Raw genomic sequence first — 230,686 nt, 5'->3', positions numbered from 1 at the left:
TGAAACCCTTGTCCTGGTTTTCCGATTCGGTAAGGGAAATGGAAATTAACAGTGAGTTTTTATTGCAACTTAAAGAGCAGATAATAAAACACGCATTCAGCAATTATCATTTTTTTATTGCCACCGAAGATGCCATTGTTCCCCGAGCCTCTGGATATATTGAAGAGTATGTTGCTGAACATCCCGACTCACTGAGTGCTTTGGACCGCCATGGTCATTTATCGGTGATGTCATCACATCGTTTAGTATCGCAGACAGCAGATTTGCTCCATAATTATTTTCATAAGCTTAAATATGGCATTGAAGTTAGTGTGCATACAACAGGTGAGCTTATTTTAATTGAAAATTATTTTCCTGACGCGGCTGCTTCAAACGCTCTACCAGGAGCTTAACTATAATTAAAAGAAGGGCTCATTAGGGCATTGAAAAGGCAAGAGGAAGTAGCGGTAGCATTAAAGTTTATTTGCTAGCTAAATCATACAAGGATATATTATTGCAACCGATTTATAGAAAGGAATGAATAAATGAAAAAAATACTATCGATGGCTTTTTTACTGCTTTTAAGCACGTGTTTATCCGGTTGTTGGAGCGTGCAAAAAGGGCAGAAGTCAGGAATTATTGTTAAAGTAGCGAAGGAAGGTAAGTTTTGGGGTACCTATGAAGGTGAAATGGTTCTCGGTGGACTTGAAAATGCCAGCGGCGTGAGTGGACGTGCATTTTATTTTACTCTAGGCCAATTTAAATCAGATTTAGTGAAGAAAGCCGATTACGCAATGGAAAATAACAAACATGTTATTGTTACCTATCACTGCGATGCCTACACGCTACCTTGGAGCGGTGAAACCAAATGTTTCGTAAAAAATATAGAGTTTGTAGCTGAAAAAGTCCCTGCCAAGAAATAAATCATAAGCGCACCCTGGTTGCTTGCAACCAGGTTTTCCTTACCATAGCAAACATCCCTTTATGTACCCACATTTCTTTGTCAGTAAAGGAAGTTAATAAAGCCTTAAGTAAAAAGTTATATACTGTACTTAACAAACAATGCTCTAATTGAGTGATTATTGTTGCTTTTTATCTAATCAGTGTTTGCTTTTTCGGGGGATATCATGGGATTTTTTGATAAAGCTAAAAAATTTTTAAAAGAAGGCGTTAACGAACTTGCTAGCGACGTTACAGAGAAACCACAGTTTTATAAATATGTGGAGCAATTGGTTAGTGAAATTACTGCGGTTCAACATAATAAAAAATTAGTTCTTGATCCTGAAACGAATGATGCACTCAGAGCCCTCAAATCATCATTGGTAGCAGCTAAGGATAAATTTGATAAAGAAACACACGCTGTACATGGTTTGACGGGCTCAGGACAAATGTCAGCAATAAAATATAACAAAGCATTCCATGATTTTTGTGAAACGAGTGTTAATGCCATTTATCAGCATCAATCAACAATTATGGCTGCTCCTGGCATATGGAATAAGCTTAAAGCGTGCATCAGTAATGTGCTTGAAGAGTATCTTGGCATTACAAATGCTTTAACAGTAAAAGAGAGTCAGGTTGCCACTTCAGGTGACTTTAAAAACAGATTTAGTAATGTGAAGTTTGAAGGTAAGGAAAAAATGGAAGAAATTGAAGAAAAGCCATTTAGTCCCAATATCTAATAAAGTCGCAGGCTCTTGGAGCCTGCGCTAATTCTGATTAACTCTCATTCATACGGAAATTCTGCTTTTTGCTAACAAGCTGATTCAGGGCAGATTTCCAACATGTCAAAGACATAAGCTCTTTTGGGGATGTAGCCTCGTTGATGCGCATTGCAACCCGAGATTGAGGAACTTGAGTCAGTTTCGACCCAGGGTTACTGCTACTATCCTTCTTAATCTTATCTACCGAATCGTTATTTACGAAGTATTGTTTTAGCTTCTGTTATAAATGCCTGATGTTCTTCGTCTATTTTCTTATAAAGCTCACTTTGCGTTTGTGCATGATCAGCACGTAATTGTTGTAATTGTTTTTGCAACTCGGCTAACTCTTTTTCCGCTATTTCTTCCGCGGTTGATTTCTTTGCAAATAAACTGTTGGGATTTAGCTCTACGGGCTTGGAAAATATACCTTTCTCTGCTTCCCCTAGGCGCTTTAATAAACTCTGATCCTTAGTTTCGGTCGCATACTTTACTGTTGCTTCGTGAAGCATGGGAATGATTACCGCTAAATTGTCTCTTTTGGCTTTGTGATCTTTAGCCGTAGGAGTGTTGGGATCTTTTTTGGCTTTTTCTTCATAAGAGTCGGCGAATTTTTTGTGTGCTTGAATTGCTAAAGAATAAGCTAGTTCATTATCAGAAAATAAGAACGCAGGTTTATTTAACGCTAATGCAATTAAATCAGCTTGTGCGGATTCTACTAGAACTTTACGTGTTGTAGTGTGATCAGTTTTTTGCTCATGATTAAAATTAAGTGCAGGAGAGGCAACAATGCATTCTAGTAATTCTTTAGGTCTTGCGCCAAGGAGTGAGTGCAGGAGGAAGGAGAATTTATTGGTAGGCTGTGTTTCATTAACAAGCGCTGGATTTTCTTTAATTAATTGAATTAGCTTATCGGTATCTTTGGCTGCAAAAGCATTCCAAAATTCGGCGACTTTAGACATTGTTTTCTCCATAAAAATTTTAAAACGTACCATCCTATCAAATTTTGCTCATAAAAAACACTAAAATAAGTACGAATTAATCATAAAAATTACATTCGGTAATGATTGGTACTGGTATTTTCATCACTCATTTGCGGCTGATAGTCTTGTTTTATTTTGTCGCATAGTGTATTAATTTGGTTTAAGCTATCTTCTATTAATGAGTATTTTCCAGCTAAATTCTCAATGGGGCTGATGATTTCTTGAAGTAGCTGGGAATCCAGCTTGGAAATATCATCACATGAAAGCATTTTTTCTAAGTTATTTTGTAAAGTCTGCATAATTTGTGCATCCTCATCTTCAATCTCCACATATCCAATCACCGGTTGTAATTCTTCATTGATGATCTGCTTGAGTTGAGTTAGTTGTTCGTTGTTTGCCATGCCTTCCGAGCGTATTTCTTTATAGGTTGATTTATAATGTGAAAACCCATGGGAAGCAGAAACATCAAGAGGATTATTAATATTTGGCGCTGAAATATCATTCTTACTCTGTTCTGAGAGGTTAGTTTGAGTTTTTACTTTATCCATTCGCGAGCTAGGCACTTTATGGGAATGACCCCGCAGATTTTTTTCTAGATCACTTATCGAGTTGTTAAATGCTTTATATGGTTCAGAATCTGCAGTGCTAGGCTTCACGATCGCATCGATTTCTTTAAGATTACTGACACAGGATGTTAATATACTTTGTTGTACTTTTAATGATTGGGAAGATGCTAAATCATCTTTATATTTTTCTAATTGATTCGATAAAGCTTCAACACTAGCTCTTTCTTGAGAGCTTAACTTTGATTTATCTATTTGTTCAATAAGAGCAATGCTCTTCGAGATTTGTTGTACTGTCTTAGTGGCGTTGTGTTTTATTTCGATTTGCTCTTGCAGCCTAGCCTCTTGGGTTTTAAATAAGCGTTCATTTTTTGCGATCCCTTCTTCCTGCGCTTCAATCTTAACCTGATGTCTGTGGTAACAGGAGCTTATGCCCTTATGATGGCGGTTTTCATGATGCCAATCCTTTAATTGCGCTGAGGTATCTTTCTGCAGTGTGGCCTGAGCATCCATTTTCCGTTGGGACATTTCCCAACTTGGTTTACCATCGGCGTCTCTGGTAGGCATTTTATCTATCTGTTCTTTACGTCTTTGATGTTTCTCTTGGATCGCTTCTAAGCGTGCAAGTTGTTTGGGAGACATGTCGTCAGATTCACGAGCAATTTTCAGCATTTCATCCATTTGTTCTTCACGAAGATTTGCAAGTTCATCATAAAGAACGTTTTGGCCTGCATAATGCGCTTCGCGTAAATGCTGTAACTCTTGTTGCAATTGCTGCAGCATTTCTAGATCATTCATGAGCTGTCGGTGTTTTGTATCTTGATCATGTGAGCGCTGATTTACTTGTTCTTGATTTTTGGATAAACGTTGACGCTCTTGTTCTGCATATAAAAATTGAGTTTGTCTTTGTTTGGCTTCCAGTTCTCGCTCCATTTCGAGAAGAATGTTTAATTTACGAGAGAAACGCTCATCAGGGTTATAAAGACGACTAATTTCCTGAAACTCTTGCATGACTTTAAGAAATACCACCAAGTTAAACTGTTGTAGAATAACGAGTTCATTGTTTATTTGGGCGCCTTGTTCTTGGGTATCCGAATAGTTCATCGCGCCTTTGCTCAGCCGAGCACTTCGAGACATGGATGATAAGATGGCATCGTTTGCCTCAAAGGAGTTTCCTAATGGTCTATTAATTGCGTTGGTTGGTTTCTCTTCTTTCATCACATACATGTCCATAAAATAACTAAAGAGTACTTACTTAGTGATTATAGACCAAAAAATAAACACATGATTTTTTTATAATAGCGCTTCATTCGCCAAATAAATTGGAGTGGTAAACAGATTAAAAAGAAGGAAAGAGATGTTGTGTGGAGCTTACCTAGGGTAATAAGCTTTTGGTAGGGTGTCCAACCGACCATTGAGTATTGTTTCTGTTAGGATTCTAAATCCATTTAAAAATTCAAATCCTGCGCCTCATTATTCATCCCCAGTGCATCGAGACCTTGGGTAGTTCAAATATAGAGGATAAGTTTCGAGGTTGAGGAGGTGCTAATATGTTTTTAACCCTGTGAGCAGCTTATCTTTTTGGAGCCTCATAATTTAATGTTTAAAATTATGAAAGTGCAAAATTTTAAATCATCTTTAAATAAAGCCGTTTTCACTATGCATAGTTCGTGAGTTTTATTATTTTTTTCAATACAATAAGCTCACAGCACTGGAATGCCCTAACTTTATGGAGAGATACTCATGCAGGTAAAAGCAGCGGTAGCGTATGCAGCGGGACAGCCATTGGCAATTGAAATGGTGGAATTAGAAGGACCTAGACTGGGTGAGGTCTTGGTAGAAATTAAAGCAACAGGAGTTTGCCATACTGATGCGTTTACGCTTTCAGGTGATGATCCCGAAGGAATATTCCCTGCCATTTTAGGGCACGAAGGAGCGGGCGTTGTGGTGGAAGTGGGTCCTGGAGTTACATCCCTAAAGCCTGGCGATCATGTTATTCCCTTGTATACACCTGAATGTCGCCAATGCGAATATTGCCTTTCCCAAAAAACCAATCTTTGCCAAGCTATTCGCTCTACTCAAGGGCAGGGTCTGATGCCTGATGGCAGTAGCCGTTTTCGTTTAAATGGTAAACCGGTATTCCATTATATGGGGACGTCCACCTTTGCTAACTACACCGTAGTGCCTGAAATCGCTCTTGCCAAAATTCGCCAAGACGCGCCTTTTGAAAAAGTATGCTACATCGGCTGTGGGGTTACGACGGGTTTAGGCGCGGTAATTTACACTGCAAAAGTGACCCCGGGCTCTAAAGTGGTGGTGTTTGGCCTCGGAGGTATTGGGCTGAATGTGATCCAAGGCGCTCGCATGGTGGGTGCAGAGCAGATTATTGGTGTCGATATCAACCCTGCACGTCAAGTGCTAGCGCAAAAAATGGGCATGACTGATTTTGTTAATCCTAAAGAAGTCGGTGGTGATTTGGTGGCACATTTGGTCGAGTTAACCAAGGGAGGCGCGGATTACAGCTTTGAGTGTGTGGGTAATGTGAACTTGATGCGCCAGGCTTTAGAGTGTTGTCACAAAGGCTGGGGAGTCTCGACGATTATTGGGGTGGCCGGAGCTGGGCAGGAAATCTCTACCCGACCTTTTCAATTAGTAACGGGGCGCGTTTGGAAAGGTTCTGCTTTTGGTGGCGCTCGTGGACGTACCGATGTGCCTAAGATTGTTGATTGGTACATGGATGGTAAAATTAATATTGATGATTTAATTACCCATGTGATGCCCATAACACAAATTAATGAAGCCTTTGATTTAATGCATCAGGGAGAGTCAATTCGTTCGGTTGTTACTTTTTAGGTGGGGCTTCATTGTCGTAGAGTCATGGTCAGTATTAGGAATTCGGGCCATGGGTAATAATTTATCTTTTAAATAATGTAGGGGCTAGACCATGGAACTTATCGAAGAACATTGTTGTTTTGGTGGGGTGCAACGGGTTTACTCTCATCAATCCGTGACGACTCAATGCAGTATGCGGTTTGCTCTTTTTTTACCGCCCCAAGCGCAACAACAGAATGTTCCTGTTCTCTATTGGCTTTCAGGATTAACCTGCACCGAACAAAACTTTATTACCAAGGCAGGAGCGCAACGAATTGCTGCGGAGTTAGGGTTAGCCTTGGTTATTCCTGATACTAGTCCTCGCGGGCTTGCATTACCTGGAGATAGCGACAGCTATGATTTTGGGCTTGGTGCAGGTTTTTACGTGGATGCAACCCAAATGCCCTGGGCAAAACATTATCGGATGGCCTCCTACATTCAAGATGAGTTGCCCACACTTTTAGCTGCGCAAGTACCTTTAGATGCTCAGGCCTGCGGTATTTTTGGCCACTCGATGGGTGGGCATGGTGCCTTAACTTTGGCATTGAAAAATCCTCAGCAATATCGTTCCGTTTCTGCATTTGCTCCAATCTGTGCTCCAAGCCAGTGTGCTTGGGGGCAGAAGGCTTTAACTGGGTATTTGGGGCCCGATAAGTCACGGTGGAATGAATATGATGCGTGTGAGTTGATTCGTTCTCGAGGCTGGCCACATCAAGATATTTTAGTGGATCAGGGAAGTGCGGATGACTTTCTACAGGAACAGTTAAAACCGGAATTACTACAAGAGGCGTGTGCGCAAGCCGGAGTTAAACTGAATTTCCGTTTACAGCAGGGGTATGATCATAGTTATTATTTTATCGCTAGCTTTATGGAGGACCACTTACGTTTTCATGCGAGTCGCTTATGTAAATAGGGCATCTGCCTGCTTGCGTCTAATGCGGACTCCAATGATCATGTTTCCCTAGGTCCCAGTAAGGGCTAGGGAAGCTTGATACCGCGTGAAGCCGCGGCAATTCGAAAATATTATTATACAATACTAAGTTAGCTACATGGAGTTAATTGCAAGCAATCAAGTTAGGCCTAAAATTTTTGATAAAGCCCTACTAATTCAGCAGTATCCAGAACATGGCCGGTTATCATTTGCTGCACTATATCGCGCGTAGCGCCTTCACCTAAGTTGAGCTCTTTATCAACGGCATACAATTTAAAGAGATAACGATGAGCCCCTAGCTGAGGGCAGGGACCACGATAACCTTTGCCCCCCCAGCTGTTTACCCCATTTGCCGAGCCTTCGGGAATGGATGCACCTGCACCTAATTCAGTTATATTCGGCGGAATATTAAAGATGAGCCAATGGGTCCAGGTACCGCTAGGGGCATCAGGATCTTCCACGACCAGTGCAAATGATTGTGTTTTGGCAGGGGCATTGTGCCAGGTTAATGGCGGCGATTGATCAATTCCACTGCAAGTGAACTCTGCAGGAATCATTGAATTTAATTTAAATGCAGAGCTTTCAAGTGTAAATTTATTATCCGCAAAGCTTTTGTAGTTAAACATCCAAATTAACAAGAACAAAATCAGAGAATATTTTTTCATCTGTGTCTACTCCATTTAACTGCATGAATTTAAGTAAAAAATATGAAAAAAAAAACTCATACACCTCAACTCAACTTCTACATTGTAGCACTGAAATTATATTTCGTTGAAATTCATCAGAAAAATGATCATAAACCCTTTGGTTGTAGCCTATAATAAGGGCATGCAGTCCAAAATATGTGCGATAAATTGAACCTTCAGCTCCCTACATTATTGGCAAGACAAGGAATCTATACTCGAGAAGGTTCCGTTTATGCTTATGAGTTACTGTATCGTAATCCTGGATTTGCTAATGCGGATCTAGGTAGTGGTGAATTAGGAGATAAAGCCACCTCTCTAGTCATTACCCAATTATTTGCCAGCATGGATATAGATACTATTATTGGCGACAAATTAGCCTATATTAATTTTACGCATAATCACCTGGTTCAGAAAGTACCGACTTTATTGCCAAAGGAACGCATCGTTATTGAAGTATTAGAATCGGTGATTGTTGATAAACCGCTTATTGATAGTTTGACCTCGCTGCGCAAACAAGGCTATTGCATTGCCTTAGATGATTTTATTCCCAGTGAAAAAAACTCCATCCTTATCGCCTTGGCGGATATTATTAAAATTGATGTCCTCAATCTGAGTAAGCGGCAAATTGCCCAGCAACTACGCCTCTTAAAGCATTTTAAAGGCAAGTTACTAGCAGAAAAGATCGAAAGCCATAGCCAATTTAAAGACTGCGTAGATTTAGGCTTTGATTATTTTCAGGGCTTTTTTCTGAATAAACCCCGTCCTTTAAAAGGGCATCATATTACGGAAAACAAGGCTCATCTGTTGCGTGTCTTAGCGGAACTGAATAATGAAGATATTCCTTTAGAACGGGTTGAAGAATACATTTTACATATTCCTAAATTAAGCTATCGCTTATTACGTTTAGCTAATTCTGCTGCAGCTTACAATGGTCGCAAAATTGATCTGTTAATCGATGCGCTTAAACGTTTAGGTTTGGATCAGGTACGTAATTGGCTACGTCTTTTTTTACTGGCAAATCAGAATGATTTAATGTCTGATTTGGTTGAGCAGACCTTAATTCGCGCCAAAATGTGTGAATGCTTAGCGAAGTTATCTCCCGACCATGTTAATCCGCATCAAGCCTTCACTATGGGGATTTTTTCCTCTTTGGATGCTTTTCTTAATGAACCGATGGCATCGATTTTAAGCAAAATACAATTGAGCGAAGCACTTAACGAAGCCTTACTCTATCAACGCGGACAGCTTGGGGAATTACTCAAAGATACAATTAGCTATGAGAAGGGTGATTTTAGCCAACTAGAGGATAAATCCTATGGTAATAACAATTTAATTAATGCTTACTTTGAAAGCATTGAATATGCTCGCTCCATTATGCGACTCACAAGTCAGTGACAGTTTTTCGCTCTGTATTAAATACAGGCACAATGATATGCTATAAGCACTTGTTTAAATCCTATTTTAAGTTAGCTGCATGGAAACCGAAAAAAAACTCGCCGCAATTTATGTGGTAAAACCAGAATTTCGTAAAGAGCTTAGTAATGAACTTGGCGAAATCACCCAGGTAGTTGCGGATTTAGTTTTTTCTCCCCATAAAAAAGTCGATGTTTGTTTTGCTCAGGATATTTGGTTAGAGCCCCAAATCGTCAGCTTTCAGTCGATTTCTGAAGCAGTAAAAATTCTTCGTCAAGCAGGAAAATACTGGTATCTACATCCTATTGAGAATGTGAGACGCTCCCGTTTGATTGAAGAACAACTACGTCAGTTCGCACCATTAATGCAGAATTTTCCACTGAGCGATGCTATTCCTCCTCTGGGGGTTTTTAGTCTTTTAGATAAAAATACTTTAATTTTCAGTGCCAAACGCTTAAAAAAATGGCCGCAAGGGAATTGTTATTTTATTGAAGATAAAATTAATCCACCTAATCGCGCCTATTTAAAATTATGGGAAGCGTTAACCTTATTAGGCCATTACCCCAAATCAGGGGAGACTGCTCTGGATTTAGGGGCATCACCTGGTGGTTGGACCTATGTAATGCAGTCCTTAGGGGCCCAAGTAACCGCAGTTGATAAGGCACCTTTAGAACCCAAAATTGCAAAATTACCCGGCATTACGTGTTTGCAGCAAAGCGCCTTTGCGATTGAACCTGCAATGCTTCAAGAACGTTTTGATTGGGTTTTATCAGATATTGCCTGCTATCCGGAACGGGCTTATACGCTCATCACGAAGTGGATTGCCTCTGGAAAAGCAAAACAAATGATTTTCACGATTAAATTACAAGGTGAAATCGATTTATCCGTCATTAAACAATTTCAAGCAATTCCCAACTCCTATACCACGAATATGTTTTATAACAAACATGAGGTTACTTTTTTCTATCCATTTTCTCTCAGTCTTTCTGTATGAGTTGTTGTTATAATTACGTGACAGCTGAGAATAGGAATAAATAATGCGGTTGTTTTCTGAGTTAGCAGCGAATAGATGTTTTCTATGCGCATCCTTTTGATTATACGTAATTTTCGTCAAGAGTAGAGCCTCAGAAATGTAAAGCAGCCCTTTATCTTTTCTATAAAATAGTTTTTATTTTGAACAGAATGAGGATATAATGTCGACCTGTCTATAAAGTGGTAAGGAAAGGGTAATTATGCTCTCTTTGATTAAAATTGAGAAAATACACGTACTATTACAACAATATAATAGTGAAAATAGCGACCCATACTCGCCTTTAATCATTCAAGAACTGCAAAAATGGATAGACTCCACCCAAACCCATACCGATAATACGATAATTGACTCACAATTGGGTTCTATCCTCATACACAACTACTTAAAGCCTAGTGATAGCCAGGCAGCATTTGCATTTAAAATAGCATTCCCCTCTATTTTTCAAAAACAAGAATTAAAAAAAATCTTAAAAAGTGTTGCGCTTTCTCAAATAGAGAAAGGCCTTTTTAGCGAATTATACTTACAAAACCTAATCGAAGTGACACATACCTCTCGCATCACAGGAGCGGCAAATTTCTTTGCTCCAGACAACCATCGTGACGTGCAAGGAGTGGTTCTGAAAACTACTCCTTCTCGAGATCTAATAAAGATAATCGCAACTAATAATGCTTTTTATACCCATATTTTAGAAATTTTGTTCGAGCGGCAAGATAAAGCAGCCTTACGCTTTCAAGCCCAAACATTAAGGACTTGGTGTCAGCAGTTAGGCAATGAAGAAAATATTTTAGCTCAATGGCATCATTTCTCAGCGGATACGGAACAATGGGTAAATAGACTAAAAAATTGTTTACGTTGGCCTGAAACAAGCTTGGTATCCAAAGTACATTGCATTCGGGTTCTTCAATGCTTTGGGAATATGTCCCAAGAAATAACCAATGATTTTTGGAATGCGGTGGAAAAAATCCAGACCTTGCCTCTAGTTCAATTGGATGAAAATGAAGATGATGCTATAGGACTGAACTTACTCTTAAAAGACGTATATGAGCGACGAAAAGATGTTTGGGAGGATGCGCTTACCCCCGTTCCTAGTTCTCCAGAATTAGTTTTAGAGCAAATGGAGGCGGATAACGAATTTGAAACATTGGCACAAGAATCCGACTATACTCGTTTAATACTCATCGCAGCCAAGTTGGATGAACAACAATTAAATAGAGCCCTTGTTTTGTGTTTAAACAATGCGTCAATCGAGAGGAATGCTCCAAATACTGCAAGTGATGTTTTTTGTACCCTGGTAATGACACATAAGAGCCATTTTCCCGATGCTCTCATGCAAGGTTTCCTTAAGACGATTAATGCTACTCATTTAAGTACAAAAGAAGGGCGAGTCACTGATCGCTATTCTTTTAATGCATTGATTTTGCTTGCTACGAACAATTCAACATTGTTAAATGCGCTTACCGAGATCATATTTTTGCGAATGAGACATCCGGATCCCCAGGTGCGAGCCAGTGTTTATTGCCTGGATAAACTTGATTTATTCGTATCAGGCTTACCGGAAATAAAAGAAGAGTTAATTACTAATCTAATACAGGTAATGGCAGAGCAACCGCATGTGGGCACCGTGAAAAGCGCGTTAAAATCGGCGGTCAAAAAGCTATCTGTCATGCAATTAGCAAAATATATACAGAGGTATTTCCCAGCTCTATCTAGCGATAATAAAGAGGAAAAAATCAAGGCGATTAATATCATTGCTGAGTTAGCCGCGCCTTTATCACCCTGTCCCGATGACATTATCCTAAAATTGATTGCGCTAAGCAAAAATGTGGATAATGAGGTGTCTTTTGCGGCATTTACTGCATTAAAGTCTTTAAAACCGCACCTCTTACTTCTTAAAAAGGGCATGATTAATGAGATGCTAAAGGCAGGTCATGACGATTATCGATTTACTGCTCTTATTGAATTGGCTCCTTTAATGTCTACGACTGACTTCACGGACGACCTAATTCTCAATTTAATAAATTCAATAGTACATTATGAAGACGATGCTGAATTAAAGTTAAAAGCATTGTCCTTATTGGTTCCCAAATTGAGTGAGTCGCAGTTAGATGCTTATGTGGCGCTTTGTTTGCAAGAGCTGCAAAATATAAAATGGCTAAGCATCGTTCCAGTTTCTATGTTCAACGGTCAATTAGAAGCATTTATAAAAAAACATCAGGAGCTTCTTAAAAACCCCGATGTGGATATCCGTGAGCAGATTTTTGGGCGCTTTCTAATGATTTTTTCTGTAGCTCCGGTACGTCCTTCAGGAAGAGTTCTGGTTGATTGTATTAAGATGTTAGAGAATGAAGATTTTGTTTATGAGGTAGAAGAAGTAATACCCCAAGTGATGCATTTGGTTGCAGATGAATATGTGAACGAGGTTTATGAATTATTCATCGCGCTAATAACTGACAATGTAGGTTCCAGTGACTTGATGAATGCTTCGTTGAACGGGTTAACTAAGTTAGTTCCCCGCCTCAGCCAAGAACAACTTACTCGGATGAAGATACATTTAATTGAGAAATTGGATGAGCGCAATCCTAAGGTATTTGATGTTTTAACGAGAATGGCCAGATATTTTCATGATGAAGAATTAAGCTCATTGATCATCGTGTTGGCAGGGGAGGTAGATGTATCTACGAGCAAATATCTGCGCAACATTGCTCATTTAATAACCAACGATTCGCTCGAGCAGGTTTTAACGTCTCAATTTAGAGATATTGATGATACACATTACAAGCTATGCAGGGAAGCGTGTTTAACTTTATCTGCCATAGCTCCTCATGCCACAAGCGATGGAATAGAACAGATAATATCTTGTTTTATTCAAATTTTAGCGGATGAACCCCATGCATTGCGACACATTTCAGGGGACCACCCTGGTTATGACATCGCGATAAATGGTCTTATTAGACTCGCTGATGAGATAAAGCAAACAGATCTTGAGCAGATTCTAAATTTGCCGGAAATAAATTTCAGTATAATCGCCCTAAAGTATATTTTAAAAGCATACACTGAGTATCCGGCAAATTTGTGCGCACAGCCAAACATATAAAACTGTGCTTTGGCGCAGCAGGTATCAAGGTGCTGCTATACCCTTTGGTACATGAGGGTAGGCTTTGATTTTCAAACCGACACGCAAATATAGGTGAGAGATATTTTACCAATAAAATTGATTAAAACCGCTGGGATCGTTGATCATTTAAGTTGGTTGCTTTATAATCCGCGCGGTGAAACTTAGGTGAATATGTGAACAAACAGCTGAGTAAGCGCGGAATTGTGCGATTATGGTTAGTGCAGTTAGGCATTACATTGGTCTTAGCGACTCTATGTGCATTAGCCTATGGTGCAAATGCAGCAACATCTGCATTGCTCGGTGGTATGGTCTGTCTTATCCCTAACGCGTATTTCGCAAGAAAGTTGTTTAAGTATCACGGTGCGCGATCAGCAAAAAAGATAGTGAATAGTTTTTATAAAGGCGAAGCGATGAAAATATTTTTATCGATCGTACTTTTTACTGCCGTATTTGTGTGGGTGAAGATTACCCCTCTGGCTTTTTTTGCATCGTACATCATGATTCTAATGACGCACTGGTTTGCTCCATTGATTATTGTTAATAAACAGAATAGGCCTGAAAGTGACTGAAATGGTATCTAGCACAAACTACATCAAACATCATCTAACGTACCTGACATACAACGTTAGTGAGATGAAAATGGGACCAGGCGGTGGTTTCTGGACATTAAACCTTGATACATTATTTTTCTCGATTACTATGGGAATTTTTGTATGTGCCCTCATGTATTTCGGCGCACGCAGGGTAACCACTGGTGTTCCTGGGAAGTTACAGAACTTTGCAGAATTAATGCTGCAATTTGCTGATAATCAGGTTAAAGACTGCTTCCACGGCAAAAATAAGTTAATCGGCCCCTTGGCGCTAACTATTTTCCTATGGGTTTTCATGATGAACTTCATGGATATATTCCCAGTGGATGTATTGCCTTTAATGGCGCAGGCAGGTGGTATTCATTACCTGAAAGTTGTTCCTACGAATGACTTAAACTTGACCTTTGCCTTATCAATCACCGTGTTCCTTCTAATCATTTTTTACAGTATTAAAATTAAAGGGCCAAAAACGTTCATTAAAGAGTTAACGTTACAGCCATTTAATCATCCTGGATTTATACCCTTTAACCTGTTGCTGGAATTAGTCGGTTTAATTGCTAAGCCTATTTCTTTAGCACTGCGGTTATTTGGAAATTTATACGCCGGCGAATTAATCTTTATCTTAATTGCCTTGCTAACCTTAAATGCTTCAATGTCATCACCTGTCGGTACTGCGACTCTAGGCTTGGCCCAATTCATATTGGCGCTTGGCTGGTCAATATTCCATATCCTGGTAATTACCTTGCAGGCATTTATTTTCATGGTGTTAACTATTGTTTACCTTAGTTTGGCACACGAAGAACATTAATCGATTTTATTTTCATCATCCATTTAAAGGGGATTAAATATGCAAGCTGCTAGTCTAATAGCACAAGTTCAAAGTATGACCGTTGTTGCGGTTGCTTTATTGATTGGTTTAGGTGCGTTAGGTACCGCTATAGGATTTGGTCTGCTAGGCGGCAAATTCTTAGAGGGTTCTGCTCGTCAACCAGAAATGGTTCCAATGTTACAAGTTAAAATGTTCATCGTTGCAGGTCTTCTTGACGCGGTAACAATGATTGGAGTGGGTATCGCATTGTTCTTCACTTTCGCAAACCCTTTCCTAAACAACCTGGGTTCTTGATAACATATGATTAGGGCGCTGATTAAGCGCCCTGATTGTTGCAGGAGATAATTACGGTGGATATTAACTTAACACTAATAGTTCAAATGCTGGTATTCGCAGCTTTTGTTTTATTTACCATGAAATTAGTTTGGCCTCCATTAGCGAAAGCTTTGGAAGAAAGACAAGATAAAATTGCTGATGGTCTATCTGCTGCTGAGCGTGGCCGTAAAGAACTTGAATTAGCACAACATCGCGTTAAAGACGAGTTAAAGCAAGCTAAAGTTCAATCAGCAGATATCGTTGAAAAAGCAAACAAGCGTGCTGCTCAAATCATTGAAGAAGCAAAAGAAGCGGCCAAGCACGAAGCGCAAATGCAATTTAAGCAAGCGCAAGAGCAATTAACGCAACAAGTAAATCATGCTAAAGAAGAACTGCGTAAGCAAGTTGCTACCTTAGCTGTTACTGGCGCTGAGAAGATTTTAATGCGTGAAGTAGACGCGAAAGCGAATGCTGCACTGTTAGATAACTTGATAGAAGAGATTTAAAATGTCTGATAGCACCACTATTGCCAGACCTTATGCCAAAGCTATTTTTGAATCAGCGTTAGCAGAAAATCAATTAGCCGAGTGGTCAGCTCATTTGACAACGCTTGCCCAGGCTGTGATGTATCCTGAAGCAGCACAGTTTATTGAAAACCCTGCCTCAACTGTTGCTCAACAAATTGAGTTGCTGCAAGGCATAGTCAATGCTGGGTCAAAAAAGAGCGAATCAATAAATAATCTGGTTGCCTTACTGGCTACAAACAAACGTTTAATGCTGTTGCCTGAGATTTGTGCTCACTACGAAGCTCTTCGTGCAGAACAAGAAAAAACTCTGGATGTGGACGTAAGCAGTTTCTCTGACTTATCTACAGCACAAAAAGAGCGATTAATAGAATCTTTAAGTAAACGCTTACAGCGTAAAGTTACATTAAATATCAGTATTGATCCTACCCTGCTTGGTGGGGCTGTTATTCGAGCAGGCGATTTAGTTATCGATGGTTCAGTTCGGGGCAAGCTGAGAAAGCTTCACACCAACTTAGCCGCTTAAATTAGAGGATAATTTCATGTCAGAACAAGTAGCATTAAATCCTTCTGAAATCAGTGAATTAATCAGAAAGAAAATAGAACAGTTCAATGTAGTATCTGAAGCAAACGACGAAGGTACTGTAGTAAGCTTTAAAGACAACGTTGCTACAATTCATGGTCTTAAAGACGTTATGGCTGGGGAAATGATTGAATTCCCAGGCGGAGTTTATGGTCTTGCATTAAACTTAGAGCGCGATGCGGTGGGTGCGGTAATCCTTGGTGATGCTTCATCTTTAGCTGAAGGTCAAAAAGTTAAATGTACGGGTCGTATTCTTGAGGTGCCAGTTGGTAACGCGCTTTTAGGTCGTGTAGTTGATGCTCTAGGTAGCCCAATTGATGGCAAAGGCCCAATTGAAGCAACTGGTATGGCACCAATTGAGAAAGTAGCTCCTGGGGTTATTGCGCGTAAATCAGTAGACCAACCCGTACAAACTGGATTAATCGCGATTGATGCGATGGTACCAGTTGGCCGTGGACAGCGTGAGTTGATCATTGGTGACCGTCAAACGGGTAAAACAGCGATTGCTATTGACGCCATCATTAACCAAAAAGGTACTGGCGTTAAGTGCGTGTACGTAGCTGTGGGCCAGAAAGCTTCTTCAGTTGCGGCAATTGTACGTAAATTAGAAGAGCATGGCGCATTAGAGCACACTATTGTTGTGGTTGCTGGTGCTGCTGACACTGCTGCCTTACAGTTTATTGCTCCTTACGCAGGATGCACCATGGGTGAATACTTCATGGAGCGCGGCGAAGATGCATTAATCGTTTATGATGATTTAACCAAGCAAGCTTGGGCATATCGTCAAATTTCCTTGTTACTACGTAGACCACCAGGTCGTGAAGCGTATCCAGGGGATATTTTCTACTTACACTCACGTCTCTTAGAAAGAGCTGCGCGTATTAACGCGGATGAAGTAGAAAAACTAACTAAAGGCGAAGTAAAAGGTAAGACTGGATCATTAACTGCATTACCAATTATTGAAACGCAAGCGGGTGACGTATCTGCATTCGTACCTACTAACGTAATTTCGATCACGGACGGTCAGATTTTCCTTGATGTTGACTTATTCAACTCAGGTGTTCGACCTGCAATTAACTCCGGTTTGTCGGTGTCGCGTGTGGGTGGGGCTGCACAAACCAAGATTATGAAAAAGCTTGGTGGTGGTACGCGTTTAGCATTAGCTCAGTTCCGTGAGTTAGAGGCCTTCTCTCAGTTCGCATCCGATTTAGACGATGCAACACGTAAGCAGTTAGAGCGCGGTCAACGTATTACTGAACTTATGAAGCAAAAACAATACGCTCCTTATTCTGTAGCAGATATGGGTGTTGCCTTGTTTGTTGTTGAAAAAGGTTACTTAGATGATGTTCCATTAAATGAAATTTCATCATTCTTAGGTTCTTTACATGACTACATGCGTACTTCTCATGCAGCATTGATGCAATCAATCAATGAAGCAGGTGCTTACGATAACGATATTGAAGCACAATTGAAGAAAGCTGTTGAAGACTTTAAACGTACAGCTAGTTGGTAGTCAATTTAAGGCGAGATAAGATATGGCTGGAGCAAAAGAAATCCGTTCTAAGATTTCGAGTATTAATAAAACTCGAAAGATTACTCGTGCAATGGAAATGGTGGCTGCAAGTAAAATGCGCAAAACGCAAGACAGAATGCGCGCATCCAAGCCCTATGCCAACAAAATTTATAGTGTGGTAAAACACATTGCTCGCGCGAACTCTGAATACAATCATCCATTCATGGGGCAGCGCGAGATTAATCGCATAGGTCTTATTGTGGTTACTTCAGATCGCGGTTTATGCGGCGGTTTAAACGCAAATTTATTGCGTGAAACGGTACGTACAATCCGTGATTGGAAATCCAATGGTAAGGAAGTTGATATTGCGGTTATTGGCCGCAAAGGACAAGCGTTCTTCAAGCGTGTTGGTAGCAATGTACTTGGATCAAAAGATCATTTAGGCGATACACCAGGCATTAATGATTTAGTCGGTATCGTAAAAGTCATGTTAGATGCTTTTTACACCGGTAAGATTGATGCATTACATATCGTATACAACGAGTTTGTTAACACCATGACGCAAAAGCCATTGGTGAAACAATTACTACCATTGCCAAAATCAGAAGATGACAGCAAGACAATGGGGCACCACTGGGACTACATTTATGAACCAGATGCTAAAGACTTGTTGGATAATCTTTTAGAACGTTATATCGAATTGCAAGTGTATCAGGCTGTGGTGGAAAACATCGCCTGTGAACAAGCGGCAAAAATGATTGCAATGAAAAGCGCAACCGACAACGCTGGTGATTTGATTAAAGAATTTCAATTGGCTTACAACAAAGCTCGACAAGCTGCAATTACTCAAGAATTGGCAGAAATTGTCGGTGGCGCAGCCGCTTTATAAGAGGGTATATAATGAGCAGCGTAGATACAGTAGCAGTTAAAAATATCGGAACAATCGTGGAAATTATTGGAGCGGTTGTGGACGTTGAATTTCCACGCGATAGTGTTCCTAAAATCAATGACGCATTGAAACAAGTTGATGGTGAGTTGGTTTTCGAAGTACAGCAACAGTTAGGTGATGGTGTTGTGCGTACGATCGCTATGGGAACCACTGACGGTATGAAGCGTGGTGTAAAAGTTGAAAATACTGGCCACCCAATTCAAGTTCCAGTGGGTAAAAAGACACTAGGTCGTATTATGGACGTATTAGGCCGTCCAGTAGATGACGCGGGCCCAATCGGTGCTGATGAGCACTGGGCAATTCACCGTAAAGCGCCAAGCTACGAAGAGCAAGCGGGTAGCCAAGAGCTCTTAGAAACGGGTATTAAAGTTATTGACTTGCTTTGCCCATTTGCTAAAGGTGGTAAAGTTGGTTTGTTCGGTGGTGCCGGTGTAGGTAAAACCGTTAACATGATGGAATTAATCCGTAACATCGCGATTGAGCACAGTGGTTACTCAGTATTTGCTGGTGTGGGCGAGCGTACTCGTGAAGGTAACGATTTCTATCATGAAATGAAAGATTCAAACGTACTGGATAAAGTATCTCTAGTATACGGTCAGATGAATGAGCCACCAGGTAACCGTTTACGTGTTGCTTTAACTGGTTTGACTATGGCGGAAAAATTCCGTGACGAAGGCCGTGACGTATTATTATTCGTAGATAATATTTATCGTTATACCTTGGCAGGGGTTGAAGTATCAGCTCTGTTAGGTCGTATGCCTTCAGCGGTGGGTTACCAGCCTACACTAGCAGAAGAAATGGGTATGCTCCAAGAGCGTATTACTTCTACTAAGACTGGTTCTATTACGTCGATTCAAGCGGTATATGTACCTGCGGATGACTTGACTGACCCATCTCCAGCTACTACGTTTGCGCATTTGGATGCGACAGTTGTATTGTCACGTCAAATCGCAGAATTAGGTATTTACCCTGCGGTGGATCCATTAGACTCGACTTCACGTCAGTTAGATCCATTAGTTGTAGGTCAAGAACACTACGATACAGCGCGTCGTGTACAACAAACCTTACAACGTTATAAAGAATTGAAAGATATTATCGCAATTCTGGGTATGGACGAATTATCAGAAGAAGACAAGCGCGTAGTAACTCGTGCTCGTAAGATTCAACGATTCTTGTCACAGCCATTCTTCGTTGCTGAAGTTTTCACTGGTTCTCCAGGTAAATACGTATCATTAAAAGATACTATTAAAGGCTTCCAAGGCATTCTTGCTGGTGAGTACGATGATTTACCTGAGCAAGCATTCTATATGGTCGGTAGCATTGAGGAAGCAGTTGCTAAAGCGAAAACCTTATGAGGCAAGATGACATGACTATAACAACGCACTTGGATATCGTTAGTGCTGAACAGGAAATATTCTCAGGTTTAGTAGAGATGGTTGTTGCTACTGGAGAATTAGGTGAAGTGGGTATTACTGCAGGTCATGCTCCTTTACTGACTGTCTTGAAACCAGGTGAAGTCAGATTGACTTTGCCTGGCGGTCATCAAGATATCTACTATGTTCAGGGCGGTATGCTTGAAGTACAACCAAACTGTGTCACCGTTCTGGCCGACGTGGTTGAGCGCGCAGATCATCTTGATGAAGCTGCTGCTCTAGCTGCAAAAGCGCAAGCAGAAGCTGATATGGCGAACAAAAGTGGCGAGATGGATTATTCCGTTGCTGCTGCTGAGTTGGCACGTGCTGTTGCTCAAATTCGTGCTATTCAAAAAGTCAGAAAAATAGTTAAGTAATTCTTATGCCGAGTAAAGCCTACGCTTTATCTCGGCTTTTTCTTTGATTCTCCATTTCCCTTTCTTTTGTAATTAATCGCTGGCTTTTATTTCCGATGCATTCCACGATAATGTTTCACTCCTGGATTATGACTTCATCTAACACCGCTACATTTTGTTCATTCTTGTGATAGCATGAGGCTCACCTGCTCTAAAGGGAATTGATATGAAATTACGGGAGCTACGCCAGCATTTAAAAGAATATGCAGACACCTTCTACCTTCGTAAATTTATTGTTGGTGAACATGAGCGCGCTAAACGCCTTAAAACATTTGTGCACCGACTCAAATATCAACCTGATGATTATAATTTAAGCTCCGAGGATGTATTTACGTTACTGAGGGAAGTTCCGGAAATCGCGGAGGTAAATAGTAATTTAGAACTAATGCAAAACATAAAAAAGCAACTTGGCAGTAATCTTTTTTTTGAACTATATGTAGTTTTATCGAAGTTAAAATTAATTAGCGAAAGAAATTTTGTAATTCTCTACGAGCTACCAGCTCACACCCATTTATTTTTGTACCGTGTATTTTGCAGCGATGTAACCAAGCCAAGAGTGGTTTTAAGCCAAGATATTTTAAATACGACGTTAGCAATTACACCACACATAATCTTGGTGGAAGAGATCATTGAGCAAACATTTAGACTTTTATATAACAAAAAACTCCTTAAATCGCTCGCACTTAATTTGTTGCAAACCCGCATCAAAGAAATAAATTCGCTGTATTATATTTTGCAAGAATTACATAAAGCGGGTTGCCTGAATGAGGCGTCTTTAGAACTGCTTGCAAGTGTAAGCTATCTTTATTTAGTAGAGAATTTACTTATACAGCTTAACAAGGCAAAAATCCCTCTGGAGTCTGAATTAATTAAGGCCCTTTGCACCAGCAGTAGTTTATTTTACCTGGAGAAGCTATTAGCAATCTTATTTGCTAATAAAAAGACGCTAGTGGATGGAGCCATCCTGAGACATCTTTTAAAAAAGGATTATGGTTTTTTCATAGAAAAAACAAGTGTATTAGAACTTCTTCAGCAGCATGACTTACTTGATGAGGATACCTTTTATTACGTTTGCAGTAATAATGTTTTTTCCTTGATGCGAATACTCGGGGTTCTCTCGGAGCAATCATTAGTAAAAGAAAATAAAGAGTTAATTAATCGACTTATGAGTGGTGAGCAGGATGGCCCACCCCTTTACAAAGCAATTAATTATTTAAGAAAAGTCCGTTTATTAGATCAGGATTCATTAAATACATGCGTTGAATTCGCGAGAAATAAAAGGGTGGTTTGTGGTTTATTAGATTGGTTGGAGAAAAATAATCTAGGTCTAGATAAAGCACAGTTGCATCGCATTTTTTCTTTATCTATCAGCAACATCAGGCGGCTCACTAATTTATTAGAAGATTTAAGACAGACTAACTTATTGGATATACAGTCTTTTGGTTGTGCTCTGGAACGGGTTGCGGAAAAGTTTCCTGCTATAGAACCTTCCCTTATCAGCAAATGCAGTAGGAAAGATACCGGGGCACCACGTTCAGAATTTCTATTAGATAATGAGTATCGTTTTTTTATCGAGCATGGCAGCCGGGAGCTGGGTGGCTGTGGTTCCGTTAAAAAGGGTTATGATTCTGCTGACGCGAAAGAGCCACGGTACGCTATTAAGAGGCTCATATCTCATAGGCATGTGCAAGAGGAGGCGGCTCGGGAAGTTAAATATCATCGCTTACTAGGTCGCAATGCCACATATTTTGTCAGAGATAATATAACGAGCGTGGTTTCACAATGGCAACCAGGGAAGGGTTTGCATCATTATAGCAAAGCTGAACTATGCAACGTCCCGATAAACGCACGATTACGTTGCCTTAGTTCCGGCTTAAAAGATTTAGATACCTTGCATCAGCATTATCGTAAACATGGTGATGTTAAGTGCCAAAATTTTGTTTTAAATTTGGATCATACTTCCATGAGACTTATTGATTTTGGCACCTCCCATAAGAAGGGATCTTTTAAATTATTTGGTTGGACTAGTGAATATTTGGATCCTAAAATTAACGCGGATCTATTGGGCATGGATCTTTATGCTATGGGTATTGTCACGATGCATTTATTTCCAGAACTTTATCGCGTTTCTTTTGCAAATAAAACCTGTACCTTTTCATTGAATAAATCTGACCTTAGCATTTATGAGCAGTGCATTGTTAGCTTGGTTAATGCAATGATGACCCCGGAGCTGGGGCGCAGATGTACCAGTGAGGATGCTTTAAATTACTGTAATGAAGTCATCAATTATTTTGATACAATTAACACACCGCTGTTAGAAGAGATCGCGGCTAATAATATACATCGCGCTCATGATTCATTTGAGGATATTTTGCGGATGTAGTCTCTGTATGGGCATTCTTTCTTGAGTATTCCATCAGTTCACAGTGAACGGTAAGAGCGCGTAGTCCGATTCTGGCATTTCTCCCGTATTACGCGGTGCTAATAGGCTACGTTCTATTTGGCTTTTTGCCATAAACCTACTAACTTACAATAAGTTAGCAGACTTACGCACGCTTCATACACAAGGTTATCCACAGCTTATTCATAAAAGACTCCTGGTGAAATCAATAAATTATATTTAAAATCAATGGCTTACCATGATATAATCGTTATGCTCGAAAAAAAAGATAAAGTTATTCACACTTTGCAGGCTGCATATATATCTAACAGTCCCTTTCCTCTGGTAAAATAGCTTTTGCAACAGCCTTGAGCCAATGGTTAAATAGCCTTAATAGATGACGATGAAAACAAAATTATGAACGAAGCTACAGAACGAAAAGAACTCACCGAATTTACCGAAAAAGCCTATCTTGATTACTCCATGTACGTCATTCTCGATAGAGCATTACCGCATATTGCTGATGGACTCAAACCAGTACAACGCCGTATTGTTTATGCAATGTCCGAATTAGGCTTAAAAGCTACCGCCAAACATAAGAAATCTGCGCGTACCGTGGGGGATGTATTGGGTAAATTCCATCCGCATGGTGACAGTGCTTGTTATGAGGCGATGGTTTTAATGGCTCAGCCTTTCTCCTATCGTTATCCCTTTGTTGATGGCCAAGGAAACTGGGGTTCACCTGATGATCCCAAATCATTTGCGGCTATGCGTTATACGGAAGCACGTTTGTCTGCTTATGCAGAAGTATTGCTTGCTGAATTACAGCAGGGAACCGTTGATTGGGTGGATAACTTTGATGGTACTTTACAAGAACCTGCGTTACTTCCTGCGCGTTTACCGAACATCCTGTTAAATGGTGCTACCGGGATTGCGGTGGGGATGGCCTCGGATATATTACCGCATAACTTAACGGAAGTGGCGAATGCCTGTGTGCACTTGCTGGATAATCCACAAGCCGATTTGGCCGCTATTAATCAATACGTTAAAGGCCCCGATTTTCCTACGGAAGCGGAAATTATTACCCCACCGGAAATGATTTCAACACTGTATGAAACTGGCAATGGCTCTATTAAAATGCGTGCCATTTACACTTTAGAAAAACAGAACATCGTCATCACCGCATTACCCTATCAAGTATCTGGTGCGAAAGTGATGGAACAAATTGCATTACAAATGCAGCAAAAGAAATTGCCAATGGTTGAAGATCTACGCGATGAGTCAGATCATGAGCATCCAACGCGTCTGGTCATAATTCCCCGTTCCAATCGTGTCGATGTAGATGGATTAATGTCGCATTTATTTGCTACTACCGATTTAGAGCGCAGTTATCGCGTAAACTTTAATATGATCGGTCTTGATGGCAAACCTAAAGTTAAAAATCTATTAACCATTCTCAATGAGTGGTTGGTTTATCGTATTGGCGTGGTAACTCGCCGTTTAGAATATCGCTTGGCAAAAGTTCTCGAACGCATTCACGTGTTAGAAGGTTTGCTCATCGCTTATTTGAATATTGATGAAGTAATCGCCATTATTCGCGAGCATGATAATCCTAAAGCAGGACTGATTGCCCGTTTTAATTTAAGCGAGCGCCAGGCAGAAGCAATTTTAGAAATGAAATTGCGGCATTTGGCGAAATTAGAAGAAATTAAAATACGGGGCGAGTTGGATGATTTATCTGCTGAGCGTGATCACTTACAAAGCATCTTAGCCAGCGAAACTAAGTTAAGAAATTTAGTTAAAGAAGAAATTATTCGTGACCGTGACGAGTTTGGCGATGTACGACGTTCACCCATTATCGTACGCCAAGAATCACAAGCCTTAAAAGAAGAAGACATTCTGCCTAATGAGCCTATCACGGTAGTTCTTTCCAAGAATGGTTGGGTACGCGCTGCGAAAGGCCATGATGTTAACGGCAGCGAACTGAGCTATAAAGCTGGAGATGAGTTTAAGTCACAAGCTTCAGGGCGTTCAAACCAGCAAATCATCTTCTTTGATAGTGAAGGAAAGGTTTATTCCCTACCCGGACACTCCCTGCCTTCCGCCCGTGGTCAAGGTGAACCGCTCACTGGTAAATTAAACCCAGCTGAAGGTGCTTTATTTGAAACGGTGGTTGGTGGTGAAGCCGAACAAAAGGTTTTATTATCAAGCGATGCTGGCTATGGATTTATTGCTACCATTAGCGATCTTTATGTGAAGAACCGTAATGGGAAGGCTTGTATTAAATTGCCCGCAGGCAGTCTTATTTTACCACCGCGCATCGTACCGAATCATGAAGAGCTCTTGGTTGCCTGTGCTACGAGTGTGGGCCGGTTATTGGTATTTCCTCTGAAAGAATTACCCGAGCTATCTCGTGGTAAAGGTAATAAGTTAATTAGCATACCTTCGGCTAAGGCCGCATCACGTGAAGAGTATGTTATTGACGTGCAAATTCTCACTAAGAATGACTCACTCACTGTCCATGCTGGTAAGCGTCATTTCACGCTGAAAGGAGCGGATGTGGAGCATTACTTAGGCGAACGTGGACGTCGAGGCAATCGCTTACCACGTGGTTTGCAGAATGTGACCCAGTTGCAGGTGACTGAGGCCTCATAGGCTCAGGCTGTATTAGCCGAAGCCGTAATACGGGGATGTTGTGGCACTATTCCCCGTATTACCCTGCGCTAATACGGGCTAGCTTGCTAATTGTGACTGGACAAAGGGTCTAAGCCCTCTCCCATCTAAAAATTCACTACCAAATTAGAAATAGTGATGATAAAGTCTTGTATATGCTACATATTCGCCTACCCCCACGGTACTTGGTCTTGATCTTAAAAAATTCACTGCATTAGGATGACGGATCACGTGGAGTAAAGGAAAACAGTTGCAATAGGGAAATACTCGCTCCATGTGGAAGACTTTTATTGTTGTAGTTTGTTTATTACTTTGTTCTTGTATGGTTGGTCCTAATTATAAGGAGCCCAATAAACAAGTGGCGGAGCATTGGGCAAAAAAAGATGCCTCGGTTAAAGAGAAGCCATTTAAAGACAACAAATGGTGGCAGGAATTTCGCGACCCAGTTTTAAGCGCAGTGATTAATCAAGGCTATCACAGCAATTTATCCGTACAAGCAGCGGGCGTTAAGGTATTACAAACCAGAGCACAATTGGCGCAGAGCGTAGGGCAATTATATCCACAACAGCAAGCGATGTTAGGAAATTACACATACAATCGTATTGGTGGTACCTCCTTGCAACAAATTCTACCGCAATCTTTTGATACCGCCTTAATGGGATTTTCCGCCAATTGGGAGATTGATTTTTGGGGGAAATATCGCCGCGCTATTCAAGCCAAGGATGCGGCTTTTTTAAGCTCTTTGGCGGCATATGATAATGCCTTAACTACACTGACCGCTGATGTGGCGACCACCTACATTAAAATCCGTACCTACGAATCGCAAATTAAAATCACGAAAGCCAACATTGTCGTGCAAAGGATGGGTTTAAATATTGCCCGTGCGCGTTTTACGGCCGGACAAGCGAGCTTGGTGGATGTAGAACAGGCGAGGACCGAATTGGCACAAACTGAAGCCAGCCTACCCTCAATCGTGACCAATTTACAGCAACAAAAAGATGCGCTTGCCGTATTGCTAGGAACTATTCCCAATAATATCGATGCGGTGATTCAAAAAAGTAAAGGTATTCCCAATGCGCCACGCTCCATTGCGGTGGGCATTCCTAAAGAAACGATGGCGAGACGTCCTGATGTACAACAAGCGCGTTTAGATGCAATCGGCCAATCGGCAGCGATTGGTGCGGAGAAAGCGAATTTATTCCCTGCGCTGTCATTAAATGGTGCCTTTGCCTTTTCTTCTAATAGTATTGGTCAATCATCCGTGGGCGATTTATTCCATTGGGCGAATCGCAACATTTCCGCAGGTCCTGGCTTTACTTGGCCAATATTAAATTATGGGCAGATTAGCAACGCCGTGCGGGCACAGGATGCCGCATTCCAGCAATCATTATTAAATTATGTCAATGTGGTCTTAAAAGCTCAACAAGAAGTACAAGATAATATTACCGCCTACATCGAGGCCAAAAAAGCGGAGCGTTATTTAGCCAAAGCAAATGTCTCCGCGACCAAGTCCTTACAACTAGCCTTAATTCGTTACAAGGAGGGGGAAACGGATTTTACCCCGGTGCTTAATGCAGAACAGCAACAATTAAGTGTGCAGACCTCACTGGTTAATGCCCGCGGAGCGATTCCCCAGGCCTTAGTAGCGCTTTATCGTGCACTTGGTGGCGGTTGGGATATTCGTGGATGTGATGATGTGGTGTCACCACAAATTAAAACCGAAATGGCGGCGCGAACCAATTGGGGTACTTTGTTGAAACAACAAAACCATCTGCCACCGGTCACGAGAAAACAGAAAATTAAAGAGCTTTATTTGCCAAAATGGTAGCCAGTATGAACTTTAATAAAAATTCAAAATCAGTCAGATATGCAGCGATTGCCGTAGCGGCTTTATTTTTTATCTACTTAGTCGTGCATTTATTTTCTAAGCCTAAAGTTGTGGAAATACCCCCGCCTTCGGTGGTCATCCAAAAGCCCATACGTCAGGAAATGATTGAGTATGTGACCCAAACGGGTTCTACGGTAGCGTTTAACTCCGTGAACCTAGTGGCACGGGTTGCAGGCTATCTGGAAAAAATCGAGTTTGTTGATGGAACTTTTGTCAAAAAAGGACAAGAGTTATTCGTCATTCAACCCCAACCTTATTTGGAGCAATTAAAAGCCGCCCAAGCAACTATCGTTGCCCAAAAGGCTGCTAATGCTTATAACAAAAATGAATATGAACGCCAACAGCGTATGTTCAAGCAAAATGCTACCTCCAAAAATGAAGTGGAAAAATGGTTGGCAAAAACTCAGGAAGTAGGGGCGGAAATTGATAAGTCTACTGCCGAGGCAGTGAATGCAGAAATCACCTACAGTTACACCCACGTCTTAGCTCCCTTTGATGGTCGTATTGGCCGGCATTTGGTGGATGTCGGTAATTTAGTGGGGAATGGGCAGGCAACGAATTTAGCAACGATAGAGCAAATAGATCCCCTCTATGTTTATTTTAACTTGAATGAACTGGATCTGCTTAAATTAAGAGCAGCGGCAAAAGAAATGGGGATTACCCCTAAAGATTTTAACAAGGTTCCGGTGTATGTGAGTTTACAAAGTGATCCCAATACCGAATACCAAGCCACCTTGGACTTCGTAAATACCGGTTTGAATGCGGCTACCGGAACGATGGAATTACGCGCCAAGTTACCCAACAAAGATCACTTATTTCTGCCGGGTCTTTTTGTGCAAGTACGTATTGCCGTGACCAAGCCTGAACAGCAGCTAACTATACCTGATACCGCCATCCTGTATGACCAAATTGGCCCTTATGTATACATTGTTGATAAAGAGGATAAGGTCGTTTTAAAGCGGGTCACTCTGGGTAGTGCCAAACAAGGCGTACGGGGAATTGTTAAGGGAATAGACGCACAAGACAATGTGGTGATTAATGGTGTACAAAATGCGACTCCAGGTAATAAAGTGCAGCCTCAAAAACCAGCAGACTCATCCAGTGAGAGCAAAGCCAAATGATATCCAAATTTTTTATTGAACGGCCTATCTTAGCGAATGTTATTGCACTCTTGCTGGTTCTCTTGGGATTGGTGGCTATTATGGCTTTGCCGGTAACCCAGTATCCGTCGATTGTACCCCCCACGATTCAGGTGACAACTACCTATCCTGGTGCTGACGCTAAAACACTCATTAATACCGTAGGTATCCCAATTGAGCAACAGGTCAATGGGGTAGAAAAAATGCTGTACATGCAATCTACCAGCACCAACAATGGTACCTACACACTGATTGTTACCTTTGCCATTGGTACTGATTTGAACTTTGCCCAAGTTTTGGTGCAAAACCGGGTGCAAGCTGCGATGGCACAGTTGCCTGATGCGGTACAGAAGCAAGGGGTGGTGGTCCAACAAAAGTCGACCGCTATTTTGCAATTTATTACCCTAACCTCGGAACATGGCGAGTACGATGGCCTCTTTTTGAATAACTACGCGACCATTAACATGCAAAATGAACTGGCACGTCTACCAGGTGTAGGGAACGTACTTATTTTTGGTACGGGGAATTATGCTATGCGTATATGGCTGGATCCGAAAAAAATGCTTTCCTATGCCTTAAATCCCAGCGATGTGTTAAATGCGATTAGCCGTCAGAACCAAGAGGTTTCTGCGGGGCAAATTGGCGGACAACCAACTCAAGGGGCGCAGCCTTATCAGTTTACGGTGAATGTGCCGGGGCAGCTTGCTGATCAAGATGAGTTTGCCAACATCATTGTAAAAACCGTAGCCACCCAACCGAATGAAAATGCTAATGGCAGTAGCAGTGCCAAGATTGTGCGTATTCGTGATGTGGGGCGAGTGGAATTAGGGTCTTCAAGCTACAATCAGTTGGCCAAATTGAATAATCAACCCACTGCAGCGATTGGAATTTATCAGTTACCCGGAGCGAATGCCTTACAAGTTGCCGATTCGGTGCGTAACGCGGTTGCGAAGATGGCGAAGAAATTTCCACCAGGGATGAAGTATTCTATTCCTTTCGATACCACCATTTTCGTGCAGGCTTCTGTTAGTGAAGTGTATAAGACTTTATATGAAGCAGGTATTTTAGTACTTATTGTTATTCTCGTGTTTTTACAAAATTTTCGCGCCACATTAGTACCGGCGACCACAGTACCGGTAACCATCATTGGCGCATTTTTTGCTCTGTTGTTACTCAGTTATTCGATTAACTTGCTGACCTTATTTGCCTTGGTTTTAGCGATTGGTATTGTGGTTGACGATGCGATTGTTATTGTGGAGGGGGTAAGCCAGCATATTGAGCATGGTAGTCCGCCTAAAGAATCGGCGATTAAGGCAATGACCGAATTGCTCGGCCCCATTATTGGTATCACTCTGGTTTTGATGGCGGTATTCGTACCCGCAGGCTTTATGCCGGGCTTAACGGGGGCAATGTATGCACAATTTGCCTTAGTGATTGCAGCCACCGCCTTTATCAGCGCCATCAATGCGATGACCTTAAAGCCCACCCAGTGTGCCTTGTGGCTTAAACCGGTGGATCCCAAAAAAGAGAAAAATGCTGCTTTTCGTTTTTTTGATAAAGTGTATAACCCCGTTGAAGAAACCTATATTGGCTTTATGGACCGCTTAGTACATCGTTATAAGCTTGCTTGTTTCTTAGGAATTATCCTGGTTTTACTGGCGATTTTGGGTTTAAGCCGTATTCCAACAGGATTTATTCCGGTTGAAGATCAGGGCTACATGATGATGAACGTGCAGTTACCGGATGGCGCCAGTTTGGGAAGAACGGAAGCCTTACTCCATCGCTTGAGCGCTCAAGTTTCCAAAGTAGGTGGTGTTGCCGATGTGATTAGTATTGATGGAATTTCCTTATTGGATAACAGTTCCAGTTTAGCCAATGCCGGTGTCTTGTATATTATGTTTAAGGATTGGAGTGTGCGTGGTAAGGAGGAAGGTTTATTACCTCTCTATAATAAGTTTAATGAGATTGCCCAGAAAACCTTAGACGCTAAAGTGCTGGTGATGGTACCTCCACCCATCCAAGGGCTGGGTATGTCAGGGGGGTTCCAAATGCAGCTGGAATTGCAGGATGGCTCCTTTGATTACCGCAAATTGCAGGCTGCAACCGATCAATTGATTCGTTATGCTAGCCAGCAACCGGAACTACAACGATTAATGACTTCGTTTCGTGCCTCGGTACCCCAGGTTTCGGCACCCATTAACCGTACTAAGGCCGAATCACTAGGGGTAAAAATAGGGGATGCCTCCGATACCTTACAAACTTATCTGGGTTCTTCCTATGTGAATTTGTTCACTAAGTTTGGACAAGTGTTTCAGGTGTATGTGCAGGCGGATGCTCCTTATCGCATGAGCGTTGAAGATGTACGTAATTATTATGTTAAAAATGAATCAGGAGCCATGGTTCCCTTAGGCACCTTAACCGATATTGGCCCGACCGTGGGGCCGTCCTTAATTTCCTTGTATAACTTATATCCTTCCAGCAATATTTATGGGTCGGCTGCTCCGGGTTACAGTTCGGGACAAGCAATGGCAGCAATGGAGCGCGTGGCGAAGCAGGTATTACCCGCAGGGATTGCTTTTGAATGGACCAGTACGGCCTATCAAGAAAAAACAGCGGGTAACATGAGTTATTACATTTTCCTTCTATCACTTATTTTGATCTACTTAATTCTGGCCGGTCAATATGAGAATTGGGTGACACCGCTGGCTATCTTATTAAGCGTGCCTTTGGCATTGATTGGGACGGTATTAGCCTTATCTGCGCTAGGCTTGTCGAATAATATGTACACCCAGATCGGTATATTACTGTTAATTGCCTTAGCGGCGAAGAATGCGATTTTAATCGTGGAAGTAGCACGTGAACAACGGCTTATTCATAAAAAGTCCATTATGGAAGCGGCTGTGCTTGGGGCCAAGACACGTTTTCGTCCGATTTTGATGACTTCATTTGCCTTTATTCTCGGGGTAATGCCTTTGGTATTTGCTAGCGGGGCTGGGGCTAATGCGCGTCGTTCTATTGGCATCGCGGTATGTAGTGGAATGCTCGCTTCAACCTGTCTTGCGGTAGTATTTGTGCCTGCCTTTTATGTGATGTTGCAAACATGGCAAGAGCGTCGTCAGGAGAAAAAGGCGGCCAAAAGAAGTCCGCAGCCGGTCAATACTACTCTTTAACGCATCACCGGCACCGTAGCCCTATTAGCGCCACCTAATACGGCTACGTTCCTACGCTTATCGGAGGCTACTACCTAGCCCATAAATCAACTTTTTATTCAAATCGGCTTGAATAAATACATTTTTGCGCTAATGTTATTTAGTTTGGTTACAAATTCTGCTAAAATCATAGTATATAAGCAGTCTGGGGATAAAATATGTTGAAAAACCAACAAGTACAACAACGAGGCTACATTGAATTGCTGACGGCACGTGCAAAACAAGAAGCCTTAGCTCGATTGGCTGATCCTAGTAAAGGAGCTTTGCTTTTTGATCCTCAAGGTCGTGTATTGATTAATGTAAGCTTAACTCAGACCGAGTTAGCTGCATTTAATAAGCTTGGGCATACCCCCACTCCAGTAACCACTGTAAGCCTGGATGTTCTTGGTAACTCTTCCCCCGAGTATGATGGCTTAAAAGACGCATATCGCAAGCAGTATGATCTAGCTCATGATGGCTTAACTGACCAAGCAAGGCTCAAAGAGAAACAAGAACAAGCCCTAATGGGAATTCGTGGTAGTATCATTCCGTTGCAACAAGAATATCATTTCCATTTAGCGTTAGCGGCGCGCAGCTATGCTTCTGCAGGTCGTTTTACGGAAGCGCAAATGGAGCAAGCTCATGCCGCCACGATGGTGCGGGTTCAAGATTTAATTACGCACGCTGTAAGGGATGCATTAGAAAAAGCCACCAAAAAAGGTGAGGTTAATGATGTAAAATTAGTACAGGCACTCGATAAAGCGCGTAAGAACATTTCTACTGATGCCCATAGGATTTTAGTCGAAGAAATCACTCGCACTACTGGGGTGATCTTAACCAAAAAAGAAGTCAAAGATCTGCATTTGAAGCATGCAGCTGAGATTACTACGGCAACTCCTAACGATGTGTTACATGTAGACCAGGATATGGGACAAACTACCTTAATCGCCGGCACTCAAGTCACTGCCCATGACCGCGGAGTAGGCGCACAACATCTTGCTGACCGACGCCTGATTACCATGACCCATGATGTGGCAAATCAAGGTTTACCAAGAATTCAGGTTCGTGTTCCTTCCCTGGATGTGAAAGAAAACATTAAGCCTAAGGAAGCGATTACCGACGTTGAGGTAAAGCTGGAGCATATTCGCAAGAAATATGATCTGGGCAGTAATGTGGATGATGGACCTACCGGCATTAAAGCCTTTACTTATAATTTGCATACAGCACTTAATGACAGTTTAGAAGGCGGTAAAAATAAGCAATCTCAAGGTGCTCAATACATATTAACGGGAGCGCATAATTATAATAAGGCCCAATTAGCTCAAGACCCCGCGGTTTTTTGTTTAGTACAAAATATCTCGGTTAACGGTTTTGGCGACAGTTTGGGATATGGTTGGAATGCCTTAAGAAATGAAGCAACCTTAATGACAGAAATGTCGATGATGTACAACTTGGTTGCTAAAGATGATCCGCAAAGGGCTCGGGTAGAAGATGCCTTTAACGCTTATAAAGAATATTTAGGCAGCGAAAATAGAGCGCCTTATTTTTCACAATCTCCACAAGCAAAAGAAGCGAAGCAGGCCATTAAGGATGTAAAGGCCGGGTGGGCAAACGTTGCCGGACGTGGTGCTGTTGATGAGCAATTGAGCACGGCAGAGCACACTGTTGAGTCCGCAAAATTAGCGCTGAAAGCAATGATGGCTAATAACTTACATCAATCTCATGAGCATGCGAAACTGTTTCAAGCGATGAGTATTTTCGTGGAACAGGCATCTATTGCTGGTTGTAAGAGTGGTAATGAGCGAGCTCAAGCCATTAATGGACGGGTTGCGGTTTTAGATAGTGTTGCTGCTCACAAAGATGATCCAATTGTGCAGGCGATTAATGCGGTAGCTCAGGCGAAAACAGCAAAAGAAATTACTGCCGCCACAGCGAATCTCAAGCAAGCGGTGGATGCTAACTACGACAATCATTTACAATCTGGTGCTTCAATCATTAGTGCGGTAGACCAGGGTGCTGCGGCGAAGGTTAATGCGAAAAGAGGCTTTGCAGGGCTTTTCAATCGAAACTACGCAGAGGAATCAACTCTGGATCATTTACAGCAAGCTAAAGCTGGCAAAATGCAGGCTCATAAAAGCCTGACTAAAGAATCCACTGATGCGTGGGAAGGGCCGCAGGCCAAAGGTTATTTTGCCTTTGCCCGTGAAAAATGGGGTGCGGTGTTTGGTACTATTGGGGCGCTACTTGGCTTAGCTGCACCGAGCTATTTCCAGCATAAGAGTGCGGTAAACGAGGAGCATCAAGCTTTTATGGGGCGATTACATGAGGCACAAAATGATTATCAGAAAGCTGAAGATAAAAAGCTGGTGGAAATGGTAAATGCCAGTCATGAAGCACGTATTGAAGCAGTAAATGTGAGTGACGAACCTCTTGTGGTAGTTGAGACTTTGAAAGATGAGCAGGTAATTGTTGCTGAAGGGGAAAAGGAAGTTGTACATGCCTCTGAATCTGTGCAGTGGCGCAAAGATGGAGTACGCGCTACCGATGGAAGTCTAGAACCCACACGCTCCGATTCATTGCAAGAACACTCGGCTAATTTCAGAGAGGCGTTGAATGGAATTAGAAAAATTGGTGATAGAATTAGGAAAGAAGAACAGCAGCAAGAGGTTGTTGGAAATAGACCTGGACATGGACATCATTAATTCGTATAAAGAAAACCTGGTGGCAAGCCACCAGGTTTGGGCTTATGTTTCCCGTGAAACAATGGCTACTCTCCTAACAAATTTTCAATTTGTTCTTTTTGCTCATTAGTTAATGCCGTTAAGGCTAGGGTAGCTTGCCCGGCGGCTTGATATAGTAGGCGTAGCTGTGGATTTTGTAGTGCGTCTAGATGCAAAGCAATGGTATTGACATCACCTCGGACGAGCGGGCCAGTTAGCGCTTCTTTAATTGCACTTACTTGCTGTATGTTATTGATATTACCTTGTACTAAATTAATCAGCATTCGGCGAGCTTGCTCTGCGGGCAAGCCTGCGTTTAAAAGTAATTCTTCACTGTAAGCAGCAAGGGTGACTAAGTAATTCGAGGCAATGCATGCCGCGGCATGATACACGGCTTTATTTTCTGGGAGCATGTTGGTGACATAAGCCCCTAGTTGGTTAAATGATTTTTTTAACCAATCACATACAAGAATATCTCCCTCGAGAACGCAATCAACTTGATGAAAGGCGGCTGCGTCTACATAACCCGTTTTAAAGGCTTTTAAGGGATGAAGGCTGGCAACGGAACATCCTAAACGTTTTAAGGGGGTGAGTAGCGACGAGTTTAAGACGCCACTACTATGGACGACAAAACTTCCTGGTTTTAAATTGGCTGCTTGTACGAGTTCTGCAACTACCAATGGAATAACATCATCATTACAGCATAGCCAAGTGATTTCTGCTTCGGGGAGTTGCGTGAGCTGGGAAACCGCACTACCTGCGCCAATCTCTTTACAGGCACGTTTAGCGCTTTCGAGACTGCGATTGCATATCGTCGGGGCGGAGATAACTTGTGCTGAATGTAAGGCTCGTGCAATGTTTTTACCTAAACGACCGGCACCAATTATGTTACATTTCATAAAATTACAACCTTTTTATACTTTGATGCAAAAAAACGCATTTATAACGCAGTTTTTTCAAAAATCTATCACCCTTTGCTCGCAATATTGGTTATAATAACCACAAATTGTCATTTTGGGAATTGAATCATGCCTTATTTGCTAAGAGGAAATGCACAACAACTGTTCTCAGCTTTTGGTTACCCGCAGTTTGTTGCGCAGGCAGGGAAGCAAGATAATGCGATTATTGACGATTTGTCGACAACTCCTTTTTTAGGTAACGAAACTCAAGCAAATCAGCATCTTAATATTTGGAGCCAGGAAACTGCCGCCAAATATTATGCGCGAGGCGATCAGTCTGCTAAAACGCTTAATATTCTTTTAGGCCATCTTCCATTAAGAAAAGAAAATGAAACTGAGGAAGAATACCACCGTAATTTTTCCTGCCAGCGTTTCGCGTTTATTGATGAGAATAAAGAAAATTGCAGTATGGTGATTATGTATCGGCGTGATGAACCAGGACAATGGATGATCGGTTTTACCCGCAAAGCACATATGAACCCAAGAACGCGGCCGGTTATCCTTCTTTCCAGTCTTGATTTAAATGCACACATTAAAGACCCTAAATTTGAGTTGGCTGCGAGCTCTGAACCAACAGCCAGAAATCAGTTTTTAGCCCAGCTTAATGCGACTGTCCCGCAGGCGTTATTGCAATTGGCATTTAATGCAGACAATGATGAAATTAACCCGCGTTTTGAACGTATTCGTCTTCTATTACGCTTTTTGCAGATCAATGAAAAAAAGGCAACAATTGCAGATCCGGTCGATTTATCCCAAATTAATTTTGCTCAGCTCTTTGCCCAAAACCCGGCATTAGACCTTATCATGAAATATGATGTGCCGGTCTCGATGGCAATGTTACAAGACTGCCTGGCGGATAATAGCCAGTTATGCCATGAGTTGGAACATACAGTCCTTGGTAGCAATGACCATATTAGCTGTAATTTACTAAAAATGACGGCCATTCTCTATGAAGAGGAGTTTATCAATAAAAAAGTTGGCGCTTTAACTAAGAATCGGCTGTTGCTCCAGCCCGAGTTTATCAAAGATTATAGTGGCTTTATGTGGGATAGAGAGCAAATCACTTTGCTACCAATTTTGGCGCAAAGAAAGTACCCTAAAGAACTCATCCAGCAAATTTTGTCCCATGAATTTTATTTTCGGTCAGTGAGCCGCTTAGTACAACTAAAACCGCTAAGGGCGGTAAATCCAGACATTGGGTTTATTCAGAATGTCCCTCAATTTTTCGAGCTACCAGAAAAATTACAGGCTTTAGAATTTATTAATAGCATTGTTGATGCGCATGCCAAAGACCTATGCCTAATACTCTGGGCTACAAATTCCCTAACCCTCGATGGTTATAAGGAAATTGTTGATGTAGCTAATAAATATCCATTAATGGCCTCGACCCTTATCACTTTGGCGCGCAATGGTGGTTATGAGGGATTGCGGCGCTTAGCATTAACACCTGCTCTGCATTTAAAACAATCAATTATCGATCATTTCTTTTTAGCCAGAACGGAATCACCTTATGCTAAAAGTTTAAATGCCATGCCGCTGGAGAAATTAGAAGCAGTAAGTGAGGCATTGCAGGTTTTGCGCAGCTCAGGAATTAGTGATCAAGCAGCTTATCGTATGGTCTTAGGAGCTAATAAGGAAGGAAATACCTTACGTGCACTTTTACCACCGCTTGCTGCAATTAAGGATAGTGAGCAACGGCGGATATTAGTGGATGTTCTTTATGCAGGTGTACAGAATGGAAATGGGATTCCAGTGCAAGGGAATGTGGTTCTTAAGATAAAAAATCAAGACCATCAGGTCGTTGCGACAAAATTACGTGAGCGCTTCATCTGTGTAACTCAATTACAGGATTTAGGGTTTGATCTGGATATGATTGCTTTTGCGGCTCGTGAAAATGATAAAAAGGCAGAATGTTTTCGCAAAATTATTTTATGTATTGAAGATGAGTGTAAGAAAATTTCTTCACGATTGTCTAAGTCTTATTTCTATTTAGAGATGGGCAAAGAGTGGGATAAGGATGAAGGAGAGTATCGAAAAAGTTTATATGGCATCGCTTATAAGGCACTAATGAATGCAGGGGGGGATGCTCAAGCAGCCTTTGAGGAAGCTAAAAAACAAATAAGAGACGTTGAACAAAGGATGTTAGCTACGGTTGATCCTGGCCCCAACCCAGAAACATCAAAGGCACTGCTTTTTCTCTCCGAGGCGCTTATTTTTATCACCAATGCGTTTATTAGTATACTCAGCGCGGGGGTATTCAATTACCTGAAAGGAAATGCCACAGGGAATTATTGGTTTTTCACGCAAACTCGTTCCGGTGAGGCTGTACGTATGTTTAGTAATGATATGATTGGCTCTTTGGATCCTGAAGGAGTAACGTTGGGACCTACTCCTTAACGTATTATCTGCCGCTTATTTTTTCACCTTATAAATTGGTTGGACTATCCTGTTCAACCAAGCTTACCTTGTTGTGAAACTTTGTCCAATATTGTGCTAAATAGTTCCAAAGATTCTTGAACTTCTTCAATATTTCTGCTTAATATGAACTATTCTTTAAGGATTATTGCGATCTAATGGACGAGACATGGTAAGTATTCCAAAAAAAGCACTAAATTTAGGATCAGGACAAAAGCCAGAGGAAGAACTCGCTCTAGGAAAGTTGATTTTAGGTAATCGAATCGGTGATGGCTCTCATAAAGTCTATCATGCTAAATATATTGAAGAGGGAGCGTTAAAAGAGGGGTTTTTCAAGGAGCTAGAGCCAGAAAGAAATTTTCCAGAGTTACTTGGTAAAACAAGCGTTGGCACCTCAACCGTTCTGAAATTATCTCATGAACGAACCGCCGAAGAGCATTTAGTTTATAATGATCAAGGCGAAGTCTTAGGTATTTTCTCCCTGAAGTTGGAAGGTTTTAAGCCCTTTAATATCAAAGGTGAGCCTATTCCTAGTGATAGTGCTGAAAAAGAGCAAGTCATTCCTTCGACCAAAACCTTAATTCTTGAAAATATGATAGAAATCTTGCTGGAGCGTTGGGCTTTTGGCGATGATGATCCGCACCCCCATAATCTGAGTTTAAAGGGGGGGATCGATTATGACATGTTTTGGTATTGGTTTGTTGTTTTTATTAAGGGGGCCCGTACTGGGATTGAATTACCAAAAACGCGAGTAAATTTAACGGTGCGTGATTATGAGCGGTTTCCCTGTTGCCTTGATGCCAAACCATACCACTCACCTACTTATGCTCACCCGGGGCAAGGCAGTATTACCATTCCTGTACCGGAAATGGTGCAAACCACGGTTTTACCCAGTACCCTACCTAAGGTTTATGCGGAACCCGAGCAATTTGCTTGTTTGGCAGCAAGTCCAGAGGCACAAGCACAAAAGGTTGCTGCAGCATTAAAACGCCTTTTAACTTTTCAACCAGAGGTTTTGTGTAAACGCTTGTTTGATGAATTTGAATCCTTAGATGAAAGCGACTATCAGCGCATCATCAAGAAGTATGGAAGTTTAGTCAAATGGGTCGAGCGTTCTGATGAAAAAGAAGACCCTGAAAAGCCCTGCCGCCCAGAGGACAAGCCGATACCAACGACTATGCCCTTCAACTATACTTCTTTAGGCCAAACTCTTCGCACCAAATACGAACAAACTTTTCCCCAATTATGTAATGAAACAACCAATAGAAAATCCTTTGTCTATTTCATGATGAAGATGTTCCAGGAACATTACGATAATTTATATCGAGTTGTCGTTTTCTATATGGGTTGTGAAGATAATGGCTTTGGCGTTCCTCTTTTATCCACTAATGAAGAATTGTTCCGTAAGCCATCTATCTTTAAAAATATCCAAGAGTGGATGGAAAAACAAAACGAATCGATTAACGATCCTACATGTCAGTATAATCTAGAGGAATTGAACCAACGCTACCATCAGGTTTGGCGTGATGCATACGCCTTACGATTAAGAGCCCTATTACGCGATACTCGGAATTTAACTAAATCATTAGCTAAATTAGTTGCCGAAAAAGGTGATGTGGTGATTGTTGAGTCTGCAGATGCTCTAGAAGCTACTGATAGTGAATTAACCGATGTATGGCAATTATTTGGAACTTTAAAGAATATCGCGATTGATGTAAAAAAAGATTCCGAGCATGGCAATGTCTCTTCCAGTAATAGTAATGGAGCTTCATTAAGTAAGGCACTTGATTTGCTAGTTCAATTTACCAATGAGCTGCAAAATATTATCACCCAATATTATGGAAAGAAGGGGGATGTTTTACTCGATGCGGATAATAAGGAGTTTACGCAAAATATCCTCAAGCTTTGTTCAGAATATTCTGACAAAATCAAAGATGCCTTGGCGCATACGACTAGCTATGCCAAAGATAAATTTGGCCCAATTATTAATGAGTTGGAACAATTTGCTTTACAAGCTCGATTTAGTACGCATTTGCACGCAACTGATGAGGAAATGTTAAAACTTCCTCCCAACATTAAAAGAGAGGTACTGCCATTAACTCATGAGCAAGTTATTGAAGAATTTAATGAAAAGTTATTTGCCTGGGTTGATACTCTGTCAGCAGATAAATTTAAGCTCTATATGGGTGAAATCATTGATACAAAATATCGTCAGAGCATTGAAATCACTCGAGTACGAGGAAAGACAGTTAAAGACTATTTAGAGAAAAGTAGCGAAAGTAATCATAATAAATTGGCTTATATTTTAAGCTCCGGAAGGACGGAAGACGGGGCATTAAATACCTGCATTATTCGCGAGCTTACCCCGGTTATGTTGCAAAAAAATTACATTGCCAGTGTCTCAGCGGCGTTGCGAAATGGTAGTTTCGAAACCAATATTAGTATCTTTACTAAAGCTGCGGTTAGTTGTGCAAAACATAGTGGTTCTTTTGTTCATTTACAAAATCAGGCAGGGGTTGCTTTGGTCTATAATACGTTATATGACTGGGTGGAAAAAACTTCCAAGAGTAATAGTGAACGATTTCGCCTCTTGAAAAATGGCTCATTAAATAAATATGAAAAGAATTTATCCACAGTAAATTCGTTCTTTTTTTGGTCCAAGTCATCTCGAAAAGAAGAGATTAATGGTTATTTTCGCCAGTATGATGCGCCTACGGCTTTGGCTATGACCTTTAAGAAGGGGGAGCTTTCCTCAACGGCCAGCTCCCAATTATTTTTGGATATAATCCAACAAATACAGGAAGAGATTACCAATAATCCTAAATTAAAAGAACATCCTGGTTATGCTTTAATTGAGTTGTTTAATGAGACGGAGCATAAAGATTTTTATTTGCAATATTTGCAAGCGAAGCATACTACGCTAAGAATGCCTACAGAAAAAAAATGTTCTACTGTAACTATGTAGCAGCATAAATTGTGGCGGAATACAGTATGGGGTATGATTGTGCTTTTTTAATACGGGTGAGTTATTGCATGTCTTTAGATTTATTCAAAACGGTTCCTCAATATGTTATTCCTAAACATGGGCTCACCACTTTAGCCGGTTGTTTGGCTGAAGTTAAACAGCCCAGAGTTAAAAATTTTATCATTCAACGTTTTATTAAAAAATATAATGTGAACATGAGTGAAGCCTTAATCGAAGATCCAACTGCTTATGCCAATTTTAATGATTTTTTTATTCGGCATTTAAAGCCAGCATGTCGACCATTGGCACCGGCAGATATTCTCTCGCCGGTTGATGGTTGTGTTAGTGAGATTGGCGCGATTCATCAAGGACAACTGATTCAGGCCAAGGGGCGCGAGTACTCCGTAACGGAACTTTTAGCCTGTTCTGCTGCAGAAGCTCAACAATTTGAAAGTGGCTGTTTTGCGACCCTCTATCTATCTCCTAAAGATTATCATCGCATCCATTTGCCATTGGATGCGGAGTTGCTTTCGATGACTTATGTGCCCGGAGCCTTATTTTCGGTACAACCTACAACCGCTCGTGTGGTTCCTAAATTATTTGCGCGTAATGAACGCTTAGTGATCTCTTTTGCAACGGCAGCCGGTCCGATGAAGATGGTTCTGGTCGGCGCAACGATTGTTGGAGCTATTGGTACGAGTTGGCATGGTGATGTTGCACGCAGCAAAGAGATTATTTCGTTTGACTATCGTCAGGATTCGACGGTGACAAAACACCTGAGCAAGGGCAGCGAGATTGGCTATTTTAAACTAGGCTCTACGGTAGTTTTATTATTTGCTGATGGTAATAAAGTCCAATGGAGTAATAATTTAAAAGCAGAAAGTGCAATTCGTTTTGGAGAAGCGATGGGCAGCATTCGTTAGAAAGTTGGCTCTAAAACCTCATCCCGAATGATGATAAATAAAATAATTCTTTTTTTTGATCGTTATAGGCGGTGAGCCCCGCACTGGTTTTTTGTTGCTCATTGGTTTGAGAGAACGAGTTTTTTCGCCCGGCGTAATTTTTTTTGAAGTAGGCTAATGGGTTGAAGGTAATTCTCCCAAAAGTTATTCACGGTGGTCGCACTTTCATAAAAAGCTAATTGAGTGCCGGCAGGAAGAGTATGACGTTGGTATAGCTCTGGGGCTGTTATTGGCCAATACGTTTCCTGTTTCAATACGTTGATAATATTTTGTATTGTACAATTAAAATATTCTTTTTTTGCAATGCGAGAGATGCTTTCTTTTCGTGATTTGTGAATAGAAGAATAGAGCGATGGGGTATACATTCTATCAATCGACCGTATATTAGGGGCATCGGACTGGGATTGTCTTACATATACAGTAGAGATTTTTTTTGCTTGATAAGCCTCAAGATGGTTTAAGGTCAAGAGGCAATCATCAAAATGCAAATGATTATTGCCAAGCCAATCTTTATTCTCTAACACCTCTGGAAATTTTAACTTATGCAGTTTGCCTAATTGAAAGCAGGCTTGCAGATCAATACGTTGATGATGAGGTAAATTTTTAAAGTGGCTCTGTTCCATTTGGTCTAACACGTCGGAAATATAATTAATAAAATCATATAAGTGGACGAAGGCGCGAGTTTTGTTTTTCAGAATTTGCTCCGCGACATCATTGTTGCCGGGAAAATGACCTTCAAGCAGTGATAATAGAGGAACATGGCGTTGGGCTAGACCCGCAAGTCTCTGAGGCCAGGTAAGCGTTAAAATCCCAACTTCAGGTTTATAACGTTCCCATTCAGTAAATTGAGTTAAGCCCTGTTTTATTGCAAAACCAATCATCATGCCAAAAACAAGCTCCTCCATAAATGGACGGGGAGATTCGATGGCGGTTAACGACTTATTTAGGAAATATTTGGGTAATTTTTTTTTATATAGTTGGGCGGGAAAAACCGCAGCACCTTGTATAATAAGAGAACTGTATAAGGTATTGTCCCAATCAAAAGTAATTTTATCAATAGAACTGGTGAGGACGAAGTTTCGGGCAAATTTGAACGTGTCGAGCGCGAAGGCTTCTGCCGGAGAACCTGATGTGTACCGGTTAAGGCAAGCAAAGTTTAGCAAGCCTAATATCTCTTTATCATCCGGTGTATTTAATTGAATTGATGGTGGAGAGGGAGATGCTGATAAATCCGATTCACTTGGTCTTAAGTGGGTACTAATATAATCTTGATAACTCATTTATCTTGCTCCAAGTGATTCATCCAAAATGTACAATTTGGATTATTAATTATAGCACTAATTAAGGACTGTATTTTTTTGTTTAAGCTGATTTTCTTTTTGGATAAAGAACTACTATAATTTTTTCAAGCTTACAAAAATATATTAGATATGAATTGGTTAGCAGAAGAGATAAGAAAATTAATTGGCTTTGCTGGTTGGCTGACTCTCATCATTCTGCCTTTGTTATTAAATTCGTGTAAGAGCACTTCTCAGACTCAACTGACAGGATATGTGGAGGGCCGATATATTTATATCACTGCATTAATATCAGGCACCTTAAAGTCCTATCATGTTACTAAAGGCCGCATGGTGAATAAGGGGGAATTATTATTCACCTTAGAGCGTGAAACTTCAGCCCAAAATTTAACAATCGCGCGCGCAAACGTTCAGGAAGCGCAGGATGAATTAAGTAACGCCAATTCTATTTATAAGATGCAAAAAATTAAAAAAGATCGGGATCTTATTTTATTGGGAAAAGATATTATTTCTAAGGAAGCGTTTGAGGATAGTCTGCTTAATTACCAAAAAGCACTGCAAAACAAAAAAATAGCTCAGTCAAAACTTGCCTCCTTGCAAGCTCAAGAACAAAAAGCACAATGGAATTCGAATCAGCAGGAAGTTACTGCCCCAAAAACTGCACTCGTATTCGATACCTTTTATACGGAGGGGGAAGAAGTGGCTGCAGGTTCAACGGTAGTTTCTTTGCTCGATCCCAAGCAGGTAAAAATTATATTTTTTGCTCCTCAGGCATTCTTGAGAAAAATCAATTTAAATCAAATTGTTACGGTTGGTCATGATGTGGGTGGGGAATCGGCCAAAGCGAAAATAACCTATATTTCCCCTAAGGCTGAATATAATCCACCGGTAATTTACAGCAATGAAGAACGCGAGCGTCTGGTTTTTCGTATTGAGGCAATTTTAGAGCCTGATGCGAAAGCACAGACCATCCATCCGGGGCAACCTATAACCGTTATTTTATAATTGAGTATCGATTATGAACTCTTCGAACCTCATTATCGATGTAAAAAACTTATCTAAAAGTTTTGCACATGTTGCTGCCGTAAAAGATATTAGCTTGCAAGTAAAATATGGAGAAATATTTGGGTTCTTAGGTCCCAATGGTTCAGGGAAAACAACCTTAATACGTATGCTATGTGGTCTTTTAACTCCAGACCTGGGGAGTGGTGAATGCATAGGGCTCGATTTAAAAAAGCAAATGGCGCTGATTAAAAAGCATGTAGGTTATGTGCCCCAGGCATTTAGCTTATATAAACGGTTGACCATTGGGCAGAATATTTTACTGATGGCAGAGCTTTATAGTGTAGTGAATCGCGAGGAACGCGTTAATGATGTCATGTATGAATTGGGATTGTATAAATATCGTAATAAACTTGCAGGTGCTCTTTCGGGAGGATGGAAACAACGTTTGGCTTTAGCTGGGGCGATTATTCATAAACCCTCGCTATTATTCCTTGATGAGCCGACGGCAAATGTTGATCCGGAATCAAGACAAATATTTTGGGATCTCTTGCGTCATTTATCCTCACAAGGGATGACTATTCTACTTAGCACCCATAATATGGCCGAAGTGCAACATTGTAGTCACCTGGCTTACATATTTAATGGTGAGATGATAATGAAGGGCAGTCCTTGGGAAATTCAGCAACAAGCCAACTTGTTTACCTGGGAAGTGCAAGGAAAAGAAACGATTTCCTTAGCTAAAGAATTAGAAGCCTGCCCAGGAGTTGATCAGGTCATTACCTTTTTTGATACATTGCATGTGAGCGGGCAAAACCTAACGGATTTGGAGCAAGCAATTAAACCGTTTAAAAATCTGGGTTATTTAACCTGGAGGCAAATAAATCCTACATTAGAAGATATATTTATTTGGCTCACCCGAAAATATAAATTAGTTCATCAATTGGATGAGTGATAAATATGTCAAATTTAAAGGATATGAAGTTAAGGTTTATTGCGATTCAGAAAAAAGAGTTTATTATCATGCTACGCGATAAACGAACGTATTTTTTCCTTATTTTAATTCCCTTAATTCAGGTTATTCTATTTGGATATATCATTAACAGCAACGCAAAACATCTGACCACCATCGTGGTTACGCATGATACCTCGCCTTTTGTAAACAGTATTATCCATTCTCTTAATAATTCAGAGTATTTTAAGATTCAAGCCATTTATAATACGGATAATGATGCAAAACAGCTTATGGAGTCAGGAAAGGTTCAATTCATTGTTTATATTCCGGAACAATTTACTCATGATTTGATAAGGAACAAGCAACCGCATATGCTTATTGAAGGGGATGGTTCTGACCCCATGCTTATAGGGAATGCTTTTTCTGCATTGAATACCATCGCTTTAGAGGCCTTAAAGAGAGATACTATTGGCCCATTAAGTTATCTTAAGACGAAAGAGCCTGCTTTTGTTATTGATAGGCATGCAAAATATAATTCAGCGGGAAAAGCCCAATACCATACTTTGCCAGGGTTAATTGTTTCTATTATCACTATTTCGCTCACCATGTTGACGGCAATTTCCATAACTACGGAATATGAAGAAGGAACGATGGAGTTGCTATTAGTTACGCCGATCCATCCGCTGGAGGTAATGTTTGGGAAAATAGTACCTAACATCATCTTGGGGTATATCTTATTTTATCTGACTTTGTTTATTGCCAGGTATCTTTTTCATGTCCCTTTTTATGGCAGTATCGTGTTGTTGTCTCTTATCGCGTTACCTTTTTTCGTCGCTAATTTAGGTATAGGGATTGTGACTTCGAGTCTTTCTAAAACGCAATTCCAAGCGGCAAATATCGCCAGTACCTATGCATTACCTGCAATTTTATTTTGCGGATTTATGTTTCCTTTTGCCGCAATGCCGGCGTGGGCACAGTGGATTGGAAATTTATTGCCACCCACCTACTTTTTAAGGATTACTAGTGATGTAATGCTCAAAGGAGCAGATTTTGCGGCAATTTGGCCGAATTTATGGCCTATTCTGGTTTTTACTTGCGTGATTATTTTTGTTGGAGATCGATCTTATCGTCAAACCTTGGATTAGTAGTTGCGCTGTTTGCAATGACCTATATTCTTAGGAGAATTCATGAGGAAAATATAATCGCTCATAAGCCTCTAATGTTTTATCAATATGATGTTTTTGCACTAATTGAAAACTCGCATTACCCATTGCTTGTAGTTCCTCTAGAGGCAATTGCACTATTTTTTTTATTTTTGCTGCTAAATCATGACTATCAAGTGGATTAAATAAATACCCATTTTTGTTGTTATCAATCAGCAAGGGCAAGGCCATAGCCTCTGCTAATAGGACAGGACATGCTGAGGCCATTGCTTCAAGTGTTGCGATGGATTGTAGTTCTACCGCTCCTGGCATACAAAATACCGTAGCATGTTGATAGGCTTCTCGCAGCTCATTTTCGTTAACTGAACCTAAAAAATGGATTTGATTTTGAATTCCAGAGGCCACCGCTTTATCTTCAAGTTTTTTACGCATGAGTCCATGACCGACAATGTTTAAATGCACAATAAGCTCGTTTTGCAGATGTTTAATGGCTTCAAGCAGGAGAGGAATATTCTTATCCGGATCCAACCTGCCAACGAAAAGAATCGTGGGCGTTGCTGGTTTGAGCTGCTGTTCATTGGTTCGATAAAACTTGCTTAAATCGACCCCATTTGAAATAGGGATTACCTCCGCAAGCTCTGCGCGCTCCTCTAAGGGTTTAATAGCGAGGCTAGAGGGAGTTGTGACTTTATCGGCTTTTTTAAATACTCTGCCGATATCACGCCAGGAAATTTGGGCGATTTTATTATTTATCCATTGCGGAAATGGCAAATATGGTGAAAGACATTCAGGTACGAAATGATTTGTTGCGATAAGGCGAGTTGTCCGTGCTACAGCTTCATTGACGACGAGACGGCCGATCAGATAATGACATTGTACGTGTACTACGTCCGGATTAATCGTATCAAATAAATGTCGTATTTCCTTTTTGATTTGCCAAGGAAAGCAGAGCCTAAAGGTTTGATGGTTAGATACTGCATGCGAATGAAGCCGATGTTCAATGATACCATTCACTGCCATAGAATAGCTCGGTCCTTTTTTAGGTGATGGGGCAATTACATGGATTTCATAACCTTTTTTTGCTAATCCCTGAGCAAGACGAGCGCTAAAATGAGCAGAACCATTAATGTCTGGGGGATAGGTATCTGCTGCAATAATAATTTTTTTCTTTGGGTTCATTTTAATTCATTTCTCGTAAAAATTTTTTAGTTGCCTTGGCGACTGTGTAAGGGGCTTCGTAGTGTAAAAGATGCCCATATTGGGGAATTGCAAGCAAACGTGCATTAATAAATAAACTGTGTAAGGTTTCTTGTTTGTTTATAGAGCAAACATTGTCTTGTTCGGCGGCAATGAGCAGGGTAGGCTGGTTAATTTTTTTTGCATATTGAGTAACCGATTCATTCTTTATCACGTTAAAAATTTCTATAAGTGTTCTTTTTGATTTTACTTGAGAAAAATAGGTCAGATGCTGATGATGGATCCATTGTTTTAAATTTTTATTGCTTGTTTTGGTCATAAGAGTGCTCATAAATTGAGTGATTAAACGACTTTGCAATAAAGATAAATCAAAGGGAGCTGGTAAATGGTTGGCGAGCCAATAATATATTAAAACCAACTGGGAACCGAGGTCTCGTTGTTTCAGCAGTGGCTCTGCCAAAGGATTCACTAAGATCAGGTAATCAACGGGAAGTCCTGCTGCTACCGCCGCACTTACTAGGATGGTGCCAAAAGAATGCCCCAATAGAGCGACTTTTCCTTTACAGTTTAAACTTAAAATAAATTCGTTAAGCCATTTATGATAAAAAAAAGTGTTATGTTCAAGATTGATGAGCGGCTCAGATAAGCCGAAACCTGGTAAATCCGGAACCACGATTCGATAATCACCTAGGCGTTTAGCTATGAGTTCCAATCCATGATGCTCTCCTCGGAATCCATGTATCAGAATGATAGTGACGTTAGAGGTCCTGTTACCATATTCCCAATAGTGCGTTATGGAGTTAAAAATAGAAATAGTATTTTGGCGTGCAGCATTTGCTGGACCATTACCCATAGTAATATCATTGAAAACGGTTTATTTAGTAATTATAGTAGGGTTAGGCTATTTTGTTGTTTATTGCAGGGAAACATATGGGAAAAAGGATTGCGGTCTTGAGCTTACTCTTTATTTTTTCAAAGAGTTGGGCTTTGGATTTGATTGGGGCATTTGAGCAAGCGCTTGAAAATGATGCAGTCTACCAGCAAAAAATTATAGACACTCAAATGTCTGGAGATGATATAGCCATTAGCTTATCTAATTTATTACCCAATATTAATTTTGTAACGCAACCCTTGATTAATAACTTAAAATCCAGTGGTGCTATTGTCAGTGACAATCTCCAACCTGCAAATAACGTTATTAGCGCTGCGGATGTTAGATTGTCTGCGACGCAGACCATTTTTAATTTAGCAAATTTTAGAAAATTGGCTGCCGCCAAGTTAGATGCGAAGGTGGTCGCTGCGTCGTTAAATGCAGAGTATCAAAATTTAATCGTCCGTGTGGTTAAAGCATATTTTAATGTGTTGCATTATGAAGACAGTCTAGCCTATTATCAATCAAATAGGAAGTTTTTAAGCGTTCAGCTATCCCAGGTTAAAGAAAAACACGATTTGGGTAAGGCAAGTAGTATTGACCTGGATCAGGTGCAATCGGCATTAAACAATGCAGAAATCCATTGCCAAGAGGCGCAAATAAAATTATTTATTCATCGGCAAAAGCTAGCAGAAATTATTGCAAATGATAATGAGCGGTTGGCGCCTTTAAATAATAACATTTCGTTCACTTCGCCTAAGCCAGAGAATGTCAATAAATGGGTCGAGGCTGCAAAACAGCAAAATTGGAAGGCGGTGTCCAACCGGTTGAAAATACAATCCGCATTGGAAAAAATTAAAGAACAATCCTCACATCGTTTACCCGTAGTCAATGCAGAGGTGTTGTATGAACCGCAAAAATTTCATATAAAAAATGGAAGCTTATTGATGGCAGCAGGGACTAGCGGACAGGTCAATGCAGCGGCTTTTCTTAATGTATCGGTACCCATTTATAGCGGAGGCTTAATCACGGCCACGGTTAAAAAGTATCAGCGTCTTGGTCAGCAGGCAAAGCTTGAATATCTGTTCTCTATTCGAAAGTTAACCTATTCGGTGAAAAAAAATTATGCCATGCTCATGTCTGATTTAAGCCGAATCAAAAAAAATAAAGAAATTGTGGCCTTGGAGGAGAAACAGTTTAGGGCTGTCAAAGAAGAATATAAATTAGGACGAACGAATCTGCTTTCCGTGCTTAATCAAGAAGAAAAGCTCATTCAGGCGCGTATACGTCATAATAAAGACAAATACACCTACATTCAAAACTTAGTGGCGCTTAAACAAGACGCTGGAACTTTATCTCCTGATGATTTGCGCATCATTAATAAATGGTTACTAATGTCCCCTCCTACCTGATAGTACAGCTATTTTTGCTTATGTATCAATACGGCCTATACTTAGAGTAAATGCGAGCACTATCGGTTATTGAATGAATTCTACAATAAGCAAAATAGTACCTGTAATCTTGTCTGGGGGGGAAGGAACCAGATTATGGCCAGTCTCCCGCCTGCATCACCCTAAGCCTTTTATTAAACTCCAGGATGGTTATACCATTTTACAAAGGAATTTTTTAAAAGCGCGAGATATTGGAGGGATACATGAGATTCTTACGGTAACTAATCACGAGTTACTTTTTAAAACTTTAGATAATTATCAAGAGCTTAATAATGATGGTATTGAATTATCATTTATTTTAGAGCCTTATGCCTGCAATACGTGTCCCGCTATTATTTCAGCCGCATTGTTTATTGCTCATAAATACAATGAAGATACATTAATGTTGATATTGCCAGCTGATCATTTAGTAAAAGATCAAGAAGCATTTAACGAAGCAGTACAAAATGCTGCCGATTTAGCTAATCAAGGCAATATAATTACTTTTGGCATTAAACCTTCTGAGCCTCATACTGGTTATGGCTATATTGAAGCGAAGGGATGCGAGGTACTTCGATTTATAGAGAAACCCTCTTATGAAAAAGCAGTAGAATATTTAAGTATGGGCAATTTTTTGTGGAATTCAGGCATGTTTTGTTGTAAAGCAGGCATTTTACTGGAAGAAGCACAAAACCACTGTCCAGAGATTTATGCGGCAGTTAAACATTGTTTCGAGGCTTCCAAGCTAACTTGCTCTCAGGACTATAATAAACTCTCGCTGGATAAGGAAACGTTTAAACATATTGCCAATCAAAGTATTGACTATGCTATTTTAGAAAAATCTACAAATAGGGCTGTCGTCGCATGCGATATAGGTTGGAGCGATTTAGGCTCATGGGATGCTATTGCTAATTTAACCCATGCGGATAAGGAAAATAATCAGGTTGATGCTGAGGCCATCTTAAAGAATGTTTCCAACTGTTATATACGAGGTAATAATCGTCTGATTGCCGGATTAGGATTAAATAATCTCGTTATCATCGATACTGCTGATGCGTTGTTGATTTCAAATAGAGAGCAGGTCCAAGATATTAAGCTTCTTTACCAACAATTAAAAAAAGACAATCATGAGGCGCATAAAAGTCATCGCACCGTTTACCGACCTTGGGGTTCTTACTCTATCCTTGATGAGGGTCCTGGTTTCAAAATTAAGCATATTGAAGTAACCCCTCAGGCATCTCTCAGTTTGCAAAAGCATAATTATCGTAGTGAGCATTGGGTCGTGGTGGAGGGCAAAGCCAAAGCGTGCCTTGATGATAAAATAATATATCTCAACCCTAATGAATCGATGTATGTACCGATAGGTGCAAAACACCAACTGGAAAATCCTTTCGATGAGCGATTAATTTTGATTGAGGTTCAGTGTGGGAGCCATCTTGATGAAGACGATATTGTTCGTTTTAGTGATATGTATGGGCGATGTTAAGGCGAAGGATTGTTATGTCTACCAGTAAAAAAAAATTAATTATTGCCATTATTGCTGAAACCTATCCTCCAGAAATAAATGGGGCTGCGCGTTTTGGGCAAAGATTGGCTGACGGATTAAGTCAAAGAGGACATAAGGTTTACGTGGTTGCACCATCCCCAAGTAAGGGGAACAGCTATGTGACTCGGAATAAAGGAGTTACTGAATATCGTTTAAAATCGCATTCTATAATAACTCATACAACCATTAGACTGTGTTTCCCTTGGCAAATTAAAAAACTAATGGAACAGTTTTTTATCGAAAAACGCCCGGATATTGTGCACATTCAATGCCACTTTTCCTTAGGTCGGCTCGCGGTAAAACTGGCGCAGAAATATAATATACCTGTTGTAGCGACGTTCCATGTGATGCCTGACAATATAGTTCCTTTTCTACCATTACCAAAAGGGGCAATAAAACGTCTTATTGACTATTTATGGCGTGATGCGGAGCAGGTTTTAAGTCAAGTTAATGTCATCACTGCGCCCACCGAATTGGCCATTCAGAGTATTAATAAACATTTAAAACGCCAAGAAATAATCGCGATTTCTAATGGGGTTGACCCTGATTTTTATGAATTGAAGGAGGGTGATTTTATTGAGAAACGGTCGAAATTTATTATTCTTTTTGTCGGGCGGCTTTCTCATGAAAAAAATATAGACGTACTCATTAAAGCTATTGCAAAAATACCTGAGTCGCTGAATGTTTTTTTGGAGATTGTGGGGGAGGGACAAATTTTGGGTAAGCTTCGCCACTTAGTAGAGCAATTAAATAAGTCGCAGCAAATAAAATTTTTAGGCTCTGTTGATGATGAGCGTTTACGTCAAGCTTATATCCGAGCATCTATTTTTTGCATGCCAGGTATTGCCGAATTGCAATCGCTTGCTACTCTGGAAGCCATGTCGGCTTCACTTCCTGTTATTGCCGCGAATGCCTTAGCATTGCCTCATTTAGTGAAAGAAAATAAAAATGGCTATTTATTCAAGCCCGGTGACAGCGATGATTTAGTTAATAAAATCACTCGGATGGCTCAGTTGTCGCCGCAAGCAAGAGAGCAAATGGGCAAAGAAAGCAGAAAGCTGATTTCCGAGCATCATCTGGATACGACCATCTCCCTCTATGAGACGATTTATGCGGAACAAGTAAAAGATGCGTGATATAGAGACCCTAATTTTTAAACTTATTTAAACAGGGGAATCGAATTCCCCTGGTGGATTTCTCGGCAGATGGTTAATCCTTAGCTTAATGCAAACGCAGTACCCAGGTTTTTCTTTATGGCATTTTGATACACGACCGAAGCCACACTCACATCCTGGATGGATAAGCCCACCGATTTAAAGACCGTAAGACGATTTTTATCTTCGGCATTTTTATGCAGCAACCAAGTGCCAAGCTCCACAATTGATTCAGGCTGAAGCTGCTGTTGCGCAATCGCGCTCATGATTTCTCCTGACTCCGCCAATACCGCATCCAGTTGATCAGCAATAACCATTGCCTTTCCTAATACCTCATTATCGATTTCTTTCATGTTCGCCGTGTGGGAGCCAATCGCATTAATGTGTACATACTCTTGCAGATCCTTAAGGTGAATCAATGGCTCGTTACTGCCTGTTGCCGTACAAATAATATCAGCCTCTTGAACTGCTAGGGGTATTGATTCATAAGCCTTAACTTCATAACGGTCGGTAAATTTATCTGCAAATTTCTGTGCTTTTTGCAGGTCACGGGACCAAACAGATACCCGGGTTATATCACGTACGGAAGCTACGGCCTCTAATTGGGTTTCGGCCTGCACACCGGAGCCAACAATTGCGACATGGGATGCATCCTCGCGCGCAAAATATTGGGTCGCTAAACCAGAGACCGCTCCGGTTCGCAGAGCCGTTAAATATCCTGCATCCATTAGCGCTTTAGGTTCTCCTGTTTGCGCATCAAGGAGCATGATAAAACCGGTAATGGAGGGGATATTGCGTAGGGAGTTATTGGGGAAAATGGAAACGACTTTCAAGCCTAAGGCCTTATCGGCGGCAAGATAAGCGGGCATTGTAAGGGTGAGCGCCTGCTCTTCATCGATAGTCATTCCTGTGCGTAAAGGTAATTTAACGTGGTTTTCTGCCAATTGAATAAAAGCGCGCTCCATCGCTTCAACCGCTTGGAGCATATTAATACTTTGCTTTACGTCATTTAGAGAGAGCAATTGCACCGTCATTACACAATCCTTGAGTAGTTAGTATACGCAAAAGTGTATTGTATTATGCGCTTGGTGGCCACTGCTAAGTTGATTAAAGTATGGGATGAGTTCCCTTAGGTGCATCCTCTTCAGGAGCTTTTCTGACAAGATTATACTGACAATAGCACTCTAGAAGCGGGAAGTTTCGTTTATAAGAAACATTATTAACGCGGGCTTAACATGCGCAGGGTTAACGAAAATTTACGGATGGGTTGTTTCATTTTGTTGAATGGTACCGAGAAGAGGACTCGAACCTCCACGGGGTTACCCCCACTAGCACCTGAAGCTAGCGTGTCTACCAATTCCACCACCTCGGCATTCGCGGTTAAGTTACTCATATTTTGAGATACTGTCAATGATTTTTAGGATAAATGTCGCTACTGGGGGGGCGACTACCGATCCCGGATTACGCTATGACTAATCCGGGCTATATTCTATGTTCTATGGCTGGGTATTACTGGGGAGAATAAGGCACACCTGCTTTTAAAACTCGCTCGCGAACTCCTTGCCACATGCCTGTTGCCGGGGGGAGCTCGATGACGATGCATTGTGCGCTGGAGGCATCTGCTTGTCTTAGCTGATAGTATAAGTCAAAGGCGGCTTGCTCTGGGCTCTCTGCCAGTTGATGATAATGCGCTGGGGCAACGTTGCTTGGTTGTTGGCTAGCAATCGCATAAATAGCGTCGCTGCGTTGCTGGCAAAATTGCGCCAAGGATTCGTAGTCGGCGAAATAATATAAGGTTTTATGCGGCTGATAGTGGCTATCTAATTTGCCGGGAACGCGGAGATTATTGTATTGGTTGCTTGATAGGGTTGTTATAACCGTGGCAATGGCTTGTTCATCAATCAGTCCATGGCGCAAAATCTGATAGGTTTCTGGGTTGCTGGCATCGACAATGGTTGATTCTATTCCTACCGTGCAGCGGCCACCATCTAATATCGTTAGTGTTTGTTGTGGAAATGATTCATTTACATGCATGGCGGTTGTTGGGCTTACCTTGCCAAAGGGGTTTGCTGAAGGAGCAACTACTGGAACCTGTAATTTACTTAATAGTTCTTGTGCCAAGGGGTGGGCTGGGCAGCGAATCGCTACGGTGCTTTGTCCTCCAGTAATAATCGGATTTACCTGCTCGGGTTTACATGGTAAGACTAAAGTTAATGGTCCAGGCCAAAAGGCGTTAATAAGTTGTTTGGCATAAGCTGGGATGTGTTCAACGAGCGAGGATATATCCCAATTGGGGGCTACGTGCACGATTAAGGGATGATTTAAGGGGCGGTCTTTCATCGTAAAAACAGCTCTAATGGCGTGCTCGTTATCAATTGGAGCGGCTAACCCATAAACTGTTTCTGTAGGTATGGCAACGGGGTTTCCCGCGCGTAAATCGCGAACAGCGAGATCGACATCAGTGGTAATTAAAGGCATATCCTCGTCTCAGTAATAATCTACCCTCGCGTGTAGATTTAAAAAACCAACCATTTTTACACAATTAGGCCTATTAATGAAATAGTTTTCAGGAAAATTCTCCTTATCAGTCACTCTTTTTGCCTTTTTGCCATGGCCTGCATAGAATGAAGGAACAACAATTTGGGGTCGATCCATGTCGCTTATACTTTTGGAAAAAATGTTCGATGCTTATTTTGCTTTGCTCCCTCGAAAAAAACCAAAAGCGGAGCAGGTCTCAGCGGCCCGTTTAATTGCTCATCGCGGGGCTCATGATAATGCGCATGGTGTGATGGAAAATACGTTGATGGCATTTCGTTTGGCTGCAAAGGCAGGATGCTGGGGAATTGAGTTGGATGTGCATGCAACGGCAGATCAGGTCTTAGTGGTAAATCATGACCCCACTTTAAAGCGCTTATGGGGGCGAGAGTTAACTATTGCCGAGGTATCTTTTGCCGATTTACGAGCACAAGTTCCGCAAATACCAAGCCTGGCAGAAGTGGTTACTGAATTTGGCGGGCGCCTGCATTTATTTATCGAATTAAAAACGCCATTGCATCATGAGGATGCTTTGGTCGCCATTTTGCAAGACCTGACGCCAGTAAATGATTATCACTTGCTTAGTTTAAAGGATGAATGTTTTCAGGGGTTGTCACAAGTTCCCAAGCAGGCTTTATTATTGGTAGCGGTACATAACAACGTGGGGACTTTTTGTGATTTAAGCTTTAGTCAGCATTATGGTGGTGTACTTGGCCATTATGTCTTAATCACTAATAAATGTGTAAGGCGTTTATTGGCGGCACAGCAAGTGGTCGGCGTGGGATTTATTGACTCCAAAAACAGCTTATATCGGGAATTGAACCGCGGTGTTTCTTGGATTTTTACGAATCATATCAATAAGATAAGCCCATTTCTAAAGTAATAAGTTATTTTTTTCGGAGTAAAAATTTTACTATGAGGCATTTTTTTGTCTATATAGAGTAATACCTTCTCATTGACGGCATGAAATAGTTATGATTTGATACAACTGACCGCTTTAGGTTTGGTTTGATTTCTCTTTGTCGCTGGATAATGACTAATCAAGGGACTTTATAGTATGTACAAGGATTTATGCTATGGGATGGATGGGGAGTATTTTCAGCGCTGCAATTAATACGACAGCCAGTGTATTGGATACCGCAGGTTCTGTTGCTTGTAGTATTGGGGGAATGGGCTTGGCCGCAGCCCAGGCAATGGATAAAACCTTCCAAGGATCGTATGCTGGCTCCGCGGTCGGCTGGGGAGGATTAGATGTTACTGGGACTTTTGACCACTTATTCGGTATTAACTTTACCTTGCCATTACAGGTTAGCAAAACGCTGGAGGGCCAGGAATTCTATCAAGCCACTGATTATATTGATCCAGGGATGATCAGCATCGTTAGTGCGGTAGCGCTGGGCTCAGGATTTATTTTAAAAGGTTTAGGTAGCTCACTTAAAAAATTTCAGCAATATCGTGATGATGAGCAGTTTACGCAACAGAATTATGGTTGCAAAATTGAACGGCCTGCGGCTCGAGAGTTTGGACACTCCCAGCTGACTTCTCTAAGTAGTTCACTGTCCATTGCGATGCTTAGCTATAACACGGCAATTTGTTTTGCCTATTACTCGAATATATTGAATTCAGCGTTGCGCCTGACCTATCCCTTCCAAGGAAGCCAGTATGCGAGTGGTCCTTATTATCATGGGCCACAGAAGACTACTACTTATCCTCTCGATGTTACTTTAGACCCCCAACAAGTTGTTGTGGATATACCGTTTGTGGGCAATGTCACCTTGCTGTTAAATATGGCGATCCATGGGGCGGCGAATATTACTGCCGGCGCAGGTGTTTTCTTTAAAGAAAATGGTCCAGCTCCTCTTGCCCCAGCTGTGGCTGTAACGGGCAGTGCCCTCGCAGGTTCGAGTGCGTATTTGTTAAGTAATTTTTTTGCGAAAAAGGAATGCGAGGCACGTGATCGCAGATTAATTCAAGCGGCAAGAAAGACGGTATTTTCTATTCAGGAAGGGGATGAAGAAGAGACCTTACTTACATGGCAAGTGTAAATCATGGTATTGGTAGCGGGCTAATTTATTTTTCCGCTATCAGTTTTTGCTGCCATCCGCCACCTAAGGCTTGAAACAAGGCGACCGTATCTGACAGACGATTAGCCTGCGCCTGAATTAAATTCAATTTTGCTTGCTGGTAATTTTGTTGACTAAGAAGTAAGGCTGCTTGGCTGGTATCTCCTAGGGCTAATTGACGTTGATAAATCCTAAGACTTGTGCGTGCTGCTCGTTCTGCTTTATTGGCGGTATCTAAGGCAATCGCGTCTGTTTGTAAGGCTTTTAAGGTATCTGCCACATTCTGATAGGCATTGATCACTGTCGAACGATACAGGGCGGCTGCTTGTCTATAAGTTGCTTCTGCAGCCCGTTGTTTATGACGCAGTGCTCCGCCATTGAAAATTGGTTGGGTAATAATCCCGGCTAGGGCCCAAAAGCGAGTATCCGGTCGCAGTAAGGTACCGAGGGTAGTTGCTGCCGTGCCTAAGTTTGTGGCATCAATAGTAAAATTGGGCAGGCGATTGGCAATGGCAACCCCAATTAACGCATTGGCCGCATGCATTTGCTCCTCGGCGGCACGAATATCTGGACGATGTTCAATCAGGGTTGAGGGAATGGATATCGGTAGTTGTGTAGGTAAATGTAAGGAGTGCAAATAAACTTTGGGGGTCTGCGGATCATCCGGAAAGCGCCCGGTGAGTGAATTTAATAAATCTCGTTGGATGGCCAGTTGCTTTTGTAAGGGAGCCAGGCTGGCTATCGATGTGGCCAAGGCGGCTTGTTGCAGAGCAACATTGGCAAGAGCGGTATCACCTAAGCTTAATTGTTGTTGGATTATTGCCAGGATCCTTTTTTGTTCGCCAATAATTTTTTCGGTAGTAGTAATTTGCTCCCGTAAGGCGGCTTCTTGGATGGCGGCACTTACTACATTGGCGGTTAAGGTTAAATAAGTGGCTTCTAATTGGAAGCGTTGAAATTCAGCTTGTGCCATTAATGACTCCAGTTGTCGTCGAGTCCCGCCAAAGACGTCAATGGTATAAGAAACAAACACCTGTCCAGTGTAGAGTGAATAGTGATATTGATTGCTGGCTAGTACGCTGGTGAGAATATCGGCCGTTTTTTGGGTAGTGGGGTTAAACGATACGCCCACGGCAGGTAGTAGTGCCCCGCGTCCTGAATAGGCATTTTCTAAAGCCGAACGAAGTGCTTCTTGGGCTGCACTCAGCGTGGGATTAGATTGCAGGCTGGCGGCGACTAACTCATTCAAGGGCTGAGAATTAAATAATCGCCACCATTGTGCGGGTACCTCTTGATTCGTGAGCAAGGTTTGCGCCGTACCAAACGCGGCTTTGCTTGCCAGGGTTTTCGTCACTGGGGCTGGCTTGGTGTAACTTTGGGGTAGTGAGGCCACCGGTCTTTTATAGTTAGGTCCCACCGCGCAACTATTAAGTAAAAGCAACAGCAATCCGATACGTACTAGATGATGCATCATGGTTTTCTTCCCCAAGCACGTGCTTTAGGGCGTTTGTGTTCAAGAAAACGAACTAAGGCGTAATAATACGTCGGTAAAATAAATAGGGTTAACAAGGTCGATACAGCTAAGCCACCTACAATGACCGTAGCCAGGCCCCGCTGTACATCGGTTCCCACCCCAGTAGCTAAGGCTGCTGGCAGCATGCCAAACGAGGCCACAGTTGCGGTCATGAGCACTGGGCGCAGGCGTTCAGCTGCTCCGTCAATTACCGCACGATTCAGTGAGGGATTGAGTTTACGTACTCGGCGGATATTGGCGACCATAATAATGGCATTCTGAATGGAAACGCCGAATAAGGCGATAAAGCCTACCGCGGTGGCAACATTCAGGGTTTCCCCGGTTAAATGCAGAGTAACCAGCCCCCCTAAAGTTGCCATAGGAACCACGCCAAGAATAAGAAAGACTAAATGTAACTTTTGGAATTCGAAGAATAACAGCAAACCCATGAGTACCAGCATGAGTCCAAGAATATAGACCAAACGCTTTTCTGCACGCTCTTGACTTTGAAATTGTCCGGCCCATTCTAAACGGAATTGTTTCTTATCAAACTGTACCTTTTCGTCAATTTTCTGTTTGGCTTCATTGAGGTAGGAGGTGAGATCTCGTCCACGATTATCCATGCGGACGGTGACTTGGCGTTCGCCTTGCTCATGGGCGATATTACTTTCACCCGTGTGATATTCCAAGGTAGCCAGTTCAGACAAGGGGATTTTGGCTCCATTGGCGCTATTTACAAATAAATTACCCAGCGCTTGAATGCTGTTTTTTTCGGCCTTCGGAAAACGTGCGGTTGCACTGTAGTTGCGATTTTCTACATAAATTATGGTGATGGGGGCGCCACCTAATCCGGTTTGAATTAAGTTGGTTATATCTGCAACATTGATTCCATAACGGGCAATCTTTTCGCGATCCGCTTTAATGGTAATTTGCGGAATGGGGGGCTCTTGGAATATAGAAGCAGACGCCGTTCCCTTAATGTTTTTTAATACCTTCACGATCTCATTGCCAATGCGGCGGGATTCATGGAGGTCGGTGCCATAAATTCTTAGGGCTAGTGGGCTATGTGCACCACCGACCAGATCATTGACGTTGTCGACAATCGGTTGACTAATGCCAATGGTAAAGCCTGGCATTTGCGAGAACTCTTGTGCGAGTTTGGAGATAAGTTGTTGTTTCGATTCTCTTCCCGGCCATTCTCCATAAGGTTTTAAACCTACAGGAGCTTCAATATGCGAGGGTGTCCATGGATCGGTTCCATTGTCATTTCTACCTAACTGGGTCACGACAAAAGAAATTTCAGGATGCTTTAGGATGCTTTCTCGCAGCGTGCTGGCCATTTCACTGCCTTTCTCCAGGGATAGTCCAGGCGGCAAATCTGCTTGTAACCACAGTGCTCCCTCATCGAGTTCGGGCAAAAACTCTCGGCCTGCAGTCGCACCAAGCACAAGGATCAAGGCTAAAGTGATGATTCCCAGGGTATAGGCAATACCTGGGCGTTTAATTAAATCCCGCAAGAGGTCGCGATAGCGTACGGTTAACCAGATAAGTGTATGATTATGGCGTATTTTTTGCGGTTTACGTAAGGCCGTGTAGGCTAATCCTGGAATCAGGACAAAGGAGCAGACTAATGCTCCTAAAAGCGCAAAGCTTACGGTATATGCCATCGGCCTAAAGAGTTTGCCTTCGGCATGTTCAAAGGCAAATAGCGGCAAATAGGCGGAAATAATAATGAGGGTGGCGAAGAAAATTGGGCGGGCTACTTGGTTGGTTGCAGCGAGGGTATCGTCTACGGACAGTGGGGCATTAGGCAGTTCTTCGCGGCGGCGTAAAATGGTTTCCATAACTACAATGGCGCCATCAACGATAACCCCAAAGTCAATAGCGCCTAAAGAGAATAGGTTGGTAGGCATTTGCGTTAAATTCATGAAAATGAACACGGATACTAGTGCCGCGGGGATGGCGACTGTCACCACGATGGCACTACGAAAACTCCCAAGAAAGAGCATCAGTACAATGCAGACGATGGCAATACCTTCAATTACCGTATGGGTTATTTTATGAATTGTTAAATGGACCAAATCATCGCGATCAATGTAGGGAGCGATGGATACCCCCATAGGCTTTAGTCGTTCTTGTAAGGAATCCACTTTTTCATGTAAACCTTCCAGAACTTTTCCGGGATTAAGTCCTTTGCGCATAAGAACAATCCCTTCAATCGTATCTGGATTGTGGTTTTTGCCGAGGATTCCTTCACGTTCTTTATGACCAAATTCGACCTGTCCCAAATCACGAATGAAGATGGGAGTGCCCTGATATTGGGTAACCACAACGGCACCGAGTTCGTCTAAGGTGCGAATTTGTCCTATACCACGAATGATGTAGCTTTGCTCCCCGCGTGAAACGCGGCCACCTCCAGCAAAGGCCGAGTTATTGTTGATGGCATTGGTTACATCAGCTAAGGCTAAATTAAAACGCCTTAATTTCATCGGGTCTAAGGTGAGTTGGTATTCTTTGGTCAACCCCCCAAAATTATTGACTTCGGCAATCCCGGAAACCTGTTTGAGTGTAGGTATGACAATCCAACGCTGTATTTCGGATAGTTCCATCAGATTTTTGCTATTCGATTCTAATGTATAGCGGTAGATTTCGCTGCCAGAGCCGGTGAGAGGATCCATGGTGGGTTGAATGCCTGCAGGCAGGCTCAAGGAGCTCAATGCTTCTAATACTCGGGTGCGGGCAAAATATTCACTTGCTTCATCTTTGAAGATCATTGTGATGAGCGATAGGGCAAAGGTACTGCTGGAGCGTATCTCCGATAAATAGGGGACGCTAACCAGTTCCCGCTCAAGAGGAATGGTCACCTGCTGTTCGATTTCTTCGGCGGCTAATCCGGGTAATTGGGTAGCAATGGAAACGCGTACGTCATCAAGTTCAGGATAAGCTTCGATGGTCATTTGGGTGCTGGAAATATAACCATAAATACCTATCAGAATGGCAGCCCCCCAGGCAATGTGGCGGCGTCGAAAGCATAGGGCAATCAGCTTATCAATCATTGATAAGTACCCCTCCAGCGCTGACAATGCGATCCCCAGGTTTTAGCCCTGAGCGAATACGTACATGCTCTTTATCTTCAGGGCCGAGTATTACGGTACGCTGGGTGAAGGTCCAGGGGGCAGTTTCAATAAAAACAGAGGTCGTGTCATTATACATGAGCAGGGCGGATAGCGGCACTATAGGTTGGTTATCCTGCGGTATGGCAGTATTCACCGTGGCAAACATATTGGGTTGTAAACGCTCATCGGGATTAGTCAGGGCAATACGTGATTTATTGCAACGAGTGTCCGGATCGAGAAAATTATTGGTAAACCTAATGCTGCCATCCCAATGTTGCTGCGGATAGGCCGCTACATGTATTTTGACTTTTTGGCCTTGTTTCACCCAAGGGATGAACGGCTCAGGGACACATGCGGTAACCCAGACGGCATGAATATTTGAGAGATTAAAAATAGGCAGGCTTTGATCGGTAATATAGGCACCGCTGCCATAGTTTAGGCTGGTAATCTTACCGTCTATGGGGGCTCGTATTTCCAATAAGTTTTTTTGATTTTGGCCCAGGGCTTCTAAGGTTGCTTGGCTACGTTGCATCTCGGCTTGTGCTTGCAGGTAGCTATTTTTTATTTGCTCCACATCCTTAATGGCATTGGCACCGGCACGGTTGACTTTTTGTGCCCTATTCCAGGCTTCGGAGGCTTGTTTTAAGGCACTTTGCGCTTTAATTTTGTCGGCATAGGCCTGAGCCATAGCGGGGGATTGCATCACGGCCAAAACCTGACCTTTTTTGACCTCATCTCCAAGTTGGGTATTTAAACTAACCAGTTGCCCTGTTAATGGGGGTAAGATGCTTATATTACGTGTTTGTTCTGCCTCAACCACTCCAGCAAGCTTAATAATATGTGGTGCATTAGAGGCTTGGACGGTTTGTACATTTAATTGTGAACGTAGTGGTGAATGCTTCGGAATTTTGATGAGCTCACCTTCGCGAATGAGCATGGGTACATGAGTGGGATGCTTAGGATGGTTATGCAGCATTAAGCTGTAAAACAAGATAAGCACTAATACGAACACCAGAGCGGTGGTGATTTGTACTCTCTGTTGCTGGCGATGGGGTAGTTTTTTATAACGCTCGCGCTGGGTCGAAATCAATGAATGAATGTCCATAAATCCAATCTTTATTATAATTATTGTTTATCGATTGACCCTAATTTTTTGTGGGGAAGAAGGTCCATTTGTCTTTTGTTATCATCAACTAAACTGGAAAATTAAGCAATAGCTCCCGTGGCCTGTGGGGCTGAAAATTATGAGGGGAGAGGGAGCTTTGCTTGGTCAATAATGGGCGCGAATTACCTGGCTTGAGCGGGGTAATTCGAGAGCGCTGAACATTATGAGGTAGGACTCAGCACTTGGCTGCGATAATAAAGCCCGGGATGAGCAAATATCGTAGTTGCGTAAAGGATGCGACTAGCGCTCCAATATAGCGACCACACCCATTCCTCCTGCAGTACAAATACTGATAAGAATCCGCCCTGTTCCTGCTGCAGCCAGTATCTTGGCGGCGGCACCGACAATACGTCCGCCGGTTGCGGCAAAAGGGTGGCCGAGAGCCAAGCTTCCACCTTTTACATTCATCTTTTGCAGGTCAATCCTGCCCAAAGGCTTATCGCGGTGTAGTACCTTTTGGCAATATTCAGCAGATTCCCAAGCTTTTAGAGTGCATAATACTTGACCTGCAAAGGCTTCATGAATTTCATAAAAATCAAAATCTTGTAAGGTTAAGTTATTTCGCTCTAAGAGACGGCTGACGGCAATTGTCGGTGCCATCAATAGCCCCGCACCATGGACGTAATCCACGGCGGCTACTTCGCAATCGACAAAGTAGGCTAGGACCTCTAGCTGATGGGCTTGGGCCCATTCGGGAGAACCCAGTAAGACGGCAGAGGCGCCATCTGTTAACGGAGTAGAATTACCTGCAGTTAAGCTACCATTAGCTGATTTATCAAAGGCAGGCTTTAACTTAGCTAACTTTTCCAGAGTTGTTTCTTTGCGCGTAATGGTATCTCTCGTTAAAGCATCCATGGGGGTAATTAGATCATCGTAGAAGCCTTCATCATAGGCCTTGGCGGCATTTTGATGTGATCGAAAGGCGAGCTCATCTTGGGCTTCGCGGCTAATTTTCCACTCTTTTACCATCAGTTCGCAATGTTCACCCATTGATAAACCGGTACGGGGTTCACGTACGGCGGGCAATAAAGGTTTGAGCATGCTGAGGCGAAATTTCTTCGCAATGCGCAGTTTCTCTTTCCAATCTTTTGCTTGTTGAAATTCGATTAAAAAATGTGTTAGCCGGCGTTGACCAATTAAGGGGATGTCGGAATTAGTATCGGTACCCCCGCCAATGCCACTGCTCATTTGCCCACTAGCAATTTTGAGTGCCACCAAATTGATGGCTTCCAGACCTGTGCCGCAGGCACGTTGGATGGTCAGGCCCGGGGTTTCTGGAGAGAGGTTACTCCCTAGTACTACTTCACGAGACAGGTTCCAGTCAAAAGGGTGATTGATAACGGCACCCGCAATCACATCGCCTAAGCACTCTCCCTCGATCTTGCTCTTTTTGATAAGGCCTGCAACCGCGGCACCTAATAAATCTTGGTTCGATTTACCGGTATAAAGCGTTTGTGATTTAACAAAAGGTGTACGGGAGCTCCCCAGAATTGCTACTTTTTTAGCCATGCTCATGATTTCTCCTCTTATCTTATTTAGCATAGACCAAAAAGGGGGGCTATACTTTGAGTCTTGGACGACTTTTAAGGGCTTCAGACCAGAAGAGGATAGAAAATGAAGCAAATAAGGATTATCTCGATAGCATTCTGTTGTGTTTTTTTTTCCAGTATCAGTTACAGTAATACGAAAATTGCATTTTTAACCTACGATCCTCCCTTCGTTATTTCTCCTCATGAAGGTTTTGATATCGACCTGGCTCATCTATTATGTAAGCAGATACCGCTTGAATGTCAGTTTGTCTTTTTAAAAAATTCACAGCAAATCTATGAGGCACTAAAAAATGGACAAGTGGATTTAGCGCTCTCAGGCATTACTATTTCTGCGGCACGTAAAAAGAATTTCATTTTTAGCTTGCCTTATCTGTTGAGTAAAGGTCAGTTCTTAACATTAAAACAAAGTAATATTAATTCTTTGTCTGCGCTAAAAGGCTCGGCTATAGGCATTATCAAAGATGAATTAAGCGGGGGTGTTTTCTATTCATACATTGCCAATAACTTTCCCGACGCATTCAAGATTAATCAGTATAGTTCCGTAGAAGATATGTTTGCTGCTTTAAGCAATAAAAGTATTGCGGCTGTTTTTTTATACCGTTCGGATGTTAATTATTGGAATCTTAATGGACATAATTCATTTAAGACTCTTGGACCCGTGGTTACGTTGGGCGAAGGTTTTGCGGTCATGGCGACACCGAGAAGCGAGAATTTAATTAGGCAAATTAATAAAGTATTACTGCACATTGAGCAAGACAGTAGTTATCTTAAGCTTTACGAAACCTATTTTTCTAATCAATAGTTCTTGCGTGTCTAGGGTAGGCGACTCTTTCTGGATTCCGCGAGCACGTCGCGGAATGTAGTGTTAGGAACATAGGGGCAAGGTTGTAGCCTGATTCGACATCAAGAAATGCAAAATGCTGCATCTGTTAATGTGTTGCAGCGGGTTGACCTGGTTGGGCTTCTTGAGCATTGTTGGACGTTTCTTGCTGAGGGTTAACCATGCGCTTCGTAAAAAAACCATTTTCTTTCAATGCATTAATGTGCTTTTCTGATATTTTGGAGAGGCGATCCATTTGTTTAGATTGTCTATCGAGAAGTGCTTGGTATGCCTCATTGGTTTGTTGCAATTCATTTGCAGTCTGTGCACGCCTTTGTTCTATTTCTTTAATCCGTTCAGTGAGCGATTGCCCTTCATACAATGCATTGATGCGATGCTCATGTTCCTGATGCTCTTGGCCTGTTTGTTGGGACAGTTCTGCGAGCAATGCTTGTAGCTCATTATTTTGTTGCTGGAATTCTTCTTGTCCCAGTTCATTGCGTTGCAGGCTGTTTACCAGTTGGGCTACCATATCCTGAAGCTGTTGTATGCGCTCTTGGATTAATTTTTTTGGCATTATCTTCCTCTCGGTGGTAAGTGGTGAGAGAACATTATGGAATAGGTGGAGGGTTCTTTGCAATTTGATAACTTGCGATTAAGAAGCCCTGGTTGGAGCAACCAGGGCTGATGAGAACTTAAGAAATTACCAGGGGACTATTGGCGTGTATCTCGAGAGGATTAGTTGCAACTTCTTCTAGGGATTTTTTAATGGCAAAAAAACCTCTTTTCTGCAGTGCATTAACTAATACCTCGGTGGGTATAGTATCTCCGTTTTCTATTTGTTGTTGACGGCGATCTGCAAGCAGGGTCAATCGTTCTATTTGCTGGCGTAGTTCTTGGAGTTGTGATTGATATTCCACATTGTTTTGCTTTAATTTGACTTCGGATACGGCCAGTTTTTGCTCTGTTTCCCCGATACGCTCGGCAATGGAGTTAAATTTCTTTCCTTCCGTATCAAAAAACGAATCCAGACGTCCTTTAAACTCTTCTTGCTGTTTTTCCCCGACAATCACTGTTTCTACGAGATGGTCTACCGTATCTTGCAGGGTCAAGGCGGTCTTTTTCATTTTTTCAAGATCGAGTTCGAACTTGCTTTTCATTAACGCAAACTCGGCTATTTTGCTTTCCAGACGTTGCTGACTAGCCTGATAATCTTCAGTGATTTGCTGCAATTGCTGTTGATTATTGCTTAATAATCTAATTTTTTCTTGCATTTGCTCTTTCAGGAAGGTGATCGCTAATTCTAGGGATTCTTTAGTTTGCGTGAGTGACTCAACTACGGCTTCAGTGGCGAGAATTTTAATATTAAGGAGTGTTAATGCTTCTGTTAGTTTTTCGTTGTTGTTGTGAAGAGTAGTATTTTCCTGGCTAAATTTTTCAACTTGCTCAGCTAATTGCTGGCGTATTTTATCCAATGCGGTAATGGTCATTTCTAAAAGATTTGTCAGTCCTAGAACCCCTTTAGTTAAACTGTCGGTGATGTTTACCGTATGGTTATGGTGATCATCGAGCATAATACCGCCGCCGGCATAAGCAAGTGTGGTTATACCGCAGAGTGCCAGTAAAAAGCCTACATTAGCCACCAAGCCTAAAATTAAAGTGGGGACTGTTACGGTGAGTCCCCCCATAATTTTTTGCCATAGAGGCAGCTCACCCCAGAAATCTGCAGCACGCGAGAGCATGCTGGGGTTTTTTTCCATGCTTTTAATAATAACAACGAGACTTTCTCTTATTTTTTTAAAAATATCTTCATTAATGAGCGTTCCGTCGAGCTTATCTTTTCCCTTGGCCTGTATTCTTTTGATTAAGGCTTCAATTTCGATAAGTTCTGGGTGGTCAATTGCTTCTGGATGGGAAGCTGCTTCACGAGCTACTGCTTGAGCTGTGGCACTCCTCGGAGGCGCTTCTGTTGGTTCTTCATGGATGAGGGCTTCTTGCTCTACATCATGCATTTGGATTACTTCATCTTCTCTAGTAGCCATATTCAGTTCCTTTGACTAAGAATTTCCCTGTAATTCTTATTTTTAACCAAAAAATACGATAAAACAAGTAATTAATTTTCATTTAAATTCAATAAATTATAAGTAACGCGAGCACTAAGTTTAAAAATAAGGCATTTTAGTGCTTACTGATACGATAAGGGCGGCCATTATCAAGATAATACTTTGTTTTTACAATGATTTTCTTGATTAACTGCCAAAAAAATATCAAATTTAGGGATTAAAGACGCTTTTATTTGTATTTTATAATTATTTTATGTCCTAATTTTAGGACAGATGTCTTAAAAAGAGATATACTGATTAGTTGTGTTTATTCTCGCGTTTTTTTAAGAAAGGGTAGTATTTTTTATGGCATTTAGCATTGGTCAACGATGGATAAGTAATACCGAATCACAATTGGGCTTGGGAATTATTACTGATTTAAATAGCAGACAAGTGAGCATTAGCTTTCCTGCTGCGGGTGAGGAGCGCATTTATTCAACTGATAATGCCCCATTAAGTCGCATTATTTTTAAAGAAGGCGAGGAAGTGGTCACCAGTAAACAGCAAAAGATACGCCTGACCCGCATTGAGGAACGTCAGGGGCTGTTTTTTTATAGCGGCATCGATGAGTCCGGGGACGAGATCCACATTAGTGAGGTTTTATTAAATTGCTTTATTGACTTAAATACACCACAACAACGCCTCTTTAGTGGCTTGTTGGATAAGCAAAGTTCCTTTCGTTTAAGAATCGATACCCTAAACCATGCTAGTCGACTACAGCAATCTAAAGTTCGTGGATTATTGGGCTCGCGTACCAGCCATTTGCCTCATCAGGTTTATATTGCTAGTGAAGTGGCACAACGTCATGCACCGCGGGTTTTACTCGCTGATGAAGTGGGCTTGGGTAAAACTATTGAAGCCGGCATGATCTTACACTATCAATTAGTTACTGGGCGGGCTAATCGGGTATTGATTGTAGTACCGCAATCATTAATTCATCAGTGGCTGGTGGAAATGATTCGTCGTTTTAATTTGCATTTCTCAATCATTGATGCCAGTCGTTATCAAGAGTCGTTTGACCCTTATGGCGAAGACGATTACGACTATGAGGATGAGTTGGATGAGGAAGAGGTCAAACCAAATACTGCAAATCCTTTTGAAACCGAAACCTTAGTTTTGTGCAGCCTGGATTTTCTCATGGAGCATGATGAGGCTCGCGAGCAAGCGATTGCAAGCGGCTGGGACTTGTTGGTTATTGATGAAGCGCATCATTTACATTGGTCTGAAACAGAGGTAAGTCCTGAATATGAATGTGTTGAAGCTTTATCTGCGCAAAGCAAGGGACTCTTATTGTTAACTGCAACTCCTGAGCAAGCAGGGATTGCCAGCCATTTTGCGCGTTTGCGTTTGCTGGACCCTTCACGATTTTATGATCTCGCCGCATTTAAGAAAGAAGAAGAGGGATATCAAGAAATTAATCAACTGGTACAGGAGTTATTAGCCTATGATGCCACTACTCCATTAACTAAATTAACGCCAGAGTTAATGCAGCAGTTGGATACTTATCTGGGGGCATGCAAAGGCGAAGACATCCAGGTGGCTATTAAAAATCTTCTCGATCGCCACGGCACCGGCCGGGTACTATTCCGCAACACCCGTGCGGCAATTCAAGGTTTTCCACAGCGCCATGTGCATGCTTATCCTCTGGAGCGGCCCGAAATTTACTCCTCTCTTTCCGGACAATCCGGGGTTACCAATTTATCCCCAGAAAACTTTTTGAATCGAGAGTTGTGGTTAGGACGAGATCCTCGCGTTAGCTGGTTGGCTAGTAAAATCAATGAGCTATTTCCGAAAAAGGTATTGGTGATTTGTGCTAAAGCGAAAACCGCGATTGCTTTGGAACAGCACTTTAAATTAAGTGCCGGCATTCGCAGCACCGCCTTTCATGAAGGCTTGTCAATTATTGAGCGCGATCGTGCGGCGGCCTATTTTGGCGAGGAAGAAGAGGGCGCGCAGGTAATGATCTGCTCGGAAATTGGCAGTGAAGGACGAAATTTTCAATTCGCCCATCATTTGGTTTTATTTGATTTGCCAATAAACCCTGATCTATTAGAACAGCGTATCGGTCGTTTGGACCGTATAGGTCAGCAGCATGATATTGAAATTCATGTGCCTTATCTGATGAATTCAGCTCAAGAAAAACTATTCCGCTGGTATCAGGAAGGAATTGATTTGTTTGCCAAGAGTTGTTCGGTGGGCTTTGCCATTTATGAAGAGTTTGAGGAACGTTTATTGCCTGTTTTAGATCAGGCCATGAATGCTACTGATGATGTTTTGCTCGACCAACTCATTGCGGATACGCGAGTACGTACTGAACAAATCAATCAAGCCCTGCATGACGGACGAGATCGTTTATTGGAGCTCAATTCCTGCAATATTCCCCACGCTCAAGCACTGATTGCTGACATTGACGCGGAAGAGAATTGCCTGGATTTGGAAAACTACATGGCACAAGTATTTCATGAGTACGGTATTGATCATGAATATCATTCTGAAGGCACGGAAGTTTTGCATCCAACCGATCACATGAAAAGTAGCCATTTCCCAGGCTTAAAAGAAGAAGGGGTAACAGTTACTTATGCTCGACCTAAGGCATTGCAACGTGAGGATATGGAGTTCTTGAGTTGGGAACATCCTATGGTTAGTGAAAGCATGGAGATGATTCTTGATTCTGAAATGGGTAATGCGACTTTAGCGACTATTTCGGTTAAAAGTATTGCACCCGGAACGGTATTTTTAGAGTCGTTTTATACGGTCAATTGTGCTTCACCAAAGCATTTGCAATTGGATCGTTTCTTACCCTTAACGCCCATTAGAATCTTTATGGATGTGTCCGGTAAAAACTTGTCTAAAGTATTGGACTACAGCCAATTGAATCAAATGTGCCAATCGGTTAAACGCCATTTAGGTTATCCAATTATTACCCAGATCCACGAAGTGGTTGAAGGGATTTTGGCCCAGACTAAACGGGTGGCTGAAGGGCAATTAGCTGAGATTATTGAGCAGGCAAAAGTAGAGATGCGCAAAAGTGTTTGCTATGAAGTGGAGCGATTGGAAGCGCTACAGGCAATTAATCCCGCAATTCGTCAAGATGAAATTGACTTTTTCAAGCAGCAGCTTAACGACAGTGAGCATTATATCGAGAGCACCGGCTTGCAGCTGCAAGCGCTTCGCGTCGTTATTAATAAGTAGTTGAGATGGCTTAAAAATACGCCATCTCCTACGTTGTTGGGGATGGCGTATTGATTTATTTTGGCTCACCTGTTTATTAGCACCTTGGTATATACTTATTTATTTTGTGGCAATGACCTCGTATATTCATGAGAGGCCGTCGTTAGACTAAAAACTTGGTGGTGATTTCCTAAAGAGAGGAAGGCAAAATGAATCTGACAGAATGGTGGTTAGCATGGGATGCAGATCTGGATGGATTAGCCCCCAAAGTTAGCGATTCACGAACAGAACCCTGGCTTGCTGCCCGGTCGATGATCTCCGAAGGGGCACAGATTGAGGCCAATGTTCTTTGGGGATTACACTTTGCTGCCAAGATTAACGCCGCAGCAGAAAAATTGGGGGCTCCTTTTTATAATGAAGTATTGGGGAAAAGGGCGCATTTACCCAGTATTGGTTGTCCTGACTCTCTATTATTTGCGCTCACGTATTATCATCATTTGCAGCGCTATCAATCGATTGATCAAGGTAGTTCTTTAGTTCTCGCGCAGATTCGTAAAGAACAGCCCGGCGTGCACTATGCGGCCACGACATTAAAAAAACGCCTTGATGAGTATTGTTTGGCTCCGGAGAATATTGCCACAGTCCAAGCACTCTGGCCTGAAATTGGCTTATTGCAAGGTCCTGGTTTATTACCCCAAGTCGAGCAATGGCTTGCTACAGAACCCCTCGTAGACAAACTATTAAAACAACTTGAACAGGCTACAGGAAAAATAGTGGGAGAGTTTGATGCGGAATATGATGACATCAATCTCCTGTTTACTAAAGTAGACGAGTTATTAGAAGGGAAAGTGGCTACATTAAAAGAAATTACGGCCTGTAAAAAGCTTATCGAATTATTGAATGAAGAGACGTTGTTACCTCATGATTTAAGTGAACCCAATAGTTTAAAAAATAATTATCCTGATTTTGCTGAATATTGGCTGACGTTGCATGAACATATTCCTCCAATCAGTAAGAAAAAGGCGCTGGGTATTACCGGGGTGCGTACGGTGATTGAGGTAGCTCGTTTTGCCGCGGGCATGCTGAGTTCGCTAACGCAGACGGTTGTGGGGTATTTTACCCCCCTCTATGTCAATGAACTGGCAAGCAGTGCGGTAAATGTCGTAGATAATTTAACCGCTGCCATAACCCCTACATCAACGCTTGAGCAGCGCAAGCAGTTATTAATTTCGCATGCGGAGCAAATCATTGTGAGGTCGGCGGCTTCATTAAACCGACAGCCAGATGATCCAATTGACGCGAATGATTTTAAACGATTGAGTGCAAACGAAGTAAATGGTTTGGTTGATAAACTGTCTTTAGTCCAACACTTGCTTGCTTTAAAACAATGCTTGGCCATTTATCAAATAGAACATACAACCGGTTTTGCGAAATTTTCATTATCGAGTGTATTAAAACCCATAACTGAATTATTAAGTCATACATTTTTACGCCCTTTAATGTTTGACGCCATATTATTAGTATTGGAAGCTGAACAATTAGAACTACAGGTGAATGGGCTTATTGATACAGCCAAATCCAGCGAAGAGTCGGACACTAAAGTCTTGAAGACCCAATTGGTCAATACCTTGAAGGCAACGGAAACACGGGTTAATTATGTACCGCAAAATAGTAAATTCATTTTCTTTAAACCGGAAAGTGAAAAGGCGTTAAAAAATTTTACGGAAGTAATGAAGCATACGCTCGATAATTCGTTGAGCGTGTAGACGCTGTTGCATGTCTTAGCGACAGTTTGCTCTTGCTGCTGAACCCAGCAGCAAGCCCCGATGTTTATTCTTCAATGGAAGAGGGTATAACTTCCAGGTTTCCAGCACCATTACGTTTTATTTTTAACCACGTGCTATTTTTTATTGGTTGATTGGTTTCGTATTGGCGAAAGAGGCGTATCCAAGCGGGAGTTGGTTCAAATCCATGTGTCAATCCGAGTTGAAAGGCTTGGAAAAATAGACCGTGCCCTACTACCACTACAAAGCCTTGTTGTTGTATTACTTGCGCATGAAACTGGCGTATTCGCGCTAAAAAGCTGGTAAATGATTCCGCATCGTCGCCATCACAGAAGTCAGGATCTGCATTTTGCCAGTAATCGGCTATCCGTGCCTTGCGCTCTTCGGGGGTTAAGGGAAACATTTTGCTTGGAGAAAGGTAGATTAGTTCTTGAATGGGCCAGATATTCAGTGGGGCCGTAGGCCAGCTTTTGCTGATGTAGTCTGCACTTTCTCGTGCTCGGATAAAGGGTGAACAAATAATTAAATCCGGGGTTTTGCTAATGCTTGCTGCCGCGGCCTGTGCTTGTTCCTGGCCTAAAAGAGTTAGTCGTGCCTCCGCGGGATTGGTGCTCCATGTCCCGGCATTAATACTACTTTCACCATGCCGGACTAACCATAAGGTTAAGGATGGCATGGAATTAGAGGGATAAGTTTTCATAAGCGTGCTCCAAAGCGATTACTTTTTTCCGGGTGTTGGTTGGGAAGAAACATACATGATCATTAATCCATTTGGATAGACCATTATAATGTCGATTAATAAATGCATTGTTTTCCGGGGCCTTTAATTGGGCGCGCATTTTTTGCGTAAAGCCATCCAGGCTATTGCTACGCTCCTCAGGGATTTGCGCGAGAAATTCAATGGTTGATTCATACAAAGAAACGGTAAACTTATAGAGTTTTTGGGCTTTGTCTGCACGATCAGGATCGCCCTCTTGCTGCTTGTCCTGTAGTTTTTCCATTTCCTCTAACAGGCTGATGGATTTTAATTCTAAGCTTTTTAAGGAATCATAAATCGCATTATATTTTTGCTGATGCGGATCGTTCTTTCGGCCATCAGAGATGTGCGCTATCTCAGTATATAACTGATTACTTAGCTGGCCCAGTTTGTTTTTCATTTGGATAAGCGTTGGCTGCAGCGGTATGGGCAGTGGTTGTGGCTGTGTTTCAAGAGAGAGACTAACCTCTTCAGTGTCTAATGCTAGCGGTTCTGGCGCAGGCTTTTGGCGATACATCTTTACAAAAAACTCGCCATCGGCAAGTAATTCCTCGGTCGATTCTTCCTGGGTTTTGGGGTATTTATTTTTATAATGCCGGACTTTATCGGCAAGGACTAGTAGTCTTGAGGCGATGTTTTTTAATGCCTTATCCATCTGGTTTTGTAATTCAATTTTATAAGCAATACGCATTACATTTTCATTAGCTACATCAATGTCTACCAGTTTGGTTTGCATGGTATGCAAATCGTGTTGCGCTATGGCATAAAGCTCATTGAAAGTTGCAAAGGTGCGCTCAAAATTTTGCTTATTATTAAAAAAGTTTAAACCGAGTTCCTGAATCTGGGAGGATAAGCTAGTACATTGGCCTTGCAAGGAAATAAGTCCGTGCAGGAGATGACCAAACTGGGCGATAAACTCGGTAGCCGCCAGTAATTCTTCATCGCTGTCGACCACCAAAAATTCTTCTTTCGCTTTGGCTTTGTGTAGCTTGCTGTTGACAAAGCAGGGGGCGTGGACGAAGACTTTATGGATTAAGTTGAAGGCATCATGCAGCTTCTTCCTATCGTCATTATATTGTTGTTTTTGTTGTCTATAATGTGGATTATTCTGTTTTTCTGGTTCAGGGCGAGCAGCTACATCGCGAGCCCAATTAATAAAGGAAAAAAGCTCATCCGGTTGCATAAAGGCTTTACCATGGAGGATAGCTGTCGGCTCTTGCGCTTTTAAGAAGTAGTTAGATAACCCCATGATCCAATTATGAAAAATTGAATTGGGCAAATCAATTTCATGTTTGCTTTTAAAGACAATACCCCATTTTTCAATATCGACATATTGTTTGCGTAGTATGTCTTCTTGTAACTCTCTATGCGTTACGGTTTCAATGAGGGCATCATATTTTTCAGGAATAATGATGCGTACCATCAAGCGAATTAACTGATTATTGGTATCCAGGCAAGCTTTTCTTGTTTCTTCCACCATATCCCTTAAGGACATCGACTCTTTATGTTTCTCTAATTCTTGTACCGCGAATTTTAATGGGGTATACACATCCATTAAGCGACTGAAATGCGAGTCATTCTCCGTATTTTTCATGGATGCATAATTATTAATGAAACTAATCAGTGCGTTAAGATAGGTGATATCATACTCATAACCAGCAAAGCTCAGGCATCTGTTTTGCAGCATATTCATTAAATAAGATAAGACACCAGCAGTGGTGTCCTCTTTGCTCGATAAGTCATGATAATATGCTTTGAGTTTTAAAATAGCATCGAGAGTGTACTGTTCGTAAAGGGCGAGCTGGGTTGGTGCTTCTGGCGGAACAGCGCCAATATCATCGAGTTCATCGGCATTGTAATGTAGTGATTCGATGGTTTTATTATCGGCTTTATATTGAAAAATTTGCGGCAGTGCCGTAATTTGCGCTCCACTTGAGGTACTCAGGCTCGATAGATATTTTTTATGTAATTTATTGATAGCCTCTATTTGGGTTTTATGTTTTTTTTCTTCATAGGCGAGCCAGTCTCGATGAATGATTCCGACAATCTTTTTTCCCGCAAAATAACCTCCTACACCGGCCGCCGCGGCTAAAACCAACAATCCTTCGGTAATTTGCACGCCTGGTTGATTAAGAGCCAATGCACTGATACTTCCTAATACGTCGGTCATAATCTGCTCTCCTTAATCCTGCATCGCAGGTAATGACTAAAATGTTGGCCAATGAATAAATTAATCAACAATAACGCTGTTGCTAGGCTGATGCAAGGCAAGGCTTTGATTTTAAATGGGTCTTAAAGATTCGTTTTGAACCTTATTGTCTTCTATGTTATCATTCGCATCGGATTAACTAAGGAGAATAAAATGGCATATACCAAGCAAGAGCCCCAACAAATTAAACCGTACACTAAAGAAGAAATTAAAAGCCTAAGAAAAGAGATGGTCACTCTTAAGCAAGGGATCCAATTACCGCTCATGGTTCATGGTGTTTTTGCACCAGCAGATATTAAACTAAGTGGACTTGCCGATGACAAGCAACACGCGGTTTTTGCTTTGATAGAAAAATTAAAAACTAGTTTGACTGCTCATGGTGCTGATACCAGTAATCTTGTATTTGAGCCTAAAAACTTACAAGAATTATGTTCGCTCTTCAGCGATGTAGAGACATTAGCCGAGGAGACTAGAAAAAATAAGGATAATCCTGAAGCAAAATCCTCTATCTTCAGCTGTTGCTATTAATTTGCTCTCACGCGAACGCGTTATTTTTTGCTAAAAAGCAGGGCCAATTAAGCCCTGCGCTCCACTCTTGAAACCCATAAAGGAATGTGCTGCTCGGTACATCGCTTATCCTAGGTTAAACTTGCATTATTTCAAAATTATGAGCCATAATCTTTAGCACCTACAGTAGCAAAAGGCTAATTATGAACTCTAAATCAGCTCAAAACGTTATCAATGATTTGTTGTTATTAGCCGGCGTACAACCTAATGGCAAGGAGCCTTGGGACCCGCAAATTCATCATGAAGAATTTTATACCCGCATCCTGAACGAGGGATCCCTAGGACTTGGTGAGTCGTACATGGATGGATGGTGGGATTGTTCTCAATTGGATCAGTTTTTTGACCGCATTCTTGGCGCAGATATTGAAAATAAAGTGAAATTGAATCAGTGGTTATGGCCTAAGCTGTTGTGGTTACGGCTGTTCAATCAGCAATCAAAAAAACGGGCGCTCATGGTTGGCCAAAGGCATTATGATTTGGGGAATGATTTATTCCAGGCCATGCTCGATCAGCGCATGAATTATACCTGTGGCTATTGGCTCAATGCTACGGATTTGGATATGGCGCAGCGCAATAAATTGGAATTAACTTGCCAGAAATTAAAGCTTAAACCAGGAATGCGGGTTTTGGATATCGGCTGTGGTTTTGGCTCTTTTGCCAAATACGCAGCAGAAAATTATGCTGTTTCTGTGGTGGGCATCACCATTTCTAAAGAGCAAAGAGAGTATGCACAAAAAAATTGTGCGGGCCTTCCCGTTGAAATACGTTTTCAGGACTATCGTGACCTCCATGAGCGTTTTGACCGCATTGTTTCCTTGGGGATGTTTGAGCATGTGGGGTATCTGAATTACCGTACTTACATGCAAAAAGCGGCAGATTGTTTGCAGGATGATGGTTTATTTTTATTGCATACTATTGGCAATAATATAACGACCACCTTTTGTGATCCATGGATCAATAAATATATTTTTCCTAATGGTATGCTGCCTTCCATGCGCCAAATTAGCAAAGCGGTAGAAGGCTTGTTTGTAATGGAAAATTGGGCTAATTTCGGCGCCTATTATGATCAAACATTAATGGCTTGGTATGATAATTTTGCGCACCATTGGCCTGGTTTGCAGCCTCAATATGATGAGCGCTTTTACCGCATGTGGCGCTATTATTTATTATCTTGTGCTGGTGGTTTTCGCGCACGCAGCATGCAATTATGGCAAATTGTTTTATCCAAACATGGGGTGCGTGGTGGCTATGAAGCGCCCTTATTTGCTGGGATTATTTAATATGTTGGTCTGGTGGTAAGACAAATGCACTTACTCTATTCTAAACGCCTGTCTATGCTCCTAGCCTGTATTGCGTGACCGAGGAGCTTGGTCTACCTCTGAATTCCGCAAACAAGTCGCGGAAGGAGGCCCTGTAATTTGTTCATGGTACTAGGTGTTTGTGGCTATCGAGACTGTGTAAAAGGTCTGTTAAATTATTGAGCACCATATAGTGAGGTAAGTCTCCCTTACAAAATTTCGTTAAAATACTGATAAAAGATGTTTTAAGAGCTGTTTGTTCTCGCTCAGGACTGGTTCCTGCGCACGGAGGAAAAAATTGGTTATGAATGCTTGCACTAGGGTGCATCGCATTTCTGTAACCTAGCTCCTCAATTAGGGGTAAAACAAATCGCGCAAAATCGGCAGGAGCATAAATATTAAAACTATTTATGATTTGGCTACGCATCTGCGCACTTTCTTCCAATATAGTCAATAATTCTTCAATTTTCTGAAGGATGTATTTAAGCAGCTCTGCATTAAATTTATCATCAGGAATCGTTAGGAATTTGGCAAGCAGGGGCAAAATAGTTCTCGTATCTATTGATAAACGGCGGTGCTCATTGCGTAGTGAGGCTAAGCTGGTCGTCATATTATTGGGGCTGGGATCTAAATTCAACATCGCTTTAAATAATGTTTGATAGGAGCAGGGAAGCGCGGCAAATGAGGCTGAAGTAAATAGGCATTTCTCAAGCTCTTCTTGATAGATATGTTGCACTTCTTCTAGTGTTTTTGGTGTCCGGGTAATGGAGCTCGAGGCTACTGGATCTAGTGCAATACTTGTTTCAGCATTTAAAGGCTTCGCTTCTATTTGGGTGTCTGCTACATAATAACCTACGCCTCGAGGCACAGTGGACGCTGAGACAGCTGGTAGTGTTTGTTGGAAATAACGACGGGTTAATGCTCGGTCAATGAATTCCGTAACTAGGGTTTGATCCCAGAACTCCAATAAAGTTAAGGCTAAAGACCATAAGTCAGCGCGTTGATTTTTCTTTAAATGCTCGCTATCCGAAGCATTCTCTGCAAGCGCGCGATAGGGGGCTAAATAGCGCTGGTCTTTTAAGATAGAAGCATACTTTAGGTTATGTTGTGCATCTAAGTAGCTCACCGCCCCTAGATCTGAAAAAGAGACGAAGCCTGTGCTGGTAAATAAAATATTGGCAGGTTTGATGTCATTAATGGCGACATTTTGAGCATGGATTTTTTCTAAGGCCGCGAGTAGCTTGAGAGCGATGTAATCAAATAATAGTTGTTTCTCGCTGCCTGGTAAAAAACTTGTTTTATTAATGATGCTATTGCCATTTCCTAAATCGGCAAGAGGTAAAAATTGATACAGTTGAATTCCTTCAAGCGTTCTGAGGATGGCCACATCTTCTGTTAAGAGGACTGAATCATGAAGGTTTTGAGCTTTTAACAGGGCATGGACTTTTAATTCGGTCATGGTATCGAATAACACTTTGCCTCGTGACAATGATTGACTCGATATACTTTGGATTAGCTCTTCTTTACTTAATATGGCGCGAACCGCAAAAAACGTTCCCTGTTCATCTTTTGCTAAACGCACCGAGGAAAAAGTGCCCTGACCAAGCAGAGAGACCTGGGCCGTCTCTGTATCCATCAGCGGACCTAAAATTCTTTTTGCCAGTAAAGGATGGGCATTATGTAAGGCAACTTGTTCTTGAGAGGAAAGAGTAGAACGAAGATAAAACTTCTTTTGTTCTCCGCTGTTGCGAACCAGCGTAATAGATAAATCCTGAGGAGAGTAGTGGGATGAGCAAGAAAATATTGGCGGTAAGGAGGGGCTTTCTTGGTCTTCTGAAAATCCTAAATCATCAGACTCTATTGGTGGGGCGGATGAACTTTTTTTTAACGGTCTGGGCTCTAATAAATGCGAGGAGGCTCCCTTAAACATTAGGGGATTGTCCACTAGGAAAGAAAAAGAGGTTCGTCTCTGCACCGTGGGACTGACATTGAACAAAATGGGTGTTTCTAGTTCTGCATTATTAAATTGTGCATCATGTTTTTTTACACCTGGCATTTTCGTACATCCTCAATTTTCTAGCAAAGATAAGCCTGTGCTTTTTTTGCATTAGTACATTCGATTATAATGAGCTTGTATAAATAGTGAAGTAGTCGCGTAAATTATTTCTAAATGGTGATTTTTTGCCAGCGGCGTGGCTAGGTGGGCTTATATAGGCTGCCGGGCGGGTGCTTGCTTCCCGTGATGAGCAGTGTTTTGTACCGGGATTTTCCCCCCCGCTTTAAAAGCACCTGCCGGGTTGGGACCTCAAAGAGTTGCGCAATAAATTTTATTAACGCCTCATTCGCTCGACCTTCTATTGGGGGTGCCTGCAAGCGAATTTTCAAGGCTTCTCCATGGAGGCCTGCAATGTCGCTTTGCTTGGCACCGGGTTGTACGTATACATTAACTGTAATCAGGTTTCCATCTTGTTGGTACCACATAATATAGCTTACTCCCATTTTACGCTGTAGGCATAATCGCGCCAACGGAGTTCCGCCAGGCTGCCTTTCGTTATCGACGTTACTCCGGCTGGAGTTCCTGTATAAATAACATCGCCTGCTTTTAATGGGAAAAATTGACTAATATAAACTAATAAATCCTCTGGACTCATCATCATGTCGCGACCTTTAGCACATTGTCGCAGCGAACCATCAATGCTTAATTGAAAATCCGCTTCCATATAATCAGTAAATTGCTGATAGGGAATCCAGGGGCCAAGGATTGCAGCGTCTTTAAATACTTTTGCGGTAGTCCAGGGATGGCCGTGTTTTTTTAATGCCGTTTGCCGGGTTCTTAAGGTCATATCCAGACCAAGACTAAGAGCGGAAATCGTGTTTTTAGCTTCTTCCTTAGTCAGGCGGTAACCATCATGAGCGATGCGTAGTACGAGCTCGCATTCGGGCTGCACCGCATTATCTTCATTAGGAAACTCAAGTACTAACTGCTCCCCCCAATAGGTGGTTTGTTGTAAAACGCTAGCTGGCTTTAAGAATAAAACGGGTTTTTCGGGCATGGCTTCACCAAGCTCTTTGGCATGCTCAAGGTAATTTTTCCCTACACAAACTATCTTATCAATAGACATATTTCATACCTTTTATTGATTGAACAGGGCCTGCGACCCACTCACAGAGATTAATAATTTTTCCACAAAGTTACTTCAGAAGCATTAAAAAAGATGTTTTATTTATAGAACGGATTGGGTCATTATTTGAGAGCCATAAAAAGTGGTGATAAAATATACATATAGGTTACATTGGAGAGCCTAATGGGCCAATCTAAAAGTATAGAGAATTTATTCACCGTCATTAAGGAATATAATAAAAGCGAGAATAAAACCAAAAAGTTAACCGAAATCAAAGGCAAGGCTAAAAAAGTGTTTGCCGACCATCAAACACTAGATTTAGTTTATGACTCTCTATTTTCTTTTGCTGTGAGCCCCCTGCAAGCAGCTATTGGCTCTCTTGAGGTCTTCAAGTTACTAATAGATGAAGGTGCAAATTCTTTCTTTAGTCCCAAACCAGACCTTGGCTCTCCAATAGATATTTTGGCTAATAAGTATTTCTCTTCTTACTGTAGCGTCGAAGAAAAGGCGACTTTTGAATGGTTAATGACGGCTGAAGATAGCCCTGTATTTACTTGGAACAAATTAGCGAACAACTCTCGTTTATTACATGCTTTTATAATCGCTGATTTGATCCCTGATGAGCTGCAAATGGATGAGTTGCCTATACATAGAGCGATTCAAGCCGGTCGTCTCGATTTAGTTCAAGAGGTGATCACAGCTGCTGGTAGTGTGCAAGCAGCTGGTGATGTCTATCGAATGAGTATTCTTAGCCCAGCAATTCAGACGGTGCTTTTGGGACAAAAAAATGCCATGGAACTCTTTCAGTATTTACTGCAACAAGGAGCAAGCACCCAAAAACCGAATGCAGCAAAATTACCGCCCATCATGTAAGTACTTACTGCGCGGTTTTTCTTCCTTTCTAATGAGCAAGATAAACTTGCATCTATTCTGGTGGAATTGCTACTTCAACATGGCGCCATACTTGAGGTAACCAATCCTCACAATGGTAAGACTCCTTTGATGACCGCCATGAGTATGGGATATTTCTCTTTGTTTACTTTCTTTTTGGCAAAGGCTGATGCAAGTACTTTGAATCATCGGACTATCTCAAAACCGTACTATTTACTGTTTCAATTATTCGATGTGTATGAAAATAGATTAGTTGAACTCGATATTTTTGCCCTGCTGGCGGAGTTGAAAAATAAAGGTTTAGAATTCGATAAAACCATCGATTACAGTGCGCCTTCGGATCCTTTTGGTCATCGCTCCTATGAAAAACAAAGAGAGATATTTGCTTCCAATATGTCCTTACTGCATTTTTATGTAGATAATTTGACGCATAACCGCGATGATTTTTTTCCTTTGCTCGATAAGCATCTTAACGTGATTCAAGCACTAATCGCTCAGGGTGTTGATTTTACTGTAAAGGCTACATTTATTTCGACTAAAGAAGAAGGAATGAATGAAGCTTATGAGGCAAAAAAAGTTAAAATAATTCGAGAACTTACTGCTGCTGAATATCTTCGGCACATAGCGGAGGAAATTATTGGATACGATTCTGATGCTTATTTGATTAAGGCTTACCAGGATGAAAATGAATTTTTACAACATATTGAGCCTCGCAGTCGGACAGGACAAATAAAGCTACACCAGCGATTTCATCAATTTAGAAATCTGGAGCGGGTTTTATCTGGAAAAAAACCTTTAGTTTATTCGGGGTTGCCGGATGTACGTAAAATCGAACAATTGGCTTTAAAGCACCATGATTCACCGGAGGGCCATGCTCCAGACATGGATCCTCAGAGTGTTAACACTGGATTACTGCATGCACGAGACAGAGCAGACCATGATAAATGGGATAAGCTGAAAAAATTGATTGTAGACTATGTTAAAAATGCCGAGTCATTGCCCGATTTTTTAGAGCGCGTAGAAGAGTTTAAAACGCCATTGCAACTTCATTTTGAGGTCAATAAGGATGCCCAGGGTGAGGTGGTCAGTTACGGTTCCTGGCTGTATCGTTGCGTTCATTATTTTGATCCTTATAAATACCCAAATTCGTGGGAAGCATTAAGAGCGTTTGGGAAAAAGACCTATGGGATAGATATTAATACCCAATATGAATAAACGAGGGAAAGCTAGGTCTAATCAGGATTTTTCCGATAATTAAACGCGTCTATTTATGAGATAATTAAGTCTTACAACTGAAAGGAATATGCGAGATGTCTGCTTTTGATCTTAAACTTTACACAGATAAAACTTTTACCAGTCTCAGTTTAGCAGAGACTCGCTTGGAACATATTGAGTTTCAAAATTGCCAATTCAAGCAGTGTAAGTTTTCTGGAGTCATTTTTAGTAAAGTAAAGTTTACTGAGTGTACTTTTGATTCCTGTGATTTGTCACTGTCAAAATTTCCCGGTTGTAAGTTTTCAGAAGTTACCTTTAACGATTCGAAGCTAGTGGGTATTAATTGGACCGAGTTAAGCTGGCCATTGGTGAAGCTTGCCAGCCCTTTGTATTTTTATACCAGCAACATTAGCCACTCTAGCTTTTATGACTTGGAACTTGCCGATTTAATTGTCGAAGAGTGCAAAGCCCATGATGTTGATTTTAGGGAGGCTAATTTAAATCACGCCAGTTTTGTGAATACTGACCTGCAGAATAGTTTATTTATGCATACTCGTTTAAAGCGTGCTAATTTTACTGATGCAATCAATTACGATATAGATATCCAAAATAATACATTAACCGAGGCTCGCTTCTCATTTCCCGAGGTCATCGGATTATTGAATCACCTTGATATTAAAATTAGTGGCTGGCCAGAGGATTTTGAATCGTAAAAATCTAATTGCAGCAGAGCTGGTTTGTCGTGGCCAGAGGTATATAATGGGGGCAAACACATCCAGGAGATGTAACCAATGAAGCCACAGATGAATGTTTTAGTAAAGAAAATCTTTACCACCGCAGACATGCAAATTTGCCATGCCATCAGGCATCAGGTTTTTGTCGAGGGACAGAATGTGCCTCTGCACGAAGAGATTGATGGACTTGATGCTGGCAGTGAGCATTATATTTTGTTTCTTAATCAGCAGCCAGCCGGTACTGCTCGGGTTCGCTATATTGATGATTTTGCTAAAATTGAGCGTGTTGCTATTTTAGATGCTTATCAAGGCCAAGGGCTGGGGCATGTACTGATGAACTTTATAATAGAAACGATTCAACAGAATCCCCAGGTTAAAAAAGCAAAGCTTGGGGCTCAATCCTATGCGATTCCGTTTTATGAGAAATTAGGTTTTGTTGTTAGTAGTGATGAATACCTGGATGCAGGTATCTCTCATAAAGACATGCAACTTAGCTTTAACATTTAATAAGCGTTTTAGTGCGACTCGATGGGTGTCGCAAGGTCAAAGGTTCCCGTGGGCAGGTCAAGCCACGGGATTCGAGAAACGTGACATTTGCGAGCACTGTTTAGCACGAGCCTGCTTGCAATTCGCTTCCTTAAACGGCAACCTATCAGGTTGCCTGTGCTCTACAGTTTGCAGGAATCAACTGCTTGGTTATAGTACTCCGCGCCCTTCACCATTAACCCCGCGGCCACCGTAGTGGTAATTGCCCGTGGAGCAGCTGCTCTAAAGAAAAAACCTACCCGAGCCAAGTTGCTGGCTTTCGTATCTTGATTCAATATATCTTTGGCATGTTCAAGATAACTTTTGTTGGTTCCAGGCGTAGTTAAACCATCCTGCTTACGATAACGCAATTGATTTAAAGGCGAACTAACCAAGCCATAAGCTCCTGCAATTAGCAGCATTGCCATTGATTGGGCGTATTGTTTTTCTACCCCTTGTTTTTGTAGTGATGAGGACAGCATCGGGATCGCCGTCATATAAACAGTAGACCACAGCCCTTCTCGTAGCATCACGCTCATTGCGCCACGAAAAAAGGAGCTGTAGCCTTGATGAATGTGCATTTGCTGGGCTGTCGCTTTTAATGAGGTGCTCTGCGTCAATTGTTTATTTTGCGCCAAAGCTTCGAATGGGGTGCTTATTAGTCCAGAAAGACTGCCAGCGGCAAATGAACTGAATAATTCATACCATTGGGAGGTTTCTCCTGATTTTTTGCTCAACAAGGCTTTAAAAGCAAAGGTAGTGGCATACCCCGGTGCAGCCGATAATGCATAAGCGCCTGAACCAGAAAAGTAATTTCCTCGAGGCATTTTTTCACCTTTATAAACATGGTTGGTCCATTTTAATAAAGGGGTCAGTAGCGCCATTACCCCCGCTCCTAAAACAGGGCCCTTTATCCAAGGTGATTCAGCAAATTTTGTCCATAATGGGGGTGTTTGTTCAGTTTTTTCTTTCATGATCCGATCCTCAAAAATTAAAACGAGTAAATTGTTCATCTGACAGAGCTCTACGCCTGGAAGGGCGCAGATGGAGTTCCTACCAGGCGAACGACTCAAAGAGGATGATCACAAAAAAAAGAGATAATAAAAGGCCAATTACCTGAGAAGGTAAAACAGCGAGGTGATAATGGAACGCTGAATTGGTCATTTAAAATCTTTAACGTATTGATAGTGGTCTTTGAGGCTATCATTCAAACAATTTTGTTGCAAGTGCAAAATCACTTCATTTCTCATTTCCCTTTAGTCGTGCGGGAATGCTCCTACCATGGTTCCTTTTGGGGCAATTATAATAATCTTACCGAATCATGGTTTTTTGCCTCTCAAGGAAAAAATTCAATATAAAATCAACGTGTTAGTCTTGGGCAAATTAATGAAAACTTGAATTTCTTAGAGCTGGCGACATTATCGGACGCACCGTGATTAAATTTTAATTGGCAACGTTTCAGTCTACGTGGCCTAAATTCGTGGTGTGCGTAGACTGAGGTTACCTTAAAAATTATCATTTAATCTTTTTAACAGCAGTTGGATGTGGTGTTTTTCATCGTCCTCAAACCCGCTTAAAGCAAATTGATTTAGTTCATAAGCGCATTGCTCAATAATTGCTTGGCAATTTCGTCCCTTGTCTGTCAATCTAATCGCAATCGCTCGACGGTCTGTTGCGCTCGGAGTTCTTATAATTAAACCATCACGCTCCATACGATCCAGCGTTCTTACGGCAGTAGGTTGCTCGATACCGATGTGTTTGCACATTTCGGACTGGGTTAAGCCATCTTGTTGATAAAGTGCCATTAAAAAATAAGTATAGGCATCCGTAAGGCCATGAGGCTTTAACAACTCATTGGCTCTTTTAATTAACAGACGGCTGGCCTTTTTGATAAGCGTTGATGGATACATTTTTCCTCACATTTACATAGCTTGCTATATATTAGCAAGCTATGTAGAATTAATCCAGTTTTACTAAATAAGAGGTCTGTAATGATTAAGCAATCGATTTTTCAGGTAGATGCATTTACTTCCACCTTATATATGGGAAATCCCGCCGCTGTTTGTCCCTTAGAATCTTGGCTAGATGACAGTCTGATGCAGCTTATTGCTCGAGAAAACAATTTGTCGGAAACCGCCTTTATTGTTCCTGATGGCGAGTATTATCAAATACGCTGGTTTACCCCTAATACCGAAGTTGATTTATGTGGGCATGCCACCTTAGCGAGCGCTTTTGTCTTATTTGAGTACTTAGGATATCAAGGAAAAGAAATTCGCTTTAAAAGCAAAAGTGGTATTTTAAGCGTAAGCAAAGAGGGGAGTTTATTGCAGATGGATTTTCCTGCATTACCTTTTGCGAAAATAGAGCCTAGCGCTGAACTCTTAAAGGCGATAAAAATAGTTCCTGAAGAGGTGTATCGAAGTACTTTTGATACGTTGTGTATTTTTAAGGATGCCGAACTTATTAAAAACGCTCAACCGGACTTGAATGCCTTGGCAAATATAGACTGTCGCGGCATTATTTTTTCTGCTCTTGCAACGGATGCAGATGTTTATTCGCGCTGTTTTTATCCGGGCTGCGACGTGCCTGAAGATCCGGTCACAGGTTCTGCGCATTGTGTGATTGCTCCCTATTGGAGTGCTCGCCTTCATAAGAAAAAGATACATGCCTGCCAAGGAGGTAATCGCCAAGGGGAGCTTTGGTGTGAACTAAATCAGGAACGCGTGATTTTATCGGGATACAGTCAATTGTATTTACAAGGTGAAATTTACATTCCTGCTCGCACTTAAGTTATGGGTAAGCAGCAGCCTTGATGGTATCAAGGCTGCATTTACTTCTGGATGCTTAATCTTGGATATAGCCTTGCTGTAAAAAACTATTTGCAAAACCCTGAGGTGAATTAGTTTTGAAATGGAGTTCATCAAGATAAACCAGCTTAAAATTAGTTTTATCCGCGAGGGAGCCTGCATCCGGGATTTCTGGGTATTGCTTTAACAGAGGAAAAAATAATGATTGGCCAATGACATAACGCTTGTCACGGCTTTTAGGAGACAAGCCCCATACATTCTGATAGGTAATGGCTGTGGCTTTATTATCATTTGTCTTAGCAGTACCCACATAGAGCATTACATGGCCATTAATATAGATAATGGTCATTAGTGGATGGCCCTTGGCTTGTAGCAAATTAATACGCTCATCAACCGTATTTTTTGATAAGTCTAGTGTTGAACTGAGTCGTGCTTGCTGCGCGGAGTTTCTGGGGAGCCAAATAGCAAAGGGGGTAAACATACTTTTAATTTCTTGAGAGCAATCATTAAAGAAGAACGCTCCTCCCCAACCATAGGGCCGGTTTTTTAATTGATTAATGATTTTGACCAGGTTTTTGGGAGTGGCGCTTAAGGGCATTATGCTGGAGGCGTTAGTACTGATAAAGCCTGTCTTTATCATTGCTTGGTTATGGAGATTTTTCACTGGGATTAAAATGGCCGTGTGTTGCTCATCTTGTTCCATCATGGGGAATACTGCGCCGATATATCCGGTGAATTGAAACTGCTGTTGCTCATCAACAATGCTGGCTTCCGTTTGTGTGATGGCAATCAGCTTGCGTTGTGCCGCAGCTTGCCAATCATTAATAAATTCAGGAGAGGCATAGGCAATATCATTCGATTTAACCCAGGAGAAGTAGCCATCAGGGGTTAAAACTAAGGACCAAGCTTTATCCGTCGATACGCTAAAGACATAGAGTGGAGTACCTGCCCAAATTGCGGACTCTTGTAAGTTATCAAAAGGGAATCCTTGGCCAGGTAGACTGGCATGGAAAAAATCGGGGGCGGTATCAGGTAAGGCTCGCGCATACGTATTCGTAATTGAAATAGCTCTATTTTCTTCCTTGAATTCACTGGCGGCTAGGGCCGATAAATCCATGTTGTCTCTGATTTTGCTCCACCAAGTTTGATCGTGTTCTTTGAAATTCTCGGCATAATGCTTGTTTTCATTCGCTTTGTTTTGATTGTTAAAGTCTTCTAAGAGCTCGGATTCAACTTTTTTCATCAGGGGTAGGGCTGACATCACCATTTGCCGGCTCCAAGGTGATAAGCCTTGGGCCTCAGTGGAGTAATAGTGAGCATAAAATTGTCGCAACTGTGCAGTTTGGTATTCAGAGCTTAACAAAGCTTTATTGTAATTTTCTCCATCGGGAGATAAATAGTCATTTGCATTTTGAGAGTAAGCGGTGATGGGAAAGTCATCAATAGGTACTTCCATTGCCCAGCATAAAGTAAAATAGAAAAATAAGAAGGGAACCAACATAAATTTTATTAAATGCCGTCTATTAAATATGCTATAACTCATAACACGCCGCTTCATAATAAATGAATCGCAGCATACCGGTAAATGAGCTATATGTCAATTTATTGATCAGCTTTGGGTGATTAGACAATGAGTTATAAATATCAGAAAGCCTTAATATTGTTCTCTATTTTCATTTCGGCAAACCCGGCAGCAATTGCTGCAAGTAATACCTGTCACATGTTGAGGTCATCGCAACTGTTAAAGAAAGTCCGGCCCCAGCCCTCACAAGTTATCGTGGTTAAATCATTAGGGGGCATTAAGGCCAAGATGATCTTGTGTCAGCGGCACGGCACCTTATGGAAGGCAAAATTTTCCTCTCCCTTTAAAGCCGTTATTGGCAAAAACGGAGTCGCTGTGTCTGGAGAGAAAAAAGAGGGTGATTTAAAAACCCCGGTGGGTTTATATCCTATTGGTGCGGCATTTGGTATACATCCCTTAGCGCTGCAAATGGATTATAAGTACATTACTAAGGATGACAAATTCATCGATGACATTCATCATAAAGCTTATAATTCCTGGGTTTCTGGCTCAACTGATGCGACCAGTTATGAAACGATGTTCACTGAACCTTATACTTATGGTGCAATTATAAACTACAACATGAATCCAATAATTGCAGGGGCCGGGAGCGCCATTTTTATCCATTTATGGCGTTCGCAAAATACACCAACATCTGGATGCATCGCCTTGGATAAAAAACATTTATTAATGATGCTGCATTGGCTTGATAAGAACCAGCACCCCTATGTTCTCGTGCTTTAGTTTTGGTTCATGTGCTGATAGATTCATTTATCAAAATGAATGCTTTGATTCAGCCTATGACTACTTTAAGGTTACGTGGCTTAGTATTCGTGTACGAGAATAAAGTTCAATTCCTCGTAGGTTTCTTGGGTTTCATCGGATCGGGTAGTGCCAGTCATCGAACGAAAGAAACCATGCATCTTCTTAACGGGAGGTTGTTTTTCCGATATAAGTTCTTTGATTTTGTTTTCATTTTCTTTAGGAAATTGTACTAATTGATATAATTCAAAAATGCCTTGGGGAACATTAAAGTTTTTTTCATCGAAGGTTATGGTGGAGCGACTACCTGTCCACCCTAAAGTCCACGGAGTTAAGGTATCAGCACTGAGTAATTTGCGTTCAATGGCTGATTTAATTAATTGGCATTTGACTTGAAACTCGCCGTGTTTCTTTACAAAGGATTTTATGTCTGTGGCGAGTTGTTTTTTATTCAAGCCACTCTCGTCCTCATTTTCTAGTTTACTTGTGGGTTGGCTATAAGAGATGTCTCTGGGCATAAGTAGATCGGTTGCCAGCTCTACATAAGAAGTGCTGGTTTCCGCTCTTCTTAAAGCCTCTCTCCCTATAAGTAGATCGAGGTAAGAATTATTGTGTGCATTCGCAATTTCTTTTAGGGGAATGTGAGTCATAGAGGATAGAAGTTCTGGACTTGAAAAAATTACAGTTGCATAAAGTAATTGTTCCTTACATTTCTCTAAGTGGAGCTCCAGGGTTTGATAGGAGCGAATTCTTTCACGAAGGTAAGGCGGCATCACTTTTAACTCAGGATCAATCTTGAAATACTCTGTTTCAAAAAAATCATTAAGTTGTTTAATTTTGTCGCGATGCCCAGGCAAATACCTAATGAATGATTTTAAGGATGGTGCAAAAGAATCGCTATTTCGATGCGCGAGCATATTCGTATATATTTCATGCTCGGCAAGATTGCTCAATATATCATTTAAAGTGAGTTGTGCTGTGATTAAGGATATTGTTTTGGCGTGAGTATATTGTGGTTTCATTCCTAAACGAGCCAAGCTTTGACTGCCCAAACATCCCTTGATCTGTTCATTCTCGTCAGCAGAGTTTAGAGCTTCTGCAATGAAATCGGCTGTTATGTCATTTACTTGCTTAGTAGCTTCAGGTGAGCACGGGGTTTCATGCTTAGAGACAGTCATTTATTTCTCCCTGGAGACATTTTAGAAACGTGGTTTAATATCGCTCAAATTTTAACAGGATGTTCAATATTTGTAAATAATTAGAGCAGGAGATGAATACATGGAGTTAGCAGGTTATGGGTTACGAAGTGGCAAAAAGTGATAAGAAAAGAAAACACAAAGATAATTTATAGCGATTTTAAAGATTAGATATTTGAAGAAAAGGTACGGGGTAATTTAATGGCTCCCCGGACAAGACTCGAACTTGTGACCTAATGATTAACAGTCATCCGCTCTACCGACTGAGCTACCGGGGAATATGTGCGAATCTTAAAACGATTCTGTGCATTGGTCAAGCATATATTGTAATAAATTTTAGATATTTTTATTTTTGGTTTTTTGTTTTTCAAAAAGAAAAAAAAACGTTCTTTTTCGGGGTGTTTAGCACCTAATATTCTTGAGTTACCGTAACCAGGGCATGTGGTACCAGATAAATCTGGCACCGCGGTTAAGCCATACTTTTATATGCAGTAAGGCTTAAGTAAAAGGCTATTACTTACAGAAACGCTCCAGTCTATCCATAGCATCTTTTAGGATTTCCATGCTGGTTGCAAACGAAAGGCGGATGCAGCCTTCGTTTCCGAATGCAGAACCAGGTACTAAGGCAAGCCCTACTTCGGTTAATAATTTTTCGGAAAATTCTAAGTCATTGGCATAGCCACGTTTGTTGATGACTTCCTGTACGCTTGGGAAGATGTAGAACGTACCATCGGCAGGAATTACTTCCACCCCTGGAATTTTTTGTAAGCGATCGGCTACATAATCATGGCGTTGGCGGAAGGCTTCAACCATCGATAAAACGGTTTCATTGCCCCCATTTAAGGCTGCTACCGCTGCACGCTGTGCAATAGAACAAGGATTTGAGGTGGATTGCGATTGAATGGTTTTCATCGCATTCATTATTGGAAGGGGGCCCGCTGCATAGCCTATGCGCCAGCCAGTCATGGCATAAGCCTTGGATACGCCATTTAATACTACGGTGCGTTCATACAATTCAGGACATGCATTGAGGATATTTACAAAGGATTGGCTCCAAATAATATGTTCGTACATATCATCGGTGGCAATAATAATTTGTGGGTGCTTTTTTAATACTTCCGCTAAAGCCTTTAATTCATCTAAAGTGTAGGCAACTCCAGATGGATTCGATGGGCTGTTTAAGAACAATAAACGGGTTTTGGGAGTAATCGCGGCTTCTAATTGTTGCGCGTTAATTTTGTAACGTTGTGCTGGTGTCGTCGGAATAATTACGGGCACCCCATCCGCCAATAACACCATATCTGGATAAGAAACCCAATAAGGTGCAGGGATGATTACTTCATCACCGGGATTTAATAAAGCCTGGCAAAGGTTATAGCAACTTTGTTTGCCGCCAACAGAAACTAAAATCTGATTTATTTGATAGTCTAAGCCATTGTCTTTTTTGAATTTATTTTTAATGGCTTCTTTTAATTCAGGAATCCCGTCTACGGCAGTATATTTAGTAAACCCTTGGTTAATCGCATTAATCGCGGCTTCCTTAATGTAGGCGGGTGTGTCAAAATCGGGTTCACCAGTGCCTAAGTTAATCACATCATGTCCTTGCGCGCGTAATTGGGTAGCTTTAGCAGCTACTGCCAACGTGGGTGATGGCTTCACTTTTTGCACGCGATTTGCTAATACGATCTCCATTTATTACTCCTATGAGATATACTTATACGTATGAAAGATTTGTTCAAAATTTATGCCAATTATCAGCCGGCAGGGGATCAGCCAACGGCCATTGCCTCGTTAATTGACGGCTTAAAATCCGGTTTGGCCAAGCAAACCCTATTGGGGGTTACTGGCTCGGGTAAAACATTTACCATTGCCCATGTTATTCAGGCTATGCGACGCCCTACCTTAATTATGGCGCCCAATAAAACTTTGGCTGCCCAACTCTATGGCGAATTTAAGGCTTATTTTCCTGATAATGCCGTAGAGTATTTTGTTTCCTACTATGATTATTATCAGCCTGAAGCCTACGTACCTTCGTCAGATACCTTTATCGAAAAAGACTCATCCATTAATGAGCACATCGAACAAATGCGACTTTCCGCCACGAAAGCTCTCATTGAGCGTAAAGATGCCATTATTGTTGCTACGGTGTCTGCAATATATGGTTTGGGCGACCCTGATTCTTATTTGCGTATGGTATTACATCTTTCCCGTGGAGAACAATCTGAACAACGTAAAATTTTAAAACGTCTTGCCGAAATGCAATATACCCGCACCAATATGGCCTTAGAACGGGGGCAATTTAGGGTACATGGCGATGTCATTGATATTTTTCCTGCGGATTCGGAGCGCATTGCCATTCGTGTCGAATTATTTGATGATGAAGTCGAAAATATTGCCCAGTTTGATCCTTTAACAGGGGAGGTAATTCAACGATTGCCGCGGGTTACCATCTTCCCGAAAACCCACTACGTGACTCCACGCGAGCGTATTTTGCAAACGGTGGATTGGGTGAAAGAGGAATTACAAGAGCGCTTGGCAGAATATAATGCGCAAAATAAACTCGTGGAAGCGCAGCGTCTGGAACAACGCACCTGTTTTGATGTCGAAATGATGTTGGAGTTGGGCTATTGCTCCGGAATTGAAAACTATTCGCGTTATTTATCGGCACGTAATGCGGGTGAACCCCCACCAACCTTGTTTGACTACTTGCCTGCAGAAGCTTTGTTGATTATTGATGAGTCCCATGTGACCGTACCGCAAATTGGTGGGATGTATCGCGGGGATCGCTCGCGCAAAGAAACTTTAGTGCAATATGGATTTCGCCTGCCTTCGGCATTGGATAATCGTCCTTTACGTTTTGAAGAATTTGAAGGGCGCTCACCACAAACGATTTATATCTCAGCAACCCCGGGCTCCTATGAAAAAGAGAATTCTGATAATGTGGCTGAACAGGTGGTACGTCCTACTGGATTAATTGATCCTGAAGTTGAAATTCGCCCGGTACGTACTCAGGTCGATGATTTAATGTCTGAGGCACGGCAAGTGATTCAGACCGGTGCGCGGGTGTTAGTGACGACCCTGACCAAGCGTATGGCGGAAGATTTGACCGATTATTTAAATGAACATGGGATCAAAGTTCGCTATTTGCATGCGGATATCGACACGGTAGAGCGTATGGAGATTATTCGTGATTTACGTTTAGGTGTTTTTGATGTGTTGGTGGGGATTAACTTATTGCGCGAAGGTTTGGACATGCCAGAGGTGGCTTTGGTTGCCATCCTTGATGCCGATAAAGAGGGCTTTTTACGTTCAGACCGCTCTTTAATTCAAACCATCGGTCGCGCGGCACGTAATGTGAATGGACGGGCGATTCTGTATGCGGATAAGATTACGGGCTCCATGCAGCGCGCCTTAGATGAGACGAGCCGACGACGTGACAAACAAAAGGAATTTAATGAAGCTAATGGGATTACCCCCAAAGGGATTAATAAATCCGTCACCGATATTATGGAAGGTGCGTACGTGGGTAAACGTAAAGAGGTCGTGGCTGAACCTACGCCAGAGTATTTGCATTGGTCAACCCAAGAGCTGGTAAAACATATTAATACCTTAGAAAAGCAAATGTATGTGCATGCTAAAAATATGGAGTTTGAGGCTGCCGCTAAGGTAAGAGATCAATATCTTTTATTGAAAGAGCAACTGATTAAAGGTGATGTGAGTTAAGAGGCCGGCATTGCCTTAGGTGAGCTAAAGTTTGACACATGGTAAATAAAATGGGAATAATCGCCGTATTATTCCCTTATAATTTAGGTTTGTCATCGTGTTGTATCAGGCCCCAGAACCCAAGAAATTACCGTCGCCACATGAACATCACCCGTTATTTAATTTTTCAGCGGCTGCGAGTTGGTTGGATGCTTTTTTAGGCCGGTTTGCTCTCCCTTCTCAAGAAAAAGATTTTAGTTCTCTATTCATTAATGAACCGGGCCTGTTCGATGATGACGTCTTGCGCCATAAACAACACACCGTAGCTACCTTCGATGAGGCACTCCTCGACACCTTGGAAATAAGGCATTGTGCGCAACAAGAATTAGAGCCTTCACATCAAACGTTCATTATAAACTTTAATTGCAATTTTAAAGCGTACGAGCAATCGCTAGTTGAGATGCAAGAAAATGCGCGTGACCTGCAAACGAATGTCATTGGTTTTAACTACCGCAATGTTGGTCGCAGCCAAGGCCAGGTCAAATTCATGTGCCATTTAATTATCGATGGTATTGCCCAGGTTCAGCGATTATTAGATCAGGGCGTTTCCCCGGAAAACATTACGTTAAATGGTTTATCTATTGGTGGAGGGATCGCCACCTGTGTCGCTTGGTATTTTCATCAGCAGGAAATCAAGCTTAACTTATTTAATGATCGTTCTTTTGCTTCCAGTCTACAACTGGTTTTGAGCCATGTTGAAAATCTTCCTGTTCTTGGTGGAATACTGGGTTTTTTATGCACGCTGGTTATTTGCAACTCCACCTGGTATGCCGAGATTGCGGAACTATTTCAGGATATTCCTGAGCAGTTTCGTGATTACATGTTGGTACGTACTCCTAAAGCTAAACGTACGCCACAAAGCGAAGATGATCTGTCTATACCTCATGAAGGCTCCCTGCATCTGGGCTTAAGAGCGCAGCGCAGAAAAATTAAAGGGGAACTTGATGCCCAAATAACCGTCTGCCAACACGAAGACGTAGTCGATAGTAAGATGTTAAGCGAGTTACAGAATGTAAAGCACGAAGCAAAGGAAAAAGCACGGAATCGTAAAATGGAGGCTTCCGTTGCTCATATTGGTGACGATTATGCCCATACCTTGCCGAAAAAGTATTTGTATAATCGTTGTGGGGTTTCGGCGGATACTTTTTTTAAGAACTTTATACATCGTTCTTATGAGGAACATGGCGTCAAACCGTTCAAGTGCAGGATTGTATGAAGGTAGCCCGATAGGCATGGATTTTGAACCCTGAGGTTCAAGTGGGTGACGATTGAATCGGTTCAGGCTTCCTACTCCAAGGCAGGCTTGCACAACACCGACTGCAGGATGCCCCCCATGCTATTAGCATTGGTTCGAAAATCACTCCCCACCGGGTTAATTTAAGTATAACACTGTTCGCGCGAATAAAGTCAAGCCATCACGGCCTTTACTTAGCAAATAAACAGGAGCACTATAGCTTATCGCTAATTGATGAGGAATTTTTATGGCTGCTACACCCTCCACTATGCTGCCTTTAGGTAGCATAGCACCCGATTTTAATTTAATTGATACGCGCAACAACCAAATGGTGAGCCTCCAGGAAGGCAAATCGGCTATTGCTACCGTAATTATGTTTCTATGTAATCATTGTCCTTATGTAAAACATGTGCAACCCAAACTGGTTGAGTTAGCTAATCTGTATCAGCCTCAAGGGATTAACTTTATCGCGATTAGTTCCAACGATGTGGAAAACTATCCTGATGATAGCCCAGAAAAAATGCAGCTGGAAGCACAACAGGCTCATTACAGCTTTCCTTATTTATACGATGAAAGCCAAGAGGTTGCGAAGGCTTATCATGCCGCGTGCACTCCTGATTTTTATGTGTTTGATAAAGATTTGTTGTGTGTCTATCGCGGTTGTCTGGATGACTCCACGCCTGGAAATAATAAGCCATTAACTGGAGAACACTTGCAAGCGGCCTTGGATTGCATCTTAGCAGGAGAACCGGTCAGTGCAGAGCAAAAGCCAAGTATTGGTTGCAACATCAAGTGGAAAGCATAGAATCTAAAACGTAGCCCGTATTACAGGATCCCAATACGGGACCTATCCCTTTTTGACAGGCATTCTTCTTAAGCATATGATAGAAAGCTTAAAATTGCGGCGAAGCAATAAAACTCAGGATGGGTATGACATGCGGAAGTTGTGGTTCTTAGGGCTGATTTTTCTATCAGTAACGGCTTGCAAAAAAGAAGAGAACTTGTTTAACGGTTATGTTGATGCCGATCTGGTTTACTTATCTGCCGATTTTGGCGGACGGCTTGCTGAGCTTGCCGTACTTCGAGGCCAATTCGTTCCCAAGGACCAATTTCTATTTAAGCTGGAACAAACCAGCGAGCTTTATCGCGTCGAGATGAGTGAGTTAAACAAGCAAGCACTACAAGCGCAACGCGAACAAACCTTAAGTCAAATCCATTATAATGAAGTGAGTTATCGCCGTATCGTCGCTATGCGTAAACAAAATGCTGCCAGCCAAAATGATGTGGATGCGGCGCAAAGGGATTTAACGGTTTCCAAGAAACAATTGGCGGATCTTGATGCCAAAATTAACAGCAGCCAAGTGGATACGGCCGATAATAAATGGCAACTTACCCGCAAAGAAAATTTTGCTACCGACCGTGGCATTATCTTTGATACTTACTATACCCGCGGTGAGTTTGTACAAGCAGGGTATCCAGTCCTTTCTTTGATTACTAAAGATAATATTAAGGCGATTTTTTTTGTTCCTGAGACGCAATTAAACCACTTACGGCTTAACCAAAAAATTAAGATGAAAACGAATGCCAATGACCATTTTGCGACAGGGCACATTTTCTATATTTCCAACATTGCTGAATATACGCCCCCTATTATTTATTCACGTGAAGAGCGCCAGCGTTTAGTCTTTCGTGTCGAGGTAAAAATTGATGCTCCCGACTTAGAGAAAATACACCTTGGGCAGCCAGTTACTTTGGAATTAGCTGATGAGTGAGTTTGCCATTGACGTAACCAATTTAACCAAAGAGTTCGACAAAAAACTGGCAGTAGATCATATCTCTATACAAGTAGAAAAGGGGGCTATATTTGGCTTTCTTGGCTCCAATGGCAGTGGAAAGACGACCACTATCCGCATGATTTGTGGTTTACTATCACCTACGGATGGCTCTGGTTATTGCTTAGGTTATGACATTCGCACCCAAAGTGATGAAATCAAAAAACACACCGGCTACATGCCGCAAAAGTTTAGTTTTTATACCGGTTTGACAGTTTATGAAAATCTACGTTTTGTCGCCGATATTTTCCAAGTAAAAAATGCCAAGCAAGCCATTGAGGAAATGATCGACGATTTGGAGCTGGAGCGTTATCGAAAAGTACAGGCAGGCAACTTATCCGGTGGTTGGAAACAGCGTTTGGCTTTGGCTTGTAGTTTACTGCATAAACCACAGATGCTTTTTTTAGATGAGCCTACGGCCGGGGTCGATCCTAAGGCGCGGAAAGAGTTTTGGGATTACTTGCATAAGATTTCCTCACGTGATGGCACCACGATTTTGGTGACTACTCATTATATGGACGAGGCGGAAAAGTGCACCGATTTGGCTTACATCAATATGGGGAAATTATTGTATGCTGGCCGCACCAAGGACTTGGTTCCAGCATCCCATGTTAAAACCTATGTACCGGAGATAACCCGCGAGGAACAAAGTTCATTAATGGAAAAAATTAATGGCGGCTATCCTGATGTATTGGTTTCCATTGTGAATAATGAGTTACGGATTTCTTCCAGAAATCACCAATCCTTACGCAAGCTAATCGAGGAGCATCCCGAGGTCTCCTTTAAAGAAGTCACGCCCTCTTTTGAAGAGGTTTTTATTGGGTTAATGCGATGAGGTGGATACATGTTCAGGGTATTTCTCTAACGCGTCTAACAGGCTTAATCCGCAAAGAATTTATTTTAATTACTCGTGATCGCGGCACCATTGCCATGCTTGTCATTTTACCTATTATGTTGCTTATTCTTTTTGGCTTTGCCATTGAGTTTGACCCCAAGCATTTACCTACCACTGTTATTAGTTATGATAACACGCCCTTAACGCGCAGTTATGTGAGTGGGCTTGAGGCCTCTGGTTATTTTAAAGTACAAACTAAAGAATCCAGCGAGTTTGAAAAAGACCAGGATTTTGCTAACGGTAACATTAGCTTGGCTTTTACCATTCCGCCTAATTTTACCCGTAAATACATTCGTAACGAAAACCCGCAATTGTTGGTGGAAATTGATGGTTCTGATCCGGGAAGCAGTGCCAGTGCGCTGGGTAATGCGTTGCCCATTCTGAATCAAACACTAAACACCTTCAATAAACAAGGTCTAGGGGCACCTTCACCGATTAAATCGTCACGCAGTGTGAACCTCACCATCCATCGCCTCTATAACGAAGCCAACATTAGTTCTTATAACATTGTTCCCGGGCTTATCGGGGTATTGCTGACCCTGACCATGGTCATGCTGACGTCCACCGCCATTACTTCGGAAAAAGAAGCCGGTACAATGGAAATGCTATTAAGTACCCCTTTAAAACCAACCGAGATTATTCTCGGTAAAGTGATACCTTATATCGTTTTAGGGTATTTGCAATTAACCAGTATTTTAGTTTTTGGCAAGTTGCTCATTGATATTCCGACGGAAGGCAGTGTTTTATTACTTTATATTGCCGCAGCCCCCTTTATTATCGCCAACTTAATGGTAGGAATGATTTTTTCTACTCTGGCGAGCACACCCATGCAAGCGATGCAGCTCAGTGTGTTTTATCAATTACCCTCGATGTTTTTATCGGGCTATATTTTTTCTTTTTATGGCATGCCAGGTTGGGCCCAAGTAATAGGGGCGTGCATGCCGATGACTTATTTTACGCGAATAACTCGGGGCATTTTATTGAAAGGCAATACGATAACCCAGATTGGTCCGAATATTTTACCGATTATTCTGATCGCGGTGGTCTTAGTTTTCTTAACCGGAAAAATATTTAGAACCAAACTTGATTAAAATCCGTGAGTGGATGCCTTTTCGATTAGGCTTAAGTTTTATTGCCAATAACTCGCCCGAATTTCCGCGGCATCCATAAGTTCGGAGTGAAATGCAAACTAAACACGAGATACCTAGCTCAGCTGGGTCTCTATGAGGCAGTACTATTTTAGGACATACCCTAATGAAACAAACGATGATTTTTTGCACGGTAGTGAGTATTTTGCTCACAGGCTGCTGCAAAGACTGCAAAGTCAATGAACAAGTGAGCTATCCAAAAAGTACCCGTAGCGGCATTAAATATGTCCCAGATAAGACGGAGTTAAATCGGGTTGCCTGGTGGAACAAGATGAAGGATCCGCAGTTGACGCAGCTCATTGTGCAGGCATTAAGAAGCAATGACAGTATTAAAGGCTCTTACGCAACCATTGAACAAGCACAAGCCCAACTGAAGGCGGCCCAATATGCCTGGATTCCCACTTTTGATGCCAGTGCCAGCGGTTTTACGGGGGGCACGTGGAATCCTCATATTACACCCAGTAGCCAATTGGCCAATAACCCATTTTTTGCCAATTTCCCCAGACCAAGATTTAGAGGCTATTATGCAGGTTTTGCACCGAGTTATACGGTGAATGCCTTAAGCAATATTAGCAATGTTAACTCGGCGAAGGCCTCTCTTGCGATACAGCAAGCCCAGATGCAGTCAACCAAATTAAGCATCATTAGCCAAATGAGTGGCGCCTATTTGATGCTCTTGAGCCAGCGTGAGCAGTTGGCGGTGGAGCGGGTATTAACTGACGAATTAAAGAAATTGCGACAACTGGAGCAGGTACGTTTCCGCAAAGGTGCCAGTGATTTAGAAACCCTAACCAGTATTGACCAGCAATTAGCACAAGAAGAAACGAGGATTCCCCAGATTGAGGGAGTTATTGCTCAAAGTGAAAATACGATTCAATTGTTATTGAACCAAAATCCGGGGCCGGTGCAAACGCAGCGCAGCTTATTGGCACTTAAGATAAAGCATCTTATCCCCCAACAGCTGCCTTCGTCGGTTTTAAAAAATCGCCCTGACATTATGATTGCCACCAATAATGTCAAAATGTCTTATGCCCAAATTGGAGGGACCTATGCGGAGTTTTTCCCGACGATTAGTTTGACTGGTTTAGTGGGTAAGGCTTCGTTGGATTTAACCAATCTTTTAAAAATAAGTACTAATTTGTGGGTCGCTCAGGCTGTTGCTTCAATGAAAGTTTTTAATCCGAGTGCCTATCAAAACATTAAAGCAGCAAAAGCTGGTTTTAAAACAACGTATTACACTTATTTAGAAACACTACGCGGTGCCTTTGCGGATGTTGATGATGCCCTGACCAATGAGCACAAGAATAGATTGGCTTATTTGCAAACCAAGAAAGGCTATCGGGCCGCCCAAAGATCTTACTCCTTGGCTTTAACTCAATATAAGTCGGGAGCGAAAGATTATCGTACGGTGAGTAATGCCAAAATCAATTTGCAACGCAGTAAGTTGAGTTTAATTCAAGCGAAAGCGCAGCTGCTTGATGGTATCGTGCAGGTTTATACCGCAGTTGCAGGTGGTTATGATGTAGCTTAATTAAAGGAAATCCGGTTGCTGGCAACCGGATTTCCTCTTAAAAATGCCTGGGGTCAGCCGCTTCCCAATCGTTCCTGTAACTTTCGGGAATATCTGCACCCAACAATTGTCCTGGCTCTAAATAATCATAAATCTGTTCAAAACTTTTAACCTCATCAACCCCGGTACGTCTCATAACATGGGAAGGTAGTAAATCACTCGGGTTATCTAAGCCTAATGCCCCCACCATCTCTAAAAAGCTTTTTACCGTATTGTGATGGAAGTTGGCAACGCGCTGTTTTTTTTCATCAACTACCAAACCATACTGCAAACGTTTATTTTGCGTAGTAATCCCGGTGGGACAGGTATTGGCATTACATTGTTTGGTTTGCAGGCATCCCGTAGCGAGCATCATGGCTCTAGCTGCGTTACACATATCCGCACCAAGAGCCAGATTGGTGAGCATGTCAAAGCCATTGGCTACCTTACCACTGCAAATAATCCGAATTTTATCACGAACCCCAATACCTACTAAGGCATTATGAACAAAGACTAAGCCTGCCTCCAAGGGTGTGCCTATAAAGTTCGTATATTCTACTGGAGCTGCTCCAGTACCGCCTTCTGCGCCATCCACGGTAATAAAGTCAGGCATAATTTTCGTTTCTAACATCGCCTTACAAATCGCAAAAAACTCATCTCGGCGGCCTACGCATAATTTAAAGCCTATAGGTTTACCTCCAGAGAGCTCCCGTAATTTTTTAATAAACTCTAATAAGCCAATAGGGGTGCTAAATGCAGTATGAGCAATGGGGGACATGACATCTTTACCCATGGAGACTTTTCTTGCCCGGGCAATTTCTTCCGTAAGCTTTGCGGCCGGCAAAATTCCACCATGAGATGGTTTAGCGCCTTGAGACAGTTTGATTTCAATCATTTTTACTTCATTACGACTTGCTTCGACGGCAAATTCTTGTGGGTCAAATTCTCCCTCTGCCGTGCGACAACCAAAATAGGCGGTACCGATTTGGAAAACCAAGTCACCACCTTGCAGATGATAAGGGCTTAAACCGCCTTCACCAGTGCTTTGGTAAAAGCCGCCGAGCAGAGCACCCTTGTTCATGGCCATAATTGCTTTTCCAGATAAGGCGCCAAAACTCATGCCGGAAATATTAAGTCGCGAAGCACTATAAGGTTGCAGGCAATCTGGACCACCGACTTGAATGCGGGGCTCGACTTCTGAGGAATGTTTAGGTGCTAGGGAATGCAAAGCCCAGGTGTACCCAACACTCAAAATATCGCGTTCTGTTCCAAAGGGAATGGTATCACGGGTGTTTTTCGCCCGTTCATAGATTAAGGAGCGAGTTTCCCGGTTATAGGGAAGCTCACTTTCATCGGTGGCGATAAAGTATTGTTGAATTTCCGGACGGATAAATTCTAAAAAATAGCGCACATGCCCGAGTACGGGGAAGTTACGCAAAATCGTGTGTTTTTTTTGAGTTAGATCATAAATCCATAGAATAATGATGGGAGTGAGAAACACAAAAAACCAGCGTATATCTTTCAACATGCTAAATATCGCTAGGGTGAACAATAACAGGATACCAAAACCGAGATACCATTGGCGTCTCATCGTTAACTCCTTTTAATTTATAGGCGTCCGATCCATGACGGCGTAGTTTTGGCTATGGAGCCATAAGCCTAATCTACACCGCCGACATACCGGCTACTCCGTTTCGGAAACGCGTTCTATGTCGCCATTTACCATTTTATTAATTTTATGTTCTAAAGACGTAATAAATTGAGTGACTTGATGGTGTTGTTGCGCCTGCTCGTTTTTGCACATCACTAATTCATGACTAATATCAAGGGCTGCCAACAACAATGTATGGAAATCATCCAGTTGTTTTGCCTTCTTTTTATTAAGCATGATTTGATTATTAAGCTTTTGAGCAGCGAGCACTAAATTGGCTTCTTCACCCTCTGGGCATTTAATTTCATAGGATTTATTGAGTAACTTAATAGAGCATGATTTTGTTTGGGTCATAATTCGGCCTTTGAATTGCTAGCGGTTTGTAGTAAATAGTAGCAATTTTGCTTGCAAGCAGCAAATACTGAGGTGAACCGCTGCGCCAAATCGGTTATCATGAGGCATTTTTTTATAGATGAGTTAATTATGTCTGCTGAAAATGAGCATTGGACCCTACCTGAGTACGATCATTTTGTTGATGCGATTTCCTTTTTATCATTGCCGGTTTCTGCCAGTTCATTGCATGGAATGATGTGTGGCTATCTTTGCGCCGGACAGGATTTACAAGGCGAGGTCTATTTACGTGCCTTGTTGAATAATAAAAAAGATGAACAAAGCCGCAGTGCTTTGTTGGCCTTATTCTCAGTGTTCTCCATCAGCCAACAACAAATTACCCATTTTGATTTTAATTTTCAAATGATGCTTCCTCATGAGGACGAGTCTTTGTTGCAACGTGCGGCGGCTTTCAGTGAATGGTGTGAAGGTTTCACCCAGGCATTGTCCTTGTGCGGAATTGGCAGCGATCAGTTCAACGAAGATGAGGCTCAAGAAGCCTTACAACATATGCTTGAATTTGCCGAATTGGATTGTGATACTTTGGATGTAGGCGAAGAAGATGAACGTGCATTGATGGAAGTCAGCGAATACGCGCGGATGGCGGTAATTCGTTTGCACGGTGATTTAATGATGAATGAACGAGATCGTGGTGTAACCCATTAATAAGGATGTTGGTATGATTACTCAGCAAGAATATCAGGCAAGAAGAAATAAATTAGCGCAGCAACTACCCGAAGGCAGTGTTGCGATTGTTATCGCCGCACATGAACAGTTACGCAATGGGGATGCGCATTATCGTTTTCGCCAGGACAGTAATTTTTATTATCTCACCGGCTTTAATGAACCGGATGCCATATTAGTGCTGATTGCGGGCCAAGAAGGCCAAAGCATTCTTTTTAACCGACCCCGCAATCCTGGTGCAGAACAATGGACCGGCAGACGCCTGGGGCAACAAGGCGCGGTAGACGAGCTGGGAATGCAACAGGCTTATTCTATAGAGGATGTGGCTCACGAGCTACCGACTTTATTCAGCGGTAAATCCGCTGTTTATTATTCTTTTGCTCGTAATGCGGAGTTAGAGCAATTGGTTATGGATTCCTTATCCGTCCTTAAAGATCAGGTGCGTCGAGGAGTTAAGGCACCTAATTGTCTGTGCGATTTAGAGCCTCTTTTAGGTGAAATGCGCCTAATTAAAAGTGAGGCGGAGCTGGATTTAATGCGCGAAGCGGCCCGTATTTCCGTAGATGCTCACCTGCGTGCAATGCGCCAATGCAAAGAGGTAGGCCATGAATACCAACTCGAAGCCGAATTGATTTATGAGTTTAGCCGCCAGGGTTGTCGTAGTGTGGCCTATGATCCGATTGTCGGCGGGGGGGAAAATGCCTGTGTGTTGCATTACACCGACAATAATCATCCTTTAAATGCGGGGGATTTGGTGTTGATTGATGCTGGGGGCGAATATGAAAATTATGCTGCTGACATTACCCGCACCTTCCCTGTTAGTGGCAGATTTAGTCCAGAGCAAAAAAGTATTTATGAACTCGTCCTTAAATCGCAAAAAGCCGGTATTGCAGCAGTCAAACCAGGAGCTCCTTGGAATGGAGTGCAACAGATCATTATTCGTATTTTAACCGAAGGTTTGTGCGAACTGGGGATTTTGCAGGGTGATGTTGATGAGTTAATTAAGCAGGAAGCCTTCCGACCTTTCTATATGCATAACTCCGGGCATTGGCTTGGCTTAGATGTGCACGATAGTGGTCTTTATAAAATAGAAGGTGAGTGGCGTCCACTGGTGCCTGGCATGGTACTAACGGTGGAGCCTGGCCTATATATTAGCTCGAATACCCCGGGTGTAGATAAGCGTTGGTGGGGTATTGGCATACGTATCGAAGATGATGTGGCAGTAACTGCTACGGGTCATGAAGTTTTGACCGGAGCATTACCTGTTGATGTAGCAGACATTGAGGCATTAATGCGTGACTAGTAAAGAAATAGATATTCTGATTATTGGCGGGGGCTTGACTGGAGCCACGTTAATGTTAGCGTTGCAAGGGTTGGGGCACAGTTGTTTGTTAGTGGATACCCATGCCTTAGAACATAAAATCAATCCTGATTTTGATGCGCGTTCTTTGGCGCTGTCTCCCGCGAGTCAGCGTATTTTAACCATGCTTGGTGTCTGGGAGCATGTGCAGGCGCAGGCAACGCCCATCGAGATGATTCATGTTTCGGATCAAGCGCATTTTGGCGCGTCGCGTTTGCATGGTGAAGTGGATGCGCCTTTAGGTCATGTGGTGGAAATGCAATACATCAATCGTGCCCTACATCAATTGTTGGACCCTCAGCAAATTTTAGCGCCTGCTAAGGTTGAATCTCTGGACCTCAATAACAAGACGGTAACGATTAACACTGGCGCGGGGCAAATCAATGTTGCTGCGCGTTTAATTGTTGCCGCAGACGGTACTCATTCTGCCGTACGGCGTTTCTGTGGTTTGCCTTCACAAACAAAATTGTATGGACAACAAGGCATTGTTGCCAATATTGGTTTGAGCCAGCCGCATGCCGGACGTGCTTATGAACGTTTCACCGTTCATGGCCCCTTGGCGCTATTGCCCATGCAAGAAAATAGAATGTCTTTAGTATGGGCGGTGCCTGCCCAAGAAGCCAGCCAATTGCTGGAATTATCTGATGCTGAATTTTTACACGAGTTGCAACAAACTTTTGGTTACCGCCTGGGTCGCTTTACCAAAACCGGCAAGCGCTCGTCTTTTCCTTTACAGCAAGTGTTGATGCCGCAACAAGTTAAAGAATCCGTAGTTTTTGTGGGAAATGCCGCGCATACCCTACACCCAGTTGCTGGCCAAGGATTTAATCTAGGTCTTCGAGACGTGGCTACTTTGGCGCAATGTATTGCAAAGCATGGCTTAAATACAGAGATGCTGGCGCAATACGTGCAACTACGCGCCCATGATCAACGCATCATTACACGCTTCACCGATGGTCTAATTAATTTATTTACCAGTCGCTTGCCGGGTTTAGGGATTGCACGGGGTTTAGGCTTAGTTGCGCTGGATAATATTCCTAGCTTAAAAGGTCTTTTAGCTCGCTATGCTCGTGGATTTGGTGGCGTGGTTCCCGATTTAGTCTGTGAGATTGCGTTAAACGAACATGAGGCATAAGCCTAGAGGTAAATAAAATGAATTTGCAGTTTAACGTACTAATCATTGGTGGTGGGGTTGTTGGTTTAACTGCCGCCATTGCTATGGCGCAACGGGGTTATCGCATTGCTGTGATTGATGCGGGTTCATTAAGGGTTGATACTAGTAAAACCGACATGCGAGTTTATGCGATTAATCAAGCCTCACAGACCTTGTTACAGCAATTAGGGGCATGGCAGCATTTAGAACCATCTCGTCTGTCGCCCTACAGTCAAATGTACGTTTGGGATGGGGTGAATGGCGCTCATATCGATTTTGATTCACGGTGTGTAGCCAGTTCCCATTTAGGTACCATTATCGAAGAATCAATACTGAAACAGGCTTTACTACAGCAAGTGGCGCAATATCCGGAAATTCATTTATTTCCTGGCTGTTGTGTGGATGCCGTGCAGGAGGAGTCGCATAGCATTAAGGTATCCAGTCAGCAACAGAGCTGGGAAGGACAGTTATTAATGGTTGCCGATGGTGCTAATTCACCGGCACGACACAAACTCAAGGTTGCCTTAACCACTTGGCCTTATCAACAACAGGCTATTGTGGCGACGGTAGCTGTTGAAAAAGCCCATCAACATACGGCATATCAAGTCTTTAATCCCGATGGTCCTTTAGCTTTTTTACCCTTGGCAAATCCTCATGAATGTTCCATTGTTTGGTCCAGCCAATCAGAGCGCGCTAAAAAACTGATGGAATGCAGCGATGAGCAGTTTAATGAAGAGTTAACCAAAGCCTTTGCCAGCAAACTAGGTTCGGCTCATTTAATCAGCAAGCGCCATCAATTCCCCTTGCAAATGCGCCATGTGAAACAGTATACCGGTGCTCGTTGGTTGCTGCTGGGTGATGCTGCGCATACGATACACCCTTTGGCGGGTTTGGGCTTAAATGTCGGGTTGGCGGATATTAAGAGCTGGTTGCAGTGTTTGGATGCAGCACCTGGCAAATTAGTGTCTAAAAAAGCTCTGGGAGCCTATCAACGCGAACGCAAGCATGCGGTTTGGCAAACGATCGCGCTGATGGAAGGATTTAAGCGTTTATTTAGTAATTCATTTACGCCAATGGTTACTTTACGAGGATTGGGCTTGGGTTTTTGTAATACCTTTATGCCGATTAAACGCCTGTTTATTCAACATGCTCGTGGTGTGGATTGAGACGCTTTCTTTGGGTAATCGCTCATCATTTCACCTCAAATTCCACTAAATTGTCAGGCCATAGAGGAAGGTAATTTTCCGCGTCAAATTTTCTATAAGCAATTTTGACGTGTGCCAGATCAAAACATTCTTCTTCTAAAATAGATTTTACTCTTTTTAAGATATCCGCAGGGGTATTGGTATGAATGAAAATGTTAACTTCCCCGTTACCAATATCATGCCCATCAACTTCTGCATCAATGAGCGAGCCCTCTAATTTATCTTCCAGATCTGCTATTAAATCAATATCATTATATGGTTCTTCCAGTAATTGTATTACCAATTGAAACTCCATAATAATCCTCTCTTAGGTAAGATTTTTCTCTGTATTGAAGTTGGCGTATTTCAATTAGGTCCCAACTGGAGGTGTAAATTCACCGCATTTTAAACACAATCTGGCTCGTGGTGTCTTTTTAATGGCATGACACAATGGGCATCGATTGAGAATCAGCTGCTCTTTAAATTCATGGCTAATTCGTTCCGCCTCCGCTCCTCCAAACTCCCAAAAACGCTCCTGAAGTCCCTGTTCTTGAATAAACGTCATGCAATAGGATCTCATATAGTCCCATAAGTCACCGCGTGGTACTACGGGACGGGGGACTTCGACTGGAGCTGTAGAGGGATTCTCATATTCACCATTATCCACAATCTCGATGTGTTCCTGAAATTGCTGTTCTGAGAAGTATCCTAAAGTTAATATATCTCCATCACTATAGCCGAGAGCCATCACTGCATTCGCAATATCTTTGATGCCATCGATTGTTCGGAGAGTTTTTAATGAGGTAAATACAGCAAACATATACCTTAGATCTAGAATGATTTTTAAATCCAACTGCAGTGAAACTAATTCATTCCATAGCTGCATAAATAGTTCGCTGGAGTCCTTGTAATCATAAGCAGCATTAGCCGCCCAATCTACCTCGTTGTAATACAAAGAACCGTGGATACTAAAATAATCTCCCAGACAGAAATAAACGCCTTTGAGTATTTTCGGAAAAACAGCACCTGGTGGCTGGCCTGCAGAATCGGTAAGATTACCTAAGCCGGCACTAATGTATTCACTGAGCCTTTTTTGCAGCTCATCCCAAGGAAGCAAGGCAATAAGTTCTAGAGGGATTTCTTCTTCATACAGAGGCACTATTTCATTGATAAAATCCATAAAACGATCAAGATGCAAGGCTTTTTTGACGGGTTCTTTTTCAAATAACAGCATTATATTTCCTATTAATCGATATTTTCTATGCAGTACTTTCGTTGGCAAATAATACCGATGAAACTATTAACTCGCTGATTTATTAGTTCTCTGATCTCATATATGTCGAAGTCGAGTTATTAATAATCCAAATTTATATCTTTTTTTCCAGCGATCAAATCATCTGCAATTTCATCTAATCGTTTATAGGATAAAGCAAATTCTGGACCATCCTCCATATAGTTTAATGTTATTAATATATGTCGGAACTCCCTATCAATATCCTCAATATGATCTAAATATATCGAGTATACCCAATTTCCAATATCAGCAACATCTTGTTTAGTTCTGACCCATTCTTTCAGTTTTAAGCCAAAATCCGCTCTTGTATACATTATTTTGCTCTTCTTTGATTTTTAAGTTCTGCTCCGATGGGGGAATAATGCTGCGCGTTTAGACATTGTCCATTAATCGTTTTTGGATGCACACGATTAACGTTCCCTTGATGATCATAACGTTATACTTGGTCACATGTGCCGAGCCCTTTGTTGGACCAGGAGTTCTTGCAGGGTATTCTGCTTGAAAATATCTAACGCTACCATTGCTAAAAGTTGTTTATTTCCGCAGAAGTGGTTTAGTTACCTTGTCAGGAACCCTTAGAAAATAATCTCTTGCATTAAATAGCTAATTTTATTATTTTATTTTCACTAAATATAGTAATAATAATGGAGCTATTATGCACGGATTTGCTATGTCCTCTCGCATCGGGACTTCTTTTTTTATTAAGGTTGGTTTATCAATACCCATACTCGCGCTTACCTGCTTACCCACTTACGTTATTGCTGCGAATGTAGGGCCTGGACCAATATCTCCAGTGGTGCAATCATCAGGCGGTACTACGACTGTTGTGGGTAATACATCGATTACTACCAGTTCTAATGCGGTGAGTGTGACAAACGGTACCGTTGAGTTGGGCGGCCCTAATATTCAAATTCAGACTAGTGGTACCGCGTTTGGTTTCAATATTGATGCAAGTTCAAATCTGGCTTATCTCACCAGTCTCGCTGGCTCGGCCATCAGCATTGTTACTACAGGCTCCACTTATTCTTACGGGCTATGGGCAACTAACCCGAATCATCGCGCTACATCCACCATGGTGCGCTTATCTAATGCTTCCATCCGTACTTTTGGTAATGGTTCTAGCGGGGTCATTTTGGCAAATTTTGCTACGGGAATATTGAGTAACCTGCAGATTGAAACTTCAGGTGGTGTAGACCCTGGCAACAATGGGGCGGGGGCTTATGGCATTAATACGCAGCTTGGGGCTCAAGGTTCTTTTGATAATGTCTCCATTCTCACCCATGGTGTCGGTGGCTCCGGGGTGCTGAACTCTAATGTTAGCACCTTTGTTGGTAATAACATCAGCATGAATGTCCAAGCTTATGGAATGAATACGCAAACCGGAGCAACGTCGACGTTAAATAACTCAACAATTATAACCGCTGGCCCCAGCAATGGCATCGGTATTCGTGTCAGTAACATCAATTTTAGCAGTACCGGCTTATACAGTACCTTTGTTGGTGACAATTTAAATGTAGAAACCTTCGGAACTGGAAGCTCCGGTGTGGTAACGCGTGCGGATTCTCATGCCAATATATCCAATTTATCGGTGCTTACTCATGGGGAAAACGCCGCAGGGCTTTATGCTCTTGAAGAGGGTTCCTTGCTCAATGTCTCTATGGCATCAATCAGCACTGAGGGGTTGAATGCGAACGGTGCGATTGCACGAATTGGAGCCATGCTCAGCGTAAATAACGCTAAAATCACTACCCAAGGCGAAGGGGCTAGTGGTGCGTATGTGGAAGCTGCTTCTGAGGATCCCTTCTCTACCGTCGCGCAATTTCATAATTCCACCATTACAACCAACGGTCTTGCAGCTCATGGCTTAGAGATGCTTAATGGGGGAACGATTAATACAATAGATACGGATACCCATGCTCATGGGGCAGCCGCTTTAGGCTTAATCATTAATAGCGCTGCAGGTTATCTTAATAATGTAACTATTAACGGTGGTTCATTGACAAGCGATCAGGCTGCGGGTATTGGGATTATTGGTGGGGAGGCAAACATTAACCTTAATGGCACTACCGTCACTGGGAATACGCACTGGTTAATTGTGGGTGATACAGGGGGGCTGGTGGGGATTTCTCCGGTGGGAGCTCCTCTAGATAATGAGGAGGGTGAGGGCATTACCAATGGGTTAGGTTTGGTGGCTCATAAGGCACCTACAACATCATTTGCCGCAACCCAACACACGCTATTTGCCGATCCTACGATAGCCAATATTACTGTGAATAACTCGATTCTTAATGGGGCGGCATTGACTATGGAGGGAGATACTTCCACGGTACTTTTGGAGAATAGTTCTTTTTGGAATATGACCGGTTCTTCTAATTTAACCAATCTTACTAATGCAAACAGCATTATCCAATTTTCTTTTCCATTTACGGGCTATAAAACCTTAACGGTCACTGATTACGTGGGGCAAAATGGCACTATAGTGTTCAATACCTTTTTGCAAGAAGATAATTCCCCTTCAGACCAGCTCGTGATTGTAAATGGTGGTTCTGCAACGGGTTCAACCGGATTAATTGTACGCAATACAGGGGGCAGGGGGGCGGTTACCACCGAGAATGGTATTTTAGTAGTTGATGCGGTTGATGGCAGCACGGCGGTGGATGCATTTTATTTAGAGCAGCCAGCTGAGGCCGGTCCTTATATGTACAGTCTCTATCGTGGTAGCGTTGATGACACAGGTTTAGAAAATTGGTATCTACGTTCTAAAAAACGTGATGATCCAATCCCGGATTATCGTCCCGAGGTTTCTTTATATAGCTCCATCTATTCAAACTTAATAAATTATAACCGCACCTTGCTCGGTACTTTCCACCAACGTGTGGGGGCAGAAGAGCAAGTACATAATCCACGAGCACAAAATAAAAATACAGCCTACATGAATGGGGGCTGGCTACGTGTTATTAATCGCGGTGGTAACGTGCATGATCGCGGTATTCTGGCTCATGGCCCTAATTTCAATTATCAATTGTATGCCGTGCAAGCAGGGGTTGATGTGTATCATTATGAACAGGATCAAGGACAACGAGACTTTGCTGGATTTTATCTCACCGGGGGCGGTGGCTACAGTAGCGTTCGCCACTATACGCATACGAAAGCTGGAAATGCCAATTTTGATTCCTATGGCTTTGGTTTGTATTGGACTCATATTGGCAGTAATGACTGGTATGTTGATGGTGTATTCCAGGGGAGCTATTTTGAGCCTAACGCCTATTCTCAATATCAGAGGCTCCAGCAGATAAATACGCAAAGTTATGCGGTTTCTTTGGAGGCGGGTTATCCCTTCCATTTGTGGAATAATTGGAGTGTGGCGCCTGAAGGGCAATTGGTTTATCAAAACCTGCCAGGCACTCGTAGTTTTGATGCGGCTTCTTGGGTTCGTTTTGATAGCAGTAATTCGTTCATTACCCGCCTAGGGACACGCTTGGTTTGGGATAAGTTCAGTACGGCGGAAAAAGAAGCTCGTGGTAAAACCACTCTATGGTTAACGCCCAGTTTTTCTTATGAGTCGCAAGGAGTATCCAGAACTCAGTTTAGCTCTGAAGAGGGCTGGGTTCCATTCTCTTCATCTTTGAGAGGAACTTGGTTTTCTGTGGATGTCGGTGCTACCGTTCAAATTAATCCAGTAGTTTCACTTTATGGAACAGTGGTTGGTGAAACTTATCTGAATGGACGTGGGCAGGCTTATGACGTGATGGCAGGATTAAGATTTAACCTGTAAGCCCTTTGGAGATAGGCTGGGCTGCAGTAGAGGCCAGCATCGGAGGTAATATTTAGCCAGCCCAGCTTACGGGTGAAAAACCCTAGGGCGCGTTAATTCTATTCACCACGAGCAAACATTCGGCGACTAAAGGCCACTTTTTCTGCTACAGACTCATTAGGATGTTCTTTTTGATGGGCTTCAATGGTGCGATAGCGTTTGAGCCCCCCTTCGCGATTCGCAATCTGGATGTTTAATCCTGGGCGTGCATTCAGCTCCAGCATTAAGGGTCCCTGGTCTTTATCAAGTACAATATCCACGCCAAGATAACCGAGGCCGGTTAAATCATAGCAGCTGGAAGCAATTTCTAATATTTTATTCCAATAGGGTACTTCGATGCCGACAATCGGGTTTAGGGTGTCTGGGTGATAATCGATGGTGTCATTATGAAATACTCCGCCTAAGGTTTTTCCGGTGGCTAAGTCCACGCCAACGCCTATAGCCCCTTGGTGTAGATTGGCTTTACCTCCAGACAAGCGTGTGGGCAGGCGCACCATCGCCATGGCCGGATAGCCTAGTAAAGAAATAATACGAATATCAGGTATCCCTTCATAACTGACCTCGGCAAAGACAGGATCAACGACCACGCGTTTTTCAATAATTGCATAGTCAGAAGAACCACCCAGACTATAAGCACCAGATAATAAGCAGGATAAATGATAGCTTAGTTCTTGTGCTGTAGTTAGTTTGCCATTGATTTGGCGATAACGTCCGTAGACCTTATCTTTAAATACTAAAATACCATCGCCGCCAGACCCGCGGGCAGGCTTCACTACAAAATCATCGTAGGGTGCAAACAAAGTTTCAATCGACTTAATTTGCTGTTCGGTTTCGATGATTTCATATAAGGGGGGAACGGCAATCCCTGCTTGTAAGGCTAATTTCTTAGTCTTAAGTTTGTCATCAACCAAGGGAAATAATTTTCTTGGATTATAACGTAATACAAAATCAGTATTCCGTTGGTTAATGCTTAATATCCCATGGTTTTTTAAACGGCGAAACAAATTAATCATTTTTCTCTCGCAAGCACTTTAAAGCGCTTTAACTCAAACAATCGATAGCCACGATATTGGCCGAACCATAAAATCAGCGCGAGTAATACTAAAAGTAATTCTGGGAACGCGAAAATTAAATACTGTAACGGTTCATAACTCATTGCCCAATAGGAAATTACTGCGGCAAATAAGCTTCCAGCGCCTGATTTGATGGCTTCAGATGCACCGCGCTCATCCCAGGTGATGCACATGCGCTCAATGGTCATAGTTAAAATAACCATGGGGAAGAGGGCTACGGATAAACCGGCATCTAAACCAAGATTTTGGCTGACCACACTAATAAATATCATCAGCAAAATGACCACGGTAAGAATGGCGGCTAATCGCGGTACCAAGAGTAGCCGCAGCTGATCCAGATAAAAGCGGGCTAAAAGTCCAAACGATACAATGGTGACAAACAAACAGATTCCCCAAATGACATGGGTTTCTCTAAATGCTAAGGCAATTAATACTGGCATGAAAGTACCAAAGGTTTTAATGCCGATAAAATTACGCAGAATTAGAATAATAAAGGCACCAATCGGCACCGTAAGCAAAATTTTATAGATTGCTTGGACGTTTACCGGAAGTTGCAGTAGCGAAAAACGTAAGAGTTGCGAGTCTGACTGCAAACCACGGGACTTAGCAATACTTAGGGCGTTAATTGGGGTAGGCGATACGGTGATGTTAAATAAAGCTTTTTTACCGCCAGTTACTTCATAGACAGGCTCATTACCGTATTGCCAGATGAGAAAGTCTTTAGGCAAGCCGGCTCCACCGGATTTAGGATTAATGTAAATCCAGTTTTTACCATTAAATACCGCTAAAAAGAACTTCAACTCGGCTTTATTTTGCTGTGCTAAATAAATACCTTTTACTGGCATGGCAGAAATTTTCGATTGATTCAAAATTAAGATGGCGGCCTCAACGATTTGTTCATCCGTGAATTCATTCCCGACCAATAGCTTGGCATTTCCATCTTGTTTATTCAGTTCCTTAACGGTACTTTGCGCGAAGGTTTTAATATCTGCAGAGGATTGGCGTACCTGATTGGTAATGGTTTCAACTGCCGATTTTTGGCTTTCATTCAATGGCTGTGACTTGATTGCGGTGGGAGCGCCTATGGGAGATTCATTCGCATCCGTTTGTCGGAATATTGCTCGATAATATAAGGACTGGGCGCCATGAGCACGGCGTATAGACCAAACGGTTTCTCGGTTGTCACCATTGAGGTTGGTGGTTACCCCATAGTTTCGTGAAACAAAATATTCATCGAGAATGGCGAAGTGTGGAGGTAAGTAAGGTATATTAAAACTAGCCTTAATGGGGGTGCTGGGGTCCGCAACAAAGCGCAAGTTGGATTCCACCATCCAACTATTGACGGTTTCTGTATCCGTTAGTGGCACATCCAGTACGAGATGCCGATACAAAAAGATTCCCGTTCCTAAAATAAACAACGTAAGGATAAGACCATAAACGTGACGCGTATTATTTTTCATTATTTCTTACTGCTCTGGGTTTTAACGGTAAAAGTCAAGGCAGGATCTATTGCACCATTAAATGCAATAATAGCATCTCTACCCAATAATAAAGGATAATTGAAACGTTTGCGGTTGGTTAAATTAACTTTAATCGTTTTAACTTGATCTCCAAGTTGTATTGGCAGTAAAACGACGGGGCGTTTAATGGGTTCGTGGGGTAATAAACCGTCATGTTCACCGGCACGCACTTTAATTTTTACGCGCCCCTTATATTCCCCTTCGAAAATGAAGTCCCCTGTTTTGGTTGGTACGGTAAAGCGTAAGTAAGGGACCCCTTTTACGTTTATTTCCGTAATGTTGGTTGCGTTTAATGAGGCGGATTTAGCTCCGGTATCTAATTTTGCGGATAAGACCAGGTCTTTTCCTGGAAATGAAATTTTTTCCACATAACCATAAATATGTACTGCATCTTTTGCCATAAGGGGTCCAGTCATTAGTGACATAAAAATAAAGAGAGCAGATATTGTTCTCATTTAAGCCTCGTTCCTGAGTTGTATATACCTAAAAATTACAAAGGTATAGAAGTTTCAATCGCATGGTGCAATATCGTAGCAGGTTTGCACTCTAAGTCACAGTCTGTAAATGGGTTTCATGAAATATTTTTTGTCCGGAGAAGATTGTGTTATCATTAACGATGGACGTCGATTTTGTATCTTTTTGATTCAGGCTGGATTTATAATTGACATCAAGGTTAATAAAGAATATAATGCTTTTCAATCTTAACTGATGGCCCTTGTGTGTGACGCATGTCTCTTAAGAATGAAGAAGATTCGTCGAAAAAGCATAAAGAATTCGTGTTCTTATTGGCCATTGCCGGTCTTATCGATTCGCAATGTGTTCATCTAGCCCAGCAACTAGAGAAAGATCGCACAATTCATCACGTCTATAATGTCTTTGATTCCCTCAGCTCTTCTTACAGCATGTTCAAATTCTTTTTTGAAGTATGCATTTCCAGCAGTAATGATCCTGATTTAATGCGCCGAGTTTTATGTTCTCCTCAAGGGATGGCCTTATTCATTAGTGAAGCCCTGTTTTTAGTTGGTTTTGCATTTTTCGCCAGTTATTTTGAAAAAGAAAAAAATAAGGACCCTGACAAGCGCGATGAAATGAAATATTTTATTGCCGCCTCTTGGCCCTATTTTCGCGATATGATGAAAGGGATGAAAAATGCGTACAAGGGATGGAAAAGTGTCGTTCAAATTATGGCTATTTTAGGCCTTGCCGACTTAAAATCCTTTATTATTCCTGTCGGATTAGCCTTAGGGCTGCTGGCAACGCTTAATCGTTTCCTCCAGCGTTCGACAGAAGAGCAGCGCAAAAAGAAAATGAACGCAAATAAAGATCTCCTAAAGCGCCTCAATAATAAAAACATGCCTTTCTTAACTAAAGAAGAACATGAGGCTTATTTAAACGACCCCAGCAAGATTCAATATCAAACGTTGATCGAGCGTGGTTTAGATTTGCTTGCACGTGCCTTAGGTGGGCTAATCGACAGCCTTTATTTGTATGCCGGTGTAATCGGCTTGGCGGCTTTAACTCCAGAAGTATTTACGGTTATGGCGGTATTCACCATCATTTTCTCGGTGGCTTGTGTTGCTTCTCGTATTTATGAAGGATATGAGGCACAACGAGAACTCTTAGCAACGCAAACGCGCTGTAAGCTAGCCTTAGTTGCTAAAGAATTAGAAACAACGTATGGAAAGTTAGGGTGTGCTGAGAATGCCGATTCTCAGGATATGAAAAATGACCTATCCCGCTTAATTGCCCAATTTTGTCTATTGCAACAAGAATTAAAAGAACAAACGACTGCAAGCTATGGCACTGTATTTTTCTTAGGTGTTAAAAATGGTTTATTTGCCTATGGCGTATTAACCAGCTTTTTATTTATGGCCACTTCTGTATTTAGTGTGGGGACAGCGCTTTTTCCACCGGCCTTATTAATTGCCATTATTTCATCAGGTATTGCGTCGATTGTCAGTGTTACCGCTTTTTTGCTGTATGCTCACCAACATTATTTGCAGGAGCAAACCCAGAAGCATACGGTTGCGGATGTAGCACTACAACAGCTTGAACAGTTGCAAAATAATATAAGCGCTGATAATTGCACAGTACCCTCTGCGGAAACCTTAAAACAATGGCTTTTTGAGGCGCGTAAACCCGCCGACGTGCAAAAGTCGTTAATCCAAGAATGGCTGGAGGTTTTTCGTTCCTTCTTTTCGGGTATTTCCAAGGGAAATAATTTCGCAACCTTAATTGCTTTAGCGTTTTTACAGACCGATCCTCAAGACCATGAACATGGTCCATCCCCGATGCTCATGTTAACTGTTGCGAGTGCAGCAGTATTTTCAGCGGTGTTATCACTCCGGGCTTTAGCACGTGGCTTAGGTAAAGATAATGCGGCTAAGAAAGAAACCGTTGCCGTAGAGAAAACAGCGGCGGAGGCAATGAAAACCCCGGCTGCAGGGGAATCAGGCGAGAGCACTGAAAAATCTCCGCCTGCATCCCTTAGAAGAAATCTTTCCTTTCATAATGTTTATCGTTTCTTCGTACCAAACGATACCCATTCTTCATCATCTACACCGCGGGAGCAGCATACAATTCAGGGTTTAATGTAGGATCGTTATACATTTTAAATTGATGATAAACTCTAAACGTACGTTTTTTCGCTAAGATTTCCGCAAAAAAAGTATCCAAACAATAAGCCAATTGTTCTAATTGTTGCTGGATCACCGTTAGTTTTTCGTGGCAGTTACGGCGATGTTCTTCATTTACATCCTCACGCTTAGTCTGTAAGGCCATGTGGTATGACTTAAGAGCTAAGATGGATAAGCGATCAATGATCATTCCAGGGGATTCAGAGTTCACAGGGCATTGGGCATGTGCTGCAGGTTGTAACAGGTTAAAAAGCCAAGTATCCATGGCTTCCATACGATTGTTGCGCGCTTGATTGCATTGATCAATTTCACGTTTAGCCTGATGGACAAATTCAGAGCCCATATCATCACGACGGGCACGGTCTTCCGCATGCCAAAGTTGATAATTAAACGCGTGATTTTCTTCAACGAGACGATAAAAGCCATCATGTTGAGAGGATACTCCGGAGGCTTTCCATTGATTAATACATGTGTGATGTAGTTCAGTAATGGCTGATGTCTGAATTTGTTCCGACATATTTTATCCTGCAAATATAAAAAACAGGAAGTGTACCCTAAAAAAAGTAGTGGGATCCATAAAAAGTGGTCGTTTAGTAGCCAAAATATTTTTTGTAAATGGTTTCGTAGGTTCCATCAGACTCCATTTGCAGTAATGCGGCATTGATTTTATTGATCAGCGGGGCATTCTTTTTCAAGGCGACGATGCCATAGCCCATGCCAATATCAATCGGTTTTCCGATAACTTTTAGGCTCTGTACATTATTAATAATGTATTTACCGACGCTGGAGTTGAGGAGTAAGGCATCTACTTGCCCAGAGGTTATTCCCGAAACTAGCCCATTGATCCCATCATATTCAATGACCTGTTCGGGGGCGGTAAATTGGCGTAATATTGTATTCTTCAGGTTATTGGTCTTAAGTATACCGATTTTTTTGCCTCTAATATCATTAATGGAATGGATACTGGTATTGGTGTTTAAAATCATAAATTGGCTTTCACTGGGTAAATAAGGCAAACTGTAAAGATAATCCTCATTGGGGGTTAATACTACGGGAGCGGGTAAGAAGGCGATATCAATCTTAGCTCCGCGCAACGCAGATAATTGTTTGTCTACATCGGTGGCTTTATATTTACACGTATTGCCAGTGCGTTTACACAGTTCATTCATGAGTTCAATGCAAAAACCATAGAACTGCCCGGTATGACCAATTTCTGAGGCAAAGGGAGGAACAAATCTTAAAACCCCGACTTCAACCTGGGCGGCACAGACGAACATATTTCCCAATAAAAGGATTAAAAAGACGATAAGCTTCATGCTAAGCATCCATGATGGATATATTTTAAATTTAGGCCGCTAATATATGAGTGTCAAACTGATGCAGAACATAAATTAATTTGACACTTATTTTTTAGCGAGGCAGCGATCTAAGGCGTTCGCAAAGGCGGTTTTTTCCTTGATGCTTAAAGCCGGTGGTCCGCCAATGTTATGGCCGCTAGCACGTAATTGTTCATTTAGATCACGAATGTTTAAACGCTGCCTAATATTATTGGCAGTATAGAGCTCTCCCCGGGGGTTAAGGGCGAGGGCATTTTTGGCAATTACTTCCGCTGCAAGGGGAATGTCGGCAGTAATTACCAGGTCATGTGCTTGAACATGGGTTACAATATAATTATCAGCTTGATCAAATCCTTTTTCTACTTGTACGGCACGAATGAACGGGGAGTTGGGGTAATTAATAAAAGAATTAGCGACTAAAGTCATTGAGGTTTTAGTGCGATTTGCCGCACGAAATAAAATTTCTTTAATGACTTTGGGGCAAGCATCCGCATCTATCCAGAGGTGCATGTTGATTTGTTCCTTTTTTGGCAGTTAACGCGAGTAGCATTTCGCAAAGAGTACTAGTAAGCAGTACGGGGTAATTATATAATTTTTATTATACCGTGATAAAGCATCTATGGAGAACAACATGAAGGTTATTGCAGTTTTAGGGCTATTGGCGCTGTCTTCATCAGTTAGTGCAGCCGAATCTAAATTACCTGTTGGATGTCAGCCGGTGATGGTGCAGGGAAATACGGTAACCATTCAAGCGGATAAAAAAGCTTTAGTTTTTATTCATAACATCACGGCCATAGATATGTGGGTGACTCATCCAGTGCAAAATCCTGGAGCAAGCGCTGGTTGGACCAGTCGCCTAGAAGGTGGCAAATGGGCGGCACTTTCTTTGGAAAAAGGCCCCTTTGCCTTGACCTGTATTGAATCCCGGCCAGGTCATGAGCAGCAAGTGCCTTGCGAGGGCACCATAGCCGTGTGCAAATGGAACAAAGTGAAGTTTCCTGAAAATGCGCAGGGAACTTTCTGGGCCGCAGAGAATATGTCTTTACCTGCATTAAAGGCTGCAGTAGGTGGTAGGGGTTATGTATTACCTCAAAAAAGGTAAACCATTGCTACTTATACAGATAAGTGGTAGAAGAGAGCAAATTATGATTAAGTTATACTATGACAACAAATATAAAAGTGGTGAACGGTGAGTAAAAAATCAAAAGATCCCTTTCATGAGCGAGAAAGTGAAAAATACGACGACCCCATCCCTAGTCGTGAATTCATTATGGAAGTCCTTAATGAATACGGCAAGCCGATGTCGCGCAGCCATTTATTTGAAAAATTACATTTAGATGAGCGCAAACAAGAGACTATGGGGTTTCGACTCAAGGCGATGTTGCGTGACGGGCAAATTATGCAAGACCGTCGCGGACGTTTTTGTCTTTTGCAAAAAATTAATTTGTCACGCGGAACCGTGCAAGGGCATCCCGATGGTTTTGGTTTTTTCATTCCCGATGATGGTTCGGATGATATGTTTTTATCCGCCAAGGAAATGCGCGCGGTAATGCATGGAGACGTGGTTTTAGCCTATCAAGTCGGAGTCGATCGTCGCGGAAGACCTGATGCTAAAATTCATGAAGTTTTAGAGCATGCTAATGCCTCTGTTGTCGGACGGTTTTTTACTGAACATGGCGTTTCTTTTGTGTTGCCGGACAGCAAACATTTAACGCAAGATATTTCCATTCCGCAAGAATTTGTTAATGGCGCGAAGAATGGACAAATCGTTTTAGTTGAAGTAATAGCCTTCCCCAGCAAGCGCGCGCAAGCTATTGGTAAAATTATTCATGTATTGGGCGAGCATATGGCTCCGGGCATGGAGATCCAAGTGGCTATCCATGCACATGGCATTCCTTTTGAATGGCCTGATGACGTTGGTATTGAAGTGGCGAAAATTCCGCAACAAGTGACAGAAGAGCAAATTAAAGGCCGCACTGATTTACGTTCTTTACCTTTTGTGACCATTGATGGCGAAGATGCAAAAGATTTTGACGATGCTGTTTATTGTTATGCAAAACCCAAGGGTGGTTTTCAGCTTTATGTGGCTATTGCGGATGTGAGTAACTACGTTCAGCCCGATTCGGCCTTAGATAAAGAAGCGGCACGTCGTGGTAACTCAGTGTATTTTCCGGGTAAAGTGGTACCTATGTTACCTGAGGCCTTGTCCAACGGTTTATGTTCATTGAATCCACATGTTGACCGCTTATGTATGGTTGCCGAAATGGCGATTAGCAAAGAGGGTAAGATTGCTCGCTCACGTTTTTATCGGGCGGTGATTCATTCACATGCACGTCTAACTTATACCCAGGTTGGGGATTGGTTGGCTCAAGGAGCGAGTGATGAAAAGCACGCGCCACTATGGTCAATGATTAGCGGGCTCTATGATTTATATAAAGTATTATTAGCCACGCGTAAAACTCGTGGTGCCATAGATTTTGAAACGACTGAAACACGCATTGAGTTTGATGAACATAAAAAAATTAAATGCATTGTGCCGGTGATTCGTAATGATGCGCATAAATTAATTGAAGAATGTATGTTAGCCGCCAATGTGGCTACGGCACGATTCCTGGAGCGTGCGGAAATTCCTACGTTATACCGGGTGCATGCCGCTCCTGAAGAAGACAAAATTACGGCATTACGGCAATTTTTAGGGGAATTGGGATTGCAGTTATCTGGAGGTAAAAAGCCAGGCCCTAAAGACTTCCAACGGACCATGAATGCCATCGTTGATAGACCCGATAGACATTTGATTGAGACAGTGATGCTGCGCTCGCTAAAACAGGCACATTACGTTGAAGCAAATGAAGGGCATTTTGGACTGGCCTATTCAGCGTATACCCATTTTACCTCACCTATCCGTCGTTATCCGGATTTATTAATCCATCGCGCTATCGGGCATCTCTTGGACAATCATCCAGTTCAGGAGTTTGACTATTCGCATGATGACATGAATCGTTTAGGTAAACATTCCTCAATGACTGAACGTCGTGCTGATGAGGCAACGCGCCAAGTGGTTAGCTGGCTCAAATGCGAATACATGCAAGATAAGCTGGGGCAAGTCTTTAATGGACGTATTTCTGCGGTTACCAGTTTTGGCATTTTTGTTGAGCTAGATGAAGTTTTTGTTGAAGGTTTAGTGCATGTGACTGCACTCAAGAATGATTATTATACTTTTGACGCCGTAAAGCATCGACTTATTGGTACTCGAGGCGGCCAAGTATATCGTTTGGGCGATAAAATGACCGTTTTAGTTGCTCGAGTGGATTTAGATGAACGTAAAATCGATTTTGAGCCCGTTGTAGAGGACAGCAAAAGTCATGAGTGAGCAATTTGTTTACGGGGTGCACGCCGTTTCTGCTTTATTAGCGAATCCACATCGAGTTATCCGTAAGCTGTTTATCAGCCAGGAGCGTATGGATAAACGCGTGCAAGATTTATTAGATAAAGCCATACACGCGAAAGTCAGCATTGAAAAGTTAAGCACGCAACAAATGAATCAGCGTTTTGCTGATTTTACCCATCAGGGAATAGTGGCAAGTGCTTCCGCATTGCCAGACTATAATGAGTCACATCTTCTCCCTTTATTAGAAGCGAGCAAAAGCCCTGCCTTGATCCTAATTCTCGATGGCGTTACCGATCCGCATAATCTTGGCGCTTGTTTGCGTAGCGCGGATGCAACCGGCGTTGATTTTGTCGTCATTCCTAAAGACAAAAATGCCAGTATTACTCCGGTAGTGAGTAAGGTTGCCTGTGGCGCTGCTGAATCGGTACCGCTGGTGCGCGTTACTAACTTAGCGCGCAGTATGGAAACCTTGAAGCAGCAGGGGGTTTGGATTTACGGGGCGGCTGGCGAGGCAACGCAAACCCTTTACCAAACAGACTGTACTGGCACCATGGCAATTGTGATGGGGGCAGAGGGTGAAGGCTTACGTCGTTTAACCCGTGAACATTGCGATGGCTTATTTTCTTTACCGATGTTAGGCACTGTTGACAGTTTAAATGTATCTGTAGCGACAGGTGTTTCTTTGTATGAGGTACTCAGACAAAGAAAAGGGAGTGGTATTTAATGAGTGATTTAAAAATTAAAGCAGCGAAAGCGGCTTTAGATTACATTGAAAATGATACAGTAGTTGGCGTAGGCACGGGGTCTACGGTGAATTTTTTTATTAAAGAGCTTGCAAGCATAAAGCATAAAATTGATGCCTGTGTTGCTAGCTCCAAAGCCACGGAAGCGCGATTACGCGCGGAAGGCATTCCGGTGATTGATTTAAATTCCGTGCCGGAGCTGCCCGTATATATTGACGGTGCTGATGAAGTGCTTACCCATGGCGAAATGATTAAAGGGGGTGGCGGGGCGCATACTCGTGAAAAAATCGTTGCTGAAGTAGCCAAAAAATTTATTTGCATTGTGGATGAGTCAAAGCTCGTGAAACAACTAGGTGAATTTCCACTGGCTGTTGAAGTGATTCCCCAGGCACGAAGCATGGTTGCCCGACATTTGGTGCAATTAGGCGGTGATCCAGAATATCGCGATGGTTTTGTTACTGATAATGGCAATATTATCCTCGATGTATTTAATCTCAATTTTGATAATATGCAGGCGTTGGAAGATAAATTAAATACCATCCCTGGCGTGGTTGAGAATGGCTTATTTGCCCATCGTTTAGCTGATGTTATTTTGGTTGCATCGCATGAGGGGATTAAGAAATTAAAAGGATAATGGTGTTAACCCGCGTAGTAGCAATGAGTTTTAAACAAAATTAACTAACTAGGTTTTAGAATCATGGGTAAGTGCAAAGTTTTTGTAAATCGAATCCTCAACATGAAAAAAATCAAATTGATTGGTCTGGACATGGACCATACCTTGATTCGTTACCATTCAGAGAACTTTGAGTCTCTCGTATACCAGTTAGTTAAAGAACAATTAGTGGAACTCAAGCATTATCCAGAAGCCATAAAGAAGTTAAATTTTAATTACCATGATGCCATTCGTGGCTTAGTCGTTGACCGTAAAAACGGTAATATTTTAAAGCTCAGTCGTTATGGGGCAATTAGACAAAGTTTTCATGGAACTAAATTAATCGACTTTTCCGAGCAGCAGAAAATTTACCGCAGTACTTATGTTGATTTAGGCGATCCAAATTATATGGCAATCGACACTTCTTTTTCGATTGCTTTTTGTGTTCTCTATGGGCAATTAGTGGAGCTTAAAGATACCTTAGGTGACGGGATGCCGAACTACCAGGAAATCGCTCAAGATGTGCAAGCATGCGTGGACAAGGTACATTCGGATGGTAGTCTAAAAGCGATTATCAGCAAAAACCTGTCGACTTATGTCATTAAAGATCGTGCTTTAGTGGATGGCTTAAAACACTTCCTTCATCACGGCAAAAGAATATTTATTTTAACGAATTCGGAATATTCCTATACTAAGCTGCTATTAGATTATGCCATCACTCCGTTTCTGAAGAAGGGGGAAAGTTGGACTGATCTATTTGAGTTTGTGATTACCTTAGCTAATAAGCCACGGTTTTTTTATGATAATTTACGCTTTTTAGGGGTTAATCAGGCGAATGGTGCGATGCATAATCTCATCGGTCCTATTGTCCCAGGTGTTTACCAGGGCGGTAATGCTAAGAAGTTTACTGATGATTTACGGGTACGGGGGGATGAGATTCTGTACATCGGTGATCATATCTATGGCGATATTCTTCGTCTGAAAAAAGATTGTAATTGGCGCACCGCTTTGGTTGTCGAAGAATTAGGTGAAGAGATTGACGCCCAAAAACGAGCAATGCCTATTGAGCGGCAAATTAGCGAAATAATGGAAGTAAAAAAGGATTTAGAGTCTCACTACGTGCATCTGCATACGCAAAGTATTGATGAAGGTTCTTCCCAATATCAAAAAGAGTTAAATGACCTTCAGTCGCAAATCAGTCGCCTGGATGCGCAACTGACTAAACTAATCAAAGAGCAACAAGCTTTTTTCAATCCTAAATGGGAGCGAATTTTCCGTGCCGGTGCTGAGGAAAGCTATTTTGCCTATCAGGTAGATCGGTTTGCTTGTATCTATATGGAAAAGTTATCTGACCTATTAGAATGCTCCCCCATAACTTATTTCCGCGCTAATAGAAGATTACTCGCCCACGATCTTGATGCATAAGAGATTTATCGAGACCGTAGTACGAATTAGCGCAGGGTGAGAGGGATCGCAGTTTGATTTTCCTGGTGCACTGCCCCTGTTACGCAGCATTAACAGGGTGTCAGTGTTTACTGTGCAAAATAAATAATGGCGTCATTGCAAAGGAAGAGAAGCAATCTATTCCCGTTCCCGTATTACGCTGCGCTAGTAAACCATGCCGTCATTGCGAATGCAGTGAAGCAATCCAGTTACGCCTCAATGCGCCGCATCCCAATTTTCCCCTATGCCGATAGAAACCAACAAAGGAACCGAGAGTTGCACCGCATGCTCCATCATATGACGAATCTTTTGCGAACAGCCTTCAACGGCCGGCTTTGCAACCTCAAACACCAATTCATCATGGACCTGCATAATCATTCTCGCCGATGAATTTACTTCGGCCCTTTGCCAGTCTGCAATAGCAATCATGGCTTTCTTAATAATATCCGCAGCAGTGCCTTGCATCGGTGCATTAATTGCCATACGTTCAGCCGCTTTCTGGCGCATCATATTACGCGTATTAATTTCGGGTAAATACAGTCGACGCCCGAATAAAGTTTCTACATAACCATTTTCATGCGCCTGCTGACGAGTACGGTTCATATACTCTAAAACTTTGGGGTAGCGATGAAAATAAGTATCAATATAACGCTGCGCATCTTGACGCTCTACACCAATTTGCTTGGCCAAGCCAAACGCAGACATGCCATAAATCAAGCCAAAATTTACTGCTTTAGCACGACGACGATATTCTGAGCTTACCTCCTCACGCGGCACCTGAAAAATTTCTGCAGCAGTTGCCGTATGAATATCCCAGCCATTGGCGAAAGCGGTAAGCAAATTTTCATCCTGGGATAAATGCGCCATGATGCGTAACTCAATTTGCGAATAGTCCGCTGCCAAGATGAGGTGTTCAGGGGGCGCAATAAATGCGGTACGGATCAAGCGCCCTTCTTCATTACGGATGGGTATATTCTGCAAATTAGGCTCGCTTGAGGAAAGACGTCCAGTTGCTGCTACCGCTTGGTTATATGAAGTATGCACTCTGCCCGTTCCCGCGTTAATCTTTTTCGGTAAGGCATCAATGTAGGTAGAAACTAATTTACTTAGCCCGCGATATTCTAAAATAACTGCGGCTAGACGATAGTCAAAAGCTAATTCTTGCAACACGGACTCTGCCGTTGAGGGCTGTCCTGTTGGCGTTTTCGCAATCACCGGGAGCTTTTGTTCATCGAACAAAATCTCTTGTAATTGTTTGGGCGAATTCAAATTAAACGGCCTACCCGCCAGTTGCAAGGCCTCTGCTTCAAGTTCTTGAATGCGTTCTTTGAGTCGTGTGCCGTGGTGTTCTAAAGTTGTCGCGTTAATCAACACGCCACCTAATTCCATATCAGCAAGTACGGTGACGAGCGGCATTTCAATGGTATTGAATACTTTTTGCAAAGACGCTTCCATCATTGGGAATAGTTTACGGTGTAATTGCAGGGTGACATCGGCATCTTCTGCCGCATAAACACCAGCTTTTTCAACTGGAATTTGGTCAAAACGTAATTGCTTGGCTCCTTTACCGGCGATTTCTTCAAAGGTAATGGTTTTATGGCCCAGATATTTTAAGGATAAGGAATCCATGTCATGACGACCCGCGCTGCTATTTAACACATAGGATTCCAACATGGTATCGTAGGCAATACCTTGCAGGTGAATACCGTGATTTTTCAATACCGAGTAATCGTACTTAATATTTTGTCCGATTTTTTTAATTTTGGGATTTTCCAAAATAGGTTTTAACTGGGCTAATACCTCTTCTCGGTTTAATTGTGGACTGCCATCCGTGTGAGTAAAAGGGACGTATGCCGCCTTTTGTGGCTCAATAGCAAACGATACACCGACAATTTCTGCCTTCATAATATCGATATCTGTTGTTTCGGTATCGATGCAAAATTCGTGACATTGTTCCAGCTGTTGCATCCAGGGAGCGAGTTGCTCCTGGGTGGTTATCAGCTCATGAGTTGCGTTAATTGCACTCGTTTCGGTGGCTTGCTCCGGAGGGCTTTCTTTGGACTCTAAGAGTTCTTTAAGCCAGTTTTTGAATTCAAGCTCACGAACAAGAGCAACGAGTGATTCTTGGGTCACTGGTTTTGGTTTTAGCTCATGGATGTTGAGGGGTAAGTCTAAATCGGTTTTAATAGTTACCAGTTTTTTTGATAAGGGCAGTTGCGGAATACTGGCGCGTAAATACTCACCAATTTTTCCGGTGATGCGCTCCGCATTCACCACCAAATTATCCAGGGTCTGATATTCAGTTAGCCACTTCACCGCTGTTTTAGGGCCACATTTGTTAACCCCGGGAATATTATCCGAGGTATCACCCACTAAGGTAAGATAATCGATGATTTGTGCTGGTGTTACTCCAAATTTTTCTTTAACCCCAATAATATCCATTGTGGAATTGCTCATGGTATTAATCAGGCTAATATGTTCGTTAACCAATTGCGCCATGTCTTTATCCCCGGTGGAAATGACTACAGGGATTCCTTGCTCTGTGGCTTGTTGTGCCAAGGTACCAATCACATCATCGGCCTCGACCCCTTCAACAATCAATAGGGGTAAGCCCATTGCTTCTAATAATTGAATTAAGGGTTGGAATTGTGAACTTAACTCGGGGGGCATGGAAGGACGATTGGCTTTATACTCTGGATACCATTCATCACGGAATGTTTTGCCTTTGGCATCAAAGACTACCGCCAACTCTTCTGGCTGATAATCTTTAATTAGTTTTTTAATCATGTTGGCCACCCCATAGACCGCCCCAGTGGGCTGTCCTTTGGAGTTAGTTAACGGGGGGAGCGCATGAAATGCGCGGAAAAAATAGGATGAGCCATCGATGAGAATTAATGGAGCTTTCATTATTTACTCTACCTCTAGCTTGGATAATTGCGCACGGAGGCTGGCAATTTGTTCGGAAAGGGTTTTTATATTTTTACGTATTAAGGGAATGCGATTCACTGCCAGTTCATGCTTTATAGCAATATCTTTGGGGCGTGCTGGATTTCCAAAATAAACCATTCCCGCCTTGAGCTCTTTCTTGGGAGCCACCCCGGAGCGAGCGCCTAAAACAACGCCATCACCAATAGTCACGTGATCGCTAACCCCTACGTTCGCGGCAAAAATCACATGATTTCCGGTGGTGCAACTGCCGGCAATGCCAGTAAAACCACAAAGAATATTGTGCTTACCTAATTTTACGGAATGGGCAACTTGCACTAGATTATCAATCTTTGTTCCTTCACCGATGATGGTAGCACCCATAGTGGCGCGATCAATCGCGGTATTGGCACCGATTTCTACATCATCATGAATGATTACTTTACCCATATGAGGTACTTTTAAGTGTTTACCCTCAACAAAAGTATAGCCAAAGCCATCAGAACCTATAACGGTCGATGCATGAATAATAACTCGGGAGCCGATTTGGCAGTGATCATACACGGTGACATGGGAATGTATGGTGGTATTTGCACCAATAGTAACCCCATGACCTATATGAATGTGGCTTTTGAGGACGCAGTGATCGCCAATAACACTACCTGATTCAATATTAACATAAGGGCCTACATAGACATCTGCTCCCAATTGCACGTCTTCACCAATAACCGCTGTAGGATGGACTCCGGGTTGAATTTTGGGCGCTGGATGAAAATGATGGAGAAGAGCAATAAATGCTTTAAGTGGGTGGGCTACTTGAATCACCGGCTTAACAGCACTTTCCATACCTTGAGCCACTAATATTGCCGCAGCGGGAGATGCTTCTACTATTTTCAGATTGTCAGTACTGTCAGCAAAAGCCAGGGTTCCTGCTGCAATATCATCAATAGGGGATAAGGCAGAAATCCGTAGCGAATCATCGCCGATGACAGCCCCTTGTACTAAACTTGCTATCTCATAAAGCGAAGCATTCATGTTATTGGCCTCTAAAATTTGCAAAATTGGCTGATTATATACTCCTTATGGTGTCTTTTCGAGTCTGTGTTGAAAAAGCCTGAGCGGTCTCAAAACGTTGCCAATTTGCGACCCATACTCTTGGTTGCTTAATAGTCTCTTAAGAATTATTTTGTATAATTTGATTTATTTTTATCTTTTTAGTGAATATCATGAACAGGAAAGCAATATTTCGTCTTTCGAGGGGCTTGTTTGATGCCTTGCATCAGCTAGAGGGAGCGGAGGGGCACACGGTTTCGGTTAAAACGCAAGCTGTTCTTGATAGTTTGGACCAATTGACAACGGCTATTGGCGAGTGTGGGACGAGGACGGAGGTGCAGGAATTGCTGCAGCAATTAAATCCTCTAACCGCTAATACCCAAACATTGATGCAATCCTCTTCCCTGGCGACGATAAAGAAAAATGTAGAACAGATTTTAACGTTCTTAGATATCCATACGCCGGAGATGATTTTTCTTTTAACTGCGCCATTCGATGAAGAGGCTCGTACCGGCGATGGGCAATATGCAAAAACCTTAGTGCAAGGATTCTCACAATATTCGACCACCTCGTGTATTTGGTTGAAACAAAAAGATCAACATTATTCTATTCCTCGTTCTCCAGGGCTCCAACCTATCCCTGCCAACTCGATTCCTACCGTCTTTGTGCTTCAACCCGTAGCCAATAAGCGTACAGTCTTAAGTGGTTACTCCTGTGAAACCCTAGAGCAACTAGATACGGCTATTGAATATATTAAGGGTAAAATTACACTACGAACACCGCAAGTTATACTTGGTCCTGATAAGAAATTGTTGCGTATTGGTTTTATGAGTGGTAATCGAGAAATAATTTTTGGACATAAGGAGGTTGTTGAGCAGCTTGCATTAGTGACTGGGCAACTAGCCGATCTTAAAGATGATAAAAAAATTAAAATTATAAAGCAACTTAATAAGTATAAAGAAGATATTTGCAGGGTTTTATTTGATAAAGAGAATAAAGAAAAGGCGGTTAAATTATTTGAAGACATGGTTCAATACCTGGAGCAACAGGGAAACAAAGGTGTTATCAGTAAAGATGGCTTTGCGAAAAGTGAAAACCCAACGAAATATTTAGCTGATATTATCAAACCATGGGGCTCTCTGAGGGACATCCAAAAAGTTAAGATAAAGAAGTCGGAGATGAAGAATGCTCTGCTTTTACTCACGAGTCTGCAAAAAGAATTTGAAGCATCGCACTATGATAAGCTGGAGCTAATTACGGCCTTAGAGCAACTTTCAGGAATTAGAGAATCGTTTTATGATTTTGTGGCGCAGCGTGTGGGCAAGCGTCACCCACAAAAAATTGACGGCATTGCGGAGTTTTATAAAGTCTTAGAAATTGCTAAAGCGGATAAAGATAGACAAAATATTATTCGCCAATTAGCAGAAACCATGAAAAAGCTTGGTAAAAACAGGAAATTAGGTGTCGATATTCATATTCGTGTCCCGGATACCGGTGCTTTCATTATGCCTGCTGATATTGCTTTTTTCCGCAAGGAAGGGATTAGGGTCAATATTACCGTCCATGAATACAAACAGAATTACACCCGGCGTTTTTTACAAAAAATGGTCCACGATTTGTTGCGCGAAGCCAATTCGGTGCTTTTTTTTAACGAAAAAGATAAAAAAAATGCGGTAAGCGCTACCGAAAGCGGGGATTTGGATAAAGAGCGTAAGGAAAAAGGTGCTTGGCCTATTAGCATGTATAATTTAAAAAATAAGGTAGGATTAACCGTTGCATCGCAAGTCCTTAGTGGCACTTCCTTATTAAAGCCCAAACAAGTGCTCCAAAAAGAACCGAATATTCTGTGTTTTGGTACAATCCGACCTGGGAAAGGGTTTGAAGAAGCCTTGGAAATTGCCAGTTCACTCAAAAAAAGAGCTGAAGGAAGCTTCCTTACGTTTAAGGGGATTGTTATTATCAGCGGTGATCCACAAAATACGAAATTAATGGAGCAACTTTTCGCAGAGCGTTATGGTGCTGAGAATTTAAAACAATATCAGAGCGAACTTAAAGAGCCTTCCGTTAATTATGAAACCATGGATAGTGAGCAAAAACGGAGCTATTGGAAAAATGCAAAAATGGCACTCGAATTAAGGATTAAGGTTCTGAATAACCCTTCTATAGAGATTCATCCCTGGTGCGAGCCAGAAGAACTTGCCCAATTAAAACAGAGAAGTAAATACGTTTGCCGCATGGATGATATGGGGATGCGAAATAATGGTTCGGCGATTATTAGCGTCTTAGATGTAGGAGTTATTTACACTAAATGGGGATGTGTTACTGATTCTGAGTATTATCCCTTAGGTGAAGACAAGGATAAAGGCATCTATGGTGATGCTGTGGATTTAGGTAAAAACAAGTATGGCCTTCACCAAGCAGAGAAAAAATGGGATGAGAAAAAGAAAAGTGAAACAAGTTTCAAACGTGACCCTATGGCACGCCACCCTGTAGATGATATTTTGGCCTCTATTCTAAAAAGAGAAGAAGACCAGCAACAACATGAGGGTGATTTGACTATGTCGGTAAATTACCAGACGGTCGTGATGGCGCAAAAGTTGTTAACCGAGCGATTTACCTTGCAAAATGGGGTCTTAAATTTGCTGCAGGCTTTTGTTTTAGACGAGCCAGAATCATTCTTTCCTCAGCTTGTTGGTGAGGCTATAGCCTCCAGCCCCAAAAATCCCAACCGTTACAAGGGTATTGTTGAGCAGGGAGTGCAAGCAAATCATCATTTATTTTTTAATGGACAACAGGTATGGGGAGCGGCGCAGCTTGCTTTAAATAAAGAAGGTGTTGTTGACAATAATGGTGAAACAGTAGAGAGCGTTCCTGTGACAGGAATAGAATTCAACCTAGCTTAGGATTAGTGTATGACGAGTGTTGCTGTGTGGGCGAGTAAATTAGATTTATTATTACGAAATGTAAACAGTGATGTTAATGAATCAGCTAAGGCTGCTTTAATTAAGTACCTCAATAGTTTTGCTTTACGCGATTTAATGAATATACTTGCTCATAATCAGCATTTGCGCGAAGAGCTAAGACAACCGCGTTATGCCGCTTACTGGGATGAGGAATTATCTAAAGTACCCGTGGCGACCGCGGCTTCTCTTTTCTCATTTAAAAAACAACAGCATGTTTCCTCCTTAGACTTTCTTATGGGGTATCTTCTTGCTAACGAATTAGTTGCGCAGGATAAGCCTCCCGCCTATCAACAATTTTTTGAATTAGCGAAAACCTATCATTCATTGTATGCGCTGCATTTAGGGACTCAGCTACTAATACGCTCGTTGTATCAGGAGGAAAGAATTGCGGCTGAGGATCTGGCTTATTGTGAAGACTTGGTGCGTGATGAGGCAAGGTATTATGGTACACCGGGTTATTTATTGGCCTCTAGTGTTGCATTTCATTTCATGTGTTTGAAAATAAATAGTGCTGTAGGTGAGCGTGATGTGTTGGAGCGGCAAGAGATCCTATACTCCAAGGATAGCCACCTGTATAAAGCTTATTTCTATGTAGTGATGGCGCGACGATTGAAATCGAGGTCGGAAAGTGAACAGCATAATGCTTATTTTGGCGGTTCCTTCGCCGATCATTATCCCTTAGGTGTGAATTCACTAGAGGCAGTAGAACAATGGTTTCAAAAACGCTATGCAGGGAATTTCACCCCCAAGATACAGAACGATTTTGAGTGCAGTGCTGTAGCTGCTATTCACGAGGTGCAAAAATATTTAGAGCAACATTTAACCCGTAGTTTCGGCACTAGTGAACTAAATCCGTATGGAGAAACGCCTGTATTACTAGCCGCCAGGCTGGGTAATTTTGACGAAGTAGTTTCTTTAGTGGAAAAACATGGGGTTGAACAATTAAAAAATGTTGATAAGCAAGGCAATTCCGTATGGCATTTTGCCGTTTTAACCCATAATACTCCTTTAAAAGCTTACCTGAAACAAAAAGTTCCGGAGTTATTATCCATTGCAAATAAATATGGATATATCGCCCCTGACACTATTTTCGCAGCACATCAGTTTTTTAAACCCGCAGCTTCTAACGTTAGTTCTCCCTTGACAGAAGTGAGTCCCCCTAAAGAACTATATTCTGTATGATTACCCGTAAGTAGGGTTTTTTTCCTATAAGCCTGACCACCATTAGGGTGGCTCAGGCTGAATTTAAACTCTTGGTGTTCATTCTAATAAAAATAAAAAAATGAATTCGCATTCTATTTATTCATCGGCTACACTGTTTAATTATTGTTCATTTTTGGTTTGGGGATGCAAATTAAGATATTTCTTTAAATCAGTACGTATAACATTATGATCGTGAAACTATTTGTCATTTTGCAGAGCGATTTTTGCAGATAAGGACATTGGTATAAATCCTTGACGCGATGACAATTTAGCTATGCTGATGGAGCTAAATTATGAGTAAGTCCTATCTAATAAAACCGCCTTTAAGTATTTTTAAAGAGTATGATATTCGCAATCCGATTGGCGAAGATTTGAATGAAAATACTTATTATACTTTAGGCGTTGCTATTGGTAGTGAACTCCAGGATTTATATGGTTTACACACGTTGCTGCTCTGTCGCGACAGTCGGCCTACTAGTAATATGTTTGCGGATGCCTTGATTAAAGGCTTATTATTCACCGGTACCAATGTTATCGATATTGGTTGTTTACCCACACCCGTCTTGTATTTTGCGATGCATGACTTGCAATGCCAATCTGGATTAATGATAACTGCCAGCCATAATCCCACGACCTATAATGGCTTGAAAATCATTTTAGGCAAACAAAATTACCACGGTGAACGCTTACGCTTATTGCATCAACGCATTATGGAGCAACGCTACTTGTTTGATGATACAGGGCGAGGGCGAGTGGTGCAATATCCTGAAGAACAAGTAATTAATAAGTACATTCGTATGGTTAAAGCCAGTTTAAGAGGGGTTAAGCCATTAAAAGTCGTTATGGGGGGGGGTAATGGGGTTGCCTGTCGCCTGGCTCCACAATTATTAACGGCTTTAGGTTGTGAGGTCATTCCTCATTATACTGAAGAACAATCCGCTTCATCTGCTGAGGAAAACTTAAATGGCTTGCGCTTGGCTGTGCAAACTCAGCAAGCTAATTTGGGACTTGCTTTTGATGGGGATGGTGATCGTCTGAGTGTTGTTGATAAAAATGGTTGTGTCATTGCTTCAGATTATTTGCTGTTAGCATTTGCGGATGCATTACTAAAAAAAGTGGTAAAACCAGCAATTGTTTTTGATGTGAAATGTACTGCTCATTTGCAGGATTATTTAGGTGCGCATAACGGTCGTGCCATTATGAGCAAAACCGGTATGGCCCATATTGTAGCAACTATGAGTGCACATCGGGCGGCTATTGGTGGGGAGTTTTGTGGGCATTTTTATTTTAGCGATCGTTGGTTACCCCATGATGATGGGCTTTACGCCGCGGCACGCGTATTGGAAATGCTCAGCGAGCAAAGTAAAGACAGTCATCAGTTTTTTGCACAATTCCCTAAATCATTAAGTACGGACGAATTAAAAATTGGCATTACTGAGGGATTAAAAGTGCAATTTATGCAACAATTAGTGCTCCAGGCTCCCGCATATTTATCAGGGGAATTAGTGCATATTGATGGGTTAAGAGCCAATCTAACTAATGCCTGGGGGCTTATTCGCCCCTCAAATACAGGACCTTATTTAACAGTGCGTTTTGAAGCCAAAACGTATGAGGCGATGCAAGACATTAAATGGATGTTTGGTCGCTTAATCAATGCCACCAATCCCCTATTAGCTCTACCATTTTAGAGGTAAACCCTATTTTTCTCGCCCTTTATATTATTTTTCATGATGTTAAGGACTGGGAGAAAAGGTTGCTGCTGCGTTCTCTTGGAAGTGCGTTGCATAATATTTATGCGCCCAGCGGGGATGCAAAGCATCAACTGGGATATCTTCCACTGCTTTATCTAGAATAAAGGTATAATTTTTTAAGACAAATGCAATTAAAGTTTTAAATACTACATTAACAAAATGGCCACCGGCCGGGCAGGAGCGTGGACCGTAGGAAAAGGGGAAAAAATGTGGGCCACTAAAATGAGGCACTTTATGGTTAAAACGTTCCGGATTAAACTCCTTGGGGTGAGCCCAATAGTCTGCGTCAAAATGTTCCCGTCTTATAGCGCTAAATAAATAACTGCCTTTAGGAACAGGAACGTCACGTTCTACACCATCATTGCCGATGACCTTTTCTAAAAAAGCATTATCCCCCGTTCTGCGCGCAATGACGGAGGTGGGTGAGACAAAACGTAAGGCTTCTGCATACACGGCATCTAAATAAGGTAATCTGTCGAGTGCTTTAAAATCGTTAAAAGTTTTTAGGGTAGTTATTTCGCTAACTAGGCGCTCTTTAATCTGTGGGTTTTCCATTATTTTGGCTAAGGCAATAGTACATAAGGCAGATAAATTACTTTCTACAATCAATGCGGCTCCTCCATGGGTTTCTTGCAGGATTTGTATTTGTTGCAAGGCTGCCAGGCTTAAAAAACTGTTTTCTTCTTGCTCTGGTGAAACCACTTGATCAAAGAGGTACAATTTTTGTTGAATAATGCGGTGAGCTGAGTCGCTGATAAGTTTACTGGATAGTGAGAGTAAATCGGCACTTGCTTGTTCAAAATCGGCTTTACCTGGATTGCTATGGACGATTTTTTCACTCATGGCTTTTAGAATAGGGATGTCTGTGAGCGTCACTGGATTAAGGCCAAAAACCGTGCCGCCAATAATATTGGTGCAGACCAAACTGATTTGAGTTTCTATGTCCACATCCGCTTGCCAGTTGGCACATTGCTCTTGTATCAATTTTAAGGTTTCGCTATGGATGCGATGAGTGACGCTTAAGTGTGATTTTATTTTGCTGCGCTCATGAGTTGCTTCACTACTTGATAAGTTTACAATCGTTTTTTTCTTGATGGCCGCTTCCATCACCTGAAAGGGTTCACGGGCTTGGGGATCTACAGGATTTTCCCCATAGCTGGCGACAATTGGCACAGGGGCCATAATTAAGCTGGCTAATTGATAGTTGGGGGCAAAATAGGGACCCACGACCAACTTGCCTACCCGCTCTGGAGTATTTTTCATTCGCCGATAACATTCATCCAAGATCCAATCCCGGTTAAAGCCATGCCAAATTAATTCAGGTAAATCACCGAAGAGATAGGCGCGGCCAAAATTAACGGTTTGCATTGATGCATCGCTTAATAAGTTTAAGGTCCCATGATACAGCTGGGTTATTGGGGTAGTAATGAAAGAAAAATAACCCATGAGCAACGTTCCTTTTTAATGAGTAGAGGGTTAAATTTTTACAAGATTATTTAATTAAAGTCTATCTTATTCTTAAGTTCAGGCTGTTTGAAGTAGGGGGCAATACACTGAAATGAAGCCATGGTAATGAGTCAGAGCAGTATGGTGCGTAACTTGCGAGCCCACTTGACACTTGGCGAAAGGTGTATTTTAGAGCCTTGCGCCATGTGACTTGGATGATATTTTACCCCTCATCGTTAATAGGCTTTCACCGGAGAAATAAAGCCTTGGGGTTTCATGGCCCACAAGGAGCAATCAAGTTTTTGTAAAATATTTTCTGCGGTATTGCCAATAATGAATCCCGTAATTCCTGTGCGTGCTACTGTGCCCATTACCAATACATCGATCTCTTTTTTAGTAATCCAGGTGGGTATGAGCTCAGTTGGGTCGCCTTTCAAATGATAAATAGTCGGGTTTTCGTGCAACTTGGCCTGTTTTATCAATTTATGTAAGGTTATATAATTGTTATTACCTTCTTGCTGCACCATCTCTTCAATGGCCTCCGCGGACATATCAATCCAGGCACTATTGCGCAAAAATCCTTCTAAAGCGAACTCCCAGCAGGATAGAATGTTGGATTTTCCCGGATAGAAGGTAGCCAAATGCTGGGTCAATTTTAATAGATTACAGGCTAGATCCTGTTCCGAGGTTTCCGCATTGTCTGGAGCTATGGCTACCGCGATTTGCACGGCTTTCGGATGTTTTAATGGGCGGTGCAGGAATAAAGTACAGGGGCATTTACGTAATAAAGCCATATCTAAGGCTTTAAATCCTTTAGCGCCATCATCTTCCGCCGCTTTAATGACTAGATCATGGTTGTGGCGTAAAACATGCTGAATAATTGCAATACTCGGCGTTTTCTCCCAGACCATATCCACGGTGATGGATTTTTTAGGGGGCGCGTGCTTTGCTTGAACTTCGGCAATCGCTTTGTGGGCATTTTCTTTTAAAAAGGTTTCATAGGAACCTCTATATTGTTCGAAGTCAGAAGAGAAGGGAGGGCAGACAATAAGGAACTCTAGGCAGGCTTGATCATGCTCTGCTAGACGTATTGCTTCAGTTAAGGCTTCTGCTTCATTTTTAATACCATTACTCACAAAGAGGATATTACGAAATCGTTTCACAAGATGCTCCTTCCAGGGATAAATAATAAGCCTAGGATTTGTTATTATTATAGTATAAATAATATATCTGCTATTTATTCTATACTCTTACGTAAGGACTTCTTTTTGAGGATACTTCTGTGTTTAAACGGATATTAGTTACTACAGATTTCTCGGCTCATTCGCTTTATGCTATTCAACGCGCGGTTCAATTTGCAAACTCTGTTCAGGCAGAATTGCATTGTGTGCATGTAATCAATCAAGGCTGGATGGATGGACGTGAGGCGGTCGAGCAGGATTGGGTTCACAAAGCAGAGGAAGCTCATGAGCAGGAGGTAAAACAGCTCATCTCTCCTTACCCGATGCAATTTACGCTGCTTGATGGACGTGTTCCCGATGAGATCATGAAGTTTATTCAGGGACATGCCATTGATATGGTCTTTATGGGGGCACATGGTACCTATTATCTAAATGATTTTATTTTAGGGACCAATTCTGAAGCAGTGCTCAAACAATCATCGATTCCAGTTAGTTTGGTACGCCAACCACCGGCTGCAGCCTATGCACGTATTTTGGTGTGTACGGATTTTTCGGATTCCAGTAAAAAAGCGATTGAAGTTGCTTATAAAGCATATCCACAGGCTGAGTTTTTAGTATTGCATATCGCTGACGTGTGGTATGAAAAAATGGTTAAGCCGCATATGCATGATTCGTTGCAAGATAAATTGAATAAATTCTTGGCTGGTTGTACTGTGGATGCAAGTCGTTTTTCCGGAAAGTATATTGGTGGTTATCCCGCTAATGACATTCCACAATTTGCCAAAGATTGGGGGGCTCATTTGGTGGTGCTTGGCACCCGGGGGCATTCGGCATTGCATTATGTGTTGATGGGACGGGTGAGTGATCGATTGGTGCGTGTTAACCCGACGGATATGTTGATTGTGCCTTAATATAAACCATGAGCGGAAACTATTAGATGTAACCTGTTTGCTTGCAATCAGACTACATCTAAAGAGGTTTAACCAAAATACTTGCTTAACACCAACGCTGCATTGGCTCCCCCGAAGGCGAAATGATTCGATAAAGCAATATCAACCATCTGCGGACGGGCGCTATTGGCAACATAATCCAAGTCACAAGCAGGGTCAGGGGTCTCCAGATTGATGGTGGGTAACAAAAGATTATTTTGCAAACTCAGGGTGGTGGCTATGATTTCCATAGCGCCAGCAGCACCGATAGCATGCCCGGTCATCGATTTTTGTGCCGTTATGGGAATATCATAGGCCCGCTGACCAAAAACGGCTTTAATCGTTTCGGTTTCAATGCTGTCATTGAGCGGGGTACCAGTACCGTGCGCATTGATATAATGGATGTCATTTGCTGATAAGCGGGCATCATCTAAAGCTGAAAAAATGGCACGCTGTTGTCCTTGGGTATTGGGGGCGGTCACATGAAAGGCATCGCAGCTTGCACCAAAGCCAACAATTTCTGCATAAATTTTAGCGCCGCGTGCTTTAGCTTGCTGCAATTCTTCAAGAATTAAAATTCCTGCGCCATCAGCAATAACCATTCCATCCCGATTCAGATCAAAGGGGCTGCAGGCTTTCGCAGGTGTTTCATTTTTCGTGGACATCACCCTTAATTTACACCAGGCGGCAAGTATTGATTCCCAGATAAACGATTCGGTTCCGCCGCAAATAGCGGTAGATAATCGACCATCAGTTATTTGTTGATAGGCAGCCCCGATTGCTTCCGCCGAAGAAATACAGGCATTAGAAATCGTCGAATTGGCACCACCAATACCAAATTCAATCGCAATATAATTTGCAATGGAATTAGGCATGGTGCGTAAGACGGAGAGGGCGGGCATTTTTTTCCATCCCTCAAGGTAGATCGCTCGATACACTTCCTCGGCTTCTGATTGACCTCCCATGCTGGTACCAATGTAGGTTCCCGCACTAAATAACTCATTAGCACTTAAGCCTGCCTGCGCAATTGCATGATGCGCGCAATATAATGCATATTGAGCGGCCCGAGGATAGCGTTTGCTTTTATTAAAGTGAGGGAGTGCGTCTAGGTTAAAATCGGCGATTTCTCCACCAACTTGCGTGGGATAGGGAGATGGGTCGAAGCTTTGAATGCGTTTGATTCCACATTGCCCTTGGCTTGCTGCATGCCAGAATGGGTTCAACCCTGTTCCTATGGAAGATGTGATTTCCATTCCGGTTATGACTACCCTCTTTTTCATCCCTAATCCTTTTATAAAGAAGTATTTTTTCACGCTAATACTAAAGGGGGGGAGAAAACTCTGTCAAGAACTTCATTTCTTAATATTACCTTAATGCTTTTAGTGTAGCATTCGGTTTAAAACATAGAACAATACGATCGGTTAGGAATATAGTTATGTCAGCAACTAGTACATTAACTGAATTTTATGGCTCTTTCTTTTCTACTTGCGGGCATATAGCAAGAGGGCCTTATACATTAATTACAGAAGCGTTTATTGGTTCTGAGCCTGTCCCTGAGGATTATATTCTGGGATTGGCGGCATGCATTATCTTTTCCACTATCCTGCCAATTTTACCGCAAATGTTAATGGTTTCTTTTAGCATTGCCTGCTGTTTAGCTATCGGTGCATTAATTAGTATGCCTATTACTTATTCGATTGCGGCTTATGTTGATGCGCAGGAGGACGACGTTTCGTCTTTATACCGATTTTAATTTCTGAGGGAGCCCGCAATTAACTTGCGGCACTCATGGGACTAGAAATTTGTTTTTGTAATTGCTCTGCTTCAATCATCCAATAATCACAAGCGTTTTGCGTTAAAAAGCCTAGGCGGGTATATAAGTTAAGGGCTTTTTGATTATGGGTTTCGACATCAAGATTTAAATCGGGTTTACCTTCACTTAATGCGTAGTTAATGCAGTGAGTAATCAGTGCGGTCCCTAATCCATGACCTTGCTTTTCTGGAAACACGGCAATATCGGAAAGCGTTGCCCCATGTTCCTGCCAACGTAAATGAGCTTTACCAATAAGTTGGTTATGTTCAAAAGCTAAAATAATCTGATAGTTCCGCTCACTCAATATATGCTGAAAACGGGGTTCCAGTTCGGCATGCGTTTTATAAAAACAGGCTTCATCTAACAAACACAATTGGGGAATATCATCTATTGTGGCGGTACGAAAGGTGAGTTGTTTTTTATGATCCAATAAGGGGCTCAAATTGTGCCGCTCCATATAATATTCACTATGACGGTATAAAAAGCCTTGAGTGGGTAGCCAGCGCTCGTTGATATGGGCGGGGCATGAAAAAATTACCTTCGGATAGTTATGCTCTTGAACTATCGGTAAAATATGGCGCAGCAATTGTTTCGCAACGCCTTTACGCCGCGCCTGAGGGTGCACCAATAATGCGATTTCTACCGCATCTTCATAGAAGAAATAGACACTGACAAAACCAAGTAATTGTTCATTTTCGTAGAATAGGGCAATCGTCGGTAGGGTTCGGCGCTGTTTCAATAAATGCATGTATACATTAGGAACGCTGCCGTCGACAGCCTTACTGATGTTTTTTAGCTGTTCCAAATCATGGAGCTGCTTTTCATTCAATTGATTGGTTGTACTAATCATGGCATTTAAATTTATTGGGTTTTTTTAAAGAATAGCATATTGCCCAGATTTTGTAGCCTGTATTGCTGTCGTAGTATCTGTGGGTAATACGTTGATTTGCGGAATGGCCCGTATTACGACTTTGTTTAATACGGGCTATATATTAGGCGAATGCATTAAAAATGCAGGTTTAATACTGCTACGACAATTTCCATTATAATTAATACGATAATGATAATTTCAAGATTATGGCCATGACGGTTATCTAGGTAGCCATTAAACATTTCAAAAATTTCATTCAATGTATCCAGGCGGTGGTTAATAGCATTAACACGGCGTTGAATATGTAAATAACGCTCAAGCATGGCAAAGTGTTGTTCTAAGGTGGGGTGTTGCCAAAAATATTTGGGATGATAAAGGAAATTACTAATTAAATTCATTTCACTTTTTGCCCCGAGAATTTCACCAATAATTTGCTGGATTTGATTGCGACTGATTTCCATTTCCCCGGTATGGGACAAGTTTAGGATCATGGGATTATATTTTTCAATGAGTCCATCAATAATGGTTTCAAAATATTGTAATTTCACTGATTGAGAAAAGCCATAAGAAAGACTTAGTTTCAATTCATCACTATCATCTTCAATCGTCAAACAATCCACATCAAAAAAATCATGCGGTTCTATGGTCGTTTTTTCACCTTCTTGGAAATGAAACTCATCATGTACTGACATTGGAACAGGCTTATCCAGCAATTGTTTAATGGTATTTAAGTAGTCATTAATTTGATAACGCCTAACTCCCCAAGAAACTACGGTTCCATTTTTGAATACGTAGATGGTGTGAGCTTGCTTCGTGTTGGAGGTGAGTTTGACGACGTCACGTGTCTTTAATGAAGAAAATTCCGCAGAGGAATTTTTAAAATAGGCATCAATACGTGATAAATCGATTGATTTGGCGATACAAAAGCTTAGACATTCCATGAGTAGTAACCTACGGTATAAAAAGGTGTTCGCTGATAACACAGCAGAACATGAGTTAACGAGCGTTTTGGATAATTATACAATAATTTGGGTATTGGGCTCAAATTTTGTTACATCAATGAGCAGGCAGTTGGTGAGAAAAGTTGGGCTTCACAGGTTCCACCCAACTTTGCTGTCATATCACTATGACTCGCTATCAGCAGTTTCGCGACTACTATATGCTTTCTTCCGATCGGTAGCACCACTTAACCACTGTGGGCAAACTTCTAAAATCGAAGCAATTTTATCCAGTTGGTCCTTTTCTGGAAGAATATGCCCAAAGATTAGAGAATTTGCCAGATGGCGAGATATCTCAAATACTTTGGATACCGCTTTGATTTTTTCCGATAACTCTTCGGGAAAACCTAAAGTAGCTAATTCGCGATTGAACCGTTGCGAAAATACTTTACTGTTCATTTTCTCACTCCGTGAAAAAAACAATATCCAGCATTACGCAAATCAAATGCTGTCCCACACTGATCTATCAATCCTTGAACCAGCATCAAAGAGTTATAACCCATTTTTTTTTAATAGCAAAGTATTTTTTAAATTGAAATCAATCGCTTATCAGCAAGTTGTCATTATGCTAAGTAGTTGAGCATGTACAAACAAATCCCCTAAATAAGAGGCTGCTTATTTTTTAATCACCAGGGGGTTTTGTAAAAACCAGGTTTAGTTTATAATATGAGCATAATGACTCGTTAATTTTCTTAATATTATGCAGATACTCGCAATTTTAGGTTTCAGTAAGGTAGGCGCTCATGTAAGTGCTCATGAAGCTCATTTTGGTACCATCGCGTATAATGACCAAGGAAAAGCGCGACACGTTATCTTTAAGAAAAATAAACATCCTGGGCGATTTGGAGAACAAGCTTCTGAATTAGAAGCCTGTTTTACCGCGGTCGCTAATGCGGTATCCGCTCCACAACGCTCCTTAGAGCAAGACATTGTACGCTATACCAACGGCAGCATTGCCGGGGTTTGTGCCGAACATGCGGCCCATGCCTTACTGCGTTTACGTGCAGCGAACGAAGATATAGTTTTTTTACAGGCCAATAAGAAATTTTCCTCTAGTGCCGAAGTAAGTGATGCTGAGTTTCACGACTGGATCCAGGCACATAAACCGATTACAACTGAAGTTAGTGATGCGGAGTTCTTGGCTTGGGCTTATGGGACTGATAGTGGTACACCCAGTCTTATGCCGGCGGGTGATATAGAGATTGCCGAGGAATCCAGCTCCTCAAAAGCAGGAAATAAATGGGAAGAGTTTAAAGCCATTCATGATGCTAAGGAGGCCTTAGAAAAGTTTGGTAGCCGTTATTTTCAGCGTTTGCGAGATTATTGGCAAGAGCGTCAGGATATCGCTGTAGCCTCAGTAGGGGAGTTGGATGAAGATGTTGTTTTAGTGTGTTCCCTATATGTGGAGTCCTTGCTGAAAAAGGGCAACCCATTCGATTTGGATAAGGTGCCCGCTAACCTAAGCCAGCATCACGAATTATTGTCGATGATTTATGAGTGGGAATCATTAAAACGAAGATGCGACGAACAGTTTTTAACCAATGTACAGCAAGAGTTTGATGTTTCTAATCACGGTGTTGGCAAAGGGTTTAATTTTCTTGATAAGTTGCCGCAAAACTTTTTTCAAAAATTGTTGGCTGAAAAAAATGCAGGAAACATCACCATTGATATGGATTCTTTAGCGGATGTATTTACCACGGCTTATGGACTTGAAGAGGATGATCTGCACAAGGGAAACATTGGTTACTATGTAACTTTGGAACATGATAAGCCTTGCTTCCACTTCTTTAAAATCGATCATGATCTCTCCTTTAGCGATAAAATGATGTCGACTCGCAGTGCTCGTCTCGCGAACCTTACCTATACCGGAAAAGAATTTCGTATTAATGTGGCTGACTTACAGGGATTCCCTGATTTACGCCATTCAGGAAATCATTATTGGCCAACAAAGAAAGCTTTTTTTGTGGCTGGTGATAAAGCCTACCAAAGTTTGCAAGACCGACTTGCCTATCAATCCTTAAAGCATGATCCTGATTTTGAGTCTGCAAAATGGCAGCGTTTCTTAAAACAGGCGGTTATTCCTACCGAACTTATTGGTAAAGGACTGAAAAAGACTTTAGAGGATGCACCGAATCAGGCGGAAGCAAAAAGCACGCTGGCAATGGTACTACGAGCAACCAGCTCCCGATTTAGTGAGTTGCGAGTGGCTTTAGTGGAAGTGCCTGAATTTAGAAAATTTATTTCGGAAAAGCGGTCTGAGGCGGAACGAATCGTTATCAATGAATTGCGACAATATGCCACGAGCTTAGGTTGCACGGAAGACGAGATTAAAGCGTACACCGATGAGGTTCGCAATTCGTTAAACTCAATCGTCAAGGCGAGTACATTGAGTAATTCTAATACGGCCTTACACACGGCGGTGATTACTCAAGCTTATCGTTGTTTTGAAACAGGTGAATATTTTTCTTCTCATCGAAACAATAAAGACAGCGAAGGTTTCACTGCTTTAGACCGAGCTATTGCTTACTATGAAGAACACACCCATACGCTCAATAAGCAAGACGTTAGGGATGAGCAACATGAATATAACCACCGCATGCGTACTTATTATGCGGATGTAGTGTGTGATTTAGCTCGACATCAGGCAGAGTACACCATCAAAACATCTGCCGAGTTTCAGAAACTGCTTGTCGAAGCAAGACAGGTAAATTCTATGAGTTTGCAACCGTTGGTCCAGTCCTTGACTGAATTCAAGCAGCAGTTAGAGCATATTCGCAGTCAACCAATGAGCACGTTAAAAAATGACAAAATGTGCGCTCTGGAACTATTGCGTAGAGCTCATTTAAGTAACGATGAGTTATTACAGTTAAAAGATGAATTGCAACCCACGGAGCCTGAGGGCGCATTGAAATTTATTAAAGAATTACGCTCGGAGATTTGGATTGTGAAATACATTCGAGGTACTTACGGCTCCACTGCTACTTCAACCGACATGCTTAGTTGCATTGACAGTAAAATAGCGGATCTCGCTCGACGCGAAGAGCAGCAGAGTGGCGTGAGGCCAGTACTTTAATTCATACTAAAAGTTGAGTTTGTAAATAGACTCTATATGATACGCCAACACAGAGGCAAAATTTCATAGGATATAGATGTTTGGTGTTAACTCAATTGCGGGTAAAGCTTTTTTTAAAGGCGCAAAACAGGATGAGCTTTTTGTAACGAGCCGCTTCTTTACTTTGCAAGGGGAAGGTCCATACCGTGGCCATCCCGCCTATTTTATCCGCTTGGCAAAATGTAATTTAGCCTGCTCTTTTTGTGATACCTATTTTGATTCCGGCGAATGGCGAAGTTTTTCCTCTTTATTGACTGAGGCCGATGAAGTCATCAGTGACTTTTTTGCGCGTCGCACTATGCCTACTCCTGCATGGGCACAGGGGCCAGCTAAAAAAGTGGTTTTGGTTATTACTGGCGGTGAACCCTCATTACAAAATAACCTGTCGGCTTTTCTTGAACAAGCACAACCTTATTTTCAATCACTACAAATTGAATCCAACGGCACTTCGGTTTTGCCTAATTTGCCAGAACGTACCACGTTGGTAGTAAGCCCCAAATGTTTAGAGCATGAGGGTAAAGTGGTTCGCTATCTGGAACCTAATGCAAAAATGTTAGCGCGTGCTGATTGTTTGAAGTTTGTGATGTCAGCTCCAGAAGATGAACGCTATCAAGCCTATAGCGTAATCCCCTTATGGGCGCATGCATGGGCTGAAAAAACCAATAAGTCTGTTTTTGTAAGCCCAATGAATATTTATAAAAAAGAACCGCAACGGGTAAAAATGATTCGGGATGAAGGGCGCGATCTGACTATGGTGGAGCGTTCAGAAATTAATGAAGTCATTAGTTTTTGGGAACCTGAGCTTTTAGACTTACAAAAGAATCAACGTAATCATGAATATGCTGCTGAATACTGCATGCAGCATGGTTTTATCTTGAATTTACAGCTGCATTTATTTGCTAGCTTGCCCTAGCAGCATAGTGATTGAGGTTAACCCACGGTCCAACAAAAAAGACTTGTAGCAAAGCTTCTTGTTGGTTATGGGCTAAAGACGGAGGTTGGTGGTTTCTTGCCCAACTTACATCGTTTTTTTAAGCCAATCAGCGAGATGCACTAAAGTTTCATCAATCACTGCAATTGCTTGATGATATAAGCGATCAACGTGTTCACGTGCCCCAGTTTTCCAATAACGCTCTAAGTATTGGCAAGCATGTTTCATTCGCGCGGTGCCCACGTAAACCGCTCCCCCCTTTATCTTATGTGCGATTCGCTCAACCGCATTGTAATTCTTTTTCGCAAATGCATTTTTCAGCTGCTCCACATCTGCAGGGAGTTCTTGGGTTATCATCAGTGCTAATAACTCGACCAGCATACAACTGGTACCACAGTTTTTTAAACCTTGTTCATAATCCAGTAAAGGAAATCGTCCTAATTGAAATAATTCATTACTACGAGCAGGTAAGTCTGCTTGGGTTTTGTTGGTAGAGGATGAACTATAGGTAATTCTCGCCGGTACAAATGTTTTCAAGATGTCGATGGCTTGGGTTCGGGTTAAGGGTTTGGTTAACACTGCATCGATACCGGACTCAATGCAGAGCTGCCTGCTCTCCTCAAGAGCATGTGCGGTAAGCGCCACAATCGGGGTATGATGATCATGATCTTCTTTGCTACGAATTTTTTGCGAAATTTCATAGCCATTCATGCCTTCACCTAGGCCTATATCCATAAAAATTAAATCATAAATCGTACGCTCATAATATTCTAAGGCTTCATAAGTATTGGCGGCGATGTCCACCTGACAAGACAGATTGGTGAGTAATGCGCGTGCGACAGATTGCGCAATGCGATTATCTTCGACAATCAAAACCCGAGTGTTGTGATTTTTGCTCATCTCTGTTGTCGGCTCTAAGTGGGAGGGAACCATAATGTGTTCCTGATCCGCTCCTTGCTCATCATTTAATAAGGATTCTTGCAAAGGAATAATACAGGTAAAAGAGGTACCTTGGTGTAATTCACTGGTGACGTAAATTTCGCCATCCAAATCATCGATGAATTGTTTGATTACATATAAACCTAATCCTGGTCCCGAATAAATTCCTTGATACGATGGGGTTAGGCGTTTGAATTGTAGATAAATATCCTGTTGATTTTCTTGAGACATGCCAATTCCAGAATCATGGACGATAAGCTTCATGACGAAGTTTCGACCTTGCTTTTTGGCTAATTCAACGCGGATAGATACAAAGCCTTTATTGGTAAATTTTAAGGCATTAGCCACCAATTCCAGGATGATTCGATGCGTTCTTATTTTATCGCCAATGACAAAGTGGGGAAGGTTATTATCCCAAATAAGACTAAGTTTTAATTGTTTTTCATGAGCGCGGGCTTTATACAAGGCCTCAATTTGTTGGAATAATTGGTGTAAATCAAATTTTTTCTTCTGTACGGGTACCTCGCCAGTACTCACGCGTACGGTTTCCAAAATTTCGTCCATCAGGCTTAATAGGGCATGGCTTGAGACTACTAAATTATTAGCATACTCTTTGATGCGTGGCTCATTGGTTTCAGCACGTAATAGTTCTGAAAAACCCATGATACCTGATAATGGCGTGCGAATATCATGACGCATATTGGCTAAAAATTCTGCTTTTGCTTTATTGGCTACATCCGCATTTTGTTGCGCTTCTTTTTCCAATAGAGCGACTTTTTGCTGTAATTGCTGAACTTGTTTTTTAAAATTGAGGTCTTGGCTGTCCATATCCTTGTGCCTTGGTTTGAACTAATTTTTTAATTACTCATTAACGCATAGTTAATTAATTCATGCGACTAACTTGCTTCCTGGGCAACTACATTAAAAGAAGATGACGCATAAGACAACCCAAAAGATAAAAAATTTAAGTGGAAAGTGAATACGCTTGCGAAAGGGTTGATCTGTTGAAAATATAGACATTTAGATTGTTTTTGAAAAAAATGGTAATAAATTTGCAAACAAATGGATCATCTTCGCGCAAAATGAGGTATAATGCTGAGCTTAAATTCGAGTCTATTTACATTTAGGAGCAAGAAGCGAATGAAAAAGATTATGTTATTAGTGTTGGGTTTGATTGTATCAAGTGCTGCAGCTGCCGAAGGAGCTGAGCCCACAAAATCGATTAATCATACAATCACTCTTGCAGGACTCCAGCCGGGAGAAGGACGAGTTATTCGCAGCGACATTTTTGAAAACAATAAATTTAAATCAGGCTATTACTTCTGTGCTGGCTCAAACAGCACGGTTTACACTATGGAATATTTCTTTTCGAAAAGCCAAGAGCCCTTCCACGTAGAACATTTAACCCGTTTCTCAATCTGCCAAGACGAAACCTTAGCCAATTGCCAAGAGTTTGCAACAGATAAATACCAAACATTTAGAACGCTTGATGGTTACTTACAAAATGATGTAACCCATTCCACCGTTGATCTTTCTCCATTAAAAGCGGCATATCAATCATGCGAACCCACCCCCGAGATGGACGAGTTAGTAAAAAAATCAATTCACTTAAGTGACCGCCTTTTTGCTCATATAGGTTAAATGCAGTTTCCCAAATTAAAGATACAAGCCTGGTTGCTTGCAACCAGGTTTTCGTTAAACGGAATTGCAAGCATCAAGTCATCTCAAAGCTGAATCGAAAAACCAGCATTAATGTAATGTGTAAATCCACCTAAATAACCATACAACTGTTGTCCTGCACTCAAATTGATAATTGCATTTTCATGCAGGCGAAATAATATCCCTCCATCAAAATTGAAGCCGGCTCTTTGAATCGAGTCGATTTTACTTTGGCCATACACTTCCGCATAAACAGAAGTCCAGTTCGTAGGCGAGTAACTTAAGGAAATGTCAGGATTAATGCTAGTAAAATAACGCCCATGCAGCGATTGGGAGTCACTTAATCCACTAACTCCTAGCATGCCACTGATACTCCATTTAGCATTGAAGCTATAGGTGGCAAGGCCACTTATCACGCCTCCCCAGCCTAAATTACCATAATCATAACTGCCACTGGGAATATTAATATTCCCGATGAGGGCAAAAATCCATTGCTCACTGTAATTAAGGGAATGCTTTAATCCCGCAAAGACGCCGGTAGCTCCAGATGTTGGGGCTATGGTTTGCTGAATGTAATTGGGCAGTAAAACCATAAATTCAGTGCTTGAGGGTAAACCAATACGAATCTCAGTATTGGGAAGATTGTATTGGGTTCCTGCGTTGACGTTTAACTGTTGGGCAATAAAATTAGATTCAATAATGACGTGACGATAAGCGGTTACACAGGCGCTATCAATCACACTCGGTCTATCTGCCACATCCATAAAATCGGCACAATCCGCATAAAGTTGGGGTGCACAGAAAATGTTTATTATTAAAACAAATTTGAACTTATGCATCGGTTTAATACTCTAGTGTAACGGTCCGCATTTAAGGTGTAGTGCATGCGCAGCTATTTAGGTGGTCTTACATTCCAACCTAAACAATCCCAGGTTGCAGATTTTGCCTCATTCGTAAAAATACAAAGAGCCCCTGTTGCAATTTTAATGGGGTAGTGGGTACTAAAGGCAACAAAATCGCCGGTAAGATAGGGCGCAAAACGGGCAATGCCATTACTGGTAATGACTAAACAGGTTTTCCCCTGGTGCTGTTGCCGTAGATATTCGGCAAAATGTTGCCAATTAGTAATGATCTCCACAGGAGAAACATGCCAGCCATTAGGGACAAGGGCCTGAGCCTCCCAGGCTGTAAGTGCCTCTTGGCCTAGGCGTGCTACAACCTGTTCTTCGGGTTGATTTTCATCCGGGCCATAGTCGAGCTCATTAAATATGGACAGATTTTCCATAGGTAGTTGCGTACCCATGGCCTGTTGCGCTTGTTTTGCGGTTTGAATGGTACGTTGTAAGGTCGAGGTAAAAATAACATCAGGAATAAGCTGTTCTTGTTTTAAGTAGCTGCCCAGGGCATATCCTTGGAGTAGGCCGCTTTCGACTAAAGGTAAATCGGTAGTTCCTACTCGCCGAACCGTTTCTCCCGGACCAAAGGTGTTGCCGTGACGTGCAATGAGTAATCGTGTAGTCATCGTTCTAAGTTGCCTCCATCGGTAGTAATTCGCCATGTAGGCTAATTAAGGTTTCTGCACGGGCGATATCTTGGGGACTGTCCACCCCTGACATATTGGCTCGGCCTTTATAGTCTACGGGAATGCAACGAATATTATAGCCGTTTTCCAATATGCGCAGTTGTTCTAAGCCTTCAAGCTGTTCAAACATAGATTCTGGCAGGGTGATGAATTTTTCCAGCATGGCGAAAGAATAACCGTATAAACCGATATGGCGAAAGATAGGACTTTTATCTGTTGATTGACGCAATTCAGCTTCTTTGCGTAAGGCGGGGATAATATTTTTACTGAACCAGAATGCGTTGCCGTTTTGTGCGTTAAACACGGCTGTGGTGCCACTAAATGGGGTTGTTTGTTTATTATGGCGCAACTCATCTAATTGTTGCCACGACAATTGGGTCACGGGAGTGACCACATCACAAGGTGAGGAGGCAAAGGCATCAATTAAGGCGCGTAAGAAATCTGGCGGCGTTAAGGGGGCATCACCTTGCATGTTCAAAATAAAATCTGGTTTGCGAGGCATCTGCTCTACCGCTTCAGCAACGCGATCCGTACCCGTCAGCGCGTTTGCAGAGGTCATTACCACATCCACCTCAAGTGTTTGGCAATGCTCAGCAATACGCTGATCATCGGTGGCGACAATAATTGATACCTGGTCTAAGCCTGTTGCCGCGGCACGGGAAAGTGCTACGACACGTTGTAACATCGTTTGACCCTGAATGAGGGCTAAAGGTTTTCCCGGTAAACGGGTTGAAGCATAGCGTGCAGGAATAATAATAGCCGTATGCATGGGGTAAATTCCCAAAAGCGAAACGTGTGCCAATAATAGCGTAAAGGAGGTTTTATTACTATGAAGGGAGAATCGTCTTATCTAATGGTTCTATTATAAAGTGTAGGTTGGTTCTTCCTTGCCCCAACCTACAGGTTTTTGTTTCTCGAGCTCTCATGGGCGCGGGGGTCTAGGAGAGCATATTTATTTGTCCTGTGTGGCAAAATAATTCAAATCCAACTCTCGTGCTGCTCTCACATCATCCAAACGTTTCACGGGTAAGCTATGTGGAGCATCTTTGAGTAATTGCGGATTATCCATTGCCTCTTGGCGAATGGTTTTCATTATTTGTACAAAGTTATCCAGCTCTTCTTTGCTTTCTGTTTCCGTTGGTTCAATCAACAAACATTCAGGAATCAAGAGCGGAAAATAAGTGGTTGGCGCATGCACGCCATAATCTAACAGGCGTTTTGCCAAATCCATCGCGTTAACTCCATATGCTTTCTTCTCTGGGTTTAAGGTGAGAATGAATTCATGCGATGCACGGCGAGTGGGATAGGCTGCCGTAAAGCCGATTTGGGTGAGTTCTTTTAAGAGGTAATTGGCATTTAAGGTAGCGTATTCAGACACCCGTAATAAACCTTCTTTACCTAAAACACGAATATAAAAATAAGCCCGCAACAAAATACCGGCATTACCCATAAAGCAGGAGAGGCGTCCGATACTCTGTGGATAGTCCTGATGAGTCGCCCACTGATAGCCTGTATCTGTCTTTTTGACCACCGGTAAGGGCATAAACGGCAATAGACGCTTGCCTACCGCAACCGGACCGGAACCTGGGCCACCGCCGCCATGTGGAGTTGCAAAGGTTTTATGCAAATTAAGATGCATCACATCAAAGCCCATATCCCCTGGTCTTACTTTTCCAAGAATAGCATTAAGGTTGGCACCATCATAATAGAGTAGGCCCCCCGCTTGATGTACGAGCGCCGCAATTTCTTTAATTTGACGCATAAACAATCCCAAAGTCGATGGGTTAGTAAGCATAATCCCCGCTGTTTTAGGACCTAATTTGTTTTTTAGCTCTTCCAGATCGATGTCACCATCTGGTGCAGTGGCAATTTCCACGATTTTAAAGCCACACATCACTGCAGAGGCAGGGTTGGTGCCGTGGGCCGCATCGGGAATAAGCATTTCATCGCGTGCGGTATCACCGCGTGATTGATGATACGCCTTGATCATAGCTACCCCGGCAAATTCACCTTGTGAACCAGCCATTGGTGTTAATGAAACGCCAGCCATTCCGGTAATTTCGGCAATGTGCTCTTGCAAGTGATACAGCGGCTCTAAAAAGCCTTGGCTGTCTTGCTCAGGCGCCAAGGGGTGGCGATTAAGAAAATTGGGCATCGATGCTGCTTTATGCACACCACGTGGGTTGTACTTCATTGTACACGAACCCAAAGGATAAAAATTGCTGTCAATGGCAAAGTTTTTATGGGATAAACGTGTAAAATGACGAACTACTTGTAATTCAGAGCAGGCAGGCATTCTTGGAGGATTTTTGCGTTGAAATTCCTCGGGAATAGCATATTTGCTCGGAGCCGTTTTCGGCGCTTGGGCTGCTGCCCTGCGGTTCTCTTGGGATAATTCAAAAATCAACATAATTTGCCTTCCATTTTTTGAATGAGTTCTTTGAGTTCATCTCGATGCATTACTGGGGTGAATTCGATAAATTCGTAGCTCGCGATTTCTGCTAAATAGTAAGGATCTTGTTTAAAGATGGACTCTACATAGGCGCGGTCATTAATTGCTGCGATAATAATGCCACCGGTACGTGGCTTCATCGGGCCAGAAGCCACCAGCAAACCTTGCTTGTAGTAATAGTCTAAAAATTCCCTATGCGCACTAAGGTACTTATCTACCTCCTGGGTAGGTACCAAATAAGTTAATTGAACAACAAACATTTAGGCACCTCGTTGACTCATAATGGTTTGCAATGTGCGGGCATAAAGAGCTAAATCTTCTGCAGTACGCATTTCGGTGGCACAAACTACGAACATATTTTGTAGTTGGGGGTAGTGAGTTTCCAGTGCATAGCCACCAGCAATTCCTGCCGTTGCTAATTGCTCTAAGACGGCTTTAACCGGCTTATTCAGCTTCAGTACCACTTCATGAAAATAAGGAGCACTAAATACCTTTTCAACACCATCGACCTGACTCAGAAGCTCCGCTAATTCATGCGTATTTTGGTAGCAGTTATTAGCAACATCTCGTAAACCATCGGCACCTAAAAGACTCATGTGAATGGTGGCTGCAGTAACCAGCAATCCCTGGTTAGTACAAATATTTGAAGTCGCTTTCGCGCGGCGAATATGTTGTTCCCGTGCCTGCAAGGTTAGGGTAAACCCACGCTTCCCATCTTTATCTACGGTACAACCAATAATGCGGCCAGGCATTTGTCGTACGTGTGCCATCTGGGTACTGAGAAAACCAAAATAGGGGCCACCCGATGCCATCGGTGCGCCTAAAGGTTGACCTTCACCGCAGACGATATCCACTCCATGTGTACCCCACTGGCCTGGCTGTTTAAATAAAGCCAAGGAGATGGGATTAACACAGGCAATGCTAATTACTTTATTTTGATAGGCCCAATCACTTAATTGGTCCACTTTCTCCAGACAGCCAAAGAAATTCGGCTGCGCAATGACTAAAGCGGTAATGTCTTCACCAGCATAATTATCCAGTGTTGCAAGATCAGTAATTCCTTGCTGTTCATCAAAGGGGAGAGTAACCATTTCAATATGTTGTGTACTGAGAATCGTCTTAAGCGTCTCCCGATATAAGGGATGGACGGTTCCCGCAACTAAAACCCGGTTTGACTTACTGTGCTTATTTACCCTTACGGCCATTAAAACAGCTTCAGCAAGAGCAGTTGCACCATCATACATTGACGCATTTGCCACATCCATGCCCGTAAGCTCGCAAATCATGGTTTGGAATTCGTATAATAGCTGCAAGGTGCCTTGGCTGGCTTCCGCTTGATAAGGCGTATAAGCCGTTAAAAATTCACCACGGGATGCAATATCCCACACGGCTGCAGGAATATGATGCTCATAACATCCTGCACCTATGAAGCAGATTCCATTATGGTTTTTATCCGCTAGCGTACGTGCTTCGTTTAACATCTCCATTTCATTGAGGCCTGCGGGCATTTGTTGAAAACCTGCATATTGCAGGGATGCAGGAATTTCATCAAATAAAGCCTGGGTGTCTTGCACGCCAATGGCTTCAAGCATCTGTTGGGTATCTTTAGGTGTGTGGGGAATATAAGGCATAATTAGTGTTCCTCAGCTGTCTCATTTTGATATTCTTCAGCAGATAATAAATTGTCAACCTCGCTGAGGTTGCTAGGTTTCAATTTAACAAGCCAACCCGCATGATAGGGGTCTGTATTAACTATAGCTGGATTTTCTACCACTGCAGTGTTGATTGCAGTAATTACGCCGCTAATAGGGGCATAAAAGTCTGAGGCGGCCTTAACTGACTCCACCACTCCTAATTCATCTCCGGCTTCTACGGCATCACCTACCTCAGGTAGTTCGACAAAAACCATGTCGCCTAATAATTGTTGAGCATGGTCGGTAATTCCGATGATGACTTCATTTTGTTCTTCTTTTAGCCATTCGTGGGTTGAGGTAAATTTTAAATCGTTCATTGCATTCATCCTTAATTTTCTAACGTATATCAAAATCCCCGTTTTTTACCGAGGGGAGGTGGTTTTGCTTATATTGCCTGCCCATATTTTACAAAACGGGGTTTACCTACGGTTGCAGGAATTAATTTGCCTCGTATCTCAACCATGACTTCAGTACCAGTTTCAACGGGTACACGAGCGAGAGCGATTGAATGTCCAAGAGTTGGCGAAAAGCTACCACTAGTAATCACGCCATCCGTTTGACCGTCAATGACAACGCGTTGACCTTGACGCATAATCCCTTTATCCGCCAGGGTTAGTCCGACCATTTTGCGTTTAATACCTAATTGTTTTTGTGATACTAAAGCGCCCATACCGATAAAATTACGATCGGTGGGTTCCCATTTTATGGTCCAAGCTAAGCCTGATTCTAAAGGGGTAGTGGAGGTATCCATATCTTGGCCATACAGCAGCATTCCTGCTTCGAGCCTTAGGGTATCGCGTGCGGCTAATCCACAAGGTTGTATGCCTGCCTGCACTAAATTATCCCATAATTGAGGTACTTGATCTTGGGGCACAACAATCTCTAGACCGTCTTCACCGGTATAGCCGGTGCGTGCAAAAAACCATTGTTCCACATCAACACTTTCAAAAGGGGTAAGGGTAGATACTGCATCAACTTGTGCTGGGTTTAGGATAGAGCAGGCTTTTGCGATGGCATTGGGACCTTGTACGGCGACCATAGCCAGTTCGCGACGTTCTTGTAAGCCGATGGCAAAACCTTCGCTTACTTTGCGAATCCACGCCAAGTCTTCATCTCGTGTTGCAGAGTTAAGCACGATACGGTAATTGTCGGAGGCACGTTGATAGACGATTAGATCGTCAATGATGCCGCCATGTTCATTACACATACAGCTGTAGAGTGCCTTGCCATTATGATCTAGGGCATCGACATCATTTGTTAATAGTTTACGTAGAAAGAGACGGCCACCGGCTCCAAGTACGTCAATTATGGTCATATGGGAGACATCAAAAATCCCTGCGTCTTGACGTACCTGCTGATGTTCATTGAGCTGAGAGCCATAATGCAGCGGCATTTCCCATCCATGAAAATTAACCATTTTAGCGCCATATTTTAAATGGGTGGCATGCAGTGGGGTTTTAGCAGTCATTGCGTGTGTCCTTTTTTCGCGTCTTGATTGAGAAAGATTATACTCAAGATACTTGAAAATGCTACTTTAAAAAGCGCGAAGATTCATTAGATTCGGAATTAATCATAACTCTAGGCTAGAGGATAAGGCTCAGCAAATACAGCGTCTCTGTCTCCTTGCACTGCAACAGTTTAACCTGCATTTATGGCATAGCTAGAGTTTTGTAATACATTATTAGGAGGGGTTATTTAGACTATCTTTATTCGATTAGCGTAAATCCTTATATCTCATTATATACTGTATAAAATACATGACATTTTTAGGACTTCGGATGACTTGGCTTACTGTTTGGCGATGGCTGCTGGATTTAGGGTGGTTAGTGGGTTTGCTGAGTATCTTTATACACTTTTGGCGTGAACGACAGTCTTTGGTAAAGGCAAAAAACTGGTTAAAAGCAAAGGGGCACGTAACCCGCTGCGAGTGGACTCAAGCAGGACATAGTGTTTGGCCAAAAATTGAATATACCTACCAAGTGCATGAGAAAGATTTAGTCGGCGAATACCTGTTTTTAGATACCGCGCATAATACCCCTAACAGCAAGTATGCACGTGGTATTGCGTATAAAGCAGCAGTTGCTTTTAAAGAAGAGGAAGAAATTGATATTTATTACAATCCTAACCATCCTGAACAATCGGCCTTAGATGTCACGGTGCCGAAAAAATTAAATGTGATTTTAATTTTAATCGGCATCTTAATTGGGTTGCAGCTAGGAATTATTGTTTGGCATTGCTTCCATTAGCTGCAGGTGTCGTTTCTTCATCAATGGGGCACTGACAAGGTGGCTTAGCGACTACTGCTTGCAGGTTAGTAATGCTATAGCCTCGTACTCCTTGACCTGATGGCGCCACCCCAAAATTTACCGTAACTTTAAGTGTTTGATGTTGTTGATACTGAGGGTTTTGGTAAACAACTAATAAATTGGTGACCGCTTTCCAGTGGGTTGCATCAATCACGGTAATCACTGGTGGTACTGTAGGTATTGCACTGACATAATAAAGGTTTTTCTGTACCGCTTCAGGTAATTGAGAGGTATTGAGTGCTTTGGTATAAGCAATCCAGGCTTCAGCCGTAAAATATTTGGCTATTTGTTTTTGATCTTGCAAATAATTTTTATAACTGTAGGTGTTGGTGGCGACAACCGCCTCATTGACCCAAACGATTAAAGGCGCTAGATCGGGGCCTGCATAAACTAGCGGTGAACCTAGAGCTACAGCGGCAACCAGTGAGCGTGAGGCGCTCAAAACGTGTTTCCTCATGGATTTTCTCGATCGCGTTAACATTCAATAGCTTCAGTGTAGCTTATTTTTTTTAAATAAAAAAATCCCCGGTGAGTAACCGGGGCAAATTAGGTGTTTGGATAGTTATCCAAACGGTGCTCCGCTTAAGAGGGGGTAAAGCGAAGCTAAGCATTCGGGGGAAATGCTCATATCTTTTGACACCCAGATAATCTAAAAGTTCATTTTTAGTGCAAATTACTTTAAATTGATCGGAGCGGGCTGCGCAGTATCTATAAAGTTCAGGTGAGATCAGGATCAATCTGCATATCGCGTTCAAGTCGTGCGAATGCGCGCTGCTATAAAAAAATAATAAAGAAAGGACTAATTATTAGCGCAAATGTTCTTGGGAAGACAAGGCGTTTACCTATGACTTACCCACCATTTATGCTATCCTCGTGTGTTTTATATCGACAACGTTATTAAGGGGGCATTGTGCGCAATAGTCGGTTCTACTTTGCTAATCCTGATAGAGTTGGTCGATTTATCAATCGTTGGGACTTACTGCTATTAATTTTAATTTTTGCAGTACTGTTCTTTTTTGGTTGGGCGGGATCACAAATGGCAACTCCTTATCAATTAGGAGACCAAATACCCATTTCTCTCGAGCCAGAAAATTTGCCTTTTTATGCGCTGCGTACGGTAATCCGTATGTTTATTGCCTTGTTCTTTTCCATTATTTTTACGTTTACCATAGGATTGCTGGCAGCTAAAAATCGACGTGCCGAACAAATAATTATTCCTGCCATTGATATCTTACAATCAATACCGGTGCTGAGCTTTTTATCAATTACAGTTACGGGATTTATCCATTTATTTCCCAACAGCTTATTAGGCCCTGAATGTGCCTCAATTTTTGCTATTTTCTGCGCTCAGGTGTGGAACATGACTTTTGGTTTTTATCAATCACTGAAAACGCTACCTCATGATTTGCAGGAAGTTTCTGCGATGTTTCGTCTCTCTGCCTGGCAGCGTTTTTGGAAATTAGAAGTTCCTTTTTCCATGTCTGGATTATTATGGAATATGATGATTTCAATGTCCGCGAGCTGGTTTTTCGTGGTCTTATCTGAGGCGATCTCGGTGGCACACCAAAATATCCGTCTGCCGGGAGTGGGTTCTTATATTGCGTTGGCAATACAACAAAAAGATTTGCACGCAGTCGGTTATGCGATTTTAACGATGGTAGTGGTGATTTTTTTATACGACCAAATACTTTTTCGCCCCTTAATCGCCTGGTCTGAAAAGTTTAAATTTGAAGTATCTCCTGATGAAGCCGAATACCGCTCCTGGTTGGTTGACTGGATTCGCGGCAGCCGCCTTATGAAGCAATTTGCGGAGATGATTAATATCTTCACTGACAGCTTTGTCAATGCGCGTTGGTTTCGCATTAGTGAGTCGAAGGATAATAAGGAAGTCGATTTAAAAAAACAAAAACTTCTCGACCGTTTTTGGAATATCAGCGTTTTAGTTTGTGTGATTAGTGGCGGTTGGTTTTTATTAAGATTTATCCTGGCGGAGCTGAAGGTAAGTGACATCCTGCATGTATTCTTGTTGGGGGCGGCCACGGGGACTCGGGTTATTGCGCTGATTATCTTAAGTTCCTTAATTTGGATTCCGGTAGGTGTTTGGATCGGCCTAAGACCTCGCCTGGCGCAACGGATCCAGCCGGTAATTCAATTTGTTGCCGCGTTTCCGGCCAATTTATTCTACCCTTTATTCGTCATTGCTATTGTGGAGTTTAATCTTAACGTACAAATCTGGGTGACGCCCTTAATGATCCTGGGCACCCAATGGTATATTTTATTTAATGTCATTGCGGGTGCCTCATCAATCCCACGAGATCTTTATTTGGCAGCTAATAATTTCGGTTTAAAAGGCTGGCTGTGGTGGAAGCGTTTAGCTTTACCGGGAATCTTCCCCTTCTATATTACAGGAGCAATTACTGCGGCAGGTGGGGCTTGGAACGCCAGTATTGTTGCTGAATGGGTGAGTTGGGGAAATACCACCTTGAAGGCGACGGGCTTAGGAGCTTACATTCAGGCCAGTACGGCAACCGGTAATTTCCCCAAGATTGCTTTAGGTACGGCAATGATGTGTTTGTATGTACTGATGTTTAATCACCTAATTTGGCGCCCATTGTACCGCTTGGCAGAAGAGCGGTTTAATTTTAATTAGGGTCTGTTTACCATTTCGCTAGCTTGAGACGATTATGCCTGAAACTATTATTGCTATAGAAAGCTTACGTAAGTCCTTCAAAAAAGCTTCCGAGCAAGATTTGCTGGTGCTTGAAGATGTTAATTTTAAATTACAAGAAGGCGAAATCGTCGCGTTATTAGGTAAGTCGGGTTCGGGTAAATCGACCTTACTGCGAATCATTGCGGGTCTTATTCCTCCTTCCAGTGGCACGGTAACCTACCGTGGAATGCCGGTTACCAGTCCTGTTGCGGGGATTGCGATGGTATTTCAATCCTTTGCTTTAATGCCTTGGCTTACTGTATTGGAAAATGTGGAATTAGGTCTCGAGGCACAAGGCGTAGGCCGTGAGGAGCGTCGCCATCGTGCAATTGAGGCGATTGATATTATTGGTCTTGATGGTTTTGAATCCGCGTTTCCTAAAGAGCTTTCTGGGGGGATGCGGCAGCGGGTTGGTTTTGCCCGTGCTTTAGTTATTAATCCAGATGTTTTATTGATGGATGAACCCTTTTCGGCATTAGATGTTTTGACGGCGGAAAATTTAAAATCAGACTTATTAGAGTTATGGAAAGAAAAGAAAACCAATACCAATGGGATTTTATTGGTAACTCACAATATTGACGAAGCCGCAACGCTTGCGGATCGTATTGTCATTTTTGGCAATGATCCGGGTTATATTCGCGCGGAGTTACCCGTAACTTTACCGCAACCACGCGATCCGGAATCGCCGGAGTTTCGTGCCTTGGTCGATAAGATTTATACTTTAATGACGACTGGCCCTAAAGAAAAGGCGCAGCGTGCGCAGCGCGAGCGTCAAATTGGTTTGGGGTATCGCCTGCCTGATGTGGAACCGTCGGAATTAACCGGTTTGATTGAGACGATGACTTCCTTTGAAGAACGCATTGATTTGCCTGAGTTAGCCGATGAATTGATGATGAATATTGATGATCTGTTCCCCATCTTAGAAACCTTGGAAATTTTAGGCTTTGCAAAAGTTTCGGCAGGGGATATTCAGCTAAGCGATTTAGGTAAGCAATTCTCCGAAGCGGATTTACAAGAGCGTAAGCAATTATTCGCCCAACGATTATTAGAAAAAGTTCCCTTGGCCCGTTACATAAGCCGCATTTTAGATGAGAAGGTAGGACACCGGGTTTCTGAGGAGCGTTTCTTAAGTAAACTTGAAGATTACTTAAGTGAAAAAGAAGCGGAGCGTGTTTTACGTACCATGATTGATTGGGGACGTTACGCAGAGCTTTTTGCCTATGATTTTAATACGGGAATTTTAAGTTTGGAAAACCCCGGAGATGGTGTATAAGCGGGATGTCCTGCTCTTCGCGAGCTCTGTTGTAAAACAAGCGCCTTGATTGTTCTCAATTTAGAGAGAGAAACTCCTTGAGTTCAATCAATCGAAACCATCAGGTCGTCCTCAAAAGATTTAAATCATACGTAGGTTTAAAAAGATAGATCACCTCTTTACCGAGGAGTTTTTGGGTTAGCAGTTGAGGCTGGCCATGAATAATGGATACGAGTTAACGGAACCGATAAGAGCCCTTCTTCATTTTTACTTAAGGAAACTATGCTATATTTTGGACAACGGTGCTTCATAACACTAAGAAGTTGGCTATAGACAGGGAAAATAAATTTCATCTCATTTTTACTGATTTACCGGAAATTTTAAAGGTTACTCAAATTAAACTGGAAGGATACTAGTTAAATTCTAACGTTTATATGCAGGGGAAATTTCTTGAAAATTGAAAAAAATACATTAGACGATTTATATAACGTTTACCAAAATAGCTTAGCTCTTCCTGTTGAAATAAACATGCCAAAAGCCATGTTTGAACAAGCGTTCCAGTTCATCGAAGATAGACTCAACGACTATTTTGATTGGGATACTCTCAGTAATACCGAAGTTAATGAGGAGCTAGTTGAGCTTTTAAAGCAGTGTCTAGTCGCAGATAAGGCGAGCACCTTAGCTTTTGATCCCCTTGCAGCCAACGCAGCACTTGTTGTCAAGCAGCAATCATTCACTGCAGCAGGGCTGCATCTTGCTCGTGATATAGAAACCACAGGTATTCAAGAAAAATATTTAAAATCTCAATTAAGTTCGCAAGAACCATTAACTGATTTGGATATTAAAAGATTTGTTGCTAATACCGGCATGCGAACTCATATTCAAATTGTAAACCTTAATGCACAAGAAATTGGCTTAATTTTGCATGATGCACGCACCAACCACGCGCATGCTCATGAACCTTATTCAATAACAATGATGGTTAATGCCGGTACTGAAGGCGAGCCGGCTTATTCTCAATGGATTTCGGTTAGTATCACCGTTAATCCACTTAATAATGAAGTGAAATACACAGCTCACAGTGGCGTCAAATTAAGCGAAGTACAAAGAGCTGAGCTCGAAGAAACAATTTCTAATGCAATAAAATTCGAAGCGGTTTCTGCTGTCTCTGATAAGACCTTTAGTGCGTTCCCCCGTGCAGCCAAAGTTTCAGGTACTGTTATAAGTCATGATGCTGGAAAGCTAGGAAGTTATAAAGCATTACAAGAACTTTATAAAGACGAAGTACTCATCGACGCTGTAGCCGATAATGATATTGCGCAGGCCTTTGCCAATGAAGCTGAGCTTAAAGCCGTAAAGCAAGTAGTGTATGAAGTAGAGCTAAAAGCGATTACTATTAGCCCAAGTCAAGCTGAGATTTTACCTCAAAAAATTGTAGGGAATTTTGAGTTTGGTAAGATAAAAGCAGAAGAATTAAAAAAACAATTAGAGTTGTTGAGCTCCTCTATAGCGGGTAGTGAAGGGCAACATCCTTTAGTGGTCGAGCGAATATCAGAAGTTCAATTGTATAATAGCAAGGTGAGTTTTCCAGGAGAAAAGCCCGAGCCTCCTTTAACAAGTGTCGACTATCAACAGTTTCTACTGTTAGTAAATGATAAATTCAAGCGCTCCGAGCTGAATAAAGTTCTTGATGAAATGGTTATCTTTTGCTACGACAGCGCTGCTTTGGAGGGGTTAATTGCCTATAATGAAACAAATCAGCCTGTTCCCTTTCAAACACTTAGTTTAAATATTGACAACTTGGATCTTAGTGATGGTCCGACTTGTGAACGTTTTCTGTTCGATTTAAAAACCATGCTCTTAACTATGTCGGAGAGTAACTTATCCGCCTTGAGGTTCATTGATACTAAAAATCAACTCTCTCATGAAATGGTTACGAACCTAGTGGATTTTATTGCAGTCAGAGCAGTTGCTATTGATATTAATTTGCCTGCTGCTTTCCAATCAACCCTGGCGCAGAAAAAAATAGATGAAGTCGTTTCCGATAATGTTAGACGCAAAAATATCGCTTTTTTAGGTAAAGGGGTAAAGGCCAAAGAAGACTCACCAGAAGTTATCCAGGAAATTAGAACAAGACCCATATTAGAGGGTAAACAAAGTTTATCCATTGACATTGAGTTGCAACAAGAGCAGCAAGTTGAGGTTGCTGTAGACGCTGGCACAGAAAAAGTTGACGGGGTGGGAGAACTTGAACCGGGGGCCGCAGTACTCTACACCATGTATGAATTCCAGGATGCCTTAAGCCGTAGCCAATTAGACGGTAGCGCAAAAAGCTATTTAGTTAATAGTGAAATGATGAGTGTTATTGCATTATGGCTTAATTGGACTGGTGCTTTAACGGCTACAGAGGCAGTGAATCCTGCTACGGGTTTTAAAATCTCAAAAACAGCGTGTGAAGAGTTATTACGGTATAAAGATAAATTTCAATTTGGCTTGGATTTAAAAAATTTACCTGCCGGTTTCCTGTTAAAGAAAGAGGGGCAGGTTAGCTACATTCACTTTGATGAAAACTACAAATTACTTGCAGAATATAATCCATTACAGGTTCAGGCTACGGAATTATCAGGAGAAAAACCATTAACCCATTCTCTGTTGAATAAATGGTTAGATTCTGTTGCGGAACAAGACCCTATTAAAGAGGCTTGGACTCGATTAAATACAGCTGATTATAATAAAGATGCCCACCAAGCATTTAAACGGTTCTTACCGCAGATGCTTTTATTAGATGCCACAGCATTAGAGAGGCTTTTTACCCTTTGTTTTGATCAAAATAACAACTTAGATAGCAAAAAATTCTGCTTTATATTGGAAAATGCAGCCAAATTAAAAGAAGTCTTGGCTGTAAATGCAGGCGATACAAATATCAATAATGCCTTAACTCATTTATTTGCAGGCCAGGAGGCTGAGGCACGTTTATTTATTAATAATTACGCCGAAAATGTGCCTGCGTTTGCGGAGCATTTATTAAGTCACCTGATCGGTGATGATGAGCTTTTACGAGAGAAAATCATTGATTTAACGACTAAGGTCCCCCAGGTAAATTTAAACGCCTTGCTGCAGCTTTATGCGCAGTTTGGCGAAAAAGGAATAGATACATTAATGCAGTTGGTTGATTCAGATGTCGCCTTGTTTAACCAATTAAATGCACAGGTATTTGCCAATACTAAAACTTATGGGCCTTTGCTTCGAGACGATTATAAAGATGCTTTCAATGCTATTCAGGGGTTTACTGAAGAAGAACAAGTTTGGTGGAGTACGTTGCTGCAGCAGCATTGCCAAGCACAAAATGAGGTAAATCTGGTTGATTTAGTGAAGTCATTTAAAGCATTTAAAGAACAATTGAAAAAATTTCCAACACATGACGGTCAACCTTTAACGCTCCCTGCCTTGTGCACCGTGACTGGGGTCAAAAGCTTACCCGTCGCCTTATCCAGAATACTAACTATATTAGAGCATTGCAACCAACAAAATAGGCACGCGCAATGGGGTGAGGTTTCGAAATTGGATTTATCCAGCACTGGAGCGATAAAGCCTGCTTTAGCCCGAGGTGGCAAGCAATGGGCTTTCATTACCCCGAAGATGCAAATTAATGCAGCGCATGAAACAGAAGGTGAGCTGTTTGGAGAATCTGCTAAATATAAAGTGCCTAATAACTGGAAAAATATTGCGCATCGGGATCCCGCTATTCTGCAAGAGAATTTTTTCCGCTATGTGGCTTATCAAGAAAAAAATGGCCAAATGCCGCTGGAGTTTTATCGCTATGTGCAGGAATCTCTGGATAAGAGCGGCCTTTCAGCCGCGGTAAAAGAACACCTATATTCTTTAATCGCTGCCTCCACGACTGAGGCAAGAAATGTTGCCGGCGTTTCTATCGCAGATGCGAAAAAAGATATTGATAATATTATCAACCTAGTGATTTCCACACCTTTACCAGGACTGACCCCTTCGGCCATAAAGGAATCGGCTCGTACTACAATATTAGAGTTATTGACTAATTTAAGAGATATTCCCCCTTTACCTGTTTTGAATCGCCTGCTTTCTCTTATTTCATCGAGTTTAAGTGGCCCAATTGCCCTGGTACAAAATGGCCCCAAGCTAGGACAGGCTAATGCGGATTTAAGACGACAGGTTGAAGTTTACGGTCCCTGCATTTATGACGGGATGAAAGATTATAAGCCCACTGATTATGAAAATCCGAATCTATTTTTTAGTCACATGGCAATGGTGAATAAAGTAGCTGATACTTTAGGCCAGATGAATATCGTTGATGCACAGCTTTTAATGCGGATGATTAGTTCGTTTGGCTTAACCCTCGAAACTCTTGATACGGTTCTTGATACTCATTTTGTTAACGCGGAAAGAGTATATAGGCAGCGACGCAATGAAGCGCTCCAGTTATTACGCAAAGTGTCGGTTAGAGATAATCCGGGACTAAGAGCATTAAACGCGGATGATCTTTTGGCCATCCTCCAAGCAGTAAAGAATAAGCCGCAGCCAGTAGTTGAGGTATTGAATGGGTTGAAGTTAAATGGAGGCCAATCTTTAGCCGCTTATTTCCCTGCTGATTTGTTAGCCAACTATGGTAAAGAGGGTATTCCTGAGGAGGTTACCCTTAAAATCGCTGCACACTTTAATGAAAAGCAACAAACACAAATTAACACGATCTTATTAAGGTTTTCTGCCCCGGGAGACACTCTTCATTATGGTGAACTCGTTGATAAAATAATTGCCATTACCAAGCCTCTTGGCGCAATAGAAAAGAATATTTTTATTGCAAAATTAACAACTTCTCTTGGTTTTTATACGAATAAACAACCATTGAGCCAAGAGGATAATCACTTCATCACTTTACTTGATACCATCATTGCGAATAATTCTTCTGATGAACTGATTAATCTGGTCGCGGCAGAGCGTAATTTATACAGCAATAGTTCAGAGGAGCAGGTAGATACTTTTTTTGTTAAAGCAGCTGGAGATGGACGGGTTATTGGCGGATTATCGCAGAGAGCTCTGTTGCACATACAAACCATCGTACCCGCGGTAAGGGCAATGGATAACCTTGTCATTTCGCAAATTGATTTAACACCACGACTTCATAATGTTCTTCTTAAAACGCCTATTGGCCAATTGACTGCGGCCAGTACAGTGGTGAGTGAGGAGGAACAGTTTTTTGCTCTGCAGGAAGCGCTCTTGGCAAAGATTCTTAATGATCTCAGCAAGGGAAATAAAATCGATTTTGCTGCAGCTGAGTCGTCTACGGATAATTTTATTAACACAGCGAAACTTGATGATTCTACCTCCTTTGAAAAGTTCCGTGACACCGCAAAAGAAACTGGTGAAGTCAAAAAGGTAAATGCAAAAGACTTGTTGGCTATAGCAAAAAACCCCTCCATACATTTGCTCGTGTTGTATTTTACAAGACCCGACTTATTGGAGGGACCTCAACGCCTGCTGTTTGAAACAAGGTACAAAGCTAAAGTAGAAAAACTAGCAGAGCAACATCCTGATATTTTGCTCAATAAGGATTTGCTCCCTGCATTGTTACAAAACCCGGCATTTTTCCGCGCTTTAGCAGAACAGGACGCTCTAAAAGCCGCAGGCTCTCCTGATCTCTTGGAAAGTGATGAAAAACTTGCTTTATTTTTTGACGCTGTGGATAACGATCTGAAAGGGATTGCCGCATTTAAGAAACAAACTCTTAACTTACAGCAGGAGTTATCTGATAAAAAAACGGAATTAAACAAATATCCCAATGTGTTTATGGCTCTTTACAAAAAGATTAATGCGATTGCTATAACAAACCCAAGTAGCAAAAAGCAATTTCTTGAGTTATATGATCGCTATTTGGAACATTACTCCCCAGAGCAACATGGTGAGTTATTAAAATATCTAACTGACTTTGTAAGTACTTTAGAAAAATCGTTTGCAAAAACCACAGATAAAAACATGGTCTTATCGCTCTGCCTGCAATTTAATAGCGATACTGATGAGGAATTACAACCAGAAGGAGTGTTACAGCTTCTTAATACCGTGGATACGCTTCCAGAGGAGCATCGAGCAACAGTTTTAAAAATTGCGGTGGCTTTAATCAATAATGAAAAAGATTACTCCCTTGTTAGTTTTAGTCAGTTATGTCAAGCAGCTAGAGAAAATCCAGAGTTTGCTGATGCTCTTGCTGCTATGTATAAAAAGGCACCATTCGCAACGGTTACCCAAGTAATGACTTGGCACGCAGAAGCACAAAAAAGTGACAATTATGCAGCGACAATAAGTGATTTTTATAACGCATACAATAAAGCGCCTTGTCACCGTGAGCTTTTCTACAAAGGAAAGCCGTTGAATGGTTTTCATGTTGAGAAAGCGCGAGAACAACTGGCCCAATTTGACGGATTCGATGCCAGCAGAATCGACCTGGATGCATTTAAGGCTAAAACGGATGCGATGAGGGATAAAACCTCTGATGAGTTGCTTGCAATCTTAGCTAAATACAATGCGAAAAATCCAGCTTATGATCCGGCATTTGCTGATGATTATGATACCTTAGTTGCGGTTGCTGCAGAATTATTTCATCGTAGTAAAGGGAAAGATGAGATAGGTTCAGATGGCGAGTATGCCCTGGGTAGTTCAATGGAAATTAATACGACCCAATATTTGGCGATCCTTACTTCCTTAAAAACTCCTGGTCATGTGACTAGCCAAATTGGCACGGGCGAAGGTAAATCACGTATCATGATGATTTCCATGGCTTGCCAATATGCCCAAGGTAAAACCGTTGATTTTGTGACGAGTGATGCGCAATTGGCTACTCGTGACTTTGTCGAGTACCAAGCTTATTTTGATATGATTGGTGCAGAGACAAGCATGATCTTTGCTCACACGGATCCGTCACTCTATAAAATTGGTGGTATTAATTTTTCCGACCCCTCTAACCTAAGTTTATTCAGGAATAAAGCACGTAGTTTAGGGCAGGGCGAAAAAGTTCTGGATGCTGATGCTACTAACCGAGCTTTATTGCTTGATGAGGCTGACAAGACCTATTTTGACGTAGCCGATACCCGCTTTAATTTCTCCAAAGAAGGTGATGAAAACATTCGCGGAATGGAATGGGTTTATCCTTTACTCATGGAGTACTTCGCTCAAGAGAAGATTAATTTAACCACTCCTTTAAATGGTAAAACCTCCATTTCTCCAATGGATTTGTATTATCAGAATGTAGACCTGAGCCGTGAAAAATTCCTGTTGTTTGTTAATGGAAAAAAATCAACAACGGATATGATGAGATTAAGAGCCTTATCTAACGCGCAAATTGAACAATGGCAAGTCTCTGCTGTAACGGCGAGTCAATTGCAATATAAAAAAGATTTCGTTATTGAGCCTGATGTATTAATCAGCACGCCTACAGGCCCTAAAATTTCAAGTGAAGCACAATTACTTTTTGCCAATAGAGTTTCCAAGAGTTCAAAGTTTTCATTCGGTGTACATCAGTGTTTGCATGCTGGTTTAAATCTTGCTCGTAATGATCTTGATGCGGTTAAAGATGTCAATCTGCGCACAGCATTAGCCCAATGTGAACAGGCGTTTTATGTTCCCGATGAAAAACAAATTGTTTATTCTTCAACCAGTAAAAATTTGTTGGATGATTACTCTGAAGGTACGCTAAAAGCAGTCACAGGTACCTCTGGTTCGCTCATAGAAAGACAAGAGGCACGTGAGCTGTATGGTTTGGAAAGCGGAAGTTCTGCCGGTAAAATGCATTTTATCGATGTACCAAGAGACAGGGGAATTCATCGTAAAGACCGGGCTATTCGACTAACAGGAAACCAAAGACAACAAATTGATGCATTGGTTGGACAAATTAAAGAGGCACGGGAAAAAAATCAACCGATTCTTATCATTGCCGAAAATGATGAAGAAAGTGCATTTTTATATAAAAAGCTTAGTGACGTATTTAAAAATGATAGTAAGCTTCAGCATATCCATAGTCAATTATCTGCTCGAGATGAGAAGGATCGCACTGACATAGCAGGCCTTCCCGGACAAATTACCGTATCGACGGATATGATTGGACGTGGTACCGATATTTCTCTTAGGGGAGCAGCAAAAACACATGGCCTTAATGTGATGGTTACTTACCTGCCAAGACATCGCGATAAAGGGCAAATTATTGGTCGTAGTGGGCGTTTTGGTGCTGCAGGTGAAACCTCACTTGTTTTGGATAAAGCACGCCTGAAAAAGCAACTGGGTAAAATAACCCTAACCGATGGTTTTTATAAAAACACCGAAGCTTATATTGAGCGTGAACAAGCCTTGATGGATAGAAATAAACAATGCGAACGTCTCATCAAGAATACGGTGGGTGATTTTAGAAAAGGTTTAACAAATTACTTTTTTGAAGACATGCTCAAGCAAGTCGACCAAAAAGATGACAGGAAATTGTTGTCAATTTGGACCGTGTTTTTTGACAAATCGGATAAATCTTGGAATGAGATATGGCCCCACATCCAAAAAGAACTAGGTGCAGATAAGCCTGATGTGACCAAAATAGCAAGTTTGCTGAGTGAATATGAAAGCAACGTGCAAAAGATGTGGAATACACTAAGACGAAATGTACAAGATACGGATGTTACTTGTAACGATGGGCAACGGGCAATTGATAAACTGCCTGAGAAAGTGCCCCATTTAGAGTTGAGCGCAACTACTAAAAAATTATTAACAGGTTTTGACATTAACAAATACAGCATGCATAAATGGGCCGTGTATGACCATTATGATCCTGGTCATGAGGGACGTGCAGTGAAGTATTCTCATTGGTCAATACCTATGATAGCGTCGCTAAAAGGCTACGCCAATCTCCTTCCATTTGTTAATTTTTCTGAAGCAAGAAGGCCTTTTGCCAATTTTCGAGCTTGGCTTGAGGGGCATGGACAATTATTCCCTGAACTGCGCGCCAGCGAAAATAAAGGGAAAATTATCGGTACTGCTTTATTGGGGGTGCTGGGAGCCGCAGCAGGGGGTGCATTAATTGCTAGCGGAGTTTTAGCGCCTTTAGGTTTTGCCTTGTGGGGATTAAGCAGCCTGATTACCAGCATAATTATTGGTGCTGCCGCCGGCTTAGTAGCTGGAGCAGGTGTTGGACTTACGGGAGGGGCGATCATTGATGCGGTCAATGCGCCGGACAAGTCTCTGCCTAATGAACCTGAGGTTCATGAGTCATACTCGCTATTGCAAGAGAAAGGTGTAGCAAATTTCCTTAATCCGAGGGATGCTGAGATTGAAGAAGTTGCAGACTTAAATGCTGAAATACAGGATGAGTTGGTCGGTGTTAACCCTCATCATCAGCAGCAGGAGGAGCCTCCCATCGTGGAAGATGAGGAAGCACAAGGAGAACAACTAAAAAATATATAGTGTGTGCAAAAAAGTCCACGCTATAGGTTTGAATGCAATTAGTTATTAGTGAGGTGCTTAAATGACGAAGGTGAGTATTATTCAATCTGCATTTCTTGAGCAGGAAGTTAATGGTAAAAATTTAATCAGCTACATGGCTGAACAAGAAAATGATAATGCAGTACAAAAACTCATTGCTTTAGGTGGAAAGCTCGAAGATGCAGCTTACGGTTATGCTATGGCCGGTAACAAAGAGCAACTGGCTAAGCTTCTGGAACTATGTCCGATATCTCAGTTGGCTGTATGTATGGGAAAAATGGTTCGCGGTTTTGCCCGGGCTGGCCTTTTTGATGAAATTTATGCGATAAAAGAGTACCGCCAATATAAAAATGATATGTTGATTGGATTAGCTCAGTCAGGAAATCAGGTTAAAGTAACTTCTTTTCTTGATCGCGACATCACTTTGTTTGCTCAAGTAGTTGAGGGTTATGCAAGCTGTAATCAGGGGCAGTTATTAACTAAACTTATCAAAGGAACAAGCTATTACCCCGTGGCAATTTATCATGCGGCTCGTTCTGCCCATACTGACTTGGTCAATGATTTATTAGGACAATGCGGGATTAATTCTGATTACCGATTTAATGGTGCAACCAGTCCATCTTCTAAGGACATCAATGCCTATGCCTTGCTTAATTGGGCTTTGAAGGGCTATGTGACTGGGCGTCATTTTGATGACGCTGTTAAACTATTAGAGCGTGGTGCGAGTGTTACTCAATGTGTTTTAGATTTAAAAGACATGCATGGTAGACCAAGTCATGAATTATATTTTGCTTTTCTTGCTCACGTTAACGCGCCAGCACTAAGAGCAATGGTTTTAAATAAAATGATGAATCAAGCTACCGTCATGGAATCGCTTGAAATGACAGCGGCTAATCAAGAAACTCTTGAAAAAGTCATCACCTGTATGAATGAGTCCGATTTAAACTACGTAGAAGCACGCCATCACGTAGAGAGTGCTTCTGATAGTGCAGTTAAAGGAGAACTCTCATTTTCTTTCTTGGCAGAGATATTAACGGGGGAGCTTCCGGAGAAGGGTTGTACTCCACAGATCAATTATGATTAATTTATTTTTTCACCAGCGCATGCTCTAAGTGACACACATGGTGCCTATTTAAGAGAGATGAAATTAGGAGGCCCTGGTTGTTTCAACCAGGACTTTCTTTATACGTATTAGGCCGATTTCTTCGCCAAATAATTCAATATTTCCATTAAGCGTTCAGGGCTGCCCGCTAATTGCAAGTCGGTCTTATACTTCTGATTGACCACAAATGCAGGTACCGCACTAATTTGGTAAGCACCCATTAATGACATGCCTGTTTGTACTTTCATATCAATACTAGGTGAGTTTTCAAACGCACTCTTGGCAATTTCACGATCAACACCTTGAGCAACAAAGAAATTAATCATCGTTTGCTTCGATTCTAATGGTGTTCTATCTACTTGAATGGCTTTGAATAACGCAGGATTTAATTTATCTGCCAATGCCAGCGTTTTCGCGGTGTAATAAGCTTTGGCATAAAGTTCCCAGCTGGGTTTAAATACAACGGGAACACGCTCAAACTGAACCCCTTTGCCTAAGGTGCTTATCCACTGATGTAGAGGTGCTTCTATTTTATAACACCAAGGGCAGCCATAACTAAAAAATTCCTCAATAATCGGTGCTTTGCTCTTTACGGCTTGGGGATTGGATACCACCACATAATCTTTGCCTTCAACAAAAGTGGCAGCAAAAGCCAGTGTGGGTAAAAGTAAGAAGAAACAAAATAGTTTTTTTAACATGTTTAAATTCCCTAGTGTAAACCTTCAATATAATGTGCTACAGCTTCCATATCTTCACGGCTCATCCTGCTGCTGATGTCTTGCATAATATGATTTAAATCATTCTTGCGTTTACCGTCTTTAAATGCCAGCAATTGCAATAGTGTATAAGCAGCATGTTGGCCAGAAAGTACTGGAAAGCCAGCTTGAGCATTACCCGTACCTTTCGGACCATGGCAAGCAATACAGGCAGTTATCCGTTTTGTAAAGTCGCCTCCTCGATAAAGCTGTTCCCCGCGGTGCAGAAACTCTTTAGGAGTGCTTCCTTGAGCCAAAGGCATTTTAGCATAATATGCTGCTAAGTCATCCATATCCTGGTCACCCATGCCAGCAACTAAGGCACTCATGGTGGGCGCATCCCGTAGTGCCTTATCTCTCATATCTTTGAGCTGCTTGATAAAGTATTTAGGATGTTGCCCCGCTAAATTAGGCCATTCGGGGTTTAGGCTATTGCCTGATTGTCCATGACAGGCGCTACAGACCATCGCCTTATTGGCGATTGTTGGGGTATTTTCTTGCGCATAAATGATGAGTGGGACGCACAGAATAACTGCTAGTGCAAATTTTTTCATGTAATTCTCTGTATTAAGGCTAAGGCACTAATTTTTGTAAAAATTATATAAAAACATAAAACAATGGTACACTGCCTGGGTTTAAATCCCAATGCCGTATATTTTATGTTAGAAAATCCTTATGCTAAAGCAGTATTTTTAAAAAGCGCCGCGCGAGTCACTCATTTGCCTGAGGATACAGGCTATGAGGTTGCTTTTGCCGGGCGCTCCAATGCAGGGAAATCCAGTGCGTTAAATTGTTTGACTGGGATTAGAGGCTTAGCCCGCACCAGTAAAACGCCAGGAAGGACGCAATTAATTAATTTATTCTCTCTTGATGAGGAGCGCCGTTTGGTGGATTTGCCTGGATATGGCTATGCCAAGGTCGCTTTGCAAGTAAAGATGGAATGGCAAAAGCATTTAGCACATTATCTTGATGTCAGAAAAAGTTTAAGAGGTCTGGTGTTATTAATGGATGTGCGCCATCCGTTGAAAGATCTAGACCAAATGATGGTCGATTGGGCATTGAATCGTGAATTACCAGTGCATATCTTATTGACTAAAGCCGATAAATTAAGCCGCAGTGATGTTAAAAATACCCTTTTAAAAGTACGCAAACATTATGAGCTTGCCAGTCATTTAATCAGCGCCCAAGCTTTTTCTTCTTTGAAAAAAGAAGGAGTGGATGAGTTAATTCTTTTGCTCAATCAGTGGTTGGATATACAGTAATTGTCTTCCTTTCGCGGTTTAAGATGAGCGTAGGCTGGGTTGGCTTTATAAGCAACATCAACAATGTTTGTTAACCTGTCTGCACCTGATATGCCGAATCATTGCTAGGTTCCTCATCTTTCTGCATACCCGCTAATTCAGCTTTATATTGGTTAACCTTGGCGCGGGCTTGATCAGCCATAATACTTCCCCCGATACTACCCACCATTTTAACCGTATCATTTATTGTTTTCAGACTTTGCGTTACGGTCACCGTGGCAGTACTTATTAAGCCTTGTTGTAAGGCATTAGCGACCAGACTACCAGTGCCCATTAAGGCGATGCTGGTACCTACTAATGCAGTGGTTGCCAACTCGGTAGGTGTAGGAGCTGCGCCAAAGCGAATAAGATTATAAAGCATGGCGCCTACGGTTTTTAATGCCAAAGGTACGCCAATTGCCATACCAATGCAGGTAGCTACTAGAGCAATAGTGCCCATGATAGGGGCTAATGGGGGGATAAGTGCCAGAGCCGAGGCGGTAACCGCAATAAGCGATGCAGCTAATGAAACTTTAGAACCGTAATATTCATAGTTATTTAAGAATGCTGAAAAATTTCGGGTTGATTTATTTGCATAGGTAAAGTTGAAATCATTCGCTTGCAAATAAAAGTCGCGGGCCTTATGTAGATTATGTAAAAATGTTTTTTTCTCTTCCATACTCAACGGCATTTCTTTCAGCTCTCGCTTGATCTCCGATAAGTACTGGCTAAATTCCTTTCTTCTTGATAAGACCTCAAATCTAGAGGAGGTATGCTGGATGCCTTCATTTTCGACCAATGTCTTTAAGGGACCTAAAAGAGTCTTAAATTTTTGCATATCCGCCTCAGTCATGGCTGAACCAGGTTCTGAGTGGTGAAAGGGTTTTTTCAAGAAATGCATACAAGACGCTTGAGCAAATAATATTTGGCCAAAAAGAATGATACTGTCCAAGTGTTGCTGTCTTTGGTGTTTTTCTTGGGGACTAAGGTCGCTGTGATTAATTTGCGCTCTTAGTTCCTTTACATAATGTTGCTCCTTCGCACTAAACTCAATCTTTGTCGACGGTGTGTCAATGCGCAGTGCTGGAGCCATAAATTCTGGACCAAACAGGATCTCTTGTTTAGCTAGTTCACTCTTAGGAAAAGCCTTACGCAATTGCTCTCTTACTTCCTTGGCGATTGAAGCATAGTCTTCTTGATGCAAGGTCACTTTAAACATAATATGTCTCAAATAAAAGCATGCGGTAATTTAATAATACAGCTTTTGTGAAAATAGATCCAGCGATGTGATTACAATTTGTCCTGAATGCGTCATTGCATTCAGGACAAATGGATTACTTACTGAGTTCTTTTAAGAGGATTTCAATTGCTTGAGGATTGGCTAAAGTTGATAAATCGCCCAATTCTTCAATATACTGCACTTCCTTACAGGCGATTTTTCGTAAGAAACGACGCATTATTTTACCTGAACGTGTTTTGGGCAGTTCCGTGGTAAAATGAATAATATCTGGCTTTGCAATGGCACTGATTTCTTTTTTCACTTGGTCAACTAAATCCATTTCCAAAGTACTGCTGAGAGTGACCTCATCTTTAAGAATGACGTAAGCAAAAATGCCTTGGCCTTTTAGATCGTGGGGGATACCTACGACGGCTGCTTCTGCAACCGAGATATGACTAACCAAGGCACTCTCAATTTCGGCGGTGCCCAAACGATGACCTGACACATTAATAACGTCGTCTACCCGCCCGGTGATCCAATAATCGCCGTCTTCATCACGTTTGGCGCCATCTCCCGTAATGTAATAACCATTATGTAGGTAGGTTTGGCAAAAACGCTGATGATCGCCGGCAATCGTACGGGCCATTGAGGGCCAAGGATATTTCATCGCCAAAAATCCTTCGCCTACACCAGTGATTTCCTCATGTTGTTCATTTAATAAGACTGGAGTTACTCCCGGAATTGGTTTTCTGGCTGAACCCGGTTTGATAGACGGTTCATGAGGGCGGGGGCTTATCATAATTGCCCCGGTTTCGGTTTGCCACCAGGTATCTACAATCGGGCATTTACCTTTCCCTACTTGTTGATGGTACCATTCCCAGGCTTCGGGATTAATGGGTTCTCCGACGGAGCCTAGCAAGCGCAAAGAATTTCTACGGCTTGAATCCAGCCACTGATTACCGGTACGCATGAGCGCACGTATGGCGGTTGGGGCCGTGTAAAATACATTGACCTGGTGTTTATCAATAATTTGCCAATTTCTAGACGCATCAGGCCAAGTGGGAATTCCTTCATAAACCAGGCTGGTTATGCCATTACACAAGGCACCGTAAACCACATAGCTGTGTCCGGTGATCCAACCGATATCCGCAGTACACCAAAATACTTCATCTTCTTTACAATCAAAGATAAGTTTATGAGTGTACGCGGCTTGGACAAGATATCCACCGGTTGTGTGTACGACCCCTTTCGGTTGGCCAGTACTGCCGGAGGTATACAGAATGAATAAAGGATCTTCGGCATTCATAGGTTCGGGCTCACAATGAGCATCAACCTGTTCTCTTAATTCATGCCACCAATGATCATGATGCTTATCAAAGTGAATCTCAGCATTACTATTTTTAATAATCAGACGTTGTAAGGAGAGGCCTTCACAGGCTTCATCAACTTGCTCTTTTAGTCCAACGGGTTTGCCTCCGCGAAAAAAGTTGTCCACGGTGATGAGACATGTGCATTCTGATGCGAGTAATCGTTGTTGTAATGCATGGGCAGAAAAGCCGGCAAATATGACTGTATGTATAGCTCCTATGCGTGTGCAGGCAAGCATTGCAATAACTGCCTCGGAAATCATCGGCAAATAAATTGCGACTTTATCTCCTTTTTTAACCTGGAGTTTTTTGAGTACATTACTCATACGACATACTTCCGCATGCAATTCTGCAAAACTTAGTTTTTTATGGTGAGTCGGATCATCACCTTCCCAGATAATTGCAGTTTGATTGGCTTTATGGGGGAGGTGACGGTCTAGGCAATTAACACTAACATTGAGTTTTCCTCCATCAAACCAACGAACCGTTCCTTGGTTAAAATCACCAGCAAGTACGGTGTCCCATGGGCGGATCCACTCAATCGTTTGCTGGGCAATTTCAGACCAAAATTCAGCCAAAGATTCTTCGGTATGAGTCAGGAGGTGGGGCGATGGTTTCGCTTGCATGTTAAACCTCTTTTCCATGAGCTATTAGTTTAATAATAGCTGAAAAATCGCTATCACCACGTCCTTGATCGATAAATTGCTGATAAAGCGCGGTGGCTTTTTCAGCCAAGGGAGTGTTGGTATTGACTGCCTGAGCGCAGTCTTGACTTAGCAATAGATCTTTAAGCATCATGGCCGAGGCAAACCCTGGCTTATAGTCATTATTGGCGGGTACATTTTCCAGTACTCCTGCAACGGGAGCATATTTAGTCATTGCCCAACATTGGCCAGAAGCATTGTTTACTACTTCAAATAATTTTTGTGGCGATAGATTTAATTGTTCCGCGAGAACAAAGGCTTCAGAAACGGCAATCATGGAGATACCAAGAATCATGTTATTGCAGATTTTTGCAGCCTGTCCACTTCCTGCAGTACCCGTATGGATTATTTTTTGCCCCATGACTGCAAGGATGGGTTGAGCCATCTGAAATGCTTCATTTTCTCCGCCAACCATAAAGGTTAAGGTGCCTGCACTTGCTCCTGCAGTGCCCCCAGATACTGGCGCATCTACCACCTGGAGCTGGTGCGCTTTCCCGAGCTGGTGTATCTCTCGGGAGCAGTTGACATCAATCGTTGAGCAGTCAATAAATAAGGCTCCGTGAGCAATCGTACTGAACAAACCGTCAGTGCCATGACAAACCTGTAACACTTGCTGCCCTGTTTGCAACATGGTAATGACTACTTCTTGTCCACGAGCCACATCACCAAGCTCTTTTGCAATTAAGCCACCGTTTGTAGCAAAATTTTCTACGGCAGATTGTTGTAAATCAAATCCTGTAACCTGATGTCTTGCTTTAACGAGATTCATGGCCATAGGTAAACCCATATGGCCAAGTCCGACAAATCCAATTTTTGCCATCTAACTCTCCGTTCGAATAATCGACCTATGTTTTAATCATGGGTTGGCATAATAAACGCACTTCCTTTTAAGGCATGCGTAGGCCATTTACTGGTCACTGTTTTTAACTTGGTATAGAAATAAATGCTTTCATCGCCATGTAGGCTAATGTCACCAAAGAATGATTGTTTCCAGCCTCCAAAGGGATGGTTTGCTACAGGCACGGGAATGGGGATATTCACACCAACCATTCCAGCTTGCACTCGTTGGCAGTATTCGCGTGCACTGTATCCATCACGGGTGAAAATCGCTGTACCATTACCAAATTGATGTCTATTGACTAAGTCGAGTGCTTGTTCAAAGTCATTAACTCGCACGACAACGAGTACTGGTCCAAAGATTTCATTTTGGTAGACTGACATGTGCTCAGTGACTTTATCAAAAAGGCAGGGGCCAATGAAAAAGCCTTGGGGATGATTAGGTTGTTTATAGGCTCTACCGTCAATAATTAATTGTGCTCCTTCGTTAACACCTTGATCAATTGCGGCCATAACACGCTGGCGGTGCGCATTGCTCACTAAGGGGCCCATATCTGTATCGGCTACATCACCGGCATCGATTTTCATGGATTGGATCTGTGGTGTCATTTTGGCAATGAGGGTATCTGCTACCTGATCACCGACCGCTACGGCAACAGAAATTGCCATGCAACGTTCACCTGCAGAACCATAAGCAGCGCCTACAATTGCAGATGCAGCTTGCTCCATATCCGCATCAGGCATGACCACACAATGGTTTTTAGCACCGCCAAACGTATGAGCACGTTTGCCATGAGCCGTTGCTTTAGTATATATAGACTGAGCTACAGGGGTTGAGGCAACGGCGGTAACGGCAGCAACATCTGGATGAGTAATTAAATAATCCACCGTGTCTTTATTTCCCTGTAAACAGTTGGCAACACCGGCTGGTAAACCTGCTTCACTTAATAATTCTAATAAACGCACGGAAGCAGAAGGATCTTGTTCTGAGGGTTTTAATATAAAGGAGTTACCACAGGCTATTGCGGGGATCATCATCCATACAGGAACCATTACCGGGAAATTAAAAGGTGAAATTCCTACGCAAACCCCAAGAGGCTGTCTGAGTGTATGGCAATCAATACCACCTGCTACTTCTGTAGAATAATCCCCTTTAAGTTGATTAAGCAGTCCGCAATGTAATTCGACGACTTCAATGGCGCGAGCAACAGAACCTTTGGCATCATCAAGGGTTTTGCCGTGCTCTTGAGTTACTAAGCTGGCTAACTCCAGTTGATGCTTTTCCATGAGCTCTCTAAATTTAAACAGAATGCGTGCTCGTTTAATTGCGGGCGTTTGTGCCCAGACAATGCCGGCTTCTTTTGCCGTATTGATGGTTTTATCGCAAAGTGCTTTGGAGGCGAAGTGTAATTGTCCAATGATTTCGCCCAAGGCAGGATTATAAATTGGGTGACTTGTGGTGTTCGTTTCGTTTACAAATTGGCCACCTACATAATGTTGCACTATGTATCCCATTACCAAACTCCTTTTCATGTTTTTTGTAAATTTAAGTTGATCATTGTAATTGTTTCGTGGAAATATTTATACAATAATAGTGATGGCACAGGAGTACTTATTTAAAAAAATATTTAAAAATAAATTACTTCTGAGGGAATCCAGGGACTATAAGTAGTAAGGAAATTATCAATGACAAAAGGAATTTTGCGTTTACCAAAGGGTACGGTAACAGGGCTGGTATCTACTTTACAAGGTCATTTTCCTGGCTATGTCGTGGAAACCTATGATCCTTATAAACCTGATTATCGTTTAAGTTATCAAAAAAAGGTTGAGAGTTATTGCCAAGCTTTTGAATACCTTCTCAAGGCATACCCACGCTCAACGACGGGGCCTCGTTTTCCTGATGAGGTGATTAAAACCCACATTGAGCAGTGTCAGCAGGTCTATATTTTTAATGCGAATACAGCAATGCGCGTATCTGAGCTACAAAAAGAGTTAAAGACCCTCACCACCAGTCTTGTTGATACCATTCGTTTGTTCTGGAATAAGTCTGGAGAGGATGCTACCGAATTATTAAATGAAGCAGAACAATATGTTCTGATGTTACGAGGTCGTCCGGATTTAGTAACCTTAACGCCTATGGGCACGGTGCAAGTGGATAAGGCGTTGCTACCCTATGAACCAGCAACTTTAGAAGAATTTCGTCAAATAAAAACAGAAAACTGTCCTAAAACACCACATTGGTTTCAGGAGCTTTCCGAGCCTGCGTTTCATTTCAGACAAGTATATTTTTGCAATTTACCTTCAAATGTCACTGATTTGGTTGAGGATTTTGATAAGTTCCTGGAGGAATGGGAAAAAATTAAATCAAAAGCCCTTAATCTGACTAATGATTTAGAGCAAATTGCTGGATTGATGTTTCCTTTACCGAAGTGGTTTGAAGACTTACCTATACATCAGCAAAGAATGATTTTTTCCCTTGCTAAGGAGGAAAAATCAGTGATAGAAGAGCGATTGGTGTTGTTCGAGCAAATGCTCGCGGGTGAAGAATATAAGGATACTTTTTCGCAAATTAGGAAACTGCCTCAGTGGTATTGGGTTTTGCCTGAACATCAACAGTATCTTTTAGAGCATGCGCTTAAAAGTAATCAAGACTTGGATAAGGTATTTTCCTTTATCTGCAGTCGCCATCGTTCTTTACCTCTGTTGCCAAATTATGCAGTACATAGCTCACATATTATTGATAAGGATGGCAATTTACAGGATTTGTATACCGCAAAGTATCGAGCAAGTCATGTTGTTCCTCGAGATGGGGTGCAACATTGGCCGCAAGAGGTGATGCAGCTCTACACTGATAGAAATCTAACACGGGCAATGGCGCAAAGCACATCGAAGCAGATCCTTTTATTCCAAACCTTAATTAGCCCTCTTCATTTGCCATTGATTAATATTGAAAAATGGCTGCCTGATGGTGAGTTAAAACATATAGCAGATGCTCAAATAGCACAACATCCCTTTGCTACACAAATAAGAAAAACCAATCATCCATTTAATGCCGCAAAGATGATCCTATATACCGTTGCTACCGACCCTGATATCGAGTTGTTGGTGAGCGATATGGAGATGCGACAAAAAACTATTCCACAATTAAGACCACTTCTTCAGAGCTATAAAGCAGTTTTAAATTCGGGAGTTGGGACAACCAATTTTTGGGATTATAACGGACGAGAATTATTTTTAAGTTCTTTAGAACAAGTAATGTTTCTTGTCTCGAAAGATTATTCTTTTGGCTCATGTGTTAGTGGCAAGGATAGAAAGGCGATCGAATCAATTCATACTGACGCAATGTGCCGATACAAGTATGAGTATGGGGTGTGGCCTGAATATACGGATATAAGTCAAGATCGTATTAATTTTGTTAATATCTTTGTAGATATTTATCTTTCACGTCATCATCATGAACACGCAGGACATAATGCTCCTGGTTCAGAAGGCATTAAAACACCAGACAAGTATTTACCTGCTGATATCGCTGCGGAAATTATTAGACGTTTAAATCATGACAAGGCTTTAGTTTATGATGACCGCCTTGCTACTAATAATGAAATTAGAAAAGTTTCTACAGGGTCACCAATATTACCTAAAGAGCAGCTGAACTGTAATCTGATTGCTGCAGAGTTAGGGGAGGAAAAATGTACCGCGCTTTACGATACCTTATTTTTATTATTCAATGATATGACGTACTTTGTACCTCCTTCTGAAGAGAAGAAAAAGCCGTGGTATTTCTTTGCTGCGGAGCGCAGTGCTCCTGCGGGCATCATTGAAATTAAAAAATTAATGGATGATCCGCTAGCTGGTCCTAATAATATTGTGCGTATGGCAGGAATCATGAAGATTATCTTATCCCGCCCCGTACATGACTCCTCACGTACAGAGACAACAAAGTCGGTTTATGAGTTGCGACAATTGATCGATGCCCCGGCATTAAAGCAAGAGGAACTTGTTAATAAGCTAACCGATGATTGGACCAAGTTATTTGAGAAGAACAAACAGCCGAAAAAAGTGACCGAGTTATCACTATAAGGCGAAAGCAAATCCCGCAGTACTAGTAATAGCCTGGTTGGCTTGCAACCAGGTTTTCTTTAAATGGCAGCTAAGTCAAATAAGATTGGACTGATTCGCGTAATATTTCTCTATAACAGATGCTCTAAACCATAAACTAAACTATTTAAAGTCATAACTTTTTGACAAGCTAAGACAATACCAGGCATAAAACAATTGCGGCTGATGCTGTCATCCGTAATAGACAGTGTTTCCCCTGCATTACCAAAAATAACTTGTTGACGGGCTAAGACTCCAGGTAAACGCAGGGAATGAATATTAATGTCGCAATGCGTACCACCACGAGCCCCAGGAATTAATTCTTTTAAATTTAATTGGTTTTTGGGTGTTTTCCTTGCAGAGGCAATCATTTCTGCTGTTTTTAGAGCGGTACCTGATGGGGCATCCAATTTTTGTTGGTGATGGGTTTCGACAATTTCTACTTCCGAAAAGTATTCTGCCGCTTTTGCTGCAAACAGCATCATTAAAACAGCACTAATGGAAAAATTAGGCGCAATAACACCACCAAAACCTTGTTCTTCACATTTTATAGCAAGCTCGTTTATTTGCTCCGGAAGTAATCCTGAAGTGCCAATGACCGGACGAGCGCCATTATTAATAATGTTCAGACTATTTTGATATACCGTATCTGCTCGCGTTAAATCAACCACAATCTGAGCTTGGGTATCCTGAATTGCTTGCGTTAGATTATCTTGTCGACCAAGTTGAGCAACTAGGGTAAATTCAGGATGAGCGTTGAGCGTTTCACACGCCAATGCCCCCATTTTACCATTGGCTCCATTTACGATAACACGAGTTAACATGGTATTCCTTATTGTTCAATGCGAATTATTGATGAGGTCTGGGAGTTAAGGATTCTTTTTGGGCGTGTCTTTATCCTTTGGGGGATATTGGGTACGCCAAGCCCACACGGTTGCAAAGGGCCACCCTATCAGCGTTGCTTGCATTACCAGAGCAACGAAGGCACCCCCGGGGTTATCATTTATAAGAAACACGGTCCAGGGTAGAAAGGCACAAAAGAAAGCTATAAATAATCGTCTCATAGATATACATAGTAGTCTCAATTTAAATTAATTATAGGCTGAATATGGAATTTTTTTCTACCTAGAGTTTTGCAGTTTCTCTTGCAAACAGATGAACTTACTTAGAGTGCTTGCAAACAACCTTTAAACATTGTACATTGTGCGCTCATTCAGAAGGTGAATGAGCATATTATTTTCGGATAGGGCAACCAATTTCTAAAGGGTACACTGATGAGAAAACAGGAGCTGCACCCGCGCACAGCTGTTATTAATAAAACTCAAAAAAACCAGTCTAAAAAAGCACGCGCTGATGCGTTGTTATGGCTTGCGGCTAATTTCCCTGCTGCGTTTGATAATTCATTACGAATCCGCCCATTAAAAGGTGGGATTATGAATGATATTTTGCTGCATGCGGATAAGGCTGCTGAGGTTGGTATTTCTAAGAGTAAGCTCAGAGAGGCCGTAGTTTTATTTACGCGTCGCCTTGACTACTTGGCATGTTTAAAAGCACGTGAAATGCGCGTTGATTTGCAGGGTAATGAAGTAGCTGAGGTCAGCGCAGAAGAAGCCGAACATGCTGCAGCGAAGATTAAAAAACGAGTTGAAAAAAGCGTTCGTAATGCGCGCAAATTGATGGCAGAAAAAGGTTCGACTCCCTATGGGAGCCAGCAACCGTCAAGCTATCAGCCGAAAACATCTAGCCAACAATTTGCTTCAGATGATTATTTTCCTACGTATCCCGCTCGCTCGTATGCTGCCCAAGCTCCAGCTCAGCCTGCGCGCTCCGCTGTTGTTGTTAAACATAAAACAACACGCCAATATGATCCCGATGCCGTAGCACGTTTGAAAGAGAAGCTAGGCCTATCGCGAAGCCTGGAAGAAAAGAAAGAAGTAGTAGAATAATAGTCGATTTACCGCGGCTTGACCGCGGTATCTATAGCTCCAGGTTTGATCGCTCAGCTAATTTCTTAGTTAAATCCCCTAGCACCCGACTACCGGTGCAAAACATCGCAACTTTTAATTCATATTCAATGGTCTGCATTTGCAAAAGCACTTGTTCTGTAGAGACTAAGGCTGCTTCCAGCATGGGCTTTGCATAACCGACTGTAGAGGCCCCTAAGGCAAATAACTTCGCTGCATTTAAACCATTAGTGACCCCACCTGAGCCCCAAATTTCAAAAGTAGGTTTTAATGCGGCAGCCTGTTGCACCGCTGTTACTGTATCAATGCCCCAGTTTTTAAAGGTGATGGCCGCTTGATGACGTATAGGATCCTGTGTTGCTCGATGTCCCTCAATGCGTCCCCAGTGGGTGCCGCCTAAACCGCCTATGTCGAGTGCTGCTATTCCTATATCAGTTAAGCGTTGCATGGTTTTGGGTGAAAAACCACAGCCTGTTTCTTTGATAATAATAGGCAAAGGGAACTGTTTTACTAATTGTTCTAAGGCTTGCCAGCAGCCTTTATAATCCGTGGTGCCTTCGGGTTGCATGCATTCTTGTAAGGGGTTGCAATGAATGATTAACGCATTTGCTTGTAAGGCATCGGTTAATCGTTGAATATCGGTAAGTGGGGTATTAATTAATTGAGCAATCCCTAAATTGCTATATAACTGTACTTGAGGAAAACTCTGGCGTAAATGCGTCCATTCGAAAGCTGCTTTAGGGTCCATCAGCTCTCGCCGTTGAGAACCAACCCCCATAGCCCAACCGCTTTGCGCACAGGCTTCAACTAAATGGTGGTTGATATGTTCTGCCCGGCGATGGCCGGCCGTCATCGAGCTCACTAGAAATGGTTTGGCGACAACTTGGCCAAATCGGATGCCTGCTATATTTATTTCATTAAAATTAAGATCGGGCAGAGCATCATGCACTAAATGAATGCTATCAAATTTACTTAAGTCAGCAGTTTGGTTTTCATGCATTAGGGAAAGCTTAATGTGATCTTGCTTACGCTGCTCAAATTGTTCGTATTGATTGGCCATGAGTTACTACCTATAAGTTACTGCGGTAATTGATTTAAAAGCTGCTGCATGGATATTGTCGCATTGGCCAGTTCCAGACCTTTATGCCCGTGTTTTCCGCCTAATCTATCCCAAGCTTGCTCTTCATTTTCAGTGGTTAATAAACCAAAAATGACAGGGATATTATACTTTAATGAAACCTTCATACAGCCCTCACTTGCCATGTTACAGACCAGATCATAGTGGCTGGTATCACCGCGAATAACGGAGCCTAAAGTTATGATTGATTGTACTGAATTAGACATCGCTAATCTTTTAGCGATCAAAGGAATTTCAATAGCACCAGGAACTTCATAGACAGTAATGTGTTCTTTTTTAATGCCTCGCTTTTGTAGCTGAGCAATTACGCCATCTTGTAAGTTCTGAGTTATGTGTCGATTAAATACACCTACAATAATGGCAATTGGGAACGATTCCACAATTGATAGGTCTTCTGTCGCTTGTGCTGATTTTTGCATTATTCCTCTCTCCCTCAATGGGAATTTTTGTATTACTAGAGCTGCAATGTACCTTTTTACTTTTATCTTTTCCAGTTATTTGCAGCCGGGGCTTGTTGGTGGGTTATTTTAGAGCAATTGCCTTAGATATCCAAGGCAATTACCGAGGCAAATACGCCAAAGTCTATTTATTATAGCTATTTAATTCAACCCATTGAGCATAGGTATTCATAAAGTTTTGGATGAATTTTTTCGTATCTTCATTAGTGAGTTGCCCTTGCTCATTAAATAGGTTCCCTGCACCACCTATATAGGCTTCCGGTTGTTGTAATATAGGAATATCTAAGAAAACAAAGCATTGGCGTAAGTGATGATTGGCACCAAAACCACCAATTGCTCCAGGAGAAACACTCACGACTGCTCCTGGTTTTTTAGACCACACACTTTTACCGTAAGGACGTGAGCCTACATCAATGGCATTTTTAAGCACACCAGGGATGGAGCGATTATATTCAGGAGTAACAAAGAGCACTCCATCGGATATTTTTATTTGTTCGCGAAAATCTAACCAAGCTTGGGCAGGTTTGTTTTCATCATCAAGATCTTGGTTATACAAAGGTAAATTACCAATTTCCACAATGTGTAAGTTTAATGATGCAGGGGCTACGGCCATGAGTGCATGGGCCATTTTTCGGTTATAGGATTCTTGACGTAAACTTCCAACAACAACGGCAATTTTTTTGCTCATCATACGATTCCTTGTATTGGATTAATGGAGCGGAGTATTCAACCCGTTATTCTAGAGTATACTGATGGGGCTTGCAAAAATAGAGGTAAAAAAAACGCCCCGTTCACACTAAAATGCAATATTTTAAGTGTGAGCGGGGCGCTCGAAATAAGGTTTAAACTACTTCAACGTCTTCAGCTTGTGGTCCTTTTTGACCTTTGCTAGCTTTAAACATTACAGTTGCACCTTCAGCAAGAGTTTTGAACCCACTGCCTTGGATTGCACTGAAATGTACAAAATAATCTGTGCCGCCACTTTCTAAAAATCCGAAACCTTTGGACTCGTTAAACCATTTTACTGTACCGCGTATTTTTTCTGACATGATAATTTCCTAAATTGTTACCAGCCCATTGTAGCATTATTTTATTAATTGTGCTGTTTTTTTATTAAATATTTTTAAATTTTTTCAATTTAAAGTAAAAAAACACACCGGGCAGGTACATAATAGATGATTTTTGCGGAAATATCTAACCTATAATTTAGGTTTAAGTAGTTCTTCACCATCATTTTTTTTGAGTTTCAAGAATAGGGCACCCGATAAAAAGGTCAGAAATCCCAGCATTGCGAAGGTTTGATGGAGTGCTTTAATCGATAATTGCTGGTTAATTGTAAAAATACTAATAATAATAGCCGCCGCCGCAACCCCAAAACTTTGAGCTAATTGTTGGATGGTGCTCATGATACTCGTGGCCGCACTCATATTCTCTTCGCTAACTTCGGCATAAGCTAAAGAATTCATGCCGGTGTATTGCAGGGCAATTAAGAAACCATAAATAAAGGTAAGTAAGCTAATCTCATAGATTGATGATGAGGTATTAATGAGGCACAAAGACCATAAGGCAAGGCTAACCAGCGTAGTATTTAAGATGAGTAATTTCTTATAGCCAAAAAAACGCAGGATGTAGACCGACATCGGTTTTACCAAAAACACTCCTAAGGCAATTGGAGTCAGTAAAAATCCGGATAGTTGTGATGAATAGCCCAAACCAATTTGTAAGAGTAGGGGGAGTAAAAAGGGCGTGCCGCCAAAACTTAAGCGAGCAAACAAATTGCTGCTGACAGCAACAGCAAAGGTACGTAATTGCAGCAGTTCTACTTTAATAATAGGATGCTTTTTATGGCGAGAATGTTTGATGTAGGCCGCCAATAAGATGATGGCCAAAACAAGAACTGCCAGAGTATGGGAGCGCTCAATATCTGATTCGCTGAGCATGGATAAACCAAAGGTGAGTAAGGCAAGGCCGCTGCCAAACAGTACGAAACCTAATTTATCCAAGGGTGGAACTGGTCGACATGGCATAAAAGGGAGACGTTTATGGGAAAGATAAATGGCTAAAATACCTGCGGGAATGTTAACCCAAAAGATCCAGCGCCAAGAGAAATGATAGGAAATGATCCCACCTAATAAAGGACCCAACATCATTCCTAAGGCGGCGACCATCACGACTTGGCTCATTTTGGCAATGAGTTCATGGCGCTCAAAAGTACGTAAAATAATAAGCCGGCCCACGGGCATTGTTAAGGAGCCCCCCAGCCCTTGAATAATGCGCGCACAAATTAATTCGCCAAGGCTGTGGGTAAATCCACACCAGAGAGAACTTAAAGTAAATACACAAACCGCCGTGATGAATACTTTTTTAATACCATATTTATCGGCAATCCAGCCACTAATCGGGATGAAAATGGCCAGACTTAGCAGATAGCTAATCAGAGCTAATTTCAAATCAAGAGGATTTACATGGAGGCTATGCGCCATGACTGGAATCGCTGTGTTAAGAATGGTGGTATCCACAGCTTCCATAAACATGGCAAAAGAAACGATGAGTAAGATAATATTTTTATTCATACAACTCAGTATATCAGGGCATCTGAAATACGCCATCACCTACCATTACGCTACGGGAATTTGGCAACCACCGGATAGGTTGGGCCATGATCCAACACCGAGTTTTTATCGATATTACTTGGAGCGAAGGAGAGAAGTTAAGAACCATTCAACATATTTTTAATCCCATCTAAATGAGATTTAGCCAGATTTTTGGAGCGCTCTTCACAAGGAGCCACTTTTTTACCAAACCACTCAAGATATTCTGCGGGCAACTCCTCTAGAAATCGACTCGGTAGACAATCTTGCATTTCTCCAGCTTTACGTCGTTGATTTGCCAAGGTAAAGCATAAACCTTTTTGTGCGCGAGTGATCCCTACATAGGCCAAACGGCGTTCCTCCTCAATTTGATCATCATCAATACTGACGCGATGTGGGAGTAACTCTTCTTCCATACCTACCAGGTACACAAATGGAAATTCTAATCCTTTGGATGCATGCAGGGTCAATAGCTGTATCGAATCACTATCCTCTCCGTCGGACTGTTCCAAGATATCAATTAAGATTAATTTGTTGATGACATCGGTGAGGTTATGTTCTGGCTTTTTTGCTAATAAACGGCCAACCCATTCTAATAATTCCCAGACATTGTCCATACGTTTTTGTGCTTTAGCCGGGGTGTCGCATTGTTCATAGATATAGGCTTCATAGCCGCTGTCCTCAACCATTTGCCTCAAATGTTCTACAATCACATCCGATGAGGTAATACGTTTTTTAATTTCTTCCATCCAAGATTTAAATTGCACTAAAGCAGCGCGTGGTTTTTCGGCGATATGTTCACTCAGTGCCAAATGATCCATTACCTTATAAAGGCTAAGCCCACGGTTTTGGGCGTAGTTCCCCAGAACATCAAGACTTGCTTCTCCAATTCCGCGTTTAGGCGTATTAATAACTCTTAAGAAGGCTGCGTCATCCGCGTCATTACATAATAATTTTAAATAAGCGAAGATGTCTTTAATTTCTGCCTTAGCAAACCAGGACTGGCCCCCACTAATGCGGTAGGGAACACCATAGTGGCGCAGTACTTTTTCAAATATGCGGGATTGGTGATTACCGCGATACAAAATCGCATAGTCGCCATAATCCGTTCTGGCGCGCATCTTATGGCTAATTAAATCCGCGACTACTTGCTCGGCTTCATCATGTTCATCTTTGCAACGAACGACGCGTAATAACTCGCCCTGCCCCAGATCACTCCACAATCTTTTATCAAAAAGATGCGGATTATTGGCAATGAGCTGATTTGCTGCATTTAATATAATGTTGGTTGAGCGATAGTTTTGCTCTAATTTAATGATTCTTAATTGAGGATAATCTTCCTGCAATTGTTGTAAGTTTTCTGGTTTTGCTCCACGCCAAGCATAGATAGACTGATCGTCATCGCCTACAACCGTAAATTGGGAGCGTAATCCGGTAAGTAGTTTAACGAAAAGATATTGACTGGTATTCGAATCTTGATATTCATCAACTAATAAATGGCGAATTTTATTTTGCCAATATTCGCAAACCTCCGGCTGGTCTTTTAATAAAGTCACCGGAAGACGAATTAAATCATCAAAATCAACCGCATTATAAGATTTTAATGCTTGTTGATAGCGTGGATAGAGTACGGCTGCTTCGGCATACAACAGAGCATCAGAGGGATTGCGCAGAACTTCCTCGGGAGTAAGCAGGTCATTCTTCCAGCGTGAGATACGCTGTTGAACCTGCATGAGGAAATCACGCTCAGTGGCCTTATTGGCGGGCAAAAAGCTGCGCAATATTTGTAAGCAATCTTCACTATCAAAGATGGAAAAGCCTTTCTTTAGGTCACATAAAGCAAGGTTACGCTTTATCATGCTTAACCCTAAAGTATGGAAGGTGGCAATTTTTAATCCCCGCCGACTTGTGGCAGGAAGAACTGCGGCCACCCGAGCACGCATTTCACTAGCCGCTTTGTTGGTAAATGTTACAGCGCATACACTACTGGCCGCATACCCACAGTCATTAATTAAGTAGCCTATCTTTTGCGTGATGACTCGTGTTTTGCCGCTACCTGCTCCTGCAAGAACTAATAAAGGTCCGTCTATATAACGTACGGCTGCCATTTGTTGGCTATTTAGCATCTTTCTGGTTCTCGCTCAAAAAAGAGCGATTATTGCTTCTCTGACAGGATGAATCAATAATTAATTCATGGAGCGCTCTACGTCAAACTCTTCTTCGGTGTCAATTTCAATAAATTGTTGTTGTGCATCCAATGACTTGGGCTCTTCAACCTCTTCGATACCTAAAATGACTTTATCTAAGGTTTTAATAATAGGTATTAGTATGTTTTTATCAATCATGATAAGTCCTCTCTTTTTTTATGTGGGGTTCTTTTAAGCATAGTTCACCGTAGGGATTTCTCCATTAAAAAAGAGTAAAAATAGCGTTAGCTTTTTCACGGCGAAGGTATTTGTAATAGAAGGGGAACACCCCAGCTAATACCTCCTGTTTCACTATAATAGGATAAGGGGAGTACCGAGGTAGCATTTATATAGTTCCCTACGGTCAGGCAATGTAACATCCGGTTATCGCAGGTAAGCTGAAATAATAGAGTTAACGAGTTATTTTCTTCGTAAGGAGAGGTAAGTAGGGTTGCATCGCTCCACTCAATTTCTCCATTAGCACTAAAGTAATTTAAGGGATGTACTATCCCATTATTGAGGGTATAACCCATGGCTATACAGCTCAGAGTTGATGAGTCGCAATGCAGTGCATTTAAGCCGCTGGATGCAGCGGATACCGGGGGGGTGAGTAAGATGGTATTACCCCATGAAACGCCTCCGTCAGTACTCTGGTAGCTGAGAGGGACTTCATGTCCTGATAGGCGGGCAGAGCCTATGGCAATGCAGTGTAAACCGCTATTTGCATCGCAGTTAACTTGTACTAATGTACTTGCTGTAGCTTGAGTGGGAATGGGCAGCAAGGTGGAAGTGCTCCATGAGAGGCCGCGATCCTTGCTGTAATAGCTTATTGGAATAATGAGATTCCCGGTATTGGCATAGCCCACGGCCAGGCATTGTGTTAGCGCACTATCGCAAGCGACCCCAAGTAAAACTCCCGTAAATGCATTTTCAGGTAATATCGGTTGAATGTAGTTCCAATCGGCTCCATGGTTATGGCTATTATAAATCAGGGGTATTTCATTTCCTGGGGTATTCGAATAGCCCACAGCAACACAGTTTTGATTTTTCGTATCACAGAAAATATTAAGGAGGGCATTAAAATGTGTGTTTTCTGGTGTTGCCAGGGTGTGCGGAGCACTCCAAGTAGCGCCTCCATCATCAGTGGTATAGCAAAGGGGGATTCCGGTGTCCAAGGTGAGGGATGCTCCTATCGCCGTACACCTTATACCATCTTTACTGCAGTTAATCCCTAATAAGAACGATTGGGCTCGTGATGAAATTTGGGCAAGTTGATTGGGCGAACTCCAGGAGATTCCCCCATCCGTTGTCGTGTAACTTAATGGCTGTGTTGCAGTTGCGTTTTGGGAGTATCCCACCGCAATACACTTCATTGCGGTATCATCGCAAGATAAGCCTGGAAGCGTTGTAATGCTATTAAAATGAGCAGTCCCAGGAGTGCTTGAAATTCGAAGAGGATTTAATATTTGGGGGGCTCCAAAGCATAAAAGTGGAAATAAATAAATTTGTAACACTCGGAGTAGCGTTCTTTCCATGATCAACTTCCTAAAAATATCCGCACTCAGTAAGTCTTCGGCGATGAACTAAAAGATTTTACTTATTTTATTTGGCGATATCATTAAATTTTGATATTATTTTTTAAGGATTTTTTCCGAAAGGAATATTAAAAAAAGGGATTTTTTTATGGAGAGAAGAATTTTAAATTTCTTAAAAGAAAATAGGAAAAGAATTTTAGTGTTAATTCTTTTAACACCAATATCAATCAATATTTATGCTGCAACGGCAACAACCACATTTCAAGTAACTGCAACCGTGCTGAAAGCGTGTGTTGTGTCAGCCACAACGGTGGCTTTTGGTACGTACAATCCAGTTGGCGGCACTCCCACTACAGCGACGGGAACGATTACTACTACGTGTACGAATACAACAACCTATACCACTGGATTAAGTGCCGGAACCAGCTCTGGCGCCACGGTAACGACGCGAAAAATGACCGGGCAAACCACCTCATCAAATTTGTTGCCCTATGGTTTATATCAAGACAGTGCCCATACGGTTAATTGGGGAAATACTCCTGGCACGGACACTCCTGCAGCAGTTACAGGAAATGGGGCGGCGCAAAATGCTACGGTTTACGGACAAATTGCGGCGGGAACTGCGGCACCCATCGATACCTATTTAGATACGATAACAGTAACGGTTACTTATTAAATTCATCTGCTTTATGGTGTAGTTATGGTTTTGGTTTTAACAAAGTTATCAAAATGGTTTTTAATATTTTTTTTGTTGCTTGTGATAGCTCGGGGAAATGCTTTGGGGGTTTCTCCAACCTTATTAACGATTTCTCCTCAGCAATCTGTTGCGAACTTGATCTTAAATAACGAAAAAGCGGAGCCTGTAACCATCCAACTAGAAATGGTTCGCTGGCAACAAATCAAGGGAAAAGACGTTTACACTGCTACCGAAGCGCTTATTGCAACGCCGCAAATATTTATCTTACCCCCCAATGGGAGTCAGACCGTGCGGTTGGGACAGGAAAATCCTAGCTTTGGCGAACACGAACAAGCATATCGTTTATTCATTCAGGAGGTCGTTCCCAAGCTAAATATTAAGCGTAAAGGCGAGTTAAGAATGGCTTTGCGTATCAGTTTGCCCGTTATTATTAAAGCAGCTACTCCAGTTAGGCAAAAATTAAGCTGGCAAGTTCTTACCCCTCACAGCCCGATGCTCAGACTGAGGGCGGAGAATAAAGGTACTAACGTTTTATTTATCAATTTATTGCAAGCGTATACTCGCGGAAAACAGCCTGCAACGAAGCCAGAAGTTACGTTCGTTTATCTTCTTCCAGGGAGTAAGGCTGAGTGGACGTTACCCGCATTGACCAAGAATAAAGTCACATCCATTAAAGCATTTATTAATGACCAAACCTCGGTTATCAATGTGGATTAGAGTCTTTATCTGCATGCTTGGTTTTTTTATGCTTTCTGAGAACACACATGCGGAAAATAAATCGATGCTACAGCCCCTATTAGTGACTTTGACCCTTAATGGCATTGCCAGTACTAAAATCTATCGATGCTATCAGGATGAAAAAAAGCAAGTCTGGGCTGAGCAAAAAGATCTGAATGCGCTTGGTTTTCCTATTACAACTCAGGCCCCGATACACTATAAAGATAGAGAGTATGTCCTATTAGATTGGTACGAAAATATTGAGTACGCCTTGGATGAGCATGCGCTTATATTAATCATAAAAACTCCTCTTGCCTGGCATAAGAAAATAATTAAAACAAAAATTAAATTAGATAATGTAGGTTTACGTCCACAGCACTCCGGGGCTTTTTTCAATTATGACGCCAATAGTCGTTTCAATGGCTGGACACGCAAAACGGATTTCGCATCGTTTACAGAGGCAGGTTTGTTTACACCTTATGGTGTGGGAACCAGTAGCGTTTTATTAAATGGATACGACTTTTTTCAGTGTAAAAACGGGGTGACACGTTTAGAAACATCGTGGACTATCGATGAGCCCGAACATATTGCCAGTTGGCGTTTTGGTGATTCGATTAGCTCAGGCCTTGTATGGAATGGAGCGGTGCGTTTTGCCGGGGTGCAATATGCTACTAATTTTACTACGCAACCTTCTTTAATCACGTTCCCTCAGCCAGTTATTTCTGGCGAGGCTATTTTACCCTCATCAATCGATGTATTAGTGAATGGAATGGAAAATTACAGGCAATCGGTGGAGCGGGGAACTTATTATTTAGCACAACTTCCAGTAATCACTGGAGCAGGAACTATTCAAGTGATGGCCAAAGATATGTTAGGCCGAGAACAAATCAGCACATTTTCCTATTATGCAGCACCCGTATTATTAAAGCCCGGGCTTGCTGATTATTCATTTGAGGTCGGAAGTATGCGGTCGTGGTATGGCACTCGCAATTACCAATATGGACAGGCATTAGGTGTTGCTACTTATTCTTTAGGGCTAACGGAACACGATACGGCTGGTGTTCATCTTGAGCTATTAAAGGAGCATCAAACGCTAGGATTTTCTAATCATTATTTGTTAGGAACAGTGGGAGTTTTAAGCGTAGGGGTAGCAGGCAGTCATACCGCCAAGACAAAATCTTGGTCTGATGGGCAAATTAAACGTGGGTTAGGTGGCTTAATGAGTGTGGGCTTTCGCAGGCAAACTACTTTTTTAAGTTATGGAGCGCAGGCTACAGTTGCTAATCATGATTATTTTCAGATTGGCACTTTTCGTAATAAAGGATATCCCAATTTTACATTACAATCCTTTGTTGGGTTATCAACAGAACACTGGGGGGCGGTTTCTTTAACTTATACTGCACTGAATAACGCGTTTAATCCGGTCTTGGCAGCTCCCTATGAATATTTGTTGCCTAATTCTCAGGTATTGATGCTTAGTTACAGCAAAAATCTATTTAAGCGCGTTTTTTTCACTGTAAGTGGACTAAGCGATTTACGAGAGCGAAATAGTCAACAAATTTTTGCCACCTTGAGCATTCCTCTGGATGGTGGCAATAAATCGATTAGCCTTAATGAATATAGCCAAAGTGGTCAGCATCAGGAAAACATTCAGCTGATTAAAAACTTACCCCTAGGTAATGGCTATGGTTATCGTTTTACGGCGGCAGATAATAAAAGTAGTCCGGTAATTGGTGAGGCTAATTGGCAAACCAATCAAGGCTTATTGGGGGCGCGTTATATCAATACTAATGGGGGCCAATACGGAGAGGTGAACGCTCGGGGGAGCGTTATCAACTTTGCTCATCGTACTTTCTTTGCTCGCTATGTGGATCAAAGTTTTGCTTTAGTTGATGCATCGGGTTTTCATAATGCTGAGGTTTTGTATCGCAACCAGCCTATTGGTAAAACGAATAAGGCCGGGTATTTATATGTCCCGCAACTATTAGCTTATCAGCCTAATGAAATTAAACTCGATACCAGTAAGTTGCCGCTTACGGCACAAATTAAAGAGGCGAGTCGCACGGTTACGCCTTACCGACGCAGTGGCGTGTTAGTAAAGTTCGATTTATTTTTGGCCCAAAATATATTGTTGACCTTACATCAAAATAATGGTGAGCCCGTACCCGCTGGGGCGGTAGTTTATATGGATGAGGACCCTGCCCCGATACCTGTAGGTTATTATGGCCAAGCCTTTATTAGTAGCCAGGGCGGTACGCGTTTATCTGGCACTGCACGCTGGGAGGAGCAGATGTGTCATTTCTCCATAGATATTCCTGCCTCAGGAAAGGCAGTACAAAAAGAGCGAACATTATGCAATTAAAATTCATCATTTCATTTTTCATCCTGCTCAGTAATGGCATGGTTAATGCCAGCTGTATTGGCATTAACTGCTCATGCTCTACTAGTGCAAGTGCCGTAGCCTTTGGTACATATAATCCTCTTTCCGCCAGTGCTTTGACTGCTACCGGTAATGTTGGCGTGACTTGTTCTGCCTTGGTTGCCGGTCTGAATGTTTCCTATGTTATTTCCTTAAACGCAGGGCAAAATGGCAGCTTTTCTGCAAGAAAGATGGCTCTGGGGGGCTCATTGCTGCAATATAATCTGTATACCAGCTCTACCTATGCCACGGTCTGGGGGGATGGAACTTCAGGAACCAGTACGGTGAGTGATGCTTATTTATTGTCCTTACTTTCGGTAACAAGGAATTATACCGTCTATGGCCGCATGCCTGTTGCTCAGAATGTAACACCAGGAACTACTTATGCCGATACGATTACAGTAACGATAACTTATTAGGTTTACCTATCATGATGAAATTGCTGATTTTGCTGCTAATGCCTTATTTTAAGTATAAAATGTTATTCATTAGGGACTAAACTTAAGATAGAATACCTTCGTATTTATGCACTTGAGTTCATTATGAAAGAATCCGATACCCTGCAACGCTTTATTTTTGAACATGCCAATATTCGCGGCGAAATAGTACACATCGAACAAACCTATCAAACCATTATGGCGCAACGTAATTACCCGCCTATGGTTAAAAATTTGTTGGGTGAGGCTATTGTTTCCTGCTTGTTGCTGGCTTCCAGTATTAAATTTGAGGGCAGTTTGAATTTACAATTCCAGGGGGATAAGCGTTTGTCTTTGCTCTTGGTGCAATGCGACCATGAGCTGAACGTAAGAGCTTTTGCGCGCTTTGAAGGGTCTTTGGAAACTGAGGATTATGCTAAAGCCTTCCTTAGTGGGCAGATGGTGATGACGATTAATCAGGATAATCAGACCAACTCATATCAAAGTATGGTGCCGATACAATCCACGTCAATGAGCGAAAATTTAATGAATTATTTCGCTCAATCAGAACAAATATCTACACGTGTTTGGCTCGCAGTGAATGAAAATGCGGCTGCTGGAATGTTATTGCAATTAATGCCTGGGCAAGACTCGGTGCAACGAGAGCAGTTCTGGGAGTATGCGGTACAACTAGGACAAACCGTTAGTGAAGAAGAATTGTTAACCTTAGATAACCAAACCTTACTTTATCGCTTATATAATGAAACCGAAGTACGCGTTTTTGACAGTCGTCGTACCAAATTCCAATGCCGCTGCAGCCTGGAAAAAATGCGACAGGTTATTAATACCCTCGGCGAGAAAGAGGCACATGAATTATTAGAAGAGCAAGGTAAAATAGATATTCGTTGTGACTTTTGTAATACAGAATACCTCTTCGATGCGATTGATGTCGCCATGTTATTTCATAAATAGGAGCGGCTAGGTGTTGGCTACAAACTCTTATTACCTCGCTATCTAAGCTTGGCTTGCTCTTTTTTATTGACCTCTTGGAATGCCGAATTACCGCGGCTTGACCGCGGTATCCATCAATTCGAAGCCCCTCGCGAGAAGAAGCCATCGCGATTGCTACTGCAATGTTAGTTTCATCGAAGACAACAGATTACAATCCGTTTGGATTAGTTGCACGCATTGCCCGCGCATTGCCTGCAAGATTTGTTGTAGGTTAATAAATTGCTCACTCAGTTCAATGTAAAGCTCGGAGGAGGGTTTTGCCTCCAATTCACTTACACTTAAATAAGCTGCCTGTCCCATTTCGGAAAAATAACTGAGACTGACATGGCGTCGCTTGGCGATTCCAGGAAAAAGACCACAGAAAAGTAAGCTTTTATCGCCGACATCGCGTAGATATTGTGTTTGCATGAGACGTGGTTTATGAACCGACTCTAAAAAGTCAAGCGCAACAACTGATTCAATGAGCTTGGTTCCTTGAGAAAAGCGCATTAATAAAAACACCAAATAACTTTCAGTGTTTTCATTGAGTACCAGCCGAGTTGTCGCTTGAGCCTCATTGACCAAGGCATGCCATTGGCTAATATCAGTAGGATGTAAAATTAATGGTTGCATATAGCCCCCGTTTTTAAGCTCCTCACACTACTAGTCTAGCAAAGCTTTAGTATTTATGTGTATTTTAAGGCAAATCAGTAGTTTTTATTTTATATGTGCTTAAACATAAGCCCGCATATTCCATTGAATTGAGCTTAATTAACGGGCTGGATAGGTTTTAGTTGCCTATTGATGTATAATGTCGAATCTATGAACAAATACATTGTTTTTTCCTTTAAAGGCTATTTATGATTGAACAGATTCGCAATATTGCCATCATTGCACACGTAGACCATGGCAAAACCACCCTTGTTGATAAACTTTTACAACAAACAGGTACTCTTAATGAACGAGCTCCTAAAGTTGAGCGCGTTATGGATTCGAATGCTTTAGAAAAAGAACGAGGCATTACCATTCTAGCTAAAAACACTTGTGTGTACTGGAATGATCACCAAATTAATATTGTGGACACTCCAGGACACGCGGACTTCGGTGGTGAAGTTGAGCGAATTCTGTCGATGGTAGATTGCGTGCTCTTGCTGGTTGATGCGGTAGACGGCCCTATGCCACAAACTCGCTTCGTAACGCAAAAAGCGTTCGCACAAGGATTAAATCCAATCGTGGTGATCAATAAAATTGACCGCCCTGGTGCACGACCTGATTGGGTTATGGACCAAGTATTTGATTTGTTTGATAATCTTGGTGCCACCGATGAGCAGTTAGATTTCCCAGTTGTTTATGCTTCTGCATTAAATGGCTATGCTAAGCTGAATCTAGAAGATGAAGCCACAGACATGAGCGCTTTATTGCAAACGATTATTGATAAGGTTCATGCGCCACAAGTTGATGCTGAAGGCCCATTCCAAATGCAAATCAGTTCTTTGGATTACTCATCTTATGTAGGAACTATTGGTATTGGTCGTATTACTCGCGGTCAAATCAAAGCCAAATCGCCGGTGAAAATCATGGATAAAGACGGCAACATTCGTTCTGGCCGTTTATTACAGCTCTTAGGCTTTAGAGGTTTGGAGCGTGTGGAGATTGACCAGGCAAGCGCTGGTGATATCATAGCGATTACCGGTATCGAAGGCTTGAAGATTTCCGATACAGTTTGCGATCCGGCTATGGTTGAGGGGTTACCCGCACTTTCGGTTGACGAGCCAACCATCAGTATGACCTTCCAGGTAAATGATTCGCCTTTTGTGGGGCAAGACGGTAAATTTGTTACCTCACGTAAAATTCGTGAGCGTTTAGATACTGAGTTATTACACAACGTGGCCTTACGCGTTGAAGATTGCGACGATCCGGATAAGTTCCGTGTTTCTGGTCGTGGTGAATTACATTTATCTATTCTGATTGAAACCATGCGTCGTGAAGGCTATGAGCTGGCAATCTGTAAGCCAGAAGTAATTCTGCATGAAGTTGATGGCGAACAACAAGAGCCCTATGAGCGCTTAACCGTTGATGTGGAAGAGAACCATCAAGGTGCGATCATGGAAAAATTGGGTGAGCGCCGTGGTGAAATGCAAGATATGGTTCCAGATGGCAAAGGGCGAGTGCGTTTAGATTACATCATCCCAACGCGCGGCCTTATTGGCTTTCATAGCGAGTTCTTATCAGCTACTTCCGGTACTGGCTTGATGTATCACGTGTACGATCATTATGGTCCTGCATATAAAGGGCGTATTGGGAAGCGTGTGAATGGTGTATTAATCGCCAACTGCCAAGGGGCTGCACGTGCTTTTGCTTTATTTAACTTACAAGAGCGTGGACGTTTATTTGTTGAGCACCAAACACCTTGTTACGAAGGTATGGTGGTTGGTATTCATGCTCGTGATAATGATCTGGTTGTGAATGTAACTAAAGAAAAGCAATTAACCAACATGCGTGCTTCAGGTACGGATGAAAATATTATTCTAACGCCACCAATCAGATTAACTCTGGAACAAGCATTGGAATTTATTGATGAAGATGAATTGGTGGAAGTAACTCCTAATTCAATTCGTATTCGTAAAAAAGCGCTGAAAGAGCATGAGCGCAAAAAAGCATCTCGAGCAAATAGTGACGAATAAAACTAAATTTAAGCGTGTGATTTTATATGCACGCCAACATCGTGCAAACCCAGGGGTTAACGACAGCTTAAATCGCTTGGTTGAGTTCTTGGAAAGCCAAAAGGTTAGCGTCTACCAAGACGTTGACACTTTGTTGGGTTTTGACGTGCAATTACCGGTCTTAACTAAAAATGAGATGGGTGAAAAAAACGATTTGATCATTGTGATTGGCGGGGATGGTAGCTTGATTTCCGCCGCTCGCATGGCGACGAAAGTAAATACACCGGTTATCGGGATTAACCGCGGTCGCTTAGGCTTTTTGACCGATATTTTACCTCATGATATTGAAAGTCAGCTTAGCGCAGTTTTGGCTGGACAATATAAAGAAGAAAAACGTTTCTTATTGCATACTCGTATCTATGATGACAACGAGACTTATTTTGAAGGTGATGCCGTAAATGACGTGGTGCTTTCTCGTGGTAATGAAACCCATTTAATCGAATTCTCCGTATACGTAAATGAGCAGTTGGTCAGTCATTACCGCTCTGATGGGATGATTTTATCGACACCCACGGGTTCTACGGCCTATGCCTTATCTGCCGGTGGCCCCATTATGCATCCTGAATTGAATGCTATTGTGCTGGTGCCGATGTTTTCACACAGCTTAAGTTCACGTCCCTTGGTCGTTGATGGTGAATCAAAAATTGAATTACACATTAATGAAAGCAATGAGGCGGATTTGTGTGTGAGTTGTGATGGTCATCAGTCACGGATGGTGAAAGCAGGGCAGCGAGTAGCGATTCAAAAAGATGCACATCAATTACGATTGTTGCACCCACTTGATTATCATTACTATGATACATTACGATCCAAGCTTGGTTGGGAATCCACACATCAGGGATAAATCATGCTTACAACTTTGTGCATTGAACAATTTGCCATCGTGCAACACCTGGAATTAGATTTCACGCAGGGAATGACCGCCTTTACCGGGGAAACCGGGGCAGGTAAGTCGATTATGATCGATGCCTTATTGTTGGCATTAGGCGAACGCGCCGATGCATCAGTAATTCGTCCCGGTCAGGATAAATGTGATATCACGGCAGGTTTTTACGTGCATCAAAATTCGGAGCCGGCACAATGGCTTGCCGAGCAAGATATTCCTTGTGATGATGGCGAAGTTTATTTACGTCGGGTAATCTATGCTGAAGGACGTTCAAAATCCTACATTAACGGCCAACCTTTTCCCTTACAAAAAATTAAAGAGCTGAGCGAAAAGCTCGTGCATATTCATGGACAACATCAGACCCAAACCCTGATGCAGCATGCTACCCATCGCCAACAATTAGACCAGTACGCGAAGAGTCATCGCCTGGTTGATGAAGTGGCCCGCCTGTACAAACAGTGTCAAAAGGTTCAGCAAGAAATTGATAGCTTACACGGTTTAGAGCAGCAAGCCGACCGTGTTGAATTACTAAAATTCCAAATTGAAGAGCTTTCCGCATTAAATCTACAAGAGAATGAAATTGCGGCCTTGTACCAAGAGCATCAAATGATGCACCATGCGAAAGAATACTTGCAACACAGCCAACACATTCATGGTTTATTAAATGCTGAAGACGAACCGAATGTGTGTACCAGCTTAAATCATATTTTGCAATTGCTTAGCCAGCTACCGCAAGAGCAGGCGCAAATCAAAAATACCTATGAATTAATTAACGGTGCTTTAATTCAATGTGAAGAAGCCATTGGTGAAATGCAACAATTTGCCGAACGCGTGCATCTTGATCCAGAGCGCTTGCATGAAATAGAAAGCCGCATGAGTATCATTCATCAATTGGCGCGAAAGTATCATGTCGACAGCAGTCAACTGGCAGAGCACGCACAGCGCCTACAAAATGAATTAACCCTCTTACAAGACAGCGAAGGCAAATTAGCCGAGCTCCAACGCCAACACCGCGATTTGGTGGCGGCTTACGAACAAGCAGCAAACCATTTAAGAGGGGCCCGACAAGAGCATGCACCCAAATTGGCCCAGGAAATCACCACCAGTATTCAACAGTTAGGGATGCCTAAGGGATGGGTGGAAATTGACATCATTCCATTAGACAAGATGTATGCGCATGGGATGGATAAAGTCGAATATAAAGTATGTACTAACCCCGGTATGCAGCCTGACGCACTAAGCAAAATTGCCTCCGGTGGTGAACTCTCGCGAATTGGCTTAGCCATTCAAATGATTACCGCCCAACAAGGTTCTACACCAACCTTATTATTTGATGAGGTTGATGTGGGTATTGGCGGTGTTACCGCGGCCTTAGTAGGACAAATGTTGCGTAAATTAGGGGAACGCTTACAGGTATTTTGTGTTACTCATCAACCTCAGGTTGCCGCCTCAGCGCACAACCATTTTATGGTAGAAAAGAGTAGTGATAATACGCAAACCTTCACTCGTATTTCCTTATTGCAACCAGCGGAAAAAATCGATGAAATCGCCCGCATGTTAGGCGGCTTAACCATAACAGAACAAACACGCTCACACGCTCGAGAATTATTGCAGCAGAGCGCGTAACTAAGTTTAGGTTCGTCGTTGTTGGCAAACATGGCCACAGACTACGGACCTGCAAAAAAAGGAACTCAGGAATGCAACTAATACCAATCATTCTTTGTGGCGGAGCAGGTTCACGCCTTTGGCCAGTTTCCCGTGAATTACACCCTAAGCCTTTCATGCGTCTTGCCGATGGACAAAGTTTATTTCAAAAAGCCTTTATTCGCGGTGCTTCTTTACCTAATGTACGGGAGGCGATGATCGTGACCAATAAAGAGTTTTTGTTTAAAATGATTGAGGAAAGCTCCGAGGTTAATGCGAATCATATTAAAACCTCCTACATTATGGAGCCCGTCGGCCGTAACACGGCTGCAGCCATCGCATCTGCAGTACTGAATACTATTAATTTGCATGGTGAGCAGGCGATGATGCTGGTTTTAGCCGCGGATCATTTAATTCTGAATCAAGATGCATTCCAGACTGCAGTGAATGAGGCTTTAGAGTTGGCTGGTAATGATAAGTTGGTCACTTTTGGCATTTCTCCCACGGAGCCTAAAACAGAATATGGATACATTGAAGCGGATGTCAATCGAGTAGTACGCTTCGTAGAAAAGCCCGCCTTAGATAAAGCCCAGGAATATTTAATTTCCGGTCGTTTCCTGTGGAACTCAGGAATGTTCTTATTCTCCGCAGGGGCTATGTTGCATGCTCTTGAGCAGCATTGTCCTGAAATTTTGCAAGCCGTGCGTACTTGTTTTGCTAAGTCACACTTGGTGCATTACCAAAATGTTGTGGGTTTGGAGTTAGATGAGGAAACCTTTGCACAAGTCCCAGATAATTCTATTGACTATGCGGTCATGGAAAAAGCGGAAAATATCGCGGTGATACCCTGTCAAATCGGCTGGAGCGATGTAGGTTCATGGACCTCTATTGACGAATTGATAGAGCCTGATGCGCAAGGGAATCGCTTGGAAGGTGATGGAGATGTGTTTTTGCATGAGGTAACCAATTGCGATATAAGAAGTGATAATCGCTTGGTTGGTGCGGTGGGCCTTGATAACTTATTAATTGTAGATACTCCCGATGCCTTGCTCGTTGCCGAAAAGTCACGGGCTCAGGACGTAAAACATATTTATACCCAATTAAAAGCCTGTGGTCATGAGGCGTATAAATTACATCGCACGGTATATCGTCCTTGGGGTACTTATACCATTTTGGAGCAAAGCGAGCGCTTTAAGATAAAACGTATTGAAGTAAAACCGGGAGCAAGCTTAAGCCTGCAGATGCATCATCATCGCAGTGAGCATTGGATTGTGGTAAGTGGTATGGCTAAAGTCGTGAATGGTGAAGAAGAGTTTTTTGTGCGTGTTAACGAGTCTACTTATATACCCGCCGGTTGCAAACACCGCCTGGAAAACCCAGGAGTACTTGATCTGGTGATGATTGAGGTGCAAAGCGGTGATTATCTGGGTGAGGATGATATTGTACGTTTTCAAGATAACTATGGAAGAGGTTAATTGAGATGAAACTCCCCAGTTTTAAGTCTTATGATATTCGCGGTAAGCTTGGTGTTGATTTGAATGAAGAGCTCGCATACCGCATTGGTTTTGCATACACTCAATTTCTAAACGCCAATTCGGTGGTGGTGGGCAGTGATGTGCGTCATAGTAGTGAACCATTAAAACAGGCTTTAGCGCGTGGCATCATGGATGCTGGAGCCAATGTTATTGATATTGGCATGACCGGTACCGAAGAGGTCTATTTTGCGACTTTTTATTTAGGCGTGGATGGCGGAATCGAAGTGACTGCCAGCCATAACCCTATTGATTACAACGGCATGAAATTAGTGCGTAAGGATGCTGCACCCATTAGCGGCGATACAGGCTTAAAGGCTATTGAAGAGCTGGTGCTAAAAAATGAATTCCAACCTGTGGCGCATAAAGGACAATACAAGCAATTAAATCTCCTGGATGCTTATGTCGGACACCTACTAAGCTACATTAATCCGCAACAATTAAAACCATTAAAATTAGTAGTTGATGCGGGCAATGGCGCAGCAGGACACGTTGTCGATGCCATCGAAGCACGTTTTAAAGCAGCGAATATTCCCGTTAGTTTTATTAAAATTCATCACGAAGCTAATGGTGATTTTCCCCATGGCATTCCTAATCCCTTGCTCCTGGAAAACCGTCAAGCAACGGCAGAGGCGGTAAAGGCTCACCACGCCGATATGGGGATTGCCTGGGATGGTGATTTTGACCGCTGTTTCTTGTTTGATGATGAAGGTGAGTTCATTGAAGGATACTATCTGGTGGGCTTATTAGCCGACGCTTTTCTCAAGAAAGAGCCTGGTGGCAAAATAATTCACGACCCTCGCCTTACCTGGAACACAATTGATATTGCTCAGCGTGCTAATGGCCAGGCAATACAATGCAAAACAGGCCATGCATTTATCAAAGAGCGTATGCGTAGTGAAAACGCAATTTACGGGGGAGAGATGAGTGGACATCATTACTTCCGCGATTTCGCTTACTGTGATAGTGGCATGATTCCTTGGTTATTAGTGATTGAATTAGTGAGTCAGACTGGCAAGTCGTTAAAGAGCCTTATTGATGAATGTGTCCGTGCCTTTCCCTGCAGCGGTGAAATTAATTATGAAGTGGCTGATGCCAAGTTAGTAATGGAGCGTGTAGAAGCTCATTTTTCTGCCTTACAGCCTAAAATTGACCGCACTGATGGCATTAGCCTTGAGTTTGAACAAATGCGACTCAATTTGCGCGCATCCAATACCGAGCCGCTGTTACGATTAAATGTTGAAACTCGCGGAAATTTCCTTCTGGTGAAGGAAATCGTAGACGTAGTTGAAGCACTTATATTGAAATAAATGTTCTCTTGAGCGCTCCTGTTATTATGATTCATTTTATGATAATTTACGCCCCTTATCATGTTTAAAGTAGGATATTCCAAATGCTTAAAGTAATGACCATAGTAGGTACCAGACCTGAATTAATAAAGATGTCACGCGTCATTGCTGAATTTGATAAACATACAAACCATGTTTTAGTGCATACAGGACAGAATTTTGATTATGAACTGAATCAAATCTTTTTTGATGACTTGGAAATCCGGAAACCTGATTATTTTTTAGAGGCAGTAGGTGACACCGCTGCCCAAGCCATTGCGCGCATCATTGAAAAAGCCGATGAAGTATTGGAAAAAGAAAAACCAGATGCGCTGTTGCTTTATGGGGATACCAATTCGTGTTTAGCAGTTCTTTCGGCTAAACGTCGTAAAATCCCGGTATTCCATATGGAAGCAGGTAACCGTTGTTTTGATCAGCGGGTTCCTGAAGAATTAAACCGTAAAGTACTGGATCATTTGAGCGATATTAATTTGGTGTTGTCAGAACATGCACGCCGCTATTTAATTAATGAGGGTATCCCCGCAGAACGAATCATTAAAACCGGTTCTCATATGCAGGAAGTACTTGAGCATTTTATGCCTAAGATTTTACCCTCAAACATATTGGCTCAACTTGATTTACAACCCCAGCAGTATTTTTTAGTCAGCAATCATCGTGAAGAAAATGTAGACGTTCCAGAGAATCTACAGGATTTATTAGATACCTTACAGTCTTTGGCACAAACGTATAATATGCCGGTGGTAGTTTCTACACATCCGCGCACTCGAAAGCGATTAGAGAGTCTCAATGTCGCCGGATTGGATTCACGCATTCGCTTCTTAAAACCTTTTGGTTTTCTCGATTACATTAAACTGCAAATGGAAGCATTTTGTGTTTTGTCTGACAGTGGCACCATCACCGAAGAAGCATCACTGCTCAATCTTCCCGCGGTAACTATTCGCAATACGCATGAGCGTCCAGAAGGGATGGATGATGCGACCTTGGTCATGTGTGGCCTCAAGTCCGCTAGTGTCCTGGATGCGGTCCGTATAGTCACCTCCCAACATAATCAAAGTTCACGTACGTTTAACGTCGTTGCAGATTATGAGGGTGGTAGTGTTTCGAAAAAAATGGTTCGCATTGTAACGAGTTATGTTGATTATATTAATCGAGTAATATGGTCAAAATAGACTAATTTTAACATTCAGTAATTACAAAATTCATAAGGGAACAATATGAAATACATTCTTATTGCACTTTCATCTTTTATCTGGATATCTAACGCTTACGCTTATTTAGATCCAGGTACAGGTAGTTTAATCATTCAGTCTACTATTGCAGCGATTACTGGTGGACTTTTTATATTAAAAACTTATTGGCATAAATTAAAGGCAAAATTGTTTTCCAGGAGTGAAAAAATAAAAGATGATAATGACAGCCAACAAGCCTAATCAATTGCTCCATAAAGTAGAAGGGCATCGTTCCTCTTTCCGGGATCCTTGTGGACAAGTTTATAAGCTGAATGGGGAAATCTATCGCCAAATTACTGAGGCAGGTCATGCCGACTATCAGCATCTTATGGCCTCCGGACTATATAAAGAATTACAAGCGAAAGGTTATTTAATTCCTCACCAGGAAGTTGCTCTTGAATTGGCCTTCAATGAACAAGCTCAAGTAGTTTTAAAGCCGGAAGAAATAAGACTGATATCCTATTGTTATGAATGGTCTTTCTCTCAGTTTAAAGATGCTGCTTTATTGACCTTGGAAATTGCAAAACGAGCGATTGAACATGGAATGATTTTAAAGGATGCCAGTGCTTATAATGTGCAATTCCATCAGGGGAAGCCTATCTTCATTGATACGTCTTCTTTTGCTCTCTATAAGGAAGGAGAACCTTGGGTTGCTTATAACCAGTTTTGTCGACACTTTTTAGCCCCCTTATTATTAATGGCTAAAGTAGATATTCGCATGGGTAAGCTCACTCAGCAATATATTGATGGCATACCCCTTGATCTGGCAAGTAAGTTATTACCTTTCAAAAGCAAGTTTTCATTTTCTATTTTTGCCCACATTCATGCGCATGCCAAGGTTCAGCAAAAATATAGTAATGCGGGCAATGTGAACGCCGCGCGTAGTCAGAAAATTTCTAAAATAAATTTATTGGGCCTGATTGATAATCTTAGCTCTTTAATTAAAAAAATAACCTGGTCGCCAATAAAAACCGAATGGGGTGATTATTACAATCAAACCAACTATTCGGATGCGGCAACCAAGCACAAGGCCGACATCGTTAACGAGTTATTCCTTCTTTCTGGAGCTCGTTCTGCCTGGGACTTAGGTGGTAATAATGGTTATTACAGTCGGGTTATTGCCGGTGCTGGAGCAAAAGTTACTTGCTTTGATATCGATCCGATGGCTGTTGAGACCAACTATCAAAAAATTAAAAAGGATAAGGACCAATCTATTCTGCCGCTGCTGCAGGATTTAACTAATCCCAGTTCAAGCCTCGGTTGGCAACAAAGAGAAAGGGATGGCTTAGTCGAGCGTGGCGGCAAGGTAGATTTAATTATGGCCCTGGCGTTAATTCATCATTTAGCTATTTCCAATAATGTCCCTCTTGAGCTTATTGCGGAGCATTTCTCTCGATTAGGCGATTACTTGCTAATTGAATTCGTACCTAAGGAAGATTCTCAGGTAAAGCGACTGCTAGCCAGCAGGGCGGATATTTTCCCGAATTATCATTTAGAGTCATTCAGGAATATTTTTTCTCATTACTATACCATAGTGGAGGAGCGCGCTATTCAAGATACTTCGCGAACGCTTTTTTTGATGAAAAAAATAGGCTAGGCAAACAACCTCAATTGATCATTTATCAGCCCCTTTTGGGGCACCATCCTTTAGTTAAGTCGTCCATCTCTCGCTATATTCGGGATGGCGTTTTATCTGTAGCCAGTACTTTCTAGTTAGCTATCAGCAACTACTTTACCTTTTAGGAAGTTAGGCATTGAGTATTTTCCTAAATCAAAATCTTTACCACTACGAATATAAATTGTCCGCTGTTGGTCATTAGCAGAGTTTGATGGCGTTTTAAAAACAATATCTTTCAATAATTGATCTAAGGATATTTGTGATAAATCATAAACGGGTGTATCCGTGGGGCTGCGAATTATAAAAAAAGCACTGTAGTTTTTAATAATATTCTCAGGGGTAAAAACATAGTTTAGCCGAATATCGGGCTCTTCAATTCTAGAACCATGGTCTCCGTGAATTATGATGGTACTGTCTGCAGCAGATGGATTTTTTGCTAGCACATCTAAGAACTTATCAACTAAAAAATGGCTACAACTTACTTGCTCGAAATAAGCGCTGATTTTATTCTCAGCTTGGCCCCGATATTGACAATCTTTATTAAACACGTAGGGATCATGGGGTAAAAGGAGATGAATAAAGTAGGCATTATTTTTTTCTACTTTTTTAGCAAGCTCCAACACCTTATCAAAAGCTTGGAACGCGGCAGTTGAGGGGGCTAATATAATTTGTGTTTCTAATTGAGGTAAATTAAGTTTAGTCCAAATGGTAGAATGTTCGATTCGTGTAAAATCAAGATGTAATTTTTTAAATATTTGTTCTAATAATCCTATTGCTCTCTCTTGATTACTAAGCGAGGGGTTCCCGGGTATTGGGGCTGTATGCTTGTAAGTAATGCATTCGGCTAAATTGAAGTTTTCTTTTTTTGTACATAAGTCTAAATAAGAGCTTTGGAGTACATGAATAGAATATCCTTGTTTCGATAACTCTTCAAAGAGAGCATTTTTTGTAAGGGAATGTTTGTCTTTTTTATAATCATGTAAAATAAGAGGCTGCAAATCATCAATGGGTTTAAAATTTAAAAAACTTGCAAATGAGGCTATAGAACGAAAATCGCGACTGTAGGTTTTACCGTAAACTTTAAATCCTAAATTAAGGTATTTATCTCTTAAAGAGTCAGCAAGACGGTTATTTTCTTCGGATATTCCTTCAAGACCTATGTGCTCATCTAAAACAATTTCTATATAAGGTGGTAGATTTGCATTCTTTGCACCTTTTTCCTGCTGGAATTGTTCTACTGTTAGAAGAGGGTGCTTAGGGATGAAAAGACTCCCTAGCCACAGTGTTCCAAAAAAAACAAATAATAGTTTGTCTAAATAGTTGCGGCACAAATACAACAACCCTGCAATGATAAAAGCAGCTGAGGCTGCAAGGTAACGATATTTTAATCCAAAGGGTAGTAAGGGGAAGGTTTTAATCTGACTTATAATGAAGAACATGAGCAGAACCGTGGTTAATAGGATTCTGACGTATTGGTTCGAAAACACCATAACAACGCCAGGAATTAGGCCTAAAGCTATTAAAATTAGGGAGGTCGTTAAGGCTTCAGAACTAAATTGGTCGATGCTATTTTCGGCTAAAAATGCGGTAAGCAAGGCCATAAAAAAAAAGGGAACAAGAAACAGATAGCGCCAGTTTTTTTGAAGGGTACTTAACATTCTAAACTCATCTGATTTATAAGGATTCACTACTAAAGAGGGCTTTAAATCCAAAACATATCTACGTTAGTAGAATGTAACATAAAGCATAAGTCCTGGTTTATAACACAGCCATTAGAATTTTTCTATGCACTTGCTGGTAAAATATTTCTAGCTAATGCCTATTAGGTATTGCATAATTAATTTTCTAATTTTAAATAAAAAATAGATTCTTAATTGGAGGTTTGAGGCAATGACAGTTTTTGCTTCAACCGACTTTTTATGCAAATTTTTTATTGCGGATAATTTATGCTCCATATTGTAGTGCAGGTATTTTTCTTCGTTGTTTTTTTTGTTATTGCGTTTTTATCTATGCTCATCTGGAAGCCATTTTTTAATATCCAAACCACCAATAATAATGAACACTATTTAGAAGGCTTAAGAGGTATCGCTGCCTTGGCAGTAGTTGGCTGCCATCTGAATCAAATCCTTTTAGCTTATTTACACATAGCAGGACCACCTGTCACCGGTAATCGAATTGGTGGTCTTGGGGTGCAAGTGTTTTTTGCCCTAACCGCCTATTTATTTATTAGAAAAGCCCTCCAGGGAACACTGGATTTTCAAAGCTTTTATCAAAAGCGAATTCGTCGCATAGTCCCTCTTTATTTGTTTTTATCTGTCTGTGCGATCTCATTAAGTTTGCGCTTTATGGAAACCCCAATATTAAGCTATGTGGATATCTTGACGCGTTGCATTAACGTGCTCAGTTTCGGTTTTATTGGTAATAATACCGATCTGTATCCTCCCAATTATGAGTTGTTAGTTTTTCAAAAATATAATGCCTTAGAATTAATCGGTGTTGCCTGGTCATTAAGCTATGAGTGGCGGTTTTATCTTATTCTGCCGCTGATCTATTATCTTTCATTGAACTCTACTAAGCGAAAGCTTGCTCTTCTAAGCCTGGTCATTATTTTGGCTTTACGGGATTTCTACAGTTACCCTACCGCAAAAGTTGTTTGGCCTTTTTTTATCGGTGGAGTTATGGCGGCCTTAATAGGACATTATTATCCTAAATTAGCCGAGTTACGCTTTTCCAAGTTTTTTTCTTATTTAATTATTCCTTTACTCATTCTGTCTGTTTTCACTAAGGATGTTTATAATTTAAAACATTTCATTTTAACCAGCATGCTCTTCCTATGCATTGTCTTGGCGAAGCCTAGATTATTAACTTTAAAGCCTTTGGTTGCGTTGGGGAAAATTAGTTACAGTGTTTATTTAATGCAATATTTGGTATTAAGATTAGTTGATAAAACCCTCGGGCCGCATGTGCAGCAAGCCCCTATTTTTATGAAATTTTTAGTCTGTTTCCTTATTATTGCCTTGCTGATTCCTTTTGCCTCGTTTACCTACAAATTTATCGAGCTGCCAGCTATGCAGTCGAGATTTGTACAGCAATTTAGTATTGCTTGGGAGAGATTTACTTCTTGGCTGCAATTATTAAAAAATAACCATCTAAGAGATGCAAATAAATTGGAGTAGGCTATCCAAAAACGGGTAATGCTTTGGTCTAGCTCTTAAGGGGGAGGCATAATACCTTTGGGGCGGCACAAAAATGTTTAAAACCTAAGTTTTTTTCACATCAACATACATTTTATAAAAAATATGATGGCAAGAATCCTTGTTGCTTCTTATAATAGCCTAAAATTAAATCAGTCGTGGATAAACAACAAGTGAAACTCGGTTTCAAATGGCAGGTTGTTGAAAGTCCCACGCTTAGAAAGTTACACGCTTAATGAAAATTCATAATAAATTATTAAAGATATCATTTTTCTCAGGCTTATCAACACTTGTTAAAATTTTAACAGGAATCTTGAGCTTAAAAATAATAGCAATGCATACAGGCCCCGAAGGGGTGGCGATCTTAGGGCAATTTATGGCATTGGCCAATATTTTTGCTACCATCGCCGGTGGAGGCATTGCTTTGGGTGTTATTAAGTACGTCGCTGAATATGCCAAGACCGAAGAACTGCGAAGCTTTTTACCAACGGCAACGCTCTACACCTTGTTTTTCTCTCTGGCCACGATGTTGCTCGGCCTAATATTCAGTCACAAGTTATCTGAATGGATTTTAGGCTCTACGGAATTTGCTTATTTGATGCGCTGGATGGCAGTCGCGCAATTATTTATTGCCATGCATTTACTGCTATGCTCTATTTTAAATGGCTTTGCTCAAATACGATTGCTTATAACGGTTACAATTATCAGCAGTGTACTTAGTTTTCTCATCGTCTGTGGTGTTGCACTGTTGTATCCGTTAAAAAGTATTTTATTTGCGTTTGTAGTTGCTCAAGCCTCGGCTATTGGTATTTCTTTACTGTTTGTTTATGGTAAGGATTGGTTTCGCTTCTTATTTTCTTTTAAAATTGAAAAAAAATACCTCCATAATTTATTGCGTTATTCATTTATGAGTAGCGTAAGCACCTTAACCGTCCCCCTTGCGCAAATCATCGTTCGTAATGACTTAAACTCTCTATTTGGTTGGGATAGCGTCGGTTATTGGCAAGCAGTAATACGTTTATCAGATGCTTATTTATTGTTTGTCACTGCGGCACTAACTACGTATTATTTACCTCGCTTATCTGAGTTACAGGCCCCGATAGCACTAAAGCAAGAGATAAGCAGTACTTTTAGAACCCTTATGCCCCTTATTGCCTTCATGTTTTTGTGCATTTACTTTTTTCGCGGACTTATTATTAATCTGCTTTACAGCAAAACCTTTGCTCCCGCCACGGAGTTGTTTTCTTACCAGCTTCTAGGTGATTTTTTTCGAGTAGCCAGTTGGTTATTTACCTATTTGCTTTTGGCAAAGGCTTGGACGAAAATCTATATTATAACGGAAATTATTTTAAGTGCGGTTTTTGTTGGGCTGAGTTATTCATTTGCGAGGAATTATGGATTAATTGGGGTAACCTATGCGTTTGCTTTAACCTATTTTATCTATTGGCTACTTATGACAGTAGTGGCGGTTTTTTATTTTAAGCAAGAAAGTAAAAATTATAAATTAGTAATCAATTAAGTCTGTTCGCTTGTGCGATTATGCTCAATATGGCGTTTTGGAGGGGGCTAGGTTAAGCGCATAGGCCCAACCTAAATACGTTAGCTGGATGGCTTAGTACAGTTCTGTGGGAGCATTATCCAAGGCATTTTGGATAAAATCTAATTTTAGCAGCATATCTTTTATCTCAGGTACAGTAAGTTGCTGAGTGTTATGAGAGGTATAATCCTCAAAATCGGAAATATGCTCCTCACCCTCCACAAAAAATTTATTATAATTTAGGTCTCTATTGTCCGCTTGAATGCGATAATATCGTCCCATATCTTCTGCTTTAGCCATTTCCTCTCGAGAGATTAGTGACTCATACAGTTTCTCTCCGTGACGAGTGCCAATAACTTTAACCTCACTATCACTTTTAAAGAGTTCAATTAAGGCTTGTGTTAAATCAGCAATGGTTGAGGCAGGGGCTTTTTGCACAAAAATATCGCCTTGATTTGCATGATCAAAAGCATGCAATACCAAATCAACAGAATCTTCTAATGACATTAAAAAGCGGGTCATTTTAGGGTCGGTCATCGTTAAGGCTTTCTTTGCTTTTATTTGATCCACAAACAGAGGAATAACCGAACCTCTTGATGCCATCACATTTCCATAACGGGTTGCACAAATAATAGGGCCATTATTGGTAACAACACGTGACTTGGCGACCACAATTTTTTCTGCCATAGCTTTGGAAATACCCATCGCATTAATTGGGTAAACCGCTTTGTCTGTGCTTAATACCACTATTTTTTGCACTCCGGCAGCAATGCCTGCGGATAAAACATTATCGGTACCTAGAACGTTGGTACGTACTGCTTCCATAGGATAAAACTCACAGGAGGGAACTTGTTTTAAGGCTGCTGCATGAAAAACATAATCTACGCCAATCATCGCTTCAGCGATTGCTGAATAATCCCGTACATCACCAATATAAAACTTTATTTTGTCATTTTTTAGTTCATTACGCATATCTTCTTGCTTTTTTTCATCGCGGCTAAAAATGCGTATCTCACGTATGTTCGATTTTAAAAAACGTTTTAAAACGGCATGCCCGAAGGAGCCAGTTCCACCAGTAATGAGAAGGGTCTTATCGTTGAACATTCTAAATTAACTCCATATCAAATTCTTTGATTCATACATTAAGGTAACCAATTCGGGCCAAGCCGGAGCAACATAACCTGTCGCCTCTTTAAATCGTTCTCCATTTAGAGAGCGATCAATTTTAACTTCTTCATCAGCTACAATATTTATTTCTTTCCTATAGATTTCAGCAATTAATGAAATCAATTCATATTTATTAATTGGATTGGCAACAACATGATAAAGACCAGAAAGCTCGGGTTTAGGAATAACATAGTCACGCATCACCCGTGCTAATTCAAAAGTGGGCAAGCCTGAGAATATAGCATTTACATAGCCTTTAGTGGTATTTTTCTGGGAAAGAAACCATTCAACCAAAGCTGTTTTACTATTGAGCTCATGACCTATTATTGAGGTACGAATGGTAATTGCATGAGGAAACTCGGTAAGTTCGCCAATAAATTTTGATTTACCATATAAGTCTTCTGCATCTGACTTATCCTTTTCAGTATAAAAGCCTTTGTCCCCTGAAAAAACACAATCCGTACTCACGTGAATCAAGCGAGCTTCAGATAGACCGCACAAGTGGGCGAGTCGGTGTGGGAACATGGCATTGATGGGTAAGGCAGATAAAGGGTCTTTCGCGTTTGATAATTGCTTAATCAAGCCAATACAGTTGATAACAACATCCGGTTTAATCTGGGCAAATACTTTACATAACACATCAAAATCAAGTACATCGATATCAGAGATTAAATTAGAATGGTAAGAACTTGGGAAATACTTAAGATTTTCCCTACTCCTTAACGTCCCCCAAACTGTAAAATTATTCTGCTGCTGGTTAAAAGTATGAAACACTGCACTTCCCAGCATACCGGTTACACCTAAAACCAGAATTTTCACATTAGTTTACCTCTTTAATTTTATTATTAAGAATTTCAATAAGTCGATGACTTTGTTTGGTCATTTCAAAATGTTCAAGAAAGTATGCTCTCCCTGCTTGGCCCAATTTTTCACGCTCGGCGGCAGGCATATGATATAATTTTTCTATGTTCTTAGCTAGCGCAGTGGCATCCTCTGCGGAAGAAACTAGTCCGGCTTGGGCATTTTCGACGACTCTCGCGCCCTCTCCATTTAATGCCGCCAAAATAGGACGGCCTGCGGCTAAATAAGCTTGGACTTTACTGGGTATTGTGTAAGAAAAGATTTCATCTTTTTTTAGTGTTACCAACAGAGCTGCTGCCCGAGAATAAATAACCGGCATCATCGATGCGGGGAAGCGGCCAGGAAGGGATATATTTTTAATTTTTCTTTGGGCTATTTGCTGATGCAACCAATCATGCATGCTGCCCTTGCCAATCAACATAATTTTACATTGTGGTAAATGCGCTACCTGCTCGGCGGCATTAAGAATGGTTTCTAGTGCCTGAGCCGTGCCTAAATTCCCTGCAAAAACAAAGCAGACATTGGATTCTAACTCGGACAATAAATCAGCAGGCATATCTTTAGCTGACATAGATAGTGCTTCTGGGCGCTCTAAAAATAAATTAGGATAGTAGATAACCTTTTCCAAGGAGGTGTATTTTTCCATTACTTCCGGGAATTTTTGAGATTGCACTAATAAAGTATCTGAGGCGGCATAAATTTTTTTTACCATGTATCCTATCAGCTTTAATATATGCTTATTTTGAATAAATCCGGTTGCCTGCACGCTTTCAGGCCAAAGATCTTGCACCCATACAGCAAGATGTGCCCGTAAACGCCATTTTAAATAGATAGCAGGAATTACGGAGGTAATTGGAGAGGGCACAAATACAAAAATAGCGTCAAACTTCTTCTTCTTTACAAAGCGGGGGAAATAGAAGAGGCCACTTAATATGAATGAAAGATAATTTAATAATAATTTCTTACCCCCTTTACCTCTTGGTAAAAGCGGAGCTCGGTGAACTGGAATCTCCGAAAAGTACTCTGTGCTACAGCCTGAAGCGGAATATCCTTCAAAAATAGTGCCTTCGGGGTAATTAGGTTTACCAGTAACAACCTCTATTTGATGTCCTTGAGCAGCAAGGCATTGCACTAAATCATTAATAATGAATGTTTCTGGCCAAAAATATTGTGAGACAACTAAAATTTTCACTTTGTTCTTTGATGTGGGTAAATAAATCTCATCTAAACACTTCCGTATTCTCTGATGAAAAAAACTTGTTCATTTGCGGTGATGGTAAAGGATTTTGCTGACGATCACAATATTAAAACATGAGGCTGTTCATTTTATTTGCATTCAATTATTTAAGTGATTAAAAAATAATATTTTTTCAAATTGAATATCTAATTTTATCGATGTAGTGAACTCTGCAATATTATTTATTCTTCGATTTTCAAATATGACTAGTTGTTATAAACTCTAGGCACTACTCATTGGGCATAATGACAGAACAATTAATTAAGCCCCATTCGTTTGAAGGTCAACTTTTAATGTTAAAGGCAAATCGTTTCATTGTGCTTGATAGCTTCAGAGGTTTATGCGCGTTGTCTGTAGTGCTTTTTCACTTACACGTTCCTTATAGTGCTACTGAGCTTGGTTTTTTTAGAAACGCTCATTTATTTGTAGAGTTTTTCTTTGTTTTAAGTGGATTTGTTTTGTTTCATACGTATAGAAACGCGCTAGCTAATTACCATGATTTTAATCCGTTTATCGTCAAAAGAATCTTTCGTCTTTATCCATTACACTTTGTTATGTTTGCGGTCTTTATCCTTTTTGAAGGTGGTAAGTTGCTAGCAGAAATGAAAGGGCTTAACTTCAATGGCAATGCTTTTTCTGGAAGAAATGCATTGAAAGAAATCATTCCCAATCTTTTATTATTACAATCTTGGCTTAATTCCACTGATCCATTGTCATTTAATGGCCCTTCATGGAGCATTAGTGCAGAGCTGTACGTTTATATGCTTTTTGCTGCGATATTAATTTTGAATCGTAAGTTGAGCCTCTCTCTTTTTGCGATTATTTCTGGCTTTGCGTTTTTCGCATTAGCGATGGGTTTAGATGTTCTTAATAACAATATCCTCCGCGTCTTCTCTTGTTTTTTTGCGGGCATACTCGCTTATTATATATACCAAAAAATATTAAACGTCGCTTTACCAAAACCAATGATGACAGTGCTTGAAGGATTAAGTCTTTTCATGATTTTCCTTATTTTAAATGGGAACTTCAAACATCAAGGGGTAATTGCCAGTCTTTGGTTTTGTATTGTCATTCTCATTTTTTCTTTAGAGCAGGGACATTTCTCTTCATTGTTAAAACATTCGTTTTTTATAAGGTTAGGAAAATTATCTTATTCCATTTATATGATTCATTTCGCAATGATCTTTCTTGTAATAAGCTTCGCTATCCTGTTCTCAAAATTAAGTCACTATGATTTTGCTCCTATGTTAAATGAGCCCCAGACTGGTGAACTTATTCGTTATATAACAACTCATTCAATAGTGGGAAACAATGTATTGGTTCTCGCCATCATAGCGATGATTATTGTATTAGCGCATTTTTCTTGGAAATACATTGAGAAACCTGGAATGGCCTTGGGGGAGCGATTTTTGCTTAGGTATAAAAAGGGTGTTACGCGCAGTAAGGCAGCTATTGATCCATCTGTATAAGTCAACATAACGCTCTACTTATGGCATCAACTTAAGAGAAGTGAGGGATTCCTTTTAAGTTAATAGCCTGACAAGAGCTGCTAAATTATTTTTCATGCAGTAAGGTGAATAAGTTGTCCCAGCTGGTTTCATAATTTGGGGAATATGGCTCGATATTGGTATAAGAAAACGATTTTTCTATCGCATCCATCCATTGCTTTGCTGAGTTTCGTGGAGCAAAGAGGGCACCTGGATAACAGGAAATTACCTCTCGAGCATAGTCTTCATCAATAGCAACTAATGGCTTTCCAAACATCGCGGCCTCCACTAAAGGTAAGCCAAAGCTCTCAATATAACTAGGAAAAACTACAGTGCTACATGATTTATAATAGGTTAATACTTGATCATAGCTTAACGTCCCTAAAAAATGGACATTTTTTTGTAGGCCTAATTTTTCAATGAGCTCCGTTAGCTTTTTATTTTCCTCTAAGGCGATGGTTAAATATAATCCAATTGACAGCGCCGCATCTTTTTTCTTGAGTTCGTATAACGCATAAATGAGTTCTTCATGATTCTTAAAGGGCACATTCGTTGCGGGATAGAACAAGGTATATTGGTATGGAAGCGCCAGGGTTGTAATGCTGTTAATATCTCTTCTTAAAATATCAGGTTTTATCACCCAGACATTTTCATCTTTCTGTTTGAAGTAGGCACATAGAGCGCGTTTCATCCATTGCGTTTGCACCACAAACTTTGTTTTGGGGTCTATATGTAAAAAAATAAATAAGGGATAAACGTACTTATAAAACGCAAGACGTCTTTCGCTACGTTTTAAAAAAGACCATTTTTGCGGATGCAAAGATAAACCTTGGTGTAAATAAATAAGTTTAGGTATTGTTTTAGAGCTGGCGAAAGATGTGTTTTGCAGTGAGAGGGAAGCCTTGGCTTTGATCTGGTTTTTCTTTAACCATCGCTTTAATCCCCAACTGTCCCACAAAATCCTTTTGGCAACGGAATTTATTTCCTTTTTAATGAAATAAACATTCTTTTTTTCCCAAGGAATGTTTAAAGAGGAGGGAATAAAAACATAATAAGTCTCCTCATCGCGAACACGAGATAAAAACTGATGCAGAATAGATAAAGCGCCTCCAGAAACAAGTGCGGTAGCATTAACTATTGTAGCTTCCTTGCTTTCGCTATTTTTTTTCATAGGTATCATATTGAATAAGGCGATGATTTTTTTAGAGAAAATTTCGTAATCCAATCATAAAGAGGGCCAATCAAACATATAGATAAAGAAACAAAAATACATTCTAGTAAATTAATAAATCCTAAATAGGGAATATTTAAACCTGAAACGCACCAATAGCCTAATATGAGTCCTTGTTGTGATAACAAGAACTTATTTCTTATTATAAAAAAAACCATTCGTTCGAGACAGCATAATAAGAAACAAATGCTTAGCATCCCCCAAAAGATTAAGGCTGGTGAATTAGCATAATTTAATATGGCAATGAGCCCGGGTAATGATGAAAACATGGTTTTGTGATTATTATGATATTTATTAGGTTTTAAGACTGTTTGCGTAAAGATACCTATGTCACCTACAGAAGGTTTTTTTATGATGCTTTCTTTAAAAAAAACCCAACTGGATTGTGGGTATGCGGTAGTCGCCATTACCGCTTCTAAGCCGACCCATCTGCCTACAAAAAGTTTTGCCAACTGGCTAAACTTTTCTCCATGTATTGATGAGCCTTTTCCGGCAGAAATAGGCCCACCTGTTAACGCGTATCCAGAGGAACGCTCTTCTATAGTAAGAGTGGAATAATGGTTAATGCGAATAATATTAACAAGAACAATTGATAATGCAAAAAGCGTCAAATAAGTAATAATTATGTTTCTATTTTCCCACAAAGCGAGTTTTTTAAAAGAAAAGTTAAACTTGGAGAAGAGGAGCAATATGTATGGAAGAGTCCAAAAAAGATAAGTTGCTCGGCTTAAGATAGATAATGAGGTAAAAAATGCCATGAAACAGATACAATAAAAGCGTTGTTTTCCTTGCCTTGGATTTTGCTCCCATCCTAGAAATATAGCCATAGACAAAGGAATGGCAATAACCATTAACCAAATTAATATTGCATTTAGATGAAATGGCAATATTACTTGGGGGCGTAGGCCTGCAGTAGAAATATGATAAAAGATATTTAGTGTATTTGTTGTGATGCCCACGAATAGCAGAGCATACCAAATGAAGTCGCTATGCTTGTTATACCATTGAGGCACATCCGTATTGATGTTTTTGTGAGATTTTTTCTTAGTACATAGGTAAAATAACAGGTTAGCTGCCAATATTCCACAGGCGGCTAAACTCGATATTAGCAAGACATGATCCCATGCTGCAGGGGTTTCAAATTTATGCGTCCAATAACCTGTCGGCTCGATGAAAAAGACTCCGAAAATAAGATGAGCCATGAACTTCGCCCAAAATCCCAAAAATAACATAAGCTGGGTATAAAAAATAACGTAACTTTGAGAAAAACAAAATGCACAAAATAATACTGCTAACCAAGAGACGTCAAAAATAAAGTAATAAAAAGAAGCCCCCTGATAAAGATTTAATCCCAATAGGGAGAAAAGAAATAAAAATAAGACAGAAGCAATCCCGAATTTAAGACTTAGTATTTTTATTTCCATTTATTACCTCGGGTAAATTTTGATATAAATCTTTTTGACAAAAAAATTTAAGATAGTTCGATAAAAATTTTGTTTAAAAATCTGGCTAGGGTCAAGCTGAACTGTAGTGCTCAAGTATCGCAATGCGGTTTTATAACGGCCTGACTCTAAATGAGTTCGAGCAGAAAACAAATAGGAGCGGCTTAATATCTTATCTTTTAAATTAAGCAGCTTTTTGTCCGTACTTGCCTGCAGTTCTTTTTTCATTACGGTTACAAATTCATCAGCTGTTTCAGAACTCATTTTGCTGGAGGATATTGCTTGAGAGTGCACTCGCGAATAGCCTAATACTTGGGGAATGTATTTAAACTCACCCAATTTTGCTAAACGGAGCTGGTAGGCATAATCAGCCATTAAGCGGTATTTACTCTCCCAACCACCGATTTGGTCGAATGCGGTTTTTAAAAAAAATGAGCCGACCCCAATCCTACATTTTGCATGCATAACAAAATCATAATATTCATACTGGGGTGCTGTATGTTTACGAATAAACTCTGATTTACTATTAATAAAAAAGTTATCAGGATAAGTTAATATAACATCAGAGTTTTCTTGGAAAACTTTTACAGAGGTACTTACGGCATCTTTTGTTAAAACGTCATCCGCACTTAAATACCCAATTATTTTTCCACGACTCATTCCCCACCCTTTATTAAGAGTCTCGGCTTGCCCCATATTGGGATGTGAGTCGTAATAAAACTTACCCTTATATCGTTGCAAAAATTCAAGCGTATTATCCGTGGAGCCATCATCTAAAACAATTAATTCAATATTGGGATAATCCTGAGCCAAGACACTTTCTATTGCTTCTTGCAAATAAGGCATACTGTTGTACGCTGGAATTACAATAGAAACCAGGGGTTGTAAGTCATTAGACATCATCTTCCTTTTATATATCTTTATGCAGAACATGAGGCGTATGCCTTCATAATCTGTGGAATAATACAGGTGATCTAGTTTGTATACAAATGTATAGATAAAAAATTAGTTAAGGCTTTAAAATCGAGCAAACCTACATCATGCTGCGCAATTATCGCGTAGATTACACCGAGCTATTTAGGTTGTCTAGAATAATTTCATCTCGACCAACGAGAAAATATTTAGATATCGAATAATCCGTTGACAACCTAAAATTAATTGCTACGGTCTGGTTGTCGGGCAACCCGGTTTTCATTAGCAACGCTCTATTCTTTACCACTCATCGTGGAGACTGACGGTAAACCGTGTCTAAATACAGTTAATGGCATTCCTTAAGCCGATGGTAAAGCTTCGACATTCTCACAATACTCAGGTACCAAGTGTACTAATAACTTGCGTAATTCTCGCTCATTCATGGTGTGGCATGCCTGTTCAATCGCATCAAAGGTATGTATTAATTGTTGCCAGTCCATAACCCGATGTTTTGCTTGCAGAATTTTTTCATGCATCGTTGGGCGTAATTGTTCTGTTTCATGAAACAACTCTTCATACAGTTTTTCACCTGGACGTAGACCCGTATATTTAATTTGAATGTCACGGTGTGGTTCTTTTCCAGCGAGCCTTATTATTTGTTCTGCGAGATAGTTAATTTTTACCGGTTCTCCCATATCCAGCACAAATACTTCCCCGCCATGGCCATTGACCATTGCTTGCAATATGAGCTGACATGCCTCCGGAATCGTCATAAAATAGCGCGTAATATCAGGATGCGTAACTGTTAACGGCCCGCCTTCTTTTAGTTGCTTTTTGAATAGTGGTACGACACTGCCCGCGGAGCCTAGTACATTCCCAAAGCGAACAGTGATAAATTGAGTTGCGAAATGGCCATTTAGATTTTGACAGTAAATCTCTGCTACACGCTTGGTGGTGCCCATGATATTGGTCGGGTTAACGGCCTTATCAGTAGAAATCAGAATAAATTTATTCACATTAAAATCCACACTGGCCTCGGCGATGGCTTGGGTACCCAGCACGTTATTCATGACTGCGATACGTACTTGCTCTTCCAGCATGGGTACATGTTTATATGCTGCGGCATGAAACACGATTTGGGGTTTAAATTTTTCAAAAAGCTGATTAATTGCATGCTTGTCAAGCACCGAAGTAAGACTAATATGTAGAGGGAGATTGTCAAAGCTTTGGCGTAATTCTTGTTCAATTTGATAGAGATTGAATTCAGAGTTTTCAATAATGATTAATTTCTCGGGATTCAGTTTGGCAATTTGCCGGCATAGCTCAGAGCCGATAGAGCCACCACCACCGGTAACTACTACTCTTTTTCCATAAATAGCAGTAGAAATTTCATTCCATGCTAATTCAATTTGTTCGCGCCCTAACAAGTCTTCTAATTTAATTTGCTCTAGCTCTGTAGGGCTCGAACCTTCAAGGATTCTCATTAGAGACGGTAATATTTTTACTGGGTAAGCAGTTGCAATACATTTTTTATAGATGTCTTGTAAATGTTCCTTGGGTAAAGATGGAATCGCAATTAAGAGTTCATCCGCTGGATAGCTTTGGATAAATTTGGGAGATAATAATAAGTCAGTGGAGCCTATAATGGGGTAGTTTTGCATTAAGGTACCATGCAGCAATGGGTTATCATCGAGTATGGCAACAATTTTGTAGGGATTTAAGCGAGTATCATTTTCTCGCAGGAATAAATTTGCACCAGCCCCCGAACCAATGACAATCAAGCCTGTCCCTACTGTTCGGCTTTTGGAAGCGGATTGTAAATATTGACGATAAAAATAACGGCTTGATAGGATCAGAATTAAGGTTAACTCGGGGTAGAAAATAATTTCAGAGCGTGAAATCAGTGCAAGCCTATTACTGAGAAACTCTAGAAAGAAAAATAAAATCGAGCCCGTTAATACGGTATAAATGCTCCTTTTTACATCTTTGGTGGAGGCATTTTTCCAAATCACTGCATAAACACGAAAATATTTAATTGAAATAGCAAAGGCTACAGTAATGCTTAACCATTGGGTCAGTGAAAATGTATCAAGCTGTCCTGAAATTAATGAATGAACAATAAACCAACTAAATAGCGCCATGGCCAAATCATGTCCCATGACGAACCAGGCCCTTGAATTCCTAATCAAACTTTTCTTCATCTATGTCTCTCTTGATGCCTGAATTTCCACTAAGAGCTATTTATTGTGTGAACAGCCCCAACATCACTTAATTTACGAGGTACTTTATCATATTCTTAATAGTTCTTGCGATTTTTTTAGTGCAGGTAATTCGTATTTTTGCCACTAGACATGGAGTTTAGGCGTGGATATCGATATTGTAAAAACTTAACGCATTGATTTTAATTTCATTACGTGAGGACTTAGTTCGTTTTTTGCCTTTTGGGAAAGAATGTTCACATATCGGACGATTTGTCTATGGTAGACATTCGACGTAGTGAAGACAGGCCAAGTCTGGATACCGCGGTCACGCCGCGGTGATTCGGTTCTCTGCAGCTACGGAGGGTAAACGAGCATGCGTTAATCTGCTTTAGGCTATTTTTGAGGAGGAACACTTTCAATTTATGGCGACTTGATTCAGATATCCTTATTGTTATCATCCTTCCCGAATTACCGTGTCGTGGCCACGGCCCATAAGTACGAAGTGAAAAGCTAGAATACTGTTGCCACCACCATTAAGAACTTTTTAACCAGCCAATGTTACTCGCTGCGATAATTCCTCAACAAAGATTTGCGTAGTCGTTTTCTCATCCTTCTGCGCAAATAAGCGATGTTGATTATATACTGAGTTGGTTTTCGCTGAAGTAAGGAGCCCATCTAAATCCTTACCATCGGTACGACGTATTTCTTGTTGCAAGACTCTAAGCGCTGTTTCTTTTTTCCCAGCCGTATCAGCACCGACCCACACAGCATTTAAATGTTTTTGGATGTGTTTTTCAATCAAGGCAACTGTATGTTCTGCCCGCCAATTTTCAGATAGCTCGAGATTCAGCTCGGGTTGTGGATTTTCTGCTACAACTTCAATGGGTTGTTGCTCTACCTCCCTATTTACAGGGATTAGCCACGCGGCCAGGTCATCCCATTTAGAGACTAAAATATCCAGCGGGATTGCCAGTGTAAACAAGATTTTCGCCGGAATATCGAGCTCATGATTATGTCCGCCTTGTTCGCTGAATCGTTTCTTGAGCATTCTTTGCGTAAAGGCATTAATATCTTCAGCTTCTTCTTGTCTCGTGTTCTTTGTTCGATGCCCACGTCCAATGAAGTAGTGTGCATCTTCAAAGCCTTCACTAATAAAGGCAATTAATGCGGCCCAAATTTGTGGAATTCCTGGCATCCGATCGGCGGTTAAGGCGATACTGACTAAATGACCTATGAATAGCATAATGCGTAATGGGGTAATGGTTAGTGCTTTAAAGATCCGGAATGGATTACATACCTGCAGCCAGTTTTTATTTTCCCACAAACCATTCCAGGCTTCTTTTATGGAGTCATAGAGGCTTGTTGCTGCATCAACCTCTTCCGCATAAATGGATTTATCTAACTCTTCGATTGATTCAGCAGTATTTTGAATATTAAAGCCCAGTGCCGAAAGTCCGGTGATCAACGGGTTTATCCCCCCCATGACAAACTTGGGCATTTTACCCATCCAGTCGAATAATGGGCGGGCATTGGTGGCGATAGTCCACCAGGTTCCAGCCGTACAGAGTGTAAGTGCGATTGCTAAGCCCGCGAGCACTAGGGACATCGATGCCATCAATAGGTTACGTGCAGAAAAGCCTTCTTCTTTAAAATGAGAGTGAACTCGTGTAAACCAATTGGTGATGGTGTCATTACTTATCAGATCAGTAACGGTATTGTACGTCAGCAAACCATAAGCCGCCCCAGCAATCACTGCCATCGGAACAATCATTAATGGCCAGTAAGCAAAAGGGATAACCGCAATCCAGGGAATAGCACTAAATGCTTCCATGATAAGATAGGTACTGCCTAGGCCCATAAATAAAGCAGAAAGGGTGCTAAATGCAGCAACAATTCGGAAATTGCGGCGTCGCTTCTGGAGCTCAGCTTGCGCAGCTTTTACTTGTTCGTTTTGTTTATCTAACCAAGCCTGTAATCCACTTTTATCATCCGCAACAGACAGGTTTTCTGCGCCGGCAAACAATTGCAGTGCAAATTGTTGCTCCATCTCCTTGAGTAATTTCTTAATCTGCTTTTTCGTTGTTTTATTAGGAGCCTTTTTAAGCTTTAACTGCAAGGCGGCATAATTTACAAAAAAAGGGGGACAATCGGGGTGGTTGATGTCTTTGGGAAAGTGCTCCAGCAAAAATTCTCTGGCGAGTTGGTTTTGCAAGTAATTGTATTTAAATAGTTTACCTAAGGCACCTTGAATATTTTGTAAATAAATTTCTGCTTCGTAAGCTACTGAGAGCACGAATGTGGCGATCGCAAACGGCAAAACGGGGATAAGGGCAAACATGCCGCTAAAGCTTAAAAGGCCAAGAATTAAGCTAGCACCGGTGGTGAGCAGGATAAGAGCGAGATTATAGGGGATTTTTTTTGTATTCATTGTTTACCATTTAACCTGTTGGCGATCATGAATAGGACTTTATCGCAAATGAGAATGATTATCAATAGCGTAAAGATTAAAAAAAAGGCATAATAGCGTGTAATTGCTCGAAGAATCAGGCCTCATCAAGGTTTTTGTATAGGCAGCTGTAGATTCAATAGATGAATTTAGGTAAAGTGAAACAGCATGATTTACCTCATGTAGTTTCTTTTGTTTTTGGAACTCAACATTAATTAGGAGAGGATATGCGTTTTAATCAATGGATGGGCTTTATTGTTGCTGGTTCAATGTTGGCAGGTGCTCAGGTTTCTGCTGCTAGTGTTCCTGTACATGAGCAATTGCAAGTTTCTCAATGCCTTGCTGCAAAAATAACTACTGCATATGATGTTTTGGCAGAAAACAACCAGTTTCGAATTATAGATGTTCCCAGTGCAGATGTTGAGTCAATCAGTCATTTGGCCGATAAGGAACATTGTGGTCGTTTTGTCAATGTGAGTCAGCGCGTAGCAGGTAATTCCCTGGCTGCAAAACAGCTTGCCGCTAAAAGCGTTTTAGCAAAGAAAGCGTTACATGCGCCCTTAAAAGAAAAAACAACCTATGAAATTAAGCATCAAGATGAAGTAAACGCGGCCTTGAAAAGCGTGGTTGCAGATAATATTTGGCAAACTTTGGCTCATTTAACTTCATACCATAATCGTTCTGCTACCAAAGACACTGGTGTTGAGGCGGCAAAATGGTTAAAAGCTAAATTTGAAGCAATGGCAACGGAATATGGTCGTACCGATGTGGCAACCTATTTTGTTTCTACAGGCTACTACAAACAACCTTCTTTAGTGACCGTTATTGGTAAAGACATTAAGGCTCCAGGTATTGTTATTGGTGCACATATGGATACTTTAGATGGTCGTATGCCTGGTGCTGGTGATGATGGTAGTGGCTCTTCCAGTATCATGGAAATGGCGCGCGTTCTATTATCATCTAACACGGCTTTTAAACGTCCTGTTTACATTATTTGGTATGCCGCTGAAGAGCGGGGCTTGGTTGGTTCACAACATGTGGTCGAGCATTTCCAAGAGCATGCTATTCCCGTTAAAGCGGCGATCCAATTTGATATGACGGGTTATCGCGTTGATCCTAAAGATCCAACCATGTGGGTATTTACAGATTACACCGATAGAGGTCTAAGCAATTTTGTCGCGAAGCTAATTGATACCTATGTGAAGGTTCCTGTTGATTATTCTCGTTGTGGCTATGGTTGCAGTGACCACGCGTCGTGGACTGAAATCGGCGTTCCTGCCGCATTCCCATGTGAATCAAACTTCGATGATCACAACCCTTATATTCATAGCTCTTCAGATACTATGGCACTTTTGAGCTTAGAACATATGACTAACTTCAGTAAATTAGCAGTAGCTTTTGCGATTGAATTAGCATCTGAGTAATTTTCTTCTGGCCTCTTTGCTTCAGTCAAAGAGGCTCTTAATTGAAATTATAAGTTTCTACCTTTTCTTTGATTATTTTATACGTGTTGGAGTAGAGCATGAGCAAGTTAGCACTTAAGGCTGGATTGTTTTTAGCAGTGCTTTTGGGTTTTTTGGGAAGTGCTAGCTTATTCGCGACCACTCATAGATTAACGCCTCCCTGGGAATTATTGCAACGCCAATTAAGCGCTGCTTTAGAAGCTGACCCTTGTGTGAGCGTGAAGCCATTAACCGGTCAAGGGCTGGACATGGAAATTAGCGTGATGGTTTGTCAGGATAAAAAAGCATTAGCGCTTGCCGCTTTTTTGAGTAAGCGCCATGAGTTTGGTGATTATTTGGCGGTCACTGTGAATGTCTATGCACCGAATTTGCTACCGGTCAATGCAACACTTCCTGATGATTTAGAAGCTACTGCAAAAATGTTAAGCAGGGCTTTAGTGGGTAATAAATATTTTATAAAAACAGGAATGGGGACTGGTCCAATGGCGCAACTTGTAGCCTATGCGATTTTTCAGCCTCTAGTAATTCAGTATTATTCTGATGATATTAGTGATTGGTATTCCAATACGAATGAGGTCGCGGCAAAAGTCTTTAGTGAAGTGTTCAATTTACATCCTTTTGATGAGAGGGCAGTACCCATATTTTCCACTACTGCGCCTATGTCAAAAATGTAGAATAGGCACTCTGATTTTGTGCTGTTTAATGTAACCTGGTTTGAGCAAGCCGATACATTTTTTATTACTCTACAGGCCGCTCTAACAAACTCTTTAATTTCTCATGTTTTGTACTTAACTTCGCAATTAACTTCTCCGGTTGATATTGCTCTAATTGTGCCTCTAATTGGCTGATTCCTAGTTTTTGCTTTTCCAGTTGTTGAGCTAAGGCAGGAGAGGGGCTGGCTTTATATTCTTCAGTAAGTTGCGCACAAAGGGCATGTTGTTCGGTTAAAAAGCTAGTGACTGCCTGGAGTCTGTTGACTCGGTAATCAATATCCTCTTTTAACTTTTGGAGGGTTGACTCAGCATGAGTTACACGCTTCCTGCGTGTAACTTGCTCATTGTGTTGTATTAACTTTTGGGAGGCACGAGTATTCTTTTTGTTATCAAAAAAAATAGCCATTTTTACCTCCCAATTTTTAGTGTACGGTGATAACGTTATTGGTATTTGTTTGTTGTTCTAAGGTTGGGGATACATCGGCTGTGAGTTCATCAGCCTGATGCTCTTCTTGAGTAATAACATACTCTGACTGCTGAATTGTTCTATCAACGATTCTATCAAGAGGCTCATCCTTTGTACCAATTTCTTTTACTAGTTGTATTTGCTCCTCGAATAATGCCTCTATCAAAAGGGATTGTTCATCAACTAGTTCCCTATCAATGTCATTAACTTGGTCGATGACTGGTAATGATGCTTGAGCTGCCTTCGGCATCTTGCCATCAAGTTCCTTGAACTCCTCTTCACTGAAATTGGCATGAAGAACTGCTTGAAGGAGTTGAGTTTGGAACTTATCAACTTGAAGCGCTTCTTCTTCTGGGAGCTGTTCAATTTCCTTTAGAGTGGTAATGTTGGTTAATCGTTCCTGGTAAATTTTTTCTCGCGCAGGCTTCATGCCTGTTAATTCAGATTGATAGCTTGCCAGATTTCTCTCGTTACGACCTACATTCAGTGTAGTCGCTAAGAGAGTGGCAAATGCTAATCCAGCACCAACGGCACCGAAAATTAATTCTGAGCCAACCAACGCAACACCCAACGGAGCAAGTACGCCTGAGAGTACCAAAGCAAAACCAACTAAGGTAGCCAGTGCGGCTATTGCCCCAAAAATACTACCGCTATTTCGGCGAAGAAACGGTTGTTTTCCTGCGGTGTCTAATGATGGTTTATGGAACCAGGTAGAATACCATTTATCTAATTGGTCAATATTTTCTTTGCGTTTTTCGTTTAAGGCTGTTTTAACTATTTTTAGGTCTGGCTCGGAGAGTTGCCATTTTTTTATTTTCTGCTCTTGGGCCATTAACCGCGTAACTATTGCTGTGCTATAAGGATATGATCCGGTGTGAAATTGATCATAGAGCTTCTGTACGTGAGCCAGATTGAGTGCTCCATTCTGAGTAAATAGCGCGCTTGACATTAGTTGTTGGCTGAGCGCCTTGGAGTTCATAAAATCAATGGTCGCTTTTTGAGCGTTATTAGTATCGGTTAATCCATTCTCTTTCTGATCGAGCAGCTCTTCGGACGAAAGCAGTAAAACATCTCTGTCTTTAGGTTCTGCTGTTGTATTACGTATAATGGAGACAGACCATAAATTAGGATCTAATGTAGAATAATCAATAGATATTCCACATGAAATTCCTTCATCATCAAAATAGCATAGGCTAATATTTTTTCTGCTAGCAAAGTATGCAAGGATCTCTGTGCGCTCAGGAAGACCCTCAGCTGCCTTGCGTTCTGTAAAACGAGGGCTTTTTAGAATATAGAGTTGCAGCATCAGCATAAAGATTGCACCGGTTCCATTTCCCTGGTTATATGCTGCGGAAGTAGAAGGACTCATCCAGTGGGCTACATATTCCTCAATGGTTCTGCCATTGGTAGGGAAGAATTGGTCGCGATTCAAGTCCTTGAGCAATTGGGTGGAAAGCTCTGAGCTAAGGGTGGTATATTCTTTAACAAGAGCCTCTTCCGAGGGATACATCGTGTTTGATAGAGGATAGATTGCTTTAAGCATATCTATGAAATTTCCCGTTAACTTTCTAACCTTAGCCATGATCGCACCACGTTGATCTAATTGAATTCTCCTAATATAACATGAAAAGCTTAACTGATTATTAAATAAGCATTGGTTTAGGTGGTTTTATTGGCTGGTGCTGAGCGGATGAAGCTGCGCTCAGCATTCAGTTACAGGAGGAATTTATTTTTCATAACCATCAGGTTTAGATGGATTGACCGGTGGGCAATGATACTCTGCAGAAATTTTATCGTCATGATCAACTGCTTGCAGGATCACCGGGAATTGCCATAAGGTGTAAAGATGTTTTAATACTGCTGGTGTGGTTTCTCCTAAGGGGACACGATTTTGTTGGGTATACCTTAAGGTCAGCGAGCGATCACCTTGTAAGTCAACGGAATAAACTTGGATATCGGGTTCAAAAGTACCTAAATTATATTGTCTAGACAAGGCTTCCCTAATTTTTTGATAGCCGCCATCATCATGGATGGCATTGACGTAGAGCTCAGGGCTTCGGTCATCATCAACAATATGAAACAATTTTAAATCGCGAATTAATTTTGGGGATAAATATTGCGCAATAAAACTTTCATCTTTGTAGTTACGCATGGCGGTATCCAGGCTTTTTAACCAGTCAGTATTAGCCAAATAGGGAAACCAGGCTTTATCTTCTTCCGTGGGATTTTCACAAATACGCTTGATGTCTTGCATCATATGGTATCCCAGGGTATAGGGGTTAATTCCACTATAGTAAGGGCTATTATAAGCGGGTTGCATGATGACATTAGTATGGCTTTGTAAGACCTCCAGCATAAATTCGTCGGTGACCAAGCCCTCATCGTACAGCGCATGCAGCAGGGTGTAATGCCAAAAACAAGCCCAGCCCTCATTCATTACTTTCGTTTGTCCTTGCGGATAAAAATACTGCGCCATCTTACGAACAATGCGCACGATTTCCCGTTGCCAGGGCTCAAGTAAGGGGGCATTTTTTTCGAAGAAGTATAAAATATTTTCTTGTGGCTCACTGGGAAAGCGTCTTTTCGTGCTCTTTTCCACAGCGTGTTTGCTTTGGGGAATGGTTCTCCACAATTCATTGATTTGCGATTGCATGTATATTTCGCGGTTTTGTTGGCGAATTTTTTCTTCTTGAATGGATAATGGTGCCGGATGTTTGTAGCGGTCAACACCATAATTCATTACGGCATGGCAAGCATCCAAGATTGCTTCAACTTCATCAATACCATAGCGCTCCTCACATTCTGCGATGTACTTTTTCGCAAAGACTAAATAGTCAATAATGGCATCAGCAGAGGTCCACATTTTAAAAAGATAATTATTTTTAAAAAAGGAATTATGACCATAGCAGGCATGTGCAATCACTAAGGCTTGCATGGCAATAGTATTTTCTTCCATTAAATAGGAAATACAGGGATTGGAATTAATGACCATTTCATAGGCCAAGCCCATTTGTCCTCGCTTATAACTTTTTTCTACGCCAACGAAGTGTTTGCCGAAAGACCAATGGTTGTACCCTATAGGCATGCCTACGGAAGAATAGGCGTCCATC

Annotated in this window: 179 protein-coding genes, 2 tRNA genes and 1 other RNA gene (2 of these 182 only partly in view); 97 read left to right on the top strand and 85 right to left on the bottom strand. The window is 41.6% G+C overall.

Going from position 1 to position 230,686, the window contains the following annotated elements:
• The 3 genes from ACD661_RS08660 to ACD661_RS08650 form a co-directional block, all read left to right on the top strand.
• Positions 1-392 carry the end of an esterase/lipase family protein gene (locus tag ACD661_RS08660; RefSeq protein ID WP_400187464.1) on the top strand. 490 nt of this gene lie to the left of the window's left edge, so the window shows 392 of its 882 coding nt (coding positions 491-882); the start codon falls outside the window, past its left edge; the stop codon is at positions 390-392.
• Between the two features lie 132 nt (positions 393-524).
• Positions 525-902 (top strand): hypothetical protein, encoded by a 378-nt coding sequence (locus ACD661_RS08655; protein WP_400187463.1) that lies wholly within the window; start codon positions 525-527, stop codon positions 900-902.
• A gap of 204 nt (positions 903-1,106) precedes the next feature.
• A complete protein-coding gene (locus ACD661_RS08650) occupies positions 1,107-1,658 on the top strand; it encodes a hypothetical protein (protein ID WP_400187462.1) in 552 nt (183 codons plus the stop codon).
• A gap of 233 nt (positions 1,659-1,891) precedes the next feature.
• Here the strand turns inward: ACD661_RS08650 and ACD661_RS08645 are convergent, their stop codons facing one another.
• Together ACD661_RS08645 and ACD661_RS08640 are read right to left on the bottom strand one after the other, a co-directional pair.
• Positions 1,892-2,638, bottom strand: coding sequence for a hypothetical protein (locus ACD661_RS08645; protein WP_400187461.1), 747 nt, complete (start codon positions 2,636-2,638; stop codon positions 1,892-1,894).
• 89 nt (positions 2,639-2,727) lie between these two features.
• The gene (locus ACD661_RS08640; protein WP_400187460.1) at positions 2,728-4,443 is read right to left on the bottom strand and encodes a hypothetical protein; all 1,716 of its coding nucleotides are present in this window, start codon (positions 4,441-4,443) and stop codon (positions 2,728-2,730) included.
• Positions 4,444-4,965: 522 nt separating this feature from the next.
• Here ACD661_RS08640 and ACD661_RS08635 point away from each other — a divergent pair.
• Entirely contained in the window at positions 4,966-6,075 is a 1,110-nt protein-coding gene (locus tag ACD661_RS08635; protein ID WP_400187459.1) for an S-(hydroxymethyl)glutathione dehydrogenase/class III alcohol dehydrogenase, read from the top strand.
• Positions 6,076-6,166: 91 nt separating this feature from the next.
• Positions 6,167-7,006, top strand: a complete 840-nt coding sequence (fghA, locus tag ACD661_RS08630; RefSeq protein ID WP_400187458.1) for an S-formylglutathione hydrolase — start codon at positions 6,167-6,169, stop codon at positions 7,004-7,006.
• Positions 7,007-7,173: 167 nt separating this feature from the next.
• Here fghA and ACD661_RS08625 read toward each other — a convergent pair whose 3' ends face one another.
• Positions 7,174-7,689 carry a YbhB/YbcL family Raf kinase inhibitor-like protein gene (locus ACD661_RS08625; protein WP_400187457.1) on the bottom strand — a complete coding sequence of 172 codons (516 nt, stop codon included), beginning with the start codon at positions 7,687-7,689 and terminating at the stop codon, positions 7,174-7,176.
• Between the two features lie 177 nt (positions 7,690-7,866).
• On the opposite strand from ACD661_RS08625, the gene ACD661_RS08620 reads away from it, so the two are divergent.
• The 18 genes from ACD661_RS08620 to ACD661_RS08535 all read left to right on the top strand — a co-directional run bounded on the left by ACD661_RS08620 (position 7,867) and on the right by ACD661_RS08535 (position 34,372).
• The gene (locus tag ACD661_RS08620; protein WP_400187456.1) at positions 7,867-9,105 is read left to right on the top strand and encodes an EAL and HDOD domain-containing protein; all 1,239 of its coding nucleotides are present in this window, start codon (positions 7,867-7,869) and stop codon (positions 9,103-9,105) included.
• Between the two features lie 79 nt (positions 9,106-9,184).
• Complete coding sequence (locus ACD661_RS08615; protein WP_400187455.1) at positions 9,185-10,117, top strand: SAM-dependent methyltransferase; 933 nt, start codon at positions 9,185-9,187, stop codon at positions 10,115-10,117.
• A 238-nt stretch (positions 10,118-10,355) separates the two neighbouring features.
• Entirely contained in the window at positions 10,356-13,250 is a 2,895-nt protein-coding gene (locus ACD661_RS08610; RefSeq protein ID WP_400187454.1) for a hypothetical protein, read from the top strand.
• A gap of 194 nt (positions 13,251-13,444) precedes the next feature.
• On the top strand, positions 13,445-13,840 hold the full coding sequence (locus tag ACD661_RS08605) for an ATP synthase subunit I (protein ID WP_400187453.1): 396 nt from the start codon (positions 13,445-13,447) through the stop codon (positions 13,838-13,840).
• Between the two features lies 1 nt (position 13,841).
• Positions 13,842-14,669 carry a F0F1 ATP synthase subunit A gene (gene atpB, locus ACD661_RS08600; protein WP_400187649.1) on the top strand — a complete coding sequence of 276 codons (828 nt, stop codon included), beginning with the start codon at positions 13,842-13,844 and terminating at the stop codon, positions 14,667-14,669.
• A gap of 39 nt (positions 14,670-14,708) precedes the next feature.
• Complete coding sequence (gene atpE, locus ACD661_RS08595) at positions 14,709-14,984, top strand: F0F1 ATP synthase subunit C (protein ID WP_058534289.1); 276 nt, start codon at positions 14,709-14,711, stop codon at positions 14,982-14,984.
• Between the two features lie 56 nt (positions 14,985-15,040).
• Positions 15,041-15,511, top strand: a complete 471-nt coding sequence (locus ACD661_RS08590) for a F0F1 ATP synthase subunit B (protein ID WP_400187452.1) — start codon at positions 15,041-15,043, stop codon at positions 15,509-15,511.
• Between the two features lies 1 nt (position 15,512).
• Positions 15,513-16,055: a F0F1 ATP synthase subunit delta gene (locus ACD661_RS08585; RefSeq protein ID WP_400187451.1), complete on the top strand. Its 543-nt coding sequence runs from the start codon at positions 15,513-15,515 to the stop codon at positions 16,053-16,055.
• Positions 16,056-16,071: 16 nt separating this feature from the next.
• Positions 16,072-17,625, top strand: a complete 1,554-nt coding sequence (gene atpA / locus ACD661_RS08580) for a F0F1 ATP synthase subunit alpha (RefSeq protein WP_400187450.1) — start codon at positions 16,072-16,074, stop codon at positions 17,623-17,625.
• A 22-nt stretch (positions 17,626-17,647) separates the two neighbouring features.
• Positions 17,648-18,514 carry a F0F1 ATP synthase subunit gamma gene (atpG, locus tag ACD661_RS08575; protein WP_400187449.1) on the top strand — a complete coding sequence of 289 codons (867 nt, stop codon included), beginning with the start codon at positions 17,648-17,650 and terminating at the stop codon, positions 18,512-18,514.
• A gap of 11 nt (positions 18,515-18,525) precedes the next feature.
• The gene (gene atpD / locus ACD661_RS08570; protein ID WP_400187448.1) at positions 18,526-19,929 is read left to right on the top strand and encodes a F0F1 ATP synthase subunit beta; all 1,404 of its coding nucleotides are present in this window, start codon (positions 18,526-18,528) and stop codon (positions 19,927-19,929) included.
• 11 nt (positions 19,930-19,940) lie between these two features.
• Complete coding sequence (locus tag ACD661_RS08565) at positions 19,941-20,363, top strand: F0F1 ATP synthase subunit epsilon (protein ID WP_400187447.1); 423 nt, start codon at positions 19,941-19,943, stop codon at positions 20,361-20,363.
• Between the two features lie 205 nt (positions 20,364-20,568).
• Positions 20,569-22,785 carry a protein kinase domain-containing protein gene (locus ACD661_RS08560; RefSeq protein ID WP_400187446.1) on the top strand — a complete coding sequence of 739 codons (2,217 nt, stop codon included), beginning with the start codon at positions 20,569-20,571 and terminating at the stop codon, positions 22,783-22,785.
• Positions 22,786-23,199: 414 nt separating this feature from the next.
• Positions 23,200-25,437 carry a DNA topoisomerase IV subunit A gene (parC, locus tag ACD661_RS08555; protein WP_400187445.1) on the top strand — a complete coding sequence of 746 codons (2,238 nt, stop codon included), beginning with the start codon at positions 23,200-23,202 and terminating at the stop codon, positions 25,435-25,437.
• A gap of 292 nt (positions 25,438-25,729) precedes the next feature.
• Positions 25,730-27,283 carry an efflux transporter outer membrane subunit gene (locus tag ACD661_RS08550; protein WP_400187444.1) on the top strand — a complete coding sequence of 518 codons (1,554 nt, stop codon included), beginning with the start codon at positions 25,730-25,732 and terminating at the stop codon, positions 27,281-27,283.
• 5 nt (positions 27,284-27,288) lie between these two features.
• A complete protein-coding gene (locus tag ACD661_RS08545) occupies positions 27,289-28,464 on the top strand; it encodes an efflux RND transporter periplasmic adaptor subunit (protein ID WP_400187443.1) in 1,176 nt (391 codons plus the stop codon).
• Positions 28,461-31,652 carry an efflux RND transporter permease subunit gene (locus tag ACD661_RS08540; RefSeq protein WP_400187442.1) on the top strand — a complete coding sequence of 1,064 codons (3,192 nt, stop codon included), beginning with the start codon at positions 28,461-28,463 and terminating at the stop codon, positions 31,650-31,652. Before ACD661_RS08545 ends, ACD661_RS08540 begins: the two co-directional genes overlap by 4 nt.
• A 197-nt stretch (positions 31,653-31,849) precedes the next feature.
• Positions 31,850-34,372 carry a hypothetical protein gene (locus ACD661_RS08535; protein WP_400187441.1) on the top strand — a complete coding sequence of 841 codons (2,523 nt, stop codon included), beginning with the start codon at positions 31,850-31,852 and terminating at the stop codon, positions 34,370-34,372.
• Positions 34,373-34,437: 65 nt separating this feature from the next.
• Here ACD661_RS08535 and ACD661_RS08530 read toward each other — a convergent pair whose 3' ends face one another.
• Positions 34,438-35,289, bottom strand: a complete 852-nt coding sequence (locus ACD661_RS08530; protein WP_400187440.1) for a Rossmann-like and DUF2520 domain-containing protein — start codon at positions 35,287-35,289, stop codon at positions 34,438-34,440.
• A 129-nt stretch (positions 35,290-35,418) separates the two neighbouring features.
• Between ACD661_RS08530 and ACD661_RS08525 the strand changes: the two genes are divergently transcribed.
• The 3 genes from ACD661_RS08525 (at position 35,419) to asd (ending at position 41,652) form a co-directional block, all read left to right on the top strand.
• The gene (locus tag ACD661_RS08525) at positions 35,419-37,746 is read left to right on the top strand and encodes a hypothetical protein (RefSeq protein WP_400187439.1); all 2,328 of its coding nucleotides are present in this window, start codon (positions 35,419-35,421) and stop codon (positions 37,744-37,746) included.
• A gap of 187 nt (positions 37,747-37,933) precedes the next feature.
• A complete protein-coding gene (locus tag ACD661_RS08520) occupies positions 37,934-40,729 on the top strand; it encodes a hypothetical protein (RefSeq protein WP_400187438.1) in 2,796 nt (931 codons plus the stop codon).
• Positions 40,730-40,797: 68 nt separating this feature from the next.
• Positions 40,798-41,652: an archaetidylserine decarboxylase gene (asd, locus tag ACD661_RS08515; protein WP_400187648.1), complete on the top strand. Its 855-nt coding sequence runs from the start codon at positions 40,798-40,800 to the stop codon at positions 41,650-41,652.
• Positions 41,653-41,750: 98 nt separating this feature from the next.
• On the opposite strand, the gene ACD661_RS08510 is transcribed toward asd, so the two are convergent.
• Positions 41,751-42,971, bottom strand: a complete 1,221-nt coding sequence (locus ACD661_RS08510; RefSeq protein WP_400187437.1) for a hypothetical protein — start codon at positions 42,969-42,971, stop codon at positions 41,751-41,753.
• A gap of 150 nt (positions 42,972-43,121) precedes the next feature.
• On the opposite strand from ACD661_RS08510, the gene ACD661_RS08505 reads away from it, so the two are divergent.
• Genes ACD661_RS08505 through ACD661_RS08495 form a run of 3 tightly spaced genes read left to right on the top strand, consistent with a single transcriptional unit; the run spans position 43,122 to position 46,091 of the window.
• A complete protein-coding gene (locus ACD661_RS08505) occupies positions 43,122-43,994 on the top strand; it encodes an HlyD family secretion protein (RefSeq protein WP_400187436.1) in 873 nt (290 codons plus the stop codon).
• Positions 43,995-44,007: 13 nt separating this feature from the next.
• Positions 44,008-44,946 (top strand): ABC transporter ATP-binding protein, encoded by a 939-nt coding sequence (locus ACD661_RS08500; RefSeq protein WP_400187435.1) that lies wholly within the window; start codon positions 44,008-44,010, stop codon positions 44,944-44,946.
• Positions 44,947-44,951: 5 nt separating this feature from the next.
• A complete protein-coding gene (locus ACD661_RS08495) occupies positions 44,952-46,091 on the top strand; it encodes an ABC transporter permease (protein ID WP_400187434.1) in 1,140 nt (379 codons plus the stop codon).
• Positions 46,092-46,121: 30 nt separating this feature from the next.
• Here ACD661_RS08495 and ACD661_RS08490 read toward each other — a convergent pair whose 3' ends face one another.
• Both ACD661_RS08490 and ACD661_RS08485 read right to left on the bottom strand, forming a co-directional pair.
• Complete coding sequence (locus tag ACD661_RS08490) at positions 46,122-47,288, bottom strand: glycosyltransferase (protein WP_400187433.1); 1,167 nt, start codon at positions 47,286-47,288, stop codon at positions 46,122-46,124.
• A gap of 1 nt (position 47,289) precedes the next feature.
• On the bottom strand, positions 47,290-48,159 hold the full coding sequence (locus ACD661_RS08485; protein WP_400187432.1) for an alpha/beta fold hydrolase: 870 nt from the start codon (positions 48,157-48,159) through the stop codon (positions 47,290-47,292).
• A gap of 77 nt (positions 48,160-48,236) precedes the next feature.
• On the opposite strand from ACD661_RS08485, the gene ACD661_RS08480 reads away from it, so the two are divergent.
• The 3 genes from ACD661_RS08480 to ACD661_RS08470 all read left to right on the top strand — a co-directional run bounded on the left by ACD661_RS08480 (position 48,237) and on the right by ACD661_RS08470 (position 52,289).
• The gene (locus ACD661_RS08480) at positions 48,237-49,589 is read left to right on the top strand and encodes a TolC family protein (protein ID WP_400187431.1); all 1,353 of its coding nucleotides are present in this window, start codon (positions 48,237-48,239) and stop codon (positions 49,587-49,589) included.
• Between the two features lie 73 nt (positions 49,590-49,662).
• Entirely contained in the window at positions 49,663-51,093 is a 1,431-nt protein-coding gene (locus ACD661_RS08475) for a mannose-1-phosphate guanylyltransferase/mannose-6-phosphate isomerase (protein WP_400187430.1), read from the top strand.
• A gap of 14 nt (positions 51,094-51,107) precedes the next feature.
• Positions 51,108-52,289, top strand: coding sequence for a glycosyltransferase (locus ACD661_RS08470; RefSeq protein ID WP_400187429.1), 1,182 nt, complete (start codon positions 51,108-51,110; stop codon positions 52,287-52,289).
• An 80-nt stretch (positions 52,290-52,369) separates the two neighbouring features.
• Here the strand turns inward: ACD661_RS08470 and ACD661_RS08465 are convergent, their stop codons facing one another.
• From ACD661_RS08465 to ACD661_RS08455, 3 genes are all read right to left on the bottom strand, one after another.
• Positions 52,370-53,341: an ornithine cyclodeaminase family protein gene (locus ACD661_RS08465; RefSeq protein ID WP_400187428.1), complete on the bottom strand. Its 972-nt coding sequence runs from the start codon at positions 53,339-53,341 to the stop codon at positions 52,370-52,372.
• A gap of 251 nt (positions 53,342-53,592) precedes the next feature.
• A tRNA-Leu gene (locus ACD661_RS08460) sits at positions 53,593-53,679 on the bottom strand.
• Positions 53,680-53,816: 137 nt separating this feature from the next.
• The gene (locus ACD661_RS08455; RefSeq protein ID WP_400187427.1) at positions 53,817-54,785 is read right to left on the bottom strand and encodes an L-threonylcarbamoyladenylate synthase; all 969 of its coding nucleotides are present in this window, start codon (positions 54,783-54,785) and stop codon (positions 53,817-53,819) included.
• A gap of 175 nt (positions 54,786-54,960) precedes the next feature.
• Here ACD661_RS08455 and ACD661_RS08450 point away from each other — a divergent pair, with 175 nt between their 5' ends.
• Complete coding sequence (locus ACD661_RS08450) at positions 54,961-55,725, top strand: glycerophosphodiester phosphodiesterase (protein ID WP_400187426.1); 765 nt, start codon at positions 54,961-54,963, stop codon at positions 55,723-55,725.
• A gap of 193 nt (positions 55,726-55,918) precedes the next feature.
• On the top strand, positions 55,919-56,887 hold the full coding sequence (locus ACD661_RS08445) for a hypothetical protein (protein ID WP_400187425.1): 969 nt from the start codon (positions 55,919-55,921) through the stop codon (positions 56,885-56,887).
• 25 nt (positions 56,888-56,912) lie between these two features.
• Here ACD661_RS08445 and ACD661_RS08440 read toward each other — a convergent pair whose 3' ends face one another.
• The 4 genes from ACD661_RS08440 to ACD661_RS08425 form a co-directional block, all read right to left on the bottom strand.
• Positions 56,913-58,379: an efflux transporter outer membrane subunit gene (locus ACD661_RS08440; protein ID WP_400187424.1), complete on the bottom strand. Its 1,467-nt coding sequence runs from the start codon at positions 58,377-58,379 to the stop codon at positions 56,913-56,915.
• The gene (locus tag ACD661_RS08435; protein ID WP_400187423.1) at positions 58,376-61,474 is read right to left on the bottom strand and encodes an efflux RND transporter permease subunit; all 3,099 of its coding nucleotides are present in this window, start codon (positions 61,472-61,474) and stop codon (positions 58,376-58,378) included. Before ACD661_RS08435 ends, ACD661_RS08440 begins: the two co-directional genes overlap by 4 nt.
• Positions 61,467-62,639 carry an efflux RND transporter periplasmic adaptor subunit gene (locus tag ACD661_RS08430; protein ID WP_400187422.1) on the bottom strand — a complete coding sequence of 391 codons (1,173 nt, stop codon included), beginning with the start codon at positions 62,637-62,639 and terminating at the stop codon, positions 61,467-61,469. Before ACD661_RS08430 ends, ACD661_RS08435 begins: the two co-directional genes overlap by 8 nt.
• 300 nt (positions 62,640-62,939) lie before the next feature.
• Complete coding sequence (locus ACD661_RS08425; RefSeq protein ID WP_400187421.1) at positions 62,940-64,214, bottom strand: acetyl-CoA C-acetyltransferase; 1,275 nt, start codon at positions 64,212-64,214, stop codon at positions 62,940-62,942.
• A 99-nt stretch (positions 64,215-64,313) separates the two neighbouring features.
• On the opposite strand from ACD661_RS08425, the gene ACD661_RS08420 reads away from it, so the two are divergent.
• Complete coding sequence (locus ACD661_RS08420) at positions 64,314-65,051, top strand: transporter substrate-binding domain-containing protein (RefSeq protein WP_400187420.1); 738 nt, start codon at positions 64,314-64,316, stop codon at positions 65,049-65,051.
• Between the two features lie 127 nt (positions 65,052-65,178).
• On the opposite strand, the gene ACD661_RS08415 is transcribed toward ACD661_RS08420, so the two are convergent.
• Together ACD661_RS08415 and ACD661_RS08410 are read right to left on the bottom strand one after the other, a co-directional pair.
• Positions 65,179-65,646: a hypothetical protein gene (locus ACD661_RS08415; RefSeq protein WP_400187419.1), complete on the bottom strand. Its 468-nt coding sequence runs from the start codon at positions 65,644-65,646 to the stop codon at positions 65,179-65,181.
• Positions 65,647-65,764: 118 nt separating this feature from the next.
• A complete protein-coding gene (locus ACD661_RS08410) occupies positions 65,765-67,111 on the bottom strand; it encodes a hypothetical protein (RefSeq protein WP_400187418.1) in 1,347 nt (448 codons plus the stop codon).
• A 366-nt stretch (positions 67,112-67,477) separates the two neighbouring features.
• On the opposite strand from ACD661_RS08410, the gene rapA reads away from it, so the two are divergent.
• Positions 67,478-70,363, top strand: coding sequence for an RNA polymerase-associated protein RapA (gene rapA, locus ACD661_RS08405; RefSeq protein WP_400187417.1), 2,886 nt, complete (start codon positions 67,478-67,480; stop codon positions 70,361-70,363).
• A gap of 188 nt (positions 70,364-70,551) precedes the next feature.
• Positions 70,552-72,108: a hypothetical protein gene (locus tag ACD661_RS08400; RefSeq protein WP_400187416.1), complete on the top strand. Its 1,557-nt coding sequence runs from the start codon at positions 70,552-70,554 to the stop codon at positions 72,106-72,108.
• A gap of 64 nt (positions 72,109-72,172) precedes the next feature.
• Here ACD661_RS08400 and ACD661_RS08395 read toward each other — a convergent pair whose 3' ends face one another.
• Together ACD661_RS08395 and ACD661_RS08390 are read right to left on the bottom strand one after the other, a co-directional pair.
• Positions 72,173-72,826, bottom strand: a complete 654-nt coding sequence (locus ACD661_RS08395; protein ID WP_400187415.1) for a histidine phosphatase family protein — start codon at positions 72,824-72,826, stop codon at positions 72,173-72,175.
• Positions 72,807-75,053, bottom strand: a complete 2,247-nt coding sequence (locus tag ACD661_RS08390) for a hypothetical protein (protein ID WP_400187414.1) — start codon at positions 75,051-75,053, stop codon at positions 72,807-72,809. The genes ACD661_RS08395 and ACD661_RS08390 overlap by 20 nt, the downstream gene beginning before the upstream one ends.
• 192 nt (positions 75,054-75,245) lie before the next feature.
• On the opposite strand from ACD661_RS08390, the gene ACD661_RS08385 reads away from it, so the two are divergent.
• Complete coding sequence (locus ACD661_RS08385; RefSeq protein ID WP_400187413.1) at positions 75,246-75,620, top strand: hypothetical protein; 375 nt, start codon at positions 75,246-75,248, stop codon at positions 75,618-75,620.
• A 182-nt stretch (positions 75,621-75,802) separates the two neighbouring features.
• Positions 75,803-76,939, top strand: a complete 1,137-nt coding sequence (gene cfa / locus ACD661_RS08380) for a cyclopropane fatty acyl phospholipid synthase (protein WP_400187412.1) — start codon at positions 75,803-75,805, stop codon at positions 76,937-76,939.
• 142 nt (positions 76,940-77,081) lie between these two features.
• On the opposite strand, the gene ACD661_RS08375 is transcribed toward cfa, so the two are convergent.
• From ACD661_RS08375 to ACD661_RS08365, 3 genes are all read right to left on the bottom strand, one after another.
• A complete protein-coding gene (locus ACD661_RS08375) occupies positions 77,082-79,013 on the bottom strand; it encodes a protein kinase domain-containing protein (protein WP_400187411.1) in 1,932 nt (643 codons plus the stop codon).
• Positions 79,014-79,153: 140 nt separating this feature from the next.
• A complete protein-coding gene (locus ACD661_RS08370; RefSeq protein ID WP_400187410.1) occupies positions 79,154-79,438 on the bottom strand; it encodes a DUF167 domain-containing protein in 285 nt (94 codons plus the stop codon).
• A gap of 8 nt (positions 79,439-79,446) precedes the next feature.
• The gene (locus tag ACD661_RS08365) at positions 79,447-80,079 is read right to left on the bottom strand and encodes a fumarylacetoacetate hydrolase family protein (protein WP_400187409.1); all 633 of its coding nucleotides are present in this window, start codon (positions 80,077-80,079) and stop codon (positions 79,447-79,449) included.
• A 183-nt stretch (positions 80,080-80,262) separates the two neighbouring features.
• On the opposite strand from ACD661_RS08365, the gene ACD661_RS08360 reads away from it, so the two are divergent.
• From ACD661_RS08360 to ACD661_RS08345, 4 genes are all read left to right on the top strand, one after another.
• Positions 80,263-80,952, top strand: a complete 690-nt coding sequence (locus ACD661_RS08360) for a hypothetical protein (RefSeq protein WP_400187408.1) — start codon at positions 80,263-80,265, stop codon at positions 80,950-80,952.
• Between the two features lie 60 nt (positions 80,953-81,012).
• Positions 81,013-82,185 carry a hypothetical protein gene (locus ACD661_RS08355; RefSeq protein ID WP_400187407.1) on the top strand — a complete coding sequence of 391 codons (1,173 nt, stop codon included), beginning with the start codon at positions 81,013-81,015 and terminating at the stop codon, positions 82,183-82,185.
• 95 nt (positions 82,186-82,280) lie between these two features.
• The gene (locus ACD661_RS08350) at positions 82,281-82,898 is read left to right on the top strand and encodes a pentapeptide repeat-containing protein (RefSeq protein ID WP_400187406.1); all 618 of its coding nucleotides are present in this window, start codon (positions 82,281-82,283) and stop codon (positions 82,896-82,898) included.
• 78 nt (positions 82,899-82,976) lie between these two features.
• Positions 82,977-83,426, top strand: a complete 450-nt coding sequence (locus tag ACD661_RS08345) for a GNAT family N-acetyltransferase (RefSeq protein ID WP_400187405.1) — start codon at positions 82,977-82,979, stop codon at positions 83,424-83,426.
• Positions 83,427-83,587: 161 nt separating this feature from the next.
• Here the strand turns inward: ACD661_RS08345 and ACD661_RS08340 are convergent, their stop codons facing one another.
• Both ACD661_RS08340 and ACD661_RS08335 read right to left on the bottom strand, forming a co-directional pair.
• The gene (locus ACD661_RS08340; protein ID WP_400187404.1) at positions 83,588-84,418 is read right to left on the bottom strand and encodes an MC/SLC25 family protein; all 831 of its coding nucleotides are present in this window, start codon (positions 84,416-84,418) and stop codon (positions 83,588-83,590) included.
• A gap of 531 nt (positions 84,419-84,949) precedes the next feature.
• Entirely contained in the window at positions 84,950-85,354 is a 405-nt protein-coding gene (locus ACD661_RS08335; protein WP_400187403.1) for a MarR family winged helix-turn-helix transcriptional regulator, read from the bottom strand.
• An 81-nt stretch (positions 85,355-85,435) separates the two neighbouring features.
• Here ACD661_RS08335 and ACD661_RS08330 point away from each other — a divergent pair, with 81 nt between their 5' ends.
• Entirely contained in the window at positions 85,436-86,233 is a 798-nt protein-coding gene (locus tag ACD661_RS08330; RefSeq protein ID WP_400187402.1) for a PhzF family phenazine biosynthesis protein, read from the top strand.
• A 55-nt stretch (positions 86,234-86,288) separates the two neighbouring features.
• Here ACD661_RS08330 and ACD661_RS08325 read toward each other — a convergent pair whose 3' ends face one another.
• On the bottom strand, positions 86,289-87,794 hold the full coding sequence (locus ACD661_RS08325) for an SH3 domain-containing protein (RefSeq protein ID WP_400187401.1): 1,506 nt from the start codon (positions 87,792-87,794) through the stop codon (positions 86,289-86,291).
• Positions 87,795-87,881: 87 nt separating this feature from the next.
• Between ACD661_RS08325 and ACD661_RS08320 the strand changes: the two genes are divergently transcribed.
• Positions 87,882-88,556 (top strand): L,D-transpeptidase family protein, encoded by a 675-nt coding sequence (locus tag ACD661_RS08320; RefSeq protein WP_400187400.1) that lies wholly within the window; start codon positions 87,882-87,884, stop codon positions 88,554-88,556.
• 80 nt (positions 88,557-88,636) lie between these two features.
• On the opposite strand, the gene ACD661_RS08315 is transcribed toward ACD661_RS08320, so the two are convergent.
• From ACD661_RS08315 to ACD661_RS08305, 3 genes are all read right to left on the bottom strand, one after another.
• The gene (locus tag ACD661_RS08315; RefSeq protein ID WP_400187399.1) at positions 88,637-89,752 is read right to left on the bottom strand and encodes a hypothetical protein; all 1,116 of its coding nucleotides are present in this window, start codon (positions 89,750-89,752) and stop codon (positions 88,637-88,639) included.
• A gap of 220 nt (positions 89,753-89,972) precedes the next feature.
• Positions 89,973-90,048: transfer RNA gene (locus tag ACD661_RS08310), tRNA-Asn, on the bottom strand.
• Positions 90,049-90,283: 235 nt separating this feature from the next.
• A complete protein-coding gene (locus tag ACD661_RS08305) occupies positions 90,284-91,462 on the bottom strand; it encodes a pyridoxal phosphate-dependent aminotransferase (RefSeq protein ID WP_400187398.1) in 1,179 nt (392 codons plus the stop codon).
• 30 nt (positions 91,463-91,492) lie between these two features.
• Here ACD661_RS08305 and uvrB point away from each other — a divergent pair, with 30 nt between their 5' ends.
• Both uvrB and ACD661_RS08295 read left to right on the top strand, forming a co-directional pair.
• The gene (uvrB, locus tag ACD661_RS08300) at positions 91,493-93,493 is read left to right on the top strand and encodes an excinuclease ABC subunit UvrB (RefSeq protein ID WP_400187397.1); all 2,001 of its coding nucleotides are present in this window, start codon (positions 91,493-91,495) and stop codon (positions 93,491-93,493) included.
• 97 nt (positions 93,494-93,590) lie between these two features.
• Positions 93,591-94,748 carry an alpha/beta hydrolase family protein gene (locus ACD661_RS08295; RefSeq protein ID WP_400187396.1) on the top strand — a complete coding sequence of 386 codons (1,158 nt, stop codon included), beginning with the start codon at positions 93,591-93,593 and terminating at the stop codon, positions 94,746-94,748.
• Here the strand turns inward: ACD661_RS08295 and ssrS are convergent.
• A non-coding RNA gene (ssrS, locus tag ACD661_RS08290) (6S RNA) lies at positions 94,749-94,909 on the bottom strand.
• A 104-nt stretch (positions 94,910-95,013) separates the two neighbouring features.
• On the opposite strand from ssrS, the gene ACD661_RS08285 reads away from it, so the two are divergent.
• From ACD661_RS08285 to ACD661_RS08265, 5 genes are all read left to right on the top strand, one after another.
• A complete protein-coding gene (locus ACD661_RS08285) occupies positions 95,014-95,571 on the top strand; it encodes a thioredoxin family protein (protein ID WP_400187395.1) in 558 nt (185 codons plus the stop codon).
• A gap of 130 nt (positions 95,572-95,701) precedes the next feature.
• Positions 95,702-96,538, top strand: a complete 837-nt coding sequence (locus ACD661_RS08280; protein ID WP_400187394.1) for an HlyD family secretion protein — start codon at positions 95,702-95,704, stop codon at positions 96,536-96,538.
• Positions 96,531-97,433 (top strand): ABC transporter ATP-binding protein, encoded by a 903-nt coding sequence (locus ACD661_RS08275; protein ID WP_400187393.1) that lies wholly within the window; start codon positions 96,531-96,533, stop codon positions 97,431-97,433. The genes ACD661_RS08280 and ACD661_RS08275 overlap by 8 nt, the downstream gene beginning before the upstream one ends.
• Positions 97,430-98,584 (top strand): ABC transporter permease, encoded by a 1,155-nt coding sequence (locus ACD661_RS08270; RefSeq protein WP_400187392.1) that lies wholly within the window; start codon positions 97,430-97,432, stop codon positions 98,582-98,584. The genes ACD661_RS08275 and ACD661_RS08270 overlap by 4 nt, the downstream gene beginning before the upstream one ends.
• 163 nt (positions 98,585-98,747) lie before the next feature.
• A complete protein-coding gene (locus ACD661_RS08265) occupies positions 98,748-100,172 on the top strand; it encodes a TolC family protein (RefSeq protein ID WP_400187391.1) in 1,425 nt (474 codons plus the stop codon).
• 37 nt (positions 100,173-100,209) lie between these two features.
• On the opposite strand, the gene ACD661_RS08260 is transcribed toward ACD661_RS08265, so the two are convergent.
• Both ACD661_RS08260 and ACD661_RS08255 read right to left on the bottom strand, forming a co-directional pair.
• A complete protein-coding gene (locus ACD661_RS08260; protein ID WP_400187390.1) occupies positions 100,210-101,781 on the bottom strand; it encodes an FMN-binding glutamate synthase family protein in 1,572 nt (523 codons plus the stop codon).
• Positions 101,782-101,874: 93 nt separating this feature from the next.
• Entirely contained in the window at positions 101,875-102,195 is a 321-nt protein-coding gene (locus ACD661_RS08255) for a cell division protein ZapA (protein WP_400187389.1), read from the bottom strand.
• Positions 102,196-102,324: 129 nt separating this feature from the next.
• Between ACD661_RS08255 and ACD661_RS08250 the strand changes: the two genes are divergently transcribed.
• From ACD661_RS08250 to ACD661_RS08235, 4 genes are read left to right on the top strand one after another with little or no spacing between them, the layout of a single operon-like run.
• Positions 102,325-102,897, top strand: a complete 573-nt coding sequence (locus ACD661_RS08250; RefSeq protein WP_400187388.1) for a UPF0149 family protein — start codon at positions 102,325-102,327, stop codon at positions 102,895-102,897.
• 13 nt (positions 102,898-102,910) lie between these two features.
• On the top strand, positions 102,911-104,218 hold the full coding sequence (gene pepP / locus ACD661_RS08245) for a Xaa-Pro aminopeptidase (RefSeq protein ID WP_400187387.1): 1,308 nt from the start codon (positions 102,911-102,913) through the stop codon (positions 104,216-104,218).
• The gene (gene ubiH / locus ACD661_RS08240) at positions 104,211-105,410 is read left to right on the top strand and encodes a 2-octaprenyl-6-methoxyphenyl hydroxylase (RefSeq protein ID WP_400187386.1); all 1,200 of its coding nucleotides are present in this window, start codon (positions 104,211-104,213) and stop codon (positions 105,408-105,410) included. Before pepP ends, ubiH begins: the two co-directional genes overlap by 8 nt.
• 17 nt (positions 105,411-105,427) lie before the next feature.
• On the top strand, positions 105,428-106,594 hold the full coding sequence (locus ACD661_RS08235; RefSeq protein ID WP_400187385.1) for an FAD-dependent oxidoreductase: 1,167 nt from the start codon (positions 105,428-105,430) through the stop codon (positions 106,592-106,594).
• 25 nt (positions 106,595-106,619) lie between these two features.
• Here ACD661_RS08235 and ACD661_RS08230 read toward each other — a convergent pair whose 3' ends face one another.
• The 3 genes from ACD661_RS08230 to ACD661_RS08220 form a co-directional block, all read right to left on the bottom strand.
• Positions 106,620-106,928 (bottom strand): hypothetical protein, encoded by a 309-nt coding sequence (locus ACD661_RS08230; RefSeq protein WP_400187384.1) that lies wholly within the window; start codon positions 106,926-106,928, stop codon positions 106,620-106,622.
• 54 nt (positions 106,929-106,982) lie between these two features.
• Positions 106,983-107,846, bottom strand: a complete 864-nt coding sequence (locus tag ACD661_RS08225; protein WP_400187383.1) for a hypothetical protein — start codon at positions 107,844-107,846, stop codon at positions 106,983-106,985.
• 119 nt (positions 107,847-107,965) lie between these two features.
• Positions 107,966-108,220: a hypothetical protein gene (locus ACD661_RS08220; RefSeq protein ID WP_400187382.1), complete on the bottom strand. Its 255-nt coding sequence runs from the start codon at positions 108,218-108,220 to the stop codon at positions 107,966-107,968.
• A 341-nt stretch (positions 108,221-108,561) separates the two neighbouring features.
• Between ACD661_RS08220 and ACD661_RS08215 the strand changes: the two genes are divergently transcribed.
• Positions 108,562-111,681 carry an autotransporter family protein gene (locus ACD661_RS08215; protein WP_400187381.1) on the top strand — a complete coding sequence of 1,040 codons (3,120 nt, stop codon included), beginning with the start codon at positions 108,562-108,564 and terminating at the stop codon, positions 111,679-111,681.
• A gap of 98 nt (positions 111,682-111,779) precedes the next feature.
• Here ACD661_RS08215 and ACD661_RS08210 read toward each other — a convergent pair whose 3' ends face one another.
• From ACD661_RS08210 to ACD661_RS08200, 3 genes are read right to left on the bottom strand one after another with little or no spacing between them, the layout of a single operon-like run.
• On the bottom strand, positions 111,780-112,733 hold the full coding sequence (locus ACD661_RS08210) for an alpha-L-glutamate ligase-like protein (protein ID WP_400187380.1): 954 nt from the start codon (positions 112,731-112,733) through the stop codon (positions 111,780-111,782).
• Complete coding sequence (locus ACD661_RS08205; RefSeq protein ID WP_400187379.1) at positions 112,730-114,253, bottom strand: inactive transglutaminase family protein; 1,524 nt, start codon at positions 114,251-114,253, stop codon at positions 112,730-112,732. Before ACD661_RS08205 ends, ACD661_RS08210 begins: the two co-directional genes overlap by 4 nt.
• Positions 114,253-114,714 carry an ATP-dependent zinc protease family protein gene (locus tag ACD661_RS08200; protein WP_400187378.1) on the bottom strand — a complete coding sequence of 154 codons (462 nt, stop codon included), beginning with the start codon at positions 114,712-114,714 and terminating at the stop codon, positions 114,253-114,255. The genes ACD661_RS08205 and ACD661_RS08200 overlap by 1 nt, the downstream gene beginning before the upstream one ends.
• Before the next feature lie 327 nt (positions 114,715-115,041).
• Between ACD661_RS08200 and ACD661_RS08195 the strand changes: the two genes are divergently transcribed.
• Complete coding sequence (locus tag ACD661_RS08195; protein WP_400187377.1) at positions 115,042-116,910, top strand: hypothetical protein; 1,869 nt, start codon at positions 115,042-115,044, stop codon at positions 116,908-116,910.
• Here ACD661_RS08195 and ACD661_RS08190 read toward each other — a convergent pair.
• The 3 genes from ACD661_RS08190 to ACD661_RS08180 form a co-directional block, all read right to left on the bottom strand.
• Positions 116,870-117,466 (bottom strand): DUF4254 domain-containing protein, encoded by a 597-nt coding sequence (locus ACD661_RS08190; protein WP_400187376.1) that lies wholly within the window; start codon positions 117,464-117,466, stop codon positions 116,870-116,872. The genes ACD661_RS08195 and ACD661_RS08190 overlap by 41 nt on opposite strands.
• Positions 117,467-117,539: 73 nt before the next feature.
• Complete coding sequence (locus ACD661_RS08185; RefSeq protein WP_400187375.1) at positions 117,540-118,265, bottom strand: transporter substrate-binding domain-containing protein; 726 nt, start codon at positions 118,263-118,265, stop codon at positions 117,540-117,542.
• An 87-nt stretch (positions 118,266-118,352) separates the two neighbouring features.
• Positions 118,353-118,796 carry a YaiI/YqxD family protein gene (locus ACD661_RS08180; protein WP_400187374.1) on the bottom strand — a complete coding sequence of 148 codons (444 nt, stop codon included), beginning with the start codon at positions 118,794-118,796 and terminating at the stop codon, positions 118,353-118,355.
• A 121-nt stretch (positions 118,797-118,917) separates the two neighbouring features.
• Between ACD661_RS08180 and ACD661_RS08175 the strand changes: the two genes are divergently transcribed.
• The 5 genes from ACD661_RS08175 (at position 118,918) to ACD661_RS08155 (ending at position 124,494) form a co-directional block, all read left to right on the top strand.
• On the top strand, positions 118,918-119,388 hold the full coding sequence (locus ACD661_RS08175; RefSeq protein WP_400187373.1) for a hypothetical protein: 471 nt from the start codon (positions 118,918-118,920) through the stop codon (positions 119,386-119,388).
• Between the two features lie 87 nt (positions 119,389-119,475).
• The gene (gene rnr / locus ACD661_RS08170) at positions 119,476-121,656 is read left to right on the top strand and encodes a ribonuclease R (protein ID WP_400187372.1); all 2,181 of its coding nucleotides are present in this window, start codon (positions 119,476-119,478) and stop codon (positions 121,654-121,656) included.
• The gene (gene rlmB / locus ACD661_RS08165; RefSeq protein WP_400187371.1) at positions 121,649-122,398 is read left to right on the top strand and encodes a 23S rRNA (guanosine(2251)-2'-O)-methyltransferase RlmB; all 750 of its coding nucleotides are present in this window, start codon (positions 121,649-121,651) and stop codon (positions 122,396-122,398) included. The genes rnr and rlmB overlap by 8 nt, the downstream gene beginning before the upstream one ends.
• Positions 122,398-123,051, top strand: coding sequence for a ribose-5-phosphate isomerase RpiA (gene rpiA, locus ACD661_RS08160; RefSeq protein ID WP_400187370.1), 654 nt, complete (start codon positions 122,398-122,400; stop codon positions 123,049-123,051). Before rlmB ends, rpiA begins: the two co-directional genes overlap by 1 nt.
• Positions 123,052-123,114: 63 nt before the next feature.
• On the top strand, positions 123,115-124,494 hold the full coding sequence (locus ACD661_RS08155) for an HAD-IG family 5'-nucleotidase (RefSeq protein ID WP_400187369.1): 1,380 nt from the start codon (positions 123,115-123,117) through the stop codon (positions 124,492-124,494).
• 234 nt (positions 124,495-124,728) lie between these two features.
• On the opposite strand, the gene polA is transcribed toward ACD661_RS08155, so the two are convergent.
• On the bottom strand, positions 124,729-127,419 hold the full coding sequence (gene polA / locus ACD661_RS08150; protein ID WP_400187368.1) for a DNA polymerase I: 2,691 nt from the start codon (positions 127,417-127,419) through the stop codon (positions 124,729-124,731).
• A 3-nt stretch (positions 127,420-127,422) separates the two neighbouring features.
• Complete coding sequence (gene lpxD / locus ACD661_RS08145) at positions 127,423-128,472, bottom strand: UDP-3-O-(3-hydroxymyristoyl)glucosamine N-acyltransferase (RefSeq protein ID WP_400187367.1); 1,050 nt, start codon at positions 128,470-128,472, stop codon at positions 127,423-127,425.
• A gap of 191 nt (positions 128,473-128,663) precedes the next feature.
• On the opposite strand from lpxD, the gene ACD661_RS08140 reads away from it, so the two are divergent.
• From ACD661_RS08140 to ACD661_RS08130, 3 genes are all read left to right on the top strand, one after another.
• Complete coding sequence (locus ACD661_RS08140) at positions 128,664-131,393, top strand: hypothetical protein (protein WP_400187366.1); 2,730 nt, start codon at positions 128,664-128,666, stop codon at positions 131,391-131,393.
• Between the two features lie 9 nt (positions 131,394-131,402).
• Entirely contained in the window at positions 131,403-132,635 is a 1,233-nt protein-coding gene (locus ACD661_RS08135) for a DUF5630 domain-containing protein (protein WP_400187365.1), read from the top strand.
• Positions 132,636-132,949: 314 nt separating this feature from the next.
• Positions 132,950-134,344: a phosphomannomutase/phosphoglucomutase gene (locus ACD661_RS08130; RefSeq protein ID WP_400187364.1), complete on the top strand. Its 1,395-nt coding sequence runs from the start codon at positions 132,950-132,952 to the stop codon at positions 134,342-134,344.
• A 45-nt stretch (positions 134,345-134,389) separates the two neighbouring features.
• On the opposite strand, the gene ACD661_RS08125 is transcribed toward ACD661_RS08130, so the two are convergent.
• Together ACD661_RS08125 and ACD661_RS08120 are read right to left on the bottom strand one after the other, a co-directional pair.
• Positions 134,390-135,853: a cytochrome P450 gene (locus tag ACD661_RS08125; protein ID WP_400187363.1), complete on the bottom strand. Its 1,464-nt coding sequence runs from the start codon at positions 135,851-135,853 to the stop codon at positions 134,390-134,392.
• 236 nt (positions 135,854-136,089) lie between these two features.
• A complete protein-coding gene (locus ACD661_RS08120) occupies positions 136,090-137,016 on the bottom strand; it encodes a universal stress protein (protein WP_400187362.1) in 927 nt (308 codons plus the stop codon).
• A gap of 119 nt (positions 137,017-137,135) precedes the next feature.
• Between ACD661_RS08120 and ACD661_RS08115 the strand changes: the two genes are divergently transcribed.
• Entirely contained in the window at positions 137,136-137,945 is an 810-nt protein-coding gene (locus ACD661_RS08115; RefSeq protein ID WP_400187361.1) for a universal stress protein, read from the top strand.
• Positions 137,946-138,013: 68 nt separating this feature from the next.
• Here the strand turns inward: ACD661_RS08115 and ACD661_RS08110 are convergent, their stop codons facing one another.
• Positions 138,014-139,243, bottom strand: coding sequence for a beta-ketoacyl-[acyl-carrier-protein] synthase family protein (locus ACD661_RS08110; RefSeq protein WP_400187360.1), 1,230 nt, complete (start codon positions 139,241-139,243; stop codon positions 138,014-138,016).
• Positions 139,244-139,398: 155 nt separating this feature from the next.
• Between ACD661_RS08110 and ACD661_RS08105 the strand changes: the two genes are divergently transcribed.
• Positions 139,399-139,716, top strand: coding sequence for a hypothetical protein (locus ACD661_RS08105; RefSeq protein ID WP_400187359.1), 318 nt, complete (start codon positions 139,399-139,401; stop codon positions 139,714-139,716).
• 19 nt (positions 139,717-139,735) lie between these two features.
• Here the strand turns inward: ACD661_RS08105 and ACD661_RS08100 are convergent, their stop codons facing one another.
• The 3 genes from ACD661_RS08100 to ACD661_RS08090 all read right to left on the bottom strand — a co-directional run bounded on the left by ACD661_RS08100 (position 139,736) and on the right by ACD661_RS08090 (position 142,044).
• On the bottom strand, positions 139,736-140,626 hold the full coding sequence (locus tag ACD661_RS08100; protein ID WP_400187358.1) for a GNAT family N-acetyltransferase: 891 nt from the start codon (positions 140,624-140,626) through the stop codon (positions 139,736-139,738).
• A gap of 155 nt (positions 140,627-140,781) precedes the next feature.
• The gene (locus tag ACD661_RS08095; protein ID WP_400187357.1) at positions 140,782-141,588 is read right to left on the bottom strand and encodes an RMD1 family protein; all 807 of its coding nucleotides are present in this window, start codon (positions 141,586-141,588) and stop codon (positions 140,782-140,784) included.
• A 183-nt stretch (positions 141,589-141,771) separates the two neighbouring features.
• Entirely contained in the window at positions 141,772-142,044 is a 273-nt protein-coding gene (locus ACD661_RS08090) for a hypothetical protein (RefSeq protein WP_133136415.1), read from the bottom strand.
• Between the two features lie 301 nt (positions 142,045-142,345).
• Between ACD661_RS08090 and ACD661_RS08085 the strand changes: the two genes are divergently transcribed.
• Together ACD661_RS08085 and ACD661_RS08080 are read left to right on the top strand one after the other, a co-directional pair.
• Positions 142,346-144,718 (top strand): hypothetical protein, encoded by a 2,373-nt coding sequence (locus tag ACD661_RS08085; RefSeq protein WP_400187356.1) that lies wholly within the window; start codon positions 142,346-142,348, stop codon positions 144,716-144,718.
• A gap of 76 nt (positions 144,719-144,794) precedes the next feature.
• The gene (locus tag ACD661_RS08080) at positions 144,795-145,670 is read left to right on the top strand and encodes a 7-carboxy-7-deazaguanine synthase QueE (protein ID WP_400187355.1); all 876 of its coding nucleotides are present in this window, start codon (positions 144,795-144,797) and stop codon (positions 145,668-145,670) included.
• A 105-nt stretch (positions 145,671-145,775) separates the two neighbouring features.
• On the opposite strand, the gene ACD661_RS08075 is transcribed toward ACD661_RS08080, so the two are convergent.
• Entirely contained in the window at positions 145,776-147,455 is a 1,680-nt protein-coding gene (locus tag ACD661_RS08075; RefSeq protein WP_400187354.1) for a response regulator, read from the bottom strand.
• A gap of 312 nt (positions 147,456-147,767) precedes the next feature.
• On the opposite strand from ACD661_RS08075, the gene ACD661_RS08070 reads away from it, so the two are divergent.
• A complete protein-coding gene (locus ACD661_RS08070) occupies positions 147,768-148,268 on the top strand; it encodes a hypothetical protein (protein ID WP_400187353.1) in 501 nt (166 codons plus the stop codon).
• Between the two features lie 83 nt (positions 148,269-148,351).
• Here ACD661_RS08070 and ACD661_RS08065 read toward each other — a convergent pair whose 3' ends face one another.
• The 8 genes from ACD661_RS08065 to gcvT all read right to left on the bottom strand — a co-directional run bounded on the left by ACD661_RS08065 (position 148,352) and on the right by gcvT (position 155,482).
• Positions 148,352-149,125: a transporter gene (locus tag ACD661_RS08065; RefSeq protein WP_400187352.1), complete on the bottom strand. Its 774-nt coding sequence runs from the start codon at positions 149,123-149,125 to the stop codon at positions 148,352-148,354.
• 53 nt (positions 149,126-149,178) lie between these two features.
• Positions 149,179-149,808: a histidine phosphatase family protein gene (locus ACD661_RS08060; RefSeq protein WP_400187351.1), complete on the bottom strand. Its 630-nt coding sequence runs from the start codon at positions 149,806-149,808 to the stop codon at positions 149,179-149,181.
• Positions 149,809-149,812: 4 nt separating this feature from the next.
• Positions 149,813-150,637, bottom strand: a complete 825-nt coding sequence (gene kdsB / locus ACD661_RS08055; RefSeq protein WP_400187350.1) for a 3-deoxy-manno-octulosonate cytidylyltransferase — start codon at positions 150,635-150,637, stop codon at positions 149,813-149,815.
• A 183-nt stretch (positions 150,638-150,820) separates the two neighbouring features.
• Complete coding sequence (gene gcvPB / locus ACD661_RS08050; RefSeq protein ID WP_400187349.1) at positions 150,821-152,278, bottom strand: aminomethyl-transferring glycine dehydrogenase subunit GcvPB; 1,458 nt, start codon at positions 152,276-152,278, stop codon at positions 150,821-150,823.
• The gene (locus ACD661_RS08045; protein ID WP_400187348.1) at positions 152,272-152,580 is read right to left on the bottom strand and encodes a YciI family protein; all 309 of its coding nucleotides are present in this window, start codon (positions 152,578-152,580) and stop codon (positions 152,272-152,274) included. Before ACD661_RS08045 ends, gcvPB begins: the two co-directional genes overlap by 7 nt.
• Positions 152,581-153,951, bottom strand: coding sequence for an aminomethyl-transferring glycine dehydrogenase subunit GcvPA (gcvPA, locus tag ACD661_RS08040; RefSeq protein WP_400187347.1), 1,371 nt, complete (start codon positions 153,949-153,951; stop codon positions 152,581-152,583).
• Positions 153,952-153,953: 2 nt separating this feature from the next.
• A complete protein-coding gene (gcvH, locus tag ACD661_RS08035) occupies positions 153,954-154,331 on the bottom strand; it encodes a glycine cleavage system protein GcvH (RefSeq protein WP_400187346.1) in 378 nt (125 codons plus the stop codon).
• Between the two features lie 68 nt (positions 154,332-154,399).
• Positions 154,400-155,482 (bottom strand): glycine cleavage system aminomethyltransferase GcvT, encoded by a 1,083-nt coding sequence (gene gcvT / locus ACD661_RS08030; protein WP_400187345.1) that lies wholly within the window; start codon positions 155,480-155,482, stop codon positions 154,400-154,402.
• Positions 155,483-155,792: 310 nt separating this feature from the next.
• On the opposite strand from gcvT, the gene ACD661_RS08025 reads away from it, so the two are divergent.
• Positions 155,793-156,260: a DUF3592 domain-containing protein gene (locus tag ACD661_RS08025; RefSeq protein ID WP_400187344.1), complete on the top strand. Its 468-nt coding sequence runs from the start codon at positions 155,793-155,795 to the stop codon at positions 156,258-156,260.
• Here the strand turns inward: ACD661_RS08025 and ACD661_RS08020 are convergent.
• Entirely contained in the window at positions 156,235-156,777 is a 543-nt protein-coding gene (locus tag ACD661_RS08020; protein WP_400187343.1) for a DotI/IcmL family type IV secretion protein, read from the bottom strand. The two genes, ACD661_RS08025 and ACD661_RS08020, sit on opposite strands and share 26 nt — an antisense overlap.
• A 453-nt stretch (positions 156,778-157,230) precedes the next feature.
• Here ACD661_RS08020 and ACD661_RS08015 point away from each other — a divergent pair, with 453 nt between their 5' ends.
• The 4 genes from ACD661_RS08015 to ACD661_RS08000 all read left to right on the top strand — a co-directional run bounded on the left by ACD661_RS08015 (position 157,231) and on the right by ACD661_RS08000 (position 170,849).
• Positions 157,231-158,970, top strand: a complete 1,740-nt coding sequence (locus tag ACD661_RS08015) for an ABC transporter permease (RefSeq protein WP_400187342.1) — start codon at positions 157,231-157,233, stop codon at positions 158,968-158,970.
• A 34-nt stretch (positions 158,971-159,004) separates the two neighbouring features.
• On the top strand, positions 159,005-160,303 hold the full coding sequence (locus ACD661_RS08010; RefSeq protein ID WP_400187341.1) for an ABC transporter ATP-binding protein: 1,299 nt from the start codon (positions 159,005-159,007) through the stop codon (positions 160,301-160,303).
• Between the two features lie 429 nt (positions 160,304-160,732).
• Positions 160,733-169,747 carry a preprotein translocase subunit SecA gene (locus ACD661_RS08005; RefSeq protein ID WP_400187340.1) on the top strand — a complete coding sequence of 3,005 codons (9,015 nt, stop codon included), beginning with the start codon at positions 160,733-160,735 and terminating at the stop codon, positions 169,745-169,747.
• Between the two features lie 61 nt (positions 169,748-169,808).
• The gene (locus ACD661_RS08000; RefSeq protein WP_400187339.1) at positions 169,809-170,849 is read left to right on the top strand and encodes a hypothetical protein; all 1,041 of its coding nucleotides are present in this window, start codon (positions 169,809-169,811) and stop codon (positions 170,847-170,849) included.
• A 107-nt stretch (positions 170,850-170,956) separates the two neighbouring features.
• Here ACD661_RS08000 and ACD661_RS07995 read toward each other — a convergent pair whose 3' ends face one another.
• Both ACD661_RS07995 and ACD661_RS07990 read right to left on the bottom strand, forming a co-directional pair.
• On the bottom strand, positions 170,957-171,565 hold the full coding sequence (locus ACD661_RS07995) for a thiol:disulfide interchange protein DsbA/DsbL (protein ID WP_400187338.1): 609 nt from the start codon (positions 171,563-171,565) through the stop codon (positions 170,957-170,959).
• Positions 171,566-171,576: 11 nt separating this feature from the next.
• Complete coding sequence (locus tag ACD661_RS07990; RefSeq protein WP_400187337.1) at positions 171,577-172,176, bottom strand: c-type cytochrome; 600 nt, start codon at positions 172,174-172,176, stop codon at positions 171,577-171,579.
• 105 nt (positions 172,177-172,281) lie between these two features.
• Here ACD661_RS07990 and yihA point away from each other — a divergent pair, with 105 nt between their 5' ends.
• Positions 172,282-172,884 (top strand): ribosome biogenesis GTP-binding protein YihA/YsxC, encoded by a 603-nt coding sequence (gene yihA, locus ACD661_RS07985; RefSeq protein ID WP_400187336.1) that lies wholly within the window; start codon positions 172,282-172,284, stop codon positions 172,882-172,884.
• Positions 172,885-172,954: 70 nt separating this feature from the next.
• Here the strand turns inward: yihA and ACD661_RS07980 are convergent, their stop codons facing one another.
• The 4 genes from ACD661_RS07980 to ACD661_RS07965 form a co-directional block, all read right to left on the bottom strand.
• Positions 172,955-174,121 carry a hypothetical protein gene (locus ACD661_RS07980; protein ID WP_400187335.1) on the bottom strand — a complete coding sequence of 389 codons (1,167 nt, stop codon included), beginning with the start codon at positions 174,119-174,121 and terminating at the stop codon, positions 172,955-172,957.
• Between the two features lie 115 nt (positions 174,122-174,236).
• The gene (gene acs / locus ACD661_RS07975; RefSeq protein ID WP_400187334.1) at positions 174,237-176,114 is read right to left on the bottom strand and encodes an acetate--CoA ligase; all 1,878 of its coding nucleotides are present in this window, start codon (positions 176,112-176,114) and stop codon (positions 174,237-174,239) included.
• A gap of 1 nt (position 176,115) precedes the next feature.
• Positions 176,116-177,012 (bottom strand): 3-hydroxyisobutyrate dehydrogenase, encoded by an 897-nt coding sequence (gene mmsB / locus ACD661_RS07970; protein ID WP_400187333.1) that lies wholly within the window; start codon positions 177,010-177,012, stop codon positions 176,116-176,118.
• Positions 177,013-177,044: 32 nt separating this feature from the next.
• Positions 177,045-178,544 (bottom strand): CoA-acylating methylmalonate-semialdehyde dehydrogenase, encoded by a 1,500-nt coding sequence (locus tag ACD661_RS07965; RefSeq protein ID WP_400187332.1) that lies wholly within the window; start codon positions 178,542-178,544, stop codon positions 177,045-177,047.
• A 171-nt stretch (positions 178,545-178,715) separates the two neighbouring features.
• On the opposite strand from ACD661_RS07965, the gene ACD661_RS07960 reads away from it, so the two are divergent.
• Positions 178,716-181,109: an oxidoreductase gene (locus tag ACD661_RS07960; protein ID WP_400187331.1), complete on the top strand. Its 2,394-nt coding sequence runs from the start codon at positions 178,716-178,718 to the stop codon at positions 181,107-181,109.
• A 110-nt stretch (positions 181,110-181,219) separates the two neighbouring features.
• Here ACD661_RS07960 and dapB read toward each other — a convergent pair whose 3' ends face one another.
• Complete coding sequence (gene dapB, locus ACD661_RS07955; RefSeq protein WP_400187330.1) at positions 181,220-181,951, bottom strand: 4-hydroxy-tetrahydrodipicolinate reductase; 732 nt, start codon at positions 181,949-181,951, stop codon at positions 181,220-181,222.
• A 450-nt stretch (positions 181,952-182,401) separates the two neighbouring features.
• Here dapB and ACD661_RS07950 point away from each other — a divergent pair, with 450 nt between their 5' ends.
• Positions 182,402-183,073: a ProQ/FinO family protein gene (locus ACD661_RS07950; protein WP_400187329.1), complete on the top strand. Its 672-nt coding sequence runs from the start codon at positions 182,402-182,404 to the stop codon at positions 183,071-183,073.
• Between the two features lie 31 nt (positions 183,074-183,104).
• Here ACD661_RS07950 and fni read toward each other — a convergent pair whose 3' ends face one another.
• From fni to ACD661_RS07910, 8 genes are all read right to left on the bottom strand, one after another.
• Entirely contained in the window at positions 183,105-184,151 is a 1,047-nt protein-coding gene (gene fni, locus ACD661_RS07945) for a type 2 isopentenyl-diphosphate Delta-isomerase (protein ID WP_400187328.1), read from the bottom strand.
• 17 nt (positions 184,152-184,168) lie between these two features.
• Positions 184,169-184,648 (bottom strand): 6,7-dimethyl-8-ribityllumazine synthase, encoded by a 480-nt coding sequence (ribH, locus tag ACD661_RS07940; RefSeq protein WP_400187327.1) that lies wholly within the window; start codon positions 184,646-184,648, stop codon positions 184,169-184,171.
• 163 nt (positions 184,649-184,811) lie between these two features.
• Positions 184,812-185,375, bottom strand: coding sequence for an NADPH-dependent FMN reductase (locus tag ACD661_RS07935; protein WP_400187647.1), 564 nt, complete (start codon positions 185,373-185,375; stop codon positions 184,812-184,814).
• A 154-nt stretch (positions 185,376-185,529) separates the two neighbouring features.
• Positions 185,530-185,736, bottom strand: coding sequence for a cold-shock protein (locus tag ACD661_RS07930; RefSeq protein ID WP_058534402.1), 207 nt, complete (start codon positions 185,734-185,736; stop codon positions 185,530-185,532).
• Between the two features lie 150 nt (positions 185,737-185,886).
• Positions 185,887-187,260 (bottom strand): MFS transporter, encoded by a 1,374-nt coding sequence (locus ACD661_RS07925; protein WP_400187326.1) that lies wholly within the window; start codon positions 187,258-187,260, stop codon positions 185,887-185,889.
• Positions 187,261-187,397: 137 nt separating this feature from the next.
• Positions 187,398-189,404 carry a UvrD-helicase domain-containing protein gene (locus ACD661_RS07920; protein WP_400187325.1) on the bottom strand — a complete coding sequence of 669 codons (2,007 nt, stop codon included), beginning with the start codon at positions 189,402-189,404 and terminating at the stop codon, positions 187,398-187,400.
• Between the two features lie 60 nt (positions 189,405-189,464).
• On the bottom strand, positions 189,465-189,623 hold the full coding sequence (locus ACD661_RS07915; protein ID WP_400187324.1) for a hypothetical protein: 159 nt from the start codon (positions 189,621-189,623) through the stop codon (positions 189,465-189,467).
• A 95-nt stretch (positions 189,624-189,718) separates the two neighbouring features.
• Positions 189,719-190,999, bottom strand: coding sequence for a sialidase family protein (locus ACD661_RS07910; RefSeq protein WP_400187323.1), 1,281 nt, complete (start codon positions 190,997-190,999; stop codon positions 189,719-189,721).
• 148 nt (positions 191,000-191,147) lie between these two features.
• Between ACD661_RS07910 and ACD661_RS07905 the strand changes: the two genes are divergently transcribed.
• The 5 genes from ACD661_RS07905 (at position 191,148) to hslO (ending at position 196,220) form a co-directional block, all read left to right on the top strand.
• Positions 191,148-191,675 (top strand): Csu type fimbrial protein, encoded by a 528-nt coding sequence (locus tag ACD661_RS07905; protein ID WP_400187322.1) that lies wholly within the window; start codon positions 191,148-191,150, stop codon positions 191,673-191,675.
• A gap of 102 nt (positions 191,676-191,777) precedes the next feature.
• Positions 191,778-192,413 (top strand): fimbrial biogenesis chaperone, encoded by a 636-nt coding sequence (locus tag ACD661_RS07900; protein ID WP_400187321.1) that lies wholly within the window; start codon positions 191,778-191,780, stop codon positions 192,411-192,413.
• A gap of 28 nt (positions 192,414-192,441) precedes the next feature.
• Positions 192,442-194,775, top strand: a complete 2,334-nt coding sequence (locus ACD661_RS07895; RefSeq protein WP_400187320.1) for a fimbria/pilus outer membrane usher protein — start codon at positions 192,442-192,444, stop codon at positions 194,773-194,775.
• Entirely contained in the window at positions 194,766-195,251 is a 486-nt protein-coding gene (locus tag ACD661_RS07890; protein ID WP_400187319.1) for a Csu type fimbrial protein, read from the top strand. The genes ACD661_RS07895 and ACD661_RS07890 overlap by 10 nt, the downstream gene beginning before the upstream one ends.
• 123 nt (positions 195,252-195,374) lie before the next feature.
• The gene (hslO, locus tag ACD661_RS07885; RefSeq protein WP_400187318.1) at positions 195,375-196,220 is read left to right on the top strand and encodes an Hsp33 family molecular chaperone HslO; all 846 of its coding nucleotides are present in this window, start codon (positions 195,375-195,377) and stop codon (positions 196,218-196,220) included.
• A 153-nt stretch (positions 196,221-196,373) separates the two neighbouring features.
• Here hslO and ACD661_RS07880 read toward each other — a convergent pair whose 3' ends face one another.
• Positions 196,374-196,871, bottom strand: coding sequence for a hypothetical protein (locus ACD661_RS07880; RefSeq protein ID WP_400187317.1), 498 nt, complete (start codon positions 196,869-196,871; stop codon positions 196,374-196,376).
• Between the two features lie 227 nt (positions 196,872-197,098).
• Here ACD661_RS07880 and typA point away from each other — a divergent pair, with 227 nt between their 5' ends.
• The 8 genes from typA to ACD661_RS07840 all read left to right on the top strand — a co-directional run bounded on the left by typA (position 197,099) and on the right by ACD661_RS07840 (position 207,198).
• Positions 197,099-198,922: a translational GTPase TypA gene (gene typA / locus ACD661_RS07875; protein ID WP_400187316.1), complete on the top strand. Its 1,824-nt coding sequence runs from the start codon at positions 197,099-197,101 to the stop codon at positions 198,920-198,922.
• Entirely contained in the window at positions 198,882-199,805 is a 924-nt protein-coding gene (locus tag ACD661_RS07870; protein ID WP_400187315.1) for an NAD(+) kinase, read from the top strand. Before typA ends, ACD661_RS07870 begins: the two co-directional genes overlap by 41 nt.
• Positions 199,806-199,808: 3 nt before the next feature.
• Positions 199,809-201,473, top strand: a complete 1,665-nt coding sequence (gene recN, locus ACD661_RS07865; RefSeq protein ID WP_400187314.1) for a DNA repair protein RecN — start codon at positions 199,809-199,811, stop codon at positions 201,471-201,473.
• Between the two features lie 71 nt (positions 201,474-201,544).
• The gene (locus tag ACD661_RS07860; RefSeq protein ID WP_400187313.1) at positions 201,545-202,966 is read left to right on the top strand and encodes a mannose-1-phosphate guanylyltransferase/mannose-6-phosphate isomerase; all 1,422 of its coding nucleotides are present in this window, start codon (positions 201,545-201,547) and stop codon (positions 202,964-202,966) included.
• Between the two features lie 5 nt (positions 202,967-202,971).
• The gene (locus ACD661_RS07855) at positions 202,972-204,333 is read left to right on the top strand and encodes a phosphohexomutase domain-containing protein (RefSeq protein ID WP_400187312.1); all 1,362 of its coding nucleotides are present in this window, start codon (positions 202,972-202,974) and stop codon (positions 204,331-204,333) included.
• Between the two features lie 83 nt (positions 204,334-204,416).
• Positions 204,417-205,541, top strand: a complete 1,125-nt coding sequence (gene wecB, locus ACD661_RS07850; protein WP_400187311.1) for a non-hydrolyzing UDP-N-acetylglucosamine 2-epimerase — start codon at positions 204,417-204,419, stop codon at positions 205,539-205,541.
• A gap of 45 nt (positions 205,542-205,586) precedes the next feature.
• Positions 205,587-205,802 (top strand): hypothetical protein, encoded by a 216-nt coding sequence (locus ACD661_RS07845; RefSeq protein ID WP_252579826.1) that lies wholly within the window; start codon positions 205,587-205,589, stop codon positions 205,800-205,802.
• Complete coding sequence (locus ACD661_RS07840) at positions 205,783-207,198, top strand: class I SAM-dependent methyltransferase (RefSeq protein ID WP_400187310.1); 1,416 nt, start codon at positions 205,783-205,785, stop codon at positions 207,196-207,198. The genes ACD661_RS07845 and ACD661_RS07840 overlap by 20 nt, the downstream gene beginning before the upstream one ends.
• A gap of 116 nt (positions 207,199-207,314) precedes the next feature.
• On the opposite strand, the gene ACD661_RS07835 is transcribed toward ACD661_RS07840, so the two are convergent.
• Positions 207,315-208,877, bottom strand: a complete 1,563-nt coding sequence (locus ACD661_RS07835; RefSeq protein ID WP_400187309.1) for a sulfatase-like hydrolase/transferase — start codon at positions 208,875-208,877, stop codon at positions 207,315-207,317.
• Between the two features lie 288 nt (positions 208,878-209,165).
• On the opposite strand from ACD661_RS07835, the gene ACD661_RS07830 reads away from it, so the two are divergent.
• On the top strand, positions 209,166-210,395 hold the full coding sequence (locus ACD661_RS07830) for an acyltransferase family protein (RefSeq protein WP_400187308.1): 1,230 nt from the start codon (positions 209,166-209,168) through the stop codon (positions 210,393-210,395).
• A 253-nt stretch (positions 210,396-210,648) separates the two neighbouring features.
• Positions 210,649-211,932 (top strand): O-antigen translocase, encoded by a 1,284-nt coding sequence (locus tag ACD661_RS07825; protein ID WP_400187307.1) that lies wholly within the window; start codon positions 210,649-210,651, stop codon positions 211,930-211,932.
• A 93-nt stretch (positions 211,933-212,025) separates the two neighbouring features.
• Here the strand turns inward: ACD661_RS07825 and ACD661_RS07820 are convergent, their stop codons facing one another.
• The 3 genes from ACD661_RS07820 to ACD661_RS07810 are packed head-to-tail and all read right to left on the bottom strand — an operon-like array spanning position 212,026 to position 215,170.
• The gene (locus ACD661_RS07820) at positions 212,026-213,054 is read right to left on the bottom strand and encodes an SDR family NAD(P)-dependent oxidoreductase (RefSeq protein ID WP_400187306.1); all 1,029 of its coding nucleotides are present in this window, start codon (positions 213,052-213,054) and stop codon (positions 212,026-212,028) included.
• Positions 213,055-213,060: 6 nt separating this feature from the next.
• Positions 213,061-213,936, bottom strand: a complete 876-nt coding sequence (locus tag ACD661_RS07815) for a dTDP-4-dehydrorhamnose reductase family protein (protein ID WP_400187305.1) — start codon at positions 213,934-213,936, stop codon at positions 213,061-213,063.
• 1 nt (position 213,937) lies between these two features.
• Positions 213,938-215,170, bottom strand: a complete 1,233-nt coding sequence (locus ACD661_RS07810; RefSeq protein ID WP_400187304.1) for a glycosyltransferase family 4 protein — start codon at positions 215,168-215,170, stop codon at positions 213,938-213,940.
• A gap of 290 nt (positions 215,171-215,460) precedes the next feature.
• Here ACD661_RS07810 and ACD661_RS07805 point away from each other — a divergent pair, with 290 nt between their 5' ends.
• On the top strand, positions 215,461-216,684 hold the full coding sequence (locus ACD661_RS07805) for an acyltransferase family protein (protein ID WP_400187303.1): 1,224 nt from the start codon (positions 215,461-215,463) through the stop codon (positions 216,682-216,684).
• An 85-nt stretch (positions 216,685-216,769) separates the two neighbouring features.
• On the opposite strand, the gene ACD661_RS07800 is transcribed toward ACD661_RS07805, so the two are convergent.
• The 5 genes from ACD661_RS07800 to ACD661_RS07780 all read right to left on the bottom strand — a co-directional run bounded on the left by ACD661_RS07800 (position 216,770) and on the right by ACD661_RS07780 (position 224,916).
• On the bottom strand, positions 216,770-217,873 hold the full coding sequence (locus ACD661_RS07800; RefSeq protein ID WP_400187302.1) for a glycosyltransferase: 1,104 nt from the start codon (positions 217,871-217,873) through the stop codon (positions 216,770-216,772).
• 5 nt (positions 217,874-217,878) lie between these two features.
• On the bottom strand, positions 217,879-219,357 hold the full coding sequence (locus ACD661_RS07795; protein ID WP_400187301.1) for a hypothetical protein: 1,479 nt from the start codon (positions 219,355-219,357) through the stop codon (positions 217,879-217,881).
• A gap of 3 nt (positions 219,358-219,360) precedes the next feature.
• Positions 219,361-220,275, bottom strand: coding sequence for a glycosyltransferase (locus tag ACD661_RS07790; protein WP_400187300.1), 915 nt, complete (start codon positions 220,273-220,275; stop codon positions 219,361-219,363).
• A gap of 371 nt (positions 220,276-220,646) precedes the next feature.
• Positions 220,647-222,446 carry a polysaccharide biosynthesis protein gene (locus tag ACD661_RS07785; RefSeq protein WP_400187299.1) on the bottom strand — a complete coding sequence of 600 codons (1,800 nt, stop codon included), beginning with the start codon at positions 222,444-222,446 and terminating at the stop codon, positions 220,647-220,649.
• A 586-nt stretch (positions 222,447-223,032) separates the two neighbouring features.
• Positions 223,033-224,916 carry a hypothetical protein gene (locus ACD661_RS07780; protein WP_400187298.1) on the bottom strand — a complete coding sequence of 628 codons (1,884 nt, stop codon included), beginning with the start codon at positions 224,914-224,916 and terminating at the stop codon, positions 223,033-223,035.
• Positions 224,917-225,161: 245 nt separating this feature from the next.
• Between ACD661_RS07780 and lapA the strand changes: the two genes are divergently transcribed.
• Both lapA and ACD661_RS07770 read left to right on the top strand, forming a co-directional pair.
• Positions 225,162-226,358 (top strand): aminopeptidase LapA, encoded by a 1,197-nt coding sequence (lapA, locus tag ACD661_RS07775; protein WP_400187297.1) that lies wholly within the window; start codon positions 225,162-225,164, stop codon positions 226,356-226,358.
• 98 nt (positions 226,359-226,456) lie between these two features.
• Positions 226,457-227,071 carry a group-specific protein gene (locus ACD661_RS07770; protein ID WP_400187296.1) on the top strand — a complete coding sequence of 205 codons (615 nt, stop codon included), beginning with the start codon at positions 226,457-226,459 and terminating at the stop codon, positions 227,069-227,071.
• A gap of 64 nt (positions 227,072-227,135) precedes the next feature.
• Here ACD661_RS07770 and ACD661_RS07765 read toward each other — a convergent pair whose 3' ends face one another.
• The 3 genes from ACD661_RS07765 to ACD661_RS07755 all read right to left on the bottom strand — a co-directional run.
• A complete protein-coding gene (locus tag ACD661_RS07765) occupies positions 227,136-227,516 on the bottom strand; it encodes a hypothetical protein (RefSeq protein WP_400187295.1) in 381 nt (126 codons plus the stop codon).
• A 16-nt stretch (positions 227,517-227,532) separates the two neighbouring features.
• Complete coding sequence (locus ACD661_RS07760) at positions 227,533-229,158, bottom strand: hypothetical protein (RefSeq protein ID WP_400187294.1); 1,626 nt, start codon at positions 229,156-229,158, stop codon at positions 227,533-227,535.
• 144 nt (positions 229,159-229,302) lie between these two features.
• A protein-coding gene (locus tag ACD661_RS07755) for a SpoVR family protein (protein ID WP_400187293.1) crosses the window boundary here: on the bottom strand, positions 229,303-230,686 show its 3' portion. Its footprint extends 146 nt past the window's final position; 1,384 of the gene's 1,530 nt are visible here — the last part of the coding sequence; its start codon lies beyond the right edge, outside the window; it ends in the stop codon at positions 229,303-229,305.

Source organism: Legionella lytica (genome assembly GCF_044626755.1).
GTDB classification, from domain to species: domain Bacteria; phylum Pseudomonadota; class Gammaproteobacteria; order Legionellales; family Legionellaceae; genus Legionella; species Legionella lytica_A.
Note: the sequence above shows the minus strand (reverse complement) of the source record. Positions and strands in the feature narration are given on the sequence as shown.

Coding starts and splice junctions, on each gene's coding strand:
- ACD661_RS08655 (WP_400187463.1), top strand. CDS start 525: ATGAAAAAAATACTATCGATGGCTTTTTTACTGCTTTTAAGCACGTGT.
- ACD661_RS08650 (WP_400187462.1), top strand. CDS start 1,107: ATGGGATTTTTTGATAAAGCTAAAAAATTTTTAAAAGAAGGCGTTAAC.
- ACD661_RS08645 (WP_400187461.1), bottom strand. CDS start 2,638: ATGTCTAAAGTCGCCGAATTTTGGAATGCTTTTGCAGCCAAAGATACC.
- ACD661_RS08635 (WP_400187459.1), top strand. CDS start 4,966: ATGCAGGTAAAAGCAGCGGTAGCGTATGCAGCGGGACAGCCATTGGCA.
- fghA (WP_400187458.1), top strand. CDS start 6,167: ATGGAACTTATCGAAGAACATTGTTGTTTTGGTGGGGTGCAACGGGTT.
- ACD661_RS08625 (WP_400187457.1), bottom strand. CDS start 7,689: ATGAAAAAATATTCTCTGATTTTGTTCTTGTTAATTTGGATGTTTAAC.
- ACD661_RS08620 (WP_400187456.1), top strand. CDS start 7,867: ATGTGCGATAAATTGAACCTTCAGCTCCCTACATTATTGGCAAGACAA.
- ACD661_RS08615 (WP_400187455.1), top strand. CDS start 9,185: ATGGAAACCGAAAAAAAACTCGCCGCAATTTATGTGGTAAAACCAGAA.
- ACD661_RS08610 (WP_400187454.1), top strand. CDS start 10,356: ATGCTCTCTTTGATTAAAATTGAGAAAATACACGTACTATTACAACAA.
- atpB (WP_400187649.1), top strand. CDS start 13,842: ATGGTATCTAGCACAAACTACATCAAACATCATCTAACGTACCTGACA.
- atpE (WP_058534289.1), top strand. CDS start 14,709: ATGCAAGCTGCTAGTCTAATAGCACAAGTTCAAAGTATGACCGTTGTT.
- ACD661_RS08585 (WP_400187451.1), top strand. CDS start 15,513: ATGTCTGATAGCACCACTATTGCCAGACCTTATGCCAAAGCTATTTTT.
- atpA (WP_400187450.1), top strand. CDS start 16,072: ATGTCAGAACAAGTAGCATTAAATCCTTCTGAAATCAGTGAATTAATC.
- atpG (WP_400187449.1), top strand. CDS start 17,648: ATGGCTGGAGCAAAAGAAATCCGTTCTAAGATTTCGAGTATTAATAAA.
- atpD (WP_400187448.1), top strand. CDS start 18,526: ATGAGCAGCGTAGATACAGTAGCAGTTAAAAATATCGGAACAATCGTG.
- ACD661_RS08565 (WP_400187447.1), top strand. CDS start 19,941: ATGACTATAACAACGCACTTGGATATCGTTAGTGCTGAACAGGAAATA.
- ACD661_RS08560 (WP_400187446.1), top strand. CDS start 20,569: ATGAAATTACGGGAGCTACGCCAGCATTTAAAAGAATATGCAGACACC.
- parC (WP_400187445.1), top strand. CDS start 23,200: ATGAACGAAGCTACAGAACGAAAAGAACTCACCGAATTTACCGAAAAA.
- ACD661_RS08550 (WP_400187444.1), top strand. CDS start 25,730: ATGTGGAAGACTTTTATTGTTGTAGTTTGTTTATTACTTTGTTCTTGT.
- ACD661_RS08545 (WP_400187443.1), top strand. CDS start 27,289: ATGAACTTTAATAAAAATTCAAAATCAGTCAGATATGCAGCGATTGCC.
- ACD661_RS08540 (WP_400187442.1), top strand. CDS start 28,461: ATGATATCCAAATTTTTTATTGAACGGCCTATCTTAGCGAATGTTATT.
- ACD661_RS08535 (WP_400187441.1), top strand. CDS start 31,850: ATGTTGAAAAACCAACAAGTACAACAACGAGGCTACATTGAATTGCTG.
- ACD661_RS08530 (WP_400187440.1), bottom strand. CDS start 35,289: ATGAAATGTAACATAATTGGTGCCGGTCGTTTAGGTAAAAACATTGCA.
- ACD661_RS08525 (WP_400187439.1), top strand. CDS start 35,419: ATGCCTTATTTGCTAAGAGGAAATGCACAACAACTGTTCTCAGCTTTT.
- ACD661_RS08520 (WP_400187438.1), top strand. CDS start 37,934: ATGGTAAGTATTCCAAAAAAAGCACTAAATTTAGGATCAGGACAAAAG.
- asd (WP_400187648.1), top strand. CDS start 40,798: ATGTCTTTAGATTTATTCAAAACGGTTCCTCAATATGTTATTCCTAAA.
- ACD661_RS08510 (WP_400187437.1), bottom strand. CDS start 42,971: ATGAGTTATCAAGATTATATTAGTACCCACTTAAGACCAAGTGAATCG.
- ACD661_RS08505 (WP_400187436.1), top strand. CDS start 43,122: ATGAATTGGTTAGCAGAAGAGATAAGAAAATTAATTGGCTTTGCTGGT.
- ACD661_RS08500 (WP_400187435.1), top strand. CDS start 44,008: ATGAACTCTTCGAACCTCATTATCGATGTAAAAAACTTATCTAAAAGT.
- ACD661_RS08495 (WP_400187434.1), top strand. CDS start 44,952: ATGTCAAATTTAAAGGATATGAAGTTAAGGTTTATTGCGATTCAGAAA.
- ACD661_RS08490 (WP_400187433.1), bottom strand. CDS start 47,288: ATGAACCCAAAGAAAAAAATTATTATTGCAGCAGATACCTATCCCCCA.
- ACD661_RS08485 (WP_400187432.1), bottom strand. CDS start 48,159: ATGGGTAATGGTCCAGCAAATGCTGCACGCCAAAATACTATTTCTATT.
- ACD661_RS08480 (WP_400187431.1), top strand. CDS start 48,237: ATGGGAAAAAGGATTGCGGTCTTGAGCTTACTCTTTATTTTTTCAAAG.
- ACD661_RS08475 (WP_400187430.1), top strand. CDS start 49,663: ATGAATTCTACAATAAGCAAAATAGTACCTGTAATCTTGTCTGGGGGG.
- ACD661_RS08470 (WP_400187429.1), top strand. CDS start 51,108: ATGTCTACCAGTAAAAAAAAATTAATTATTGCCATTATTGCTGAAACC.
- ACD661_RS08465 (WP_400187428.1), bottom strand. CDS start 53,341: ATGACGGTGCAATTGCTCTCTCTAAATGACGTAAAGCAAAGTATTAAT.
- ACD661_RS08455 (WP_400187427.1), bottom strand. CDS start 54,785: ATGCCTTTAATTACCACTGATGTCGATCTCGCTGTTCGCGATTTACGC.
- ACD661_RS08450 (WP_400187426.1), top strand. CDS start 54,961: ATGTCGCTTATACTTTTGGAAAAAATGTTCGATGCTTATTTTGCTTTG.
- ACD661_RS08445 (WP_400187425.1), top strand. CDS start 55,919: ATGGGATGGATGGGGAGTATTTTCAGCGCTGCAATTAATACGACAGCC.
- ACD661_RS08440 (WP_400187424.1), bottom strand. CDS start 58,379: ATGATGCATCATCTAGTACGTATCGGATTGCTGTTGCTTTTACTTAAT.
- ACD661_RS08435 (WP_400187423.1), bottom strand. CDS start 61,474: ATGATTGATAAGCTGATTGCCCTATGCTTTCGACGCCGCCACATTGCC.
- ACD661_RS08430 (WP_400187422.1), bottom strand. CDS start 62,639: ATGGACATTCATTCATTGATTTCGACCCAGCGCGAGCGTTATAAAAAA.
- ACD661_RS08425 (WP_400187421.1), bottom strand. CDS start 64,214: ATGAGCATGGCTAAAAAAGTAGCAATTCTGGGGAGCTCCCGTACACCT.
- ACD661_RS08420 (WP_400187420.1), top strand. CDS start 64,314: ATGAAGCAAATAAGGATTATCTCGATAGCATTCTGTTGTGTTTTTTTT.
- ACD661_RS08415 (WP_400187419.1), bottom strand. CDS start 65,646: ATGCCAAAAAAATTAATCCAAGAGCGCATACAACAGCTTCAGGATATG.
- ACD661_RS08410 (WP_400187418.1), bottom strand. CDS start 67,111: ATGGCTACTAGAGAAGATGAAGTAATCCAAATGCATGATGTAGAGCAA.
- rapA (WP_400187417.1), top strand. CDS start 67,478: ATGGCATTTAGCATTGGTCAACGATGGATAAGTAATACCGAATCACAA.
- ACD661_RS08400 (WP_400187416.1), top strand. CDS start 70,552: ATGAATCTGACAGAATGGTGGTTAGCATGGGATGCAGATCTGGATGGA.
- ACD661_RS08395 (WP_400187415.1), bottom strand. CDS start 72,826: ATGAAAACTTATCCCTCTAATTCCATGCCATCCTTAACCTTATGGTTA.
- ACD661_RS08390 (WP_400187414.1), bottom strand. CDS start 75,053: ATGACCGACGTATTAGGAAGTATCAGTGCATTGGCTCTTAATCAACCA.
- ACD661_RS08385 (WP_400187413.1), top strand. CDS start 75,246: ATGGCATATACCAAGCAAGAGCCCCAACAAATTAAACCGTACACTAAA.
- cfa (WP_400187412.1), top strand. CDS start 75,803: ATGAACTCTAAATCAGCTCAAAACGTTATCAATGATTTGTTGTTATTA.
- ACD661_RS08375 (WP_400187411.1), bottom strand. CDS start 79,013: ATGCCAGGTGTAAAAAAACATGATGCACAATTTAATAATGCAGAACTA.
- ACD661_RS08370 (WP_400187410.1), bottom strand. CDS start 79,438: ATGTGGTACCAACAAGATGGAAACCTGATTACAGTTAATGTATACGTA.
- ACD661_RS08365 (WP_400187409.1), bottom strand. CDS start 80,079: ATGTCTATTGATAAGATAGTTTGTGTAGGGAAAAATTACCTTGAGCAT.
- ACD661_RS08360 (WP_400187408.1), top strand. CDS start 80,263: ATGGGCCAATCTAAAAGTATAGAGAATTTATTCACCGTCATTAAGGAA.
- ACD661_RS08350 (WP_400187406.1), top strand. CDS start 82,281: ATGTCTGCTTTTGATCTTAAACTTTACACAGATAAAACTTTTACCAGT.
- ACD661_RS08345 (WP_400187405.1), top strand. CDS start 82,977: ATGAAGCCACAGATGAATGTTTTAGTAAAGAAAATCTTTACCACCGCA.
- ACD661_RS08340 (WP_400187404.1), bottom strand. CDS start 84,418: ATGAAAGAAAAAACTGAACAAACACCCCCATTATGGACAAAATTTGCT.
- ACD661_RS08335 (WP_400187403.1), bottom strand. CDS start 85,354: ATGTATCCATCAACGCTTATCAAAAAGGCCAGCCGTCTGTTAATTAAA.
- ACD661_RS08330 (WP_400187402.1), top strand. CDS start 85,436: ATGATTAAGCAATCGATTTTTCAGGTAGATGCATTTACTTCCACCTTA.
- ACD661_RS08325 (WP_400187401.1), bottom strand. CDS start 87,794: ATGAGTTATAGCATATTTAATAGACGGCATTTAATAAAATTTATGTTG.
- ACD661_RS08320 (WP_400187400.1), top strand. CDS start 87,882: ATGAGTTATAAATATCAGAAAGCCTTAATATTGTTCTCTATTTTCATT.
- ACD661_RS08315 (WP_400187399.1), bottom strand. CDS start 89,752: ATGACTGTCTCTAAGCATGAAACCCCGTGCTCACCTGAAGCTACTAAG.
- ACD661_RS08305 (WP_400187398.1), bottom strand. CDS start 91,462: ATGGAGATCGTATTAGCAAATCGCGTGCAAAAAGTGAAGCCATCACCC.
- uvrB (WP_400187397.1), top strand. CDS start 91,493: ATGAAAGATTTGTTCAAAATTTATGCCAATTATCAGCCGGCAGGGGAT.
- ACD661_RS08285 (WP_400187395.1), top strand. CDS start 95,014: ATGGCTGCTACACCCTCCACTATGCTGCCTTTAGGTAGCATAGCACCC.
- ACD661_RS08280 (WP_400187394.1), top strand. CDS start 95,702: ATGCGGAAGTTGTGGTTCTTAGGGCTGATTTTTCTATCAGTAACGGCT.
- ACD661_RS08275 (WP_400187393.1), top strand. CDS start 96,531: ATGAGTGAGTTTGCCATTGACGTAACCAATTTAACCAAAGAGTTCGAC.
- ACD661_RS08270 (WP_400187392.1), top strand. CDS start 97,430: ATGAGGTGGATACATGTTCAGGGTATTTCTCTAACGCGTCTAACAGGC.
- ACD661_RS08265 (WP_400187391.1), top strand. CDS start 98,748: ATGAAACAAACGATGATTTTTTGCACGGTAGTGAGTATTTTGCTCACA.
- ACD661_RS08260 (WP_400187390.1), bottom strand. CDS start 101,781: ATGAGACGCCAATGGTATCTCGGTTTTGGTATCCTGTTATTGTTCACC.
- ACD661_RS08255 (WP_400187389.1), bottom strand. CDS start 102,195: ATGACCCAAACAAAATCATGCTCTATTAAGTTACTCAATAAATCCTAT.
- ACD661_RS08250 (WP_400187388.1), top strand. CDS start 102,325: ATGTCTGCTGAAAATGAGCATTGGACCCTACCTGAGTACGATCATTTT.
- pepP (WP_400187387.1), top strand. CDS start 102,911: ATGATTACTCAGCAAGAATATCAGGCAAGAAGAAATAAATTAGCGCAG.
- ACD661_RS08235 (WP_400187385.1), top strand. CDS start 105,428: ATGAATTTGCAGTTTAACGTACTAATCATTGGTGGTGGGGTTGTTGGT.
- ACD661_RS08230 (WP_400187384.1), bottom strand. CDS start 106,928: ATGGAGTTTCAATTGGTAATACAATTACTGGAAGAACCATATAATGAT.
- ACD661_RS08225 (WP_400187383.1), bottom strand. CDS start 107,846: ATGCTGTTATTTGAAAAAGAACCCGTCAAAAAAGCCTTGCATCTTGAT.
- ACD661_RS08220 (WP_400187382.1), bottom strand. CDS start 108,220: ATGTATACAAGAGCGGATTTTGGCTTAAAACTGAAAGAATGGGTCAGA.
- ACD661_RS08215 (WP_400187381.1), top strand. CDS start 108,562: ATGCACGGATTTGCTATGTCCTCTCGCATCGGGACTTCTTTTTTTATT.
- ACD661_RS08210 (WP_400187380.1), bottom strand. CDS start 112,733: ATGATTAATTTGTTTCGCCGTTTAAAAAACCATGGGATATTAAGCATT.
- ACD661_RS08205 (WP_400187379.1), bottom strand. CDS start 114,253: ATGAAAAATAATACGCGTCACGTTTATGGTCTTATCCTTACGTTGTTT.
- ACD661_RS08200 (WP_400187378.1), bottom strand. CDS start 114,714: ATGGCAAAAGATGCAGTACATATTTATGGTTATGTGGAAAAAATTTCA.
- ACD661_RS08195 (WP_400187377.1), top strand. CDS start 115,042: ATGTCTCTTAAGAATGAAGAAGATTCGTCGAAAAAGCATAAAGAATTC.
- ACD661_RS08190 (WP_400187376.1), bottom strand. CDS start 117,466: ATGTCGGAACAAATTCAGACATCAGCCATTACTGAACTACATCACACA.
- ACD661_RS08185 (WP_400187375.1), bottom strand. CDS start 118,265: ATGAAGCTTATCGTCTTTTTAATCCTTTTATTGGGAAATATGTTCGTC.
- ACD661_RS08180 (WP_400187374.1), bottom strand. CDS start 118,796: ATGCACCTCTGGATAGATGCGGATGCTTGCCCCAAAGTCATTAAAGAA.
- ACD661_RS08175 (WP_400187373.1), top strand. CDS start 118,918: ATGAAGGTTATTGCAGTTTTAGGGCTATTGGCGCTGTCTTCATCAGTT.
- rlmB (WP_400187371.1), top strand. CDS start 121,649: ATGAGTGAGCAATTTGTTTACGGGGTGCACGCCGTTTCTGCTTTATTA.
- rpiA (WP_400187370.1), top strand. CDS start 122,398: ATGAGTGATTTAAAAATTAAAGCAGCGAAAGCGGCTTTAGATTACATT.
- ACD661_RS08155 (WP_400187369.1), top strand. CDS start 123,115: ATGGGTAAGTGCAAAGTTTTTGTAAATCGAATCCTCAACATGAAAAAA.
- polA (WP_400187368.1), bottom strand. CDS start 127,419: ATGAAAGCTCCATTAATTCTCATCGATGGCTCATCCTATTTTTTCCGC.
- lpxD (WP_400187367.1), bottom strand. CDS start 128,472: ATGAATGCTTCGCTTTATGAGATAGCAAGTTTAGTACAAGGGGCTGTC.
- ACD661_RS08140 (WP_400187366.1), top strand. CDS start 128,664: ATGAACAGGAAAGCAATATTTCGTCTTTCGAGGGGCTTGTTTGATGCC.
- ACD661_RS08135 (WP_400187365.1), top strand. CDS start 131,403: ATGACGAGTGTTGCTGTGTGGGCGAGTAAATTAGATTTATTATTACGA.
- ACD661_RS08130 (WP_400187364.1), top strand. CDS start 132,950: ATGAGTAAGTCCTATCTAATAAAACCGCCTTTAAGTATTTTTAAAGAG.
- ACD661_RS08125 (WP_400187363.1), bottom strand. CDS start 135,853: ATGGGTTATTTTTCTTTCATTACTACCCCAATAACCCAGCTGTATCAT.
- ACD661_RS08110 (WP_400187360.1), bottom strand. CDS start 139,243: ATGAAAAAGAGGGTAGTCATAACCGGAATGGAAATCACATCTTCCATA.
- ACD661_RS08105 (WP_400187359.1), top strand. CDS start 139,399: ATGTCAGCAACTAGTACATTAACTGAATTTTATGGCTCTTTCTTTTCT.
- ACD661_RS08100 (WP_400187358.1), bottom strand. CDS start 140,626: ATGATTAGTACAACCAATCAATTGAATGAAAAGCAGCTCCATGATTTG.
- ACD661_RS08095 (WP_400187357.1), bottom strand. CDS start 141,588: ATGGAATGTCTAAGCTTTTGTATCGCCAAATCAATCGATTTATCACGT.
- ACD661_RS08090 (WP_133136415.1), bottom strand. CDS start 142,044: ATGAACAGTAAAGTATTTTCGCAACGGTTCAATCGCGAATTAGCTACT.
- ACD661_RS08085 (WP_400187356.1), top strand. CDS start 142,346: ATGCAGATACTCGCAATTTTAGGTTTCAGTAAGGTAGGCGCTCATGTA.
- ACD661_RS08080 (WP_400187355.1), top strand. CDS start 144,795: ATGTTTGGTGTTAACTCAATTGCGGGTAAAGCTTTTTTTAAAGGCGCA.
- ACD661_RS08075 (WP_400187354.1), bottom strand. CDS start 147,455: ATGGACAGCCAAGACCTCAATTTTAAAAAACAAGTTCAGCAATTACAG.
- ACD661_RS08070 (WP_400187353.1), top strand. CDS start 147,768: ATGAAAAAGATTATGTTATTAGTGTTGGGTTTGATTGTATCAAGTGCT.
- ACD661_RS08065 (WP_400187352.1), bottom strand. CDS start 149,125: ATGCATAAGTTCAAATTTGTTTTAATAATAAACATTTTCTGTGCACCC.
- ACD661_RS08060 (WP_400187351.1), bottom strand. CDS start 149,808: ATGACTACACGATTACTCATTGCACGTCACGGCAACACCTTTGGTCCG.
- kdsB (WP_400187350.1), bottom strand. CDS start 150,637: ATGCATACGGCTATTATTATTCCTGCACGCTATGCTTCAACCCGTTTA.
- gcvPB (WP_400187349.1), bottom strand. CDS start 152,278: ATGTTGATTTTTGAATTATCCCAAGAGAACCGCAGGGCAGCAGCCCAA.
- ACD661_RS08045 (WP_400187348.1), bottom strand. CDS start 152,580: ATGTTTGTTGTTCAATTAACTTATTTGGTACCTACCCAGGAGGTAGAT.
- gcvPA (WP_400187347.1), bottom strand. CDS start 153,951: ATGCCTTATATTCCCCACACACCTAAAGATACCCAACAGATGCTTGAA.
- gcvH (WP_400187346.1), bottom strand. CDS start 154,331: ATGAACGATTTAAAATTTACCTCAACCCACGAATGGCTAAAAGAAGAA.
- gcvT (WP_400187345.1), bottom strand. CDS start 155,482: ATGACTGCTAAAACCCCACTGCATGCCACCCATTTAAAATATGGCGCT.
- ACD661_RS08025 (WP_400187344.1), top strand. CDS start 155,793: ATGACTTGGCTTACTGTTTGGCGATGGCTGCTGGATTTAGGGTGGTTA.
- ACD661_RS08020 (WP_400187343.1), bottom strand. CDS start 156,777: ATGAGGAAACACGTTTTGAGCGCCTCACGCTCACTGGTTGCCGCTGTA.
- ACD661_RS08010 (WP_400187341.1), top strand. CDS start 159,005: ATGCCTGAAACTATTATTGCTATAGAAAGCTTACGTAAGTCCTTCAAA.
- ACD661_RS08000 (WP_400187339.1), top strand. CDS start 169,809: ATGACGAAGGTGAGTATTATTCAATCTGCATTTCTTGAGCAGGAAGTT.
- ACD661_RS07995 (WP_400187338.1), bottom strand. CDS start 171,565: ATGTTAAAAAAACTATTTTGTTTCTTCTTACTTTTACCCACACTGGCT.
- ACD661_RS07990 (WP_400187337.1), bottom strand. CDS start 172,176: ATGAAAAAATTTGCACTAGCAGTTATTCTGTGCGTCCCACTCATCATT.
- yihA (WP_400187336.1), top strand. CDS start 172,282: ATGTTAGAAAATCCTTATGCTAAAGCAGTATTTTTAAAAAGCGCCGCG.
- ACD661_RS07980 (WP_400187335.1), bottom strand. CDS start 174,121: ATGTTTAAAGTGACCTTGCATCAAGAAGACTATGCTTCAATCGCCAAG.
- acs (WP_400187334.1), bottom strand. CDS start 176,114: ATGCAAGCGAAACCATCGCCCCACCTCCTGACTCATACCGAAGAATCT.
- mmsB (WP_400187333.1), bottom strand. CDS start 177,012: ATGGCAAAAATTGGATTTGTCGGACTTGGCCATATGGGTTTACCTATG.
- ACD661_RS07965 (WP_400187332.1), bottom strand. CDS start 178,544: ATGGGATACATAGTGCAACATTATGTAGGTGGCCAATTTGTAAACGAA.
- ACD661_RS07960 (WP_400187331.1), top strand. CDS start 178,716: ATGACAAAAGGAATTTTGCGTTTACCAAAGGGTACGGTAACAGGGCTG.
- dapB (WP_400187330.1), bottom strand. CDS start 181,951: ATGTTAACTCGTGTTATCGTAAATGGAGCCAATGGTAAAATGGGGGCA.
- ACD661_RS07950 (WP_400187329.1), top strand. CDS start 182,402: ATGAGAAAACAGGAGCTGCACCCGCGCACAGCTGTTATTAATAAAACT.
- fni (WP_400187328.1), bottom strand. CDS start 184,151: ATGGCCAATCAATACGAACAATTTGAGCAGCGTAAGCAAGATCACATT.
- ribH (WP_400187327.1), bottom strand. CDS start 184,648: ATGCAAAAATCAGCACAAGCGACAGAAGACCTATCAATTGTGGAATCG.
- ACD661_RS07935 (WP_400187647.1), bottom strand. CDS start 185,375: ATGAGCAAAAAAATTGCCGTTGTTGTTGGAAGTTTACGTCAAGAATCC.
- ACD661_RS07930 (WP_058534402.1), bottom strand. CDS start 185,736: ATGTCAGAAAAAATACGCGGTACAGTAAAATGGTTTAACGAGTCCAAA.
- ACD661_RS07925 (WP_400187326.1), bottom strand. CDS start 187,260: ATGAATAAAAATATTATCTTACTCATCGTTTCTTTTGCCATGTTTATG.
- ACD661_RS07920 (WP_400187325.1), bottom strand. CDS start 189,404: ATGCTAAATAGCCAACAAATGGCAGCCGTACGTTATATAGACGGACCT.
- ACD661_RS07915 (WP_400187324.1), bottom strand. CDS start 189,623: ATGATTGATAAAAACATACTAATACCTATTATTAAAACCTTAGATAAA.
- ACD661_RS07910 (WP_400187323.1), bottom strand. CDS start 190,999: ATGGAAAGAACGCTACTCCGAGTGTTACAAATTTATTTATTTCCACTT.
- ACD661_RS07905 (WP_400187322.1), top strand. CDS start 191,148: ATGGAGAGAAGAATTTTAAATTTCTTAAAAGAAAATAGGAAAAGAATT.
- ACD661_RS07895 (WP_400187320.1), top strand. CDS start 192,442: ATGCTTTCTGAGAACACACATGCGGAAAATAAATCGATGCTACAGCCC.
- ACD661_RS07890 (WP_400187319.1), top strand. CDS start 194,766: ATGCAATTAAAATTCATCATTTCATTTTTCATCCTGCTCAGTAATGGC.
- hslO (WP_400187318.1), top strand. CDS start 195,375: ATGAAAGAATCCGATACCCTGCAACGCTTTATTTTTGAACATGCCAAT.
- ACD661_RS07880 (WP_400187317.1), bottom strand. CDS start 196,871: ATGCAACCATTAATTTTACATCCTACTGATATTAGCCAATGGCATGCC.
- typA (WP_400187316.1), top strand. CDS start 197,099: ATGATTGAACAGATTCGCAATATTGCCATCATTGCACACGTAGACCAT.
- ACD661_RS07870 (WP_400187315.1), top strand. CDS start 198,882: ATGAGCGCAAAAAAGCATCTCGAGCAAATAGTGACGAATAAAACTAAA.
- recN (WP_400187314.1), top strand. CDS start 199,809: ATGCTTACAACTTTGTGCATTGAACAATTTGCCATCGTGCAACACCTG.
- ACD661_RS07860 (WP_400187313.1), top strand. CDS start 201,545: ATGCAACTAATACCAATCATTCTTTGTGGCGGAGCAGGTTCACGCCTT.
- ACD661_RS07855 (WP_400187312.1), top strand. CDS start 202,972: ATGAAACTCCCCAGTTTTAAGTCTTATGATATTCGCGGTAAGCTTGGT.
- wecB (WP_400187311.1), top strand. CDS start 204,417: ATGCTTAAAGTAATGACCATAGTAGGTACCAGACCTGAATTAATAAAG.
- ACD661_RS07845 (WP_252579826.1), top strand. CDS start 205,587: ATGAAATACATTCTTATTGCACTTTCATCTTTTATCTGGATATCTAAC.
- ACD661_RS07840 (WP_400187310.1), top strand. CDS start 205,783: ATGACAGCCAACAAGCCTAATCAATTGCTCCATAAAGTAGAAGGGCAT.
- ACD661_RS07835 (WP_400187309.1), bottom strand. CDS start 208,877: ATGTTAAGTACCCTTCAAAAAAACTGGCGCTATCTGTTTCTTGTTCCC.
- ACD661_RS07830 (WP_400187308.1), top strand. CDS start 209,166: ATGCTCCATATTGTAGTGCAGGTATTTTTCTTCGTTGTTTTTTTTGTT.
- ACD661_RS07825 (WP_400187307.1), top strand. CDS start 210,649: ATGAAAATTCATAATAAATTATTAAAGATATCATTTTTCTCAGGCTTA.
- ACD661_RS07820 (WP_400187306.1), bottom strand. CDS start 213,054: ATGTTCAACGATAAGACCCTTCTCATTACTGGTGGAACTGGCTCCTTC.
- ACD661_RS07805 (WP_400187303.1), top strand. CDS start 215,461: ATGACAGAACAATTAATTAAGCCCCATTCGTTTGAAGGTCAACTTTTA.
- ACD661_RS07800 (WP_400187302.1), bottom strand. CDS start 217,873: ATGAAAAAAAATAGCGAAAGCAAGGAAGCTACAATAGTTAATGCTACC.
- ACD661_RS07795 (WP_400187301.1), bottom strand. CDS start 219,357: ATGGAAATAAAAATACTAAGTCTTAAATTCGGGATTGCTTCTGTCTTA.
- ACD661_RS07790 (WP_400187300.1), bottom strand. CDS start 220,275: ATGTCTAATGACTTACAACCCCTGGTTTCTATTGTAATTCCAGCGTAC.
- ACD661_RS07785 (WP_400187299.1), bottom strand. CDS start 222,446: ATGGGACATGATTTGGCCATGGCGCTATTTAGTTGGTTTATTGTTCAT.
- ACD661_RS07780 (WP_400187298.1), bottom strand. CDS start 224,916: ATGAATACAAAAAAAATCCCCTATAATCTCGCTCTTATCCTGCTCACC.
- lapA (WP_400187297.1), top strand. CDS start 225,162: ATGCGTTTTAATCAATGGATGGGCTTTATTGTTGCTGGTTCAATGTTG.
- ACD661_RS07770 (WP_400187296.1), top strand. CDS start 226,457: ATGAGCAAGTTAGCACTTAAGGCTGGATTGTTTTTAGCAGTGCTTTTG.
- ACD661_RS07765 (WP_400187295.1), bottom strand. CDS start 227,516: ATGGCTATTTTTTTTGATAACAAAAAGAATACTCGTGCCTCCCAAAAG.
- ACD661_RS07760 (WP_400187294.1), bottom strand. CDS start 229,158: ATGGCTAAGGTTAGAAAGTTAACGGGAAATTTCATAGATATGCTTAAA.